A 230,686-nucleotide genomic window follows, 5' to 3' on the forward strand; every position below is an offset into this window, starting at 1 on the left:
CTTCGCTGTCGAAGTTTAATGAGAACAAATTGGTGCCCTTTCCGAGTTGCAAGATGGTTCCTGCCGTCTCACGGTTAAGCCAGAAGTCGGTGGAGAAATCACCACTGAGGAATATGGGATTCTCCGTATGTGCGCCACCGCCGCGACGGCTCAGGTGCATGGACACCTCATGGTTGACAGGCTGATGGTTCAACTTGGACGTTACGATAACATTCTTGTCGCCCACATAGCCAGGCACGATGTCTTCGTTGAATTCCACAGAAAGTTCGTCGCCGTAGCCCAAAATACCATTCGCAGGTGAGGGAACATACAGGTTGCGAGGTTTGGTCATGTCCTTCACTACGGCAACAACATCACTATAAACCTGCACGAGTTCATTGCCATACGGCGTGGAGGTAAAGGCACGAAATTCATAGTTACCCTCCGGGAAACTGATATCGTCTTTCATATCTACCGTCAAGTGCAGGTCGCCGGTGGCGGGCAGTGAGTTGAAATTGAGATTCACCGAATCAGCCTTGTCGGTTACCCATGTATGTAGGGTCGTCCACTGTGTGTTGCCGGCAAAGCGATACTGCACACCCACGTTCTTCAGGTTCTTGAACTGACGGTCGATGTCAGTCAGTTTCAGGTTGAGTTTGCCATCCTTGCTGTCGCTGTTCAGCACTGGTTCGGTGATGTTGAGCGAAACGGCGGATGACGATGGTTTGAAGTGTACGCTCAACTTCGCAATATCATGAATTTTGATAGGTTGGAAAGCGGAAGAGAACCAGATTGCAACATCTTCATAGTCGAGCACACTTTGATTAGTCTGGCGCACAGTGATGACTTTCTTTACCGTTTCGCCGGCAGGTATATACACACCGCGACCATCGATGGGCACACCGTCCATCAACACCTCAAGACCTTCCTGATTGGAACGTTCGGCTATTGACAGTTTATAGGTGAAATCCTTGCCCTGATTGGTAAAAGAGTTATTTGTGAGATGCAGGGTGAACTGTCCGTAGGCACCGCTTGGAACATCGGTAAGGACGGCACTCTTAGCTGCCATGACGCCATCGGTGCTGATTTGTATGTCGGGCTGCTCCATCTGCTGAGTACCGTTGGAGAGTTGATACGGGTCTCCGTTCTCATTCAGATAATATTTGGTGTACTCTGGCCCTTCGTACGGGTTGTAACTCTGACCGCCGATGACGCTGAAGATGTCGCTCCACGTGCCCGAAGGCGACTTGTATATGCTGACACTGAAATCGGTGTCGCGGTTGCCGTCGTCGAAGACGTAGTCGAATTCTGCCCAGTCCTTAAAGTTCTCGTTGGGATCACTTTCCGTGGTTGCCATCGTCCAGCCGTTCTCTGTGTCGCCGGTAATCTTGAGGTTGAACAAGGCACCTCCAACATTCTGCTCGCTCGTTGTACCAAGTTTGACGATACCGCCCAGGTTGTGCGAGTAGTTATGCTTTTTTTGGTAGGTGTGGTCGCTGTAGCTGGTGTAAGTAAAGCCTGTGCTTCCGTCAAAGGATATATTACGCTGGAAATAGCCCGTTCCCTGAATGGCTTTTACCTTGTCTTCCTCGTTGTCGGCAATGCGCTTGCGCCAACTTTTTATCTGGTCAGTGCACCACATCACACTGTCGGGAATGAAAGAGCCGTCCCAACCGTTTGGTGCAATCTGCAGATAGGTATTTTCTTCGCACAGATTCTTGTCATCGGGCTTCAGCCAGGTAACATAGACACATTTGTCGCTTGTGTTCACATAATTGCGAGCCTCTTCCTCGCTGTTGAGGAACGTCAACAGCCCGCGGCGCGTTTCTTCCCACTTGGGTATCATGACATTCTCCAACTCGTAGGTGGAATACATGAATGTCGTCCTGATAGTGTCGCCTAAAGAGCGTGATGTACGAAGGTCGAGTTCAAAAGGATACCCTTCTCCCTTTCGGAAGAAACTCAGTTTGCGCGTGTCGCCGATGATGTAGTTGAGCGACGGACCAATAAACACATCGCCGTCAGAACCCACGTAGGCATCACCCGTACCAGTGGATATCTGTTCTGTTGTGGAAGTCGACCATGTCTGATCGGTCTGATTGTTGCGGTTCACTCTATAAACGGCTCCGAACGTCTTGTCAAAACTGGTCCTCGACTTCACTGAAACGGCAGATATGCCCAGACCGACTTCTGTCTCAATATATACGCCGGAACTCAGGTCTGCCGTAAATTTTTCGTTACCATAGAAACCCTGGGACTCACTACGCACCTTTGTAGAGGTATGGCCCTTCTTCCAGATGGTTTTCGATTTGGATCCGGGTGGATCGCGCAGCACCATGGTTACCATGTCAGGACCGAGAGTAACAAAATTGCTTCCAGAGTCAAGATTGCCAAGCACTATGGCATTGAGGGGTTTCTTCCATGTGTATGTACGCCCGTTGCGACTGTAGTTGATGCCCAGATGGCGGGTATAGGGCTTGGTGATGTTCGGCAGTCCGGCAGTCCACGTGAATTCGTTGTAGCCGTCCTTGTCGAGAGCGAGTTGGTCGGACTTCAGGTCATAGACTGATCCGGGTTTTAATCCCAAGTCCTCAGAGGTGGTAACGGTGGCAAGCACTATCTGCGATTCGCTCATCTCATTGGAAATGGTAACAGCCTGTCCGCTCATGGGAATGGTGTCGGTTACAGCCTTTCCGGAATCGTAGTTGGTATAGGTCTCAAAGCCGCGGATGCCCATTTTCACCTCATTGCCACTGCGGTAGATGGGATAACCGAAACGGTAACTGACAGCGCCGTCGTCCGCCTGTGCCCACAGGTCGTTGATGTCAACGGTGCCGAAGTCGTCGGTGAAATTCTTGATGGCATGAAGTCCGAAGACACCACGAGGGGCATCAGTGTCTTTGTCAACACTGTTCTGCCACACTTCTATCTGTGGCGGGGCGAAGTAGGTCTTCACCATCTTCGTGTTGTACTTATAGTAGTTCCACACAGAGTCGCCCTCTGCCGTCTGTTGACGCAGCGAGTCGGTCAGTTGTTGCCGGAGGGCCGTCAGGTCTATCTCGGGCAGGACAGTGAACTCCACGTCCGGATTTTTTTCTTTTTCTACAAGTTCTATGCTCTTGGTGACATATTTCAGCGGAGGCAGCATCGCAGAAAACTCGCCCGTCTCCGGGTCGGTATGAATGTAGATGTATCGCGAATCGCTGCCAATGCCTGTAAAGGCTGTGCTTCGGATGCTGGTCGTGTCGCTCTGCCAAGTGCGTTGCTCCATGGCGGGGTCGATATGATTTTTGTCGCTGACATTGAACGACAGTCCGTCGTTGTTCAACTTCAGTGTGATAACGGCTACACCGATGTTGTTGTTCGATGCGCGGAAGCCCACTGGCAATGTGTCATTCTTTTCGCCACCGCTCACACGACCCACAAAGTTCACCAGTGTGGAGTCCAGGAAGTCGTAAACGATGGGTCCGGTGAAATTGTGCTTTCCGGAAAGGGGGAAGCGTCCGCCGTCAACCATCTTGTGGTCGCCCTGTTTTGCCTCAACGAAATGTTCTCCGATAGGCACGCTAATGCTGTAATACCCCCTCGAGTCGGTCTTTTGCATCTCACCGTCAATAATCAGCGCCTCTCCGTCAACATACAGCTGGATGCCCTCGGCTGGAACATTTGTGCCGGCATAATAGACATAGCCTTCCATAGGAAATGACGACACGTCCTCGAAGTCGATGTTATTGGCGGTTAGACTCGTCGGGCTGACAAACATCGAACGCGTGTTGGGATTGAACTCATGAATGCCATATTGCGGAGCAATCTCATAGTTTGTTCCGCCCTGCTGGAATGGTATGCCTCTGATGATATAGTTGCCGTTAATGTCGGTTACACCATAGAGTCCCAGATGCTGGGGCACAATATCCGAGGGGGTTACGTTCAATCCCACCTCGGGGTGATTCAGTTGGTATATGCCGTCCTGACGCGCCACGTCAAAGGCATAGTCCTTCACGCTCAGGCCCTCATCGAGCGGCCAGTAAAGAATGAGCCCGTTTTCAGTGCCTCCGAGTATGCGCGTATAGTTAGCCTCTATTTCTTCGCGGGAGAGGGCACGGTCCCACAGGCGTATGTCGTCCACATAGCCGGAGAAGGAACTGCCTGCTGCCTCACCAGACATGCTCTTGATGCCACCCACGACAAGTGCCGGACTATTGTCGAAATCCCAGTTTGAAAGTTCTTTGTCATCCTGTGTATAAGACAACAGCGTATCGGTACCCACATAGCAGGTCAATGTGCCTTGACTCCATACGGCGGTAACATGGGTGAAGTCCGTTGCGCTGAATGGGAGGCGCTTGCTGAAATGATGCGAATTTACCATGCCGTTGCTTCTTATGACACGATTGAGGTAGAAGTTTGTGCTGTCGTCGCTACACACACCCAGTTCAAGTCCGTTGCCCAGCCGCAGGATGGTTTGGTTTTCGGCACCACCGGATTTAAAATTCTTTGGGCGTACCCAGAGCTGAATGGTGAATGCCCCTTTGCCGCAAAGCACCTTGTCAAACTTTTCCTTGTCGGGAGCCGCCCATTGCAAACCCTTGCCCGCACCTTCTATATAACGCGAGAGGAACTGCGGCTGGTCACTCTGCTGGTCGGCACTGGCCTTAACGAGATTCACTTTCACACCGGCAACTGCAGTTCCTGTACCGAAGGAAATGTGGCCTGTGATGGTGCCGCGCGCCTGTGAGAAACCTGGGGTAATGACCTCATCGGTCCTCACAATCTGCTCGTCGCACTTTGCACCATACGCCTGTACGGAGTATTCATAGTACGAACCAGCCAACGGACGGTCGTCGGTATAACTGTATTCCGATGCCGTGCCATGTATTTCGTCTGTCAGCAAGGTCCATTCCGTTTCGCCTATGATGCGACGCAGGACACGGAAGTAGATGTCATTCGTCATGTCCGCCCGAGCCACTTTCCATTTCACGACAACCGTTTTTTCCTCCGTGCCCGTCGTGGCTTTCACATCGCTGATGTAACTGCCCGCAGGCAGATTGCCGGTACACACATTGCTGTAAAAATCCCTGTCAGCGTATGACATCTTGATACGATAGTCTATCATGTCGCACACGGAACCATCAGCGTCGAAGAAAGCCTGCGTGTTGTTGAGATCCACTGTAAGACTGTTATCCAGCACGCGCCAGGTGTTTTCTCCGGCAGGGCTGTACTCAATGATCCAGTTTTGTGCAGTGGGTTGCACGCAATACTCCCAGACGAGGCGTACTTTTTGGTCGTAAGTGCGGTCTTGCCAGAGTTTGATAGGCATTTCAAGCATCGTGCTCACATTCCTCTCCATAAAGAGGCTATAACTTTGCGGATTTCGCGCACATCCAGGCAGTTCTGTCAATTTGTCATGATGCGAATTTTCTAACACAGAGGGCAGGAATATTACCCGGTAAACATACTGTTTGTCGTATCCAATATCGCTGTCTTGCATTTCCAGAACAGTGGCATCGCCGCTGAGCGAACCGACAACCGTATAATCAGAAGCCTCAGCGCCCTTCTCATAGCGAATGACGTACCATTTGCCGTCTGTACGACATTCCACATCCACGATTTTCAAAGGGTTGTCAGCGTCATACACCTTGTCGCTGATTTGCCGTGTCCAACGTATCATGTTGTTCTTCTTCCACTTGTCAAACTCCACAGTCATACCCGTGGGACTCGTATAGGGCTTCACAATAACATAGGTTGTGGGCTGCGGGTAAGATTCGACACCAATACCAATTTCAGACCTCACTACTTCAACACTTCCGTGGTATCCCACACAGAGTGGCAGCGTGTAAGCACCATACGACAAATTCCAACTTCCAAAAGTCATATCAACGTTGCCATCCGGTCGCGTGGAGTAGTTGATGTTGTCTTGATATGAAGAGTAATTTGATGAAACAGACCCTTTTCCACCCCAACCGGCAACATAATAAGACTCTAAACTGTAAGCATGACCTCTGTAGAGGGCGTCATTACGTTTATCCATCGCGTTGATAGCAGTGCCGGAGAGCTCGCCCTTGTCATTCCAGTCTATCGTAAGTTTAGGCATTGGCTTGTCCTCACTCCACACCGACGAGATGTCGAAATCTTTTTCAAACTGCGTATATCCCTCATCGCTCGTTGCGTATGCATGCCATATTTCACGATATTTGATAACAATGCGCTTCACACCTTCCAGAAAGAAGTATCTTGTAGGATAAAACTTGAAAGAAAGTTTTCCGTCCGATGACATTGTGTTGAAGATTGCTTTGCCCCAAGTCAGGCGTTCGGTACTCGTTTCGGATATTACTTTAGAGCCGTATGCTTTCTTCCATGTTTTAAGCCTATGCATTACGTCATCTGCCGTTACCAAAAAAATCTCGCCGTCAACTTCCTGTATCTCACTATCGAATTTATAATAAAGCGATTGAAATTCAAACTCCCAGTAAAAGTTGTCAGCCTCAAAGTCAAAACTTTTCAGGGTTTTGAAATAATTGATGTCATTGATGTTAAAAATCATACTCGACGGATGCACATCAGTTCGGAAATTGTATGTGCCACCGCCAGCATCGTTTGAGGTTTTCTCATAATTCCATGCCAACATCGGCAGCATCCCCGCCATGAGCAGCACGAGAACAACGACAAAGCGATGTATAAAATATCTCGTATTCATTGTCTTTATGATTTCGTTATTGTTCATTGAGTTTTAAACCTGTAGCCACGACATATTCACCCTCATTGAGCGTGGCCTTTGCCGTGCCGCTGTAAGTACCACCACTATTGCTGACGGTAAAGCGGAACGTGCGCAGTCCGCTGGTAGGCAGCAAGGCGGCATACACCGCATCTTGCTCCGAAAGACAGGTTATGACAAGCGGTGCGTTGCCTGCCACACCCGTGACATGAACATCCGCCTGCGATATGTTTGTGCCGATTGCCACTTCTGCCGCCTCTGGGTAGGTGCCGGCATCGGAGCCATCGCCACCATAGCATACCGAAAGCGTCCTGACTGGTATCACATCTCCTGTAGCCTTGTCAACAAACGAAAACTTGCACACCGTTAGAAGGCTTTTCATCTTATCCATCGTAGCCTCAGCCGACTGGTCGGTCACAGACGTAACCAACGCCTTGCCATAGACATAGTGGTAAGACGTAGCAAGTGTGGCAAGCGTACCGTCCTGCCCCGTGAGCGAAAGGTGATAACCGTCGTTCGCCTCGAAAGAAACGGCCGGATAGACCACAGCCAAATAATCGCCTGCACGACAAACCACATCGCCGGTGAATGGAGAAATCCTGGCAGACGCCGTCGCAGTCAGCATACCGCTATAAACCCCTTCAGTCATAGGGTTCATCCGGCTCAGATTGCAATAAGCCAGCCGGTCGCCGGCAGTCCACGTGGCGGAAAGGTCTTCGCCATCAGTAAGCACAGCAAGCGGACGCAACCGCCGGGGCACGGCAGAGCCATCAGCCTCTCGAATGGTAATATGGCGCAATTTAACACCAGCGTCAGGTGTTACGACTGAGTCGTCATCGCCCGAACAGGCCGTCGTACCAAACAACGCCATGCCTCCGAGCATACATAGCAACAAAAGTGTCTTAATATTTTTCATCTCAATTTATGCGTAATGGATTGTTATGAATCTTCTTCCTGACTGAAGCCGCCTCCCGTATTCTTATATCCGGAAATCTCGCCTTTTATGCCTCCGCTGCCTGTTAAGAGAGGCTCATGACAATGAAGCACAGTCACGCAGATTTCTGGTTTAACATAAACTTTTTTCATAATAGTTCTGTCTTTTATAATTTATAATTTTGCAATTTTCAGATGCAAAAATACCTAAATTCCGCAGCACTTTAGTTTAACTTCCTTTTTAAGTTCCTGGGTAACAAAATATTGCTCAGGATTTTGCCATGTCAGATTTTTCACTTACCTTAGTGCTGCAAATCAAGACAAGCAAAATCATCAATGACATGGCAAAAGTACAAATAAAATCTGAGAAAATCACCGCTTTTGGCGGAATATTTTTCGTTTTGGACAAATTCGACTCTATTCTGTCCTCTGTGATAGACTCACACTTAGGACTTCGCAGCACTCTGATTGGCTATCAGTACAGCGAGATCATACGTGCCATCTTCTACGTGTTCTGCTGCGGTGGTGACTGTATGGAAGACCTCAACCTGTATCTGAAGGACGTTCTTACCGAGCGTCCGCATACCCGCGTCCCAAGCGCGGACACTGTGCTGCGTGGCATAGAGGAACTGGCAACGGAGAACATATCGTATACAGCGGAAAAGACCGGCAACGTCTATGACTTCAACACGGCGGAGAAACTCAACCAGCTGCTCATCAAGTTGCTGCTGGCAACGGGACAGCTTACGGAGGGCGGAGCATACGACGTTGATTTCGACCACCAGTTCCTTGAGGCGGACAAGTATGACAGCAAGCGGACCTACAAGGGCTTTGACGGCTACAGCCCCGGCGTGTTCACCATCGGCGGGCTGATTGCCTATCTGGAGAATCGCGACGGCAACTGTAACGTGCGCTTCAAGCAGGCAGAGACTCACCGCCGTTTCTTCGAGATGATGAGGTCGTTTGGCATTCATGTCAGGAGTTTCCGTGCCGACTGCGGCTCCTATAGCGAGGACATCGTGAAAGTGGTCATGGAGCATACGGAAAAGTTCTACATCCGTGCCGAGCGATATGCAGGCCTGTACGAGAAAGTGAAGCGGCAGACGGGTTGGACCACCGTGGAGATTGGTTTCCAACACTATGATGTACAATCGTTCCCCTTCGAGAGTTTCGAGGACGTGAAGCACTGCCGTCTCGTCGTACAGCGGCAGCGTAAGCAGAAGGGCGAGCAGCTTGACCTCTTCGACGGCGAGTATACATACCGCTGCATACTGACCAACGACTGGGACATGACCGACGAGGAAATCATACTGCACTACAACAAGCGGGGCTCGGCAGAACAGGTCTTTGACCGCCAGAACAACGATTTCGGATGGGCACATCTGCCAAAGTCGTTCATGAACCAGAACACAGTATTCCTGCTTATTACAGCCATGGCAGCAAATTTCTACCGATACATCGTGGCTTTGCCCCTCATGGCTGTCCTCTTTGGAATCAAGGCCACAGACAGGGTCAAGAGTTTCCTGTTCAGATTCATCGCTGTGCCTGCCAAGTGGGTCAAGACGGCAAGACAGTATAAACTCAACATCTTCTCCAACAAACCATACAACCTAATTTGGGAGCACGGATAGATTAACACTCTTCGTTGATGCTTAGGTCAAAGCCTCTCGACCTTACGGGGTAAGGGGAAGGTGTCTGCATACAAGTCATGTCAAGCGTTTCTAAGCCTAGAGTCAGACACAATCGTCACAAGCAAGGGCTAAATCTGACACTCGAAAAATTATCTGCGGATTTTAGGATGCTTCTATCTCCTGCCATTCATAGAGGCTATTATATGCCATACATCCGATAAGAATGGAGATAAGTATATATCCCAACCGTATTGCCTTATAGAAATTTCCTGACCGCTCCATTATTTTAATGACATTGATTTTTGGAACATGAATAAAAGTTTATCTTTTTCGTTCATGCGGATATTATCAGAATAACCGTCTTTTGTTATTTGATACCCACATGGCTTAACCATAAAAATGCCTAAGCCCTTAGTGTACGAACTTACTTCTGAGGCATAGTCTTTACTTGTATTTAATGGAACTTTCCCTTTAATATGACAGCACTCATTATTACAACTGATGTCTTCAATCTCAGACATCAGTTTTTGCAAATCTGTAATAGCTTTGGAACTCGCTACTTGGGGTATCTGCAACTCAAAACAGAGCATCGGTTCGAGAATGTCCACACCTGACTGTTGCAAAGCCAGCCTGAAGACATAAGGGGTCAGCTGTCTGAAATCAGCAGGTGTACTTACCGGGCTATAATACTCGGCTTGAGTAAAAGTTACTTTCAGATCTGTCACTTCCCATCCATGTAAACCAGATTGGCAAGACATACGAATCCCTTCAAAAACGGCATTTTGAAAAGAATGGTTCAGATAACCATAGGAGATGTCACTTTCGATTTGCAACCCTGCCCCTAACGGTAAGGGTTCAAGAGTCAGCCCTATTGTGGCCCAGTAAGGGTTGGGTGGTACTTCGATCTGAATAATCTTATTGACCTTTTTTATAGGTCGTTCTTTGTAGATAGTCTTGATCTCATCAAAATGGACCTTTACGGAAAATCGTTCTTCCAGCAATGTCTGTATGATTTCCTTTTGGGTCAAACCATATAACGAGATTTCCAATTCATCACTATATGAGTTTATGGAAAAGGACAAAGACGGGTCTTCAATCCACAATGTATTCAGAGCGGATATCACCTTGCTTCTCTCTTCGGGCTTATTTGGCCGGACGGAGGATTTGAGAGCGGGATGCTGATGAGATAATCCTTGAATCAAACAAGGTTTAGCACCTAAATAATCTCCGATTCGAAAATCTTCTATATCTTCTACAATCGCGATATCATTGGCACCCACTTCATCAACATTTATCTCTCTGCCCTGATAAATAGTCTTTAGATTTTTAATCTTGATGAATTTTTCCGAATCGTTGATTCTTACAACGTCTCGAAGTCTCAGACTTCCGTCAATTATTTTAAGAAAACTTCTTTTATGCCCTTTGGGGTCATGCTCTATCTTATAGAGATAAGCTGAAAGTCTGTTTGAGACTGATGCCGGAGGAAGTATAAAAGAAGAAATGGCGTCCAACAACTCATTGATACCGATATTGAACATTGCTGATCCATGTAGCACCGGATAGACTTTGGCTTTTGCCACAAGAGCGATTATCGTATTCCAATAATCAGCCGGTGAAATTTCGCTATCCGCCAAATATCGTTCTAATATATCGTCGTCATGGTTGCATACAAATTCTTTGTATTCTTCCTTTATATATGTTTGGGAGCAAACCGGATAAACCGATCCATCGACAACAGTTTGCATAAACAGGACATCTTGCGACAGATTTGTTTTTATATCCATATACAAACGCTCCAAATTCACACCGGCACGGTCAATCTTATTGATAAATATAATTGTCGGGATTTGCAGCTTTTGTAAAGTACTGAACAGCAACTTTGTCTGCGCTTGTATGCCTTCCTTTGCGGATAAGATGAGGACTGCTCCATCAAGCATTTTGAATGTCCGCTCCACTTCCGCAATAAAATCCATGTGTCCCGGAGTGTCAATGATATTGCATTTCACTCCATTCCAGATAATAGATGTCGTAGAAGCCCGGACAGTAATTCCTCTACGTTTCTCTATATCCATAGAGTCCGTTATGGTGTCACCATTATCCACACGGCCGCACTTTTCCGTTGCTCCACTGGCAAACAGCAGATTCTCGGTTACGGAAGTTTTTCCTGCATCAATGTGAGCAAGAATTCCTAAATTTATAATATTCATTTGGATTAAGCAATAATATACTACAGTAGATGCATTGTCGAAACGCACCTTTTAATACCTCCTCGTAGCATATGAGAACTACAGGATTACTAACTCGTATTAATATGTATATTATTACTGCCGCATAACGATTACAAAATTACACAAAAAAATATATCTAACAAAAGTGGGAGGATTTTTTAACTTTTTACCCCTTAATTCCGCAGCACTTTAGTTTAACTATTTTTATAAGTTCCTGAGCAACAAAAAGTTGCCCAGGATTTTGCCATGTCAGATTTTTCACTTACCTTAGTGCTGCAAATCAAGACAAGCAAAAATCATCAATGACATGGCAAAGGTACAACAAAAATCTGAGAAAATCACCGCTTTTGGCGGAATATTTTTCGTTTTGGACAAATTCGACTCTATTCTGTCCTCTGTGATAGACTCACACTTAGGACTTCGCAGCACTCTGATTGGCTATCAGTACAGCGAGATCATACGTGCCATCTTCTCCGTGTTCTGCTGCGGTGGTGACTGTATGGAAGACCTCAACCTGTATCTGAAGGACGTTCTTACCGAGCGTCCGCATACCCGCGTCCCAAGCGCGGACACTGTGCTGCGTGGCATAGAGGAACTGGCAACGGAGAACATATCGTATACAGCGGAAAAGACCGGCAACGTCTATGACTTCAACACGGCGGAGAAACTCAACCAGCTGCTCATCAAGTTGCTGCTGGCAACGGGACAGCTTACGGAGGGCGGAACATACGACGTTGATTTCGACCACCAGTTCCTTGAGGCAGAGAAGTATGACAGCAAGCGCACCTACAAGGGCTTTGACGGCTACAGCCCAGGCGTGTTCACCATCGGCGGGCTGATAGCCTATCTTGAGAACCGTGACGGCAATGCGAACGTGCGCTTCATGCAGGCAGAGACTCACCGGCGTTTCTTCAAGATGATGAGGTCGTTCGGCATTCATGTCAGGAGCTTCCGTGCTGACTGCGGCTCCTACAGCGAGGACATTGTGAAGATGGTCATGGAGCATACTGACAAGTTCTACATCCGTGCCGAGCGGCATGCAGGTCTGTATGAGAAGGTGAAGCGGCTGACAGGCTGGACTACGGTGGAGATAGGATTTCAGCAGTACGACGTGCAGTCGTTCCCCTTCGAGAGTTTCGAGGACGTGAAGCATTGCCGCCTCGTCGTGCAGCGGCAGCGCAAGCAGAAGGGAGAGCAACTAGACCTCTTCGACGGCGAGTACACATACCGCTGTATATTGACCAACGACTGGGACATGACCGATGAGGAGATCATACAACACTACAACAAGCGAGGAACTGCCGAGCAGGTCTTCGACCGCAAGAACAACGACTTCGGATGGGCGCATCTGCCGAAGTCATTCATGAACCAGAACACCGTATTCCTGCTTATCACCGCCATGGCTGCAAACTTCTACCGATACATCGTGGCATTGCCGCTCATGGCCGTCCTCTTTGGAATCAAGGCCACAGACAGAGTCAAGAGTTTTCTGTTCAGATTCATCGCCGTCCCTGCCAAGTGGATCAGAACGGCACGACAATACAAACTCAACATCTACTCCAACAAACCATACAACATAATTTGGGAGCACGGATAGATTAACACTCTTCATTGATGCTTAGGTCAAAGCCTCTCGACCTTACGGGGTAAGGGGAAGGTGTCTGCATACAAGTCAAGCTCAAGCGTTTCTAAGCCCAGAGTCAGACAGAATCATCATAAGCAAGGACTAAATCAGACAATCGAAAAATTATCTGCGGATTTTAGGAAATACAAAAAAAACGTTATCCTTAAGTTAAATCACAGGAAATTTACTTTTATGCCTGTACATTGTCCGTGGAATTCACTTAAGAATAGTCATAACGAAACGGTTTAAGCCGGGTTCTGTCCTAAACGTATCTAATTGCACACGGTTAAAATTTGAATTATGAAGGCGCTCCCATAGACCAAGAAACTCAATAGAACTGCTATTGCGCATCCAATTCAGAATAGCAAAGCGAGGGTCATCGCTGTTGCGAAAGCGTGCAATATCAGTCAAGGATATGTATTCGGATACATGACTATCTACGGCGAAATTTATCAATTTTTAATTGATTTCGCCCGAGTTAAGTCGTTTTCAGGCGAAATCGATACATTTTTGATTAGATTTCGCCCGGATTATTTAATTATCAAAATCTTGAATCTTCTGAAAATCAAATATTACCAACTGAAAATCAATTTGTTATATTTGTACAGATTTGTCGGATTTCTGCGCGGCAGCGCACTCAATTCTTACAGCGCATCAATTCTTTTTGACACAACCTCTCAGTAACTGCGGACACACAATAACCTGCCATCGCTGAAGGCGATGAACAGCAACCGACAACCTCTCACGTCTGGCACAATCCTCCGAAAATGTGATTTTTTACCCCATTTTACGTCCGAAAATGTGATTTTTTACCTTTTTATATGCCCGAAAATGTGATTTCTCGTCAAAAATCAATTTCAAAAATGTAACTTTGCAAAGGCATATAGAGAAATCGTTATTTGCAAAACAAGTCTTAACGCATTTATAACACACCAAGATTTAACAATGGCTCTCACCAGCCACAAAAAATATTATTATTATTATGAAGCGAAAACTTTTATTAATGCTTATGCCGCTTATCCTCTGCGGCAGACCTATACTTGCCCACGACATTCAAGTAGGTGGTATTTACTACGATTTTATCAATAATCGCACAGAATTGAGTGTAACTTATGAAGGAGAGAATACTTGGTATACTGGAAGAATTGTCATCCCTAGATCTGTTGCTTACAAAGGAAAAACATATAAAGTCACGAGGATAGGAGAAAGCGCTTTCAGCTATTGCGAGAACCTGACATCCATCACTATACCCAACTCCGTTACAAGCATAGGAAGAGAGGCTTTCTCCGGTTGCACAGGTCTGACATCCATCACTATACCCAACTCCGTTACAAGCATAGGAAGTTGGGCTTTCAGTAGTTGCACAGGTCTGACATCCATCACTATACCCAACTCCGTTACAAGCATAGGAAGTTGGGCTTTCATTAGTTGCACAGGTCTGACATCCATCACTATACCCAACTCCGTTACAAGCATAGGAAGAGAGGCTTTCTCCGGTTGCACAGGTCTGACATCCATCACTATACCCAACTCCGTTACGAGCATAGGAAGTGAGGCTTTCTCTGGTTGCGCAGGTCTGACATCCATCACCATCCCCAACTCCGTTACAAGCATAGGAAGAGAGGCTTTCTCCGGTTGCGAAGGACTAAAATCTATCACTATACCCAACTCTGTTATAAGCATAGGAGAAAGCGCTTTCCAGGGTTGCGAAGGACTAAAATCCATCACTATCCCCAACTCTGTTACAAGCATAGGAGAAAGCGCTTTCCTGGGTTGCGAAGGACTAAAATCCATCACTATCCCCAACTCCGTTACAAGCATAGGAGGAGGCGCTTTCCATGGTTGCAAGAGCCTGACATCCATCACTATACCCAACTCCGTTACAAGCATAGGAAACCCTTTCAGCGATTGCACTAACCTCTTGTCAATAAGAGTAAACGAAGGCAATCCAAAATACGATAGTAGAGACAACTGTACTGCTATCATTGAGACTAATAGTAACACTCTAATTGCAGGATGTAAGAATACCACCATCCCCAATTCCGTTACGAGCATAGGAGATGAGGCTTTCTATGGCTGCAATAGCCTGACATCCATCACTATACCCAACTCCGTCACAAGCATAGGAAAAAGCGCTTTCAGTTTTTGCACAGGTCTGACATCCATCACTATACCCAACTCAGTTACAAGCATAGGAGAAAGCGCTTTCAGTTTTTGCACAGGTCTGACATCCATCACTATACCCAACTCAGTTACAAGCATAGGAGAAAGCGCTTTCAGCTATTGCGAGAACCTGACATCCATCACTATACCCAACTCCGTTACAAGCATAGGAAATATGGCTTTCAGTTGTTGCACAGGTCTGACATCCATCACTATACCCAACTCCGTTACAAGCATAGGAAATATGGCTTTCTGGGGTTGCACAGGTCTGACATCCATCACTATACCCAACTCCGTTACAAGCATAGGAGGAGGCGCTTTCGATGGTTGCAAGAGCCTGACATCCATCACTATACCCAACTCCGTTACGAGCATAGGAAATAGGGCTTTCTATGAAACTCCTTGGCTTGACAATCTGCCTAATGGTCTGATATATGCTGGTAGAGTTGCCTTTTATAAAGGTGAAATGCCTTATGGAACTTCTATAACAATCAAAGAAGGAACTACGGCTATTATGGATGACGCTTTTGAAGGTTGCAAAGGACTAAAATCCATCACTATACCCAACTCCGTTACAAGCATAGGAAATTCCGCTTTCAGGGATTGCGAGAACCTAAGTTCCATCAATATCCCCAACTCCGTTACAAGCATAGGAAATTCCGCTTTCAGGGATTGCGAGAACCTAAGTTCCATCAATATCCCCAACTCCGTTACAAGCATAGGAAGTTCCGCTTTTGAAGGTTGCAAAGGACTAAAATCCATCACTATACCCAACTCCGTTACAAGCATAGAAAGTTCCGCTTTTGAAGGTTGCAAAGGACTAAAATCCATCACTATACCCAACTCCGTCACAAGCATAGGAGGAGGCGCTTTCAGGGATTGCGAGAACCTAAGTTCCATCACTATACCCAACTCCGTTACAAGCATATGGTATCATGCTTTCGATGAAACTCCTTGGCTTGACAATCTGCCTAATGGTCTGATATATGCTGGTAGAGTTGCCTTTTATAAAGGTGAAATGCCTTATGGAACTTCTATAACAATCAAAGAAGGAACTACGGCTATTATGGATGAGGCTTTTAAAGGTTGCAAAGGACTAAAATCCATCACTATACCCAACTCCGTTACAAGCATAGGAAGTGAGGCTTTCTCTGGTTGCGCAGGTCTGACATCCATCACTATACCCAACTCCGTTACAAGCATAGGAAGTGAGGCTTTCTCTGGTTGCGCAGGTCTGACATCCATCACTATACCCAACTCCGTTACAAGCATAGGAAGAGAGGCTTTCTCCGGTTGCGCAGGTCTGACATCCATCACTATACCTAAATCTGTCGAAGTGATTGATTGCGGTGCATTTGATGATAATTTTATGGATTTATACATTAATAACGAAACGCCTCCTGAATATTGGACAGGAACAGGGGACGGATACTCTTGTGAAGTTCCTGAGCGATGCACCCTCCACGTGCCCAAAGGTTGCAAAGAAGCCTACAAAAACAAAGAGTCTTGGCGCGATTTCTACAAAATAGTGGATGACCTTTAAGCAAATCGTTAGCAAATAAACGCGAAACGGTAAATAAATGCCTTACTTTCGATAAAAATGAGTACCTTTGTAAGATAATGCATAGGAACCATATTATTGGCAAGTCATTTAGAATGGAATTAAATGCTTTGATTGCAGAATGTACTGCATACGATTTCAAGTTGATACTTGAAGAAAAGAAACCTAAAAGTTGGTTGAAGAGCGTAAGCGCTTTTGCCAACGGCTCGGGTGGCTCGCTATTCTTTGGCATAGATAATGATGGCATCGTCAAAGGTCTCGATGATGTACGGCATGTTTGCGAAGCTATCAGTTGTAAGATTCGTGATTACATGGATCCCCTTCCAGAGGTGGAAATGATTCCTCATGATGTAGATGGCTTACATTTTTTACAGCTCAAAGTCAATGCCGGGCATTACACACCATATTACTACGTTGGCGATGGTCAGCGCATTGCCTTTGTTCGTGTCGGTGATGAGAGTATTCCTGCCACGGCAGAGCAAATGGTACGCTTGGTACTGAAAGGTTCTAATAAAACCTACGATTCCCTTCACACGGATTATAAGGTTGAAGACTATGCTTTCACGATATTAGCGAATACTTTCAAAGACCGCACTAAACAAGAATGGGACAAGAAATTTCTATTATCGTTTGGTCTTGTAACTGGCACAGGGAACCTTACGAATGCAGGCGCACTGTTTGCTGATGACTGCCCATTGTGGCAATCTCGCTTGTACTGCACACGATGGGATGGAAAGGAAAAGGGTGATGCCATTAATGATGCAGAGTTTACAGGCAACGTTCTCATGCTACTTCGCGAAGCCATGAACTTCGTGAAATCTAACACCAAGAGAGGTTGGGAGAAACTACCTGATGGACGAAAGAACAAGCCTGAGTATGCAGAGCGTGCCGTTCTTGAAGCAATGGTTAACCACTTTATCCATCGCGACTATACTGTTATGGGTGGGGAAGTGCATCTTGACATCTATGACGACCGCATCACAATAACATCATCAGGAGGAATGTACAATGGTATGTTGATTCAGGACTTAGACATCGCAGATGTTTCTTCCGAAAGACGAAATCCTATACTTGCAAACGTAATGGCTCAGCTTGACTATATGGAAAAACGAGGCAGTGGACTCACACGCATCTGCAATGAGACCAAAGCCCTGGAAGGATATAAGGATGAGTTGAAGCCCAAATTCAAATCAACTCCGACCCAATTTCAGACCATCATCTTTGCCTCTTCCGGCACCCCGAATGTCGGAGACTATGACGGAGACGTGTCGGAGACGAAACTCGCTGAGCGTCAGCAGAAAATACTGAATCTCATCAAAGAGTCTCCGACAATCACCGGCAAACAAATGGCGGAGACTTTGTCGGTGAGCCAACGTACCATCGAGCGCGACCTTTCTACTTTGCAGAAGATAGGTGTTTTGAAGCGTGAAGGCAAGGATAATGACGGAATGTGGGTGATAATTGTTTGAACGCTTCTTGAAAATGATAATAATCAATGAAGATATGAATAAATCCTCTATAGTACAATTTTATGGCAAACAAAAAGAAGCGTGTAGAAATTGTTAGTATTCATATTGACAGTTTAGTAGAAGGGTGTGAACCTCCATCATTTGCAGAAGTGTTTGCATTATTAAATGCAACAGAAATAACGCAAGATGGCAAGTTGTATGAATTTAGATCTTTAAATACGAATATTACAGAGTGCATTGTTGGTTTGGTTGAAACAACACAAGATAAAGATATACCGCCAATCAAAAACAAACAGACTAAAGAGTTCAGTCAGGTACAAATTAATACGGCTACAGAAGGACTGGCTTTTGCTAATATATTTCTTTTTGATACAAGTTTGAATGTGTTGATATATGAAGTTAATAGAAATGGTTGCTATCTTCAAACTTTCAAGGAGTTGCTTGAGTGTAAGTGGGCAGAACTTCATAATGGAAATGAAATTCAAATTCATATAGGAGCTGTTTGTCGTCTTGATGAATACAATAGAATGCTACGTATTAACAATTATAGAAAAATAAGTTATGAGATATGTTGTCCTTCAGAGGTGTTGCGTGTTGTGAAACAACAGGAGGAGTCCTTAAGTAAATCTCTACTAGAATCTCAATTGACCGCAGCTGAAAGAAACAATATCAATATTATATCAATAGAACAAAAATGTATGCCTGTGACAATTAACAGAGATGGTATGCAAGCCGGATTCGTTCGTGAATTTATAGGATTATTCAATAGTCTGTTTGGAGCTGGTCAAAGAAGTAATGTAAAAAAGTTTACAGTCCATGGCTACACTCTTGATCCAGAGTCAGAAAAGCAACATGCAACCACAATAAATTTATTGGCTGATGTATTTGATGAATATATCTCAATTCCCGAAGTTCAAGTACAGTCCTCCCTTCAAGTCCCAGAAAGAAAGGCTTCTATAGAAACTGTATATAACAGGATTCATAATGAGTTATTATCAATTATTCATAGAGCATAGCAACAATGAAATCTCCAGGAAGGATAATCGAGGAATATGCAGGATGGGCTGCATTTGTTATAGGATTTGTCGTGGCTTGCTTTATTAGCCCAGAAAAATATCATTATTCTGAACTCATCAATGGTTTTCCTGCCATTGGATTAGGAATATTTGGTTTTATGTTGACATTCATAGCCATTATATTACAATCTAGCAATAATACTATTGATTATATGAAAAGCCAAGAAACGCTCTTTAAATGTTTTGTTGATTACAATAAGAGAGTTGTATTTGTTTCTGCCATTTTAACTTTGTATGCATATTTAATATCTTCATTTTGCATACCAGTTGATTGTATTAATTGGGTTATTGGGGGAATCACCGTCCAACGTTTAGTAAAAATAGCAGCAATTTCTCTCTTTTGGGGACTTTTATTTAAATTATGTGTTGATACTTTTTTCTTTATAAGGTCTTTCTACATTTTGTTGAGAAAGTAATAATCATATATATATATATATGCTGTTCAAAACGGTAATATTCTCAGACGTTCCTGTACTGAAGGGATTTAAGTATCGTGATAGATTTCAACTGGTTCCGTTCTTTTATTCTGGAGCAGCTCCAATGTCGAAATATGCAAAACATTTTCCTGCTTTTTTAGAATATGAAGCTGAGAAAATGGAGGAGGAGTTATCATTTGAAAGTGAGCTTAAAGAAAGAGGTGTTTCAGCAGATGTGATAAAAAATGGTAGGTATATACCAAACCAAGAGCGTGTAAAGAGAGAAATTCTTCAACTGCTGACTTGCCTTACTAATTATCATTTCTTTTCATATGGTTCTTCTGTTGCAATTTGGGGTATTCAACTCCCATCTGATAATTTAGATGACATATCTCCTAAAGAATTAGCACTGTTAGATGACGCCAAGAGTAAATGGACATTAGGGTGCTATCGCTACCCCGGAATGAAAAAAGATCTTACGATTAATCGTTATACGCAAGTTTTTGACTACTATGACACAAGTAGTACAACAGACTATTACACGAACAATCCAGGTGCTTGGTTGACTCCAGAACTCTCTTTTCCTCAATATATTGAGTTTTGTCTTGACCGTTATTATGCCTCTGACGAGGATGTATATAAGAAAATTAAACATTGTTTAGGTCTCTTGGCAGATGGCATAGCTCTCTTTGATACAAAACGTAGCGTGTCGCTTTTATCTATAGTATCATCTATTGAGGGGATGGCTCTCATGGATTATGTGATGTATGGAGAGACTAAGGGGTTGGGGGCTAAGAATAGATTTACAAGATACCTAAAACGGTATGTCGCAGGTAAGTCTACTGAAAAATATGAGCAGTATTATGCAAAGCGTTGCAGCATAACTCACGAAGGTGAACTTTTTATTGGTGATTTAGATGTCTTTTCAAATCCTGAAGAACAGCATAAGGATTGGTTATTAAGGCTCGAAATTATGCAAGTTGCAAGACTCGCATTGTACCATTGGCTAAGAAGAAAACTATGATGGCATATCTTTGAAAAAAATATTAACATCGCTCGTCAGTGCCGTTTAAGAAAGTTAAAAATGTTAAATCTTTATCTTTTCTCCGTAAATTAGAATCCACGCCATCACTTTTCTACCGTTTAAAACACAAGTGGCTGATATAAAAGCATTTGCAAATACTGTCGCTGCACAAGCCTAAAATCCATCACCATACCAAACTCAGTGACAAGCATAGGAGATTATGTTTTCTTTGGCTGTTCTAAACTTAAGAACATTTATATAGCAAGGAAAACATCCCCTAAAATTAAAATTGATTATGGATATGAAGAAGGTAATTATATATATAGTTTTGCAGGAGTTCCCAAGTCATGCACCCTCCACGTCCCCAAAGGCTGCAAAAAAGCCTACAAAAACAAAGAGCCTTGGCGCAATTTCTCCAAGATAATAGATGACCTTTAAGCAAATCGTTAGCAAAAACCTAACATTTTCAAAAAAAAATTTGCAGAAAATAAAAAAACGCTTACCTTTGCAGGCGAAAAAGAAGAATTATGTACGCATCAACGTTCGGTTTTTACTTTTATTTTTACTTTGCCAAACAAGCAGAGCGGGATGTCGTATGTATAAAATAAGAACGTAAACAATAAGGTCCCGCTCAAACGAGCGGGATTTTTTGTTGCAGAAAAAGTAAGATAAAGCAGACAAAATGAAAAGAATTGCCATTCAAGGTATCAAGGGGTCGTTCCACGACATCGCAGCGCACCTCTATTTCGAAAACGAGGAGTTGGACATGGTCTATTGCGACACGTTCAGCGAACTGTTCCAGACCATGCGCGAAGAAAGCAACACACTGGGCTTGATGGCGATTGAGAACACCATCGCCGGCAGCCTGCTCGGCAATTACGAACTGCTCCGGTCAAGCGGAACAGACATCGTGGGCGAGCACAAACTCCATATCCAGCACAGTATCATGTGCCTGCCCGAAGACGACTGGGACACACTCACCGAAGCCAATTCGCACCCCGTAGCGCTCATGCAGTGCCACAACTTCCTCAGCCATCATCCGCAACTGAAGATAGTGGAAACTTTCGACACTGCCGGCTCTGCCCGGAACATCAAAGAGAAGAACCTGAAAGGTCATGCCGCCATCTGCCATTCAATGGCAGCAGAAATCTACGGTCTGAAAGTGCTGGAAGACCATATCGAGGACAACAAGCACAACTTCACACGCTTCCTCGTCCTCTCCAACCCCCTCTTCGCTGACGATCTGCGCGACCGCAACCGTGCCAACAAAAGTTCGCTCGTCTTCACACTGCCTCACACCGAAGGCAGTCTGTCGAGCGTGCTGTCCATCTTCACGTTCTACAAAATCAACCTCACCAAAATCCAGTCGTTGCCCATCATCGGCAGCGAATGGAACTACCTGTTCTACGTTGACGTAACCTATCAGGACCCCATCCGCTTCCACCAAAGCATAGAAGCGGTGCGCCCCCTCACACGCGAAATGAAAGTATTAGGCGAATATACAGCCGCTAAATAGTTGAAAGTTTTCCGAATACTCATAACACTCCGAATAACCAGTTTTAATTAGTTTTAGAAAAAATGTCCGAGACAATACAACCAGCCGACCGCCTGAGCAGCGTACAGGAATACTATTTCAGCCGAAAACTGGCGCAGATAGCCCAGATGAATGCTGAAGGAAAGGACATCATCAGCCTTGCCATAGGCAGTCCCGACATGCCGCCATCTGCCGACACCGTGGCCACACTATGCAAAGAAGCAATGAAAGCCGACACGCATGGCTACCAACCCACAAAAGGCATACCCGAACTGCGCAAAGCCATGACGGACTTCTACAAGCGGTGGTACGACGTTGACATTGATCCCAACACAGAAGTGCAACCCCTCATCGGCTCAAAGGAAGGCATCCTGCACACCACTCTCGCCTTTGTCAATCCTGGCGATGAAGTGCTCGTGCCAGACCCGGGCTACCCTACCTACACCAGCCTCTCCACACTGCTTGGCGCAAAAGTCGTGAAATATAACCTGCGCGGCGAAAACGGCTGGCAACCCGACTTCGACGAACTCGAAAGCATGGACCTCAGCCGTGTGAAACTCCTCTGGACAAACTATCCCCACATGCCGACAGGCGCGGCAGCACAGCGCACCACCTACGAACGCCTCGTGGATTTCGCAAAGCGCCACGGCATTGTCGTAGTGAACGACAACCCTTACAGTTTCATCCTTTCCCACCAGCACCTCAGTATCATGCAGGTGCCCGGCGCAAAGGACTGCTGCATAGAATTCAACTCTATGTCGAAGTCGCACAATATGCCTGGTTGGCGCGTAGGTATGCTCATAGGCAACGCCACATTCATCAGTTGGATTCTGAAAGTAAAGAGCAACATCGACAGCGGTACGTTCCGCGCCATGCAACTCGCTGCGGCTCAAGCGCTTAACAACTCAGACGAGTGGCACGAAACAGCCAACTATGACACCTATAGCCGCCGACGCATCTGGGCAGAACGCCTTATGGAAGCCCTCCACTGTGACTACGATAGGAACAGCGTCGGCATGTTCCTCTGGGGACGCATACCCGACCATTATACCGACTGCGAAGCACTTACCGAACGTGTGCTGCACGAAGCGCGGGTCTTCATCACACCTGGCTTCATCTTCGGCGAAAACGGCAGACGCTACATCCGCATCTCGCTCTGCGCCAAAGAAGAAAAAATGGAGGAAGCCCTCCAACGCATCATAGAAGCAAAAATTTGATAATCAAACATACAGAATAAATAACTAAAAAAAACATAGAATTATGCCATTAGAACTACAACCCCTCAACTTGCCCGGTATAGAACCGAAACGCCCCATAGTAATTGCCGGACCCTGTTCGGCTGAGACAGAAGAGCAAGTACTCACCACTGCAAAGGACCTTGCCGAACGCGACGTCAAAATCTTCCGTGCCGGCATCTGGAAACCACGTACCAAACCCGGAGGCTTCGAAGGAATAGGAGAAACAGGACTCGAATGGATGAAAGAGGTTCAGAAAGAGACAGGCATGCTCGTTGCCACCGAAGTGGCTACACACGCCCACGTGGAAGCCGCACTCAAGGCAGGCGTCGACATACTTTGGGTAGGAGCGCGTACCACGACAAATCCTTTCGCCATGCAGGAGATAGCCGACTCGCTAAAAGGCGTTGACGTGCCCGTCCTCGTGAAAAACCCCGTCAATCCCGACCTCGAACTGTGGATAGGCGCATTGGAACGCATAAATGGCGCAGGCATCAAACGCCTCGGCGTGGTGCATCGCGGATTCTCCACCTACGAAAAGAAACTCTACCGTAACCTCCCCATGTGGCACATACCCATCGAACTCCACCGCCGCTTCCCTACCCTGCCCATCTTCGGCGACCCCAGCCACATCGGCGGACGACGCGACCTCATAGCGCCACTGTGCCAGCAGGCAATGGACCTCGGGTTCGACGGACTTATCATCGAGAGCCACTGCAAGCCCGACAGCGCATGGAGCGATGCCAAACAGCAGGTAACACCCGACGTGCTCGAATTCATACTCAACCGACTCGTCATACGCGACACCACAGTGTCCACAGAGAGCATCAAGGAACTCCGCAAGCAGATAGACGAACTTGACAACGACATCATCGAAATACTCACCAAACGGATGAGACTGAGCAGAGAAATAGCCACATACAAGAAAGAGCACAACATGACTGTGGTGCAAAGCGCACGCTACAACGAGGTCATCGACAAACGTAGCGCACAGGGCGTGCTCTGCGGCATGTCGCCGGAATTCATGAAAGTGGTGTTCGAAGCCATACACGAAGAAAGCGTAAAGCAACAACTCGAACTGATGAACAAAAACTAACAAGGCTGTCATGAAAATCCTCATACTCGGTGCCGGCAAAATGGGGGCGTTTTTCGTCGACCTGCTCAGTTTTGAACACGAAACGGCGGTTTACGACATCGACCCCAAACGGCTGCGCTTTATGTACAACACACAGCGCTTCACCACAATAGAAGAGATAGAACAGTTCCAGCCCGAACTCGTTATCAATGCCGTAACGCTGAAGCACACCATCAACGTGTTCCGCAGCGTCATCCCGCACCTACCCGCCGACTGCATCATCAGCGACATAGCATCTGTAAAAACAGGATTAAAGGAGTTCTACGAAGAAACGGGCATGCATTACGTCAGTTCTCACCCCATGTTCGGACCGACATTTGCCAACCTCGGAAAACTCTCCAACGAGAATGCCGTCATCATATCCGAAGGCGACCACCTCGGGCGCATCTTCTTCAAAGACCTTTATCAACGACTCGGACTCAATGTGTGTGAATACACCTTCGAGGAACACGACGAAACCATGGCTTATTCCTTGGGCATACCATTCGTCTCCACCTTCGTATTTGCTGCCGTGATGAAGCATCAGGACGCACCGGGCACCACATTCAAGAGACACCTGCGCATAGCCAACGGCGTGCTCAGCGAAGACGAAACACTCCTGCGCGAAATCCTCTTCAACCCAAAAACAAGCGGCGAAGTGGCAAAAATCAGAACCGAACTTAAGGAACTCATCGAAATCATCGACAACAAGAACGAAGAAGCCTTCGGAAAATACATCCGAAAAATACGAGCAAATATTAAATAGCGAGGGCAATAGATGAAATTCTAAATTACACTATCAACCCGAGTCGTAAGGCTCGGATTTTTTGCACTTGACTTTGCAACATCTTTTCAAAATAGGAAATAACAAAAATCTTTTTCGATAAATCATCTTCTATTTGTGATAAAATTGTATTTTTGCACGATAATACAATCGAAAATAAGCAAACATTTTTACGACCTATATGGCAACAACCGAGAACAAAGACAAAGAACTGGGCTATAAATCTGATAACCCGACACCGGAAGACGAGAAGCGATACATCGGAGTAGATCTCCAGCAACTCATCGGCCACCTTATAGCCAACTGGTTCTGGATTTTGCTTTGCGCTGCCATCGCGCTGATTATTGCATGGCTCTACCTAAAGAAAACACCTACGACCTACCAAGTGCAGTCGTCCGTACTCATCAAGGGCGAAGACAACGTAGGCATGCGTGACCAGGGAACGCTGACAGCACGTTCGCAATTCTCCAGCGTATTCTCCTCTGCTAACAACTTCAGCACCGAGATGGACATCATAGGCTCAAGGACGCTCATCAAGAAGGTGTTAGAAGACCTTGACCTTTACATCACTCTCCGGCGCACCGACACCTATCAGGAGCGCGACCTGTGGGGAGAAGCACCGATAAAAGTGTGGATGACACCGCAGGAAGCAGAAAAGGCAGAACACATCAGTATGAAGATGAACCTGCACAAGAATGGTTCTATCGACATACACGGCATAGATGCCTCAACAGGAAAGTCTTCACTCAAACGCTACAACAAATTGCCTGTAATCATCCACACCAAAAACGGCGTGGTGAGCATCACAAGGGTGGACAGTGTGCCAATAAAGGAAAACATGGAGATTTCTGCCTCCATCGTAGCGCCTACACGAATGGCATCTTCATACAAAGGCAGACTGAGCATCTCGCAGACCAACAAGGAGTCGTTCATCACATCGCTCACCATGAACGACACACGCCCCGAGCGTAGCATACTCTTTATCAAGAAACTCGTAGAAGCCTACAACTCAGATGCCAACGAGGACAAGAACCAGATAGCACAGCGCACCGACGAGTTCATCAACAACCGTATCGTACTGATTTCCAGCGAACTCGGCAACACAGAAGACCGCTTAGCCAAGTTCAAGAAGCAGGCAGGGCTCACCGACCTGAACAGCGACAACAAGGAAGCACTGCAAGGACGCTCACAATACGAGACACAACTCGCCGACAATGCCACACAACTCAACCTGATTACTTACCTCCACGACTATGTGAAGCAGAACCGCACCAAGAACGATGTCATACCCACGAGCGTGGGCATCAAGAACGACAATGGTGTGATGGCGATGATCAACAAATACAACGAAGCCGTCATCGAGCGTAATCGTCTGGCTAAAGGCGCAACGGCAAAGAACTCCGTCATAGCCAATGCCGACGTGGCGCTGCAGGACATGCGCAACAACATAGAAAGGACCTTGGCAGGACTGGCAGACGGCGCAAGGATTGCACAGGAGGAGATACAAGCCAAACTCGACCAGTTCCAGGGAAAGATAGAAGAAACACCGGAAGGCGAGAAGCAGTTCCTCAGCATATCAAGAGAGCGCGACTTCCAATCGCAACTCTACCTCCTCCTCTTGCAGAAACGAGAAGAGAATGCCATCAAACTCGCTGCAACGGCTAACAACGGACGTATCATAGAAGAACCGGAAACCACAAGACCAGTAGCGCCGAAACGCATGATGATCATGATTGTGGCGCTCATCATCGGACTGACTATACCAATCCTTGTCATCTATCTCAAGTTGCTCTTCTCCGTCAAGATTGCAGGACGTGAAGACATCGCGAAGTTCACCAACCTGCCCGTCATAGGCGACATACCGTTCGACAAGTCGGGCGAAGGAGAACGCCACGTCAGTGTACAGAACAACAGCAACAGCATGATGGACGAAGCATTCCGAAACTTGCGTACCAACATACAGTTCATGCTACACGACACTGACAAGAAGGTGCTCATGTGTACCTCCGCCATTGCAGGCGAAGGAAAGAGTACCGTGGCAGGCAACCTCGCTGCAAGTTATGCCTTCCTCGACAAGAAAGTGGTCATCGTGGGACTCGACATCCGCAAACCGGGATTGAACAAGGTGTTCAAACTCTCCACACGCGCCTACGGTATCTCGCAGTTCCTTGCCAACCCCGAAGAGGAAGACCTGATGAGCCTCGTGCAGCAGTCAGATGTTTCGCCAAATCTCTTCATACTCCCAGGCGGTATCGTACCACCCAACCCGACGGAATTGCTCTCGCAGAAGTCGCTCGAGAAAGCCATCGATATACTCAAGGAGAACTTCGACCTCGTCATACTCGATACAGCACCTGTCGGACTTGTTTCCGACTCACAGGTCATCTCCCGCGTAGCAGACATGAGCATCTGCGTAGTGCGCGAGAACTTCTCCTACAAGAGTTCGCTCTTCATGTTCGACGACATGGCAAGAGACAAAGTCCTGCCTAACGTGGGTCTCGTGCTCAATGCCGTGAAACAGGACGGTCACAAGCGCTATGGCAGATATGGCTACGGCTATGGCTACGGACGTCACTATGGCTATGGCTACGGACAATACGGCTATGGCTATGGACAACAGGAAAGCAGCAAGAAAAAGAAAGGGCTCAAGGGACTCTTCAAATCATTCTTCTAAACGACATATCTCAACTAACAAAGAAATCATTCCGACAAAATGAACATCATAAGAAATATTCTCACAGCAGCAGCCGTAGCAGTGGCGCTGTCGTCATGCGTATCACAGAAAGAAATCGTCTATTTCCAAGGCAGCGAAACGGCATACGCCTATCCCCAGACCATTCCGCAGAACTATCGCATGGCAATACAGCCGTCCGACAGAATATCGGTATCCATATCCTGCTCACAGCCAAAACTATTAGAACCGTTCGCCTCGAATGTTACAGTAGGCTCAAATGAAGCACAACGCCCCGCAGGTGCTAACAACGAAGTCTATACAGGCTACACCATAGACAAGGATGGCTTCGTAACCCTGCCAGCCATAGGAAAAATCAAGGCGCAAGGCTATACCGAAGAGGAGTTTGCCACTGTCATCGAAAAAGAAATCAAACGCCAAGGCATACTCAACGACCCGCAGGTTACTGTGAAATTTCTCAACGCACAAGTGTCTGTACTCGGAGCAGTGAACAAGCCCGGACGCATAGCGCTCAACTCGCAGCGCACGTCCATACTCGACATCCTCGCAGCAGCAGGCGACGTGAGCGACAACGGACTCAAGAAAGGCATACAGGTCTATCGCGAAGTGAACGGCAAACGCGAGATGTACAGCATCGACCTCACACAGACCAACGTGTTCAACTCACCGGCGTTCTACGTGCAGCAGAACGACCTCATCTACGTGCAGCCAAACGAGTCGGCAAGAGTTAAGAACAGCCCCTTCTTCACATTCTGGGGAGCCAGCGCATCTATCGTCAGCGTAGTCATCTCACTCACATCGCTCATCATTGCAATAACGAGATAACATAACATAACATACTGCCATGAAAAAAATCTTTGCATTCTTATTCTTTTCCACATTTGCAATAGCAAGTACTCTGCAAGCGCAGAATATTTTTACCGTGGTCTATGCCGAATCTGATGATGGGTTCGTCAATGTCAGGTCACAACCTTCTAATAAAGGTCGTGTACTGACCAAACTCAACCAGTTCTATCATGGACTTGGAGAAGGAGTGCTTTGTGGAGAAAAAGGTAATTGGTGCAAGGTTCGCGTCGGAAATGTTACAGGATGGGCATACAGCAAATATGTAGGCAGACAGACTTGGTTTACCGGACAAGGAAGAACAAGGCTTGTGGCTAACAAGACAAACACACCCATCTACGGAGAAGATTATACCGGCGAAAGAGGATTACCTGTCTTTACAACGGTAAGCAAAGGCACCATCATAGCCGACACCTACGAAGACAATGGTGAGTACTACATACTAACAACGGCTCACGACAATTTGTCCATCCGCAAGTCCGACGTACGCGTAGTCCGTGTCAGATAAGTCCTCGCCCTGACTTCGTTCATTCAGTATCAACAAACAATACATCTATAGGGAGGTTGGTGAAACCTGCAGTTAGTAACCTTGGGTGCAAATAAGGCTGTCCGAGCGTAGCGCAAGACAGCCGTATTAAATACCCGCAGATATATAGTTATCGACCATCGTTGAAAGCGATGTGAGTTTTCAATAATATACTATGCTAATAGAGTAGCTCTCCTCTTTTTATTATTAACTTTAGGCTTTTCTTGAACCCCACGCTTTATATGCTATAATTATTATGAAGAGAAAATTATTTTTGCTGATATTGCCGTTCATACTCGGCTGCATTTCCACACTCGCCCATGATATAGAAGTTGATGGGATTTACTATGTTTACAACTATAATCGTACAGAATTGAGTGTGTCCTATAAGGGCAAAGACTATAAAGAATTCACTAACGAATATTCAGGGAATGTGGTTATTCCCGAATCCATCACCTACAACGGAAAGACATATATGGTCACAAGCATTGAAGATTATGCTTTTTGTGTATGTACCGAACTGACAGCCATCACGATACCTAATTCTATCGTGGTCATAGATGATTTTGCATTCAATGGCTGCACCGGACTGACATCTATAGACATACCCAACTCTGTCAAACACGTTGGACATCAAGCATTCTTCCGTTGCAGAAACCTCAAAACCGTCACAATTCCAAATTCCGTCAAAAGCATAGGAAACAGGACCTTTGCCGAATGTACCAGCCTGACATCTATCAACATCCCCTCCTCCGTAACAAGCATAGGAGTGAATTCTTTCGGTGGCTGTACTGACCTGACATCAATAATAATTGACGAAAACAATCCGGAATACGATAGCAGAGAGAATTGCAACGCCATCATTAAGACAAACATTGATGCCCTGATGGTAGGCTGCAGCAATACGACCATTCCCAAATCTGTCAAAAGCATCAGAGATTTTGCATTCTCTGATTGCACCACCTTAACCTCCATTACCATCCCCAAATCCATTACAAGCATAGGACATAATGCCTTTTCGGGATGTAAGGGCCTGACATCTGTTACTATTCCCAACTCTGTTACGAAAATTGGCCATTTTGCTTTCAGTAATTGCGATGGTCTTTCATCCATCAAGATACCTAAATCCGTGGAAAGTATCAGTGATGCTGCTTTCAGCGGCTGCACAGGTCTGAAATCTATAAAAATCCCCAATTCAATTAAGAACATAGGGAGTTTTTCTTTCGCAGGTTGTCCCGACCTAACGTCCGTCACCATACCGAAGTCTGTAATGAATATTGGATATAATGCTTTCTCACGATGCACAAGCCTTAAGGACTTAATCATTAAGACAAAAACTCCTCCTGTATGTGTTTCAAGTTTCGATTTTGAGACTCTGCATCATCCGTGCATTCTTCACGTACCTAAAGGCAGCAAAGAAGCATACGAAAAGAAAAGCCCGTGGAAGGACTTTGATAAGATAGTGGAGAACAAATAAGCCGTTACCGGATTCTAATAGAAAATTATAAGGTAATTCGCCAAGGAATTATCCACTTTCTATTCCGTCGCTTTGCGGAACAGGGAAAAATTCACACTGCCGTAGTGGCGGTGTTCTATGAAACAGGGGTTGTTGGAAAAGTCGTGTTCCTTGCCGTGTTCAAGCACGAATAAACCATTTGGCTTAAGCAGTCCGCTTGAGAGCACGCGGTCAGGCATTTCGCTCATCTCTGCAAGGGCATAAGGAGGATCGGCAAAGACCAGATCGAACGCTGTTGTGGGATGACCTATTATTCGCAACGCATCGCCGCATACCGCCCTGCAATTCTCGGCACCCACTTCGCGCAGCACCGATTGTATGAAGCGAAAGTGTTGCCTGTCGCGCTCCACACTGACCACATACTGACAGCCGCGCGAGAGCAATTCCAAAGTGATGCTCCCCGTGCCTGAAAACAGATCGATGGCGGTGATGTCTTCAAAGTCGAGATAACTACGCAACACGTTGAAGATGTTTTCTTTAGCAAAGTCGGTAGTAGGACGCGCCTTGAACGAACGTGGCACGTCGAAATGACGACCTTTGTATTTTCCTGTGATTACCCTCATGCCTTGCTGCCATCCTCTTTGAGTTCTGTGATTTTCCCTACAAACTTCTCTAGCACCTTCTTCGCCTGCTTACAAGCCATCTTTTCGCCTTCAAGCAACACGAGCGTACCTTCGGCGGGCGACATGCCCAGCGCCTGCATCACACTGAGTGTGTAATAGCACACATCGTCGGCATTCTTGGTATCGTAAGTATTGAGCATCAGCAGGCGCGTGCCTTCAAAAGTGCTCATTTCCAGTTTTCTGTGCACCAGATGAAGGAATATGCGCTTAGCCGAAGCCGTAGCAGAGAGCATCGAATAGCGACGCAAGCGCGCTGTCTGCTCGCTGATGTAAATCACCTTGCCGAACTTTTCCTTGATGGCGCGGCAGCAACTGTCGTCAAGTGCATAGAGCAGGACCACATTCGCCGTGGGCAAAGTGTCGTAGAACACGCGGTGCTTGTGTGCCGGGCGGAAACAACTGTCGTAGAGGGGTTCGCAGTCCTCTTCGCGGAAGTCGGACAGCGGTACGGCTATCACTGCACCCGAAACGATGACGTCCACACCGACACGCTCCAATTTCGTCAGCGGTTCTGCCTCCACGGCGCGACGGAGATTGATGGTGAACGACACGCGGCGGTCCAGTCGATGCACGGAGAACTGCAAATCCTCCACCTGCTTGCCGATGGCAAAAGAGATGTCGTCGCCCGTTATGCGAATGTATAGTTTATCTTTCATTGTTCACGCTGTTTCTACCAAAACCTGCGCTGCTCTGCATTATACTCAAAACCTGCGGCACAAAGTTGCTCCTCCAAATCCGTGCGACTGACGTTCATGTCGTCGCAAAGGTCTTCGAGCGAAGCATACTGATCGCGCAGTTTCATGTTGACAACACTAAGCAGCATAAAAGGGTCCTGTGGCAATTCTGTCGTCATGGTTTTACGATTTTGAAGTGCAAAATTAAAGCGTTATTCCCAAAAAGGTAGTCTGCCACCGAAAAAAAATGACACATATATAAAAAAACGTGCCTAATATACATTCCAACATTTCAAAATTCATTATTTTTGCTCTGAAAAAAATTATCTGATATGCCAAACAAAATATGCCCCATCTGCCATTCAGAAATACCGGAAGACTCCAAGTTCTGCTTCGTATGCGGTTCTAATCTTGAGAATGGCGCAGTAGCCCCTAACCAGCAGACACAAAACCAACAACAACACCATTCAGCGCCTCAGAACGTGGCGCAAATGCCTCCCCAGCAACAGCCGCCATATATGCCAAACAACCTTTCTGGCAACAACGGCAACGGCAAAGGTCCCAACAAGGGCATGATAGCCCTCATCGCCTTCGCCATAGCGGCACTCGTCGCCATCATCATCCTGCTCACCCTGCTGCTCTCACGCGGCAGCGATAAGGCTGAACCGATTGCTGCGCCAAGTGCTGACTCCACCGTCACAAAGACCGACACGGTTTACCAGACGGTCGTACAACAGCCCGCACCGGAACCCGTCTATCGCCCCACATTCCAGGAAGGCGGCACATTTAAGTTCTCCGGTTCCATACCGGGTGCTGGCGGCATACGCATGACGCTGACCAATAGTGGCGGTAGCGTATCCGGAACGTACTACTACACCAAAGTCGGTTCACCCATTTACCTCTCCGGCTCTCTGAGCGGCAACCGCCTCTACCTCTCCAGTCAATATGATTCATGGGAAGGCACCATCAGCGGCAGGAGATACAGCGGAACCATGTACGTTTACGAAACAGGCAGGACGTTCCGTTTCAACACAAGATACTAAAGCAAGAAAAAAAGGAAAGGAATAAGGAAAAATGATTTGTCCTAATTGCAAACAAAATAACAGTGGCGACAGCAAATTCTGCAAGAACTGCGGCGCTACGTTATCGCAACCTAAAGTCTATTACTGCAAGTCGTGCGGCAGACGGCTTGCTCCTGAAGCACGTTTCTGCCCCTCATGCGGCGAGAGAAAACCGCTGAGAACGGATAACACACAGACACAGCGTCCCGCTTCTGCCTCTAACAGCCAGAGCCAGAACACACAAAGGGTACATATCGTGGAGCGTCCCGCCAACTATGGCAACACTCCACCACCCCAGCAGCCCAAGCCGGACAAGAAAGAACAGTCGCCTGGGTGCGGCTGCCTCTTCCACCTTATCTTCTTCGGTGTGATAGCCATCGCTGTAGCAGGCTACTACTACATGCAACTCGCAAAGAAGGAGCGCATGGCATACGAGAAAGTAAAATCGTCCATGAACATAAGGCAAATGGAGGAATACCTCAACACCGACTACTACGTATTCAACGACCACAAAGACGATATACGCGACCGCATAGAACGCATACGCACCGACAACGTGGACTTCCGCTCGGCAACTACTGTTGCTTCTTGTGAACGTTACCTCGACCGCCATCCCGAAGGCAGGTACAGGAAAGAAGTGGAGAAAAGGCTCGAGAAGTTGAAGAATAAAGCCTCCAGCGAAGATGTGGTGGAAGATATACGCGACTTTACCCGGCAGCCTGTCACACCGAAGCCCTCCATGCCTGCCAGCAATTCCCCTGCGGCAGAAGAGCCCACCGCAGGAGAGGCTTCAGAAGCAGAAACCGAGACTGGCGGCACGAAGTACTACATACAGGTAGGCTACCGCAACAAGCGAGAAGATGCCGATGCCTCTGCCAAGCGTAATGCCGAGAAAGGCTTTGGCAACGTGGTGGTGAAAAAGGACGACAAGGCAACGCGCAACTACATCACCTCGGGTGCCTACAACAGCAAGGAAGAAGCAGAGCGACACCTTGAAAATGCCAGAAAACAGTACCCCGACGCCACAATCATTTCCGAATGAAACGCGGCGTACTACTGAACAAATAAGAATAAAAAAACAGCGTGCGTAAATCAACGTGCGCTGTTTAGATATTGAATAGATAACATCACAATCCGTCAACTCGTGCAAGAACAATTCGCAGCCCTCATAGCGGAAGAATTCGGTTTTCCTTTCACGCCTATGCAGTCGAAGGCTGCCATGGCACTGGCGCGTTTTGTCCTCACTCCCCTGCCCGACTGCGCCTTCATCCTGCGCGGATATGCCGGTACGGGCAAGACTTCGCTGATTGGTGCCTTCGTCAGAGTAATGAAACGGCTCGAACGCGACGTGGTGCTCATGGCACCCACAGGACGTGCGGCAAAAGTGCTTGCCAAACACGCCGGCACAGAAGCCCACACCATCCACAAGGTCATCTATCGCCAACAGACCTTCAACGGCGAAGGCACAAAGTTCTCCATCGGGTTCAACAAACTGAAGAATGCCATCTTCATTGTAGACGAGGCATCAATGATAGCCATCGACGATGGCGGTGCATCCATCTTCGGCACAGGGCAGTTGCTCGACGACCTTATCCGCTTTGTCTATGAAGGCACCGGATGCCGGCTTCTCCTGCTCGGCGACACAGCCCAGTTGCCACCCGTAGGCGCCGAGGAGAGCCCTGCACTGATGAAGAGTGTGATAGAGCAGTACGGACTGCGTGTGGGGCAAGCCGACCTCACGGAAGTAGTGCGTCAGGGTGAACAGTCGGGTGTACTCAGCAATGCCACGATGCTCCGGCAGTCCATAAGCGAAGAGAAGGAAGAACTCCCAGCCATCAGAGTGTCAGGCAGCGGCGAAGTTAGGCTCATGCCCGGCGACGAACTCATCGAAGCCCTCGCTACCGACTATCAGGACTACGGCACACAGGACACCATCGTCATCACGCGTTCCAACAAGCGCGCCAACATCTTCAACAACGGCATACGCGCTCAAATCCTCGACCGCGAAGACCAACTCAACCGAGGCGACCTCATCATGGCGGTGAAGAACAACTACTTCTGGACTGAACGCGCTGCAAAGGGATTACCCAAAGGCGAGAGCCTGCCCATGGGCTTCATCGCCAACGGCGACACGGCTGAAATAGTACGCATACGCAATGTACACGAACAGTTCGGATTCAGGTTTGCCGATGCCACACTGTGCTTCCCCGACTACGGCGACTTCGAGATTGACTGCCGGGTGCTGCTCGACACCCTCAATTCAGAGTCGCCATCACTCACCCACGAAGAGAGCCAGCATCTCTACGAAGAAGTGCTCAAGGACTATGCCGACATACCGCAGAAGAAAGAACGCATGAAGAAACTGCGCGAAGACCCTTACTATAACGCGCTGCAAATAAAATATGCCTATGCCATCACCTGCCACAAGGCGCAGGGCGGGCAGTGGGCACGCGTCTATATCGATCAGGGATTCATACCGCCCGACACATCGCGCACGTCGTACATCCGCTGGCTCTACACCGCCTTTACCCGTACCACCGACCGCGTGTATCTCGTCAACTGGCCCAAAGAGCAAACCATCAGAACAGACAACGAAGAAACCCAATAAGACAACCATAACCGACATGCAAACAAAATTCCTTATAACAGCAGTCACCCTGATTTGCCTCGCTGCCTCAGCCAATGCCCAGGACACGCGCATCGGCGTGAAGTATAACGATGCGCTTACCCACCCAAAGATTGGTACAACAGCACAGTCGGAAGATGGTGCCATAAAAATCCGCCTCATCGGCAAGAAGCAGAACTTCGGCGGCACAGCCGACACGCGCGACACCGACATCGACTCGCCTAAGTCCGTCCACATCACACCCGACGGCACGAAATACTACGTCAATTCGCTCGAAGGGTGCGCCACTATCGCCTACGATTTCAAGACAAACAACAAACTGAAAATCATCAAGTACGACCTCGACGAAATGCGCGATGCCGCACTCTGGGGCGAAGAATCGGGGCTCTACAAATGGCGTCGTGAGCACGAACACAGGAACACCTTCATGGGCAAACCCGTGGAGAGCACCTTCTCCCATCATGGACGCTACCTCTGGGTGCCCTTCTACCGCCGCACATTCGACACCAATGCTCAGGAGCCTTCTGCGCTCGCTGTTATAGACACCCGGACCGACGAAATCGTCCGCATGATGGAAACAGGACCGCTGCCCAAGATGATACGCACCTCGCCCGACGGCAAGACCATTGCCGTATCGCACTGGGGCAACAACACCATCGGACTCATCGACATCTCGTCGGAGAGCCCAATGGCATGGCGACACAAGAAAGTGCTCGTGGTAGATAAGGAACTGGAACTCAATTTCCCTGAGGGTGTGCAGGTGGACCGCGACAACAGTAGCGGCTACTGCCTGCGTGGCACCGTGTTCTCGCCCGACGGACAGTTCCTCTTCGTAGGCTGCATGGGCGGAGGCGGAGGCATTGCCGTGGTCAACACGCAGACCGGTGAATACCTCGGGCGCATACTCGGCATGATGAACAATGTACGCCACATCGTCATATCCAACGGCTGGATCTACCTCAGCATCAATGCCGGCGGCTACGTGCAGCGCATACGCCTCAGCAAATTTCTCGAAACAGCACGCACCATGCAGGCATCAGGCAAAAAAACAATACGCCTCGAAGGTTGGGAAAGTTGTAAAGTGGGAACAGGTGCCCGCACCATCAGCATATCGCCCGATGGTCGCTACATCTTCGCAGCCTGCAACAATGTCAGCACCCTCGACGTGGTGGATACCAAAACCTTCACCACGGTGTGCAACATCGATGTCGATTCCTATTCCGTGGGGCTCGACATCTCCAGCGACGGCAGATACGTCCTCGTCACGTCGCAAGGGCGTAAGGCGGGCAGCGGATGGGCTGGCGGCAACGCGGTGAACATCTACGAAGTGGAATACCGGCACCCGCCCGTTCAGGTATATTGCGCCAACTGCGGTGCCGAGCGCCACGACGGCGACAGCAAATGCAGCGCCTGCGGTGTGGAGTTTACCGACACCTATGCCATGACAGATGAGGATGCGGACAGCGACGAAACAGAATTAAATAATGGGACAGGCCTTTTGGCAGAGACTGACGATAGTATTTTCAACAAGGAGAACCTCAGATATGCCGGAGGTGCGTTAGGCGCGCTGCTTCTTCTGGGCGGTCTCTACAAGATATTCCGCAAATAGCAACAGCAACAAACTATATCCACAAGATATGCTAATAAGAAAAACGGCATACAGCTCCACAGACCAACCCCTGGTACAGCCACTCTACGAATCGGGCTTCCCCGCAGCCGAGCGCCTGCCCTACGAGATGCTTGTGCGATTTACCGACAAGATGCCGATAGATTTCTTCGTTTACCGAAGCGAGGACCGCTTTGTGGGTTTTACCTATACCGCCTACTTCAAGAACACCGCGTGGCTGTTCTATTTCGCAGTCGAGCAGGAATTGCGAGGCGAAGGCTTCGGCTCACTCATCCTTGCCGAATACCTTGCCACCATAAAGGCAGAACGCGTCATCATCGACATCGAATCCACCGACCAAACTGCAGAAAACAAAGCAGAGCGCACTCACCGCAGGGCATTCTACGAGCGTGCCGGATTCAGAGATACCAATATCTCGCGCTCTTATCGCGGCATTACCTACCAAATCATGGTGCGAGGCGAAGGCGGCATCAGCGAAGAAGAATATAGTGGCTTTATTGACAGGCTTCACCAGATTTGGCACAATCTTGAACAAAACACTTAACATTCTACTCACATGAAGATGCTTACAATGTTTGTCATCCTTTTCGTCGTACTCATAGTTGGTCACATTTACGTAGGTATGCACATCTGGCGCATTCTTCCGATACCCACATGGGCTAAAATTATAGTCATATCCCTGATGGGAATTGCCTTCTTGATGCTCTTTGTGGGTATTTCGCCGCTGCAAAACCATTTCTCGATGCCAGTGGCGACGACTGTGTACGAAACAGGGACTTCATGGATTATCATATTGCTCTATCTGGCTATCCTGTTCCTCATACTCGACTTGGGACGCCTCTGCACCATCGTTCCTGCACAATTCCTCAAATCCAGTTGGATAGGAACAATTAGCGTAACAGCCATCATTACGGGAATTTTCATTTACGGCAACATCCACTATAATGAGAAGATTCGTGAAGAGATGAGCATAGCCACAGAGAAACCCATAGGTCATCAGAAGAAAATCCTGCTCGTGAGTGACATGCACATAGGCTACCACAACAACCGTGCAGAACTCGCTAGATGGATTGACCTGCTCAATGCGGAGCATGCAGATGCCATCCTCGTGGCTGGCGACATCATCGACGGTGCCATCCGCCCGGTAAGCGAAGAACGGATGTGGGAAGAATTACGGCGGCTCAATGCCCCCGTCTATGCCTGTCTAGGCAATCATGAATACATCACAGGGCTGCGCGAATCGACTGAATTCTATAAGAAAGCAGGCATCACACTCCTGCGCGACTCTGTTGCAACCCTACAAAACATCAATATCATAGGGCGCGACGACAGAAGCAACCAGGCAAGAAAATCTACCGCCGAACTCGTCAAAGGCATTGACAATAAGCAGTTTACCATCTTGCTCGACCATCAACCCTATAACCTTGAAGAGTCTGAACAGGCGGGCATCGACCTGCAATTCAGCGGACACACCCACCACGGACAAGTGTGGCCGCTCAACTGGGTAACCGATGCGCTCTACGAAAAGGCATTCGGGCAGCACCAGCGCGGCAACACGCGCTACTACATCAGCTCCGGACTCGGCATCTGGGGCGGCAAGTTCAGGATAGGCACTCGCTCGGAATACGTGGTGCTAACCATTACAAAAGTGGAATAAAAAATCTATATATCTTTTATAAATGATACTCAACATTCTCTACATCGTTGTTGGCATAATTCTCGTGGTATGGGGCGCCGACAAACTCACAGGCGGTGCCTCCGACCTCGCCTCGCGCATGGGTGTGCCGCAAATCATTATAGGTCTTACCATAGTCGCCATAGGCACGTCAATGCCCGAATTTTCAGTTAGCCTACTCTCTGCCTTGAACGGCAGCGCAGGGCTCGCCGTGGGTAACGTGGTGGGCTCCAATATATTCAACACGCTCCTCATCGTGGGAGCAGCTGCAGCAGTGGCACCCATGGAGATACAGAAATCCACCGTTCGTAAAGATATGCCTTGGACTATCTTGGCTTCGGTGTTCCTCATTGCATTGGGAGCCGATGGTGAGATCTCTCGCCTTGATGCCGTTGTCCTCATTGCAGCACTCTGTGCGTTCATGGTCATTACCCTTCAAACCGCGCGTAAGGGCATGAAAGCAGCAAAAAATAATAACAACGAAACTACGCCTCACGCCAGCGCGGATGGTGCAGACAACTCTGCCCCATCCGAAAATGCCCCTAAGAAGTCCACACCTGTGTGGCTATCCATCGGCTTCGTTATCATCGGTCTTGCCTGCCTCATCTTTGGAAGCCAACTTTTTGTAAATGCTGCCACATCTGTGGCAAAAACACTCCATGTGAGCGATGCTGTGATAGGGCTTACCATTGTGGCAGGCGGCACATCGTTGCCCGAACTTGCCACGAGTGTCGTTGCAGCCTTGAAAGGGCGCAGCGGCATAGCCATCGGAAATGTTATTGGCTCAAACATCATGAACATACTCCTCATACTCGGTGTAACGGGAACCATCACACCCCTGAGCATGCAGGGCATAACCCCCATTGACCTCGCCACTATGGGCGGCAGCATACTCATCCTTTGGCTCTTTACATTCACCAAATACCGCGTGGAACGCTGGGAAGGATGGGCACTGCTCGCGCTGTTTGCTGCATACATGGCATGGCTACTCGCTAACATCTAAGAAGCGCAACACAAATTTTCAGGAACCAATAATATCATCGTTATGAAACCAAAACATATTGGCATGCAAACACCCGACGGCGCACAGCTCAACCTCGATGCGCTCTATCAGATATGCCCCTCTTGCTTCACAGAAGTGGCAGGCAAGGATGGCAAACCACAACGCGCCGTAGATTGGGACAAACTCCGTGCACTGCTCGGCGATGCTGTGGCAGACGGCGCACCCGAAGTGTATGACTTCACTTGGGTGGGCAAACGTGCTGCACAGCGCGAAGCGGCTGCACCCACGCGCAAGACGCTGCGCCCCTGTCCCAAAGAGAGTGTAGATTGGGAGAATACACAAAATCTTTATATCGAGGGTGACAACCTCGAAGTTCTGAAACTGCTCCAGAACTCCTATATGGGCAAGGTCAAGATGATTTACATTGACCCGCCATATAACACGGGCAATGATTTTGTGTATCATGATGACTTCCACCGTACACAGCAAGATGAAGACGAAGCTGCAGGTGTTTTCAATGAAGCCGGAGAACGAATGGTTAAAAACACAGAATCAAATGGTAAGTTCCATTCTGATTGGTGCTCAATGATTTACTCTCGTCTGATGATTTCACGCTCGCTTCTCTGTGAGGATGGAGTTATCTTTATTTCTATAGATGATAATGAGCAAAGAAACTTGAAGAATATCTGTGATGAAGTTTTTGGCGAACACAATTATCTCGCACAAGTTGTTTGGGAAAGAGCCTATTCTCCAATCAATTTGATAAAACATTTTTCACCTGCTCATGACTATATTTTAGTATATGCAAAAAATATTGATTCTGCAGTATGCAACGGTATCCCAAGAAGTGATTCTGCTAATGAAAGATATTCAAATCCTGACAATGACCCAAGAGGAGTCTGGAAATCCAGTGATTTATCTGTTGGTCCTGCTGTTGAATCAAATATATATCCTATAATAACTCCATCAGGAAGAAAGGTGATGCCACCTTCAGGATATAGTTGGAGGCTATCAGAACAAAAGTTTAATGAGTATGTGAAAGAAAACAGAATTTGGTTTGGCAGCGAAGGTAATAATGTTCCTTCCATAAAAAGATTTCTTTCCGAACTCAGAAAACAAGGTATTACACCAATGACATTCTGGCGTTATGAAGAAGTAGGACATAGCCAAGATGCAACACAAAAACTTGCTAAATTATTTGATGGAAAGAAATATTTTGATTACCCAAAGCCTGTAGAACTATTAAAGAGATGTGTTGCTTTATATAGTGATACAAATACAATTGTTCTCGATTTCTTCTCAGGCTCTGCTACTACCGCTCATGCTGTAATGCAACTCAATGCCGAAGATGGAGGCAATCGCAAGTTCATTCTAGCTCAACTTCCAGAAGGAACCGCACAAGACAGCGAAGCCTACAAAGCAGGTTACAAAAACATCTGCGAAATCGGCAAAGAGCGCATCCGGCGTGCAGGAGCGAAAATCAAGGAGGAGCATCCTGAAGCAAAAGACCTTGACATCGGCTTCCGTGTATTCAAGTGTGAGGACAGCAACTATAAAGATGTGGCTTTTGCGCCGAAAGATTATACGCAGGACATGTTGGCCGGCTTGCTCGACAACATCAAGGAAGACCGTACAGACCTTGACCTGCTCTTTGACTGTATGCTCCGTTGGGGTGTGGAGTTGTCGATGCCGTTGTCATCGCAGAAAGTGGACGGCTGCACCATACACAATGTGAATGATGGCGACCTCGTGGCTTGCTTCGATGGGAATGTCACGGAAAAGGTGATTGATGCTATCGCAGCACTCTCACCTGTTCGTGTTGTTTTCCGTGACAGCAGTTTCAATGAAGCAGCCAATAAGATGAATCTCTTTGAACTCTTCAAGCAGAAATGCGACTGGACGGACGAAGAGGTGAAGAATAATGTTCGTGTCATCTAATCCAAGTGAACCTATGGCTAAGAAATTGACACTCAAATTCAAGAACCAGCAGTTCCAGACGGATGCAGCGCGTGCCGTGACGGATGTGTTCCGTGGGCAGCGCAATCAGGCGATGGTGGAATTTACGCATGACATGGGAAGGAGTGCCGACGGTGCTCAGGACCTATTCGATGTGGTGGGCTTCCGCAATCAGCCTGTCACCGTTCCGGCTGGGCAGTTGCTTGAGAATATTCGAGCGATACAGATGCCGGCACAGTTGCGTCCGTCGGAAACGATAGACACAAACGACCTGCGCCTGACCATCGAAATGGAAACGGGTACGGGAAAAACTTACACCTACATCAAGACGATGTATGAGTTAAACAAACTCTATGGGTGGAGTAAGTTCATCATCGTGGTACCGAGCATCGCCATTCGTGAGGGTGTTTGCCGCTCGTTTGACATTATGAGCGAACACTTTGCCGCTGAATATGGCAAGCGTATTCAGTCGTTTATCTACGACAGCAAGCAGCTGACGAAGATTGACCAGTTCGCCAGCGACAGCAATATGCACGTCATGATTATCAACACACAGGCTTTCGCTGCCCGTGGTGAGGACGCAAGGCGCATCTATATGAAGTTGGATGCGTTCCGTTCGCGTAAGCCTATCGACGTGATTGCTGCCACCAATCCTATTCTAATCATCGACGAGCCTCAGTCGGTATTAGGTGCGGACAGAAATAATGCCACACGCAACCGACTGAAGGAGTTCCACCCGCTCTTCACGCTGCTCTACAGTGCTACACACCGTGCGGATGACATCGTGAACATGGTCTATCGCCTGGATGCCATGGATGCCTACAACAAGAAGCTGGTGAAGAAAATCACCGTGCAGGGCATCAACCAAAAAGGCTCTACTGCCACCAATGGTTTCCTTTGCTTGGAGCGCATAGAACTCTCAAAAGGCAATCCTCGCGCTTTGCTCGGTTTTGACAAGAAAACCCGGACGGGCACGAAGCAAGTTTCGCTGTACGTAACCGATGGTTTCGACATCTATCAGCAAAGCGGAGAATTGGAAGAATATGCCGACGGCTACCACGTTGAAAGCATCAACGGCTACACGGGTACTGTGCGGCTGCTTAACGGCATTGAGCTTCATGAAGGCGACATGGTAGGAGCAATTAACAAAAGAGCTGTCCGCCGCCAGCAAATACGCGAGACCATCATGTTCCACCTCGATAAGGAACGCCAACTTTTCAAGCGCGGCATCAAGTGCCTTTCGCTGTTCTTCATCGACCACGTTGACAACTACCGTATCTACGAAACGGGCGGTGGAACAAAGAACGGTCAGTACGCACAAATCTTTGAAGACGAATACGCCGACATCGTAGGCTCGTTCCAACTTCGCACCGATGACGACCCACGTTATATCGAATACCTCCGCTCAATGACTCCGCAAGAAGTGCATAACGGCTACTTCTCGCGCGACAGAAAAGGACATTTCGTACAGCCTAAGGCTACTGAGCTGAGAAACGAAAGCAGTAATGACGCATCAGCTTACGACTTGATAATGAAAGACAAGGAACGCTTGCTTTCATTTGAAGAGCCCACACGCTTCATTTTCTCACACTCTGCCCTGAAAGAGGGCTGGGACAATCCTAACGTTTTCCAAATCTGCACGCTGAAAGACAGCGACAACACCACCAAGAAACGCCAAGAGGTCGGCAGAGGTATGCGACTTTGCGTAAACAGCGAGGGCGAAAGGCAGGACGAAAACGTGCTGCACGGCGAGGTGTTCAAAGTGAACGACCTCACCGTTATTGCCAGCGAGAGTTATGAGAACTTCGCTGAAAAGCTTCAGACTGAAATTGCCGAAGCTGTCGGCGACCGTCCCCTGAAAGTGCAGCCCAGTCTTTTCGAAGGATTATTGGTAACTAATGCCGCAGAAGAACAATATACGCTTACCGACGATGATGCCCAAGATATCCTTTTCACATTGAGAATGAAAGGCTATATCACAAAACAAGGACAACTCACGGAAGCCTATCACGAAGCCAAGCAGCAGGGAACACTCGACTTTGGCGACTATCAAGAATATAGTACTGACATCGTAAAGAAGCTTGACACAGTATTCAATCCCGATAAAGTCAAGCCCAAAAATGGACGTAACGCACAAGAAGCGCATTTCGATAAACAGAAGTTTGAGCGCAAAGAATTTCAAGAACTCTGGAAGAAAATCAACCATAAAACATACTACACCGTTGATTTCAGTACCGACGAACTTATAGAACGTTCCATAGCTTCGCTCGACAGGTCTCTTCACGTATCGGAAATTAGTCTTGAATTTCGCACGGGCACTCTCGATAACATCCAAAGCAAGTTAGACCTGCAGAATGCACAAGCCATGCGCGTAATAGGAAACAAAACTATTTCCATTCGCGAAGCTGTAGGCAATGTTCGTTACGATCTTATCGGCAAACTCGTCGAAGCTACGGGTTTGACGCGCAAAGCAGTAGTAGCCATCCTTAAAGGAATACGACCGACAACCTTCGATCAATTCAAAATAAACCCAGAGGAGTTTATCATTAAGGCTGGCAACATCATTAACGAGTGTAAGGCTGTAGCTGTGATAGAGCATGTTCAATATCACAAACTTGACCAGAAGTTTGAAAGTGATATTTTCAGCAACTCTACGCTGAAAGGACGCTTAGGTGAAAACGCCATGGAAAGTGCTAAATCCCTTTACGACCTCGTTGTGGTAGATAGCAAAGGCATCGAAATGAACTTTGCAAAAACACTCGAAGAAAAGAACGAAGTGGAAGTTTACACCAAACTCCCTGGCGGTTTCTATATCAACACCCCTGTAGGACACTACAACCCCGACTGGGCTATCGTTTTCAAAGAGGGCGAAGATATAAAGCATATCTACTTCGTCGCTGAAACCAAAGGCTCTTTGGACGAAACACAGCTCCGTGAGTCGGAACGTTCCAAGATAGAATGTGCACGACGACATTTTGAAACCATTGCAGGCTCGTCAATTACTTATGGAGTTGTAACTAAATATGATGATTTAAGAGCTATTATAACCAAATAGTAAAGAACAGCATTTTTTAATAACAAAAAGCAAAATAATCATAATTTTCGTTATATTTGCAAACAAGATGGCGACGCGATAGCTATCAAAAAAATTAGAAAACTTATTTTACCAACCTATAAAAACCTATTATCATGGCAACAAATTGTTCAAAATGTGGTGCTCCTCTCCCCGAAGGTGCACAAGTATGCCCAGCATGTGGCGAGGCTGCAAACGTGCCTCCTCCACCACCACAAGCACCAGAAGTGCCCAACGCTAATCAAGGACCGGCAGTGCCTCCTCCTCCACAACCGCAGCCGCAACCGCAACCACAGCCACAGCCGCAGCCGCAACCACAGCCGCAGCCGCAGCAAGGTGCTTATCAGCAGGCTGGTCCGCAGCAACCGCCATACGGTGGTCCGCAGCCCAACATGAAGCGCCCCTTCAATGACGCGTTCTGCGACGTGAACGGCAATGCGAAGCCTGAAGACTTCCAGGCCATCATCAACAACTACAAATATGTGCTCCAGCACTTTGCCGATTTTAGTGGCAGAGCACGCCGCAAAGAGTATTGGTATTTCTGCCTTGTGAACTTCGTCATCGGCATTGCTTTCACTATTCTTGGCAACATTCCTTATTTAGGCATGGTGTTCTCAATAGTTTATTGGTTGTTCTGTATCGCCGTAATGGTACCATCGCTCGCTGTTGGTGCCCGACGCCTGTCCGACACAGGGCGCAATCCTCTGCTCCTGCTCCTGATGCTCATACCGCTTGTAGGTACTATCATCCTCATTGTATGGTGGTGCGAAGACTCGAAGCGTGAACCCAACGAACAGGGACCGTCGCCAAAATATCAGCCGCAGGCATTTGCATAACACACACAAATTATAGAAATATCATCCATTGAAATATTCATTTGCCACTCTGCAGAATTCTTGCAGAGTGGTTTTTTGTTATTAATAATTGCAAATGCAACCAAAATGCTCATCATGTGGGTAAATTGTGCGATTTCCGACTTTCTTTTTGCCTCATAAATGGAAAATCAGTAATTTTGCGTCCGAAAAAAAAATGATAATATAATCAACATTTTTATGAGTTTAAAAATTGTAGTGCTTGCCAAGCAAGTACCCGACACGCGCAACGTCGGCAAAGACGCGATGACACCGGAAGGAACTGTGAATCGCGCTGCGCTGCCTGCCATCTTCAACCCTGAAGATCTCAATGCGCTCGAACAGGCGCTCTGCCTGAAGGACAGATATCAAGGAACCACCGTGAAAGTGGTAACGATGGGTCCTCCCCGCGCCACAGAAATCATCCGCGAAGGTCTTTATCGCGGCACAGACGGTGGCGTATTGCTCACCGACCGCGCTTTCGCCGGAGCCGACACGCTCGCCACGAGTTATGCGCTCTCCATGGCGATACGCAAACTGGGGCTGCCCGACCTCGTTATCGGTGGTCGTCAGGCCATCGACGGCGACACAGCCCAGGTAGGTCCACAGGTGGCTCAGAAACTGGGCTACAACCAGGTAACATACGTTACACGCATTGAAGAAGTTACAGACACACACGTCATAGTGGAACGCCACATCGACGGCGGTATAGAGCGCGTAAAGGCTCCCCTGCCCTGTCTGCTCACAGTAAACGGCGACGCAGCACCTTGTCGTCCTCGCAACGCACGTCTCATCATGAAGTATAAGCGTGCCATGACACCTATCGAACGTCCTGCAGAAGGCGAAGTGCCTTACGCAGAGGAATACGAAAAGAAGCCTTGGCTGAACATCACGCAGTGGACTGTTGCCGACGTGGAAGGCGACTACGAACAATGCGGACTGAGCGGCTCGCCCACTAAGGTGAAAGCCGTGCAGAACATTGTGTTCAAGGCAAAGGAAAGCAAACGCCTCACAGGAGCAGATGCCGATGTGGAAGGCTTGATACAGGAACTATTGGCGTCTCACACTATTGGATAAAACAACATCATGAACAACGTATTTGTATATTGCGAAATAGACGGTACTACCGTTGAAGAAGTCAGTTACGAACTGCTGACCAAGGGCCGCAAACTGGCAAACCAATTAGGTGTGGACCTCGAAGCCATCGTTGCCGGAAGCGACATCAAGGGCAAAGTGGAAGACGAAATCCTCGCATACGGCGTAGACAAACTCTACGTATTCGACGGCAAAGGTCTCGCACCATACACTTCCCTGCCCCACACAAGTATCCTTGTAAACCTCTTCAAAGAAGAAAATCCACAAATCTGCCTAATGGGGGCGACCGTTATCGGACGCGACCTTGGCCCGCGCGTAAGTTCTTCGCTCACCAGCGGCCTGACAGCCGACTGCACCGAACTCGAAATCGGCGACTACGAGGACAAGAAGAACCAGAAGACTTACAAGAACCTGCTCTACCAGATTCGTCCCGCATTCGGCGGCAATATCGTGGCAACGATTGTCAACCCCGACCATCGTCCTCAAATGGCTACCGTGCGTAGCGGCGTGATGAAGGCAGAGAAATATCAAGACCAGGCAAAGGGCGAAGTGGTTTATCCCGATGTGGCAAAATATGTGCCTGAAACAGACTATGTGGTCGAAGTGCTCGAACGTCATGTAGAAAAGGCAAAGAACAACCTCAAGGGCTCACCCATCATCGTGGCTGGTGGCTATGGAGTGGGTAGCGCAGAAGGTTTCGACCTGCTCCGCAAATTGGCACACGAACTCCACGGCGAAGTTGGTGCCAGCCGCGCAGCAGTGGATGCAGGTTTCTGCGAACACGACCTGCAAATTGGTCAAACTGGCGTTACAGTGCGCCCGAAGGTGTATATCGCTTGCGGCATCAGCGGTGCCATACAGCATGTGGCAGGTATGAAGGAGAGTGGCATCGTCATCTCCATCAACACCGACCCCGATGCACCCATCAATGCCATTGCCGACTATGTCATCACTGGCAGTGTGGAAGAAGTGGTGCCCAAGATGATTAAGTTCTACAAAGAAAACAGCAAGTAAATCAGAAAAAAGGACAATACAGTTATGGCTAACAACTATAGAGACCATGCGGAACTGGAGTTTGAACTCCGCCACCCGCTCATGAAACGCATCGTGGAACTGAAAGAACGCAATTTCCGCGACAAAGAGGACTACGATGACGCACCGCTTGACTTCGAGGACGCGATGGACAACTACGACCGCGTGCTTGAAGTGGTGGGCGAAATAGCAGGCACTATCATTGCCGACAATGCCGAAGGAGTGGATCAAGAAGGTCCACATCTTAAGGACGGTCGTGTAACCTACGCCAGCGGCACGATAGAAAACTACGAAACGATGAAGAAGGCTGGCCTCAACGCGCTGACCATGCCGCGCAAATACAACGGTCTGAACTTCCCCATCACTCCCTACACCATGTGCGCCGAAATGGTGGCAGCAAGCGATGCCGGCTTCGGCAACATCTGGAGTCTGCAGGACTGCTGCGAGACACTCTACGAATTTGGCGACGACGACCAGCGCGCACGCTTCATCCCGCGTGTAGCAGCAGGCGAGACAATGTCGATGGACCTCACCGAGCCTGATGCCGGTTCCGACCTGCAGCATGTAATGCTCAAAGCCACCTACTCCGAAGAGGAAGGTTGCTGGCTACTCAACGGCGTGAAACGTTTCATCACCAACGGCGACGCCGACCTGCACCTCGTTCTGGCACGTTCTGAAGAAGGCACCACCGACGGACGCGGCCTTTCCATGTTCATCTACGACAAGCGCCAGGGCGGTGTGGATGTTCGCCGCATAGAAAACAAACTCGGTATCCACGGCTCACCCACCTGCGAACTCGTTTACAAAAACGCAAAGGCAGAACTCTGCGGCAGCACGCGCCTCGGACTCATCAAGTACGTCATGGCACTCATGAACGGCGCACGCCTCGGCATCGCCGCACAGAGTGTGGGCATCAGTCAGGCTGCCTACAATGAAGGACTCTCCTACGCTGCCGACCGTCAACAGTTCGGAAAGGCGATCATCACCATGCCTGCCGTTTACGACATGCTCGCCAACATCAAGGCAAAACTCGATGCAGGTCGCGCACTGCTCTACGAATGCTCACGCTACGTGGACATCTACAAGGCACTCGACGACATTCAACGCGAACGCAAACTCGAACCCGAAGAACGCGCCGAGCAGAAGAAGTATGCCAGACTTGCCGACTGCCTCACACCGCTGGCAAAGGGCATGAACTCGGAATATGCCAACCAGAACACATACGATGCACTGCAGATACACGGCGGTTCTGGCTTTATGATGGAATACCCCATCCAGCGCTACTACCGCGATGCTCGTATCACGAACATCTACGAAGGCACCACGCAGTTGCAAGTCGTGGCAGCCATACGCTACGTTACAAACGGCACATATCTCAGTCTCGCACGTGAATTTGAGAACGACACCGTGAGTGAAGCGATGAAACCCCTGCAGGCACGCGCCAAAGCTATTGCCGACAAACTGGAACAGGCTGTGGCATACGTGAAGGAAGCAGCCGATCAGGAATTCCACGACCACTGCGCACGCAGCCTCATGGAAATGTCGGGCAACCTCATCATGCTCCACCTCATCATCCGCAACGCCACAAAGGCACCGGAATTGTTCGAGAAGAGCGCACGTGTATATGCCAACATAGCCGATGCAGAAGTGGCAAAGCATTTCACGAACATCATGAATGCCACACCCGAACAACTCGCCGACTACCGCCAGCAACCCGCTGCTACGGAAGAATAAAGGCAGAGATTATTAAGAACACACAAAACCAAGCGCTGCAAGGGAGAATCCTTTGCAGCGCTTTTTTGAGTTTTTTGCAGACGATTTAATGCCTTGTTACGCAAATCGTCTTTATACAATGATTTTCAATCAAATAAACAACACTATTACATTTTTTTCAACGACTTTTCTGCGCAAAAAACAAAAAAACTGATAATTTGCCCCTGTGTTCGCAATGTTTGCTTAATTTTGCAGATATGATAATGATTTAGCATTACGGGAGTGGACGACAAAGGACAAATACTATTATATCAGACCCGCGACGGGGATTCACGCATTGAAGTCAGACTACATGATGAGACAGTTTGGTTAAATCTTGACCAAATGGCGGAGCTCTTTCAGCGCAACAAATCTACTATTTCAAGACACATAAGAAACGTGTTTGAAGAAGGTGAATTGGAGCAGAATGTGGTCGTTGCAAAATTTGCAACAACCACCCAGCATGGAGCGATAAAAGGAAAATCACAAACACATATAGTTGATTTTTACAACCTTGACATGATTATCAGTGTGGGCTATCGTGTTCATTCATACCGCGGTGTACAGTTCCGAATGTGGGCAACTAAAGTTTTGAAAGAATATATTGTAAAGGGGTTCGCCTTAAATGATGATTTGCTAAAGAGAGCCGGAGCTGGAAACTATTTCGATGAGTTGCTGGCTCGCATCCGTGACATCCGTTCTTCTGAGAAGGTATTTTACAGAAAAGTTCTTGAAATCTATGCTCTTAGCATAGATTATGACCCTAACGCTGAAATGACACAAGAATTCTTCAAAACTGTACAAAATAAAATACATTATTCAGTTCATGGGCATACGGCTGCTGAAATTATCTATGAACGTGCTGATGCTTTTAAAGATTTTATGGGATTAACCTCATGGACGGGAGCACTTCCTAAAAAATCAGATGCAGAGGTGGCAAAAAATTACCTTTCGAAAGAAGAAATGACATCACTCAACCGTATAGTAAGTCTTTATCTGGACTTTGCAGAATTACAGGCAGAAGAGCACAGGCCTATGTACATGAAAGATTGGACTGCCATTCTTGATGATTTCCTGCGTATTTCCCGAAAGGACATCCTGACACATGCCGGACACATCTCTGCCCAATTAGCAAAAGCAAAAGCGGATGCTGAATATGATAAGTTTAAGGAGAGAACTAAAAACGAACTAACGCCAGTTGAAATACATTTTATAGAACATTTCGAACGTGAACAAAAAAAACTTGGTAAGAAAGAGTGATTCGCATATCCAAAACATATTTATAACCGATTAACTCTTACCTTTATTCATACCAAGTGCGGTTTTTGTATTAGAAATACCGACTAAATGGACATCTATCGACTGATGAAATATGCGCGGCGGGTGAAGAGTCCGCGTCTGAAGATGCTGGGGCTGTGGGCGATGCACGTCTGCCGGCGCCGCTATCTCGGTCTGTTCTTCGATCCAGTGCTCGCTTGCAACCTGCAATGCCGGATGTGCTATTTCAGCGACCCTGAACGCCGAAAGACACTTCACGGTGTGATGCCCATTGAGCGCGTCAGGCAGTTGGCTGACGGCCTTTTCCACCGCGCGCTGAAACTCCAGATTGGCTGCGGTGCAGAACCTACGCTCTACAAAGACCTGCCGGAAGTGGTACGACTCGCCAAACAGAAGCAAGTGCCTTACATATCGATTACCACCAACGGCAACCTGCTTACCACGGAGAAACTCAAAGCACTCATCGCCGCGGGTCTAGACGAGATGACATTGTCCGTTCATGGGCTGACAAAAACAACATACGAAACACTGATGCAGGGCGCGACATTCGAGCGTTTCCTTTGCCTTTTAGAAAGCATCAAAGTCGTTAGGCAGAAGCATCCCGCTTTCAAGGTGCGCATCAACTATACGATGAACACCGATAACGTGGACGACCTCGCACTCTTCCCCAAACTCTTCCGCGATGTGCCCATCGATGTGCTCCAACTCCGCCCTGTGCAGAAGATAGGCAATTCCGCATATACGGATTTTTCCACCGACCATATACTCGAAGTGTACGACAGCGTCATCGCTCCACTCGTAGCCCATTGCAAGACACTCGGCATCACCTGCCTCGTACCGTCGAAGGCCGCCATCACTACCCTGCCCGACGACACGCCATTCCTCGAAAAGGAAGTTTACGACATGACCTACTGCAACATCGAACCAACAGGTTGGAACGAAGATTATGACCTTGAGCACGACACATTCGAGACCTATTCACGCCGCACCCACCGCGCCCGGAGAATGCTGAAAATGGTGTTCTGCGGTGCTGAAAAAGAAAAAGGCGGAAAGGGTAAGACCAAGAAGATGATTTACGACGTGAAATAACGCAAATCGCAGAAATAAAAAAGAAAAATAAGACATTTTGCTTGTTCATTTGGAAATAACCGCTATATTTGCATACGAAACTATTATTAACCCCTAAAAAAATATTGAGACATGAAAAAGATTATTTTTGCCCTCTGCATGATGATGGGTCTGTTTATGGTATCTTGCCAGAATGGTGCTGACATGAAGAGCATCGTAGAAAAAGCAAAGACAGAAGGTGCCAACTGGAGCGTAGATGAATGGAAGGACGCGTTTAAAGAAGTAATGAAAGGCATGAAGCCCATGTATGAAGAAATGGTTAAGGTGCAGGAAGAAACAAAAGCACTTGAAGGCAAGAGCGAAGAAGAACAAGCGGCTGCCGCTGTCGAAATGATGAAGAAAGGCGAAGAATTGCAAAAGAAGTATGGCGATGTGGAAAAACTTATGGGTGAATTCGAAAAAGCAGCTAATGCCACAGAAAATGGCAAAAAAGTGGCAAACGATGAAGAATTCGGCAAACAAGTGATGAAAGAACTTGGCATGGAAAAAATCGAAATCTAATTCATCTTTCCGCCATTATTGTTAAAGCATAAAACTTTTTCAATGATAAAGCGTCAGGGCTGACCATCCGTTTTTGGATAGTCAGCCGTTTTTTTGAGTTCAACGAGAGGAGTTCCTCCAATGAGTTCTGTGAGATTTTTGTAAATCATAATGAATAGTGATTTTTAATTGATAATCATGTATTTCTTCCTGTCGGTTCACGCCTTGTCAAGTGCCTGACTTATATCGGCAATGATGTCGTCGATGTGTTCCGTTCCTATGCTCAGGCGAATGGTGGAAGGATAGATCTGCGACTTCTGCAGTTCTTCAGGCGTCATCTGCGAATGGGTGGTCGTGGCAGGATGTATCACGAGCGACTTCACGTCTGCCACGTTTGCCAGGAGCGAGAAGATCTGCAGATTGTCGATAAAATTCCACGCTTCGCGCTCTCCGCCCTTTATCTCGAAGGTAAAGATGCTGCCGGCGCCGTCGGGGAACAGCCGCAGGTAGAGGTCGTGGTCGGGATGGTCGGGCAGCGAGGGGTGGTTCACCTTTGCCACCTTGGGGTGCTTGCTGAGGAAATCCACCACCGCCAGTGCATTTTCCACATGGCGCTCCACACGCAGTGAGAGTGTTTCGAGGCTCTGCAGCAAGAGCCATGCCGAGAGCGGAGAGATGGCAGCCCCCGTGTCGCGCAGTATGACGGCGCGTATGCGCGTAACGAAAGCCGCATTGCCTGCCACGGCGGCAAACACAGCACCATGATAGCTGGGGTCGGGTTTGGCGAGTGTGGGGTAACGGTCGGCATGGGCTGCCCAGTCGAACTTACCGCCTTCCACTATCACACCGCCGAGCGTACTACCATGTCCACCGATGAATTTCGTGGCACTCTCCACCACCACGTCTGCACCATGTTCCAGCGGACGGAACAGGTAGGCTGTGGCGAAGGTGTTGTCAACGATGAGGATGACGCCATGGCTGTGTGCTATCTCTGCTATGCGCTCCACGTCCGTCACGCTGGCGTTCGGGTTGCCGAATGTCTCTACGATAACGGCTTTTGTGTTCGGTTGGAAAGCGGTTTCCAGTGCAGGGAAGTCAGACGGATTGACGATGGTGGACGTAACGCCCTGCGTGGCAAGGGTGTGCTCTATGAGGTTAAACGTGCCGCCATAGAGGTTGTCGGCAGCAATGATATGGTCGCCCGCCTGTGCCACATTCTGTATAGCATACGTTACGGCTGCCGCACCACTTGCCACAGCCAGGCCTGCCGTACCGCCTTCGAGCGCTGCTATGCGCTCTTCGAACACGCTCTGTGTGGTGTTTGTCAACCTCCCGTATATATTTCCTGCATCGCGAAGCCCGAAGCGGTCGGCAGCATGCTGACTGTTGCGGAACACATAGGAAGTGGTCTGATAGATGGGCACGGCACGACTGTCGGTAACGGGGTCTGCCTGCTCTTGTCCAACGTGCAGTTGGAGCGTCTCAAAGTGAAGTTTCTTTTCTGACATGATGTATTACTTTTTTATGATGAATTATTTTCGATGCAAAGGTAGAAACAGCAGAAAATAAGTGCAATAAAAATTAAAAATTAGGAAAATTATGCTATTTCAACTATTTATTTAAGAATTTTTGCCTATTTTTGCCACATATATTCTCACCAAACAGAAAAAAACGACCGGTCCGGGTTTTCCGGCTTAATCCGATTAGTCAGATAAATCAGCTTTTTGAAGTTATCGAAGTTAAAGAAGTTAACGACGATACGTTGGACCGAAAATAATAAAATAAAGAAAGAGAAAGGAAGGAAGAAAGAAAGAAAGAAAGAAAGAAAGAAATCAGCTTTAGCTAACGTCGTTAACTTCGAGCGAAGCGATAACTTCAATAACTTCGTTAACTTCAAGCAAATGGGACTCCCGAAAGTTGAATCAGATAAAAGCAAAGAAATGCAATTAGACGAGAAAGACCTTCAGATTCTCCGCACCGTTCAGCACGACGGCCGTCTGACCATCAAGGAGATAGCGCGGAAGGTGCACCTCAGCACCACCCCCGTGTTCGAACGCCTCCACCGCCTTGAGGACGAAGGCTACATCAAACGCTACAGCGCCGTACTCGACGCAGAAAAGCTCAACATGGGTTTCGTGGTGTTCTGCAACGTGAAGCTGCGGCAGATGAACCGCGACATCGCCATGGACTTCATCCGGCGGATATCCGACCTGCCCGAGGTGACGGAGTGCTACAACATCTCCGGCAACTTCGACTACCTGCTCAAGATCCACGTGCCCGACATGAAAGCCTACCAGCATTTTCTGATCAACGACCTCGGCGCCATAGAGAGTGTGGGGAGCATTGAGAGTACGTTCGTCATGCAGGAAATCAAACAGGAACACGGCCTCAACTTCTAACAAAACGACATGAAAATCAAGCAAATCATAAAGAATAATCTTCAAGATACACCGCCTGCCGAACTTCCGCGTAACGTGGCACTCGTACTTTCTGGCGGCGGTGCACGCGGCTTCGCCCACATCGGCGCCATACGCGAACTGGAACAGCGCGGTTATCGCATCACGTCCATCGCAGGAACAAGCATCGGAGCATTGGTAGGTGGATTCTATGCTGCAGGTAAACTTGACGAATTCACGGAATGGATCATTTCGCTGAAGAAGAAAAACGTCTTCAACATGATGGACTTCTCGCTGTCGATGGACCACATGATGAAAGGCAAACGGCTGATGGGCAAAATGAAGACCATACTCATCGGTGCACGCATAGAAGCCCTGCCCATACCCTTCTGTGCCGTAGCCACCAACATCACCACGGGTAAGGAGCAGCTCTTCCGCTCGGGCGACCTTGCCACAGCCATACGCGCCTCCATCTCACTGCCGGGACTCATGCGCCCCGTCATCATTGGCGAGCACATTTTCGTAGACGGCGGTGTGATAAACCAGATGCCGCTCAACAGAGTGGTTCGCACCGAAGGCGACCTCCTCTTCGGCATCGATGTCAGTGCACCCTCCGAGCACAACTACGACGGTCTGAAAAACTATAACCGGCACTACTCCGGCGGCTTCTTGGGAGAAATGCGGAGAAGAGCCAATAATATAAGGAGTAAGGCAGGACAAAATTATGTAAGTCTCGGTATGCGTGTATCGGAACTCGCCATACAAAGCAATGCCGCACTCACGAAAAAACTCAACCCACCCGACCTGCTCCTCGAAATACCCTGCGACAGATACAACACCCTCGAATTCGACAGAGCCGCTGAAATCATAGAGAGGGGACAGCAGGACATGGCTGCTAAACTCGATGAGTTTGAGAAACAGACACGATAAAATAAAAACACATAGATATCGTTATTAAATTTAGAAAACAATTTAAAAAAAGTCCTATTCAAACATTTCACATCTTAAACAAAAAAAACAATTATGAAAATCTTAAAAACTTTCCTCGCAGTAGCATGCTGCGCAATGATGTTCACCGCATGCGGTGGATCTGACAAGGCCGAACAGAAAACCGGCGACTCCACAGCAACTGAAAATACTGAAGGCGCTGAAGCACAGAAGGCAGAAGAACCTGCAACAGTTAATCCCGTAGAGGACATCAGCCTCACTAAAGACGGCGAAGACCTGGGCTCATACGAATACAAGTTCTATCCCAAGAGCCACAACCTGACCATCACAATCAAAAAAGAACTGGCTAAGGACGTAACAGCCTATACAAACATCACTGCTCCTTACGAAGCAGATGCACAGACAGTTACCGTTGACTATACTGCAGCAACCGTAGGTGGCAACCTCACCGGCAGTGCATGCTCAAGCTACTCATCCGACAAGGCAAAAGCACACAACGAAAAACTGCTGGAAGAAAAGAAAGCACTCGGAAAAGTAACTTACACCGTTACACAGGAAGCTGCTGAATCAGGCGGCAAGCTGACATTCACCCTTGCTTCAGACAAAGAAACCGTAAAAATGGCTGGTTACAAATAAAAAGAAATCCAACCTTTTCTAAGCGAATGCACTGCCCGCGGGCAGTGCATTTCTTATTATTGCTGTCCGGTAAAGTATACATCAGCGTTTTGAGTATTTCTGTTGATGAGTGTCCGTCGCGTTTAGAACTTTCCACAACCTGTTTTCTCATACCTCTATGTGACTTAATTTCTTTATCTCCTATTTTTACCGGACAGCAATAAAAAATCTTTTTTGCAAAATGTTGCCGAATTAAAATCGACACTGTACCTTTGCAACAGTTTTCGGATATAGAAATGAATAAAGCATTATCTTTTCTTTTGGCTGTAAGTATGGCTTTTGCAGTACAAGCCCAGAACACTGTATCGGTGCGCATTATACCTGAGTTGTCGGTCCTCTCAAAGGCAGGGACGACTACACTTTCCATCGCATACGAAACCGACACCGCCACGCTGCCGATAGCCTACCAGATGGACATCATTCTGCCTGAGGGCATTGTGCCGGCAGGTGCGGAAAACGATGCGCGCTATGCCGTATCATTAGACAATACAGACGGGGTGTATCCCGTGACATTTCCGGGCGTCAACACACCTGTTCACCAGATTACTTGTTCATGGCAGGCAGACAAGAGGGTGTTTCGCATACTCTGTTTCTCCATGTCGAACGTGCCTTTCACCCGCAGCACCGGCAAACTGCTGAAAATAAGGCTAAAACCGGAAAGTGATAATCTCGCGCAAGGAAGCGAAGCCATCATTAGGAATGCGACCTTCGTCATGCCGGACATGAAGAAATGCATTGCACCTGAAACAAAAATCACAATACAGTTGAGCGAAGAAGATTCGTAAAAAATATCATGCAGAAAATTGCTTTCAGACAGTCTTGTAAATGAGTATAAGCATTTTTTTGAAAAAAAATGAGTTTTAACGCGATCTTTTGCAAATATTTAAAATAAATGTTTTAATTTTGCATGTGATTGTATCAATACGACACTAAACTTTATTTTGAAGAAATTAATAAACAAATAATATAAGATGAAAAAATTATTACTTTCCTTAGTTTTGGCAATTGTCGGTACTGTTATGGCCAGTGCACAGAGAATACCTACAAATGACCACATGACAATTACCACATGTAACAGGGCTGCCGCTGCCATGGTTGGTGCAAACTACACTTCAGACGATTTGACGTTTGTTCCTGGAGCATCATCTATTCCAAGCGGTTATTTCGTGTTTAACATGGTCGGTGGTCAGGATGGAGTAGAACGCAGATATCGTGCATACCAGATGGACATAGAATTTCCTGACGGAATGACATTCTACAACAACACAAACCCTGCTGCTGCCATCTGTCTGCCTTCAGGTATTAATAATGCAAATTTCACACACGCATACAAGGGAGTTACCGTTTATGATGATGAGTTGGAAGAAGAAGTAACCACATACAACCATACTCTGGCTACTTCATACGGAGTTATCGGTCCAAATACCTTACGCTTGGTTACATATTCAAACACCAACCAAGAGATATTGTCTTCCGGTGCTCTTTTCCGCTTGCAAATGAGACCTGCCTTAGGTACAACTCCTGGTGTTTATAAATTGCATGTAAGTAATATTATTTTTGCAGACAGTCAACCTGTAGAGCAAGGTTCCACAATCGAAATTTCACGTGGATATCTAATGACTCCATTTGATATAACATTTTACGTAGACGGCACTGGCACAGCAAGCCTCGTGGTGAACGAAGAAGCAAAATATGGTACATTTGTAGTGCCTGGTACAAGCACCACAGCCATTCCTTCTGGTGTAACTGCTTATAAATGTACTGGAACTTCTGGTGTAGCTTTGAGTCTTGAGCCAGAAACAGAGTCTTATTTCCAGGCTGGAATACCTTATATCGTACACTCAGAAAATGCAGTCAACACTACTATCAACTATGCTTTGACAGGCAAGACAGTTGAGGCTCTCGCTAACGGCACAACCACAGTTAATGGCAACGATGGCAAACTCGTCGGTGTGCTTGAGGAACAGAACGTAACAGATGGCTATGTATTGCAGAATCAGAGTGGCAACACAAAGTTCTATAAGATTCGTGCTGCCGGTGAGACTATTGCTGCGAATCGTTGCTACTTGATGTCTGATGGCTCTTCATCGGCTCCGGCTCTTGAATTCTTCGATTTACCTGAGGTTACAGGTATCAATGCCGTAGAAACAAGCGCTGATAAAGGTGCAGTTTACGATATGAGCGGACGCCGCGTGAACAACACCGTAAAAGGTGGCATTTACATCCAGAACGGCAAGAAAGTGATTAAATAAGCATTTCTGTTTTCAAAATAACGTATAGAACAATGAAGAAAAAATATATTGCTCCGGAAACTTCCGCTTATGAGATAAAATTGCAAAATATGCTGGCGCTGTCCAAGACAGAAGAAACGTCCAACGGCACCGGCGGACTTGCTCCCAGAATGTATTATGATTTTGGCGCCAATGAAGACCAAGACAGCCAAGACAACCTATAGTAATGAAAACATATATTGCGCCTCAGATTAGAGTTCATGAATTGAGCACGGAGAGCATGTTGATGCTCTCCAAGACGGAAGACCTTTCCGATGGTTCAGGAGCCCTTTCCCGCAAGAAGGAGTTGCAGGTTGACATTGAGTACACTGGCATTGAGGAGAACTATAACACCAAAAACTATTGGGAATAGAAATAAGTAGAACCTTGTGGGCAACCACAAAGAATCATAGCATCAAGTCTGGCTTACGCCAGGCTTTTTTTTTATAAAAGGGCAAGCATTCATAGGATTTCCTGAATAATCATAGGAAATCCTATAAAGTTCCGAAAACTATCGACTATCTACTATATCCCTCTTTTCTTTGTCAATTCGATTTTTATGTATATATTTGTATATCTTTTTGAACTAAAAAAAACTGAACCGCTATGGAATCATTAGATTTATGGGTAATGTGGGTGGCTATAGCACTGGTATGTGCCATAGCCGAGATGATTACCGCAGGCTTTTTCATCATGTGCTTCTCTGTGGGCGCTTTAGTAGCACTGCCCTTCTCGTTCTTCGACGTACCTGCCGTTTGGCAATGGGTGATTTTTGCAGTGGCTTCTACCGTCGCTGTCTTTCTAGTGCGTCCGTTCGCCGTGCGCTATCTGCGCAATAAGAGGACGAAGGAGACAGTAAGCAATGCCGACGCCATATTGGGAAAGATTTGCACAGTCAGTGAGGCAATACCCGAGAAAGGCTACGGCAGAGTGAAACTCGGTGGCGACGACTGGAAAGCCGTTAGTGCCGATGGCTGTGCCCTCGCTGAAGGCGAACGAGTGCGCATTGTGGCAAGAGAAAGCCTTATCGTTACCGTAGAAGTGGCTCAATAGGAGTCATATCTCACAAAAATAATAATAGAATAATTCAACTTTCTGAAGTTACCGCTACACTCGGAGTTATCGGAGTTAACGAAGTTAACGAAGTTATCGACGATACCAGAATGCGGGATGTAAATGACCACCTGTCGTACAAAACATACGTCGTTAACTTCTTTAACTTCGCTAACTTCATTAACTCCATGCAAAATGGAACTTGCTAAACTTGAATATAATAATCCTTAAAACCATAATAAAATGACACCAATTGCAACCGTTATCATCGTCCTTATTGCAGGCATCGTTATTCTTGCGGCAAAGTCGCTAGTCATCGTGCCGCAGAGTGAAACACGCATCATTGAGCGCCTCGGACGCTATCATGCCACATTCAGCCCGGGCATACACATCATTGTGCCCTTCATCGACCGCGCGAAGAGCATCATCATCATGAAAAACCGCAGATATCAGTATTCGTCTATTATCGACCTGCGCGAACAGGTATACGACTTCGACCGACAAAATGTGATTACCCGCGACAATGTGCAGACTGAAATCAACGCGCTGCTCTACTTCCAGATTGTAGATCCCTTCAAAGCAGTGTATGAAATTGAGAACCTGCCCAATGCCATCGAAAAACTTACACAGACCACACTGCGTAACATCATCGGTGAATTGGAACTCGACGAGACACTGACCTCACGCGATACCATTAACACCAAACTGCGCGCCGTGCTCGACGACGCCACAGACAAATGGGGTGTGAAGGTGAACCGTGTGGAACTTCAGGACATCACACCGCCTGCCACCGTGCTCAACGCCATGGAGAAGCAGATGCAAGCCGAGCGCAACAAGCGCGCCCTCATTCTCGAGAGCGAAGGCGAAAAAGCAAGTGCCATCTTGCAGTCGGAAGGCGAAAAGGCAGCCGTCATCAATACAGCAGAAGCAGAGAAGCAGAAAGCCATCCTCGAAGCCGAAGGACAGGCTGAAGCACGCATCCGTCGCGCAGAGGCAGAAGCCATAGCCATACAGAAAATCACCGAAGCCGTGGGCGAATGCACAAACCCAGCCAACTACTTGCTGGCACAGAAATATATACAAATGCTGCAGAATGTGGCAGAAGGCACAGAGAACAAGACTGTGTTCCTGCCCTACGAAGCATCGAACCTCCTCGGGTCGCTCGGCGGCATAAAGGAACTGTTCCAGGACGCGAACGGCAGCAAGGCAGGCAGCGTTCCTCCTCCTATCAGGAAGAGTTGAAAGTTGAGAGTTGAGAGTTGAAAAATAATCAGAGGTAGAGTTTTGTGGACGATGTCCGGCATGCTCTACCTCTTTCTTTATTGCGGACCATTGGTGTCCGGTAAACGGGCTGAAAGCCCCAAAAGCTCATAGCCCAGGACAACGTCCAGGGTGAATGTGATTAAAGGCATTGGCGCGCTGTAAGCGCAAAAGCAGATATATAGGCAAAAAGTATTGGTGTAAATACTTGATTCATAATGCTTTTGTCCTTTCAGGACGCACTCATCTACATCCATATACCCATGGCGTTGCCATGGGCTATGTGCTGTAAGGCTTTCAGCCTAATTCAGAGTACCAAAACGGACGCAACAATGTCGAAGAGTAAGCCCCATAGATTACACCAATAAAACACCCATACAGAAAGGCTTATGACTATGTCCATAAAACTTTTACCGGACACCAATAATTGTGGACAAATGTGTCAGCCGTCAGATATGAAGCACATTCCTCAGCACCCACCAGATACAGAAGAGCGTGATATAGAGATACACCCAACACTTATGATAGGCATAGCGGCGGAAAGCGGCTGTGCGCTCTGTCTTAGGTACGACGGACGCCACGGCAACGAGTAGCAGATATGGCACACCCACGAGCAGGAACAGGTTGAACCGCACCGCACCCACCACGTCGCCATGCAGCAGAGCATGCACCGCGCGCTGAAAACCGCAGCCGGGGCAAGAATAACCCGTAAGCAGTTTGAAAATACATTTCGGCATGAACACATACTGCGCAGGGTCGAGGAAATACAACACCACGACCGCCACCGCGCCCAACACGAGGAAAATTATCGTTGTAACACTAAGTTTCTGCACGTATCGCCGCATGCCCTACTCCTTATTATATTATTTATCTAATTGCGCAAACATCTCAGCCCGAGGAAGATTTACTCCCCGAACCAAGATGTCATTATCTGCCGGTATTATGATTTACCAACCACTGCTGTAAGAAGCAGCACCTGCATGGCCTACTCCCATGACTACAATTAAAATCACGTAGAGTATGGTAACGACCAGTGCTGACACTGCTGCTGCGATAGCCCAATTCTTCGATTTTCTCTTAGCGTCGAGGGCAGCCTGATGGTTGCCCATTGCCCATAGGTTATCTACCTTGCTGGCATAAACGATGCTGACTATACCGAAAGGCAGGCAGCAGAAGAGGGTCGTGAGGATAGCCCATACCATATTGTTGCCTGGAGGCGGTGTATAGGACGGCTGACCTGCGGCACCATACATCTGGCCGCCATAGCCACCTTGGTTGTAACCACCTTGATTATAACCGCCTTGGCCATAGCCATAAGATTGCGGCTGAGGTTGAGGCTGAGGCTGCACCTGAGGTTGCGGTTCCGGTTCGTAAGGAGGAGGAACGGGTGCCATACTCAGATAGGCAGCCAATTCGGGGATAGTGGAAGCGGCTTTCCAGTCTGTCATACCTTGTGTCCAGACGAGGGTTTCGCCCGTCACGCCGCTTGCTGCGAACTGTTCAGGTACGATGGGACCTAAGCGCTGCCCATCCTTGACATAATAATACTGTTCCATAATAGGTTGGATTTATGATGAATAATGTTATTTCTGTGGAATACGTTCGAGCACAGCCTTGACGAACTGCCAGTACTTCGCCACACTGGGAATGTTGCAACGCTCGTTGGGTGTGTGCGGACTGCGGAGCGTGGGACCGAAACTGACGATGTCCATGTGGGGATACATCGCACCGATAATGCTGCATTCAAGACCGGCATGAATCACCTGCACACTGGGTTCTGCACCAAACTGCTCTTCATACACCTTCTTCATCAGGTCAACGAGGTCGTTCTTCAGTGCAGGCTGCCATTCTGTGTATTCGCCGCCCACTTCCACCTTCATGCCTGCGTTCTCAAAGCATGCAGTAAGCACTTCCTCGCAATATTCGCGCTGTGTGCGCATTGACGAGCGGATGAGATCCTTGATAAAAACCTTACCGCCACCAATCTCCACAATAGCGAGATTGGAAGAAGTTTCCACAATGTCGCCAATGCCTGGAATGAAACGCATCACACCGTTCTGGCTTGCTGCTATGGCATTCACGGTTGTGAGGGCTTCTGCTGCGGGCACAACTTCAGCGGCCACTTCAGCATCTGCCACTTCGAGCATGAGAGCATCCTCTATGCCTTCATATTCAGCCTTGAACACCTCTGCCCAATGTGCCACGTCGGCCTTCACTGCAGCCACGGCTTCTGCCGGAAGCACGAGGACAACATCGCACGAGTTGGGTATGGCATTGCGCATATTGCCGCCAAGCCAACATGCCAGTTCAGCGCCGTTCTCCTTGAGCGCCTTGCGCACGATGCGTGCCATGAGTTTGTTGGCATTGGCGCGGCCCTCGTTGATTTCGAGACCCGAGTGCCCACCCTTCAGTTCATGGAGAGAAATCTTCACTGCGGCACCTCCTGTTGGCGCAACAGGTGTATATGCTTTCTCTGCGGTCAGGTTGATGCCGCCTGCCGAACCGATGATGAATTCGCCTTCTGTTTCATTGTCGAGGTTGAGCAGACAGTCGCCTTTGAGCGTTCCGGGCACCATGTGATTCACGCCGTACATCGTGGTTTCCTCATCAGCCGTGATGAAACCCTCGATGGGACCATGCTTGATGTCGGAGGCTTCCATCACAGCCATGATGGTTGCCACACCCATACCGTCATCGCTGCCGAGGGTAGTGCCGTTAGCCTTCACCCATTCGCCGTCTATCCATGTCTCGATGGGATCTGTCTCAAAATTGTGATTAGAGTTCTTCGCTTTCTGCGGCACCATATCCATGTGCGCCTGCATGGTTACCATCTTGCAGTTTTCCATGCCCGGTGTAGCAGGTTTGCGCATCACGATGTTCTCGCCAGCGTCCTTAAATGCCTCGATACCGCGCTCTGCTGCCCAGTCGAGGAGGAACTGCTGAATTTTTTCGAGATGACCCGACGGATGGGGCACTTGTGTAAGAAGGTAGAAGTTTTCCCAAATAGCCTTGGGATCCAAGTTTCTGATTTCTGACATGATATTATGATTTTATTAGTTGTTTTGCTCTTTATCTTTTCGCTTTATAAAGTTGAGGTCAGCCCAGCCGTAGGCACCGAGGAGGACGACGAGGGCTGTTTCGATGGTGTGGATGACGAGGGCTATCATGATTGCCTGCGCCTCTACGTAGTCCTGCGCCAACTGCCCTGCCATCACTGCATCGGCAAAGAAAATCACGATGGTGGTCTTCACGGCGAAGTGCCATGGTCCTGCACCATTAGGCGTGGGCACCAATACGGCATACGTCCCCACACAGAACATCAGCAGGCCATACATCGGCGGAATGCCGGCGGTAAGGTCGAAACTGAAGAAAGCGAGGTAGAAGTGCAGATAGTAGCACACCCAGATGCCTAACGAGTAGAACAAATACAGCCACACCCTATCCACATTGCGAAGCGAAAGAATGCCCGCCTTCACTTCAAGCAGGATATCCTTGCCTTTCTTGAACATCTTGTAGCGCCAGAAGAGTATGCCCAGCGTAATAACCACCGTTATGCCACAAATGAGTGTTACGATGTAGCCCGTACCTGTGAAGCGGTTCAGTATGCTGTCGAGGCTCGTGCCGGTGGTCTCCATAAAATTCACGAATGTGGGCAACTGCGTCAGCAGCGCGACGAGTGTGAAAAGCGCCATGACGAGCATATCGACGATACGTTCCGTCACCACCGTGCCGAGCGACTTGCTGAACGACACGCCGTCCATGCGCTTAAGTGTGGAGCAGCGCATCACCTCGCCTATGCGCGGCACTACGAGGCTCGCTGCATACGACACGAAGATGCTGTCGATGCTCGTGCGCACACGGGCGTTCTCACCCATCGGTGCGAGTGTCTGCCGCCAGCGCAACGCACGGAACACCTGCGGCAAAATGCCGAAAATCAGCGAAAACAACATCCAGCCCCAGTTCATCTCATGACACACATTGTGCCAAAAGTCGGACCAGTCCGTTCCGCGGTACATCCACCAAAGTATGGCAATACCCAGAGCGAAGGGGAGAACTATTTTCAGGATATTTTTCAGCATCTGCTCTTCTCGTATTTCGCAAGACTGGCAAAAATTCTACGTTGCAATGCTTTTTTCGCATTCTGCGAAGAGAAATGCCTATCTTTGCACTTGCAAACTTATTGAAAAATATGCAGAACTGATACGCAAAAAGTAAAAAAATGCACAGTAACGCGAAAAAAGTACGTCCCAAGAAGTTTCTGGGCCAACATTTCCTCACAGATGAAGGCATAGCACAACGCATTGCCGACACCGTAGATGCCTGTCCAGACATACCCATCCTGGAAGTGGGACCCGGTATGGGCGTGCTGACGAAATACCTGCTTACCAAGGGGAGGCATGTAAAAGTGGCAGAACTCGACTTTGAGAGCGTTGACTACCTGCGCCGTAACTACCCCACCCTTGAGGACGACATCATTGAGGACGACTTCCTCAAGATGCACCTCGAAAACACCTTTTGCGGACAACCCTTCGTGCTGACAGGCAACTATCCTTATAACATCTCCAGCCAGATTTTCTTCAAGATGCTCGACTATCGCGAACTCATCCCCTGCTGCACGGGCATGATTCAGAAGGAAGTGGCAGAACGCCTCGCCGCCAGTCCGGGAAGCAAGGCATTCGGCATACTCAGTGTGCTTGTGCAACTGTGGTACGATGTGGACTATCTTTTCACCGTTGAGCCCGGTGTGTTCAACCCGCCGCCCAAGGTGCGCAGTGCCGTGGTCCGTCTTACACGCAATAACTCCACCGACTGCGGTTGCGACGAACGCCTGCTGCGGCGTGTGGTGAAAACCGCCTTCAACCAACGCCGCAAGATGATGCGTGGGTCGCTCAAACCACTCTTCGCACAACTCGACAACGAACGCCACTGCACACGCAGCCACACCGAATTCCTGGCTCGCCCACTCCTCACCCGCCGGCCCGAGCAACTCAGCGTGCAGGAATTCATCAGCCTGACCAACGAAATCGACCGCGAAACGGCGGAATAAATTATTTTTCTCCAATTTTTTCGAAAAAAAATCACGTTTTAGTTGATTTTCTGCTATTTATGCGTAAATTTCCACAGAAATTTACCTTTAATATTAAAAGTAGCACTTGCGATTTTCAAGGTAAAAACTGACATCAATAATACACAAGCGGCAGAACAAATAAGAGTCCTGCCGCTTGTGCGTTTATCTATGTTTATCTATCTGGGGTTCCGCCTGTTTTACCTGCCGGCATACATCTCTTCGTAGTATTTCTGATAGTCGGGACCTGACACTGCCTCCACCCAGTCGTGGTGGTCGAGGTTCCAGCGAATGGTCTTCACGATGCCCGTTTCAAAATCAGTTTCCGGATACCAGCCCAGTTCGTTCTTTATTTTCGTTGGGTCGATGCCGTAGCGCTGGTCATGGCCCAGGCGGTCCTTCACATAGGTAATAAGGTCGTCGTTGATCCAAGAGATATCCACCTGACCGTCGGCACCGCGATCCTGTTTCTTAAGCAGTTTGCGATACTCGGGATTAACTGCCATGATGTCGTGGATGGTCTTGATGATAGTCTTCACGATTTGGATATTCTGCCGTTCGTTGTGTCCGCCGACGTTGTAGATGCAGCCGTCAGCGCCTTTACGGATGACCATGTCGATGGCTTTGCAGTGGTCCTCCACATAGAGCCAGTCGCGTACGTTCGTACCCTCACCGTAAACCGGAAGTTGCTTGCCCTGCAGGATATTGTTGATAATCAGCGGAATAAGTTTCTCCGGGAATTGATAGGGACCATAGTTATTAGAACAGCGTGTGATGCTCACAGGCAGATGGAACGTGTCGCGATAGGCACAAACGATGTGGTCGGCACTGGTTTTCGATGCACTGTATGGGCTGTGCGGCGACAGTGGTGTTTCTTCGGTGAAGTAACCTGTTTCGCCAAGACTGCCGTACACCTCGTCGGTAGATACCTGGTGATAGCGCACACCCTTGTTGTATGTAGGGTATCCCTGAGCATCACGCCCTGTCTGCCATGCATTTCTGGCGGCTTCTAGCAGGTTCTGCGTACCGAGGATATTTGTTTCAAGGAAGAGTTGAGGATTTTCGATACTGCGGTCCACATGGCTCTCGGCGGCGAAGTTCACCACCACGTCGAAGCGGTATTCGGCAAAAAGTTTGTTCACGAGTTGGCAGTCGCGTATGTCGCCGCGCACGAACAAGCAGCGGTCGTTGTCGATGTCCTGGTCGATGGTGCCGAGATAGCCCGCGTAGGTCAGCAGGTCGAGCACCACGATTTTCACGTCGTCATATTTGGCGATCATGTACTTAATGTAGTTGGCGCCAATAAATCCGGCGGCACCGGTTACGAGATATGTCTTCATATAGTTGATTGATGTTTATTTCTTTGTTTGCAAAGGTAATAATCTAAATGAGAACAGAAAAGTTTATATGCATATTTATGCGCTTGTCAACCATAGCCCACAACGTCATAGATTATCCGTCCAAAAAGTTCGTTGAAAAGGTACTGCCACTCCTGCACGCATTTCCAGCGCGGATAGAAATCGCGGAAACTGAGGGACTTTGGTGCGGAATACGTGTCGGAAGCATAGTAGTCCACTTCCAGGCCTGCCTTGCGGAATGTTTCATAACTGCGGCGCATGTGTGTGGCAGAGGTAACGAGCACGCAGTCGGCTGTGTTGATGCCCAGCGAGTCGAGAATGGCTTTCGAATTAGTGGCGTTCTCGCGCGTGTTCCGCGCCAGTTGTTCGATAATCAGCACACTGTCTGGCACCCCGATTTGCGTCATATACTTGATGAATTCGGGTTTGGTGGTCACGCCGTCTTTCAGGCTGCTGCTCGTGTCGCCCGTAATGAGTATGCGCTCCACGCGTCCCATCTTCCAGAGCCTCACCGCCTCCCACAGTCGCCCTGCGCGGCGGCTTTCGTATGTCAGGTTGCCGCGTTCTGCGTCCATTTTGGCAAAACCGCCGAGCACGATGGCCGCCTTATACGTCTTGCCGTCCTTCATTGATGTGTTGCTGTATTCGCCTGCCAGTTGCCCCTCGGTGTAGAGCATCAGGGGCTTGTTGGAAAAGACGAGGAACATCACGCCTGCCACTATCCAGCAACTGCGGCGCAGCCATTTCCGGCGTGCGTTGAGGAAGTACGGGATAATGATAAGCAACACTATCCACGACACGGGCGAGATGAGGACTTTCGTGATTTGGGCTATTTCGTAGAACATCGGCGGGCTGTAGTTTACAGGGATATCAGTCGCGGCGATAGATGTCGCGGGTATAAACTTTTTCTGCCACGTCGTCAAGCACGGCATCGTAGCGGTTGGCTATGATGGCATTAGACTGTGCCTTGAACGCATCGAGGTCGTTTACCACCTTAGAGCCAAAGAACGACACGCCGTCTTGCAGTGTGGGTTCGTAGATAATGACTTCCGCACCCTTGGCTTTAATGCGTTTCATCACGCCCTGTATGCTGCTCTGGCGGAAATTGTCGGAGTTCGATTTCATCGTGAGGCGATAGACCCCAATGACGATTTGCTTCTCCCGCGCCACGTCCCACGAGGCATTGTCGTTATAGTAACTGTAATAGCCGGCCTTCTTTAGCACACGGTCGGCTATGAAGTCCTTGCGGGTGCGGTTGCTCTCCACTATCGCCTCGATGAGGTTTTCAGGCACATCGCGATAGTTAGCAAGGAGTTGCTTCGTATCTTTAGGTAGGCAGTAGCCACCGTAACCGAAAGACGGGTTGTTGTAATGGTCGCCTATACGCGGGTCAAGACTCACACCTTCTATGATATTCTGGGTGTTCAGTCCTTTCATCTCGGCATAAGTGTCAAGTTCATTGAAATAACTCACGCGCAGGGCGAGGTAGGTATTGGCAAAAAGTTTCACCGCTTCTGCCTCTGTCAGTCCCATGAACAGCGTCTTCACGTCTTTCTTCTCCGCACCTTGCTGCAGGAGAGAAGCAAATGTTTCTGCCGCCTGTTTCAATTCGCGCGCTGCATCGTCGGAGATGCCTGTGCTCTCGGCATCGGGCGATGCCACGATGATACGGCTCGGATAGAGGTTGTCGTAGAGCGCCTTGCTCTCACGCAGAAACTCCGGCGAGAAGAGGAGGCGCAAGGTGGGACCGTATTTCTTATAAAGGCTTTCGCAATAGCCCACAGGGATGGTACTCTTGATGACCATCACTGCCTGCGGATTCACACTGCGCACGAGGTCAATGACCTCCTCCACGTGGCTCGTATCGAAAAAGTTTCGCGCAGAGTCGTAGTTGGTCGGGGCAGCGATGACCACAAAGTCGGCATCGCCGTATGCCATCGCCCCGTCGAGCGTAGCCACGAGGTCAAGCGGCTTTTCTGCCAGGTATTTCTCAATATAGTCGTCTTGAATGGGCGAGCGACGTTTGTTGATCAAATCCACTTTCTCGGGAATGACATCTACCGCCTTCACTGTGTTGTGCTGTGCGAGGAGCACTGAAATCGACAGACCAACATAGCCTGTTCCTGCTACTGCTATCTTCATTTGAAAAAAACTGTTCTTGTTACTACTTTCATGCAAAGATAACAATTATTTTTCAAATTATTGGTGTCCGGTAAATTGGGCTGTAGCCAATAGTTTATTTTATGAGCGTTTCCGGAAAACGTGCTGAAAGCCCTAAAAGCAGAGAAAAAATACCGCAGACAAAGTGTTTGCGGTTCTTTAAGGTTATCTGTCTTGTACTACACACCAGCCATAGCTTCGTCGAAACAGAGGATGCCAAGTCGGTTCTCTATTTCAGAAACAGACTTGAATGAGAAATTCACCTTTCCTGACAATATCCTGCTCACGTACTGAGGGGATACCCCAAGACGACCTGCAATATCATTGCGCGAAAGGTTGTTGGCTTGCATATAGTCTATAATGGCAAGCGCAACGCGGCGTGACCGCTTGAGCCATGATGCATTTTCCTGACGCCACTTGGCATCGGTCGCAAAAGTGGAGACCTCACCCGACTGGTGGGATTCCAGAAACTTAACGGATTTTGTTTTCATAATTCTGCCTCCATGTTTAGGTCGATGAAACTGTCTGCATCAAAGACACCATTAGAAATCAGATACTGACGACAGCTGTTCAACTTGTCAAGCTGCTCCTGAGTGTGCGGACGCTCCTGCATCGTCTGTGTCAGTTTGATAGCGCCACCCGTAACGACAAACACGTTTTCTTCCAGACGGATGGCGTACACCCTTAGCCAGCTTGCATGACCGCTTCTGTTCCAATTGCGGGCTTTCTCACGAGTCAGTTCACGAACGGTCATGTCCGTTGTGCCGAGCGGTTTGAACAGTTCGTCAAGGTTGTCCGTGAACGGGATGTCCAATATGAGGCGCTCCAGTTGCTCTGCATCGTCCAGAGTGTCGGCTATGGCATCACTTATCCTTTCAATATGGAAATACGTTTTCAGGTCATTGAAGTTGTCCATGAAAAACTTCATCAGATACTCCATGTCGTTCCATGTATCAAAAAGCAGTGCCAATTCATTCTTTGGCTTATTCATCTCGCGTACCGCCCAAAGGTGGTCCTTGCCTTCTATGATACGTTCAAATCTCATTTTATTGCTTTTTCTGAATGCAAAGATAATACTTGTTTTTTATATACGCAACTTATAAGTTGCATTTTTTGTACGAGCTTGTTCCCCGAAAGGGGTACGGGGATACAGGCGGAAAGTGCATCAAAATCAGAAGAAGTCATCTAAAGGCGAGAAGTCTTGCTCTTTACTCATACAAAAATACAAAAATACATAATCTGAAAATCAATTTGTCAGATTTGGACAGATTTGTAGAAATTCTGCGCTACAGCGCACTCAATTCGTTTTGATACAGTTCCGGAAACACAGCAGCGGGCAACCCTGCTCAAGGACTGCCCGCCGCAATATGTTTATCGGAAAAGGAGGATTATTCTGCCTCTTTCCAACTATTGTCCGTGTTCATCATATTGTCATCTGAGAACCAGAGTTTTTGTGTCAACTGGTTGCCGCTACCCTCTTCGTTGTGTGCATTGGGGTCGCTGGCACTGATGACATGTGCAGTTTCTACTTTAATTGAGAAAATCTCGGGCTTGATATATTTTTTCATTGTAAATGTTGTTATTTCGTTTGACAATGCATTTTTATTTCACAAGCACTTTCTTGCCGTTAACAATGTAGATGTTGCCAGCCTTAGGAGCAACTACGCGACGGCCCTGGAGATCGTAAGCCACATTCACGCCGTTCACAGTTGTGCCAACACTGTTGATGCCTGTTACGTCGTCGTTGAAGTCGAATACCAAGCCGCGAACAGCAGAACCAGTGTTGTTGTCAAGTGCAAGCCAGCATTTGTTGGCCTGGCTTTCGAATGCAGCACCGGTAGCATTGGCATAGTAGAAACCGAGCACACCGGCCTTATCGCCTTTACCGTATGAAAGCATGTAGAACAAGCCGTTTGCAGGCTCTGTAGGCGTAACGGCTACTGTAGAACCATGGAGAAGGTTGTCAGCAGTTGCACTTGCTGTGCTTGCAGTGTACACATAAGCATAGTCCTTAGCCTCGCCTTTCACCAAGAGTGCTTCACAAGCAGGAACGATACTGCCGGCCTGGTACTTCCAGTTTGCAGTAGCCTTTGCAATGCCATCGCCGTTGGGAGTACCCACTTCAGTAATCACGGCACCTTGTGCGCCTTCAGGCATAATGAACGGTTGGTCTGTGTAATATGTACCATAACCGGCTGCAGTAATAGTAAATGAACCGGCACCAAGATTTGGAACTTCGCTCGTCAGGAGGATGTCGTCAATACGAGTATTGCCACCTTTACTATTAGCCAAGGTCAGACTCAATGTAGAAGTTGTTGTAGGAATGGTAATGGTCCATGTAACAACGCCATTTGAATATGATTCTTTTGATACACTTGCACCCTCTGTGCCTGATGTGAGTGTCAAATTATCGTTATTTGCCTTATAGGTCAGCGTCAATGTTCCTGTATGGCCTGCGATGCTGATAGCATCGTATGTGAGGCTACCACCGCTCTTGTTAACAAGGAGTTCTGGAGACTCACCTCCTGCAAGTGTCGCTTCATAAATCTTTGTACTGGTGCTTCCGTCTGTGTATGTATAAGCACTGTTCACTGCATCAGGGGTATCGTCTGCTGCTGCACCAGTCCAATCCTCGCTCCAGAAAGTAGCAGAAGTTGTAGGCACGGCGCTTTCTACAGTCAGTTCGTATGAAGCAGAACCTGCTCTAAATACATCAGTTGCTTCAGAAGAAGCGGTGATGGTTGCAGTACCTACACCGACGGGAGTTACCTCACCGGTTTGAGGATCAACTGTCGCAATAGCATCGTTAGAAGAACTGTAAGTTACAGGCAGACCATTCGGGTTGCTCAGAGTAGGAGCAGTGAACGCATCACCGAGAGTTACGGTAGCAGTTGCTTCCGAGAATGCGAGTTCTGCATCCAAAAGGTTTGTTGCAGAATAGTCGCCTACCAACATGATGTCGTCGATACGAGCATTGCTACTTGATGAATTTGTAATAGTAAGAGAGAGAGTTGTTGCAGCATCGGGAAGAGTTATGGTATAGGTATGTGTACTTCCTGAATGGGTTGCTGAAGAAATCTCTACACCTGTAGTAGTTGTCGTAACAGACAAATTGCTCCTATTCGACTTATAACTGAATGTCAGCGTACCTGTTTGACCTTCTACATTGATGGCATCGTATGTAAGACTACCGCCACCCTTAGCAATAAGAAGTTCAGGACCATCTCCACCGGCACCTAACTGAGTAGTATATACTTTTGTTCCACTACCTTCATATGTATATGCGCTGTTCCATGCTGTGGGTGTCTCGTTTGTGGCACCTGTCCAATCTTCGCTCCAATAAATGTGTGCGCCGGCATCGAGCACTGTAATGCTGTACGAAGCAGAACCTGCGCTATGAGTAGCATCTTCAGCAGAAGTAGCCGTAATAGTGGTTGTACCGGCACCAACGATGGTAACCGCACCTGTTGTAGGATCAACTGTTGCCACACCAGTATTGGTCGATTCGTAACTTACTGTCATGCCTAAAGCATTTGTCAGAGTAGGAGCAGTAAAGGCGTCACCGAGCGTTACTTGCACAGAACCTTCCGAGAAAGCCAACGCGGGATCAATTTTATTTACGGTTAAGGTATAAAAAGCATAACCTGCCTCGTAGTCGTCATCTTCTTCAGAAGTAACCTCAATGTTTGTCGTACCGACTGCAAGAACTGTTACTGCACCTGTTGAAGGATCTACTGTTGCTACATCCGTATTGGTTGACTGATAGGTTACGGCTACGCCATGTTCATTATTGAGCGTAGGAGCAGTGAAGGTTTCACCGATGGTCATCGTTACTGAAGTTGGGTCAAAGGACAAGTTGGGAAATGTCTTTTGACTGCCCGAAGCCGTGTAGGTTACAACTATCTGCGTTGCACGAACCTGCTTGCCTGAAGCCGTAAGAGTTACGGATTCAGCATCACCTTCCCAAGTTCCATTATTGCCACTTGTGGAAAAACCAGCTAAAGAGCCAAAGCCACTTGCAGGATTGCTTGATGTTGCAGTGATTTCCACTTTCGTAATGTTACCTACGGTAGAAGAAATGGTTAATGTCTCATTCTTAAAAATACGATAATCAGAACCATTGCCCATCGTACCTTTTGAACAAGCGATGGTAATGCCAGATTTTGTAACTCCATCTGCTCCTGCATCGTTGCTATTGGAAATAGCACCTTTATCAGAAGAAGCGGTAAACGTTACAGTTTCAGCACTGACCGTCCCTGCCAACGCGACAAACAGCGTCATCAGGAATAATCTAAAATTGTAAAATTCTTTCATAATGATATTATTTTGGATTGATTGTTATGCTACAACTATACAATTTGCAAAATTAAAAATTTTTAGTCATTAAGCAAAAGAAAATAGACAAAGTTTTAGAAGTTTTTTCCAACATTTTTCTTGCCACATTGTAATTGAAAACCGGACTTCCTTTATATATAGGGGTCGTCGCCCTGAGTTTCTCATTATTACACCATTACGTCATTACGTTATTATGACTATTCTGAACATTCTGGGGTAACACCTGCGACAAACCTCTTGCCAACTTAAAAAAATGTATTATATTTGTAACTGAAATAAAAGCGGGCGGACAGAAGATACCTCACCGCCCCACCCCGACAATGCTGAATGAGATCTGAAAGAGAACATTAACCCCAAATAAAAACAATGAAAAAAATTACTATAATTTTCGCGCTCGGACTATTCGTTCTACCGTCTGCCCTGTTCGGTCAGTTGGAGATGATAGACGAAGCACCGAGCAATCCGAACAATGAGCCGGCGGAAGTGTTCCCCGTGCCTTCGGAGCGCCAGATGAAATGGCAGGAGACTGAATTCTATGCCTTCTTCCATTACGGCATGAACACCTACACCGGTCTGGAATGGGGCAATGGTGACGAGAACGTCAACCTCTTTGCACCCACGCAGATGCCCGACCCTGAACAGTGGCTCCGCCTTTGCAAGAAAGCAGAGATGAAAGGCGGTATCGCAGTAGTGAAGCACCATGACGGTTTCTGCTTGTGGCCAACAGAGACGACGGATCACCACTGTCAGAACTCATCCAATGCCTACGCCAAGCAAACCAACATTCCGGAGGCTTTCGTAAGGGCAGCAAAGAAACTGGACATGAAGTATGGCTTCTACATATCGCCGTGGGACAGGAACAGTGCCTACTACGGCACTGATGAATACGTAACAAAGGTATTCCTCAAGCAGTGTTTCGAACTCTCACAGTACGGCACCGACCAGTTTGAAATGTGGTTCGACGGCGCCAACGGAGGTACCGGTTATTATGGAGGTGCGTATGAGAACCGTTCCATCGACGAAAGCTACTATTACGACATCCCCAACTTGCGCGACTCTGTACACAAAGTTTGCCCGGACATCATCCTTTGGGGCGTGGGCGGAGAAGCACGCTGGTGCGGTACGGAATCAGGCTACACCAACGAAACCACGTGGTCCATGGGCTCCGGACTTAGCGGAAGCGAGACCGCATGGCAGTGGAAGCCCAGCGAAAGCGATGCCAAAGCCACAAGCGGCGGTTGGTTCTGGCATGACGGCGAAACCACCAAGAACTCCGAGACGCTCTTCGACATGTATCTCAAGACCGTGGGACGGAACGCCACACTCATCCTCAACTTCCCACCCGACATGTCCGGACGTCTCACTGATGCCGACTCCGTGCAACTCTGCGATTTGGGCGAAAAACTCAGAACGCGCTTCGGCACCGACCTCGCTAAGACAGCCACCGTCACGGCAAACGTTACACGCACAGGCGGCAACTACGCTGCAAGCAACCTTATAGACGGCGACAAGAACACCTATTGGGCAACCAACGACGGCCAGAAGGCGGCTACCATTACCCTCACCTGGGATCAGCCGCAGAACGTGCACTACGTAACCCTTCAGGAGTACATCCGCAAGGGACAGCGCGTGAAAGGTTTCACCATAGAAACCACAGCCGACGGCACCACATGGACACAGCGTGCGTCGAACATACAGACCACGACCATCGGTTATAAGAGAATTATCCCACTCAATGGCAGCACATCGAACAGTTACGATAATGGTTTCAATGTGAAGGGAATACGTATCAAGATCACTGACAGCCGCGCATGCCCGCTGCTGCATACGGTATCGGTATATTAACCTTAAAAAATGAACAAAGTCATGAAACTCAAGAAATATACCCTCATCGCAGCATTGGCTCTGCCTATGGCTGCCGCAGCACAGACAGCAAGCGTAACCTTCGACACAGACGACTACAAGGCCGTCAGCGTTTACGACTCATGGGAAAACTCACCCTTCCGCAGCGGTACACTGAAAGGCAACATCGCCGTTATCGACAACCACCTCAACCAAGTGGACTCTGTCATCGGCGAAGCACCAAACCCCACAGAGAAAATACTTGCCATACAGCGTTCACGCTTCGGATCGAACCAGTTCGGTGCACGCATCGACCTGAAGACCCCCTTTTCGCTCTCACCCACCATACAGTATGTGCACGTACTCATCAACCGCCCCATTGAGGGCCGCGTGATGCTCATGGGACTTGGAAAGCACCGTGAACCGGAGTGGGCTGGTCAAAGTCCTGAAACCGAGCAGTTCTGGGAAATATCAACCACTACGATAAAAGCAAACAGATGGACCGATGCCGTATTCGGCATCAAGGGTGTATCGGGTGTGGACATCTACAGCCTCGTAGTTGTGCCGGAATGCGAATCGCCGCACGAACACAAGCGGGACTTCGTGGCATACATCGATCAGATTGTGGTGAACACAAGTTCTGCTCCACTTATACAGTATGACGACTATCCCACCAACTTTGACAAGGAAAGTACCAAAGCCACACGTTCCGACCGAGGTATCAAGACGGTATCGTTGGGTGGTAAGACTGTAACCGTATCGTCCGACCCAACGAGCGGCGACCCCGTTTACCGCGACATGATGGCAAACACCTTCCCCGTCAAGGCCGGACAGACAGTAACAGGTGCTATTACCATCGAAGGCACATGGATGAACAGTTTCCTCTACATTGACTACGGACAGGACGGCAAGTTCTCTTACGACATCAACGAAGACGGCACTCCTGCAGAAGGCAGCGACCTGATGACATACTCCAACTACCAGGGAAAGAACAGCCGTGGTTTGACAAATTCGAGTGCCAACACCATCGCGATGCCATCGTTCAACATCCCCGAAGGCACACCCAAAGGTTTCTACCGCATGCGCTTCAAGGACGACTGGAACGACATTGACCCGGGTGGTGCATCTTCCATCGTGTCTAATGGTGGCGGTATAGTTGATGTACGACTCAATGTGCACGAAGACGAAGTTTCTGTTAAGGAAGACAACCGCAACGGCGAAGTGCTCTCCGGCGATGGCAGTGCACTCATGACAACCACACCGTTCGGAAGGGCATTTACCGTTAAACTCAATCCTGAAAACGGCTTTGCATACAACGGCATGCGTGTGCGCCACGGTTACAACCTCGACGGCGACAGCCTCATACACAGCACACCGCAGTATGTGGACCACTATGTATGGAGCAAGAATTTCGATGAAAACGACTGCTACACCATTCCTGCAGAATGGGTGGACGGCGACATCGTGATTGAAGGTCTTTTCGTGGAAAAGGGCACGGAAATCACTTACGACTATCCGCTCAACATCGAAGATGACGCCACAATGAGCCGCTCCGACCGCCACCTTGATGCAGTTACTATGGCAAACAAAAGAGTGGACATCAGCAACGACAAAAAAATCTATCACGAAGACATGTCGCAGACTTTTCTCGTTGCGCCGGATGAACAAGTAACTCCTACGTTTACATACACCGGTGGTTGGATGCACGGCTATGTATATATCGACAAGGGCCAAGACGGTGTATTCGACACCGGCGACATCACCAATGGCGTTATCAGCGACAACAGCGATGCGATGACCTTCTCATTCTGGAGCGGCGACAACACCAACGGACTATCCGGCTACAACAGCAATGGTGTCAACCTTACAGGTTCTGAACGCAACGTGCTCAACCCGCCATCATTCACCATTCCCAACCTCGCAGACGGTTTCTACCGCATCCGCTTCAAGGTGGACTGGAATGAAATCTATGCAGGCGGGAACGTAACTTCTAATAACCACATCATTAACAATGGCGGTGGCATAGCCGACTTTCGTCTGCGTGTCTTCAGCGGTTCTGAAGTAAATGTCAGTGTGGAAAGCGAACACGGAGACGTGCTCAACCCTTTTGACGAACCTGTGAATGGCACCACCGTCCCCTTCAACGAGGCACTTACCCTGAAAGTTGTGCCCGCAACTGGTTGTGAGGTGGAAAAAATCACCGTGACCCATGGTATCCTTGATGCTAAGCCGGTCATTATCCACAGCGTGCCACAAGTGCTCACCAAGACATATACATATCAAGACATCTACGATGGCGAACTGACCATTCCGGCAGACATCATCGATGGCGATTTGGCTATTGTCGTAACCTACACTGCACCCACAGGCATCAATGCTATCGGTGGCAACAATTTACCCAAAGTCATTTATGACCTTCAGGGACGCAGAGTAGTAAACCCGGGAAAAGGTGTTTACATTATCAATGGTAAAAAGGTTATGAAATAAATTACAGAACACCCCAACAGAACGTTCCTTAACAACAAAGTACCGGACGTTCGACAATAAAACGAGAATCGGGATTGCCTCCTATGGAAGACAATCCCGATTGTTTTTTATTGGTGTCCGGTAAAAGTTTTATGGACTTAGTCATAAGCCTTTCTATATGGGTGCGTTATGGGTGGGGTAATCTATGGGGGCCTGCTCTTTCAGTTTGTTGCGTCAGTTTTAGGGGTGTTCTGAATCAGGCTGAAAGCCTTACAGCACATAGCCCATGGCAACGCCATGGGTATATGAATGTAGGTGAGTACGTCCTGAAAGGACAAAAGCATTATGAATCAAGCATTTACGCCTATACTTTTTGCCTATATATCTGCTTTTGTGCTTACAGCGCGCCAATGCCTTTAATCACATTCACCCGGGACGTTGTCCTGAGCTATGAGCTTTTGGGGCTTTCAGCCCGTTTATCGGACACCAATAATTCCTTATACTTTTGCGCAACAATGACATTCGTACTTCTCAATCTATTATGGATCTCAATCTATTATGGTTTTTCTTTTCAAACAACAATAAAAACTTTTTGCATACCCCAAAATTAGGGTGTAAAAAAATACAACAAACTGGTTATTAGGTAGTTGCATTTTAAATTATCTTTTTTCAAAAAAAGTGACGAAGTCAGGAAAAAACAATGAAAAATCTTGCTGTATAGTAACATTTTTAACTATACAGCAAGATTTGTTATAAAGCACCCTCAGGAACCGGGCTTTGCAAAATCGCAGAAATTGCCTAAATCTTCATTTTAGGTGCCCAGCCACCGGCACCATTGTCATCGACACCGCCGTCTGTCTCACTGCCAGAGTCGGCAGGCAGATCACTTGCATAGGGATCATAGTTGCCAAGAATAATTTCCACTATCATAACGAGGTCTGCAACATCTATGTCTGTGTCAGCAACAGTGTTGGCATTATCGGTTGAAAAAACCGATGGAACATTGCCGAGAATATAGTTCACGGAGGCTACCACGTCAGCCACATCAACATTACCGCTAATGTCGGCATCGCCGATGAGAGTGGCAGTGTCTTCTTCAAACACCACCTTAATTGTGGAGTTGGGTGTAGTGGAATTGAAGTGTATCACATTGTCGCCTATCGTGGTAAAACCTACGCCCTTCACTTGCTTCACATCGTTAACGTAGATTTTCATGTTGCCAATGTTGTCATACTTGAGATTGAGCGGGCTGCCTACAACAGACTTCACTGTAACTTCAGTCGGCGCATTGTTCTGCCATGCTGTATTGACTTCAAAGTTGCCTGCTGCCTTCATACCCGTCATGCTTCCGGAAGCCCAGGCCGTGGGCAGTGCCGGCAGAATGCGGATAGTGTCCGTAGCCCCTTGCATAATCATTTCTCCGATACCGGAACAGGAACCGAAGTTACCATCAATTTGGAAATAGTTGGGAGAGTGTACGTCGAACAGATTGTAGAACACACCGCTCGTGCTGCCATTACAGTGAGACAATGCGTTGCCTAAAATAGTGCGTGCATGGTCGCCATCGAGTGCACGCGCCCAAAGGTTCACCTTCCAGCCCATAGACCATCCCGTTGCACCATCGCCACGAAGACGTAGAGAATTGACTGCTGCATCGTAGAGCGGACTACCAGGTTCCACCTGACTGAAGGGATATAGACACATCAAATGCGACGGGTGACGATGCCCATTGCTACCTGCAGTATAAGCACTATATTTCCATTCGCGCAAAATCGTCGAATTGGCAGCGAGGTTTCCTGTACCCCAATTGCCACTGTAAGTCTCCGTATGCAATCCGAGGTCAAGTTTACTCAGACGTTCCTTCAAAGCGGCTCTGTCTGTCGAATTCATCGTAGATTGTGTGCCAAGGATTGAATCCGCTGCAAGTGTATTCTCAAAGAGTTCACGCACAAGTTGCTGAGCATGTGCCACACCGTCTTCATAGGGTCCCTGCTCCGGTGAATACTCCTGAGGACATACGTATGTGCCGTCAGAAGCCAGTTTCAGACGATCAATCCAGAACTGTGTTGCCGAAAGCATTGCAGGGAAAGCCTCTGCAAGGAAATTGGTATCCATCGTGTAGCGATAATGTTGCCAGAGGTGGGTAACGTACCAAGCATTAGCGATGCAATAATAATGTGCGAAACCGCCTTCTCCGCCGAAAATGTTATTCTCCGTGAAACAGGTCCATCCGCGTGTGGGTGTATAGGATATGCTCTTGACCACCTGTGGATCGGTAATATTACTCTTCCATTCAGGACTATTTGCCATCTTGATGATGTAATTCAGGAATGGGAGATGCATTTCGGAAAGGTTCGTAGGTTCTGCAGGCCAATAGTTCATCTGGACATTGATATTGGCATGGATATCAGAGCCCCATGGCGGAGTGTTGGAGTGGTTCCAGATACCTTGCAGATTGTTGGGCAGATCGACACCCCTGGACGAAGAAATCTCAAGATAGCGACCGTATGCAAAGTACAACTGCTCGAGCATCGTGGCACGCGGCAAGTTGCCTGTCTTGTAACTGTTGTAATTGTCAATCATCGTGTTTGTCGGCTCATCGTTCACAGCCCCGTCAATCGAGAAATTCACACGATCGAAAAAGTTTTTGAAGTCTGCCACATGACTGTTGTAGAGTGTCGTCCAACTCTTTGCCGAAGCGGTATTCACTCTATTCTGAACAGCCGTCGTCACTTGAGTCAAAGAGCCTGAAGTATATATACTTTCACTGGCGCGATCGTTGCTGAAGTTTGTTCCTCCTGCCAAGAAGATGTAAATATCGTTGGGAGAAGAAATGTCGATGTAAGTTCCGCCATTTGTAAACGTAGCACCTTCCGACACCACTTTGGCATAAGCGCTATAACTAACGGTCTTCAGATTACCGCTGAATGCCATTGTTGCAGTGCCGTTGCTCACGTTATAAGTAGATGTAACACTCTGACCCGGAACTAAAGTCAACCTGTAATTCTGACTACCACTACTGCTCAGTTTGAGCACGATTACATTGTCAGGATTGCTTACAAAATATTGCCGGTCGTACGTCTGCCCCGTTGTTGCACTGGCAAAGTGTACCTTACCCGTTGCTTCTTTCAGATCGAGTACCCTGTAATAATCTGTACTGCTCTTTGAGTATGAGTCATCAAAAGCATTATTGTCCAAATTAGCGATATAGAGGTCGCCAAAGTTCACATAGTCGTTGCTGCCAGAATAACTTGTATTACTACCCTGCCACAACGTCTTCTCATTGAACTGGATGCGCTCTTTCTTCACATTTCCGAAAAATGTTGCACCCAACTGGCCATTTCCCAACGGAAGGGCATATTCTTTCCACAAATCCACACTTGTTACTGCAAGATTGGGCGGTGTGGTGTACCACAGCGAAAGCGGTTGTTCGGGTGAATATGTGGAACTCGATTCTGTTCGGTATTCGGGGAAGTCCATTTGCGAAACTTCAGTGAATTTCACACAGTTGCCGGGATCGGTATCAGAATTCCACACACCTATTCTTGCATCGCTGCCCCCGCTCCAGTTATTAAGAGCGCCACTGCCATTATATATCTGCCAACTGGACAAGAAATAATCAGCGTTCGTACTTTCCCTCAAACTGAATGTAGTTGCATTGTTTGCAGTGTTTGTTGTATAGGCCCAACCATTGTTAATATACAGATAGTTGCCTGTTGCACTGACCAGTTTGAAAGATGACTTGCCACCCTCCAGACGCCATTTATACTGATTGTCATTATACACATTTCCACTCTTTGTTACCAGATTTCCGCTTCCTGCATCCGTAAAGAACGTTCCTTGCCTGGGAAATTGGAGAAAATAATAAACAGGATTGGAAGATGTGCTGAAAGTGGGCAATTCGGGTGTTGCCTTGATAAATTTTAGTGCATCGTTGACGTCGTTCGTGTTCCAACCGCCAATAGGTACACCTTTGCCTGTCCCACCCCATTGGTTCATGGCATTCGTATTGTCGGAAACAGGACTTATATCCCATGAATCGGCATTCTGACTAGTGGTGGTCATCTTCAGATTATAGGCTGAAGTGGATGTCACATAGCGGTCTGAAGATGAATTGTAGGCAGCATAGTAACCCGTTTTGCTATACAGGCGGAAACTGCTTGTTGTGCCTATGACACACCATTTCATACTGTCCACAGTTGCTCCTGCGCTGGCAGTATTAAGCACACTGCCATTGGTCTTACGCGATGCCAAATAATTGCCACCTTGAGTAAACTTGATGAAATACCAAGTGGTATCACCTGCTGTGGTAAAAGTCGGCACAGTTGGCGCTGCTTTCAGTAAAGAAACGCTTAGTACCAAAACCAAAAGAAGTAAGTATTTTTTCATTTTTATAGTGTATTTTTTCTTTTTATTAAAAAACGAGCAAGTGTTTGCTGCAACTATTTCAGTCTCAAAACAATACGACATCTTCATCTATAACGTTATAATCACTGCAAAAATACGAATAATATAAATAATAATTGTCATCTGCAGTAATTAATAGCCCAAAATTTCTTTAAAATGCCCTTACTTAGCAATTTTTCGTCGTACTGAAGGCAGAAGTACCAGTTGCACAACGCCGCGTGCACCAATGTAAACAAGGAATGCCATCCAAAGCGCATGGTTCTGAAAACTTGGCGAAAAAAGAAAATATACCGCAAAGTAAAAGGCGGCAGCAATGGCAGCCGAGAAGAGCATATAGCCCGAACTGGTTGTACCCACGAAGATGCCGTCAAGGATGAAAGCAGCAAACCCTACGACAGGCACTGCCACGGCATACGGTAAGTAGGTCGCGGCTACAGCCGTCACTTCGGCATCGTCCGTCAGTAAACCCACGAAGACGCCTCCAAACAATGCATAGACCAGGGTAAATACCACTGCCAGCAAACCACTGTATGTAAATACCTGTCGAAGGAGCAGACGGAACCTGCCTCGATCACCGGCACCCATCACGGCACCACTGATGGCTTCTGCCGCATTGGCAAAACCGTCCATCACGTACGATACCAGCAGATAGAACTCCATCAGCACAGCATTCACGGCGAGTATAACCTCACCCATCGAAGCACCCGCCTTGGTGAAACTTACGGTTACTGCCACAAGACACAGCGTGCGGAGAAAAATGTCGCGGTTTACACTAAAAAAGCGCATCGGAATGTCCGCGATGGGGCGAAAAGCCCTGCGACCGTTGATTTGTGGCATACGTTGTACCAAGATGACAGCAAGAACCAGTCCCGTCCATTGTGCCACAAGTGTGCCGGCTGCCACGCCCTCCACTTTCCAACCCAAGGCAAAGACGAAAAAGAGGCTCGCGATAATGTTCGTTACATTCTGCACGATAGCCACCGTCATGGGATAACGCGCATTCTGCATACCGATAAACCAACCGTTCAGGCTGTTCACACCAAGCGCTGCCGGAGCACCCCAGATGAGGATGTTGAAATATTGTTCCACAAGGACATCCACCTGCGGCTGGGCATCGTAGAACCAGAGCATGGCGCCGAGAAGCGGCTTCTGCAACACTATCAGCACAAGCGCCATACCCATCGCCACAGTCATCGAACGGCGCAACGTCTGTTCTGCCTCACCAAAACGACCAGCACCATACGCCTGTGCCGTCATGCCGCTCGTGCCCATACGGAGAAAGCCCAGCAGCCAATAGACCATATTGAAGATCATGCCACCGATGGCTATGGCACCGATGTATGATGCAGCACCAAGATGACCCACTATCGCCACATCAACGAGCCCGAGCAATGGTACCGTGATGTTCGAGACGATGCTCGGAATGGCTATGTTCAGAATTTCACGGCGAAGGTCTTTCATAGTTTGTCGTTAGGCTTGATGACAAATTCCACTTCCTTGAAACCAAACTGCCGCACTTTTCCGTCTGCAGTGCGCAGCAAAAGGGTGCCGTTCGCCGACACATCGGCAATCTCTGCCATAAAAGTCTCACTCCCCGCACGATATGGGAACAGCCCTTTGCGGCGATAGAGCAGTTGCATATAAGTGGCATGAACACTTGCCGATGTTGCTGTGGCACGTTTGCCCTCCAAACCCATCATACCGAAAAACTTGCCGAGAATAGCATCGAGCAGCACTTTACAATCGAACTGCTGCCTAAAGACCTGCCGCAACGACACGGGGTTGGGCGCATCAGAGCGAAAAACCATTTGGTTGACGTTTAACCCCACCCCGGCAATAGTGCGACGAATCTCGCCACCCTGCAGATCGTGTTCAATCAGTATGCCTGCCACCTTGCAATCGCCAATGTAAATATCGTTGGGCCATTTCACTGTGGCTGACACAGAAGGAGCGATGGAACGGACAGTTTCGACAATGGAGACGGAAAGGGCTTCGCTCACCATAAACTGCCGGGATGCTTGCACACCAACGGGGCAAAACGTCATACTGAAGAGCAAATTCTGACCGTGCTCCGACTCCCAACTGTTGCCGCGCTGACCGCGACCAGATGTTTGATAGTCTGCGCTCACCACAACAACACCGCCAGCCGCCAAACGCTCATCAGCATCGCGAACGGCTTGCATCGTAGAAGTAGTCTCAGCGAGATGGATATGCTTCAAAACAGTCTGATTTATAAAACAATTAGGAAAAAGGCTATTCAGCAAGGAAAGCCGACTTGAAATGCCTGACCGAAAAAGGCTCACTCTCCCCCACCACGGTGATGACATCGAAGCGGTAAGGATTGTCGAGTTTGTGCATGCTCAAGTAATGGCGTGCAGAAGAGATAAGAAACTTTCTCTTCGAGCGGTCCACGGCTTCGAGCGCCGTGCGGTAGTCGCCCTTGCTGCGCGTTTTCACCTCAACGAAAACTATCTCGCCGAACCACTCGGCGATGATATCCACCTCGTGATGCCCCGAGCGCCAATTCCGTTCCAGAATGCGATAATCCGCCAGCACGAGATATTCGGCTGCAAGTTGTTCACCGAGGTCGCCCAGTCTTTTCTCTTCCGTCAGCATACGTCAGGAATAATGGTCAGCGTTTCTTTTTGAAGAAATCTTTTATCAAAACCGCACATTCGTCTTCCAGTACCCCTGCCACGACTTCCGTCTTAGGATGCAGGGCATCGGGGACATATTTCCGGAAACCGCGCTTTTCATCGGATGCACCATACACGAGGCGTCCGAGTTGTGCCCATCCAAGGGCACCGGCACACATCGTACAGGGTTCAAGCGTAACGTAGAGTGTACAACTGTCGAGATATTTCCCACCGAGCGAATCTGCTGCTGCCGTCACGGCCTGCATCTCGGCATGTGCCGTCACGTCACGCAGGAGTTCTGTCAGGTTATGCGCACGGGCTATAATCCGCTCGCGACACACAACAACAGCGCCCACAGGCACCTCGCCCTTGTCGCAAGCCATCTGAGCCTGCTCCAGAGCCTTGCGCATGAAGAGTTCATCAAGTTTTTCCTGTTCCTGCATCTTAATTGTCCTTTTTGACTCCCGAAGCGGTTATTTATAGCGAATCCACTTACATATCTCCTTTATTGAAGGCTTCTTGCCGTACATCAGAATGCCGACACGATAGATGCGCGCACCTACATAGACAAAGAGTAATGCCGTGCCATAAAGGATAACAAGCGAAAGCACCTCTTGCCATACGGGCACATTGAAAGGTACGCGAACCATCATCACGATAGGAGAGGTCAGCGGGAACATGGAACTCCAGAAAGCCAACGGACCGTCGGTATTCTCCACACTATACATCGCGGCATAAATACCGAACACCATCAGCATGATTACTGGCATAATGAACTGTGAACTGTCCTCCTGCTGGGTCACACTGGCGCCCACTGCAGCAAAGAACGAAGCATAGAGCAGATAGCCGCCAATGAAATAGAGCACGAACAGCACACCCATCTCAAGATAAGGCAGGTTGACTATGGCACTCATCATCTGTTGCGATTCGCTCATCTGCGACACACTTACAGTAGCGGGAGCCATGCCCTGTGCACCTGCTACAACAGCCTCGGGAGGCGCACTGCCAAAAAACGAGGAACTAACAAAGATGATGGCTGCCAGCATCACACCCCATATCAGGAGTTGGGCAAAACCCACAAGCGCCGTACCGATAATCTTGCCCATCATCAGTTCAAAAGGCTTGACAGACGACACCATGATTTCCACAATCCTGCTCGTCTTCTCCTCCATCACACTCTGCATCACCATACCACCGTACGACATCACGAAAAGGTAAATCAAGAATGTGAAGATGAAGCCGGCAGCGATGGCAATACCCGTATTCGATGTACTTTCCTCGCCTTTGTCGTTCCATTTCACCGTCTTGATGTCGAGACCCTGCTGCACATCCGTGATTATCGACTCCAGATTGGGCAGGTTGTGCATTTTTAACTTATCCTGACGCGTCCGCTCGTTGAGTTTCATGCTCACGTAGGTCAGCAACTCCTGCGACACTTCGTTGCACGACGAAATGCGCACGGCATCAGGGTGAGTGGCAAGCGTATCGGAAATTTCCACGACTGCCTCGATGGACGAATTGCTCTGTTTATACTCGGGGCGCACCTCTTTGTCGTAAACAAAGGCAAAACGCTGATCCGACTTAAACACATCGCCATAGAGGTTCGTGCGGTCAATTACCACCACTTGCAACTGAGCGTCGTCCTTGATGCTCGACAGCCAGAGTGGCACGAATAACAATGCCGCAAACAGAAACGGCATCAGGATGGTCAGGATGATAAACGATTTCTTCTTCGTGCGGTAAAGAAATTCACGCTGTATGATTATTGGTATTTTCGACACGTCGTTTTAATCTTGATTATTATTATAACTTTTTTCAGAGGAGAGAACTTACAACAGTCAACTATCAACGGTCTTGATAAAGATATCGTTCATCGAAGGCAGTTGTTCTGCAAATGAGCGGACTTCAACCTGCTGAGCCAGAAGGCTGACCAAATCGGAATTGCTGATACCATCGACTTTTCTGAGGCGATAAACTTGCAGTCCGCCGTGGTTGAAGCGGTCCTCAACGGTAAACGCAGCCGTGTCGGCAAGCGGAGTAGCAGAGGTGGTCTGAAGTTCGTAAAGCCCTGTCCTGAAGCGGCTCTTTACCTCTCCGACATTGCCCGAGAGCACTATCTTGCCTTTATTGACAAGGGCTATTTCATCACAGATTTCCTCCACCGAAGCCATGTTGTGTGTAGAGAAGATTACGGTATGCCCCTCATCGCGCAGTGCCATAATCTCGCGCTTCAGCAAGTCGGCATTAACGGGATCGAAGCCACTGAACGGCTCGTCGAAGATCAAGAGTTCGGGGCGATGCACCACAGTGGTGATGAACTGCACTTTCTGCTGCATGCCCTTCGAGAGTTCCTCAAGTTTCTTGTTCCACCAGTTCTCTATGCCAAATTTCTCGAACCATGCCTGCAGACGCTGCACGGCTTCTTTTGAAGACAGCCCCTTCAGGCGAGCAAGATAGACAGCCTGCTCGCCCACTTTCATCTTCTTATACAGCCCGCGCTCCTCAGGCAAGTAGCCAATATTTGCCACGTCCTCTGCACAGAGTGGATGACCCGAAAACGTTACTTCGCCTTCGTCAGGAAGCGTGATGCGGTTGATGATACGAATAAGGGTGGTCTTACCTGCTCCGTTAGGACCGAGCAGACCGAAGATGCAACCTTTCGGCACTTCTATCGACACACCATCGAGGGCACGATGGTTGGCAAAGGATTTGTGTATATTGTTTGCTGTCAGCATATATTTAATAGTCGTTTAGGATTATGGCTTTGTCTCACCCTCCACATAGCGGTGGAGCGATATTTCTTCGCCATCAAACTTAAGATAGGTATAGAGATTTATCCAATCTCCTACAATGAATATGCGTGAATCCTCATTTAGCGGATAGTCCAGTTCGATGTGGCGATGGCCATACACGAAATAGTTGATGTTATTATGTGACTCCAGATATTTTCGCGAATAGACCAGAAGTTCTTCTTTGTCTTCGCCCATAAAGCGGGGCGGCAATTGACGCTGATGCTTCTTCTGGCTGTATTCTGCCCACGTCAGACCCAGTTCCAGTGCCCAACGGGGATGCAGACACGAAAAGAGGACCTGGCATACACGATTATGGAAAATGTAGCGCAAGAACTTAAAACTGCGGCTGCGTGTGCCGAGTCCGTCGCCATGAGCCAGATAGAACTCCTTGCCATAAATCTCCATCGTTACGGGCTCGTGATGTATCACTACACCGCACTCCTTCTCCAGATAATCCGTCATCCACAAATCGTGGTTGCCTACAAAGAAATGCACTTCTACACCCATGTCCGTCAGTTCGCTGATCTTGCCGAGCAGACGGGTATATCCGCGAGGCACGACTGTCTTGTATTCGTACCAAAAGTCGAAGATGTCGCCCATGAGATACACCGCCGCCGCCTTCGTCTTGATGGCATCGAGGAAGGTAACCATGCGGCGTTCCTGTGTGCGCTGATGATGAATGGCACGGCAGCCAAAATGAGCATCGGAGAGGAAATAGACGGGTTTCATCAGATTTTATATAAATATTTATTCTTGATTATTAAAGCATTGCAAGTAAGACACTACAACATGCCAAGTACCAGTCTGGCCTCTTCCGACATCATATCCTTGTCCCACTCGGGCTCAAAAACGAGGTTTACCTTGACTTTGTTTATACCTTCAATCCCTGCCAGGCGAAGCCGCACGTCTTCCATGATATAATCGGCTTGGGGACAGTTCGGTGCAGTCATCGTCATGTCCACTTCCAACTTGGCATCGTCGTCGAGTTCTATGCGATATATTAGTCCGAGGTTGTACACGTCAACAGGTATCTCGGGGTCATATACGGTCTGGAGCACATCCACGATGCGGTCTTCCAGTGCTTGCTTTTCTTCTGTGGTCATAGTCTTTTCTTTTCAGCGATGTGGACTATTTTTTTCGCCCATTCTCTCGCCTTCATTAGTCTTTTGGGTTGATTATGCGTCCGTTTTGAGCGTAACTGTAGTAGTGCTCGTTGGTCATGACGATATGGTCAATAAAGTTGATGCCGAGTGTCTTGGCTGTCTCACAGATACGCCTCGTGAGTTCATCGTCTTCTCTGCTCGGCTTTTCCGACCCATTCGGGTGGTTATGTGCCACTACGATGGAGGAAGCCTTACCGAGCAATGCCTCTCGAAAGAGCACACTGAAATCGATCATCACCTTCTTCGTTCCTCCCACACTGATGAGTTTTGAGCGAATAATACGCATGTGAGCATCAAGTAGTACCAAGTAGAAGTGTTCTACACTGAGGTCGGCTATCTTCGGCCGCAGGTGGTTATAGATGGCTTGAGGTGAGTTCATCTCGGCACTCTGCTGTGCATTTTCCTTTTCGCGTCTCAATCCTATTTCGCATGCAGCCTTTATGCGAACTGCCTTAGCGAGTCCGACACCCTTGTATTCGCACAGTTCCTCAAGTGAGAGGCGGCCAATGTTGCGCAGACTGTTGTTGTTGTCGCGGAGCACACGCTTCATCAGGTCAACGGCACTTTCCTTCGTCGTTCCGGAACCTATAAGGATGGCGAGCAACTCTGCATCAGAGAGCGTCTGGGCACCATGGTTCATCATCTTTTCACGCGGGCGATCGTCCTCGGACCATTCGTTGATGGCTGCCATAACCTGTCTGATTGAGTTATTTATAGAAATTTTTTTTGAAAGCCTCAAACTCGGGTTTCTTCAGCACCATACGGCGCCACCACGAGCGGATGAAGCCCGTGCCGTAGCCCACAAGTTGCACGAATGCAGCAGCAATGGCTCGCAGACCTACCCCCATGCTCTTTTCCTTAATGGAAGCATCAATGAAGATGATAAGTGCAAAAAGCACTAATGGTGCCATTGACCACAAGCAGAACACTTCGCCGATGAGCAAAACCGCGCAAACCACGGTGAAGAGCGTAGGCAGAAGATGCACGAGTTTCAGTGTGCCGGGATGACGCAGCGTGAGGTTGATGCGTGCTATGCCCGAATTGTGCACCTGTTTGAAGAAGCGCTTCAGATTGGTCCGGCGTTTGTGCCATACCCATGCTTCGGGGAAGAGGCGGCACGAATGACCCGCCTTGAAAATGCGTGTACTGAAGTCAATATCCTCGCCAAAACGCATTTCAGAGAAACCGCCGAGCGACAAATACACTTCTCGCTTCACACCCATATTGAACGAGCGCGGATAGAACTTGTCGAGTTTTTTCTTGCCGCCGCGTATGCCACCCGTAGTGAAGAAGGACGTCATGCCATAGTTGATGGCTTTCTGCATCCGAGTGAAGTCGGGATGGGCACGGTCTGGTCCACCGAAGGCATCACAAGGATCCGCATCGAGTTCTTTCGACACTTCGGAAATGTACATATCAGGCAGCACCACATCGCTGTCGAGAATGAGCACATAGTCGCCCTGAGCACGTTCCACACCATAGTTGCGGCTCTGCCCAGGTCCCGAATTGGGTTTCATGAAGTAGTGAACGTCAAGGCGGTCTTCATAACCCGCCACGACGTCCTCACAGGACACGGAAGAGCCGTCCTCAACAACAATGACCTCAAAATCGCTGACCGTCTGACCAGTGAGCGATGCCAAGAGTTCATCCACTTCGCCGGGACGGTTGAAAACGGGTATGATAATCGAAAATCGCATATCTCTCTGCTTTTATAATGGTAGGTCAACCGCGGTAAAAACCATAAGTCCTAAACCACATCAGTTGTCCACTTCTTCAAATTCCACGTACTCTTTGTCTTCTTCCTTGAAAATCTTTTCATCTGCCGACGGCTTGCTCGCTTGCTGCTGATTGCCGGCATTATAGGATGCATTTTTCGCTCCGATGCCGCCGAACAATCCCTTAATCAAGCGCATAAAGCCACCAAGTATATTGGCTAAAATGACGACAACGAAAATTACTGCCGCCAAAATCAACATCAATACGAATAGCAAAAACTTACCCATAATCTTTACTTGTTATAATTATCCCCTACCCCTGCGATGTCGCCTGACAAAAAATATCGACAGCACGATATAAACCGCGATGAGCCAGACAATGGCTGCCCAGCCCATGAAGACGAGCAGGATGATGCAGAGCAGAATATAGACAAAACGAAGCAAATTCTCACGCACGCCGAAACTCTTGAACTTCAGTGCAAACATCGGCACTTCTGACACCAGTAACCAGCACGAAATCAGCACTCCCGCCAAAAGGAAATAAATGCTTTTCGAAGAAGATTCTATAGCCGTTTCATAAGAATACGCCAGTGAAGCCCAAAACAGGGCATTGGCAGGAGTCGGCAGTCCGATAAAGCCTAACGTCTGACGCTCGTCGAGATTGAATTTGGCAAGGCGATAGCCCGAAAAGGCTGCAATAAGGAAGGCTGCAAACGGGATATAGTCGCAGAAACCTTGCACCGAATCAGGAACAGGCACACTCTTGAGCAAAGAAAACACAATGGCCGCAGGAGCCATGCCGAAAGTAATGTCGTCTGCCAGAGAGTCGAGTTCCTTGCCCATAGGTGAGGACACATTGAGCAAACGAGCAACAAAACCATCGAAGAAATCGAACACAGCACCGGTTATGATGAAAGCCAACGCCATGCTGTAGTCCGCACGAAATGCCCAATATGTGGCAAAAGCACCACAAATCAGGTTGCAGCAAGTGATGATGTTGGGAATGTGCTTCTTCATTATTCTACTGTTTCGGATGAATTGAGTTTTGCTATCACGGTGATGTTACCTACCGTCTTATCGCCAATTTTTACAAGAGGTTTTGAATTCAGTGGCAGATATACGTCCACACGACTGCCAAACTTAATGAAACCGAGATGCTCATCGATGTAGCAACGGTCGCCCTCACGGGGATAGGTTACGATGCGACGTGCTACGGCACCAGCCACCTGACGCACCAGAACGGTGTCGCCGGCATCAGTCTCTATCAAAATCTCGGAACGCTCATTCTGCTCTGAAGCCTTAGGCAGCCAAGCCTTGTAGAAAGCACCATTGTGGTGCACTACCTTCTTGACCAGGCCAGCCACGGGGAACCAGTTGGCATGAACATTGGTTACGGACATGAAGACGGATATCATCAAACGGCGGTCGTGGAAATAGTCGTTCTCATCTACTTCCTCTACTACAACCACCTTACCGTCAGCGGGAGCAACAACGGTATTCTCAGTTTCGTCCTCGAACACACGGATGGGGCACCGGAAGAAGTTGACAATGATACCAAGTAACACCAGAGTGATGCCAAGAACCACATATAGCACCCACGAGTTTATACCGAAAAACAGATATGCCAACCCATTCAGCACGAAAAACGAAACGAACGAGAGAATGAGTGTCGGCGTGCCCTCCTGATGAAGGCGCACTTTCTTAAATCTTTTTGTTTTTGCCATTACCTTTTCCTTATAAGACTCCATCCACATAGCGACACAGCACACGAACTGCGCCATTAAGACAGAGTCCAACTGCAAAAATAATCATTTTAACTCAAATTGCGGAAATATCGGACAATTTTATTATACAACTGGGCAATAAAGCTAAAAAACTAAGAATAAGAAATAGGAGGACAAATCTTTCTTGGAATGGTGTATATTAGCAATTTAACCCAAATCGGTCATTAGACCGACAAAAGGGGTTAATGGCCTCTTATGCCATAACAGTATATATTTTGACATTAAGTCTAATGACCGATTTGGGATAAAACATCCACTTATTCTGCATCAAAAATTCTTTTTCTGCATCTAATAACAGACAAATGATGCAGCAAATTTTCTAATGAGGCAGAAAACGACTATCTTTGCGGCAAAAAAAACAGTATATCGTATGCACGCATTCAAATATGAGAGTACAACAAAGGAGCTACTAACCCCCGAAATCGTACAAATGCTCTCTGCGCTTCATGAGCATAAAGGTCGGCAGGAGCTATTTATAGAAGCCGAACCTGACGTTTTATCTGCTTTATTGAATTTAGCCAAGATTCAAAGTACAAAAGCATCAAATAAGATAGAGGGTATTTTCACATCAGATGAACGTTTGGAGGCCTTGGTCATGGATAAATCCGAGCCACGCAACAGATCCGAAGAGGAAATTGCAGGCTATCGTGAGGTTTTGGCCACCATTCACGAAAGTTATGAATACATTACCGTTCGTCCGAACAGCATCTTACAACTACATCGTGATTTGTATAGCTTCAGTAGCAGCGATATTGGCGGACAGTTTAAGAACTCAGACAATATCATAGCCGAAGAGGGTTCAGACGGGATTAGACGCGTCCGGTTTCAACCCACACCAGCCTACCTAACACCAGAGGCAGTGGAAAACTTATGTCAATCTTGGGCAGAGATGCAAGAAAAGAAAGAGATAGATCCTTTGCTTCTTGTTCCAATGTTCATTTTGGATTTTCTCTGCATCCATCCGTTCAATGATGGTAACGGGAGAATGAGTCGCCTGTTGACACTGCTTCTATTGTATCAGTCTGGCTATATTGTAGGCAAATACATAAGCGTTGAAATGCTCATTGAACGCACGAAGGAGACATACTACGAAACACTACAAGCATCATCAACTAAGTGGCACAGCAATGGCAACGACTACGCTCCTTTTGTCAAATACTACTTGGGCGTATTGCTTAAAGCCTACAAAGAGTTTGAAGACCGAGTGGCGCACCTGCGCCACCGTCGTTTGTCAAAGGCCGATCGTGTGAGGGCCGTTTTTGATAAAAAGCTTGGAAAAGTCAGCAAGGCTAATATAGCGGAGCAGTGCCCAGACATTAGTTTGACGACGATAGAACGAGTACTCAAAAAATTGCTTGATGATGGGTATATTAGGAAAGTTGGTGTGGGTCGTTCTACGGCATACGTCAAGGTATGACGACAAAGGCCGCCAGCAATGAACCGACGCTTTTTTCGTAATTCAACGGAATGATGTAAATATTTTAAAATCCGCAAGTTCCACTTGCATGAAGTTAGCGAAGTTAAAGGAGTTAAAGACGATGCTTTAGGCCGATAAAAAATAAAGTACAGAAAGGCATCAGCATAAGGTAATGCCGTTAACTTCGAGCGAAGCGATAACTTCAACAACTTCAGAAAGTTGAGTAAATATTCAGCAAAATAATCCTTGGAATGGTGTAAAAACAATAAGTGTAAAATTCTCGGAATTGTGTAAAAACTCAAGAATCATTCAAGCCTTATTTATAGGACACCTCTTAATAATAATTTTTACCCGAATAAATTTAGCTATGCGACAAATAGAAATCAAATTTATCGCATAATGTGCGACGAATTTAACAGAATAACGTCGCACGAAAGAACAGATGTTGTCAGAGAGCGCATGCTAAAGTTGGATGCCGAACGAGTAACGAAAGGAGAAATCCAGATTGAACAACTCCTGGAAAAGTACTTTTCCTATCTTACCATATAAAAAAACAGACATGACGCATATCAGAGATACACGCCATGTCCGATTCCAGATAACTCAAAAACAACTAACATCCTTTGGTAATGTTTTAGATACTTTGCCAAAAGATAAAGAGTCGATTAATTACATCTAATCTACATCGTAATCAAGTTTGACTGTACCATTGAACGTGTACGATTGTAAATTACTTGCTTTACACTTAAAGTTTTTGAACTCAATTGTTATGTAATCATCATCTTTTACGGACTTCACAATTGCAGAACCACTTTCATAATCAGCCGAACTTGCTTCATCTAGTACTACCGTTAAGTATTTTTCGGGATAGTTTGCCAAATTTGTACCTACCATAGGTTTGTTGCCTCCATAACAATCAATGGATACCATATAGTCAAAATCGTACTCTCCTTTTTTTGCATCGGCCAATTCACCAAGAGGGAGTGAGATAGACAGAGTACCACCTTCCCATGATGATGTATACGTTATTGGCATACCATAGCCATAGCAAGCGTAGTCTTTCCCATTGATATTTATTTGTCCATAATTTATTTGTCCATACCTGCTATACTCATTGTTTTCTCCCTCATCGTCGTCGCCACAAGAAACTAACGATAGGCTGAATACCGCTATCATTGCAAAAGCAAATAAACTTAAAAACTTTTTCATTTTATTTATAATTTAGAATTACTATATATAGCTTAGGATGGCTCAATCCTAGAACTTATATGCCAACCCTACACCAACGACTAATTGGTCGAAACTATTAATAAGTTGATACTTTACTTCTGCATTTATTACAAGATTTCTTGTCAAGTTATACTGAATACCGCCTCCTAAATTAGCTCCAAATTTGCTTACGGAATCATCAGAGTCATCATAATCGTCATAATAATAATCGTCATAATAATAATCGCCACAAATTGAAGAAAAATCATATTTCCAATTTGTAAACGTGACACCTGCAAGAGGATACACCTTTAGTTTCTCACTAATAGGGAACAGATAATGGAGGTTAAGATTCACATCCCACATGGACAGACCGTCTTTTTTTAAGAAATAATCACCTGAGAGTTCTGCCCGTAAAGCATTAGTGAAATTGTATTGTCCTTTAACACCAAAACCAATGTTTTTGATTTCAGTACCATAAGAAAAATTGGCACCTACGGCCACATCTCCTTTTTGTGCGAAGGTGTTCACACAAAGCATTACGAAAATCGCAACTGTCAAAAACTTTTTCATTTTAATAATTTTTAATTTGTTAAACTTATAAAACATAGCACAAAGATATGTGAATACTTCTTTCAGACAATCATCCATTTCGTCCATTTAATTTATAATAATTACACCTTGAACTGTATTCTCAGTCTATATTTCTTAATTCCTCTATATCATTTAGCTTTCGCCAGTTTTTTCTTAACCATTTTTCGTCTTCGTTCCACCATTGCCTCTCCAACAACCATTCAATGGTTGCAGCATTAAAACGATAGCCCTTTATTCTTGCTGGAACTCCTGCCACAATAGCATAAGGCGGAACATCTTTTGTTACAACAGCACGCGCTAACACGACCGCTCCATCACCAATTGTAACTCCTCCAACAATTATAATTTCCGACCCAAGCCAACAATCATTCCCTATTTTTACATCAATACGCCGTTTCTCATCATAATATGTAACTGACCTGAAAGTATCCTCTTTGGCAAACGAATGCATATTCCTGATATCTTTTTGATAGAACATGGGGCTTGTAGTTGCAAAAGGTTCTTTATAAGGATGGTGTCCAACCACAGATTGCACATTTGGTGCAATAGACGTAAACTTACCAACATCTGCTCTGAGATGACAGTTTCCTCCAATATAAGACCCATATCCTAAGGTACCACGAAAGTTTGTACCCTTTCCAAGAAAATTCTCTCCTTCAAACATTGTTCCATAAGACACATGAGTTCCAAAACAGACATGACAGACCTTTCTCCATTTCCAATTTTGCCATAAATAATCAAGAAGTTTATATAAGAAGGTTTCTTTCATACGTATCTAACAGAATTATTCTTTTTGTTTTTCATCCATAATTTATTTCTCATGGAGTGAGCCAAAGTATCACCACCGACTAATGAAGGTATGATGTACCACTTAGATGGTTTAACAAGCAATTTCAATATAACAATGTATCTAAAGATAAACGACAGTAGAATACCATGAAACTTAGAATACGTATATATTTTCGAAATATATCTTTCACGTTTAGGAAGTTTGTGTATTTTCTTAGTTGAACTTGCTCCAAAGTGCTTAAAGAACAAAGTAGGATAACAAACACACTTCCAGCCTTTAATTCGCATTCTCATTCCAATATCATATTCTTCCATATAGAGAAAGATATTTTCATCAAAGCCACCTATCTCCCAGAACTTTTGAGCATCAAACAACATAAAACAGCCGTTAATCTGAAATGCTGAAACCGGTTGATTGTATTGTTTCTTTCTATTCGGATATTCAGATGGATAAAGCCATTCATACAAACTGTCTCCTATCAATTCGTGCCGAATGCACGATTTGTGAAAAAAGGACTTCACCCTTTGTCCTTTGCCATCCAACTGTTGCGGTGTGATGACACCAACATCTTTATTTGAAGACAGATAGTTACACAATGGAGTGATGCAATCTTCGACTAATTCAATGTCGCTATTCAAAAAACAATAATAATCACCTTTAGCAAATAATGCTCCCAACATATTACCCGATCCAAATCCACCATTCCAACGGCTTTCTATAATTTGTGTATCATCAGACAGACAAACATGTAATTTCTGCTTTTCCTCTTTGGAGCTATTATTATCAACTACAATGACCTCATATTGAATGTCGCCGACAAACTTTCTTATAGAATCTACACAAGCAACTACCAAATTGCTTGTATTATAGTTAAGTATGATAAATGATACAAAAAAGTCCATTCAGAAACGTATTATTAAAGCACACAAAAAAGTGCTTCAAAATTAGAGGGGACAGAGTTATTCTACATAGACTTTTCGTGAAGATAAGACACGCTTTTGTAGAAATAAAATCACAAAAAATGTGGTTATATTATTTCGTTGCCGGATTGCTCGTAAAATTCCGCCAGTTCTTCAAAGAAATTACGATTCAAGGCTTTTGAAATACGCATAAGCAGGCTGGTATCTATGCTTTCGCGCTGGAAAATCTTATAGACATTGGTTCTGTCGCAGCAGATGTGCCGCGCCAGCCAGGACGGTGAGCGTTCCTGCCGGTGCATTTCCTGTTCGATGAGTTGTCCGATGTGCATAAGCCTTGGCGTGCCGATAAAATAAAAAGGACAGAATCATTTGTATCCTATCCTCTGTAGAGGCACCGCCAAGCGCCTTCGCACGAATAAGCACAAACAATTCATGCCCTTATCGACATGAACTTTTGCGTGCTTTTTTCTCGTGCTATGAAATTTGGCGGTTTTCTACAGAGAGAACAAAGCTAAAAGCTCAATATTTATTTATGCGTTCTTTTTATTGCTATTCTTTATCCTGTTTTGTTATCTGTTATTCTATTTAAGTGCAAATCTACAAATTATATCCTAATTTGGTCATAAAATTTGATGTCTAAACATATTATTTGTATAAACTGTTATTTCAAGATTGCTAAACAGATTTGTTGCGCGCTTGGTAAATCAAGACACAACCCCCAAAAAGGCGGGTCTCCGCGTTTGGAAAACCCGCCTTGCTATGGCTTATTTAATGGATGGTTCTATAAATTTGAGATTAGTAGATACCTTGTGCCATCATGGCTTTCGCAACCTTTAGGAAGCCTGCGATGTTGGCACCTTTCACGTAGTTGATGTAGCCGTCCTCTTCTGTGCCGTACTTCACGCAGTTGTCGTGAATGTCGTTCATGATACGATGGAGCATCTGGTCCACTTCTTCGCGCGTCCAACTGAGGCGTTCGCTGTTCTGCGACATTTCCAGACCACTCACTGCCACACCACCTGCATTGGCTGCCTTTCCGGGAGAATAGAGTATCTTGGCATCCTGGAACACCTTGATGGCTTCGGGCGTAGTAGGCATGTTAGCACCTTCGCTAACGGCTATCACGCCATTGGCAACGAGGGCTTTTGCTGCCTCTTCGTTGATTTCGTTCTGTGTGGCTGAAGGCAGGGCGATGTCGGCTTTTTCTGTCCATGGCTTAGCACCGCCACCAACGTACTTGCAGCCATATTTTTCAGCATATTCCCTGATACGACCACGCTCCTCGTTCTTGAGTTCCATGATGTAGTCGAGTTTCTCGCGTGTGATACCATCGGGATCATATATGTAGCCATCGGAGTCGGAGCAAGTAACAACTTTGGCTCCCAATTCGAGACATTTCTCTATCGTATATTGTGCCACATTACCGCTACCGCTTACGAGCACAGTCTTGCCGGCAAGTTCGATGCCACGGGTAGAGAGCATGTTCTGAAGGAAATATACATTACCATATCCTGTAGCCTCAGGACGGATGAGAGAACCGCCGAATTCGAGACCTTTACCCGTGAGAACGCCACTCCATTGGTGCGTTAGTTTCTTGTACCAACCGAACATATAAGCCACTTCGCGACCACCAACGCCAATGTCGCCCGCAGGCACGTCTTCGTCGGGACCAATATGGCGATAGAGTTCGCTCATGAATGCCTGGCAGAAACGCATCACTTCTGCATTGCTCTTGCCACGCGGAGAAAAGTCGCTACCACCTTTAGCACCACCCATTGGCAGAGTGGTAAGAGAGTTCTTGAAGGTCTGTTCGAAAGCGAGGAATTTCAGAATGCCGAGATTAACTGACTCATGGAAACGGATACCGCCCTTATACGGACCGAGCACATTGTTGTGCTGCACACGATAGCCCATATTGGTCTGTACATTGCCTCTGTCGTCCACCCATGTCACGCGGAATGAAATCACACGGTCGGGGATACACAAGCGTTCAATCAGATTCATTTTCTCGAAGGCGGGATACTCGTTGTAAACGTCTTCAATAGAACCTAACACCTGACTTACGGCCTGTATGTATGCCGGCTCGTTAGGAAATCTCTTCTCAAGATCTTCAATTACTTGTTTTGCATTCATTGTTTTGATATTGACATTTATACTTATTTTACTCTTTTATCTTTTTCTTCAAGGCAAATATAATAATTATAATTAACAAATAAAACATTTTTCACTAAAAATATTGAAAAAAGCATGATTTATCTACATTTTTGTTGAAAAATTATCGATTTTGTAATTCAGACATTAAAAAATGCCGTGCAAAACAATCATGCACGGCATTGTATATTTTATATTTATTCGTCTCTACAGACCCGCTATAGTAGAAACTGTCCCCAAGGATTCGTTGACGATGCTGTCGATGTAGTTGTAAACCCATCCGGCAATACCAAGGAATACCACACCTACAGTGCATATAACAAGCGCCACTTTAGTATAGCCATCGCTTGTGAAATGCTCAATGGGGTTGTCGCTCTTCGAAATGTACATCGCCTTGACAATGAGTAGATAGTAGTAGAGCGAGATGATGGTGTTCACCAAAGCGATGAAAACGAGCAACTCGAAACCTGCATTGAAGGCTGCCATAAAGACGAAAAACTTCGAGAAGAAGCCGGCGAATGGCGGAATACCTGCCAGCGAGAAGAGACAGAGCGTCATCAGGAAACTCAACTTGGGGTTGGTGGAATAGAGACCATTGTAGTCGCTGATACCCAGTTTGCCACTATTTTGTTCTACTACGTTGATAACGGCAAAGGCACCGAGGTTGGCTGCAAGATAAACCAGCAGATAATATACCAACGATGTCATGCCCTGAGCATCGCCACCCATAATTGCAAGCACCAGATAACCTGCCTGAGAGATGGCACTGAACGCCATAAATCGCTTCAGGTTCTTCTGGCGGATAGCGAACAGGTTGGCAAGTGTGATACTGGCTATAATCACCCAGAACATCATCAGTTGCCAATCATCGTGCAAACGACCGATGCTGAAGGCTTTCATCAGGACTGTCATGAGCACGAAAGCAGCCGCACCTTTCGATATCACCGAAAGATAACCGGTAACAACGGTGGGAGCACCTTCGTAGGTGTCGGCAGTCCAAAGATGGAAAGGCACGAGTGAAATCTTGAAGCCCAGGCCGGCAAGGAACATAATCATGCCCAAAACTGACAGATAGTTGAACTCAAGTCTTTCGGCAAGACCTTCGAAATAGAGTGTTCCTGTCTGACCATAGATAAACGACACACCATAAAGCAACAGCGCACTCGAGAACAGAGCAAGCAGAATGTATTTTGCTCCCGCTTCAGCACTCTCAAAACGATACTTGTCGAAAGCCACAAGTGCGCACATAGGTACACTGGCAAGTTCCAGACCGATGAAGAACATGATGAAATGACCTGCCGAAATCATGAAATACATGCCCAGCAGCGTGAATAGCGTTACGATATAGAACTCTCCTTGCTTCACAAGGTTTTCAGTGCGTGTGAGCCACTTATGAGCCATTAGGAAGACTACGAGCGTACCCACATTGAGTACAGACTTGATGATGGTCATCACGGGCGTATGAACATACATACCGCCAAAGACAGACTCTGTGCCTTGAAACACGGGGAATACGTTGACCGCCGTGAGAATAGCCATTAGCATCACGGGGAGGGGAGAGTTGTAAATACCCTTGCCGCCCTTGCGGTCGCCGCACATAAACAAGTCGGCTACGAAAAGAATGAGTATCACAGCGATGAGGCTGAGTTCCTCATACATACATAGAAATTGAGAATAATCCATAGGTCTTATTGCAACGGATATTGTGGTCCGAGGATATTATTATTTGGTTATTATTGCGCAGCAACCTGCATGAGATGGTTCACAATGGGCTCAACACCGCCTGACACGAGGTGGCTCACAAAGAAAGGAGCCAGGCCGATGCCGGCAATGCAGCAAATCAGTACTATAACAGGGAAGCGCTCAACGAGTGTTGCGTCAGTCAACTGCAGATGATGCTCGTTGGTACACTTACCATAGAGAATCTTACCTACCATGCGGAGGATATAGACAGCCGTGGTCACGATGCTGGAACAAGCCAGAATGGTAAATATACGATGGAAGGTGTCTGTGTGTTCAAACGAACCGACGAAGATAGTCATTTCTGCAACGAAACCACTCAGACCAGGCAAGCCTAAGTTGCCGAGACCGACAATCACGTAGCATACTGAGAGGAACGGCATAATCTTCATCAAGCCATTGAGTTCGCGGATGTCGCGCGTGTGCGTACGTCCGTAGATCATACCGATAAGAGCAAAGAAGAGAGCCGTCATCAAGCCGTGACTTAGCATCTGAATGACTGCACCCGTGCACGCCGTCTGATTCATCATCAGGAGTGCAAAAAGCACAAGTCCGCAGTGCGACACTGAAGAATAGGCATTGATGTATTTCATGTCAGTCTGAACGCAAGCCGAGAACGCACCATAAACTACAGAGATACCGGTGAGAATAATGAAAATCCAAGCCAATTCGTTGGCTGCTTCGGGCATCAGATACATAGCAATGCGGAAGCAACCATAACCACCAAGTTTCATCAGCACACCTGCGTGGAGCATAGACACTGCCGTAGGTGCTGCAGCATGACCATCAGGTGACCATGTATGGAATGGGAACAGCGCACCAAGCACACCGAAACCGACAAACGTCATCGGGAACCAGATCAACTGCGAGTTGAGGGCTATGGGTGTAGCGCCATTAGTATGGTTGGCAATCTCAACAAGGTTCATCGTATTGCCACCCGCGCCATAGAAGATACCAAAGATGCCGCACATCAGGAAAGCAGAACCTCCCATCAGCATCAGCGTCAGTTTCATGGCGCTATATTCCTTCTTGCCTGAACCCCAAACGCCTATAAGAAGGTACATCGGTATCAGAGCCACCTCATAGAACATGAACATGGTGAACATGTCAACGGTGATGAAGAAGCCGAACACACCAAGCGAAAGAAGGGTGAACCAAAGGAAATACTCCTTGCACATGTCCCACGACACGAAAGTGCCAGTGAAAACGATAATACCCGATAGCAGAAGCATGGCGACAGATATGCCGTCAACACCCACTGCATACTTGATGTGGAGCGGTGTAAACCAGTCGAACGATGCAGTGTAGAGCATTTCGGCTGTATTGCCCGCTGCACGGTCCTGCAAGAAAACTACTGTGAGCACAACGGCTGAGGCAAGCAGTGCCGTACTGCCTATGACCATCACTGTGCGAATGCCACGCTGGTCCTTAACCAACCACAAGCCCAAGAGCATGATTAGCGGAATGAGGACAAATATGGATAGAGCGTTCATTTATATGTTGTATATTGAATGTTCGTATTTTTTTTGATAATTCGCTATTTCTCAGATTATATCAGCATCAGGAAGAACAGAACAACGATGCCCAGGAAGAACACGTAAGCATATTGCTGTATCTTTCCGCTCTGCAGCGGACGGATGTTCTCGCCGACAACGTTAGTACCATTTGCCAAGCCATTAAGCACACCATCTACGATGTGGCGGTCAATCCAAGCAATGGGACGGCTGATATAGGCAAATATAATGCGGTGTGTTACAAACTGATAGATTTCGTCGATATAGAAACGACGGTAAGCCCACTGGTGCAGACGAGGCATTGCGCTCTTCATCTTCTCTGCAACAGGTTGAGTAGGACGTATGTAGATAACCGTAGCCAAAACGATGCTGATTACAGCAATTACCACACTCGTAACAGCAATCGACGGATCAAGATGAATGTGATATGCTTCGCCCGAAGCGCTCACATACGTGCCGAAAGTGCCTTGCAGACTGAAAGAGCCATCGGTAGCGGGGAGTGCCCAACCAACGAAGACGGTGTAGATAGTCAGAATAACGAGAGGTACTGTCATCACTGCCGGTGCTTCACCAAAGTGGCCGTGTGCCTTGAGTTCGTCATGCAGTTCCTTGTTCTCCGTACCCCAGAAGATGCCGTAGTAAAGACGGAACATATAGAATGCTGTCATGGCTGCAATAATGGTCATAATCCAACCGAGCACACCGCTGTAATTGAATGATGCAGCAAGGATTTCGTCCTTTGAGAAGAAGCCCGAGAAAGGAGGAATACCGGAGATGGCAAGTGTTGCAATGAGGAATGTGATATGCGTCACGGGCATATACTTGCGCATTCCGCCCATCGCTGACATCTCGTTGCTGTGAACGGCATGAATGATGCAACCGGCACAAAGGAAGAGTGTAGCCTTGAACATAGCGTGCGTGAACAGATGGTACATCGAAGCCATATAGCCTAAACTACCATGGTTATCTATCACATTCTCCTGACCATGACCTGGCACACAAACACCAAGTGCCACCATCATGAAGGCGATTTGTGATATTGTAGAGAAAGCCAACACACGTTTGATATCGCTCTGAGCGCATGCCACTGCTGCTGCATAGAATGCTGTAAACGCGCCTATCCAAGCCACATAGTGTAATGTTTCAGGCGCATGTTGTATCCACATAGGGAACAAACGTGCAATCTGGAACACACCTGCCACAACCATCGTAGCCGCATGGATCAACGCACTGACGGGAGTCGGGCCTTCCATAGCGTCGGGCAACCAGATGTGCAACGGGAACATGGCTGACTTACCAGCACCACCAAGGAACATCAGGAACAATGCTGTAGGCAGAATGAAACCGCCGGCTGCCAAAGCGCGGGCTGCATCAGGACCTGCTCCATGTAGAGCGCCTTCTGCATAAACGGCTGTGCCTGTGAAATCGAAACTGAACGAACCTGTATAGTAGCCGTAAATCAAGATACCCACCAAGAAGCCAAGGTCAGCAAAACGGGTTACGATAAATGCCTTCTTCGATGCTGCAATGGCAGGTTTTTCCGTGTAATAGAAACCGATAAGCAGGTATGAGCATACACCCACGAGTTCCCAGAACATGTACATCTGGAAAATGTTGGTGGCAACTACCAGACCGAGCATCGACATCGAGAACAAGCCAAGGAACGCATAATAGCGCTGAAAACCCACTTCGCCATGCATATAGCCGAAGGAATAGATATGCACCATCAGCGACACCGTCGTAATGACAATAAGCATCATTACTGAAATCGGATCGAGCATAATGCCCATATCGAAGTGAAGGTTCGCAAGCCCTGGGATATAGAACGGCAACCATTCAAAGTTGAAAGGCACTATCGTCTGGAAGACACCGTCCACACGGTCTGACGTAAAATAAACGTACGCCGTGTAATAAGCCAGGACGGTTACTATAGCCATCAGACTTGTACCGATAAGGCCCGCAGTCTTGTGGCTAAGCCATTTTCCGCAAATGCCCAATATCAAAAAGGACAATAGCGGAAGAAGCAGGATGAGAAGAGTGTGTTGGTATTCCACTTTTTATACTGTGTATGTGTGAATATTCAATGTTTATTTATTCATTCTTGCCGAAACGGTGTTACCATTTCAGTTTGGAGAGTTTGTCCACCGACACGTCCTTCAACTGTCGGTAGATATTGATCATGATGGCTATGGCTATCGCACTCTCGGCTGCCGAAATGGCTATCGAAAACAGCGTAAAGAAATAGCCGTCGTGACCCGTGCCCAGCATGCGGTTGAACACTGCGAAATTGATGTCTGTCGCATTGAGCATCAACTCTATGCTGAGAAGAATGGCAAGCGTGCCCCTGCGGGTCAGAAAACCGAAGATGCCTGCAAACATCATTACGGCAGAAATAATGAGGATGTATTCTATTCTAATCATAATGTTCTGATTTCTGATTAAAAGGTTCTACCTGTGTTAACGTTTACGTGCCACCATCAAACCTGCCACTATACAAGCCAAAAGCAGCAAACTGACAGCCTCGAAAGGAAGCAGATAGCCTTTTTCGCCCGAGGAGAGCAGATTTTCGCCAATGTACTGCATCGTCATGCCGTGTGGACCTTGAACAGGCTCCAGCAGAGCACCACGGAGATGGCTAGTGAAAATAAGGAACACCACGAGGCCAAAGCCCACAATCGAAAGGATGGCACTGAGGGCTATCTTCGTCTTGGAATTTTCCGACAATTGGTCCTTCGAACCACGGGTCAGTAGAATGGCGAACACATAGAGCACGATGATGCCTCCTGCATAAACCATAATCTGAACGGCACCAAGGAAGGTATAGCCCAGCATGAAATAAATGCCTGCCGTACCGAGCAAGGTAAAGAACAGGGCTGTGGTAGAACGCATAATGCTCCTTGCCGTCACTGTTACGATGGACGAAATGACGATAACCACTGCCAATACGATGAACATGATATTGTATGAATCCATGTTGCTTTTATATATTGTGTATTTTTTCTAAATTGTAATTATTCCGATGGCGCGTCTGCGCTTTTAGATTCTTCTGCGTTGATACCTTTGTCTGCGGGAGAAGGTTTCTCCATAGGTTTCTCCACAACGGGAGTGGAAGGTTTCTCGTCAACTGCAGGTTGTACTAAGGGCTTTTCTGCAGCAGGAGTCGCAGGTTTTGCTTCTTCTGCAACCTGAGGCGCTGGTCTTTCTGCAGCAGGCGCAGGCTTTTCTGCTACGGGTGCAGTCGGTTTCGCTACCGCAGAACGAGGAGCGGGTTTTGGACGCTCTATGACCGAACTACCAGGTTGATTAAGCACCTTGATGAGTTTAGAACGGTCGAACACAGCATTCTCAAACGATTGGTCAAAGGTGATGGCACCGTGAGGACATGCATTCACACAGAGCATGCAAAACATGCAAGAACCCAAGTTGTATTCGTATGTAACGAGTACTTTCTTCTTTTTGCCGTCAACTTCCTTCATCTCCGAAATCACATTGATAGAATCATTCGGACATGCCATCTGGCAAAGACCGCAAGCAACACATTTGTGTTGGTTGTTCTCGTTGTGAGGCATCGTGAGCGAGCCGCGGAAACGGTCGAACATCTCCAGTTCCTTGCGATTCTCGGGATATTGCTCGGTAATCTTCTTCGTGAAAAATTCACGCATCGTGGTCTTCAAGCCTATACCGATGGACTTGAGTCCTGAAAAGAGACCGTCAAAATAACCTTTGTCTTTATACATAATGTTTATGTCGTATACTTTTTGTTTCTTGGAGAAGTGCTCTGACTTTCTCCGTTTCTTGATGTGTCCGCAAAACGGACGATTTGTTTTTTAGAAATGAATACCGAATGCCACAACGAGCGCCATGAGCAGCAAGTTAATCAGACTGATAGGCATCAGATACTTCCACTCCAGCGAGAGGATATTGTCAATACGCAGACGAGGCAGAGTCCAACGCTCCCACATCAGCAGGAACACTACAAACAGTGTCTTACCGATGAACCAAAGCGAACTCGGAATCATATCCATTACGTTATTGAAACCTTCCAAGCCGACAATGTGCAATGGCGCCCAACCGCCAAGGAACATCGTGGTGGCTATACCAGCCACAATGAAGAGGTTGAGGTATTCTGCCAGATAGAAGTAGCCGAAGTGCATACCGGAGTATTCTGTATGGTAGCCTGCGGTCAACTCGCTCTCGGCTTCCGGAAGGTCGAATGGGCCGCGGTTACACTCTGCATTTCCTGCAATCAAGTAAACCACAAAAGCAATCAGCGCGGGAAGATGGCCACGGAAGATGTTCCATCCTTCTTCATACTGTTGCTCCACGATGCCACTGACAGACATCGTTCCAGTAAGGCAAATCATGGTCAGCATCGTGATGCCAATAGATATTTCGTAACTGATGATTTGTGCTCCACTACGCATGGCACCGATGAGCGGATATTTACTGTTACTACCCCATCCTGCGAGCAATATGCCGACAACGCCAACACTCGACACGGCAAGGATGAAGAATATACCGATATTGAAGTCGATAATACTTGCTCCCTTACCCCATGGCAAGCATGAGAAAGTAATCATGGAGGCAGTTACCACAAAAAACGGGGCGAGGTCGTGGAGGAAGCGGTCGGTCTGACGCATCTTCATTATTTCCTTTTGCAGCATCTTGAACACGTCGGCAAAAACCTGAAGCAAGCCCCATTTGCCCACACGATTAGGACCGAGGCGGCACTGGAAGAAAGCACAAATCTTGCGCTCCATGTAGATGAGCACAATCGCAAACACAGCATAAAGCGTGATAATGACGAGGGCAACGAGGATACACTCCGTCAGTGTTGCTGCCCAGCTGGGAAAACCGGCATCTACACGAAGGAGATTATCTATCCATTTTGTTACTGTACTGAAATCAAACATGAGGAATGTTATGTTGTGAGTCGTTATTCAAGGACTGAGCCTAAGCAACAGACCATCGGACTCATTTATAATCGTTGTATTTCTTTTTTTTGTATTTCTTGGGTTTTAACGATCCACGTCGGGCACAATATAGTCAAGCGTGCCACCGATTGCCACAAAGTCGGCAATCAAGTTGCCGCGACAGGCTGCATCCATGGCCGCAACAAGCGGCAGACCGGTTGAGCGATAGTGAACACGATAGGGACTCTTGTCGCCCTTGCTCTCAAGATATACACCAAACTGTCCGCGACTACCTTCTACAGCAGTGTAATACACGCCTTCAGGCACTTTGATGATAGGTTTCATCTTTTCTTGGAATGGACCTTCGGGGATATTGTCAATGAGTTGTTCTATGATGCGCAAACTTTGTTCAATCTCATTGATGCGAACCATGTAGCGAGCGAAGCAGTCGCCCTCCTCGAATGTAATCTCATCGAAATCAACACGGTCGTATGCTGCGTATGGACGATGTTTACGAAGGTCGTTGTGCCAACCTGCAGCGCGACCCGTACCGCCCGTACAGCCCATCGAGATGACCTGTTCCTTGGTCAGCACGCCAACACCCTCCATGCGGTTGTGGGCAATAACGTTGCCTGTGAAAAGGTCGTTGAATTCGTCCACACCCTTGCGAATGACAGGAATCAGTTCCTTCACGCGCTTCACGAAGTTTGGATGAATGTCGGCTTGCACACCACCAATGGTGTTATAGTTTATGATAAGGCGTCCACCGCAAGTTTCCTCTAACACGTCGAGTATTTTTTCGCGGTCGCGGAAGCCATAGAGAAATCCCGTAGTTGCACCGAAGTCCTGAGCCAGACAAGAGTAGAACAAAATGTGCGAATCGATACGCTGAAGTTCGTCCATAATCGTACGGATGACCTGCACACGGTCGCTCACCTCAACACCCATGGCATCTTCTATCACTTTGCACAGCGCGTGACGGCTCTGCATGGCACCGAGATAGTCCATACGGTCGGTCAGTGCCAGCATCTGCGGATAGGTCATACTTTCGTTCATCTTTTCTATACCGCGGTGAATATAGCCCAAATGGGGGTCTATGCGCTTGATGCGCTCACCCTCCAGAGCGATGCGGAAATGGAGCACGCCATGAGTAGAAGGGTGCTGCGGACCGAAGTTCACCACATAGTCATCCTCTTCGAAAATAACATTATTATGTGTGCTCAATGTGCCGTCTTCATGCAATTCGTACGACACAGTAGAGTCCGACAAAGGCTCATTCTCCATTCTTAATGGATTTTCCTCCAAGGGATTGTCGTCTTTACGGAGTGGATACCCCACCCAATCCTCGCGCAGGAAGATGCGGCGCATGTCGGGATGATCTGTAAAGATGATACCGAGAAAGTCGTACACCTCGCGCTCATAGATATTCGCCACCTCCCAAATGTCGCTTACTGTAGGCAGAACTGGCTGTTCGCGGTTGGGAGAAACCGACTTGATGTTCACCTGCTCACCGCTCTTGGTCGATTCCAATTGATAAACCACACCAAGACCTTCTTCTCCCCAATCCACACCAGTAAGGTGAACCAGAAAGTCCATATTCTTTTCTTCGCGAAGACGAAACATCTCCTTGTGAAGATCTTCGGGCGCTACGATAGTATATTCAAGATTCATTGTATGCTGTTGGTCTTATTTATTGTTATGCCTGTTCCTGAGTATCGATGAGTTCGCTATTCAGTGTCTTATACTCCTTTTTAAATGGATCTTTCTCCTTGCGGTTAGTAGTGCCGAAGAAATTTTCCACCTTCACAATACGCTGAAGTTGCATCATGCCGTAGAGGAACGCTTCCGGACGCGGAGGACAACCAGGCACATATACATCTACTGGGATGATTTGGTCCACACCTTGTACCACATGGTATGACTTGCGGAAAGGACCACCACTCACAGCGCAACCACCGATAGCTACCACATATTTTGGATCTGCCATCTGGTCATACAAGCGCTTGAGCACTGGTGCCATCTTCGTTGTTATGGTTCCGTTAACGAGAATCACATCAGCATGACGTGGACTGTTACGTGTTACTTCAAAACCGAAGCGGGCAATGTCGTAACGGGCTGCACAAACTGCCATGAACTCAATGCCGCAACAACTCGTAGCAAAGGTCAGAGGCCAAAGTGAATTGGAACGACCCCAGTCGAACAAATCGTCCAATTTCTTTACCACGATGTTTACACCATTCTCGTTCAACTTCTGAACCAACTGTTCAAAAGTCTCGTTGTCATTAAACTCGTCGTAAGGAATCGACTTGATTTTCGGACGTTTCAGTTTTAATGCCATTTGAGCGCTCCTTTCCTCCAGGCATATACCAAGCCCAGAACTAAAATAATCAAGAAAAACAGTACGCTCACAAGAGCGACAGGACCATACTTATCCACTGTGCTCTGCAACGTTACGGCCCATGGGAACAAGAACATCGTTTCCACGTCGAACATCAAGAACAAAATGGCAAAGAGATAATAGCCCACACGGAATTGCATCCACGAACGACCGCGAGTGGGAATACCACTCTCGTATGGTTCTTCCTTTTGTGCATTGAAACTGCGCGGAGCCAACAATTTGGCAAGTACAGTTACCACTGCAACAAAACCTACGCCTGTAAGCAACGCCGTTAAAAACAACGTAAAATTCATTGCGCTATCTGTTGATTGTTAAGTACTTAATTCAAAAAAAATTTCGCGCCAAAACATTATTAGGCGCAATTAAAGTGCAAAATTAAACCTCTCCGACCGATAGACAAAATAAATTCTAAAAAAAGTTAAAAATAAAAAATAAATAGTCGTTTGACAGTAAATCAGTGTTCATAGTATTTATAATACTCATAATACTTAAAAAGTCCGGGAACCGTTCATGGTTTTCTACGAAAAGCCATCTCAATCCATTTTTTTCCTTAATTTTGTACCTTAAAAATTATAACGACTGATTCCAAATGGAGAAATACATCGTTTCCGCCCGAAAATACAGGCCAAGAAATTTCGACAGTGTGGTAGGACAAAATGCATTGACTACTACCCTGAAAAATGCCATTGCTTCGGGTAAACTGGCACATGCCTACCTCTTCTGCGGACCTCGCGGTGTGGGAAAGACCACATGCGCACGCATCTTCGCAAAAGCCATCAACTGCCTCAATCCGGGGCAGAACGGCGAGCCGTGTGACGAGTGCGAAAGTTGCCGCGCATTCAACGAGAACCGCAGTTATAACATCCACGAACTCGATGCGGCATCAAACAACTCGGTGGACGATATGCGCAGCCTCATCGAGCAGACACAGATACCACCACAGGTGGGAAAATATAAGACATTTATCATCGACGAGGTGCACATGCTCTCCACCGGCGCCTTCAACGCCTTCCTCAAGACGCTCGAAGAACCGCCGGCACACGACATATTCATCCTCGCCACTACAGAAAAGCACAAACTGCTGCCCACCATCCTCAGCCGCTGTCAAATCTATGACTTCAAGCGGATGGAGATACCCGACATCGTGAACCATCTTAAGTATGTGGCAAAGGACATGGGTGTCAGTTACGAAGATGAGGCGCTGAACGTCATCGCCCAGAAAGCCGACGGCGGTATGCGCGACGCACTGAGTATCTTCGACCAGGTGGCATCGTTCTCAGAAGGCAACATCACCTACCACAAAGTCATAGAAGACCTTAACGTACTCGACTATGAATACTATTTCCGACTGACGGACTGCCTCCTGAAATGCGACATTCCGGAATCGTTGCTCATACTGAACGAGGTACTCTCAAAAGGCTTCGACGCACAGCACTTCATAGGCGGGCTGGCGACACACCTGCGCGACCTGCTCGTGAGCAAAGAACCCAGAACAACGAAACTGCTCGATGTGGCAGACAGCGTCAGACAGCGTTATACAGAACAGTCACAACGCTGCAAGCCTGCCATACTCTACAAGGCACTGCGACTTTGCAACGACTGCGACATCAACTACCGCACAGCGAGCAACAAACGACTGCTCGTGGAACTCACGCTCATACAGGTGGCACAACTCTCAAGCGATGAAGAGCCGTCGGCGGGGCGTAGCCCTGCCAAGAATATAAAACCCATCTTCTCAAGCGCTCCCGCGAACAATCCTGCCCAAGAGCGCAAACCAGCGGCAACAACCGCAGCAACTACGACAACCCCTGCAACGACACCTGCAGCAGACCCAAAGCAAGCAGTACAGTCCACACCGATAAAAGCACCAGCGGCGGCTACCACTACCGCGCCACAGCCTAAAGGTCCGAGAATCCTCTCCATCAGCGGATTGGCGAATGAAAAGAATCAAAAGTCGGCAGCGCAGGAAAAACCGCTCGATGAACTAACAGCCAACTTAGGCGAAAAGCCTTTCACTGATTCCGACCTGCGAGTGCACTGGCAACGCTATGCCAGCCAACTGCCCATAGAGAAGCGCGCCATGTCGGAACGCATGAAAAACATGCAGCCCGCGCTGAAAGAAGGTGCACAGGTGGAAGTGGTGGTCGACAACCGGCAAGTGCTTGAATACATGGAAGAGATGCGCTACGACATCACGCTCCATCTGCGACGTGAACTCGACAACAGACACATCAACCTGAACATGCGGATAAGAGAAATGACCGAGCGCAGACCGGCATACAGCCAAAAAGAAATTTTTGAACAACTACTCGAAACGCACCCGGAATTCAGACAACTCAAGGAAGACTTAAAGCTCGAATTGAACTAATAAGTACAACAATATGAACAAGCTAATCACTGCAAGTTACAAACTCGAAGCCATCGATGCTGATGGTACAAAAACCATAGTGGAAGAGGCCCCAATAGAGGCGCCGTTCAAGTTTATCACAGGCATGGGCATCACGCTCGACACATTCGAAAGCAACATCGAAAACCTCAACGAGGGCGACAATTTCGACTTCACGCTGACACCCGAGGAAGGCTACGGTCCCTACATGGAGGAACATGTGCGCGATTTCGACCGAAGCCTGTTCTGTGTGGACGGACGCTTCGACAAGGAGCGCATCTTCGTAGGAGCAGAAGTGCCACTCATCAACGAAGATGGCGAGCGTTTCCCGGGACGCGTGCTCGAAGTAACGGACAAGACAGTGAAAATCGATCTCAACGACATCCTCGCAGGCAAGTCGCTACACTTCACAGGCACCATCATCACCTCGCGCGAAGCCACGATAGAGGAGATGGCAGGCTATATCAACATGATCAGTGGCGAAGGTTGCGGATGCGGCTGTGGGTGCGACCATGATCACGACCACGGCGAAGGATGCGGCTGCGGTCACCACCATGGCCATGACCACGATCACGGCGAAGGATGCGGTTGCGGACACCATCACGACCACTAATATCAAATTTCCCAAGCAATGAACACTATCGGCAACATTTTCAGGCTAACCTCCTTCGGCGAGAGCCACGGAGCAGCCATAGGAGGAATCATCGACGGTATGCCGCCCGGCATCGACATCGACATGGCTTTCATACAGTCCGAACTCGACCGCCGCAAGCCAGGACAAAGCGACCTGACCACAGGAAGGAAGGAAGGCGACCGGGTGGAAATCCTTTCCGGTGTGTTCGAAGGCAAGAGCACCGGCACACCGATAGGTTTCATCGTGCGCAACGAGAACCAACACTCTGCCGACTACGACAACCTGCGCGACATCTTCCGACCGTCGCACGCTGACTATACCTATTTCTGCAAATACGGCATACGCGACCACCGCGGTGGCGGACGCACCTCAGCACGCGAAACCATCAGCCGTGTGGTAGCAGGCGCTTTCGCAAAGTTAGTGCTCAGGCAGAAAGGCATCTGCATCAGGGCATATACCTCACAAGTGGGCAATATAAGTCTGTCCGGCACATATCAGGACTACGACCTGGCACTTGCCGAAACGAACCCCGTTCGCTGCCCCGACCCCGAAACGGCAGAACGCATGGCTGAACTCATACGAGAGGTGAAGGCAGAGGGCGACACCATAGGCGGAGTCATCACGGGTGTCATCACGGGTTGCCCCGCAGGACTTGGAGAACCCGTCTTCGACAAACTTCATGCTGCATTGGGCAGCGCCATGCTCAGCATCAATGCAGCAAAAGGATTTGAATATGGCGAAGGCTTCGCCGGTGTAACACAGCGCGGATCAGAACAGAACGACATTTTCACCACTGACGGCAAAGGAGGCATCACAACTCAAACCAATCATAGCGGAGGTATCCAAGGCGGCATCTCCAACGGCAACGATATCTGTTTCCGAGTAGCCTTTAAGCCGGTAGCCACCCTGCTGCGCGAACAACCCACGGTAGGCACCGACGGCAATACCACCACAGTACAAGCACGCGGCAGGCACGACCCATGCGTCCTGCCCCGCGCCGTACCCATAGTGGAAGCCATGGCAGCCATCGTCACCCTCGACAAATGCCTGCAAGCCAAGTGCTGACAACATTTTTAACCCATATCGTTATTTTTGACCGATATGGGTTAATATTTGTTACTTATTTTTGTTAATGAGCCTTTTTGGGGGGTAAGAAGCACTTGCAGTTCTATGGACGCCAAGCACCCCTCAAGTGGATTCAGACATCATATCCGGCACCCCAGCAGCAGTTGCACGCAGTTCACCTTCTGGAAGCGGTGTGCCTTGATGTTGTAGCCAATAAAGACGCGGTCGTGCGTGAAGGGGAAGGCATAGCGCAGTCCCACGTTCTGATAGATACGGCTTTCTTCAGTCTTTGCGACATGGCCTGTACGGTTCAGGAGATAAACGCCTACGCCTACATTCACGGAAAGATGGCGATAGAACACCTCGTGGCGTGCGCTCACGCCGAGGATATGAGGAGAGTAGCGATAGCCTGTACGTCCCTGCAACCGGTCGTAGTCGCGCACCTTATATATATAGTCCGCATAGGTGTAATCCAAGCCTATGCCTGAGGCATGAAGCAGATGATAGCGATACATCGGGGCTACCATCGTGGTGAAGAAGCCGTAAAGCGGATTGTCCTTGCTCTGATGAATCGTGAAATGGTCTATCAGCGACTTCAAGCCCATACCGGCAACGGCATCTACATAAAACCCTTTTCTATAGTTTTTATCTTCAGGAGCCGTATTCTTACTACCCTTCCCCTTCATATTCCCCTCTTGGTTTCCCAAGTCATAATGCAACGCGAGGGTCGGGCCAATAGTGTTCGCTCCCAGATTAGGCCGGTCGAGGGTGCCGTTGCTGTAATGCTTGAAGTCGAGCCCTATTGAAGCATGCCAGCGTGGCGCAAAGCGGTATTTTGCAGACACACCGGCACCAAAGAAAATGGAGAACGTGGAACCGATGACTTCATTATCGCGATTACTGTTTTCATCGAACGGATGGGGGCAATACGCTATGCCCTGCATAAGGTCAAGACCTATAGCCCATCGCCCTTTTCGCACGATGTTGAACTGTACTCCCCCATAGAGGCTCAGCAAATAGCCGATGCGGGCTCTGTGCGAAGGGTCGTTGCGGTAGATCTTCACCCTGCCGAAATCCTCATAAATCAACCCTGCCAGTATCGTAGGATGCCCCATAGCCCTGTCATACGCCGTTTCATGTCGTCCTCGGGGCTGCCACCTCAGTCGCAGGTCGTAGTGGTTTGTGCCATAACTGTGCAGCAACTCCTTATTATATTCCCCCGCATGAATCAGATAACTCACATTCCCTGCCACGCTCACGCCCCAGAAGTCTTTCCCCGTATCACTCGCCATTTCATTTCTTGCGGTGTCAGCACATTGCACAGAATCCACATCCTCCGCCCAAACGTTGAAGGAAAAGAAAGTCAACAATACTGTCAAAAACCATTTCATAGCGCAAAGATAATGGATTCCTAAAAAAGCAGTGATTTATAAAGTAGTGTGTCAGTATTATATGGACAAATTTGCAGGATTTCTGCGCAAAATCACGAACAGAAATTCGCAAAATTTGCGAATATCAAAATCTTATTATATCTTTGCATACACAAAGAGCAAAAACAATGGAGATATCATTCGAGAAAGACTATTTGCGAGAACTTTTCTACGAAGGCAAGACCAGCGACAGACATCATCGCTATCAACCCGAAATAGTAAAGAGATATATCCGTGTGATAAACATTCTCGAGTCTGTAGAAAAACCTGTGGATCTTTTTCGTTTTCGCTCCCTTCACTACGAGAAGCTGATTGGCGATAAAGTGGGATTGGAATCTGTGCGGGTGAACAAGCAATATCGTGTCGAATTTAAGTCACAGCCAAGTGGTGAAATAACAATTTGCAGAATTATAGATTTGTCTAATCATTATAAATAACGACATATTATGGGAAGTTTAGGTTATGGGGCTTATCCCACACATCCGGGAGAAGTATTGAAAGATGAGTTGGCAGAGCGTGGCATCAGTCAGCGCAAATTGGCAGAGAGCATGGGTCTGACCTATTCGGTGGTTAACGAAATACTTAACGGCCATCGTCCTTTGACAGCGAAAACAGCTTTGATGTTTGAGGCGGCTTTGGATGTTCCTGCCGACTCACTGATGTATCTTCAGACGAAGTATAACATGCAGACGGCTCGCAAAGACACCACCCTGCTCAGCAACATCAAGAAGATAAAGAAAATTGCTGCCGTATTTTAGAGGCGTTGCTCCTACTTGACTGTGCAAGCCAACAGAGCGAGCGAACACAAAAAAATAGCCCGATAGTCTTTTTACAGGCTTTCGGGCTATATATGGTCCTTTGAGTTTTTATTTTACACGTCCTTTATTTCTACAAGTTTCCACAGCACGAGGAAGTGCACGCAGAGGATTAAAACGACGGACACTATGTAGAGAGGTACTGCCACGCCAAAGATGGCGAAACAGAGGTTTACTGCCAACATTAGGAACAATACGATAGTGCTCCAGACTTTCATATTCACGTTTTGACGGTCGTTGTCAAGGCGCAACGCGATGAGTGGCAGGATCGCTGAGAGTAAGCATACCTCTGTTCCGGTGGCTAATAACCAATCGCTTTCATCACCTTTAGAATTTGCGATATAATAAGCCAAATAGGCAAAAGCCGCCGTAATAATGAGGCTCAACAGTGTTGGAAAAAGTTTGAGTTTCATTGTTCGCTCATATTTATTGGTTAGGCATTGGCGGTGGCGCGAGTGCCACAAGACGCAGCACCTGCGGTGTGTTTTCCACCGGCTGCCAACTTGTCAAACCAGGGAACCAGCACAGCGAGTCTTTTGTTACCTTGCCTTGAGTTATAAGACTGCACAATTCGCTCTCGCTCAGAGGCCCTACCTGCTTGCCTTCAAGAGCCACATAACAGGTTGCCGGTAAGGGTGGTGGGCACATGCCTGGTGCTGCTGCGGGATTGGGTGCCGGCATTGACTGGATTGAACCGGGTATATACATCGTCCGCATTGTCTGATTCATCATATTCACCATTTGCTGCGCCACTGCCATACTCAGGCCGAACTCCACCAACCGGTCAACGGAGAAAAAACTCTGATCATTCATTTACTACTCTTTTTTTAATTATAGTGTTTTCGTGTTTTTATTTATTATCATTCAACCAATCCGCCAACATTCCTACCGACACTATAATAAGAACCTGCTTGATAATCCACCAAAGCAGACGGAATGGAGCCTTTATTATCTTTTTGATACAACCTTCCTTCTTTGTAGTTTCCTTTATGTGAATCACCTTCTCCGTAACTTGAGGCGGATTCATTCGTCTTTGATAGCTCTCACTATAACTTGACTCGTCTATTTCACCTTTATCATTTATAAGCACTTTCGCATAATAATCATCACCATTTGTGCCTTGAGTTCTTGAGAATTTCCAACCTTCACTTCTTGGAATTTTAATATTTTCGTAATGTGCCATTTTTTATAAAATTTTGATTTTTCTACTCTTTATTAAAAGGATTTCTACTTTCTCCCATAAGTAATAATCTGTTGTAAATTACGGCATGGGTGGTGGGGGTGGTGTTCCAGGTGCTGGCGGAGCAAAAATGCTTGCTAATTCCGCCACGTTTCCGGCAAAATCCCAATTTGCCATACCTTGTTTCCAAACGTACGTTTGGCGCGTAATCTGACCACTTTGTGCCATCATCTTCAGTTCCTGCAGATTGAATGGTCCGGACTGTGCGCCATTGATGCTAACGAGGTATTGCACGGAAGGCATAGGTGGCGGGGTATTCATCGCACCTTGCATCTGCTGCCCCATATTCTGCATCATTCCAGCCATTTGTTGGCCAACAGCACCACCCATCATCATGCCTGTCATCATTCCGGCGGGATTCATACTATTGCCATCGCCGCTCATATTCATAGCACCCATCTGTCCCAGACTTTGCGCACCCGTTTTGAGTACTTCTGTCTGTTGGTCGAGAGAATGTGCCCCCATGAAGTTCGATTCCGTCTGCAAGCGCTGTGCACGTTGCATCTCTTCGCGCTGTATGCGGAGCGATTCTTCCATATTGGCGAGGTTGATGCGCTGAGTGTCTTGCATATTCCTTATGCCTAAATCAGTCTGTGCATTGATCGTTTTTGCCGTATTACCTGCTGTGAGTTCTCTCAATTCTTCATAGTAAGGGCTGTCCTTATCTATATCCAACGCGGCTATGTCGAATCCTTTCAGATTTACACCGAAATCGTTTTCGATGCGTGGTTTCAGGTAAGCCTCAACACGTTCATTGATGGTCAGTATCTGCCTTTCCATCTGCACGACAGGCATTCCCAACTCTTGCGGAATATTCATCACCACACCTTTTACATACTTAGACAACGCATCCTTTATCTGCCCTCTGAAGCGCTCGTGGTCAAAATTGATCAATCGATTCAGTTTGATAAAGTTCTTGTAGTCGGTAATGTTAAACGTGATGGTACCGCGTACCGCCATTGGTATGCCATGGTCGGGCAGACGCGGGTCGAACACATCAAAAAACGGCACTGCAAACCGCAACTGGTTATTGCCAGCCAGATTGATGAAATAGATTTCTGCCTGAAATGGCGACTCGCCACCGAAAGCCATACCGACTATACTTGCCAGCACAGGGAAATTGGCGGTCTTGATGGTCTGGTCAAAAGGTCCTTCGATAAAATCCTGCAAAGGTCCGTCTTTGCTTTTATAGACAAAGACTGCTACCTCTCCGTCTTTCACTCGCAGACTACTGCCATAGCGAATGCTGTTTTCTCGACTGGTGGAGTTAACGTCCTGCCCAAGAGGACGCCATTTCCACACCATATAATCTTCTTCATCGCAGCGGATGACATTCATCAGTCCGCCGCCTTTTCCTTTTCCGAATAGTGCCATATAAAGTTTATTTATAGAGTGTTCGATAAATTATCTTGTGGCAATGTTGCTGCTATAACGGCACCTACTTTACTTTTAAATTTCTAAGAGACATTGCGAGTTATGGTTCAATAGTTTAGAAGCAAAGAAGCAAGTTAGAACACTAAAGAATAACCAAGTAAATTCTTTCAAATTTAGTAATTTAAAGAACACCATTATTATTTTATTTTAAGCTTAATCGTTATCGTCAAAGCTGATATTACTTGAGTCTAAACCTGCATAATTATATAGCTGTTTTAAGTGTTTCTTCCTCCATTCACTAGATGCAGGTGAGACTCTATCGATAAATGACTTGATGGAAGTCTCCTCACCTTTAGTTTTCATGTGGTCAATACATTTATAAATAATGTTTTCAAAGGTTATTCCCAAATTAAGAGAAGAAGTATTATAAAATTGAATTGCCTCGTCATATTTCCCTTCATTAATACATTTATCAATGCTTTTTTTTATAACGTTGGCTTTCAATCTATAAAGAGAACCTGGATGGCCACTACCAAATATATTAATAGCTTTATCATATTCACCTTTCTCTATTCTAGCATTGCAAATAGTTTCATAAGCAGACATTATGTCTCCTTCAGAATTCTTCTTTTTACTCCTGAATTCTTCCACCAATGCAGTTGCTTCATCAAGATTACCTTCATTAACCAATATTGTTACTTTTGAAATAATTTCTTTTGGCCCATCTCCTTTGCATGATTTATAAATAAATAATGTAAAAATCAAAACAATGAAGACTATACAACCTATGATAATATTTTTGGTTCTTTTTGACTTATTATGAATCAGAAGTTCAGAATCTATTTCAGACAGAAGATATTGCACTTTTTTGTCTTCAGCATACAACGTTCTAGCCATCCTACGGTATTTCTCCACAAGAGCCTTTTGCATTTTGTCATTTTTGCCACTCTTCAATGCTACCAGAGCATTCTCCATGTTTTCTATGAGAGCTAATAACTCATTATCATCATTCCTGTTGACGCCTACTGTATGTCCACAACTTGGACAGACACCGCTCAATGCTGGCATAATTTCTCCACAATTGGGGCATTTCTTTACTTTGTTCATCGCTGCCTGCTGCCGCTGTCTGATTTTTTGCACTTCTGCATCTAAAATCATATCTACTTCTGCGGGATTGATTCCTTCTGAAACAGCTCGATTTCTGATAACGGCACGTTCTTCATCTGTGATGCGGCCATCTACTAATGAAGCTTCTATAAGTTTTTGTAATTCCTGTGAGAACATAGATTAAAAATGTTAATAGTTAGTAAATTTTGTTTTGTTTAGTTTGTAAATTAACTCAATAAATACTCAAAACTGCATAGTTAAGAAAGAGTTTTAATCAAGTCTCTCCAGTTGCTACCAAAATTGTTCTTTGAAAAAAAAGCAGATTGAGGACTATTCATTTCTATAATCTTATATCTATATGAGCATAATCTCAAAATGGTTCTTAATAAAACTTTTTCCCAATATCTTTTGCCACGCATAATTACAAGTAATTTTCCCTGTATAAGAGCTTGAAAAAGGAGATAATCACGATATGCGTCAGATGGTAATTCCGGATAATTGAAACTTTGTTTACTATGGTATGGAAAATATTCCAAAACAAAAATATTTAGATTTTGAGTATTTAATTCAGTACATAGTTCTTTCGTTCTTTCTCTCCACCAAATACAACCAGCGTGGAGATTTCCATTTATATCCTTAATATCTTTGAACCACATAAAATCGTCTGTCTTATGTAGAAGAGTTTCTTGTCTCAATTGTAGGTATTGTGATTGCTTAAAATCCGTAGCATTTACAGTCCCTCCTGGATTAAGGTTTAAACAGATAACATCACTATTAATAAAGCTTCCTGAATATGGTTCTGGGAGATCAGATGTATCCAGAATGTTTGGGTTGTTCTGTGTGAATGTTGTTATAGTGTTCTTGTCGCAATCTGCTATAGTATTGTTCCAAGTAATCTTTGTCCAAGGATTGAAAGCGCACAAACATGAATGAACACCAAAAGGTGACAGATTGTTTATTTTTTTTGCCATGAATTGTTTTTTGCAAATTTCAACAATAATAATGAGTAAGACCATGCTTTTTTCAGCCATTTACAGCCATTTATGGGGAGGGGGAATTTTGCATTGCTTTTGTGGTATGTTTTGGCTATTTTTGCAGTGTTTTAAGAATTGAATCTACAGTGAGGCAAATGGCTGCGGACAGGATTTCGGATGTTAACTTATTTAGGTAATTTTGCATCTATTAACACTCCAGGTTTCGCAAGTTCCACTTGCTTGAAGTTAACGAAGTTAGAGAAGTCAAAGAAGTTAACGACGCATGTTTTGAACGACAGACGGTCATTTACATCCCGCATGATGTTATCGTCAATAACTTCGTCAACTCCGGGCGTAGCAACAACTTCAGAAAGTTGAATTAACACTTAAAGAATGGATAAAGATATAGCACGGCTTTGCAAGAAGATTGAGGCGGCGCTGGGCGTAGCGGTTAACGCGTCGGGTGATTTTGAAGTACTTGCCCGCGAGGTATTTGACCGCACGCATGAGGTGGTTGGCATCAATACGCTGAAGCGTATCTGGGGACACGGCAACTATGGTGTGGAAAAGCCACGACGCAGCACGCTCGATGTGTTGGCGCGCTTCGTAGGGTTCGCAGACTACTCCACGTTTCTACGATATAATGACGGTTTGACGTCGGACAAGGTTATGACGCGCCATATTGTTACCAAGCACTTGGCGCGAGGGCTGACAGTGGAGTTACAATGGCTGCCCGACCGCCGTGTGCTGGTGGAGCATTTAGGCAATGCACGGTTTGTGGTGCGCGAAGTGGAACATTCCAAGTTGCAGGTCGGCGACACATTCTTTTGCAACATGATTATTGAGGGCGAGCCCATCTATCTTTCCAACCTTACTCGCGAAGGCATGTCGCCTACTGCATATATGGCGGGCAAGCAGGCTGGCGTGCATTTCACTGTGATAGAGGATTAGTCTCCTTCTTATAAGAACATACAGCATGTCAACGAAAAAGTTTTCAGATTTCAGAGAGGGTCCTGTCCAAGAGGGCGACCATAAGTTCAGCGACATAGAGATTGTTCGGCGTTCGCACATCAATGTGATGACTAAGGCGCGGCGCGACGGGCGAATCTGGATACTTAAATCGCTGGCGGAGGACCTTGCCGACGACCTGCTCTATCAGGAGATGCTTAACAAGGAGTGTCGTCTGCTAATGCAGGTTCAGGGACACAAGAGCATCGTCCGCTGCACGGGTATGGAAAACGTGGAGGGGCTGGGCGATGCTATCGTGATGGAGTATGTGGAGGGTAAGAACCTGGCGGAGATGATCACCCAGGGCAATGCGCTTACGACACAGGAACGGCTCCGCATTTTCAGGGAATTGCTCGATGCCGTGGAGTATCTTCATCAGTCGGGGTGCGTGCATTGCGACCTGAAGCCTGAAAACATTATGCTGACACATGTCGGCAAGAATGTGAAACTTATAGACTTCGGTTTCACAGACAGCGACTCCTATTATATACTCAAGCAAGCGAGCGGCACACAAGGCTATATGCCTCCCGATAGGGAATCAGGTAAGACTCCGGATGCCCGAACGGACATCTATGCCTTGGGTAAGATTTTAGAAGACCTTGGGCTGGGCGATGCTTACGCGGAGGTCATCGCGCGGTGCCAGAAGCCTGCCGCGCAGCGTTATTCTACGGTCAGCGAACTGCGCACGGACTTAGACGCAAGTGTGCGCAAGTATCATAAAAGGCAACGTATCCGCAAGGTGCTCAAATGGCTGGGCGGCATTGCACTTGCTATTTGCCTGCTTCTGACTGTTTTCTATGGTATCAGCCTGTTCCGCAGCAGAAACGTCATCCACAAGGGCGACACATTCAAGACAGCGCTGGATTTTCTCAGACCTTTCGGCATCAACGAGACCGAAACACCCTGGGGCAACGTCCTCGAAGGGCGGAAACAGTTGCTGCTCTGGGGACCGGAATACAAGAACGCGCGTTGGCATAACAGTGGCGACGCAACCCAGATGTACCCGACTATTACGGAACAATGGGGACCAGAGGGGGCAGAGCCAGAGTTGATTCACACCCGTAACAAGGAGCACCACTGGATGTATTCGCGCCTCGACGAGTTGCGACTGACGTTCATGAAGAACTTTGTCGATACGGGGTATGTATTTCTGGGTGTCTATCGCATGTCGCTTACCCAATCGGACACGACAAAGGTGGTCTGGGTTCGCGTGGCTGAAGAAGTTGAAATTGACGACTTGGATGCTGTTGAAGCGCTTCGGAATGAGCCTCGCGATTGAGGCTTTTTGAGATAGAGGTTATAGAAACAATAGAAATAATAGCAATAATAGCATTTATAGAGGGTATATATTATCGGTTTCTGGCATTAAAATGGGCTGAAACTTCAAAAATCGCATCATTAAATCGGATTTTTGCAAACCGTAGTTTAAAAAACAGGGAAATAAAGTGAAAGTTTTGTTAAAAAAAACGGTTTTTGAAAAAAAAAAGGAAAAATGTTTGTTTGATACGAAATGGCGAAATATCTTTGCAGCGTTTTAAGGCAATTGATTGTTTTACCAAAAAAAATTAAAAAGAAAATGAAAAAGTTAGTTTTCGCAATGGTAGCTTTCGCAGCTATTTCTTTCGCTTCTTGCGGTGGTGAACAAAAACCCGCTGCTGATGCAGACACAACAGCAACTGATACTACAGCTGTAGCTGACACAACAGCTGCTGACACAACAGCTGCTGACACAACAGCTGCTGACACAACAGCTGCTCCTGCTAAGGAAAAAGTTGCTGCTGATAGCGTAGCTGCTGATAGCGCAAAATAATTAAGCTACCAACAAGAGAGAATTGAACCTGTAGGGGACTATCCCCCGCAGGTTTTTTTTCCTAAAAATTTGTGCTAAATCTTAAAAAACGGTCTTTAGGGACCTGGAAACCAATATCAAGCATACATAATTCTATGAAAAAGTGTCTTCTTATTGCAGCAGTGGCAATGATTGCTTTGTCATCATGCTGTGGCGACAAGTGCAAGACGGGTGCTGGTGCAGATTCCACAATGGTTGATTCTGCGATAGTTGACTCTTCCAAGATCGCTACTGAGGGCGATACCATCATCGAGGACGTTCCCGGTGGTGTTGCCACACACGAGACGGACAAAGATATTGCCCCTGCTCCTGAACGATAATCTCCAAATATAGCCGATTTCGGTTATTTTATTCTTTGGGTTCAAGGATTTTCTTGCACCCTTGTTTTGTTATGCGGTATCTTCCCTATTTGATTGCCATGAGGGCAGACGAGTCGGGATTGAAATTCCCAAGTTTTTCTGTAGTCAGCCGGTTATCTGTTCTTCCTAATACAACGTTTTCGTCTGCATCAGGTGCCTCCACCCTGATATAATTGTCCGTCCAGCCTTGCAGGGGCAGTCCTTCGCGTGTGTGCTCCCACAGCACTTTGCGGTTTGTTCCTATAAAACGTTGATAGAAAGCCTTTCGTTTTTCTTCAGACAGTGTAATGAGCCGCTGGCTGCGTTCGTGTTTTGTTGCCTTGTCCACGATGTGCGGTATTTCAAGCGCCTTTGTTCCGGGTCGTTCGCTGTAACTGAAGACGTGCAGTTGTGCAATGTCGAGGCTTTTTATGAAATTGTAGGTTTCTTCAAAGCATTCGTCTGTTTCCCCACGAGTACCGACGATGACATCCACTCCTATGAATGTGTCAGGTCGGACGGTCATCACTTTTCGCATTTTTTCGGCGAAGAGATCCGTGTCGTAGCGTCGGTGCATCAGGCGTAGCACTGTGTCGCTGCCGCTTTGGAGCGGTATATGGAAATGCGGCATGAAAGCTCGGCTACTGGCGCAGAAATCGATGATCTCGTCTGTCAGCAGGTTCGGCTCGATGGACGAAATGCGGTAGCGCTCTATGCCTTCCACTTTGTCGAGTGCCTGTATCAGTCCGAAAAAATCCTCGTTTGTTCCCTGCCCGAAATCGCCGATATTTACTCCTGTGATGACTATCTCCTTTCCGCCTGCGGCTGCCACATCCTCCGCCTGACGAACCATCTGGGCTATTGTTCCGCTTCGGCTTCGCCCTCTCGCTATGGGTATGGTGCAATAGGTGCAGTAGTAGTTGCAGCCGTCCTGCACCTTGAGGAAGTAGCGTGTCCGGTTTCCCCGCGAGCACGAAGGCACGAAGGTCCTGATATCTTTCAGTGGCACGGCAATCGCTTCGTGGCATGTACCGAGCGTAGCCTTCCTCCCTATCAGAGCCTTGAGATGCGGTATAACCTCGCCTTTTTGCTCCATTCCGAGCACGAGGTCAACGTTGTCGAAACGTGCTATTTCCTGCGGTTTGAGTTGCGCATAGCACCCTATGACGACCATGACACACCCGGGATTCTCCCGCGCGAGGCGGTTTATGGCTTGCCGGCACTTATGGTCTGCCATATCCGTAACGGAGCAAGTATTGACTATGCAGATGTCTGCACATTCCTGCTGCTCTGCCGTTCTCACCCCCTCTGCCTCCATGCGGTCGCGCAAGGTGGATGTTTCGGCAAAATTCAGTTTGCAGCCGAGTGTCGCGTATTTTGCGGTCTTATTGTATAAGGAGTTCTCCATTTGTTCTTTTCGGGGTTCTTGCTGTAACATTGTTGCAGCATAGTGGACTAGGTGGGTCAGTTTTTGAGATAGTCGTTGCAGTACTGCTCGGGCGATTCGTGGCGCTCTCGTATGGATACAATCTTCTCGCGTTTTGCCACATTGCGGAAGCGTTGAAGTGTTTGTTGGATGGCGGGAGAGCGTTGCTGCCGGTATGTTTTTGCCAGTTCGAGTTCAACGTATTGCAATGTCAGTCTGGCGCGTTGCACACGATGAAGAAGCGTCTCGTCTGAAGCCACAGCGCGCTCGGCACGATCAAAGAGAGTATTATACACTTTCATTTTATCTGCACTAAACATGCCGTCCTTATGATACTCTGGTTTGTCGGCAATCCACATCGGCTGCTCGCTCTGTATGAGATTTTGTTCCAAGCGTTTCCGATAGTCGTAAAGATATCTTCCTGCTGCGCCGTAATATCCGTTCATAAACTTCTGTACGAGAGAATCAAGATCTCTTTCCGGATTCCACATCAGTTTTGAGAGCACATATCCACGCAACTCAGCAAAGTCGGTTGCAGGCTCGCCGTTGCACTGCGAGAAGAGCATCTTCGCGCCATGCTCTCTGAATATTCGCATATTCGGTTGCAGGATGTGGAAATTCGGGAAGGGCATAAGCAGGTGTTCGAACGAGATGCCATAGTCCCAAAGGAAGATGTTATCGGTAATGGCACTCCACCCCTCGAGTGCATTATAGAAAAGTTTTCCGTAATGGTTGTCAGTGATAACGTTATGCCTTCGTGCATCAAATGAGCAGAGCATGATGTTCACGTTCTTCAGCGGCCGCGTCCGTTTTGGCGGGTCCATACTGTAGAGGAAGGCAAGTGTGGAGAAGGTCTTGTCTGGAAAACGTTGCGCGAGTCGGTTCACAAAGCGTATGATTGCGCCCGACTGCGCTCCCTCCTCTTCTGCCACTTTGTTGCACTTCGGACAACGGCAATAACGGTCTACCCCATCATTCTGGCTGACAGAAAGCATGGTCTTGCCAGGATGTTTCCGGAATATGGAGTCCACCTTATGTACCACGAGTTGGAAGAGTTCTTCGTTAGTTAGGCACCATTGCGATGATGGCTCCACCACCCGCTTGCCATCTATCATGGCATAATACTCGGGATGCGATGCACCATATTGCTGCACGGGCACTATAGGGTTGAATGTATGCACCCACAGATTTCCTGCAAACACTTCTGACGGGTCGTCCACTCTCAGGAACTGCCTGTAAACTGGGTCTTCATTTCCGTAGGTATTTGTTTGCCTATACTGAAAAACCGGTGTCTGTCTTGTTCGGAAAGCGGGAACTGTGATTGTTTTTCGTTTTTCCAGACTATAGACATTCTTGGCGTAATAATCTACTCCAAGGTACTGTTCGAGCAGTTCTCCCACACCATATACGGCACCCTTTCCGCCCCCCGTGCGTATGACGATTCCGCTGCGTGTGGCAGTAATATCGAACCCGTTCTCTCCTACCCTTGCGCTTTTCCCTCCTATTACTACTGCCTTCTGCGCGCGGCTACCATGCGCCACCGGCAGTGTTGCTCCGCTGATGCGTTCCACGAAGAGGTTGAGCAACTGCGCCGCTTCCTCCGTTTCTTTGCTATTGTCCGCACAAAGAATGGTTGCTGCCGGCGCTCCATTCCGTACTAAAACAAATTGTGCCGTCGCTTTTGCAGTTATCAAAAGCAGGCAGCACAACAATGCTACTATTCTGTTCACTGACATAGTCAAGCAGTTTTATTCTACAGGCGGAAATTCCCCACTCATCTCTGATGCTCCTTTCTCGAACACCTCGCGAATGATATTCATCGACTCCGGATTTTCCTTTACGAAGGTATCTATATGTCGCATACGCTTCTCTTCCAGGATTTCGTCTATGGCAATGAGTATTCCCGTTTCTTCCACATCTCCGAAGTCATCGTTAACGGCTGTTCCAAATACGCGCATCGTCGGGCTCAGTCCCATGTATGCATTCACGAGTGGCGGAATGTTGTAGCCGCGGTTGCGCACCTCCTTGTTTAGGATGTAATAATCTTCCTTGAAGTCATCCTTGACGAAAGTGGCTTCGAGTTCTTCCTGTGGCAAGTCGATTGTTGCGGGATTAAGCGGATAGACGAGGTTTTCCTTGTCGCCAAAGTGCTTATTGAGGAAATAGAGAATCATGTCGCGCGCATCGTGGTTGAACGAGGGGTACATCGTCATTTTTCCGAAGAAGTACTTCAACTCGGGCATGATGACCGTGAGTGCTCCCAAGCCGTCCCAGAGGTTGTCGAGTGCGAAGAGTCCTTTTGAGGAAGAGCGGGAACTCTGATATTCCAGTGTTACAAAAGAGCGTCCTAATTCCACTGTGCTACTCAGGTAATCGCGTATGAACTCCTGGGAGAAGTGGAAAATATGACCTGTGGAGAGCATAGGCTGTCCGCTTGGTGCGAATTTGCACTCCCTTCCCGGCAGGAAGCGATAGCCTCCGAGTATTTCTTCTGCTTCGGGATTCCAGACGATGAGTTGGTAGTAGGGGTGCTCACAGGTATCGAAATCGTCGAGGTCGTATGCCTTTCCTGTCCCTCCTCCGGCTGTGCGGAACGCTATTTCGCGCAATCGCCCTATTTCGAGGAGCACATTGGGTGCTTGCTGATAGGTAACGATGTAGATTTCGTTGTTGCTCTTGTTTGTTGAACGCAGGCGGCGTTCCGGTGTGAGTTCCGCCTTGAGCAGTTCTCTACTGACGGGTGCTATTATATCTTGCATTTGTCTATAATGATTCTCTGTTGTTGAGGATCTATACCTGTGTACTTATTACTCTCCCGCGAGTTTATACACTTCATCCTGCACATACTGTGCCCATTGTTTCGGCGTTTTTGTCTTGTCGAACGTTTGCCATGGTATGGGTTTCCCAAAAGTAATGGTAAACGTTTTGCCGCGGTTTTTGTACATCTCGTCGCTCAGATAGAGCATGGCGATGTTGAACTTTATACCGAGCGCTTTTGAGATATTAGCCAACCGATAGAAAAAGTTTGAATTTCTGCCTCCGAAATGTATGGGCACTACGTCGCGCTTTGCCTCTACACTCTTCGTTATGAACGTTTTCTTCCATGGCACATCGCGTATGACACCCCCCTTTTTTCGTGAGCAGAGGTCTGCCGGGAACATCAGCACATGGTTTTCTCCGTGGAAGATTTCGTCCACCTGTTCTGCAAACCGGTGGTTCTGTGCGCCGAATTTATTCACTCCCACACACAGCGGTGCTATGCCATAGATATTCATCAGGAGGTCGTTGACCAGATAGCGTATTTTCCCATCGAAATGCTGACCTATTACCGCTCCGAGCGCCAATCCGTCAGGGCCTCCGAGCGGGTGGTTGCTGACGAAAGTGTAGCGTCTTGGGTCGTCTGGCGACGGCAGGTTCTCCAGCCCCACGATGTTCAGCGTGAGGTCGAGGTATTCAATAGAATCCTTAAGCCATGGCACCCCCTGCTTATCACCCTCCTGCTCGAAGAATTTGTTCAGCCAGTCCTGATGCACTATGCGCTTGAGATAGGATATGACGAATTTCGGCACGTATTTAGCCTTTTTCCCCGCGCGTTCACGAATGACTTTCTCTATATCTATGGTGGTTTGCGGCATTACTCGTACACAAAGTTTACTTTCCTGATTTTGTATCGTGCAAAAATAATAAAAAAATATTTTTTGCGCCCATTAGTAACTATAGAAAACTATAGATGCTATAGAAACCTACTACTTCAGTCTTTCACAGGCCTCTTTTATTCGTCTGAGTGCTTCGCGAATGTTGTCATCGCTTGTTGCGTAACTCATTCGGAAACATTCGGGAGAACCGAAAGCATCGCCACCTACTGTTGCCACATGACCTGCTTCGAGAAGATACATGGCAAAGTCTGTGCTGTTTCGTATGACGCGTTCACCATCAGTTTTTCCGAAGTAACTGCTGCACTTAGGGAAGAGGTAGAATGCGCCTTCCGGGTCGTTCACTTCAAATCCCGGTATTTCTTTCGCCAGACTTACGATGAGGTTTTTCCGGCGTTCGAATGCCTGACGCATTTCCTCAACACAGTCCTGCGGTGCGGTATATGCAGCAAGTGCTGCCATCTGGCTTACTGAGCATGGGCCGCTGGTGTATTGTCCCTGCAATTTGCTTGTTGCCTTTGCTATTTCGAGAGGTGCTGCAATGTAACCTATGCGCCATCCCGTCATGGCGTATGCTTTCGACACACCATTTACTATGATGGTGCGCTCCTTCATGCCTTCGCAAGAAGCAAGAGAAGCGTGCGCCCCTGTATAATTGATGTGTTCGTAGATTTCGTCGCAAATGACATAGACCTGTTCATGACGACGCAGTACGGCGGCCAGTCCTTCGAGTTCGTCTGCACTATACACAGAGCCAGTAGGGTTGCTCGGTGTGCAGAGAATGAGAAGTTTTGTTCTTGGAGTGATGGCAGATTCGAGTTGTTCGGGTGTCATCTTGAAGTCCTGCTCTATCTTTGCCTCGACAAAGACAGGTTTTCCGTCTGCCATTAGCGCCATCTGCGGATAACTCACCCAATATGGTGCCGGTATGATGACCTCGTCTCCGCTGCTCACGAGCGCCATTATGGTGTTGCACACACTTTGCTTTGCGCCATTCGACACAATGATTTGCGCCATATCATAATCGAGGCCGTTTTCATTTTTAAGTTTCTCCACGATTGCCTTGCGGAGTTGTGGATAACCTGGAACTGGAGAATAACGTGTGTAGTTGTCGTCAATGGCTTGCTTTGCTGCTTCCTTGATGTGCTGTGGTGTGTCGAAATCCGGTTCACCTACACTCATATTGATGACATCGACGCCTTGCGCCTTTAGTTCTGCGCTCTTCTGCGACATGGCGAGTGTGGCAGACGGCGACAGACGGTTGATTGTTGTTGATAGCATGTTTATTCTTTTTTATTGTCTTTTCATCTGTTTATTTTATTTCCATTCACCTATTCCTACGCAGTTTTTCTGCATGTGTGCCCTCATATTGCTGAAGAAAGTTGCTGATGCAGCCTTTTCTGCATTATTCATACCTTCGGTGTTGTCTGCGGGCCAGATCATAAAGTCTTTGCCGTTGTGTGCAGGCCTCGACACCCAGACGAATCCGTATGAACTACCGGCATAGCCTACTTTTCCATTTTTCTTCTCGAGTTCGAGTTTCACCATCAATCCACCCGTGCAATTAGGCTTTGTCATGTTCGACACGTAGTTTCCAAGCGAATAGACCACGAGATTCTTTTCTCCGGTTTTTGCATTTTGTCTTACTTCGGCAGGCTGTATGACATGGGGATGTCCTCCGATGACATGATCCACACCTTGATCGAGCAGCCATTGCGCAAATTCTTTCTGCTGACTGTTAGGCAGAAGCACATATTCTATTCCCCAATGCATATTTGCTATAATGACATCAGGGTTCATTGATTTTGCCTTTGCTATGTCCTTCTTTATCTGCTCCCGGTCGTTGTCGAGGTTTACGATATTCCCTTGCGGTGTGGGAATGCCGTTTGTGCCGTATGTATAGTTAAGCAGGGCTATCTTTATGCCGTTTTTCTCCACCATGAGCGGATAAGTGCGGTCTCGCTCGGCTGCGTTCTTGTATGTACCGAGGTGTGGTATTTTCAGTGAGTCGAGCAGATCAATGGTCCGTTCAAGCCCTTTCTTGCCCGTGTCGCAGCAATGGTTGTTGGCTGTGAGGAGAACGTCCACACCGGCATTATGAATGGCGTAGAGATACTCGTCGGGCGCGCAGAAGCGGGGGTAACCTTTGTGAGGCGGTCCGGCATGAGTTACTTCAAGGTTGGCTATTGCCACATCCGCACTCTCTATGATAGGTTTCACCTTGTCGAAACAATGGTAGGCGTACGTTCCGTCTGCCTGCCGTGCTGCCTTAATCTGCCCATCATGCTGCATCATGTCCCCGATGAAGAGCAGCGTCACCTTACTGTCGCTATCCTTTGGTTGTTCATCAGTTCCGGCACTGGTTGCCTCCTGCGACTTGCTGTTGCATGAGAACATTGCTGCAACAACAAACATAAAAAGTATCTTTTTCATACTTACGTTTCGCAAATGAATGATTATATCTTTTTAATTCCTGTTTCCCAATATGCGAAGGAGATAGAGGAAGAGGTTGATGAAGTCGAGGTAGAGCGAGAGGCTACCCATCAAAGCGATTTTCTTTGTACCTTCGTTCACGTCTCCTCCGTACGCCTGGAGCATTTGCTTGATTTTCTGTGCATCATACGCCGTAAGTCCTACGAAGATAAGCACACCTGCATAATTTATAATCATCGAGAGTCCGTCGCTTGCCAGGAATATGTTCACTATTGTAGCGATAATCAGACCTATGAGTGCCATGATGAGTATGCGTCCCATTGCAGAAAGGTCCTTCTTGATAAAACTTCCCACGAGCGCCATAGCCCCGAAGGTGCCTGCTGTAATGAGGAAAGTTGTTACGATGCTCGACTCTGTGTATGCAAGGAAGATAAACGACATCGTAACACCATTGAGCAGCGAATATGCCACAAACATTATTGCAGCCGTCATAAACGACATTTTGTGTATTCTTGCACTCAGGATAATTACGAGCAAGAGTTCTCCTATCATCAATCCCCAAAACAGGATTGGGTTTCCTGCGATGCTATAGAGCAAACTTTCGTTGCTCGCCACATAGTATGCCGCCATTGCCGTTACCACAAGCGCCAGCGTCATCCATATATACACATTTCTCATTAGTGTGGCATAAGCCGACTCGCGAGCCACTTCAACGGGCTTCACACTTGATGTGCCGTAGTTGTTGTTGTCAAGATAATTTTGCATGATTCAGTAAATTGATTGTTATAAAATAAATTTCTATTTTTGCCTTTATTATTTGTTGAAATGGAGCGTGTGCCCCATTCTGTTTTTCTTTGTTCTGAGGTAACGTTCGTTGTACTTGTTTGGTTTTATCTCAATAGGTACGTTTTCAGTGATTTCAAGACCATACGCTTCTAAGCCAACCCTTTTCACAGGGTTATTGCTCATCAGGCGCATCCTCGTTACTCCAAGCATCTGCAAAATCTGTGCCCCAACACCATAATCCCGTTCGTCCGGGTCATAACCGAGGTGGACGTTGGCGTCCACTGTGTCGTATCCCTGCTCTTGCAGTTTGTAGGCTGCTATCTTTGCCATAAGCCCTATTCCGCGTCCCTCCTGATTGAGATAGAGGATAACACCTTTTCCTTCAGCCTCCACCATTTTCATTGCCTTATGCAGTTGCTCCCCACAGTCGCAGCGTTCGCTCCCGAAAATATCACCGGTAGCACAAGAAGAATGCACACGCACGAGTATCGGTTCTCCTTCCTTCCACGTTCCTTTGATGAGCGCTACATGCTCAAGTCCGTTATTCTTCTGGCGGAAAGGAATAAGATGGAAATGACCATATTCTGTTGGCATATCCACTTCTTCTCCTCTGTCAACGAGCACTTCCGTTTTCAGACGATAAGCGATAAGGTCACGGATAGTGATGATTTTCAGTTGGTGCTTTTCAGCAAAATCCAGTAGTTGTGGCATACGCGCCATTGTACCATCCTCGTTAAGAATTTCGATAAGGCATGCCGCGGGTTGGAGTCCTGCAAGTCGTGAGAGATCGACCGCAGCCTCGGTATGTCCTGCTCTAACGAGCACACCGCGCTCCTGTGCATAGAGCGGGTTGATGTGCCCCGGGCGTCCGAAGTCGGATGGTTGGGTGGCGGGGTCAGCGAGTGCTTTGATAGTTGCGGCACGGTCATGACTGCTCACTCCGGTGGTACAGCCATCGAGTTTGTCCACTGTAACCGTGAATGGTGTTCCGAGCATACTGGTATTGTCCTGCACCTGATGCGGCAGGTTCAGTTCTCTGGACCGCTCTATGGTGATTGGTGCACAGAGCACTCCCCTACCGTATGTGAGCATAAAATTCACTTTTTCGGGAGTGATAAGTTCAGCGGGTGTAATGAGGTCTCCCTCGTTTTCCCGGTCTTCATCGTCAACCACTATAAGGAATTTTCCTTCCTTGTAGTCCTTCAGTGCTTCTTCTATCGTCGAGAGTTTCATTTATCTTCTTTTTGACTATCTATATTTTTCTAATTATAATGTTTCACTGCTTTGCGCTACTCCTGCGCATGACTTTCTGTTTTGCTTTAGTTACTTCTCTTTCGGGACTCTGCTATTCGCGCTATGATTTTTGCCGCTGCAGCATCAATCTGCTTCATGTCTTTATGGAGTCGCATGCGGAATATCCAAACGCGCACCCACAGCACAATGCCCACAGGCAGGAAGATACCGGCAGCCTTATTCCATTTTTGGTTGTAGAATGGTGATACATGCGCACTGGCATATATCAGCGGCAGGTCGTTGAGTGCGTGAATGATACGTCCGTCCTTGCTGTTTGCCAAGTCTTGCACGATATTATCCATATCTGCTTTTATTCCTTCCACTGCCCTGTCAGGTTTTGTGCGGAAGAACACCTTGACATAACTAGGCATATTTTTCAAGCGGTGCTCTTGATTGTATGAGCGGCAGTCGTCTCTCAGTTTTTCCAACCTTTGCACAGCATTGTCATAATCCGGGTCTTCTATGATGACTTCCTTCAGGGTGAGGTTGCGTTTGTCGCGCAGACCAATGAAGCGCCTGAACAATGCACGATAGGCATCGATATTGAACACCACAGAGTCTCGGTTCGCCTGATAAGTCAGGAAGATGCTCAACGGCAGCAAAATGGCTGTACTGGTCCACATACCCACTACCATATTGAGAGAACCCTGGCGCGCCTGCTTCATCATAGATGTATTGATAACGTAGTAGATAATGAAGATGATAACCGCCACGACTGATGGCATGCCGAGTCCGCCCTTTCGGATGATGGCACCTAGCGGTGCTCCGATAAGAAAGAAGAGTATGCATGCGAGCGACATCGTTATTTTCTGATGCCACTCTATCCAATGCCTGCGTATAAACTTTATGGTGTTGTCCTGTACTTCTTCTTTAAATTTCAGGTCGGTTATTCGTTGCTGCACTATGGTTTTGGCCCGTTGATACACATTTACGCTATTATCAGCCGACATCTGCGCAGTAAGTTTGTCGAAAGTGAGTTTCAGTTCGTTCGCCTGTCTTTGCACTTTCTTTGCTTCTTCCTTGGTCATTTCAGGCTCATTGTAAACCGTCTTGAGCGATTCCTTATAACTTCTGTTAGCCGCACTGTCAATTTCATGATTCATAGAGTCCACACTCTCCACGATTTCGACCATATTCTTCGTTGACGGCATGTTTTTCATCAAATCTGCATCCATCACGTTGAAATTGGCATCAAAGTCAATGAGCAACGACTTATGCCCGAACGTTTCTCTGTCGTATGGCATGTTTGCGCCTTTCATGGACATGGCATCACCCGATTGAAGACTTTGATACTGTTCACCCTCCCAGATGTCGAGCCGCAGGTGCATTTTGTCTGCTGACATTTCGATGCGTCCGCTGTCTGCGAGTACAATCTGTGCTTTGTCGAAACCTTGGTCGGTCTTGTAGATAATCAGGTCATATAGCATGCCCGTTTTGGGCACTTTTTTCTTGACGTAGATATTGATATTTGGCACGCCATTATAGAAGATACCTTCTGGTATTTCCATTGCCGGCGAAGTCTGCTTCATACTGATGAGCAGTGTCCTCAACTGCAACACCGAATCGGGTGAAGTCTTGTTCTGGAAGAAGAAAGAAACACCCGAAAGGAGTACAGAAAGTCCCAGCATTGGCATCATGACCCGCCACAACGACACGCCCGAACTCTTCATTGCAATCAGTTCGAAACTTTCACCCAGATTTCCGAAACATATCAAAGAAGCAAGCAGCACTGCCAAAGGAAGCGCTTGAGGCACAAGAGTCAGTGCCATATAATAGAAAAACTGGCTCAATATATCCACTGTCAGTCCTTTTCCCACCAATTTATCTACATGTTGCCACGTAAACTGCATCATCAGGACGAAAAGACAAATGAAGAATGCTGCCACAAAAATGAGGCAGAATTTCCCAAGGACATAGCGATCAAGTTTCTTCATCAACGTCATATTGACTGCAAAAATACAAAATAAATATGGGACATTGAAAGTTGGATAACAGAAGTTAAGGCATGATGCGAGGTTTTTGGTTTTTCTTGTAAGTTTCTTTTTCATGTCGGTTTGCAAAAAAAGTGAAGATAAATTTTGTCAGTCCAAAATTGCTTTCTATTTTTGCACCCGCAAAACGGCGCGGTAGCTCAGCTGGTTAGAGCGCATGATTCATAATCATGAGGTCGACGGTTCAAGCCCGCCCCGCGCTACTTTACAAGAACTGCTTTAATGCGGTTCTTTTTTTGTGGATAAAGTACAATAACTATAGCGGCTATAGCAACTTAGAAAACCATTCATTTTTTGGCTGTTGTCAAGATGAATAAGACTATATGAGATTTTTTTCTTAATTTTGCGGCTGATAAGAAAAAAAGAATAATAAATTTCAGAAAAAATACCATCAAATGATTAAATCACAAGACATCAAGAAGGGTACATGCATTCGCATGGACGGCAAATTGTATTTTTGCGTTGACTTCCTCCACGTGAAGCCAGGTAAGGGAAACACCATCATGCGCACTACGCTGAAGGACGTTGTTTCAGGTCGTGTTATCGAAAAGCGTTTCAATATTGGCGAAGCACTTGAAGACGTACGTGTTGAGCGCCGGCCTTATCAGTATAGTTATGCTGAAGGCGAAGAATTCCACTTCCTCAATCAGGAGACATGGGACGACGTTGTCATCGCCAAGGAACTTATCACAGGTGTGGCTTACATGAAAGAAGGCGATGTGGTTGACGTTGTGAGCGATGCTTCGACAGAAACCATCCTTTATGCAGAAATGCCCGTTAAGACACAACTCAAGATAACATACACCGAGCCGGGTCTGAAAGGCGACACCGCCACAAACACTCTGAAACCCGCTACAGTGGAAACCGGTGCTACTGTTCGCGTGCCACTCTTCATCAACGAAGGCGAGACCATTGAAGTGGATACACGCGACGGTTCTTACGTAAACCGCGTAAAGGCATAATAGTCCTATCCCCAAACCTTAAGGCGATAGAAACGGTCAGTTTCTTTTCGCCTTAAGTCCTTTAAGAAATCCTTATTTACGCACATTCTAACTCACACACCAGAAATGAAAAACTTAATGTCACGTTTCTGCCTTTTTGTTGGAGCATTGCTTGTGACGATGCCGGCATTTGCGCAAATCGAAAGCGGAAGTACTTACCTTTTTGTACACAAGAAGAGCGGTAAAGCACTTTCAAACAACAACAGTTGGAGAAGAGATGCTTTCATTGTGCTTAACGATGCGAATGGCGAAGATGCAGGCCAACAATGGACTCTCATTCCTTCAGATAAAGGACGTAAGACTTTCAACCTGCACAATTACAACTACTCCATGTCCATTGACATGGCATTGACAACCGCTGACAAGAAGATTTTGCAATGGAATTGTGAACTCTCCAACGAGAACCAGCAGTTTGTGATTAAGGAAGTTGATGCATCAGCCAACACTTATCAGTTGTTATCGAAAGACGGCAGTCTTGCCCTCACGCCCAATGAAGATGGCAGCGAACTAAAAATGAGTTCTGTCGAAGACGAGGAGGTTACCTACTTCGTTCTGACCAATCTCCACAAGAATTATATATATCCAGGCGGTTTCTACACTTTGCAGAGTTATGCCTACCCACAGTATTACGTTTCGACAGGCGGCAAGACCGCCAATGATTCCGAACTTGAGACGAGTCTTACGAAAGACAATAACTCTGAGAAATGGGAGGTAAAGAGCGGTAACACCGGTTTGTTATTCACCAGTTGCGCTTCAGGGCATTCCATAGACATGGCTGTGAGTTCAATCCATCGCCCGTTGCAATGGAATACCAACACATCGAATGCAAACCAGAACTTCTACATAACACCAGTTGATGGCCTTGAAAACACTTACCAACTTTATGTAGTAAGCAATTATCAGACCGTTTATCTCAGTGTGGACGCCGACGGTCTGGTACAGCGTAGCAGATATCCTTCTCAAGCCAGTACCTATTTCGTTATAAAGCCCACTGACGGACAATCCTTCAAAGGTCCTAAATGGCAGGACGAAAGTATGTTCGGTGAAAACAAACTCAAAGGGCATGCCACATACGTGCCATACGCTACCACAGCCGAGATGCAGGCAGACAAGGCGCATTATGACAAGCCTTGGGTGGACAACAACAGTTCGCTCTATCGCTCTCTCAATGGTGTATGGAATCTTATTTGGCAAGAAGGTACAGACGACATGCCCGAGGAGGATTTCTATGGCAATGATGTTGATGCCTCTGCCTGGGACACCATCAGCGTTCCGTCATGCCTTGAGATGAAAGGTTATGGTTATCCCTACTATATCAATGAGAACTATCCTTTCAAGGACGAGGCACCGTATATTACAATGCATGCCAACTGCAAGAACTCCGTTGCATCATACCGCCGCAACTTTGAAATACCATCTTCTTGGGATGGAAAGGAAATCTTCCTCCATTTCGATGGTGTTTACAGTTGTGCATACGTCTGGGTGAATGGCGAATATGCCGGCTACACGCAGGGTTCCAACAATGATGCCGAATTTGATATTACCAAACTCGTGAAGGTGGGCACTAACAATGTCAGTGTCCGCGTGATCCGCTTCTCTGACGGTTCTTACCTCGAAGGCCAAGATATGTGGCGCATGAGCGGTATCCACCGCGATGTATTCGTCTATGCCACACCGAAGACATTCATCCGCGACCATTACATCACATCCGAACTCAACAGTCAAAAGAATTATGAGTCCGGTTCGCTGAGCATCCGTGTGGAAGTACAGAACAGCGAAAAGGTGGCCCTTTCCCGCAGTGTGAAAGCACGCATTTTGACTCCGGACGGAACAGAATTGGCGAGTGAATCGAAGGTCTTTGCTTTCTATGAAGGTGACAGCATCGCCATCGACACTATTGTTTTCAGAGAATTGAACCATTTAGATCTCTGGAGCGAAGAAACGCCAAACTTGTACACGGTGGAACTTTCTCTGCTCAACGATGGCAACGAAGAGATGGCATTTGCTACAAAGCATGGTTTCAGATGCGTTGAGATGAAATCCACAAGTGGCGGAAAGGCTGTGTTTATCAACGGCAAACGCATTTATTTCAAGGGAGTGAACACGCAAGACACCCATCCGCTCCATGGTCGCAGCATAGACGTTCCTACCATGCTCAGAGACATTCAGTTGATGAAGCAGGCAAACATCAATACAGTTCGCTGCAGCCACTATCCACGACAGAATAAGATGTATGCCATGTTCGACTATTATGGTATGTATGTCATGGACGAGGCAGACCTTGAGTGTCACTACAACTGGTATTACGGTGGCCAGACACTTTCTAACAGCGCAAGTTGGCGTCCTGCTTATATTGACAGAGAAGAGCGCATGGTTCTTGCTCACCGCAACTTCCCCAGTATCATTTTCTGGAGCCTTGGCAACGAATCGGGCGGTGGCAGCAACTTCCCTTACTGCTACCAAGCCATAAAGCAACTCGACAGCCGTTTCGTTCATTATGAAGGTGCGAGCCGTCAGGGCACATCAGGCAGCACGGACATTTCTTCAGAAATGTACCCCACTGTGTCGGCTGCAACAAATTACAGCAACAACAGTTACAGGAATCAACCCTACTTTATTTGCGAATATGCACATGCCATGGGTAATGGCGTTGGAAACCTGCAAGAATATTGGGACGGCATTTTCAACAGCAATTATGGACTGGGTGGCTGCATTTGGGACTGGGTGGACCAGAGCATCTACGATGCCGCAGACATCAAGGCAGGCACACTCGTTGTTGAAGGTCGTCCGAAATACAAGACAGGCTATGACTATCCCAACACAAACGGTCAAGGCAACTTCGTAAACAATGGTCTTATAAACGCAGACCGCCAATGGACGCCTGAACTGACAGAGGTAAAAAAAGTTTTCCAAAACGTAAAGATGACGAATTTCATTCCTTCTACTAAACGTGTGACTTTGGAAAACAATTTCCTTTACACGCCTCTCAACGTGTTCAACATCAATTTTGCCATCGTTGCCAACGGCGACACCATTGAGACAGGCAGCATGGCTGCTCCTCCTATCAAGCCCGGCAAGACCGGCACATTCGCCATCAAATACACTTCATCCATACCTAACGACAAAGAATGCACATTGCGTTTCGACATCGTTGATCCCACAGGCAAAGCATGGTGCGAAGCAGGTCATGTCATAGCCTCTTTCGAACAGGTACTCACAAATCGCCCGGCAAAGGTAATTACGGAAGTAGTGCCTCAAAAAGGTGAAAAGGTGCGGGTTGTACCCTTCAACAGCACTGTCAATGACATCTATGCCGGCAAAACCACTATCCGTGTAAACAATGGTTATGTAGTAAGTTGGAAATATGGTGATAACAAGACTTTCGAGACACTGCCGGAATTTGACTGCTACGCTTACGTAGAAAACTTTAAAAGTTCATCTGCCATCGATAATGGCGTGGGCACAAAGATGCTCTCGATGAGTTCAAACAGTGATTCTACAAAGATTTTTGTTGACATTACGGCAGGTGGCAGCAAGTGTCCCTATGATTTGCGATACACCATTTATGCCAATGGTATTGTCGATATGCAAGCCACTTTCCAACCTCAGGTGAGCGACTTGCGCCGCATCGGCCTGGCTTGGCAATTCCCACAGAGTTATGAAAACGTTACGTACTATGGTCGCGGTCCATGGGAAAACTATCCGGACAGAAAGACGGGTTCCTATCTTGGTCGCTACACCACAACAGTGAGCGACATGTTCGAACGCTATGCGCAGCCACAGACTTGCGGTGGCCGTCAGGACGTGCGTGAGGTAACGATTACTGATGACAATGGTAATGGCTACCACATCATTGTAGATGGCACCGTCTCCATGCAATTGCTCCACTATGACGACTACACCATGGCGAGTGCGCGCCACAACTACGACATAGAGCCCAACGGCACTTACGTACACTTTGATGCTGCTCAGCAAGGTCTTGGCAACGGTTCTTGCGGACACGGCACGGGAACTCTTGGCAAATACAAGTGTCCTTCCGGCGGTACTCTATCGTACACGCTGCGCTTTATCCCCATTGAGAACCATCAAGAAGTAACTGGCATTAAAACGGCTCAAAAAAAAAGTCCGGACGTAAGTAAAATCTATGACCTCAGCGGGCGACAGATAAAAGACACTGCCGACAAAGGCATCTACATCGTCAACGGCAAGAAAGTCATCAGATAAAATTTTCTTCCATAGAATTAAGCGGGCGACTGATTGTAAAAATCTTTCGTCCGCTTGTTTTTATCACCATAAAGTTGTTTTTATTCAAGTATAGTAGCCGATATTTCTCATTTTTATTGCAAATTTGCAGAAACATACTTTCACACAGGCATATATTTTTTAGGATATGAAATTTTTGGGACTTGTAGGTGCCGTTATTGGCACATTATTGGGCGGCGGTTTTCTTGGCGCCATAGCCGGCTATGTCTTTGGCTCTGCCTTGCAGAACGCCTTTACGGGCGAAGACGAATCTTCCGGGCAGCCAAACACTGACTATGGCTATCAGGGAGACACATACTCCTCTTCCGTCAATCATCAGCAACAAGTACGTGCTCGGTTCATCTTCAGCATCATGGTGCTATCCTCGCACATCATCAAGGCAGACGGCAAGATTATGCACAGCGAGATGGAACATGTCCGCCGCTTCCTTGAGAACAACTTCACCGCCATGGAGAAGAATGAGGGCGAAGCCATCTTGCTGCGTCTCTTCGACTATCGTAAACAACAGGGAGAATACGAATGGCGCCGCCAACTTGAGGGTGTTTGCAGTGAACTCAACAGCATGTTCAGCACAGAAGTGCGTTCACAACTGATGGCTTATCTTTGCGACATCATCAAGGCAGACGGCAAGATTGACCGCACGGAGGTTGATGCGGCAAAAGACATTGCGCGTCTGTTGCTTCTCAACAGTTCGATAGTGGACAGTCTGCTTTCGCTTGGCGGCACTGAGTTGGACGATGCCTACAGAGTGCTGGGTGTAAGTGCTGACTGTTCCGATGCAGAACTTCGCCGTGCCTATAGGGCATTGGTCAAGAAATATCACCCCGACCTTGTAGAAGGCATGGGCAACGACGTGAAAGAAACCGCCAAGCGCAGGTTGCAGGAAATCAACAATGCAAAGGAAATCATCGACCGCGCCCGCGCTGTGAAATAACAAAGAACATACAAATTTATTTATAGCGGTAAGCCATCCACAAGCATCTGCTAATGTGGGTAGTTTGTCTTTTGTCTGACCTATTTTCAAACCTTTTTTTCATGTTGCTCAAAAAACAGGGTTTTAGTTACCTCACTTTCATTTTTTTACAGTAACTTCGCATCAAATTGTATATTGACGATAAAAGGTTATCATGAGTCAACACAAAACAAGGCAAAAAAACGACAGACAAAAACACTCTCCTACCAATCCGGCACTGAAAACTGCTGCTTCTGGCAAGAGCAAATCAGGCAGAAACAACAATTCCTCATTAAAGGCTCCTTCGGCACGAGTTCCGAAGAAGACATACGCTCTGAACTGGTTGGTTTATGCTATAGGATTCATACTCCTTTGGATTTTCACCAGCATTGTGTATGGTGATGTGTTTTGGCGCACAGAGCAGTCGAGTTACGTTTCCGACAATGCCGTTCAGATGAAATTCGTTACGGACTTAGGTCTGGGCTGGTTGTACTACTCAGGGCGCTGGGTGCTTACTTTATTCAAATATCCCAGTATTGGCGGCCTTCTCCTTTCTGCCATTCTCACGGCTACGGCATGGATGTTGAACTATATACTTCGTCTGCCCATGAAATGGTGGCCCTGCGGTTTTGTTTTGCCCATACTGATTTGTGCATACTACCCCTTACGCAGTTTTAATCTCTATTTCCGCAGCGAGCCTTCTTGGGTATTCCTTCTGCCGATAATTGTGCTGACCGCTGAAGTGGTTGTAGCAACGATTATGTCTATATTACGCTTCAGGTCTTTGTCGGCATCAGCAAAGAAACGGACATTCTTCACTGCGGCGGTATGCTTTATTCTGGCAGCAGCGGCGTCTGTTACTGCCTACAGTCTGCTACCATCAAACGCAGCAAGAGGCATCATGCTTTTTGTCATAGTATTGGCTCTTGCCATTATCATTATAGTTGGCTCATCGAGGCCCAAGGAGGGCATAAGCATGGGGACGGCTCTTATAAGTGGAGTTAGTATGATAGCCGTTGGCATTTGTTGCTACATCCTTACGAACGACGTTGCGAATAATGAGATAAAGACCGCCCGCATGACACGGATGCTGGAAAACCGCGATTGGGACGGCATGATAGAAGAAGCACTCTCTGCCAAGCAGCCCACGCGAAGTATTGCCGGCTATTATGCCATTGCTCTCGAAGAAACGGGACAGATACTCACCAGACTTTTTGAGTTGCCCTTTGAATACCCCGATATAGAGTTTGATGCGGATTCAAAGAACGAAGAATATGGTTTGTTCACTGCCGACTGTAATTTTGCTGCAGGCATAACAAACCCTGCATACCACTACGCTTTCGAGCAGACCGTGATGGGTGGACAGACACTCCACCACCTGAAACTCATGGCATTGTGTGCCATCATGAATCATGAAAAGGAACTGGCTGAAAAATATATGACCATCATCAGCAAGAACCCCTTTGAAGATGATTTCATCGCACAATACAGCCCGATGATAAACAATCCGAAACTCATTGACCAGGATGAGCGCCTGGCAAGGATTAAGAAATTGCAGACCACCGTGATGAACAGGGCTTTCGAGCAGAATTTCCAAAAGCCCACCTTTATTGGCTACAGCATTGGCCACCTTCCCACTTCTGCTGAAGAATACCTCAACACCATAGCCTCCCTACTCTATTCCAAGGACTTGCAAAGGTTTATCTCCATTGCCGCAGGCTTTGAGCAGAACAACATTCCGATGCCAGAGTGCGTGAAGCAGGCGATTGCGGTTTACATCGTTTCTAAGCCAGATGGTCAGAATGTGGCGCAGCAGTTCCCGGACATTGCAAACAACTACAGGGGTATAGCCATAAACTTCCTCACTCAGGCACAACCCATCATCAAGAGGCAGCAGGAAGAATCGCGTGCCAAGGGATTCAAGAAGGATGCCAACGGCAAGTATTTGGTTGACGACGAAACGAAAGTCAAGAACAACAAAGAGATGCGCGATGCGCTCAAAGGCACTTGGCTCGGCACTTACTACTATTATTATTTCTGTGAAAACAATAATCCTAACCAAGTGCAGAAGCCTAAGGGTGATGGTGTGAACTAAACGTATCCGTAACTGATATTCTACAGCAAAGCAAAACAAGATATGAAAAAAATCGTCATATTGCTAATGGTCGCCGTTCTTGCTACAGCATGCGGTCCAGACGCGTCAATCCCTACAGAAAGTACTCCGAAAAAAGAGGCTGCACAAATATATCCGGACTACCGCGACGTTACCATTCCACCAAATATCGCACCACTCAACATCATGGTTAAGGAACAGGGCGAGGAGTTTGTTGGTGTCATCGAAGGCATGCATGGAAGCATCATCACTGCTGCCGGAGAGGACGGCAAGTTGATGTTTGATGAAACGGAGTGGCACGACCTTCTTGAGTCGCATAAGGGTTCTAATCTCAAGGTTACGATTTATGCCAAAAACGAAGGTACATGGTATAGTTATCCTACATATAGCATCAGTGTGGCTGAGGAGCCTATCGACCAATACTTGTCTTACCGCCTGATTGAGCCGAGTTATGAACTCTACCGCCAGTTGGGTCTCTACCAGCGCGACCTCACCACATTCGAAGAGTATCCCATTTACGAGAACAATCGCGAATACGACGACTCTGCCAACCACTGTGTGAACTGCCACAACTATCAGAACTATGGAACAGACCGCATGCTCTTCCATGTCCGTGCCCGTCATGGCGGCACAGTCTTTGTTGACAAAGGCAACGTAAAGAAAATGACGATGACGAACGAAAATGTTCTCTCCAACTGCGTATATCCGTCCTGGCATCCTAATCCCACTCGTAACTGGGTGATTTTTTCCAGCAACCTGACGGGTCAGAGTTTCCACATGAGAGACTTGCAAAAGATTGAAGTACTCGACTATGGCAGCGACCTGGTGTTCTACGATGCCGACAAGGGCACCTTGACTAATATCATCAAGACAGCGAACGACATGGAAACTTTCCCCTGCTGGGCGCCTGATGGCAAGAAAATTTACTATTGTGTAGCCAAGGTACCTAAATTCGAAGCGTTGCCTGATTCGTTAAAGAACAACAACGAAAAGAAGATTGACATAGTATCATCCGGCTTCGACAGTATTCACTACAACATCATGAGCATGACCTTCGACGAACAGACCCGCACCTTCGGCGAACCGCAAATGGAAGTGGATTGTGCATCGATGGGTAAGAGTGCCACCGTGCCTCGCGTTAGCCCCGACGGCAGGTATCTGCTCTTCACTCTGGGCGATTTTGGACAGTTCCATATTTGGCACACCAACAGCGACCAATGGGTAAAAGACTTGCAGACAGGCGAAGTGTATGAACTCAAAGCCGCCAACAGTCCGTCTGTGGACAGTTATCATACATGGAGCAGTAACGGACGTTGGATAGTATTCAGTTCACGTCGGGAGGACAACAACTTCACGCGTCCTGCCATCGCCTACTTCGACAAGAACGGACAGGCTCACAAGGCATTCATCTTACCACAGGAAGACCCAGAATATCACGTTCTGTTCTTCAAGAGTTACAACGTTCCTGAACTGACCAAGACGAAGGTTCAAATCACCCCTGAGCAGTTCAAGGAGGTGATTTATGCCGATGACAAGGCAGGTAAGGTTACTTATTTGAAAGGTGCTCATGAACATGGCGACAAGTCAGGCACCGATGGCACCACATCGGCAAGCAAGGTGGATGGACGCACATCTGCATCAAAACCAGTCAAGGATAGTACAATAAAGAAATAATCAATTTTCACTAACAAAAAAATACCAATCTATGACACTCATTAAATCCATTTCAGGTTTCCGCGGTACCATCGGTGGTAAGCCAGGAGACACGCTGAACCCACTTGACATCGTTAAAGCCGTATCTGCATACGCTTATTACCGCAGAAAGGTTGTTGGCGGACGTGTCAGGAACAAAGTAGTAGTAGGACGTGACGCACGCTTATCAGGAGAAATGGTAAGTCACGTTGTTTGCGGCACTCTCATGGGTCTCGGATTCGACGTAGTTAACATCGGTCTTGCTTCCACTCCTACAACTGAACTCGCAGTAGTTATGGAACACGCTTGTGGTGGCATTATCCTTACAGCAAGCCATAACCCACGACAGTGGAATGCACTAAAACTACTTAACGAAAAGGGCGAATTCCTCAATGCAAAAGAGGCACAGGACGTGGTACGCTGTATGAACAAAGAAGAATTTGAGTATTCCGATGTTGATAGTTTAGGAAACTACATTAAGAATTTTGCTTATGATCAACGCCACATCGAACTCGTAAAGAACCTCGAACTTGTTGACATAGATGCTATCCGTAAAGCCCAATTCCGAGTTGCATTAGACTGCGTGAACTCCGTTGGCGGTACCATCTTGCCACGTTTGCTTGGTCAGTTGGGTGTAACGAAGGTGAAAGGTATCAACATGGAGCCCACAGGCGACTTTGCTCACAATCCAGAGCCACTGGCAAAGAATCTTGGAGATATTATGGACATGATGCGTCGTGAAGGCAACTTCGACATCGGTTTCGTTGTTGACCCCGATGTTGACCGCCTCGCCATCATCTGTGAAGACGGCTCAATGTATGGAGAAGAATACACCCTCGTTACTGTTGCAGACTATGTGCTCCAAAACACACCGGGCAACACGGTCAGCAATTTGTCCTCTACGCGTGCCCTGCGCGACATAACGGAAAAATATGGCTGCCAATATACCGCAGCAGCCGTAGGCGAAGTAAATGTAGTAACCGCCATGAAAGAGACTGGTGCTGTCATCGGTGGCGAAGGTAACGGTGGTGTTATCTACCCCCATGCTCACTCCGGTCGCGATGCCCTCGTGGGTATAGCCCTCATTCTGACCTACATGGCGAAACTCGGCAAAAAAGCGAGCGAAATGCGCGCCATGTACCCACAGTACTACATTGCCAAGAACCGCATCGACCTCAATCCAGGTACCGACATCATCGGTATTCTCAACAAGATTAAGGAGATGTACAAGGACGAGCAGGTTACAGACATTGATGGTGTAAAAATCGACTTCCCCGACAAGTGGGTACATCTTCGCAAGAGCAACACGGAGCCTATCATCCGTGTATATTCAGAAGCCCACACCATGGAAGAGGCAGACGCTCTCGGTAAACAAATCATGGACGTGGTTTACTCTATGACCTAAACCAAAAGAGGAATTGTGGCAGTCATACGCAATTAGCCACAATTTCCTTAATTTATAAGCCACTTGCTTTGAATAGACATTATGAAGAAAACTTTTTTTATAGTAGGCAGCATGTTGCCCCTCGTTGCCGCCGCGCAGCGCTACAACGTGGTCTATATCATGACCGACGACCATACAGCCCAAATGATGTCGTGTTATGACCGGACAAACGTAGAAACGCCGAATCTCGACCGCATAGCACGCGATGGTGTCCGCTTTACGAGGAGTTATGTAGCAAATTCCCTTTCCGGTCCCAGTCGCGCCTGTATGCTCACAGGAAAGCACAGTCACAAAAACGGCTTTACCAACAACGAACATGGCATCTTCGACGGCAGTCAGCAAACGATGCCTAAACTGATGCGCGAAGCAGGCTACCAGACGGCAATCATCGGTAAATGGCACCTCGTAAGCACTCCTACCGGTTTCGACTATTGGGACATCCTCCCCGCACAAGGCAACTATTATAACCCCGACTTTATCCGCATGGACAGCCGGAAGCCTGACGGCGTAACATACGTGGAGAAGGGCTACCTTACCAATATCATCACCGACAAAAGCATCAACTGGCTCGAAAAGCAACGCGACCGTTCAAAACCATTTATCCTTTTCGTTCACCACAAGGCCTGCCACCGCGACTGGCTTCCCGAACTGAAATATCTACGTGAATACGAGGATAAGACATTCTCACTTCCAGAGAACTTCTACGACGACTTTGAAGGACGTGAGGCAGCAGCTGCACAAGAGATGCACATCGGTAAGGACATGGACATCATCTATGACGTTAAGATGGATTCACCTGATATGAAGACGCGTCTCAGCGGATCATATAGAAACATGGTGAGCCGACTCGACAAAGAAGACTTGCGGAAATATGACTTCTTCTACGATTCCCTCACAGTGGAGTTCCTTAAGGAATATCCTGACTACAAGGAGTTGCAGAAAGAACTTGAAACGAAGAAGCCAAGCGAATATTCTGCACGAGCCAAGCAATTCTGCGAATTTAAGTTCCAACGCTACATGCGCGACTATGCAAAGATTGTCAAGTCGCTTGATGACAATGTAGGTCGCTTTCTCGACTATCTGAAACAGTCTGGTCTTTCCGACTCTACGCTCGTGGTTTACACAAGTGACCAAGGCTTCTACATGGGCGAGCATGGTTGGTTCGACAAACGCTTCATGTATGAAGAATCTTTTGCCACTCCTCTCGTGATGCAGTTCCCTGCATCGCTCAGCACACGTCGTGGCGACATCACAGAGATGGTTCAGAACATCGACTATGCCCCGACATTCCTCGAACTTGCCGGCGCGAAGATCCCAGAGGACATCCAAGGCGAATCTCTCCTGCCACTCATCAAGGGCGAGCATCCGAAAAAGTGGCGCAAGAGCCTGTACTATCATTACTACGAATATCCTGCAGAGCACGCTGTGAAGCGTCATTATGGTGTTGCCACTGACCGCTACAAACTGATGCATTTCTACAACGACAATGACCAGTGGGAACTCTATGACCGCCAGGCTGATCCACGTGAAATGCACAATATTTATGGCCAGCCCGGCACGGAAAAAGTGACCAAAGAACTCAAGAAAGAACTTAAAAAACTGCAAATACAGTACGACGATCCCATTCTTGAGCGTTACCCACTTTAAGAGAGTGTCAATAACAATATAGAACGGAGTGCTTTCCCACAGAAGCACTCCATTTTTTTCAGATTATTTTATAAAGGCAACACTGAAGAGATAAATAAGGATGCAAAAAGTCTCAGCAAAAGTCTCATACAAACGCTGAAAAACTTCATAGAATTTAATGAGAGAATAGCAGAAATGGATTACCTTTGTAGTATTTAACGGGCACTGATCTTTATGAAACGTATAATAACTTTAATTTTAGTGCTGACTGTTTTTTCACTGACAATATCAGCGCAAAAAAAGATACCATATCTGCTTAAGAAGATTGCTGCACACTACGATTCTGCCGCAGTTAAAAACATTGACCGCAACTACATCGAAGTCCCGAGTAAGCCTTGGCAGATTATGCTTAAAGGCAATGCGAATCAAAGTAGTCTAAAAATGAAAGCCCAAGGCGAGTTGCTCGGTATTCCTTTTAGTGCCAAACCACAACTCAAGACCGAACCCGCGCAATATGTTGGTGTCTGGGTAGGTTATCGTGGGCACGGCATGGGCTACACCGTTAATGTTGCAGGCGACAAAGGCAGTTATTTCACGCTCAATTCAAAAGGTAAATCCTATGGTCTCAATCTCCGCATACACTCCTTCACAAACGACCATCCACGCTTCGGAATCCAAAGTACTCTCATCCCCGAAGACAATTTAGACGAATGGGAAAATATACAACTTAAAGATCCCATCCGTGTGCACACCTTTATTGCCGATGGCTACTACCTCTTCAACAGCAGACGTTTCTCGTATGCATCAGCCTATAACTACTCCGTAGTTCAAAAGCGGTCTGCAGGTTCACTCATGATTGGCGCTATGGCATACTATGGCCATATCAACTATGCCACCCATTCCAATGCAGACCTTATTTACCTGATGAATGGACTTGGGCGCGTGAAACTCTACCAAGGCAGTCTTGGTGTGGGTTATGCCTACAACTGGGCACCAACTCAAAGGCTTCTTGTCAATGTTATGGTCATGCCTGCACTCACTTTAGTCAACAAAATGAAAGCCTACGGCTATGACACTAATATACTCGAACTTACTGATGACCCACGATTTATGGATGAAACAATCAGTAATGAAGAATGGGACGCATGGTGGGACAGTAGCAAGCGCATCGCTCCTATGATAAAGAAAAGTTTTAATAGTGGTCTTGCCTTCAATTTTAATTCGCGTCTCTCAATATCCTACAACCTCGGTCGTTATTTCATCGGCGCGTATGGTCAGTTCGATACCTTCCGCTACAAACACAAAGATAGCAAAGGACGCCTAAGAGATTGGTACCTCAATGCTGCATTCGGCATACGACTCTGACTTGGAATAGAAGGTTCTGCACATGCAGAGCCTCGCTTTTTATGCTATAGACAGGAGCCGATGTGTTCTTCTATAAATTTTCTTACGCGCTGTGCATACTCCTTCCGGTATTTCCAGAAAGTTTCTGCATGTGCAGCATTTGGTGCGTCCCAACGCCACTTGTTGTTGGGTTTGGCAGCATAGAGTTCATCAAGCATGGTATAGGGAACGAAAGTGTCGGCTGTGCCGTGAATGAACAGCATGGGTAGTGTGCTTTTCTTGAGTTGTTCTACGGCATTCGCTTTCTTGAACGACCATCCATAGCGCATGCGACAAACTGTGTTTGCAGTGTACATTAGCGGGAAAGGTGGCAGATGGAATTGTGTTTTAAGTTCTTTCTTGAATTCAGCCCACACAGAGGTGTAGCCACAGTCTTCAATGAGCGCTTTGACGTAGGAGGGGAGTTCGTCTCCTGACAGCATCATCACCGTGGCAGCACCCATCGATACACCATGAACTGCTACTTGGATACTATCACCAAAGATGGTGGGTAAGATGTCTATCCATTGCTCTACATCAAGACGATCCCTCCAACCCATCTGTATGTGATTGCCATCGCTCAGTCCTGCATAACGCAGGTCAGGCACAAGTACGTTGTAACCCATGTCGTGTGAGAACATTCGGGCATACGGCATCATCGTGATACCGCTGTTCGTGTAGCCATGCACGACTACGATGGTCGCGGCAGTGGGACGTGAAGCCTTGACATACCACGCATGCAGACGATACTTCGGTTTTTCTTTACAAGTGATAAAAGTGTCGCGGAGCGCACCAACACTATTCAGACTATCGAGCCAAGCGGCTGTGGTTTTATCCTGGCGCACGTTGCGCCATGAGAAAGCCGTGTCGCGCGCCGCCTTGTTGCCACCGGGCTTCAGAGAGTATCCCGTCATAAACCATCCTGCACCAAAACTGATGCAGGATGTGGTGCTACAAAGCAACATGACGACTGTCAGCGAGAGCAACAGATATCTATAACGTGTGGTTCTCAAAGCGGTAGGTGCCTATTTAAGGATTATTTCCCACTTTCAGCAGCGTCCCATCCTTGTGCGCGGAGGGGTATTTCTTCTGCATCGCCGCGACCTATGAGTGCTGTGCCGAGTTCGGCTTTTGTGATATAGCCTATTTCGCGGACATCATCTATTTGTGCTATCTTGTCATGGTCGGTGAGTGGTACGGTGAAAAGAAGTTCGTAGTCCTCGCCGCCGTTGAGGGCACAGGTCGATACGTTCATATTGAATTCTTCTGCACAGAGTGCCGTCTGATAATCGAGCGGGAGGCGTTCTTCGTAGATGCGACAACCCGTCTGGCTCGCCTTGCAGATGTGCAGCAATTCGCTCGACAGCCCGTCGCTGATGTCTATCATCGATGTGGGGCGGATACCTGCATCACGAAGTCTTTCCACGATGTCCTTCCGTGCTTCAGGCTTGAGAAAACGCTCGAGCAGGTATTCGTGTCCACTGAAGTCGGGCTGAGCAGAGGTTTCGTCGATGTTCTTACCTTCAAAGACTTTCTTCTCGCGTTCCAGAAGTTGCAGTCCAAGGTAAGCCGCTCCCAGATTTCCGCTCACACATATCAGGTCTGTCTCTTTAGCGCCATGTCGATATACTACGTCTTCCGCCTTTGCATCGCCTATGCACGTGAGCGACAATGCCAAACCCGTAACCGAAGCGCTCGTGTCGCCACCAACGAGATCCACACCATAGCGTTCGCAAGCCAACAGCAGTCCGGAGTAGATGTCATCAAGGTTCTCCACACTGAACCGCCGGCTCACGGCAATGTTCACGATGAGTTGCCGCGGTGTGCCGTTCATCGCATAGATATCGCTGAAGTTGACTACGGCCGCCTTATAACCAAGATGCTTTAAAGGGGTATAAACCAAATCGAAATGAATGCCTTCCATGAGCATATCGCTCGTTACGAGGGTGCGGCGGTCGCAATAATCCAACACAGCGCAGTCGTCGCCTATGCCGAAGGTAGTGGAGTCGTTCTTGGACTTTATGTTCTCTGTAAGATGCCTGATGAGGCCGAATTCGCCTAATTCTGAAATGGCTGTCATGGTTTGAACGTCTTGAATAATAATAACAAAGTTGAAAATCCGGAGCATACGCCCTCTTGATTTTCAACTTTTTATATCTTAGACGGGCGTATGCCGTCCTTTCTAAAAATTGGGGCTTAGAAGTAGAAACCTACACCAACTTTCACGCCTACTTCGCTGCCGTCGCTGAAGTGGTTGAGGCTCATGCGGTAGTAAACGGCGGGCTCAATGGAGATGTAGTCGTTGAAGTAGAAGGAATAGCCTGCTTCAACAGGAATCATCAGGTTGTCGTACTTTTTGCGTTCGGGCACCTTCACGATTTGTGCCGTGTATTCGCCTGTTGTTGGGTTCTGTACCATAGCAGCCATGTTTCTGTTCTTGAAGTTCTCATTGTGCTGGTAACGCACGCCTGCACCGAGATAGAAACCATGGTGAGATACGTAGTAGCGACCGCCGGCGCCAATGCCGAACTCATCGCTCTTGTGTTTGTGTTGCCAAGATGCGTCAGCGCGCGCCATGATGTGGTCTGCAACCATGTAACCTACTTCGGCACCGATACCGAGGCGGAACTTGTTTTGAGAACTATACGACAGGTCGAGACCGCTGAGGTATGCGCCTACGTACTTTGTGCCCTGTTCAAACTGTGCACTTGCGCTGATGGCTGCCACAAAGAGCAGCATTGCTGCAAAAATCTTTTTCATAATCTGTATGTTTTTTTATTGTTTTGTTTCTTTGGTGCAAACTTACAAAAAAAATGGGAAACGCGAGTTTTATCTAATAAAAATTGTTTTGAACTATTTTTTACTTCCTTCCTGCAAATTTAGTGATTGGTTCAATACTCAATACCGCCTGCACGGCCTGTCCTGCAGGTGTAAGGATTATCTCTCCTTGCGAAAGTGGTTGACAGGGACGAATGGCGAAATGCCCTGTTTGTCCTTCTTTCATGCGCTTGCTCAACTGCAATGCCACCCACCCCATGGTGTGTCGTAAATTTACTTCTACGCATGGGTTGATAATGATCTTTTCGAGTGCTATTTCTTCGTTCGTGCCTATAAGCATGGCATCGACACCGAGCACACCGCAATAGTCCTTACCTAAAAACTGCCCTAAATGCTTTGTTAGACTCGAAATGGTGTCTGATAGCGACACGCCGCAGAATGTTTGTGCACCCAGTAACGCAGGCGATACAATGTTTCCAACATATCCGCCTGAAGGGGTCGTGCTAAAAACGGATAGTCCTTCGTAATCTATATTGCCTTGCCCGTCAGCGCGGAATTCAAGGGCAAAATCGGTGAAGTCGCTATATCTCGGTTCCACTTCCATTGCGCCTTGCCGTTCAATTATTCGCTCTATCCTTTGTTGCTGAGTGTCTGTCGGTTTACCGGATATGTGAATAATGCCGCGCCCGCTTGACGACCATGGTGCTTTCACCACGACATCGCCCCATTGCTCAATGGCGTTGTCCACGTCGGCTTGCGTGGTGCACCACCGGCTTTTACAGGGGGTGTCGAGAAGCGAGAGCAGGCGCACAGTTGTCTTTCGGTTACTGAGCAGGCGAATCTTCAAGAGGGCATCGTCCGAAGGTAACAGGCAGTCGGGTGCACCTGCTTGCCTTAACTTGTGCACCAATGCCGCATCCCATCCCCAAGGCTGTATGTCTTCAATGTCGCTCCATGGGATTTTTGCGGTCTTGATACTACTTTCTGCCACAACCAAATCATCTGCTTTTGCCCAAATTTCAGGCAGTTCCCAAAGGTTGTCTGCCAAAAGGCGAGCCGCGCGTGTATGCGTGTAATAAGGTGTGCCTGCAGCAAGTGCCTCGTCATGACCGGGATTGAAAATATGAAGAATCATAGTCTTAAAACCCGTTTTGCGCATTCATAGCCCTCTTCGTAGAGTGCCGTTAACTTCGATGTGTCTTTCTCCAAGCGGTTCACCTCAATAGGCTTGACAGGGCGAATAACGACGACTTTTTCCTCCGCTTCAAGCCGTTCTATGAGTTCAAGTTGCTGGTTGTAGATGATAAATCGTTTTTTTAGTGTAGCCTGTAAGCGTGGATATTTGTGATAGATGAATTTAGAAAGGAACAAGTTCTTGTTTTTCTTACGATAGCCTCTGTTGCGCGTGAGCACCACCACGTTTCTTTCAAAACCTTGACTTATGGCGCGCTCTATAGGTATAGAATCGGCTATACCACCATCGAGCATCGGCACGTTGTCGACATTAACGATGGGGCATACGTATGGCAGGCTGCTTGAAGCGCGGCAGATGTCAAGCAGGCGCTTCCTGTCGGCATTTTCCGAAAGATAGCACGCTTCACCTGTCTGGCAGTTAGTCGTTACCATCTCATAGTGCATAGGGTCGCTGAAACAGGCATCGTAGTCGAAAGGTAAAATTTTATTGGGCAGGTCGTCAAACATCATTTTCAGGTCGAAAATGCTATGCTGCTTCAGGAAGTGGCGCATACCGATGTACCGATACTGTTCGAGCAGGTCGATGTTCGAGCGCCTGGCGCGTCCGCGCTGACGGCTCTTGTACGATAGTCCGTTGCATGCGCCGGCACTGACTGCCACACAATATGGGAACCGCATGCCGCAGTCCATCATGTAGTCAAGAACGCCCGATGTGAACACACCACGCATACCTCCGCCTTCCAGCACAAGACCCATGTTGTCGGAAAAAGATACCATCCGTTGAAAAATAGTTGCACAAAGGTACACTTAATGCAGAAAATAATTGTAATTTTGCGACTAAATTAAATCATCCTTTTTGTAGGACATCAACGCTTGTTCAGGGTGTCCTGTACATTAGGCAAAAAAAACAATAATCATGCTTTTCTCAAGACACACATACGTGGAGCGCAGAAAGCAACTCCGCGAACTCGTGGGCAACGGACTCATTTTGCTCTTCGGCAACAATGACTCTCCGATGAATTATCCTGCAAACGCATACAAGTTCCGTCAGGACAGTTCATTCCTCTATTTCTTTGCACAGCACAGAGAGGGTCTCGTTGGTGTGATTGATGCTGATAGTGGTAAGGAAACCCTCGTAGGCAACGAAATAGACATTGACGACATCATCTGGTACGGTTCTGTGGAAAGTGTGGGCGATTTGGCAGCACAAGCAGGCGTAGAAAACCATGCACCGATGGCAAAGTTGCAGGACATGGTAAGCGAAGCCATCAAGGCAGGTCGCCGTGTGCACTACCTGCCACAATATCGCCACGACATCAAAATTCAGTTGGCAGATATCCTCGGCACACATCCCAATAGCCTTGAGCCATCTCTTGACCTGATAAATGCAGTGGTAAAACTCCGCAGTGTTAAGTCTGCAGAAGAAATAGAAGAGATAGAGCGTGCCTGTGAGATTGGCTACCAAATGCACACCACGGCGATGCGTCTTTGCCGCCCGGGTGTGACTGAACAGTACATCAGCGGTGTTATCAGCGGCATAGCAGCATCATACGGTTGCATCACATCTTTCCAGAGCATTGTGTCGATGCATGGCGAGGTGATGCACGGCTATCCTTCGCCACGTCCTCTTGAAGCGGGTCGTTTGTTGCTTTGCGATGCCGGTGCTGAGACGAACGAGAACTATTGCTCCGACCATACGCGCACCACACCTATCAGTGGAAAATTCACGCAAAAGCAGAAGGAAATATACAGCATCGTGAGCGACTGCCACGACTTGGCACTCGATGTGGCAAAGCCCGGCGTGCGCTATTACGATGTGCACATGGACGTTTGTCGTCTTATGACAGACCGCCTCAAGGAACTCGGACTGATGAGAGGCGATACGGAAGCCGCAGTGGCAGCAGGCGCACATGCTTTATTCCTGCCGCACGGACTGGGACACATGATGGGCATGGACGTGCACGACATGGAAGGGCTCGGACAAATCCACGTGGGTTATGATGAAGAAACGCGCCCAAGCACACAGTTCGGAACCAACGCATTGCGTATGGGACGCCGTTTGCAGGAAGGTTTTGTCGTAACAGATGAACCAGGAATCTATTTCATTCCGGCACTTATCGACCTATGGCGTACCAATGGCACGAACGCAGAATTCCTCAACTTCGACAAAATCGAAGAATATAAGGACTTCGGCGGCATACGCATCGAGGACGATGTACTCATCACGAAAGATGGTTGCCGCTTCCTCGGCGAAAATCGTGTGCCATACCATATCGACGATGTGGAACAATTTCTTGCTGACAGAGACTGACGATAGATAATTCACAATAATAAAGATAAAAAAACAATGAAGAAATTTCTTTTGGCGGTTTTCGCCATAGTAGCACTTGCTGGCAATATGCCCGCTTCTGCACAGAATGAAAAAACGGAAACAACGTTTACCGTAGTAAAAGAAAATCCTATTACAAGCATCAAGAACCAGAATCGTTCTGGTACGTGTTGGGACTACAGTTCATTAAGTTACTTTGAAGCAGAACTTCTGCGTCTTGGCAAGGGTGAATATGACCTTTGCGAAAGTTTCGTGGCTTACAAGACTTACATGGACCGTGCAAAGAAGGCTGTACGCACACATGGTGACGTAAGTTTCGCTGAAGGCGGAAGTTTCTACGACGTGCTTTATTGCCTTAAGAACTACGGTATTTGCCCACAGGATGCTATGCCTTTCCCCGGTTCGCTCTATGGCGACAGCCTCTTCAACTCCACACAGATGTGGCCCATGGCTAACGGTATAGTGGAAGCCATAGCCAAGACGAAACAGAAGAGCATTCCTCTTGCGTGGACAAAGACTCTGGAATCCGTTTACGACAACTATTTCGGAAAGTTGCCTGAAGTGTTCGACTATAAGGGTAAAACCTATACACCGATGACTTTCTCCGAGAGCCTCGGACTAAACTATGACGACTACGTATCTATCACAAGTTACACCCACGAACCCTTCTACAGCCAATTCGCCCTTGAAATACAAGACAACTGGCGTTGGGGTTTGAGTTATAACCTGCCGCTTGACGAAATGATGGAAATCATGGACTACGCAGTTCGCAATGGCCATACCTTTGCATGGGGTGCTGACGTAAGCGAAAGTTACTTCTCACGCAGCGATGGAGTTGTAAAGGTACCTGCCGACATCAGAGATAAATCCACAACCGGAAGCGATGCAGAACGATGGACAGGAAAGGCAACAACGATAATCAAACCCACATCTGCCGAAGGCGAAAAGACTATCACACAGGAACTCCGTCAACGCGCATACGACAACTGGGAAACCACTGACGACCACGGCATGCTTATCTATGGTATTGCTAAAGATCAGAATGGACAAGAATACTTCATGGTTAAAAACTCATGGGGCGAATATGGCAAATACAAAGGTATGTTCTATGTGTCAAAACCCTATGTGGCTTACAAGACCATGAACATTCTTATTAACAAGAACGCAATCCCCAAAGACATTCGCAAGAAGATGGGTATCTGATACCATCACTATAAACCACTCATAAAATATAATAGCGCCCGGTCCAGAGGAAACATAACTCGGGACGGGGCGCATTTTCCAATGAAAAGGGCATCACATTTATTATTAGCATCAATCCTCGTTTTTCTCACTGTAGCAGGGTGTAAGCCGGATGGGGGAAATTCACAGGACACCGAAAAAAGAGAACAGACGGACTCTCTTGCCGCAGAAGTGCATCTCCAGCATGTGCCTGATACCATTACGCTCTCAGCTGATTATGCCATACTCATGGACATGAATACTGGCGACATACTTTATGGTAAAAATATGGATGCCAGAACGTCGCCAGCCAGTCTGACGAAGATGATGACCTGCATCTTGGCAGTGGAGCATGGCGACATGACGGAACAAATGACATTGGGCGACACTTGTCTCAAGAACTCCTACTATTTCGAGAACGAACAGACGTGGACACTACGGCGCGCCCTGCAGGAGATGATGATGCTCTCCGACAATGGTACGGCATATATGATAGCCAACCACTTCTCTTCACCCGACACATCGTTCATCGATATGATGAACATCAAAGCGAAACAAATTGGACTGAAGAACACTCACTTCATGAACCCCGTAGGCTTCTATGATCCGGAACACTATACTTCAGCACGCGATATGGCTAACCTCGCCCGTTATTGCATGAAAGACAATTGGTTTCGAATCATTGTTGCCACAAAGTATGACAATATCAGGATAGAAAAGAAAAATTCCTTCATAGACACTTGCAAGAACACTAACGATTTGCTCCATGACTACGAAGGCTGCATAGGTATCAAGACGGGATATATCCAAAAGGCAGGATATTGCATTGTCGTAGCGGCAAGTAGAGGAGACAGGACACTAATCGCAGTGGTCATGCAAACACCCGACAGGGAAACTCGAAATGCCGATGCCCGACGTCTGCTCGATGAAGGATTCAAACTCCAAGAACTCAAACCAGGAGAGAAACTGCCCGATGCGAAAAATGTGGTTACTCCCATAGATACGACCGATTCTACCAAAAGCCCCGAACCTCCCCAAGAGAAACCTGAAGTTGTGGCACCTGTCGCGAAATCCGAAAAGGAAGATTCGATAGATTTGGGAAAGACACTTGTCAAGTCGAAAGTTCCAAGAAAAAACCGTTATCACAGACATCGTTATCACCGTCGTCATCGACGATAAACAAGAAAAAGAATGGACTATTCCCCCTTTGCCCGACCGCTATATGTGATGCTAAAACCAATCGGCGCGCATTGCAACCTTGCCTGTGAGTACTGCTACTATCTGGAGAAAGCCAATCTCTACGACGGTGTGCCGCGCCACATCATCAGCGACGAACTCCTCGAAAAGTTCATACGCGAATACATAGGTGCGCAGACGATGCAGAGCGTGCTCTTTACATGGCATGGCGGAGAAACGCTTATGCGACCCATCGCGTTCTACGAGAAAGCCATGCGCCTGCAACAAAAATATGCCGAAGGAAGGCAAATAGATAATTGCATACAGACCAATGGCACGCTTCTCACAGACGAATGGTGTGAGTTCTTCGCCAAGAATAATTGGTTGGTTGGCGTGAGCATCGATGGCCCGCAGGAGTTTCATGATGAATACAGGCGTACACGGCAAGGATTACCATCGTGGCACAAAGTGATGAAGGGTATCGAACTGCTCAATAAGCACGAGGTGGAATGGAACGCACTTGCTGTAGTCAATGACTTCAATGCCGACTATCCGCTTGATGTTTATCACTTTTTCAAAGAGATAAATTGTCGTTACATACAATTTACACCCATAGTGGAACGCATAGTGGAGGGTGATGCTGAAGCGATAAAAACGAAAAAACGCTCAGCCAAATACAAGAGTTTGCCTCATCTCGCCAATCTTACAGATGATGGTGCCCCTCTGGCAGAATTCAGCGTTACGCCGGAGCAGTGGGGAAATTTCCTCTGCACCATATTCGACGAATGGGTGCGCAACGATGTGGCGGAATACTATGTGCTGACGTTCGACTGTACACTCGCCAACTGGATGGGCAAGCAACCAAGTATTTGTACCTTTGGCGCTTCATGCGGACATGCAGCAGTAATGGAATTTAATGGCGATGTGTATGCCTGCGACCACTTTGTGTTTCCGGAATTTAAACTCGGCAATATACGCGAGCAGTCGCTTGTAAGCATGATGTATGGCGAACAGCAAACAGAGTTCGGTAAACTCAAGACACAACTGCCCAAGCAATGTCTGGCATGCAAATGGAAATTCGCCTGCAACGGGGAATGCCCCAAAAACCGATTCGTGAAAACAGAAGGAGAGTACAATCTCAACTACCTCTGTGCAGGCTATAAGAAATACTTCGCCCATGTGGCACCCTACATGGAATATATGGCTGAGCAGTTACGCCAGGAATTGCCTCCGGCCAATATCATGGAATATCTCAAAACTCACAAACTCTGACTCAAGCCAAAATGGAAAACAAAAGGATATGCGTTTTGCTCTCGGGCGGTGTGGACAGCGCTGTAGTAACACATCTGCTCTGCGAACAGGGGCTCAAGCCCGACCTCTTCTACATCCGCATAGGCATGGACGGTGAAGTTCTCTCATGCACAGCGGAAGAAGACATAGAACTCTCGCAAGCCACGGCTGCCCGCTACGGACTGCCGCTCGAAGTAATCGACTTGCAGAAAGAGTATTGGGATAACGTCGTAGCATACACTATGGACCGCGTAAAACGCGGACTGACACCCAACCCCGACGTGATGTGCAACAAACTCATCAAGTTTGGCGCTTTTGAAGAAAAGGCAGGACGCGACTACGACGTTATCGCCACGGGGCACTACGGCACAATCATCGAAAACGGCATCGGTGCGCCAAGCCCCGAATTCAGTAAGGGACGATGGCTCGGTACAGCAGTAGATTCAGTAAAGGACCAAACGGACTTCCTTGCACAAATCGACAACTTGCAACTTTCCAAACTCATGCTTCCACTTGGACCATTACCCAAGGAAGAAGTGCGACGGATAGCCGAAGAAGCCAAACTTCCCAGTGCGCATCGTAAGGACAGCCAAGGTATCTGCTTCCTCGGAAAAATCAATTACAACGAGTTCGTACGCCGCTTCCTCGGCGAAAAGAAAGGTGCCATCATCGACATAGCATCAGGACGCAAAATAGGGGAACACAGAGGCTTTTGGTTCCATACCATCGGACAGCGCAAAGGGCTCGGACTGAGCGGTGGACCATGGTTCGTCGTACGCAAGGACGTGGAGCACAATGTCATCTATGTATCACAAGGCTATGACACCCTCCTGCAATATGGTAGAGAATTCAACCTCGCCGACTTGCACTTCATCGCGCGCAACCCATGGGAAAACAGTGAAATGCCGGAAAACGCTACAAAACTATCCACAGAAGGCATAGACATAGCCTTCAAAATCCGCCATACCGACACCTTCGCCGACGGAAAAATCACCCGACAGTCCGACGGTACCTACCACATCACCAGCCAACGCGACATACAAGGCATAGCCCCCGGACAATTCGGCGTCATCTACGACAAAACCAGAACCATCTGCATCGGCAGCGGCGAAATATCCATCTGATGCAAATGACGGATTTGAAATTGTCATAATAAGGCAAAATCATTTTGTCAATAATCGGAGACAAATCCAAGACTATCACCTAAACAAGTAACGAAAATAACAAAGATGCAGGGCATTGTGTCCTGCATCTTTATTATGATGTCGGAGAGAGGCGACTCGAACGCCCGACCCCTACGTCCCGAACGTAGTGCGCTACCAACTGCGCTACTCTCCGATTTTTGCGGTGCAAAAGTAATGAATTAAGCGGAATATGTGAAATGAATTTGAAAAAAATTGCTTTTGTTGCTTATTTTCCGCCTTTCGTTGTCATAACTTTCTGTTTTCTTCGTGCCATTTACGGCTTCACATTGATGTGGACAATGATTTTCTGCCTGCTTGGGTCGTTTGATAGGAGCAGAATGTCGCGTTTGCCTTTATCGGTAAAGATGTCGGGAGTGATGGTAATTCTCATCTTTGTCTTTTGATTAGGCTTTAACGTGGCATCCTTCACTTCCACGGCTGCTATTCCGCTATTGTATGGCTCGACGTGACTAAGTACGAGATCATCATGTCCTATATTTTTGATTTCTATAGTCTTGAACATCTTTTTCTTGCTCTTAAACTGCCCGAAGTCCACTATAGTATCTATTTTGGCTATAGGCATACTGCTCAAGTCGTTACCTACGGAGTTGATGAGTGGGAGGATAGTGGCAGTGAATTCCACTTCGTTGTCCTTTTCCATCAGGTCGCCATCGTATAGGCTTAAGAACACTTTATCGCGCTTGATGCCATAGTCAATGAATTCGTTTGTATTGAAAGCGAAGGTCAGCGTACCGGTCTCGCCGCGTCTGATGACTTCAGGCTCGCAACTCACCGACAGATAGGACGGCATACGCATCACGACAGGCTTGTATGGTTCATCGCCGCCATTATAGATGTTCAGCAGTGCCTTTGCCGTTTCGCCTTGATAAACATTTCCGAAATCGACATTGTCGGTACTCAGTTGCAATTTGCCTATCTTATATGCATACACTTCACGCTTACCATAATCCTCACCTTCATTGCCCTTCTTATTTATTGTTTCCGTTTCATTAACGTCTGCCACCACTCTTCCCGAGATTCTCAGATAGTAAGTCTTGTCGTTGAGGTCGGTCTTCATCCTGATGTTTTTGATGAAAGTACCGAGCATTTTTGCATCGTAGGTTACTTTGATTTTAGTATTTCCACCGACCGGGACCTCACTGCTGCTGACAGTTACTGCCGTACAGTTGCAATCTGCCTCAAGATTGGTTATCCTGAAGGGAGATGTTGACCTGTTTGAAACGACGAATGTGGCTGTTACCGGATTCTTCCAGAGCACATTACCAAACTTGTGATTCTTCTCATTAACAGAGAACACGAAGTTTTGTCCCTGAGCCAAAGATGAAGAGATGATAAACGACGACAATATGAATGTGAGTATTCTTTTCATTGCATTGTTTCCTGTGTATGAAAACCAAGTAGCATTGCTTGGGTCGGCAAAATTACGAAAAAATGTTGGATTACTTTGTTCAAATGACAGAAGTTAACTAAATTTGCTCAAAATAAGAAAACAATGCGATTTATTTCATGGAATGTTAACGGGCTTAGGGCTTGCTACGGCAAGGGGTTTTCTGATGCTTTCACTTCGCTCGATGCCGACATCTTTTGCCTTCAGGAAACGAAGATGCAGGCAGGTCAGTTGAATCTGGAGTTCGAGGGCTACGAATCATACTGGAACTATGCCGAAAAGAAAGGCTATTCCGGCACAGCCATCTACACACGTCTCAAACCTATCAACGTGAACTACGGCATGGGCATTGATGAGCACGACCACGAGGGCCGGCTCATTACTTTGGAGTTTGAAGATTTCTTCTTCATTACAGCATACGTACCCAATTCTCAGGATGGCTTGCGGCGCTTGGACTATCGCATGCGTTGGGAAGACGATTTTCTGGCATACTTGAAGGTGCTCGATGCAAAGAAGCCTGTCATAGTATGCGGCGACCTGAACGTGGCTCACGAAGAGATAGATCTGAAAAATCCCAAGACTAATCGAAAAAATGCCGGCTTCACCGATGAAGAACGCGCCAAGTTCTCCACATGGCTCAACGCGGGGTTTGTAGATACTTTCCGCCACTTTTATCCTGACACCGAAGGTGCCTACTCGTGGTGGTCGTATCGTTTTCGCGCCCGCGAAAAGAATGCCGGGTGGCGCATCGACTATTTCGTGGTGAGCAGCCGACTGACAGACCGCCTCGAAAGTGCTGGCATACACTCTGACATTTTCGGCTCCGATCACTGCCCTGTGGAGTTAGTCATAAAATAATTATCAAGACGCGAATAACCAAGACATCAATTCTTTTTCAATAGAATAAATAAAAATATGAAAGATTTTTTCAAATACGTACTTGCCACGATAGTGGGTATGCTGATTATGGGTCTTTTCACATTCCTCATGTTCTTCATCATGCTGATAGCCCTCTCTGCTTCAAGTGGAACAGGTAAGGTGACTGATGGTTCTGTGCTGAGAATAGAACTCAAAGGCACGCTTTCGGACCAGACGGTAGATAATCCCTTGGCACAACTTCTTGGCAATAAGAATCTCATGCAGCAGGGTCTCGACAATATTCTGGAAGCCATCAAGGAAGCCAAAACGAATGATGCCGTAAAAGGCATTTATATCGATGCAGGTGCCATGATGTCCGACTATGCAAGTGCAGAAGAACTCCGCAAAGCACTACTCGACTTCAAAACGAGCAAGAAATTCATTGTGGCATACGGCGACAACTACAGCCAGGGCGCATACTATGTCTGTTCGGTTGCAGACAAAGTACTCATCAACCCTGAGGGTATGCTCGACATTCATGGTGTGGCTTCTACCCCTATTTTCTACAAGGAATTGCTCGACAAAGTGGGTGTAAAAATGCAGGTATTCCGTGTGGGTACTTACAAAAGCGCTGTTGAACCTTTCATTGCTACAGAAATGAGTCCAGCCAATAGAGAGCAAGTTACATCTTACATCAACGATATTTGGAAAGTCATCTCAACAGACATTAGCAAGTCTCGCTCGATAAATGTAGATTCTCTTAACGCCATTGTTGACCGGTACGTCATGTTCCAAGACAGCAAGGAATACAAAGCATTGAAGTTGGTTGACCAACTGACCTACATTGACGAAGTACGCGACATGCTGCGTAAGATGAGCGGCGAGGAAAGGGTAACGTTTGTAAGTCCAGCCCAACTTGCAGAACTGCACAAAGGTGCGGCTGACGGCGAGACTATTGCAGTATATTATGCCAGTGGCAACATCGTTGATGAAGCCACATCGACTGCATTTGGCAGCGAAAGCGAGATTGTGGGACAGAAAGTTATCAAGGACCTCGACGAATTGGCTGAAAACGAGTACATCAAGGCGGTTGTCATCCGCATCAACTCAGGCGGCGGCAGTGCCTACGCTTCCGAACAGATGCACCGCGCCATCAGCCAGTTGAAGAAGAAAAAACCTGTTGTCGTATCAATGGGTGGTCTGGCTGCAAGCGGTGGCTACTACATGTCGTGTGCAGCGGACTACATTGTGGCAGAACCCACCACCATCACAGGCAGCATTGGCATATTCGGCCTGATACCTGATGTCAGCGGTCTGATGACAAACAAACTGGGACTGCATTTCGATGTGGTAAAGACTAATGAAGCATCCGACTTTGGCAACATGGGTCGTAGTTTCAACGAAAAAGAAAGTGCCGCACTGCAAGCCTATGTGGAGCGTGGATACGGACTATTCTTAAAGCGAGTGGCAGAAGGCAGGAAGATGCAGACAGCCAATGTCGACAGCATAGCACAAGGTCGCGTATGGACAGGATCACAAGCGCTCGGACTGCATCTTGTGGACAAACTCGGCACATTAGATGACGCCATTGCTGAAGCAGCAAAGCGTGCGAAAGTGGACAAATACCAAGCCGTATCGTTCCCTATACCACTACCATGGTATATGCAACTCAACGACGCTCTTAGCAGAGACTATCTTGAGAATCACATGCAAATGGCACTGGGCGAATACTATGAGCCGTTAAGATATGTTTATTCCATCAAGGGCAAAGACTGCCTGCAAGCCAAAATACCATTCGAGCCCAATCTGAAGTAAAAGATAATCAAAATTGAGGTAGGTTTATGCCTGGAATATCAATACTTTTTCGCCCATTTTCATGGATTTACGGTGGTGTGGTAGGCTTTCGCAACTTCCTGTTCGATGCCAACGTGCTTCGTCAGCGGAAATTTGACGTACCCATCGTAGCCATAGGAAATCTGGCAGTAGGCGGCACAGGTAAGACACCTCACACCGAATACCTTTATCGCATGCTCTCACGGCATGGCAAGATAGCCGTACTGAGCCGTGGCTACGGCAGAAAGAGCAAAGGCTTTCAGTGGGTCAATTCCGGCAATGAGCCGCTTCGTTGTGGCGACGAACCCAGTCAGATGAAGCGCAAGTTTCCCGAAGCCATCGTGGCAGTGGATGCCGACCGCGGTGAAGGCATTGAGGAAATCCTGAAAAAAGACAGCGTGGCAGCCATTCTCCTCGACGATGCCTATCAGCACCGCTACGTGAAGCCAGATGTCAACATTCTGCTGACCGACTATAACCGGCTCTATTGCGATGACCACCTCATGCCCGAAGGACGCCTGCGCGAGCCTATGACCAGCCGGCGACGGGCTGACATCATCATTGTCACAAAATGCCCTGCCGACTTGAAACCCATCGATTTCCAACTACTCAACAAGCGCACTAAGCCTTTCGCTTCACAGCACTTGTTTTTCACCACGAGTACCTACGGCGCGCCCTATCCGCTCTTTGAAAGCGAAGCGAAACCATTTACTGGCGGAAAGATTCTGGCTGTAACAGGCATAGCGCACCCCTCTCCTCTCGTTTCTCACCTCAAGACGAGTGCGCAGGTGGAATTGCTGCGCTTTCCCGACCACCACCGTTTCGAGACAGAAGACATCAAACGCATTGGCGAGAAATTTTCGGGCCATGACTTCATTATTACGACTGAAAAAGATGCACCGAAACTTATGGCACTTGAGCACGAAATGCCTAAAACAATGCGTTCGTCCATCTACGTTCAGCCCATAGAAGTGGAATTCCTGCACGATGATGCAGATAATTTCAAAAAAGTCTTGGAAAACGGACTATTCGGCATATAATATCATCAGACATAAAAAAAACAAACAATCTAAAAAACGCAAAGAACCATGATGACAAAAATCAAAGAATCAGCGGCATGGATTATGGAGCGTACAAAGGTGCGTCCTAAAACAGCCGTCATCCTCGGCACAGGGCTTGGCCGCCTTGCCAAAGAAATAGAAGTAATAGACGCTTTCTCTTACGAAGACATACCCAATTTCCCGGTTTCCACTGTGGAAGGCCACAAGGGACAACTCATTTTCGGGAAACTTGGCGAAAAAATCATCCTTGCTATGGAGGGCCGTTTCCACTATTATGAAGGTTACTCCATGAAGGAAGTAACGTTCCCCATCCGTGTGATGTACGAACTGGGCATCAAGAACCTCTTCGTCAGCAATGCTTCAGGAGGAATGAATCCTGACTTTGAAATTGGCGACTTAATGCTCATCACAGACCATATCAATTTCCAGCCGGAACACCCACTTCGCGGCAAGAACTTCCCCACAGGTCCGCGTTTCCCGGATATGAGCGAAACTTACGACCGCGAATTCCTCGACATGGCACGCCAGATTGCCAAAGAAAAAGGCATAAGAACCGTGGAAGGCGTTTACTTGAGCGATTCTGGACCAACCTACGAAACTCCTGCCGAATACAGGATGTACCGCATCCTTGGCGGCGATGCTGTGGGCATGTCCACCGTTCCTGAAGTTATCGTAGCGCGCCATTGCGGCATTCGCGTATTCGGTATGAGCGTCATTACCGACCTTGGTGTGGAAGGCAAGATTGTGAAAATTACCCATGAGGAAGTGCAGCGCGCAGCAGATGCTGCACAGCCACGCATGGCTGAAATCTTCCGCGAGATGGTGCGCCGCATCAAGGAATAGTCTCGATACTCTTTAAAGGCTGTTCTATAAATTAGGCTTGAATGATTTTTGAGTTATTTTGGTGTAGATTTTGATTTAAGTTCGCAGGTGCATAGCGGGCTATATTCCAAGAAGTCAAGTCAAAAGATGCCCAAAAGAACCAAAAAGCAGCAAGACTAATCATAAACAAAAAAACCTCAATATATAGAATACCCTTTAAACTCCAATCATTCAACATCATCTAAAATAAGAACATAATAATGAACAATAAGAAAATGAAAAGAACTTTTTTAATGTTGCTTGCAGCCTTCCTGATGGTAGGAACAAGTTGTGGAAAGAACAGTAATGGCATCGAAGAGGTTGTACCCGAGAACGAACAACCCGCACAGACACCTAAGGCTGTCCTCAAGAAAATTGATGCCAGCCTGACTGGCAAAGCAGTTTTCAAAGCCATTGCCGAAAATTACGAAGGCAAGGTTGTTGTCCTCGATTTCTGGGCTACATGGTGCGGACCATGCCGAATGGCAATGAAGCAAATCGATGCCATCAAGGATGAATTGGTAAAAAAAGGTGCCATCTTCGTTTACGTAACTGGTGATACATCGCCTCAGGCTGACTTCGATGCCATGTACAAGGGTATCGCCGGCGACCATTACCGTTTGCCTGATGCGCAATGGAAAACCGTTCTCAACCAATTCGGCATATCGGGTATTCCCTATTATATGATCCTGAAAAAGGATGGTAGTATCGCCTATACCCACATGGGCTATCCTGGCAACGATGAACTGAAAATGCAGGCAGAAATCGCTCTCAGCGAGCAAGCACAATAGTCCATTAAGTACCTAAACAACTAAAACAGGCACAGGAGAAAAACCTGTGCCTGTTTTAGTTGCCTTTACCAGCGCGTTAACTTCAGTTTCCGAGAACCAAGTTGACGAGCAGCAGAACAATGGGTATAGTTATCAGGAAGATGCCAATAATGTCGATGATAAGTCCCGACTTGATCATCTTCGTGATAGGTATGTAACCACTGGCATAAACAATCGCATTGGGCGGTGTTGATACAGGCATCATGAAGCCAAGCGATGACGACAGCGCTATACCTACAGCCACGGGCACCGGATTTATGCCAAGCGACAGAGCCGTACCAATGGCTATAGGGCCGATAAGGTTCGTTGCAGCAGTGTGCGAGGTGAGTTCTGAGAGTAGCAAGGCTGCCACACAGAAGATACCTACAAATACTATTGATGACGGATTCTGGCCCAACAATAACTTGAGACCTTCGCCTATCCAGTCCGACAGGCCAGTGGTATACATCAAGCCACCCATGGCGAGTCCACCGCCAAAGAGAAGCAGTGTGCCCCACTCCACACCTTCCACAGCCTGTTTCCATCTCAGTGCAGGACGACCATTGTCGCCTGGCAGGAAGAAGAGCAGAAGAGCACCAACCATGGCAGCGGCAGCCTCGGGGAAGTACTTGTTATAATCCTTCAGTATTTCAGAATCGGAGCCATATATCACGCTTAGGACACCCGGCAGCACCCAGAGAAGCACTGCTGTGGAGAAACCGATGAGTGTGCACACTTGCGAACGTGTCCACTTGCCCAATCCGCGCACTTTTTCTGCAATGAATTCCTTTGCACCGGCTATGTGACTGACCTCTGCAGGGAAGAGTCTCCAAAGCACCACGTATGCAACTAAAAAATAAAGTACCATGGCGATAGAACCCCAAACCATCCAGTTGAAGAACGAAACGTGAGGAACTTCTTTCGCCATTTCATCGAGGAAACCGATCATGATGATATTAGGAGGTGTACCGATGGGTGTGAGCACACCACCTATGGAGCAGGCGTATGCCGTCATGAGCATAAGGCCCGTGGCATATTTATAGTTTGAGAGGTCAATTTGTTTGCCTTGGCTCGCCATCATCTCACGTATGGTTTCAAGCAGTCCGAGAGCAATGGGGAACATCATGGCTGCCGTGGCGGTGTTGCTGATCCAGCCAGAGCACATCATACATGCCAGACCAATGGCAATGAAGATGCGTCGCGGCGAGTCGCCCACCCATTTCATCGACATAATACCATACGCTATGCGTTTGTCGAGTCCGTTCACCATCATCGCCTTCGCTATGATAAATCCTCCCATAAAAAGGAATATCATCGGACTTGCGAAAGCAGCGAAAGCCGTTTTCATATCCACAACGCCCAAGATTACACACAAGGTGGGACCTATGAGCGAGGTAACGGGAATGGGCACCGGTTCGCAAATCCACCAGATAGCCACAAGCGACATGATGGCAAGCAGATGGTGTGCCTCTGGCTTCAACGCATCAATCGGTGTAAGCCAGATAAGGACCGCACAAAGCGGACCAAGAATGGCACCTGCAATGTGTCGGTTTCTGTCGAATTTTGATTCTTCTTTTGAAGGCTGCGGGGGAGCAACGCTACCCCGTTGCTTTTCTTCAATAGTTAATTCTGCCATGGTTAATAGTTTTTTTGTATATAAATATGTTGATTTTTATATTTTTTCAGACCTCCGCTTGATTTATGAAAGCATTGTGCAAAATTACACAAAAATATGTTTAGAGGGTTCTTATTGTATAAAAAATGTCGTTCCTGAAGAAAGATATCCCTTTATACACTCCGCTTGCCGAGAACAATGGGTAAAAATCGCTTGAGAAATAGAATTACAGGCACAAAAACTAATGTCACTCCTATGGATGCGAGTAGGGTCAGCATACCGTTCGTTGCCATATCAAATTGCTGTTTGTCGATGATTTTGAGCAGTGGATGCATCACGTCGCGATGGAAGGTCAGGATGACGAGGGTGCCGATAGAGATATAGGACACAAGGCGCGAGCGAATAGCATCAAGCATAAGCGAAAGACACACCACGGCTGCAGAACCGGTTAGTGCAGCGATATAGAAGAGAATGAGAGAGTTTCCATATTCTCCCCTGTACATCCACGCCTCGCCATTGAAGTGGCTCACAGATGCCGTAATCGCAAAAAGGACGATGACCAGAAAGAGCAGAACATAGCGTTTATCACTCCGTTTGGCTGCCTCCAACGAACTACTCATGCGGAGTTTGAAGTTTTCACTCGTCAATGCGCATTTTGGTGAGAGACAATGTCCCAGAACAAAGAAAGGCATTGCACCAAATGCCGCAGGTAATGCCCAGGAATAGTTGTCGTGTGGAACTAACTTCACAAAAAGCAGTTGTAGCACAATGCATATTCCGGTAACAACTATAATAGAGTACCGCGAACGACTGCAGTACTGGAAGATTATTATCATCAGCACGAGGGCATAAACATACCATAGATTACCACAACCGGAAATGCTCGGAAGGGTTGCGCTGAAGTCCTTGACAACGCCAACACCGGTCAGAATGGCTGCCACAGAATACAGGGCTCCGCCATCGTCCAGATGCTTGAGCCAATAGCCTGCCACTTTCAGCGAGACAAGAATCAGATAAGGCACAATTAAGGTCCAGAAAACTTTGCTCCAAAAAACACCGTTACTTGCCTCATGGCGAGTAAGGTAGCCCGAAACAAGGAAAAACACCGGCACACTGAAAGCATAGATAAACGGAGTGAGCCCCGTGGGGAAACAGTGTCCCCACACGATGATAACCATACCGAAGGCTTTCATCCAGTCTATCCAATTCTGACGTGGCATCAATGAAGGCATATAACTTATATTTTGTAAAAAAACAACGCTTGCTTTAGAGCGTGCAAACGAAGATTGCGCAGATTGAATGCAAAATTACAAAATAATGGTTTACCAATAAAGTTTATTTCGTTAGAAATGTTTAACTTTGCACGATTTTATAAAGACGTTTAAGAATTTTTTTAAGAAACAATCAGATGAATGTGATTACAAAAACTGTCTCGCTGCCCGACGGAAGAACCATCAGCATCGAGACCGGTAAGTTGGCAAAACAAGCCGACGGAGCCGTAATGCTCCGTATGGGTAACACGATGCTGCTGGCTACCGTATGCGCTGCAAAAGACGCTGTACCCGGAACAGATTTTATGCCGCTGCAATGCGACTACAGAGAAAAATATTCAGCCGCAGGACGTTTCCCCGGAGGATTCACAAAACGCGAAGGACGGCCCTCAGACTACGAAATTCTCACCTCACGACTTGTTGACCGTGCTCTCCGCCCCCTCTTCCCCTCCGACTATCATGCAGAAGTTTTTGTAAACGTAACACTTTTCAGTGCCGACGGAATAGACATTCCTGACGCCCTCGCCGGTTTCGCCGCCAGTGCTGCACTCGCTTGCACAGACATTCCTTTCGAGGAACCCATCAGCGAAGTACGAGTAGCTCGCATCGACGGCGAATTTGTTATTAACCCCACTACCGAACAACTGAAGCATGCCGACATGGACCTTATGGTAGGTGCCACAGAGGAGAACATCATGATGGTTGAAGGCGAGATGGACGAAGTGCCAGAAAGCGCACTCCTCGATGCCCTCAAAGCCGCACACAATGCCATCAAGCCGATGTGCCAACTGCAGAAGGAACTCTCCAAAGAACTCGGTGTTGACGTGAAGCGCGAATATTGCCACGAAGTGAACGATGAAGACCTCCGTGCACAAGTGAATGCAGAATGTTATGCACCTGCATACGCCATAGCACAAGCAGGCGACCACGATAAGCATCAGCGCGAAGAAGCCTTCACAAAAATACGCGAAGACTTCAAAGAAAAATATGCTGCTGAACATGCCGACCTCTCTGCCGAAGAACTCGAAGAGAAAAACGCACTCATCGACCGCTACTATCACGACACAGAGCGCGATGCTATGCGCCGCTGTGTGCTCGACGAAGGCAAACGTCTCGACGGACGTGCCACAACCGACATTCGCCCCATCTGGTGCGAAGCCGATCCTCTCCCCATGCCTCATGGTAGCGCCATCTTCACACGTGGTGAAACCCAAGCACTCGCCACCTGTACACTCGGCACGAAACTCGACGAAAAACTCGTTGACGACGTACTCGACAAGAGTTATCAGCGCTTCCTCCTCCACTACAACTTCCCTCCATTCTGCACAGGCGAAGCCAAACCACAGCGTGGTACAGGACGTCGCGAAATTGGTCATGGCCACCTCGCATGGCGTGCTTTGAAAGGACAGATTCCAGCAGACTTCCCCTACACTGTTCGCGTTGTTTCAGACGTATTGGAAAGTAATGGTTCAAGTTCTATGGCAACCACTTGCGCTGGTACCCTCTCACTGATGGATGCTGGTGTGCCCATCAAGGGTCCTGTTAGCGGTATCGCCATGGGTCTTATCAAGAATCCAGGAGAAGACAAATATGCTGTACTGAGCGACATCCTCGGCGATGAGGACCACCTCGGCGATATGGACTTCAAGACCACAGGTACAGCAAAGGGACTTACTGCTACACAGATGGACATCAAGTGTGACGGCCTCTCATACGAAATCCTCGAAAAGGCACTCGCACAGGCTAAGGCAGGTCGCGAACACATCCTCGCAGAGATGATGAAAGCCATTAGCGAACCTCGTGAAGACTTCAAACCTCACGTTCCACGCATCGTGGCATTCGAAATACCTAAAGAATTCATCGGCGCTGTTATTGGTCCTGGTGGAAAAATCATTCAGGGCATACAGGAAGACACTGGTGCCACCGTTACCATCGATGAAGAAGATGGTGTGGGCAAGGTGCAAGTCAGTGCTCCCGACAAGGACAGCATCGATGCAGCCGTAGCAAAGATCAAGGCGATTGTGGCTGTGCCTGAAGTTGGCGAAGTATATGACGCCAAGGTGGTAAGCATCATGCCTTACGGCTGCTTCGTAGAATTTATGTCGGGCCGCGAAGGCTTGCTCCACATCAGCGAGATTGCATGGAAGCGCCTTGAGTCAGTGGAAGAAGCAGGCATCAAGGAAGGCGACCATATTCAGGTAAAACTCCTCGAAATAGACGAGAAGACAGGCAAGTTCCGCCTCTCACACCGTGTACTCGAAGAGAAACCAGAAGGCTGGGAAGACCGACCTCGCCGTCAGCGCCCCGAACGCGGTGAACGCAACGACCGCAACGATCGTCGTCACCGCCGCGACCGCGGACCACGCGACGAAGAAAAGCCCGCAGAGGAATAATCCTCCGGTGCTATAAAAGCGAATATGAATGACAAAGGCTATATGCTTGAAGCCCCTTGCAACGGATTGCTTGCAAGGGGCATTTTTTTTGGATTATACATCTTTTTCAACTTCTTTTCCCTACTCTAAAGCCTTGTGTGTAACAAAAATGTGTAACTTTGCGACAAGGTCATGAAGACATAACAGCACAAGATGCAAAAATAATCAACTCCAATACTTCAAACTAAAATGAGAAAGTACTTTTTCTGCACATTTATGACTCTTCTCCTGACAGGACTTGCTATGCCCTGTGCGGCACAAATTGAGGAAGAAGAACCTGTAGATTCCGTCCTTGAAGACAGCACAGCGATGGTTTTTGAAGACAGCACAGCGATGGCACCCTCGCTCAACGACATACGCTTTGCAGACTTCGAAGACGATGACTGGTTGGACAACGAATACATACGCACCGTGCGCAAGTATATCGACGCATACAATGAAGGAAAGGAAGAAAACGAACAACTGGAGGTTTACAAAAACGACATCAAGGGAAAATTTGTCATCTTAAACGTAGAACCATTCATGTTTGGCGGCCTCTTGATTCAAATCATCTTTATCGACAATCCTGAAAACATTTTCACAGCGTGGGTATATAGTTTTGTCGATGAAGAAACACGAACCATCTCTGACTATGAGGTCCGCATGTTCGCTCTCGAAGAAACGAAGTTCGACATGACAAAAGAACAGATGCTCGAATTGTTGAAAGAACATCCTGAATACAAACTTTGGTAGAAGACACTGGTATGAAGATAGTCATCGACAATGCCATACCTTACATACGCGGCGCAGCAGAACTGTTGGGCGAATGTGTTTATTTGTCTGGTAGCGAGATCTCTGCATCTGACGTGAAAGATGCCGATGCGCTCATTATCCGCACAAGAACACACTGCGACAAGGCACTTTTAGAAGGTTCGTCAGTCAAGTTCATTGCCACTGCCACCATCGGCTACGACCACCTCGACACAGCCTATCTCGACGAGGTGGGCATCGGCTGGACCAACTGCCCGGGCTGCAACGCTGCGAGTGTGGCACAGTATGTGGAAAGCGCCATGCTGCAACTGTCGACGGAAGGCGTCATCAGTCTGGCAGATTGCACAGTGGGCGTCGTCGGAGTGGGACACGTGGGGAGTCTTGTGGCTGCACGACTGTCTGCACTGGGATGCAGTGTACTGAAGAACGACCCACCTCGGCAAGAGCGCGAAGGCGGCTATTTCGTCAGTCTGGCAGACATACAGCAGGCAGCAGACATCATCACGTTCCACACCCCTCTAACCACCACTGGTCCACATCCCACGCACCATCTCGCATCAAATGCCTTCATGCGCGGACTGAAGAAGCGCCCCTTAATCATCAACACCAGCCGAGGAGAAGTGGTGGACACTACGGCACTTAAGACAGCCATCAGCGAAGGGCTCATCCGCCAAGCCGTCATCGACACTTGGGAAAATGAGCCACACATCGACCGCGAACTCCTCGCCAAAGTCTGCATCGGTACGCCCCACATTGCGGGCTATAGTGCTGATGGAAAAGCCAACGGAACAAGAATGGCGCTGCAAGCCGTAGCAAAGTTCTTCGGCATAGAGAAAGAATTCGACATACAGCCACCAGAACTGCCCGAAGGCACCATAACTGCCAGCGACCCCGTGGAGCGGAAACTGCAATTCTACAACCCCCTGCGCGACAGCGAGGCATTGAAAAAAAACCCTACTCTCTTTGAACAACTGCGTTCCAACTATCCCCTACGAAGGGAATATATACCAATGATAAATCAATAAAATCTTTCTATTATTTATGTACAGAAAAATTCTCCTCGCACTCTTGTTGCTAACCACATTATCGTGCAAATCAGAAAACAGCAACACCGTCAAAACACAAGAGGACACCATCGGTGTACAAAATGACACCGCCGGCGTACAAAGCAATACTGACAGTGTACAAAGTAATACCAACAGTGTACAAAACGATAGCGACATTGTTCCAGTTAACACCATCAAGGTACACAGTGCGGCAATGAAACGCGACATAGCCTGCGTAGTAATTCTGCCCGATAATTACAACACAGCCAACAAATATCCCACGGTGTATCTGCTCCATGGGTATGGCGATGATGAAACTGGATGGATAACCAGACAACCGCGCCTCACCCAACTAAGCACACAACTGCAAATGATTATTGTATGCCCTAACGGAGAAAGGTCGTGGTATTTTGACAGCCCCATCAATCCGAAAATGCGCTTCGAAACTTTCATCTCTAACGAACTCGTCAATTACATCGACAACCACTATTCCACCTTCCGCGAACCAAGCAAGCGCGCCATCACAGGACTAAGCATGGGCGGACACGGTGCCATGTGGAACGCCATACGCCATCAGGACGTGTTCGGTTGGTGCGGCACAATGTCGGGGGGAGTGGACATAAGACCTTTCCCAACCCGATGGGAAATCAGCAAAGCACTCGGCAACTATAATACCAACAAGCAAACGTGGGAGAACCACACTGTTATCAATCAAGTGGACAAAATACGTCCCGGACTGGGCATCATCATCGACTGCGGAACAGAAGACTTCTTTTTCAAGGTGAACCAAAACCTGCATCAAGCACTTACGCAGCGCAAGATTCCCCACAACTACTCCACCCGCCCCGGCAATCACAGTTGGAATTATTGGAACGTATCAATAATCTATCATCTGAACTTCTTCAGCAAAGGATTTGGCAACCTCAAGGTTCAGAAATCAGCCAAGGCTGCCTGAATACAAGTATAGAAGGTAAATAAACAACAATTCCCGGAAACCGCGACTGAAAATGGTTTCCGGGAATTGTTGTTTTTATTGGGATGACCGCTAAATTGTTAGTTTAGGGCAACGCTAGTTTGAAAATTATTGGTGTCTGGTAAGAGTTTTATGGACTTAGCCAGAAGCCTTTATGCATGGGTGTTTTGAGGGGGAGTAATCTTTGATGGCTTACTCTTTGACTTTGTTGCGTCAGTTTTAGCGCTATAAATTGAAAGTGTATCAAACGATTATATCACGGACGTTCTTGCAAGATAATATTTAACAAACCTACAACGTCATTAACATCCAAACGATTGTTTTTGTCAATATCTGCAATGTCATTTATAAAAGAATTTGATGTATTTCCAAGGATATAATTCACCAAAGTTGTTATGTCCGAAACATTAACGACTCCATTACCATCAACATCACCGACTTGAAAGTTTTGAATATTCAGAAAATTAAACTTCGAGTTGTTGGTTGCAGAACAGTTTATTGCATAACTGATACCTCCTCTGATGGCATTGAATCCCACAATGTTGTTGATTGAAATGCAGTTTCTACAAAATATGGCTGTTTCTGTTTCAGTGGAGGATATACCTTGTGCTGAAAAGCCTGTACCTTCACGGTTGGTACCTGTCCAAAGATACCATGGACCATTATTTCTTGTTATTGTTTCTTTGCATGAGGTTTGGCCACCTGATGCAGGTGTAATCCCATTTCCATTGTATTCAAACAAACCTCCTAAATGATGGCTTTTGCTGTATTCATGGCAACTCTCTCCATCATCGCTATTGTCATGACCATAGCAGTTTTCGAAACTAATTTCGCTATTATTTTCTACCGATGCATGAGTATTAAATCCATCATTAGATGAGCCAAAGGCTTCGCATGAAATGACATCCATAGTTTTGCATCCTGCAAAATTAAATGCACCTGTAGCATTACACATACCAACAGATACATTTTCAAGGCTTCCTGTCAAATTATTAAGAAGAAGGCACGAGTATAATATTTTTATGTTATTAATAGTTATGTGATTTTCTGAAGAAGAGTACACATCGTAACGAGGAACGACTACAGGCGTTGCAGACAAATCTGTCTCTCGAGGCACAGTAAAATAGAGTGTACCGTTTGAAACAGTCCAATGTAATATGCTATCTGAATTTTGCCAATTTTCGTAATTTTCATCGGAATGATATATTCTTGTCGATGGCATTCTGTATTTTCTGCCACCATGCAAAAAATGTCTCTCATTTTCTTTTATCCTTGTTATTGTATCCGGTACTTCATGTAACCAAAGGAAAGATGTACTTGGAACAGAGAAAGGTAACTTTATACTATACAGTGTTTTTACGGTATCAACTAAATTTGCATTGTCTATCTTGAATCCATTGATAATTCTTACATTGCCTTGTCCTATCAAACCTTCATAATTTGCCAAGTCAATTTCAGGACTATAATAATCTCCATCCAACATTACAAGTGTACCTCTTGGAGATAGTATCCTGTTGGCTTGATTTATTGATAAAACAGGTGCTGCTGCAGTAAGACCATCATTTCCGTCGTTGCCGCATTGCGATGAAACATATACTATATCAGGTGCATTATTTTGGCATTTATAGTCTGCGTGACAGACTAATCGCGTCGTTTGGAGAGCGAAAGTTTTTAAAGAATTGATTATGGCATATCTTGCACTACTTGGCACACTTATTTCATAGTCTTTTTCTCCTCGAAGCGCCTCGTAACTACCCACAACAGTTAAACTATCCTCCGCATACCAAACAACGACGGGGTAAAGAGTAGTTGCAGTTTCGGAAGCCAATTTATTGTGGAGAAGGAGTTTTTTCACTCCTTGCATATCCACCATTTTGGTATGCACATAAGATGTTGCTGTACCACTGACTCGACCATTTGCTCTGACAAGACCTGTTTCAGAAAACGATCTGGCTGTAAGAAATTGATAGATGGTTTTTTCTTGATTTAAAGTATCAATAGCGTTTTGAGATATTGCTGCATTTGAAATCATCAAGAATATAGATATTACAAAGTAAAAACGGTATTTCATTCTTTCATAAACAAATGCCTATGAACTCCCCACGTTTGGTCTTGATTATTAAAAATGATTTGCAGGATATAAAAAGACGTGGGAGTTCTGTTTCTGCTGCCTATCCCACTGTCAGGCTCTCGCATCGCCCTATGCCAAGGATAAGCAACGCCAGTTAGCCCACGCCAAAGCATATATCAATGTACGACTGTTTGACATACCATCAAACAGAGCAGACGTATGATTACGCTTCTCGTGGACGCCTCGTTGCGCTATCTTCTTGGCATTGACAAATTTGCGAGATTTGACAGTAGAAGATAAACGTTCGTAAACGTCCTTTCTCAATCGGCAGGTTTTAGAGATACATCTCCATCATTCCTTTTTCCGACTGAATCCTTATGTATATTCCCACCTCCTCTACGGCTAATGGGATAGTGCAAAATTAAAGATTATTTTTGATTTGAAAAACACTATAACGATAAATAGTTTTTCATCTAAAAAGTTATAAGGTTACGAGAAGATATTCTCATAACCTTATAAAGGGTGTTCTATAAATATGACAATTTCCTTAAAACTATTCAGCCTTTCACATTGCCGACCTTAATAAGGTATTCTGCAATCTGAACGGCATTGAGTGCAGCACCCTTGCGGATTTGGTCGCTCACAATCCAGAAGGTCAGTCCGTTAGGATTGGCGAGATCCTTGCGGATACGGCCCACATAGACATCGTCCTTTCCTGCCAAGAAAAGCGGCATGGGATAAATACCTTTTGAAGGATCATCCATGAGTGTAAGTCCTTCTCCTTTTGCAAAAGCATCACGTGCTTCTTCCACACTGACGGGGCGCTCTGTTTCCACCCAAATGCTCTCGCTGTGGCTACGAAGGGAAGGAACACGCACACACATCGCACTTGTAACGACGTCGCTGTGCATAATTTTCTTCGTCTCGTTGTACATTTTCATCTCTTCCTTCGTATAGCCATTCTCGGTGAAAACGTCGATTTGGGGTATCACGTTGTAAGCCAACTGGTGTGGGAATTTGCTGACCGTTACCTCTTCGCCCGCAAGCGCCTGACGATATTGATCATCAAGTTCCGCCATGGCAGCAGCACCGGCACCGCTCGCACTCTGATAACTTGCAATGTGCACTTTCTTTATATGGCTCAGCCGCTCTATGGCTTGCAGTGCCACCACCATCATGATAGTGGTGCAGTTAGGGTTGGCAATGATGCCACGAGGGCGGTTCAGGGCATCTTCCGCATTACATTCGGGCACCACGAGAGGAACATCGGCATCCATGCGGAATGCACTCGAATTGTCAATCATCACCGCACCATATTTAGTAATCGTTTCGGCAAACTCCTGAGACGTGCCGCCACCAGCAGAGGTAAATGCTATGTCAACACCTTTGAAGTCGTCGTTATGCTGAAGTTCCTTTACCGTGATGTCCTTACCACGGAAACTATATGTTCTTCCTGCGCTGCGTTTGCTGCCAAAGAGCAACAATTCATCGATTGGAAACTCACGCTCCGCGAGGATGCGCAAAAATTCTTGTCCTACGGCGCCACTGGCACCAACAATTGCTACTTTCATACTGATTATCCGTTAAAACCGTGCAAAAATAGAGAATTCCCAATTAACAAACGCGATGGAGTGCCACTTTTTTTGCACCTTTGCACATTGAAACGCCTTATTTGCTCCATAATGACAAACAGAGGTGATAACTTAACCAATAAAACGCATACATAAGTAAATTGTCATCGTTTTTGCCCATACAAGACCCCACGTGGACGTTCTTTATAGTTTTGAGCGTCATTCTCTTCGCCCCAATGCTGATGCATCGGCTGCGGATACCGTCCATTGTGGGTATGATTATTGCAGGCGTACTGATAGGTAAGTATGGATTCAATATCCTGGAGCGCGATGACAGTTTCAAACTCTTCGGAAAGGTGGGTGTGTACTACATCATGTTCCTCGCATCGCTTGAGATGAACATGCAGGACGTAAAGTCCATACAGAAACAATACCTTACCCTGGGCTTGCTATCATTCCTGTTCCCCGTTTTGCTGGGATTCACAGCCAACTACTATATCATGGGCTACGGCATCATGGCAGCCGTACTCATGGCAGCCATGTATGCTTCGCACACATTGATTTCCTACCCCATCGTGATGCGCTATGGCATAGCGCGAAGAAAGAGTGTGAGCATAGCCACGGGCGGCACCATAGTGGCAGACGTGCTGACACTTCTTGTACTCGCCGGTGTTACAGGAATGCTCGACGAAGACGCATCCAACCTACACATGCTCTACCTGGCATTGAAAGTCATGGTAGTGGGTGCAACCATACTCTTCATCTTCCCAAGAGTGGGACAATGGGTGTTTAGGAGATACGATGAAGTGGTTGTGCAGTACATCTTCGTGCTTTCTATGGTTTTCCTCGGGGCAGGATTGATGGAAATAGCAGGCATCGAAGGCATACTCGGCGCCTTTCTTGTGGGTATTGCGCTCAACAGACTTATACCACCTTCTTCGCCATTGATGAGCCATATCGAATTCATCGGGAACAGCATCTTTATACCCTATTTTCTTATCGGTGTGGGCATGATGATCAATATCCAGACATTCATGGACTACCGCCAAACTTTGCCGTTAGCGGCAATAATGATTATAGTGGCAACTATGGGAAAATGGCTCGCGGCATTCGCCACTCAAAAAGCCTTCCACCTGTCCAGGAACGACAGAAAACTCATGTTCGGACTCACATCGAGCAGGGCTGCGGCAACGCTCGCCGTCGTGCTCGCGGGTTACGAACTCAAGGTGGTGGACGACACCGTGCTCAACGCCACAATGCTACTCATCCTCTTCACTTGTATCATCAGTTCATTTGCCACAGAACATACCGCAAGAGACATCGCACTGAACGAGAAAGACACCATCGAAGAAGTGGGCGACAAAGACCAAATTCTCGTGGCACTATCGAACCCCGAAACAGTGCAACCGCTCATGAATGCCGCACTTATGTTGCGCTCTAAACGCGACGGAACCCAAATCAGTGCCGTGGCTGTGGTGCTCGAAAACGACAGCGCAAGAAGAACCCAAACCGCAAAGCAATTAGAACAAGCGAAGAAAATAGCGGCTGCAGCAAATGTGGGTATCAATACATATAACCGATGGGCGGTAAACATCACAACAGGAATCTACCATACGATGATGGAAATCGGATCAAGTGAACTACTCATCGGACTACACCAGAAGACAAGGCTCTCTGACAGTTTCTTCGGAAAATTTACATCAGACATACTTGCGTCAGTGCAGCAACAAGTAGTGGTATTCCGACCCATTGTGCCGCTCAACACGATGAGGAGAATACATTTACTTGTCCCGAAACGCGCAGAATTTGAACGCGGATTCCAACACTGGCTCAACCGAGTGGCAGGACTCGCGGAACAACTCAGTTGCACAGTTGAAGCCTATGCCACACCGCCCACAATAAAAGCAATGGAAGACTATTGCGCCAAACACAAACTGCGCATTGTACTCGAAACTCACGACTACAACACATGGAACGACTTAAGCCCTATCGTCCATCGCACACGACCCGACCACCTCTTCATCGTGGTAATGGCACGCTTCGCCTCCCTATCCTACCACAAGTACATGGAGCGCATACCCGACCAAGTGGAACGCTATTTCTCTACGCGCAACCTCATCATCATCTTCCCCGACCAATTCGCTGGCGACACGACCACTTCTACCATACGAAGCGGTGTGCCCATCAACGTAAGATAATAAAGCAAACATAGGAAAGACCATAACCTTCCCTTTTTATTATAACGCATCTTATGATTCATCTTCAAAACATACACAAGAGTTTCGGCAATCTGGAAGTGCTCAAAGGCATAGACCTCGACATTGCCGAGCACGAAATAGTAAGCATCGTAGGACCCAGCGGTGCAGGAAAAACCACCCTCCTGCAAATCATAGGCACACTCTACAAACCAGATGAAGGCTGTGTGGAAATACAAGGCACAGACGTACTGCGACTTTCACGCCGCGAAATATCGAAATTTCGAAACAAACACCTGGGATTTATCTTCCAGTTCCATCAACTGCTACCGGAGTTTACAGCCCTGGAGAACGTGATGATACCAGGCATGATAGCCAAAAGGAAAAACAAGGAACTCAAGGAAGAAGCCTTGAAACTGCTCGAATTCATGGGGCTCAGCGACCGTGCCGACCACAAGCCATCAGAATTGTCGGGCGGCGAAGCACAGCGCGTGGCTGTGGCAAGAGCACTCATAAACCACCCAGACGTTATCCTTGCCGATGAACCCAGCGGTAGCCTCGACTCGCACAACAAAGAAGAACTCCACAAACTCTTCTTCCAACTGCGCGAAGCCATGGGGCAGACTTTCGTCATCGTAACACACGACGAAAACCTTGCAAAGACCACCGACAGGACGATACATATCGTGGACGGGAAAGTGGTGTAAATCCCCCAAAAACAACATCGCGATAACACCATAAAGGATATGATACGACTCGGCGACTATAACCATCTGAGAATTATTCGATTTACTGATCACGGCGCTTACCTCGACGGCGGCAACGTGGGCGAAATACTGATGCCGAAAAAATATGTACGACAGGAAATGCGACCAAATGACGAAGTGGACGTCTTTGTTTATCTCGATCAGGAAGAACGCCTTGTAGCCACTATGGAAACACCATTGGCAAGAGTAGGCGACTTTGCCTGTCTTGAAGTGGCATGGGTCAATGCCTACGGTGCTTTCCTCAACTGGGGACTCATGAAGGATCTCTTCGTGCCCTTCAGAGAACAAAAACGGGAAATGGAGCAAGGGAGATCATACATCGTACACGTGCACATCGATGAAGAGACCCACCGCATAGTGGGATCCGCTAAGGTGGAACGATATCTCACACCTGCAACTCCTTCCACCCACCACCGAGGGCAGGACATAGAGGTACTCGTATGGCAGAAAACACCATTAGGCTTCAAGGTCATCGTGGACAACGCATACACAGGCCTTATCTATGATAACCAGATTTATGACGTGCCGCATACCGGCGACCGACTGACCGGCAGCGTAGTCAAAGTACGACCCGACGGAAAACTCGACATATCCCTGCAACGCATCGGGAAAGGGCGTTTCGAGGACTTTGCAGAGGTGCTCCTCGAAGAACTCCGGAATGCAGGAGGAGAATTGCCTTTCTCCGACAAGAGCACACCTGAAGAAATAGCACAACGCTTCAGCGTGAGCAAAAAAACATTCAAAAAAGCACTCGGGACACTCTATAAACAGCACAAAATCCTGCTAAAAGAGGAAAAAATCTGCCTAAACGAATAAAAAAATAGAAAAAAAGTATTTTTTTTGCAAAAAATATTGCGTTATTACAAAATTTGCATTATCTTTGCACCAAAATTATAAGATATCTATAATTAAATCTCTATATAAGTTCTGTGAGGCTACTTGACGTTGTGAAACATTGAGTAGCCGTTTTTTTTTCTTTTGGCTCGAAAAGTTCTGATTTATAGAATACCCCTATAATATTACAAAGACAGTAATCGCCGGAGTTCATGAGCCGCCTTTTCCGGTGCTCCGGGCAAGCCCAGCCGACGGTTGAGGTCTTCATAGTCCTCTAACATTTTCTTGCGCGTCTCACCATCCTCCGGAAGGAGTTTCTTCAGTTGCTGCGTAACGTTCTCCACAGTCATATCGGTAGCGATGAGTTCAGTTACAACTTCTCGCTGACAGACGAGATTGACGAGGCTGACGTATTCTGTCTTCAACAGTATCTTTCGCAGCAAAGGGATAAGCCAACTGAATGCCATGCGATAGCACACGATTTGCGGCACACCGAAGAGGGCTGTCTCGAGAGTGGCTGTTCCACTGGTAACCAGTGCAGTCTTTGCGTGAGACAACAATGAATAAGTTTCGTTCTTCACCATCAATGGAACTGGTGTTCCCGCGGGAAATTTTCTGATGATGTCGTTATAAAACTCCTCTTCCACTCCCGGCGCTGCTGCAAGTGCAATCTGAAAACCCTGATCCATAAATGGCGCCATGGCTTGACACATGCGCCGTAAGTTGTTCTTTATTTCCTGTTTTCTGCTACCGGCAAGCAGTGCTACAAGATGCTTCTTTTCGTCAAGTCCGTGACGCTGAAAAAAGTCTGCTGCTGATTCGTTGTAGGATTTCTTGAAAGCATCTACCTCATCCACCGTAGGGTTGCCTACATAACTGATGTCGTAGCCATGCCGCTGCCTGAAATAATCCACCTCGAAGGGAAGTATGCTCAGCACGCGGTCCACGTCGCGACGGATGTTCTTGATGCGATACTCCTTCCATGCCCATATTTTTGGTGAGATATAATAGTACACGGGACAAATGGCATGTTTATGAACATATTTGGCTATGTCGAGGTTGAATCCCGGATAGTCCACGAGTATGACACAGTCAGGCTGCCACTGCTGAATTTGCTGCTTGCACTGGCGCATACCTCGCAATATTTGGGGCAGATGGAGCACAACGGGCAAGATACCCATATATGCCAATTGCCTGTAGTGCATGAGGAGATTCTCGCTCCCACCCTCTTTAGCCATAAGGTCGCCGCCGTAGAAGTGGAACTGAGCCTCAGGATCACCGGCTTTAATGGCTTGCATGAGGTTGGCAGCATGCAGGTCGCCACTGGCTTCTCCGGCTATGATAAAATACTTCACGATGATTAAGCGAATAATGTTAGGTAAACAAAAGAGTCTCGTCAGAGCACATTGTTTAGGATTTCAAGCAATCCGTACGATGTAACGTCAAGCGTTACGGGCGTTATTGCCACATATCCATGAGCGAGTGCCCAACTGTCGGTATCCTCCTGCGGCTCACCGATGTCACGCCTGTCTCCTGTGAGCCAATAGACAGTCCCTCCTTGCGGCCGTTTAGCCTTAGTGAATTCATTGTCCCACTGCGTATATGCCATTCTGCATACCTTCGTACCCTTAAACTTTTCACATTTAGGAAAGTTCACATTCAGGCAGGAAAAATGCGGCAAACCAACAGTTATTGCCTTGAAAACAAGGTCGATGATGTATGGACGCAATGGTGTAAAATCAGCATCTGGATTGAAGTCGCATAACGAGAATGCCATGGAAGGATAGCCATGGAGCGCACCTTCATAAACAGCCCCCATAGTCCCACTATAATGCGCATTGACCGACGAATTGTCGCCATGGTTGATGCCAGCCAGCACAAGGTCGGGGCGACGCCCCTTGAGCAGATGCGCATGAGCCAGTTTTATGCAGTCGGCAGGAGTGCCGGAACAAACATAAACCTTCAATCCGCGCTCTTTTCTGACGAGTTCACATGTTATGGGCACATCGGCAGTAATGGCACAACCCATACCCGACCGCGAACGTTCCGGTGCCACCACGAGAAGGTCCGCCAATGGGCGGAGCGTGTCAATGAGTTCGTTGATGCCCTTGGCTGTGTAGCCATCATCGTTAGAAATCAGAAAAAAAGGTCTGTTTCGCTTCATGGAATAACTTCAAGGAGTTCAACTGCAAAATTATGAAAAATATATGAATTAACGACAGAGACTTGCCGTTTGATTTCAAAATGAGTTCAAGCGCAATTCGTAAAATTTTATAACCGCGAAAAAACACAAAGGCTACATTTACAACATATTTTAAGGAGTTTTAAGATTTAAAACCATATATTATTACAGAATTTCGTACCTTTGCAAACTCATTGTACCCTCCCGAGTCTACAGATTCCGCATCGACTAAGACATAGGGTATGATAACAATGCTAAACAAAGGAATTATGGGTAAAATCATTGCGCTTACCAACCAGAAAGGCGGTGTCGGCAAAACAACCACCGCCATCAACTTGGCAGCCTCGCTGGCTACTCTCGAGAAGCGCGTGCTGGTAATCGATGCTGACCCGCAGGCCAATGCCAGTTCAGGGTTAGGTGTAGATTTGAGTAAAATAGACTGCTCCATCTACGAATGCCTGATTGACCAAGCCGACATACGCGAAGCCATCTACACCACCGACATCGACCTTCTCGACATCATTCCCTCCCACATCGATCTGGTGGGTGCAGAAATAGAGATGCTCAACTTCGACAATAGGGAATTCATCATCAGGAACCTGCTGACACCCTTGAAGGACGAATACGACTTCATCCTTATAGACTGCTCGCCTTCGTTGGGACTTATTACAGTAAATGCGCTCTCTGCAGCCGACTCTGTGATTATCCCCGTGCAATGCGAATACTTCGCCCTTGAAGGTATAGGCAAGTTGCTCAGCACCATCCGCATCATCAAACGCAAACTGAATCCCAACTTAGAAATTGAAGGTTTCCTCCTGACGATGTACGACAGCCGCCTGCGACTTGCCAAGCAGATTTACGACGAAGTGAAGCACCACTTCCAGGAATTGGTATTCAAAACCGTCATACAGCGCAATGTAAAATTGAGCGAAGCGCCGAGTCATGGACTGCCCGCCATTCTGTACAATGCCGACAGCAGGGGCGCCAAGGACCATCTGGCTCTCGCGAAGGAAGTGATTGACAAAAACAGTTAAAGCACACCATTTTCCACGAAGCCAAACAAAACAAAAGACGACAAATGGCAGTAAAAAAGAAATATCCCGCATTGGGTCGCGGGCTGAGCGCCCTCATCGACACAGAGGACGAAATCATCACAGCGGGTTCATCGTCCATCCACGAGGTGGCGATAGAAAAAATCAAGGCTAACCCCAACCAGCCACGCCACGAATTCGACAAGACGGCGCTATTCGAATTGGGAAAGTCCATTCAGGAGTTCGGCATCATACAGCCCATCACGCTCCGCCAGATGGAGGATGGCTATTATCAGATTATCTCCGGTGAACGCAGATGGCGTGCATCGCAACAGGTAGGACTAACCAAGATACCTGCCTACATCCGCACGGCAGACGACGAGAACATGATGGAGATGGCTCTGGTGGAAAACATACAGCGCCAGGACCTCAATCCCATAGAAATAGCCCTCGCCTACCAGAAACTCATTGACCAATATAACCTCACACAAGACCAGTTGAGCGACAAAGTAGGCAAAAGCCGGACTGCCATAGCCAACTTCATTCGTCTGCTCAAACTGCCGGCACCCGTACAGTTGGCACTTCAGGACCACAGCATAGACCAAGGTCATGCACGAGCATTGCTGGCACTGAAGGATCCGACACTGCAGAACGAACTGCTCAAGGAAATCAAGAAGCAGGGCTACAGCGTACGTCAGGTGGAGGAGATGGTAAAACTGCTCAACGCAGGCGAAGTGGTCAAAAGCGGAAAGACGCGCCTGAAAAAGCCGAGCGCATCACTGCCCGACGAATACAACGCGCTGAAAATGCGGTTGTCGCAATTTTTCAAGACAAAGGTGCAGATGACTTGCAGCACAGCCGGCAGAGGGCGCATCACCATCCCCTTCAACTCCGAGGAGGAATTGGTGAGCATCATCGGACTGTTTGACAAAATGAAGGAATAACTGCAAAATGTTTGTCCGCACTGCCATGTCATCTCTTGATCGAAGAATTGTTCTGCTCCTGATGTTCGTCCTCACGTGCATCCCAAACAGCATCTTTGCACAGGCAAACGAAGACACAGCAGAGCCGGAAGACACGATTGTAGTGCCAGAGAGACGAGAGGGAAGCGACACATTGGAGGAACTCACCATAGTGGACGACAGCACGTTCTGGGCGCGCGTAAACAAACACAGACGTTTAGAAGATTCACTGAAAGCAGCCAAACAACCCGACACAGTGTTCCTCTCGAAAAAACAACTGAAGGCGATACAGCGCCAACAGTTCAGACCCAACCCGCAAAGAGCACTGTGGTTGGCTCTCGTTCTGCCTGGAGCAGGACAGATATACAACCGTAAATACTGGAAACTGCCCATATTCTATGGTGGTTTCGTGGGTTGTACATACGCGTTGGTGTGGAATCAGAAGATGTACCGCGACTACTCGCAGGCATACCTCGACATCATGGACGACAATCCGGAGACGAAGAGTTACATGGACATCCTGCCACCGCGCTACAATATCAGCGGGCGCGAAGAATGGTTCAAAACCTTCTTCAAGAACAGAAAGAACAGATATCGCCGCTACCGCGACCTCAGTGCCTTCGCCTTTATCGGGGTGTATGCACTGTCGGTGATTGATGCTTACGTCGATGCACAACTCTCCGTGTTCGACATATCGCCAGACCTCAGCCTGAGCCTGCGCCCTGCAGTGATTCAGAGCGAAAAGAACAGCAGAACCGTATGCTCCTATGGCATCGGCTGCAATTTGAATTTTTAAGGAAAAAGAAAAAGAAAACAAACAAAGAGTGGCATAGAAAACTTCAAATCACGAAATGCCATCTCAAAAATTAAAATATAAAAATGAACAAATTGAGAAATCTTCTGCTTGTATTATCACTTGTCACACTTACTGCCACAGCACAGGAAGTTCGCGATTATGAACTGGAAGTCCCTTCGTCTGAAGAGATGGACGCTGTCATGAAGAACACCGATGAGCCTGCAAACGAGGCCACGGAGTTTCTTGAGAGCGAATACTTGCAGGAAGACCCCAACTGCCAACAGTTAGACACCGACCCTGAGTTCGACGATGAAGTGTATATCGAACGTCTGCGTAGCCTCCCGATGGAAGTGGAACTGCCCTACAACAAAATCGTACGCTCATACATAGACCGCTACACCAAACGTTCGCGCACACAAGTACGCCGTCTCCTGGGAGCAATGAATTTCTACACACCCATCTTTGAGCGCGAACTCGACAAGGCGGGTGCTCCTCTCGAACTCAAGTACCTGCCGGTGATAGAATCTGCTCTCAAACCGGAGGCCACAAGCCCCGTAGGTGCAGCAGGTCTGTGGCAATTCATGGCATCGACAGGCAAACAGTATAAACTGCGCATCGACAGCCGTGTGGACGAGCGCCGCGACATCGTAAAGTCGTCTGTGGCGGCTGCACGACTGCTCATGGACCTCTACAGAAAATATAACGACTGGGCACTCGTGTTGGCTGCATACAACTGCGGACCAGGCAACGTAAATAAAGCCATGAGCCGGGCAGGAGGCAAACGCGACTTTTGGGCAATATACAACTACCTGCCAAAAGAAACACGCGGATACGTACCGGCGTTCATTGCTGCAACATACGTGATGAACTTCTATTGCGAACACGGCATTTGCCCGCTCGAAGCCAAATCTCCGCCCAAAGTGGATACAGTACACGTGGTAAGAGATCTGAGCATGCGACAAGTGTCGGAACTGCTTGGTATCGGATTGTCGGAACTTAAGGCACTCAATCCGCAGTATAAGACAGACATCATTCCCGGCTACTCAGGCAACTGCGTGCTCGTGCTCCCCGAGAGCCTGGCACCGGAATTTGCATCTTACGGCTCAGACATCTACAAACACCGCGCCAGCGAACTCCTCCAGCGCAGAGCCACTGTGGAAGTAGGTGGAGGAAGAGGCAACTATAACGAGTCTGAAGACAACCGAAACATCACTGCAAGCGCCAGTCAAACCCGCACAGAGCAGCCCATCGAAAACACAGGACGCCGCACACGCAGCACATTCCGCAACCATCGGCAGGACAACGAAGAGCGCACAGAAGCACGAACTTCAGCACCCGCAAGTAATCCGCGCCAAGACCTGTCACGACAGGCTTCGGATGTTTCAGATGCTGGTGTGCGCACCATAAACAGAAGTATACGCGATGGTGGAGAAAATGTTACTGTCAGCGAGAGAGACGAAGAGAACAACAGCAGAACCACACTCACCGACGACGCTTCAATAAAGCCTGTTGAAACCAACACTACTCGCAGAAACACCAATGCGAAAGCAGACCCGAACAGAGGTTATACCAGCAGCAGTCGCTACGAAAGCAACAGCAGCAACCGCACGAACTATTCAAACAATTCTCGATACAGCAATCGCCAAAGCACTTCCAACAACACCTCACGTAATGTTGCACCCACTTCGTCCTCACAAGCCAGCAACACCAGAACGACCACGACAGAAACCGGTGCACGCATAAGAAGAGACCGTACAAGCAGTGCAACAACGGCAATAAAGAAAGAAGAAAAACCTGCTACGACACCAAAAGCCAACACACATTCTGCTGCACCTAAGGCTGCCGAACAACCAAGAAATGTGAGCACAACCAAACATGCCACTTCAACGACACCTAAGCAAGAGACAAGATCTTCAAGATGGACAAACACCAACAAGCACAACACCACAACGAAGACAGAGACTCCAAGACAATCAACGGCAAAGAAACCGGAGGCAACAAAGAAGGTAGAAGCACCCAAGAAAGCCGAAACCACCACAACTAAGCCTACCACCCGCCAAAACACATACACGCCGAGACAGACCACCACGAACAAGGCTGGCACACCCAACAACAAGAATATTGCAACCAACAAGCAGAGTACTTTCAAGCAACCCACAAAGACTACCACTAAAACCGAGACCAAAACGACATCGAAACCACACGTAAACAACAAGACGCCAAACAAGACTACCGCCAACAGCAAGGCTACGACGAAGACTGCAACCAAACCCGAAGCCTCAACTGGCAAGCAAGCGACAAGCAAGGCTGCAAACACAAAACAGACAGGCACAACAAAACCGGCTACCACTAACAGCCAGACGACCAAACCTGCAGCAACAGCGACAAAGCCCGCAGCAACCAAGCCCGTTGCAGCCAAGCCCGCTGCGACAACAAACAAACCAGCCACACCGGCAAAACCCGCTGCCGCGAAACCTGCCGTAAAGAAGGGCGGAACGAACGTAGGCAAATCGTCAGGCAAGTCGGGCTCAAGCAAATAATAACAAGTCTTACGGGCTTCAATACTCGTAGGAAATAAAGTACTAATCCCATGGCAGACACCACTAAAGATCATCTTTCTGCAGAAGATAAGGAACGGCGGGAAGAAGAGATGATACAAGCGGCTTTCCAAAAGTTGCTCGACACCTATCTCGCGTCCAGTCACAGGCGCAAGGTAAACATCATCACGCGCGCCTTCAACTTCGCAAAAAATGCACATAAAGGGGTGGCGCGTCTGTCGGGAGAGCCATACATCCTCCACCCCATCGCAGTGGCGCAGATAGTCTGCGAAGAAATCGGCTTAGGCAGCACCTCAATCTGTGCCGCCCTGCTCCACGATGTCGTAGAGGACACTGAATATTCCAAAGAAGACATCGCCACCCTCTTTGGACCAAAAGTGGCAAACATCGTGGAGGGTGTTACAAAAATATCAGGAGGCATCTTCGGAGAAAAAGCATCATCACAGGCTGAAACCTTTAAGAAATTGCTCCTTACCATGAGCAACGATGTCAGAGTTATCCTCGTCAAAATTGCCGACCGTGTGCACAACATGCGTACGCTCGACAGCATGCGACCCAGCAAGCAGTACAAGATAGCCGGCGAGACACTCTTCATCTATGCACCCATAGCCGACCGCCTGGGGCTCAACAAAATCAAGACGGAACTCGAGAACCTGAGTTTCAAATACGAGCACCCCGACGAATACAATAGCATCTGCGAAAAACTCGCTCTCACACAGCCCCTACGCGACAAGGTGTTTGAAGACTTCACACCGCCCATACGCAAAGCGCTCGACGAGATGAAGTTTACGTACGAAATCAAAGGCAGGGTAAAAACACCCTACTCCATCTGGCGAAAAATGCAGGAAAAAGGAGTACCGTTCGAAGAAATCTACGACATCCTCGCCATACGCATCATTTACCGGCCAAAAGACAGAGAAAAAGAAAATCAGGAAGCCCTGGAAATCTATGGGGCGCTCAAAAAAGAATACAGACTCCACCCATCACGCACCCGCGACTGGCTCGAAAATCCAAAGGCCAACGGTTATAGGGCACTGCACAGCACTTTCATGAGCAAACAGGGGCAATGGATAGAAGTGCAAATCCGCTCCGACAGAATGGATGAAATGGCAGAGCAAGGATTGGCGGCGCACTGGAAATACAAGAACGAATACTCCTCAGGAGGAGACGAGTTCGAGCGATGGCTAAATTCCATCAAGGAAATACTCGACGATCCACAGCCCGACTCTCTCGATTTCCTCGACAATATCAAACTCAACCTCTTTGCCCGTGAAATCATGGTGTTCACACCAAAAGGAGAACTCAAATCGATGCCGCTGAACTCCACAGCACTCGATTTCGCATTCGCCATACACTCCATGCTCGGCACACACTGCATCGGGGCCAAGGTGAACCATGTACTCGTACCACTTAGTTACAAACTGCGAAGCGGCGACCAGATAGAGGTAATGACCTCCTCTACACAGCATGTACAACCAGAATGGCTTAATTACGTAACCACAGCAAAGGCACGAGGTAAGATACAAGGCATTCTGCGACGCGAAAACAGGGAAAAAGAGCGAAAAGGAGAGGAAATTCTCGACGCCTTCCTCGAAGAGAAGGGGTTGCAGAAGGTGCAAAAAGTCATTGACAGAATGAGAGCCTACTATTGCTGTAACACCAACGAACTGTTCTTGCAGCAAATAGGCGACGGCAAGATAAAACTCAACGACGAAGCCGTAAGTTATGTCAGGGGAAAGAAACGATATAAGGGCTGGCGACGCTTTGTACCATTCCTGAGAAACACTGTTGATGACAACGACACCTACCAGCGTCAGAAGGAGGAAGACTTCGTAAAAGGAATTGACCGCAAGAAAATACTGACCATCAACAGCGAGATAATCGATAGATGTCACATAGCAACATGCTGCTCACCTATACCAGGCGACGATGCATTGGGCTACATAACCCCCGAAAACACACTTGAAATCCACCAGCGCAGTTGTGATATTGCCACAAGGTATAAGGCGCGTTATGGCAACAACATCATTGCCATAAAGTGGGAGCAAATACCAAACAGGCTCTTCAGGACAAGCATCTACATCGCAGGCGCAGACAGGGAGGGTATACTCTTTGCCATAGCAAAACTCCTGCACGACATGCCCGGCTACACCATCCACCGCATCACGCTCGATGCCAACGCCGGTTTCTTTCAGGGAGAAATCGACATCAGTGTGCACGACACGAGGGACGTACAAAACATCTGCAAACAACTGCGCAAAATAGAATTCGTCAAGGACGCAAGAAGAATACAAGAGCAGTCAAAAAACAAGGAAAAAAACCACGAAGAAGGCAAATAATCGTACTCCTCCAGACTTCTTTTTCTGTATGAAAATCAGGACCATTCTTTTTTATTTTCCTATCTCCTGTGCTCTTTCTTGCATTTCTCTTTCAGGTTGCAAGAAGGACAAGGCACCGGATATGGGTTACGACAGCAGTGCCGACACGAGTGCGAGCCATGCTTCGGTGTCAGGCTATGTGGAGGAGGACTCACTCATTGCACTCGATGAGGACACTGCCGGTCGCGTGCTCATTTACGAGAAAGGGTACAAGACGGGCTACGACGATGGTTTCCGCGATGGCGAACTGCACTACGACGAGCGTCAGAGTTACGACGACTATAATGCTTTCGGTCCGAAAATGGCGGCAGAATACTGCCGCGGCTACCAAAAGGGTTACAGCGAGGGATATACGGCAGGAAAGGCTGACTTTGAGCGCAACAGTGTGAAGCGCGACACAAGTATAGTGACGCCCATAGTAACAGAAGAAACCATACTCGTTCCTACAACGTCTTCCTCAGCCACAACAGCCACGACGGTGGCAAGAGTGCCCTCTGCGGGCAAGAGTTCTGCTGATGGCAGCACGCAATCCGCTTCCGCTGCAAAAGGGCGTACCAATTACAAGGAGACGGGTGCATGTGTGGACGGCACGGTGAGTTACGCCGGGAAGTCGGGCTATTTCATTGTAGAAGTATCAGGCAGTTATAGCGTAATAGAAGTATATAGCGGCACACTCAGCATCGGCGAACGCATACGTGGCGAACTGAAGCGGACAGGGCTGAAATATGTGATGAAGCGCAGCGGCGGTGAAGCACACGTCATTGTAGATGCAGGCAACCTCTCGCGTCAGGCTGCCGAAAACTGGTTAACCGAACGGGGACTAAACTAAAAAATACCTGTCACACTGCAAGACATTTTAAGGGGTGTTCTATAAATTAGGCTTGAATGATTTTTGAGTTATTTTGGTGTACGTTTTGATTTAAGTTCGCAGGTGCATAGTGGGCTATGTATCAATAAGTTAAGTCGAAAGATGTCCAAAAGAACCAACAATCATCAAGACTGATAAAACACAAAAACTAATTTATAGAACACCCCTATAACCTCACTTTTTTACAAAAACATCAACAGATACTTGTTTGTTATTCAATAAGTTAATATATTTGCAGTTGATTAATCAAAATATCTTTGGCATTAGTTTGTGTTTCTAAGTTTTTACTTGGTCATTCCACTTTCACTATGCTTTCATAATTTCTTTTTTTACCTTCACAGATTAGAATTTTTTTAATTTATAATATCATGAAACAGAAATTACTTCTCTTCTATCTGCTCCTCCTTGGTACAGGACTGACAGGTTCGGCACAAGTGATACCACCAGATTTGGAAGGTCTTATTTCCGACACAGCCTTGATCCGTGAGATACTACCAAGTTGGAATCCAGATTGGACGCTGATGTCGAACGTTAAGTCGATTCAGGAAGACACTACTACCACAAAAGGCATAAAACGTGCTCCCAAGCTCAATTCCATTGTCACTGCGAGCGATCTGCCCGACCATTGGAACAATGCGGAAACGATGTATTTTCCACCTGTTATCTTTCAAAACGGAGGGTCCTGCGGTGTATCATCGCGTGTGGGCTACATGATGAACGAGGAGATGAATGCTTACAACGGCACTGACGCCTCACTTGCCAAGAACCGTCTGGCTCACAATTTCCAGTTTCCTTTCTCGTACGGCAATTACGGCATTGGCAAGGAAAGAATGGCTATGTATGTGGGATATCCCTCCTCTGATGTATGGGGCGGTACCACGAGCAGTTCCATCTATGGCGACCATGGTAGTGAAAGTAGAAACGACGACGGATGGATGCAAGGTTACGACAGTTGGTACAATGCCATGCAGCATCGTATCACTGGAACAGGAAGCATCCCTACAGGTGCACTGACTGCATCAGGTCAGGAAGCCATGAAGCGCTGGCTCTACAATCACAACGGTGACACATCTTTCAAAACCGGTGGTATGCTCGGTATTGGCTGTGGTGCCGCTACAAGTAGAAGTTGGACAATAGGTTCCTGCGAGCACAACGACGCACTGGGATTCTCCAGCAAGAATGGTTTGGCATGGGGTTCTTATGTAGACCATGCTTGTACGATTTGCGGATACGACGACCGCGTATGGTTCGACCTCGACAAGAATGGTGTCCATGGTGAAGAAAACAACTCGCTGGGCCAGAACGAACGCGGTGCATGGATTGTTATCAACACATGGGGCAATTGGTGGCTCGATGGCGGTTTCGCTTACCAACCATACGCTCTTGCCACACCCACGACAAATGCGCAAAAGATAATACACCCGGGCGCCACAGATAGTGTGACCGTATATACAGCTGTAGGCGAGGGCTATGCCCCTGAAGTATATTACTACCGCAAGGACTATACCCCCCAGCAGACACTAAAAGCCACTATGACCTTTGTACAGCGTCAACAGATGGGACTGACAGTCGGTATAGCACAGGACACAACGGCTACCTCACCTGAAAAAACGACCAAACTCTATCACTTCTATTATAATGGAGACAGATACAACTCCAAGGCCATGATTCCTATGCTCGGTAGATGGAGCGACGGCAAGTTGCACTATGAGCCGATGGAATTCGGCTACGACCTTACCGACCTTGCAGCAGATTTCGATCGTACCAAACCATTGAAATATTTCCTCACAGTGGAAACAAGTGACAGTTGTACAGGATATGGTGGTATTCATGCGGCATCAATTATAGACTACGAGTCGAACAAGAATGGTATAGAAACAAAATTCAAGATAGTGGGCGACAGTGTAGCAATCAATGGTGCAAGACAAAGACGCACTATTACTGTCGTGGTATGGAACGAACCGATTGCAGCACCATGCAATCTTGTGGTTTCGGGCAATAATATTACTTGGGACGCACCTATAAGCACAAGAAGGACCCCCGCTTCCTATAAGATTTATCGCGATGATGCACTGATAGACTCCACAACAACGCGCACATACAACTGCGGTGGGACAAATGGATTATACACCGTAAAAGCGGTTTACGAAATCAATGGCAATAGTATTACCTCTCCTGCAAGCAACAAGTTGATAGTCAGACCATCGTCAGACCTTGCCAAAGACAATTACACCTACACTTTCTCCAACAAGGGCTTCAAGATAAACGACGTGTTCACTTCGATGAATCAAGCCACCATAGAATGGTGGGTAAAACCATCATCACTGACCAACTGGAATCAGCAAATCGGACCAGGATGGGGCACATTCCTTATTCACACCACGAGCAGCGGCGAGCTCGTCTATGGCTGGAGCGCCTCCGGAAACAACAATCGTGGTTCAATTAGCAATGCTTTTTCAAATAACACATGGAAACACATTGCTGTGGTAGTTGACGGTAACACCATGACGGCATACGTAAACGGTGTAAAAAAGGGTTCATTCACATCATCTTCTTATAACGGAATACCATCAATGAATCCATTCGAATTCGGATCGCACTATTCAGGCAGTAGTGCCCTATATGGTGTTTACGACGAGGTACGCGTATGGAAAACTGCTCGCACGGCCACTGAAATTGCCAACAACTATAAGATGCCTCTCATCGATGACGCATCATACGATGACTTGCTTGCATACTATCGCATGGATACATTTACCCAGAATGGTACAACCTACCTACGCGACTGCGTGGGCGGACACCATGCGCCGTTAGTCGGTAACGGCTCGGCATCAAGCTCTTCTGGCAACAGCCACTTTACTAACTATAGCGCGACTGCAACAATAAACGCACCGGCAACTGCTTTAGTAGGCGAGCCCATAACACTCACTTACAGCAGTACGGCAGACGTTGTTTCTCGCACATGGAGCTGTGACGGCAAAACCAGCACATCTGCTTCCTGGGATATCACTTTCGGAAGCACAGGAACAAAGACTGTAACACTAACAGTTCGTACCCTTGCAGGCAACACTAAGAGTACAACAGCCTCTATCGTTGTCAACGCAGCACCAGCAGCCACGGCAGCCTTCGAACAAAGCGCACAAGAAGTAACGGGTATGAAACACATCAGTTTCGTCAGCCTCAATAAAACGCCAAACTGCACATATTCTTGGAGCATGCCTGGCGCAGACGTTGAAACGATGGACACACGAAATGCCACAGCATCTTACAGCAGTGCAGGCACATTCAACGTAACACTCACAGTGACAGACGCGAATGGAAACAGCACTTCTTCAACAAAACAGGTTGTTGTCAATGCCTCTGCTCCCGTCATCAGTTTCGACCAATCTGCCACTGTCATATACAAAGGCGAAAGTGTTACGTTCACCGATAATAGTTTGTATAATCCTACATCATATCGTTGGTTATTGCAATGTGGCAACGATATATATTCACAGTCTGGTAAGAGCGTAACCTTTACACCACAGCGTGCAGGTACTTACTCCGTCATCCTCACAGCAACAAACGAGGCAGGCAGCACGACAAAGACTATCAACAAGGCTCTTATCGTCTGCAATGCCAAGTCGGAGACAGGTCTAAGGATGAGCAACGATGCCATCACAACGAACATTACCAATCCTGAGATGACGGATGGCGCATGGACCATCGATTTCTGGTACAATCCATCGGAACTGACTAGCAACTGTAACTCCATAGCCACCTCGAATGGACTACTCGACTTCCATGTATTAGGCAACGGCGATGCAGAGCTCTTCGTTGACCAAATGAAAGTGGGCACATGGTCTGATATCTTCATCGCTAACGAATGGCATCACTATGCACTGGCGACATCGAACAACGGCACCACATCGACCTACGTACTCTTCCGAGATGGTGTGAACGTAGGTTCTAAGACACAAGATGCCGTAAAGGATTGGGATACAGCAATGAGAACTCTTATCGTCGGTGGCAACAACGGAAAGTTCAATGGCTACATGGATGAATTCCGTGTTTGGAACAAACGACTATACGTTGATGAAATACGGGCTGTCTGCGTTGAACCAATCTCCACTTCGACAACAGGTCTCAAAGCCTACTATAATTTCAATTCCATCGAAACTGGTAAAGTTTCCGACTCCACGGCCAACCATTATGATGGTTCCCGCACATACTCCGGACCATCGGGCGACGTTTACCTACCATCGCAAGGTGTGTTTGCCCTTGACTTCTCGCCTGAAGTTGGCTTCCAGGCGGAAGGCACGCTACTCGACCAGACACTCCTCACACTCGAAGCCTATTCCGATGAAGAAGTTTCGCGCGAAAATCGTTCAGCATCAAATATTATCGATAACAATACCAACACATTTTGGCATTCACAATGGTATGATGCAACAGCCGGATATCCACACTTCTTCCAGTTCTCACGTGAGCAAATGGATACCATAGAAAGTATCAAACTCTACACCTATCGTGATGGAGATATATACTATCCCAACACCATGAATGTGGAAGTGTCAGACGACAACGAAACATGGACCACACTGGAAAGTGGAATTTACTTCCCTAACAGGTCTACAGTAGGAGTAATACTCGACCAACCTATTACACAGAAATACTTCCGGTTGACATTCACTTCTGGTTCCAATGGTGCATTTATGATGCTTAACGAACTTTATCTGTACGGAAAAGTTGGGCCTAAGTTTACACCGGGTCAGAAAATCATCACGTATGTTGTCAAAGACACAAATGGTAACGAAATAACACGCTACCAAGAAGGTGCTGACGAAAATGCTACATTGACGGTGCCGGATGCTTTAAAAAGAGATTTCTGTACGTATAGCGAAATAGACGACATTGCTGACGAAGATAAGACGGTAGAAGTAACGTGTACATACAATTATCCATTCCAGATAAGCACAAGCCGCTCAAATGCACACTATTATTATATGAAGGTAAGAGGTGAAAATTACACCAATGCGAACGGCACAACAAACGTACAATTCTCTGACAAGAACGTCGGCAATGGTCTTTGGGCATTTATGGGCAATCCATATACCGGTTTCCAATTGATTAACGCAATCAACACCGATTTGACACTTTATGCAGGAGACGACCCCTGGTGTAATAGCAACACAACAACCTATCCCTACTTATCAGAAAACAATGCCACAACTTGGACAATATCAAAATATGATAATAACACATTCTGCTTAAACATCAAAACAGGCACTCAAACACTCTTCTTAAATAAATTTGGCAATGGTTCAAAACTGGGTTATTGGACTAGTGGAACCGGCGATATAGGATCACGCATTACGGTTGAAGATTACGGCAATATCGAATATTTAACCCTCGATCCTTCTAAACTGTACTATATTCACAACAGCTATTCAGGTTGGGGCAACAGGACATACTTGTATGCCAACAATGGTGTAGTTTCGCCAGGAACGAAGGTGGCAGAAAACCGCAACTATCTCTGGCGCTTGGTTTATGATCCGGATAGCACAAAGGTTCAGGTGGTCAACGTAGGAACCAACCAAAAGATTTACATTGACAACAATGCGGCAGACCAAAACCTCAAGTTAGGCAACAACGAATACAAATGGCTGTTTATCGAAGGCGATGGCGGCGTGATGATCAACACCACTGACCGCTCATATAGTTGGTACTCCAATCCAGGTGCTTGGGCAAACAATATCGTCACGAAGGATCATTGGGGATATGGTTGGGTATTCGATCCCGTAGACAACTATGCTGATACTGTCTCAACGAACCTTGCCGGCTATTTCACAATACCCACAAACGGCTACGTAGGCACACTGTCATACGCTGATAGTCTTACGCTCAGAGCCATATACAATGAATATGCAGTGGCATGTACCCCCGCACAGTATGCGAATCTCGCTGCTAACATCGATGATGCTACAATCAAGATTGAGAGCGGTAAGCCATACCGTTTGCTGAATGCCAACTACAACAACCACTGGATGGCACTCAACATGGCCAACAACGGCAACAGCACAGGATCAATTATCAACACTACTGACCCAACTGCCAACTTAAGCACAATACTCATATTTACGAGCAATGGCGATGATACTTGGACTGTAACGATGGATGGACTCTATCTGACTGCAGTACAACAGATGTCCGGCAAAAACCAAGGTACTATAGAAACTTTATCAGCAAGCTCTGCCAATGCTGCACCTATAGTGGTCAAAGCTTATTCGCCAACCGTTTACACCCTTTGCACACAGACAAACGTTGACGACAAGGGATACCTGCACGACAACAATTATTCACAGGTTGTGGGTTGGAACAAAGGAGCGGGAGCCTCACATTGGTACATTGTACCAGCTGAAAACATAAAAATTGGCATGAACGTGGTGAATGGCGCATCGTATGGCACACTCTACGTGCCTTTCAGTGTAACGCTGAATCAGGAAGATGTCGAAAACCATCTCGTCAACTTCTACAAAGTGACGCAACTCAACACAAGCAATATCGTAGCACGAAGAATTGACAACAACGTCATTCCTGCAGCCACACCTGTCATCTTGAGAGATGTGAATGCTTCCACGACCCTCACCCTCGGTGTAGGCGGTGAAGGATCACCTCTTTCTGACAATTGCCTCTTGGGAACATACGTCAACAAGACCATCACCGACGCTTCAAACACCTACGTACTGACTTCAGTTGACGGAGGCAAGACATTGACGTTCGGTAACTGCAGCACTGCCTATATCCCAGCCAACAAGGCCTACTACCTCTACACCGGAACAGGCACACCGAAGTTTGGCTTCGATGAAGGCGACGGAAACATCACGTGGATTGACGGACTGACATTGGACGGCAACGACAACGACGCCATCTACGACCTGCAAGGTCGCAAAGTCAATAGCAAACGTGCTACTGGCGGCATCTACATCGTAAATGGCAAGAAAGTGCTCGTGAAATAAACATCCACAAGCATACTTCCAAGAAGCCCGCGGCATCGATGCCGCGGGCTTTTACCATCAACTTACCGACAAGTCGTAACTTTTTTTCAAAGAAAATGCTTTGTTTGAAAAAATATACCTACCTTTGCAGCGCTTTTAGCAAAGACTGTTCACATTGACATCTTTTTGGAGAGATGGTAGAGTGGTCGATTACACCGGTCTTGAAAACCGGCGTGCCGAGAGGCACCGGGGGTTCGAATCCCTCTCTCTCCGCAAGAAAATGTGCAAAACAAAGACAAGACACCAAGTTCGCTTGAGTGTCTTTTTTTGTATGTTTTAACCTTTTGGTAGGGGCGGAAGAGAACGGTTCATCATTCTGTTGTATGTAGAGCCATAACTCGTTTTTTATAATAGATAATTTCTATGTATAGATAGAGAATATCACTTGTTTACCTATTATATTGTTCGTAATTTTGCAGCGAAAAAATAATTACCCCTATGGCACAAAACAGTAATAAGAAAATGAATTTCCACCGCCATTTTTCAACACCTGGAGTTGACCTCTACTGGATTATCATTGCCTACATCATTCTTGGCTGGTTCTTCCCGGCTATAGGTATCATTGCACTGATTTGTATGATTGGTCCTGTGCTTACATCCATCTGGAAAGGCCGCTACTGGTGTGGACACATCTGCCCGCGAGGCAATCTCTATGACCGTTTGCTGTCGAAGTATTCTCCCCACAAGCCGATACCCCGATTTGTGCGCACTTTTGGCTTCCGCCTGTTCATGGTGTTCTTCATCTTTACCATGTTTGGCATCCAGCTCACATTCACAGTACCCTGGAGCGAGGGCGGCTTGGAGATGTGGAGTGGTATAGGCAGAGTGTTCTGGACCATCATTGTAATGACGACCATCGTTGGAGTAACATTGTCGTTTATCTATGCCCCCCGCACATGGTGCTCGTTCTGTCCGATGGGGAGCATCTCATCATGGGTAGCACCACAAAAACAGCCACTACCGAAAACTTTCACCCGCGTGCACGTCAGTGCGTCGTGTCAGATGAAGTGCAAGAGTTGCGCTCGCGTCTGCCCTATGCAACTCACACCCTACGATAGTCGCGGTCAGGCGGTAGGATATCTGCACCCCGACTGCCTGAAGTGCGGCAAGTGTGTCATAGCCTGCCCTACAAAGATTATGACATTAGGAAAATAAGAAGCATTGCAGATGAATAGCCAGAAAGACCCCATGGGCAGAGCCATAGCCGAATTCCATAAGACAGGAATGGCAGACAAACTCAGGGTATTTTCCCCAATGTTTGAGGAAGACGAAATGCCCTTGGATACGCTCTTCCGCACATACGATGCCATGCCGGAGATAGAACGTAGGGCGTTGGATATGGCTAAAGGGAGAACACTTGATGTGGGAGCCGCTTCGGGTTGCCATTCACTCGTCCTGCAAGAGAGAGGCATAGATGTAACGGCCATCGACATCTCACCACTGTCTGTTGAAACCATGAAGAATCGTGGCATAAAGAAGGTGTTTGAACAAGACTTCTTCACATTAGAGGGACAACTATTCGAGACCATTCTTTTGCTTATGAATGGATTTGGAATAACAGGCACACTGCAACGCATGCGGGATTTGTTCAGACAACTTGACAAAATTCTGGCGCCAGGTGGTCAGTTACTCGGCGACAGTTCCGACATCAGTTATGTATTCGACGGCTACATGCCCGACACGGAGTATTACGGAGAACTCACCTTCCAGATGCAGTATAAGGACACTATTGGCGAGCCTTTCCCATGGCTGTACATTGATGCGGACACATTGAAACAAGTAGCCACAGATAACGGCTATCATGCCGAAATCATCGCAGAAGGCAAGCACTATGACTATCTGGCAAGGATAACAAAGGGATAACTATCAGGACATTCTATGGGAATGTTCTACGATTATTTATATTTGTTATTTAGCGCATAATCTCTCCATTTATCGCAGTGCAATCGGATGTCCTGTGCCACGTTAGTATTGCCATAGTCGTCCAAGACGCGCTGATAGTATGAGAATTTCCGAAGCTGAGCCGCTGCTTGTTCCCTGTCGGTAAACAAGTCAAAGGCACTCTTGATAAGCTTTTCGCTCAACAGGACATACTCATCGTGGCGACAAATGGCAGAGTCATTGGGATAAGCGATTTCGGGTAGTGCATACCTTATGTCTGTGTACTCGGTGTTGCTGCTATATCTGGTAAGGAACCAACAGTAATGTACTGAATTTCTCAACCCCAATGCGTACTTTATCTTGGCATTGGCACGTTCATTAGGGTCGTGATGGTGTTTCATAATCCTTTCACTTTCTGACATCTGTTCTGCAAAATGCAATTTATAATTATGATACAAGGAAGTATCACGCTTCTCTGTTTCCATCTCATAACTGAAAGGACTCCTGTACATATAAGGATACACACTCATTGTCTTTTGGTACGACAGAGGGACATGCTGCAAGTACAGAACTGCCTTTGCATAACGGCGCTCACGCAGACATTTTGTTGCCAGAATGTCATACCAATAATACTGGAAAGTACGGCTATGACTGTTGAGGAATTGGTCAAAGTCGCCCTCCGGATGCCTGATGCGCTTATAATAGTCTCTCGTGGCTTTGTATGACAGGCGTTCTACAATGGCAAACATCTCTCCTGAATAGCCATTTGTTTCTATCAGGAAATTGTCTGCCATGTTTGCGAGTTGTATTTCGCGAACATATCTCCCCGCCTTGTGCATACGAGGACAAACAACCTTGAGAAGCAAGCGCCTCATTGCATCATTCCAGTAGAAGGAATTGGCAATTATTTGGTAAACATCCCGATTGTCATCTTCATAGCAACTTCCGCCTTCAGCACTACGCAGTTTATCATATATTTCAGGAGTTACCTTACTTTTTATCTTCTGTGCAATCCACTTTAGGTCTTTAAACAGTTGCTGTTCGTACTCATCATTATATGTTGCAGTCCTTGCATCAAGATATATCCTAAGAAAATGGTAAGTGTCCTTCAAATAAGCATCTTTCGGATAATGCATTCCTGCCATCAGATATTTTCTGGCTTTCTCCGGTTGGTCCTTCGCATCATATAAGGCAGCCAAAGCATAGTGCCACATAGCCATTTTGCGAGATTTCTTCTCCCGGACTGCCTTATGCGCCACTTTCAGCAATGTATCAAGCCTCTCGACAATCAGTTTTGCTGAATTTTCTTCAAAGTACCTTGCTCCTGTATAATAATATTCATCTTCCAGCAATCGTCTGTAATCTGTAAAGATTCCGAAATAGATAAGCCAGTTTTGCAATTCTCCCTCCAGATAAGGCGAATTGGCATCAAGGTCATAAACGAAGCCCAGTTCATTCTTTATATTCCCGTTATTGATTGAACGAATAGAAGCCACATCGCCATACTTGGCATATATTTCAAGAGCATCGTTTCTCCTGCCTGTCTTGCTTAATGCTGACGCCACTTTCAATTCTATCATCTTTTTCACCACATCGTCAGCAAGTTGCCCTTTGACTTCATTCCAATATGTTGTGCAAGCATTATAATCCCTTAAACCGCACAAAGCCCTTACCATCTGCAACGCATAGCAGCTGTAGAGCGGACCGGATTTGTATTGCTTGCATTTTTCAACAACAATAGCCAAAGACTTATTTTGTGAGTTATCCGCAACGTCATAGTACCATGGGTCGTTCATGCTTTTCCGCACCTGCTCACTCTGCTTTGCCAGAATGAGAAAGTCCAAAATATCCGTTCTGCCATTCGACACAATCCATTTCAGGAACGAATTATCTTTAGCGGAATTGAGCGTCATGTTCCTGCGAATACCTTGCAGACCGGCTACGCCTGCTTTATATACGACGTGCTCAATATCCCCCAAACTGATGCCAGAAGAAGTTTGCTTCTGCCACAACTTTACATTTTCTTCCTTGTAATCCACCCTTTGATGCAGTATGGCGTCGCGCGCCCAATAAGGACAGGTAGCGTCTTCTTTCTCGTATTCAGACTCATCGAGTGGCATGATTCTATAAAGCACCACCTCTCCGGAATGCTTTGGCCACCACCATGAACAGGCAGAAACACTGTTGGCTATCAAAACCAACAAACTAACGGCGATATATATTCTCAATTTCATCATAACTATATTTTGAAAGGTTTACAGAATCAAGATGGTATATAATATTGGAAGAAGGATAGTTAATGTCCTTCAGTTCATTTCTTAAAATACGTTTCGTGGCTATTATCTCATTGTAATCACTTTGTTCATGGCGTAAGTCCCCTTCAACTTTCTTATTCTCGTCAGGTGAAATAATCCCCATAAACTTGTTATCCCTGAACCACAGCGTCCATTCGTAAGTTGGGTAGGCAAAATCAAGATGTTTGTCGCTCGTTGCCTTACGCATGTATTCCTTTACAGCCTCGCTGCTCAGTATAGAATTCTTCACTTTCGGATTTTGCAGGCTCTCCGTGTTGTAAAGCATTAAGACACCATAGTCTATATCAGGCAGAGTGTCTCGAAGTTGATGCAGTCGGATGGTTGCGCTTAACCCTTTCCCCTTTTTGTGCAACAGACGACGCTCTTCTTGACATAGTCTATAGAACAAGTCCTTTGTCTCTTTTGTCCAGTCACAGTCCAACTGAATCTCTTTATACTCGATTTTATTCGCTCTGCACATATCGTCAACCCGCTTAAGAATCCTTTCGCCAAGTGGTTTTCTTAATCGTAATGCTTCCACCGTAACAAACACTACCGGAACAATCTCTATACCATTCTGTGCAAACACCTCCGGCGAGTTCTTGAAGATTGTCGTTGCAATAGGAACAGGCTGTTCGCCTTTGCCGTCGTACAGATTGTCAGTACTCACATCGAAGAATTTCACATAAACCCTTTTCACCTTATGATTTTTCATAAATTCCATCTCATAGGCATTGGGGTTAAATGTCGTTTTCCAATGATAGACGGCATTAGCCTGTTCATGTTTGAAAACGAACGGTGTTTCAGAAGATGGCATCCTCTTGCAGCCGATTAACGACAACAAGCAGAGTGAAAGAAACCCTGTCATTGCTTGTTTCATAGTCTTTTTCATGTAGTCTCTGTTTTTGTATTTTTCAATAGTCACCTAATTCGCAGTAAAATTAATGATATTTCGGCAATAAATTGGATTATTGCCGAAATATTTTTCAAAAAAATTCATCAGTCCTCCGTCAGAACCCTATCCTGGCTCTCGGACGAGCCACATGGATGGGTACGATGTCCTCGGGAGTGAGCATGAGCAATTCGCGCTGACTCGCCGGCCGCTGTTTCATACACCGCTCTGCATGCCGGATGTAGATGCGTTCTAACTGGTTGGCGATGAAGCGGGCATTACCCCATGTGTCCGGGTCGCGTTCGCTATAGGCGCCTGAGATTATGCCGCAGAATTTTTCCCATGCCTCTGTGGTAAACTGATATTCGTAGTCCCTGATACGGCGACGGGTGATTTCAAGCAGTTCGGACACAGAAAAATCCTGAAACTCGAACATGTTAGGAAATCGCGACTGTAAGCCCGGATTACTATCAAGCATCTTCATCATGGGCTCCTTATAACCGCAAAGCACAACGGCTATGTCGCGCTGCGTCTCGTCGGCAAGGATATTCATCAGCAGTGGCAGTACCAGTTTCCCGGGGTCGTGTTCGTGCTTGCCGTTCAGCAGATACGCCTCATCTATCATCAGCACACCACCCCTTGCCACCTCCAGCACTTGCCGTACCGACCGCTCTTCGTCGCCCCACAGCGTGCCTATGAACGTACCGCGGTCGCACAATACCACATGCCCTTTCGACAGTGCGCCAGCCTGATGCAGCAGCGACCCATAAATCTTGCAGACAGTAGTCTTTCCTGTACCCGGGCGTCCCAGAAAAACACTATGAAGCGACACGTCATGGCGCTTGCCATTCGGGAAGAGTTTACACATCATCTTGTTATAGTTGGTCAGCGCAACAAGTTCGTCCATCCTGCGCTTGATATCGCCACATCCCACCAAGTTGTCCAATTCCTCACGCGGGTTGTCAATAGGCTGCAGAATGTTCACCTTGACATTCATGGTGGGGTTCTGCGAAATTGTTCCTTCAGGGAAGAGAAAATCATCAAAAACATTCTTGATATCTTTATTTTCTTCCTCATCATCATTGTCGCAACAGTTGTCAGATTCAGAGTTGGAATCCGACAGCAATCCATTGTTTTCATCAGGTGTCCTGAACAAGTCGTCAATATCGTCATCCACAACTTCTCCGACAGACGACATCGATGTCGTAGCAATATCTACCGTAGCATCGTCGAGACTGAGATTGGAAATGACTCCCACGTACGACTTGCAACGCAAGGTGTCGTTCTCATTCACCTTTATCTTATGGCCTCTCAGCCGCCTGAAGTCGTCAATCACCCTGACATGATGAACATCCCACATCTCCTCCAAAGGATAGACATTGAGAATATTTGCTTCCGTCAGCAGCAATCCATACACATCCAAATTGGGACGGCTCTTCTCAAAGACCGTCTTTACCAAATCCACAGCCATCGCCACCTGCCATACCACACTTAAACGCGGCGCTTGGTAGTCGGACAAAATGACAGCACTGAGATGCTTAGACTCGTCATAGATGCTCTTAGCACCATGACCGCAGTAATCAAGACATACGATGACAACACTCGTATCGTTGCAATACATATAAGCGTCATAATCAGTCAGAAAGGGAGACAAGCCCTTCAAATGAGTAGAATATACGGCAGAGTCTGCCGCAAGAGCGTCCAGATGTTTCCAAACAGTATTCCGAGTCTGTTTCTTAATACCTTCAATCAGTCCATTTGCTTTCATAATCTTCATAATTCACCTTACAATCAAAAAATTAACAATGCAAAAATGCTCCATAAACCGGAGCGCAAGAGAGAAACAGGCAGATGTTTACACACCTGCCCATATAACACACATAGAGCAATCTTATGAAATTACCCTATCACAAAATCACAGAAAAAAAGTAACAAAAAGTCAAAGAACGAACCATTATTCAGGAGACAGAGCCTCATAGAACACAACGCACAGCAAGACGCACGCAACTCGTCGATTCACAAACGGGGCACAAACTCCGTCTCAGAACCGTTCGGCATCTTGCTGCTGATTTTGTTACGTTCTTCATCCTTTTTTGCTACAATTATATTTTGTGATAGAATTGTGATTTTCGGGCTGCAAATATAAACACGAACTTTTAAATTTCCAAAAGAAACAAATCTTTTTTCAAAAAAATCAACCGTTTCGTCCTCTTGTGCATATTTCCTTATCTGGTCAATAATCTATCTCTTTATGATTTTGAGCTGCATATTCCAGAATCTCGTCAGGACAAAAAATCTCATACACACCAAAACCCTCTAAATACTCACTATTTGGATGTTGTCTGCAAAACTGCTGATGTACTAACGATTGTATCTTGTCATATAAATGGGGTATATGTTCTTTCAACAATTCGGTGTTGACAGTCTCTGAAATAGAATGTTCAAACCACAGATTATCCCAGGCCCAAATCATCATGTCAACTATGGATTGAATCTCGCTATCTGACAAATCTATAGATACTAAGAACTCTTGTCTTTCAAAATCTACACCAGTTATACTCATACTGATATCTATATCCGTCCAAGGCATTGTGTAGCACGGAAAAACATATTCCCCCGCTTTTAACTCCTTCATTTTATATAATTTCTATTAGTTTATCCTGATTGAAAAGACCGCCATCATCAGTATCTTCGGGTTTCACTTTCCATACTATTTGACCAACAGAGAAGTAATACAAATCTACATTAGTTGGCAACAAAGCCTTGACTTTATGAGCAAAATCTAATCCTTTTTCCCACCATGCCTTCCATTGAGCATTTGTCCAGTGGTTTGTCTGATATAAGCTTTCATGATGCCAATCATAAAACCATTTTTCCAACCCATCAATACTGGATAAATCTATTTCTGTTCCATTGTTATCTTCACCAAGCCAAATAGTGTCATAGCCACCAATGCAGCACCCCTCTTCATCCCAGAAGAGTGCTTCTCCATAATCAGGATACATTTCTATTCTATTTTTCTTTATCATAAACTTTTTTCTTATTCCATCACCCGCTACTCAATCATAGAGATTTTAGCCTTGATGCGGAACCATTTGTTAATCCATTTTGTTTCTGTTACTCTGCAGACGAAGGCTTTTCCTGCGTCCATGAGGCGGGAGATGATGAGGTTGAGTTCCATGGGTACCCAGCCGATGCGTTCCTTGTCGAGATAGATGCCTATTGCCATTTCGTCGTGCTCGTTCTTGGGGTCGCGGAGCATGCGGAGGACGGTGCCCGTTGTTATTAGTGGTGCAAGTTCTTCCATATTGGTGCAATATGTGGTGCCTGCCACAACGATGTCGAGCAGGAATATCTCCCTCGTGAAAGGTGTAACTCCCCCACTACTTCCTCCAAGGAGCGCGAGGAGCGATTCGCTGATAGGTATGATTTGTCCTTCCATAGTCGTTATTTACGAAGCCAATAGATGTAGTCGTTCTCGTAACGTCCGCACGTTGCCTTTTTCTCAAACTCTGCCCTATGTTCCTCCACGAAGGCTTCCCACAGCTTGTTCAGCAGTTCGCCATCGGCTTGGTCGAGCACCAAGCCTGAGTGTCCGTAATCCCATTCAAAGCCGGGTATCCTCGAAGCCAGGGTGGTTGTGGAGAGTATGGGTAGAGCATCAGGGTTTAGCATCATCGTAGGCTCATAGTTTACGTAGTATATTTTTCGTCCTTTACCACTCCAATCTTCACCTTTCATAGGGGAGGAATCAATAAAACCTGTGCCTATTATGCCCGTAGCACCCACACCGAGTTTTACCATATAATAGCGGTCGCCAATGGCTATCTTGTCGTAGTCCCACACACTCCAGTTGTTTTCCACTTCCTCGCCAAAGTTGAGATTGACAATATCATAAAGATAATTGAACATCGAATACGAAGAAAAATTCGGATTCCATTTTAATATTACAGTTGCCATAACCTTTGTATATCAGAGTTTCATTTATTCTAACATAGAAATCTTAACAGTTATTTTTGCCATGGGGCGCTCTGTAAGGAATTCATTATATTGTTTCGCCCTGCTTATCCTGCATACAAAGCGTTTGCCCGCCGCCAGCAGGGCGGAGAAGATGCCGTCCTGCCCTTCCGGTAGCCAACCAAGCGAAGTGTCGTTCCATACCACCTCCACTGCCAACGGTCCCCTGTCGCTATCGGGCACAGCACGCATCTCTACTTCTGTCCCTTCTTTAAGCATGTAGAAGACGGACTCCGTCCTGTTGTAAGAGGTGTCTCTAAGCACAGTTTCCACGAGGAACACCTCTCTTGCCAAAGGCGGTCTTTCGTCCTTTCTTTCATCAATAAGTGCCAGCAACGAAGGGCTGATTTTTGCTAATTCGTTCATTATACTGTAAGCAGATTTAGTCGTTCGGTGTACATCTGTTTCTGTTGCTCCAGTTCCTCACGCTCTTTTTTCAGTTCCTCTTTTTGTTCGTGGACCCAGGCTGGGTTGAGCAGTTGCTGCCTCATATTGAGCGGGAACGCAGCATGGAGTTCTTCTATGCATTGCTTCATGTCGTCTATCTGCTCTTTCAGGCGTTTGATAACCTCATCGATGGTTTCTTCCCGCAGGAGCACATCTTCCGCATCGTCTTCGAGGTCGAGTCGCATGATGATGTTGCGCAGCAGTGTGAGGTTGTGGGTTCTGTAGGCGGTCTGTCCCTGTATGAACAGGTCTTTCATTTTCTCAGACAAGTCGGGGTGGAGGTCGGGGTGCAGACGCTTGACAAGCACACGGAAAAGTTGCTGCATCTCGGCAGCGTCATATTTGTTGATAAGCCGTGCCTCCTCCGCCAACCTGATGGCTTCTGCCTGTTCATTGATTTGTTTGTAATAATCCTGAAGGCGCGCGTCCACTTCCATCTGTATGACAATCATGTTAGGACGTTCGTCACGGTTCAATGCCGCCTGCGCCATCTCCACTTTCATCTTCAGTGCCCGCACTTCTACAGAGAGCAGGAAATTCTCATACTTGTCCTTGCCTATAAGATTGACATACCTGACATAGAGGTCGTCGCGGTCTTCATTCAGCAGACGGTCCTTCTCGGTGTAAAGCGTGAGAAATTCCTGACGGAGACGCTCCACTTCGGCTTTCTTCTCTATTGTCGAGGGACTGATTACTATTGCTTCCATGTCATTTCACTTTTTTTAATAATGCAAAGTTACAAGTCGTGTCGGCAAAAATAATTCCGAGTAGAAAATTTTAGGTTATTTTTTTTCTGAATGATAGAAGTCGTCCATGATTTCTGCTTCGGTAGCCATGAGTTGACGCAACTCAGCAGGCTCGAGTACCTCGGCTTCAGCCCCGAACGAAAGGATGGCGCGAACGAAATCTATGGTAGGATGCAAGAAGAATTCAAATACGCTATAATCATCATAAACCTGCAGTTCTTTCTGCGAGGAGTGCAAAGGCAGTGTACGCAGATAGTCTCGCTGCTCGCCATCGAAACGGACCAGTACACGCTGCAAAGGCACATCATAGCCTATACAGATGCCAAAGTGCGCGGCAAAAAACTCTTCCGGTGAAAATTCTTCTGGAAATACAAAGGTCTTATCTGTCAGTTCCAGATGATGTATGCGGTCCAAGGCATAGACTTTAAGGCTACCATACTGCCTGAATTCTGCAGGTGCAGAATTAGAGACCTTTTCCTTGGGATTGTGACAGAGAACGTACCAACGGCGATTGCACACCTTCACACAGTAGGGTTCCACCTCTATTGGCGTATTGTCGATCTCATCGCTGAATCTGCGGTAAGTCAGCCTGACCACCCTCCCATCCTCCATCGCCCCGATGATGTCGGTTAGGAAAGTGTCGCCCGAAGGGATGTTTTCCAACAATATACGGCTCTGCACATGCCGTTTGCGTTCCACCACATCGCTGACAGCGAGCGACTGTATCAACCAACGCTGAGGCGATTTGTAATCGAGCGAATCGTAGTTCTTCAGTTGATACGCGTCGTTGTCATACTTGATTTGTATGCCGAAGAGTTCATCGATTTTTGCCCGCCAGTTGTAAAGCGTACGCACCTGGAGCGGATGGTTCGACTCATAGAGCGAGGAGCGTTCAAAACTTTCTCTGAGTTCTGCGAACTTCATGGGGCGTTTGCTTAGTTTGTCAATCAGCCACAGATAGTGTTTCAAAGGTATTTTTGCCATGGTATTTCCGGATTTTCATGTTAAAAGGTTGTAAAGTTGGCGGCACACCATACTCTTTCCGACTACGAAGATAGTAAAAAAGTATTCCTTAAGTATGTAGTAGTTACAAATAAAATATTGAAGACCTTATATTACCGCAAAAAATGTATATTTTCGCTAAAAACCACGTATTGAATTGTTTTTTTAACTAAATTTGCGGTTGCAACACACTAAAACATTTTAGACCAATGGAAATTAAAGCAATTAAAGGACGTGAGATTCTCGATTCGAGAGGCAATCCTACAGTAGAAGTAGATGTAATCTTGGCAAACGGCGTGCTCGGTCGCGCTGCTGTACCCTCTGGTGCATCTACAGGTGAAAACGAAGCACTTGAACTTCGCGACGGCGACAAGGGTCGCTACCTCGGCAAGGGCGTACAGAAGGCTGTTGACAATGTTAACAAAGTCATCGCTCCCGCTCTTATCGGTCATTGCGTTTACGACCAGCGCGGCATCGACCACAAGATGCTTGCTCTCGACGGCACAAAGACTAAGTCAAACCTCGGTGCAAATGCCATCCTCGGTGTGAGCCTTGCAGTAGCACAGGCTGCCTCAAAGAGCCTTGGCATGCCCCTCTATCGCTACATCGGCGGTACTAATACCTACACCCTTCCAGTTCCGATGATGAACATCATCAACGGTGGTGCACACTCCGATGCTCCTATTGCATTCCAGGAATTCATGATTCGCCCCGTTGGCGCACCTACATTCAAGGAAGGTATTCGTATGGGTGCTGAAGTGTTCCACGCATTGGCTAAACTGCTCAAGAAACGTGGTCTCTCCACAGCAGTAGGCGACGAAGGTGGTTTCGCTCCTAAGTTCGACGGCATCGAAGACGCACTCGACAGCATCATGCAAGCCATCAAGGACGCTGGCTACGAACCCGGAAAGGACGTAACCATTGCTATGGACTGCGCTGCAAGCGAATTCTGCGTGAAGGAAGGCGACGCTTTCTACTACGACTACAAGCAACTCAAGAATGGTGCGCAGAAAGATCCAAACGGCGAGAAACTCGACGTGAAGGGTCAGATCAAGTTCCTCGAACACCTCATCGAGAAATACCCCATCGATTCCATCGAAGACGGTATGTCTGAAGAAGACTGGGCAGGATGGGCAGAACTTACTGCAGCCGTTGGCGATCGCTGCCAACTCGTAGGCGACGACCTCTTCGTAACCAACGTGGAATATCTCCGTCGCGGTATCAAGGAAAAGTGTGGTAACTCTATCCTGATCAAGGTTAACCAAATCGGTTCTCTCACCGAGACTCTCGATGCTATCGAGATGGCTCACCGCGCAGGCTTCACCAGCGTAACATCACACCGCTCTGGTGAAACAGAAGACACCACTATCGCAGACATCGCAGTTGCCACAAACAGCGGTCAGATCAAGACCGGTTCTATGAGCCGCACCGACCGTCTGGCTAAGTACAACCAACTTCTCCGCATCGAAGAAGAACTCGGCGACTTGGCAGTTTACGGCACTGAAGTAAAGACAAAGCGCAAGTAAGAGGCACGCGCTGAGTCAGCGAAACTTAATTAAGCATAGAGGTGAACACCCGTCATAAAGGTGCTCACCTTTTTTGCGAATTCTTTTTTGAAAAACATCACAGATACCATAGGCGAGACGAAGAAAAACGCAGATTCATAACTCGATTACAATTTTTTTATGCAATTTTGTAACGTACTTGCAACTTATTCCTAAATCAGTATTACAGGGACGTTCTATAAGAAAACAGTGGAACGATTAACCAAAGATTGCACAAACGTATTCAATAAGTATTAGTCCTGTTTATGGCAAAAAAACATCTGAAGAAAGAAGAATTCTTGAATTTCGACGAATATATTCGTCAGGGCGAGCCTGCGCAACGTGAACGTGCAGACGCCTGGCGTGTGGCTATAGGCTTGCAGGCTGTAGATGGACTGAAGACTTCCGAATATCTACAGCAGACCGCCCGTCGAAACATTGAAGGTGAGATTACCATAGACGAGGCACGCGAACTGGTAAAGACATACTATATTTCTAAAACACAGCGCGAGCCTGACGATGATGATAAGCAGGAGGCAGATCAAGTGTCTGCCAACATCACCAAGATTCTCTCTGCCGACACACTGGACTTTAGCACGAAAGGATACGTTTCTCTGCATCGCAGAATTTTTGAAGGTGTATTCAAACATGCCGGACGCATACGCGATTACAATATCACCAAGAAGGAGTGGGTGCTGGAGTATGACACAGTACATTATTTGAACTGGGAGGATTTGCGCAGGGCTATAGACTACGACATCGAACAGGAACGAAGTTTCAGTTATAAAGGACTTTCGTCAGATGAACTTATTGCCCATGTTACTCGTTTTGTGTCGGGAATATGGCAGATTCACGCCTTTGGCGAAGGGAACACCCGAACCACTGCCGTTTTCGCCATTCAGTACCTTCGCTCCTTGGGATTTAGCGTGGATAATAATGCGTTTGCCAAGCATTCCTGGTATTTCCGTAATGCTTTGGTGAGGGCAAACTATAAGAGTGCAGTGAAAGGCATTGACTACAGTCCTATATATCTGGAGCGATTTTTCCGTAACCTGCTGCTGGGTGAACAGTGGGACTTGCGCAACAGATACCTACATATCCATCCTACGGAGGAATGGAGCGTGCAACCCAATCTCGGCAGCCCCACAAGTACCCCACAAGTACCCCGCAAGTACCCCACAAGTACCCCACAAGTACAGGACAAGTTGCATACAAGCAATCCTTATATTATAAGACTTTTGCAAGTAGTAGGAGAACGTGAACTTTCAGTAAAGGAAATTATGGAAGGTCTTGAACTAAAGGACAGGAAAAATGTTTTGAACCTTTACCTCAGCCCTGCCATCTATGATGGATTTATTCGTTTGCTTTTTCCTGACTCTCCCCGTCATCCACGTCAGAAATACTTGCTGACAGTAAAGGGACTGGCACTCTATGATGAAATCAACAAAACGAAGGAGAAACCATGACAAATATGATACAACACAATAATAAAGATTTAGAGCAGAGTTTACTGTTTTATGGGCTTACTTTCGGGCTGAAAGTCCGATAAGCCCACAGCCCAAGGCAACGCCTTGTGTGAATAGGTGTGGTGTAGCACGTCCTGTAAGCTACATAACACACTATATCAATGGTTTTATCCTTTCAGGGCGCATGTTCGCTGACCTGATTTCCCAGAGCGTTGCTCTGGGCTATGAGTTATTGGGTCTTCAGCCCGTTTTTACCGAACACTGATAGTTATTATCCCACACTGCCTTCGAGCGACACGCTGAGCAGTTTTGTGGCTTCCACGGCAAACTCCATGGGCAGTTTGTTGATGACCTCCTTGGCGTAGCCTCCCACGATGAGCGCCACGGCATCCTCTACTGGTATGCCCCGCTGTGTGCAGTAAAGCAGTTGGTCTTCACTGATTTTCGATGTCGTTGCTTCGTGTTCCACTATGGCGTCAGGGTTGCCGCAGTCGATGTAGGGGAAGGTATGCGCTCCGCTTGTGTTGCTAAGCAGCAGGCTGTCGCACGAACTGTAGTTCCTTGCTCCTGCGGCTTTCTTGCCCATGTGAACAAGTCCACGATAACTGTTTTGGCTATACCCCGCAGAAATACCCTTTGAGATAATAGTGGAGCGTGTGTTTGGTGCGAGGTGTATCATCTTGGTGCCTGTATCTGCCTCTTGATGGTGGTTGGTTACTGCCACACTGTAGAACTCAGCCTGTGCACCTTCGCCCATAAGTACACACGAGGGGTATTTCCACGTGATGGCAGAGCCTGTCTCTACCTGTGTCCAGGAGAGTTTGGAATTGGCGCCCCTTAGTTGTCCGCGCTTGGTAACGAGGTTATATACCCCACCCTTTCCTTCGCTGTCGCCAGGATACCAGTTCTGCACTGTGCTGTACTTCACCTCAGCGTCCTTGTTCACCACGATTTCCACAATGGCAGCATGCAGTTGGTTTTCATCGCGCATGGGTGCGGTGCAGCCTTCAAGGTAACTGACATAACCACCATCGTCGCACACGATGAGTGTACGTTCGAACTGCCCTGTATTGCGGGCATTGATGCGGAAATATGTGCTCAGTTCCATGGGACATCGCACGCCTTTTGGCACAAACACGAATGAGCCATCAGAAAAGACGGCACTATTAAGTGCTGCAAAATAGTTGTCGCGATAGGGCACCACAGAGCCGAGGTATTTCTTTACCAATTCCGGGTTTTCGCGCACTGCCTCGCTGATGGAAGAGAAGATAATGCCCTTTTCCTGCAGTTTCTCCTTGAACGTGGTCTTCACACTGACACTGTCCATCACAGCATCCACAGCCACGCCTCCTAATGCAAGGCGTTCTTCGAGCGGTATGCCGAGTTTTTCAAAAGTCTTTGCCAACTCCGGGTCGAGTTCTTTCTTGCCTTCCTTCTTCTTCGTGGGGTCTGCATAGTAAGAAATCGCCTGATAGTCTATTTTGGGCAGGTTGACGTGTGCCCAGTCGGGCTGTTCGAGTGTCTGCCAATACCGGAAAGCCTTCAACCTGAACTCCAGAAGCCATTCCGGCTCCTCCTTTCGTGTCGAAATCTGACGAATGATGTCCTCGTTGAGACCTTTCTCTATGATGTCGGTCTCCACATCGGTGGTGAAGCCGTACTCATATTGTTTATTCGCGTATTCCCGAAGTTCTTGATTGTCAGTATGCTTGTTTTCGCTCATAAGTGTGAGTCGTTCAAAGTATGAAGTTATCGAAGTTATTGAAGTTATCGCTTCGCTCGAAGTTAACGACGTTACCTAATGTTGATGTATTATTCTTTCGTTATTTATCAGTCCAAAGTATCGTCATTAACTTCGTTAACTTCGATAACTCCGATAACTTCAGAACGTTGAATTTTTACTTTTTTTCCGCTTTGCTTCCTTTCTTAGGTTGCGGCTTGGCATTCAGATCCACAATGATGGTGCTGTCGTTCATTCTTCGGCTGCCGGGGCGTAGTTGGTCGTCGTAGGGGTGCTTTTTCTTTCCCCCTGCCACTTCGTCTGTTATAAAGTCCTTCGCCATGGAAAGCAGAGATACTGTGGGGCTGAAAAGTCTTGAATCAGCAGTTTTGTCCTCGGGCAAGAGATTGATCTGCGGCAGCGTCATCACGTTGAATGCGAAACTCAGCAGCACACCGAATTTCAGTACGCTCACAGCGGCTCCTGCCAGACTGTTTGCCCATCCGAGATGCAGCACCTTCAGCGTTTTGGTTGCCACCACAGCCACCTGTCCCAGCACGATAGGTATAATGATGCATAGTATGAGAAACGCCACGATGCTGGTACCTATATTAAGTTTGCTGCCATCCACCGAAAGGTAGGGCATCAGGAACTTATAGCACAAGATTGCCAACACTATGCCCGCTATCCAGCCTCCTGCAGAGACGATTTCGCGCAACAGTCCCTGTCGCCAGCCGTTGAAGACTGCCCAGAGAAGCACTACGCCGATAAATATGTCGATATACATTACGGAATGTTCTGTTTTTGCTCCTTTAGATAAAAAAGGCAAAGAGAGACGCATTGTCCGTAGCCGCCCTCTCTTCGCCCTGAATCTGTTTGGGGAGCGAAGGTTTTACAATTTCTGTTTTACCTCTATTTCCTTGAATGTTTCGATGGTGTCGCCTTCCTTGATATCGTTGCAATTTTGCAGACTGATACCGCACTCGAAGTTGGTATTTACCTCCTTCACGTCGTCCTTGAAACGTTTGAGTGCCATGAGGCTGCCTGTGAAGACCACGATACCATCGCGTATGAGGCGTGCCTTGTCCGTGCGCGACACTTTGCCGTCCACTACGTAGCAACCAGCCACAAGTCCCACTTTCGAGATACGATACACCTGACGCACTTCCACCATTGCTGTAACCTCTTCCTTGATGATAGGCTTGAGCATACCTTCCATGGTGCCTTTGATTTCCTCAATTGCATCATAGATGATGCTGTACTGGCGTATTTCCACACCTTCCTGATCTGCCAGTTTCCTTGCATTGGCAGAAGGACGTACCTGGAAACCGATGATAACAGCCTTGGAAGCGGCAGCGAGCGTAACATCGTTCTCGGAAATCTGTCCCACACCCTTATGAATGACATTGACCACGATTTTCTCTGTAGAGAGTTTGATGAACGAATCGCTGAGCGCCTCTACAGAACCGTCCACATCGCCCTTGACGAGCAGGTTGAGTTCCTGCACACCACCTACGGCAATTTCGTGCGCGATGTCGTCGAGTCCTCTGCGTCGTGTGGTGCGCAAGCCTTGTTCGCGTGCGAGTTGTTCGCGCTTGGTGGCAATCTCGCGAGCCTCTTGCTCTGTATTCATCGAGTGGAGTTGATCACCTGCCTGTGGAGCGCCGTTAAGTCCGAGCACCGTAGCCGCCTGCGACGGTCCCACCTCCTTGATGCGCTGTCCACGCTCGTTGAAGAGCGCCTTCACTCTACCATAGTTGGTACCAGCAAGAATAATGTCGCCTTGACGGAGTGTACCGTTCGAAACGAGAACAGTAGCCACATAACCACGTCCCTTGTCGAGCGAACTCTCGATGACCGTACCTGCCGCGTTGCGGTTGGGGTTCGCCTTGAGTTCGAGCATATCTGCCTCGAGGAGCACCTTCTCGAGCAACTCAAAGACACCGTCGCCCTTCTTGGCACTGATATCCTGGCTCTGATATTTGCCTCCCCATTCCTCGACGAGGAAATTCATCTGTGCAAGTCCTTCCTTGATTTTGTCAGGGTTGGCACCAGGTTTGTCTATCTTGTTGATAGCAAACACTATTGGCACATTTGCAGCCACGGCATGGGATATTGCCTCCTTGGTCTGCGGCATGATGTCGTCATCGGCAGCGATGATGATGATGGCGATGTCCGTTACCTGTGCACCGCGTGCACGCATAGCGGTAAACGCTTCATGCCCCGGAGTGTCGAGGAATGTGATGTGTCTGCCATTTTTGAGCCGCACATTGTAGGCGCCAATATGCTGCGTGATGCCGCCTGCCTCACCTGCTATGACGTTGGCATTGCGGATATGGTCGAGAAGCGAAGTCTTACCATGGTCCACGTGTCCCATCACAGTAACGATAGGTGCGCGTTCCACCAGGTCTTCCTCGCTGTCCTCTTCTTCTGCCACAGCCTCCGACACTTCAGCACTGGTATATTCCGTTTTGAATCCAAACTCATCAGCCACGAGGTCGATGGTTTCTGCATCAAGGCGTTGGTTGATACTTACCATGATGCCTATGCTCATACATGTGGAAATAACCTGTATAACCGGCACATTCATCATGGTAGCCAACTCGTTTGCAGTAACAAACTCTGTCAACTTGATAATCTTGCTTTCAGCCATTTCGTCGCGCATCTGCTCTTCCTGCTGCTGACGCACCATTTCACGTTTTTCGCGACGATACTTGGCTCCCTTGGCATTCTTTCCTTTGCTGGTGAGACGTGCGAGCGTTTCGCGCACTTGCTTAGCCACATCTTCATCGCTCACTTCTTGCTTGAGCGGTTGCTGGTTGCGGTTTTTCTTCTTGCTGCGCTTGCTCTCGTTCTGGCTCTGCTGCTGTTGCGCTTGCTTGCGGTTACGGTCGTTAGCCTCAGCCTGTTTTGCAGCGGCATTCACGTCCACCTTTGCGCCATTGATGCGGTTGCGCTTCTTCTTCTCGCCTGAGCCCTGACGTTTCTTCTCGCGTTCCTTGCGCAGTTCTTCCTTCGACTTCTTCTTCGGCCGCATCTGCTCATTGATGGAAGAAAGGTCTATTGTACCAAGCACCTTTGGACCTTGGAGTTCAGGTGCTTTTGAGAAGCGGAACACATCGCTTTCTGCTTTTTTCTCTTCCTGCGGCTCTTCCTGCTTTTTGGTATCATCAACCGACGGGGCTTCCTCTGCGGGTACTTCTGCTTTCGCCAAAGGTTCTTCCTTCGCTGCAGGCACTTCTGCCGCAGGCTCTTTTGCCGCAGGCTCTTTTGCCGCAGGCTCTTCTGCTACAGGTTGCACGGGCTCCTCAACGGATTTCACAGGATCCTCAATGGGAGTATCTTCCGTTGGAACGGCAACAGGTACTTCAGGAACTTGCTCTGCCACGGGCTCAGGTTTGGGCTCAGGTTTGGGCTCAGGTTTGGGCTTTTCCTTCTGTTTTTTCTTCTCGCCGAGATCTATCTGCCCCATGATTTTGAGTTGTGGCTTTTTCTCCTCCGGCACTTCTGTTGCTATTTCCTCCACTGGTTCCGGTGCAGGTTTTTCCGTTTTCTTCTCTTTCTGTCTGCTCTGCAAGAGTTGCTCCGCAGCATTTCTCAGGTTTTTATCGGCACCGAACATCGTCTTAAGCATTTCGTATTGCTCTTCCGTAATTTTCTCGGAAGGCGATGACTTAACCTCTATGCCTTTGCTCGCCAATGCGTCAACCACAGTTTGCAGTCCGACATTGAATTCTTTGATTACTTTATTAAGTCTTATACTCATTCGTTGTGTTTAATCTCAATGGATTTGTTTTTTGAGGGGAGAGTTATTCTTTCTCTACTGGCTGCACAGTGCTCTCCTTTCCTCATGCAGCAGCGCCCACACCTTGTGGGGCTGATTTATGCTCTGTTAATCTTTTTCGAATTCCGCCTTTATTACTCTGATGAGTTCATCAACGGTATCCTCCTCAAGGTCGGCCTTGTCGATAAGGAATTGTCTGTCGGCCTTGAGCACTTGCTTTCCTGTGTCGAGTCCGAGCGCCTTGACTGCATCAATGACCCAAGAATCTATTTCGTCTGCAAATTCGTCGAGATATACGTCATCGTTCATTTCCTCGTCGTAGTTCTCCCTGAACACGTCGATGGTGTAGCCCGTCAGTTTTGAAGCGAGTTTGATGTTCAATCCGCTCTTTCCGATGGCCATCGATACCTGGTCGGCAGCCATGTAAACATCAGCCCTGTGGTTTTCTTCGTCAATCTCCATATAACTTACCTGTGCGGGCGAAAGGGCGCGTTGTATGAAGAGTTGTATGTTGGCAGTATAGTTGATGACATCTATGCTTTCGTTGCACAGTTCATGCACTATACCACGTATTCTGCTTCCTTTCATACCTACACATGCTCCTACCGGGTCAACTCTGTCGTCGTAACTCTCAACCGCAATCTTGGCGCGCTCACCCGGTATGCGTGCTATACGGCGCACGGTGATGAGTCCGTCTGCTATCTCAGGTATTTCAAGTTCGAGGAGTCTCTGCAGGAACACTTCCGACGTTCTGCTCAGATAGATTTTAGGATTTCCATTGGCGTTATCCACACGGTCCACTATGGCGCGAACCGTTTCTCCTTTCTTGAAGAAATCTCTCGGTATCTGCTGGCTCTTGGGCAGGAGGAGTTCGTTTTCCTCGTCGTCCATGAGCAGGGTCTCATTCTTCCATGTCTGGTAAACTTCGCCTGAAACAATTTCGCCCACACGGTCACGATACTTATTATATAAGGCATCGTGTTCGAGTTCGAGGATTTTGCTGGCAAGTGTTTGGCGAAGCGTGAGTATTGCCCTGCGTCCGAAACTTGCGAAATCTATTTTTTCGCTCACGTCCTCTCCCACTTCATAGTCGTCCTCTATCTTCAGCGCTTCGCTCAGGGCGATTTGCTTGTTTTCGTCCTCCACTTCACCATCTTCCACGACCTCTCGGTTGCGGTAGATTTCAAAGTCGCCCTTGTCGGGGTTCACAATCACGTCGAAGTTTTCGTCCGAACCGAAGATTTTTGCTATGACGCTTCGGAAACTTTCTTCGAGCACACCGACCATTGTTGTACGGTCAATGTTTTTGTTCTCCTTGAATTCCGCAAACGTATCAATAAGGCTTGCGGTTTCAACTTTTTTCTTAGCCATTTATATTTATTTTTTAGTTTTTTCTTCGCTTTGTGGCGCAAACATAATGTAGTATAATGCCGACGAAGCAGAGCCTCTTATGCTACTGCTTCATTGAACTGCTCACGTCTGTTCCTCTGACGTCTTTTTTATTTGAAGTCGATGACGTATTTCACACTCTTCACGTCGTCGTATGCGAAAGTGTACTCACGCTCCTCAATATGCGGCCGCTTATCACCTTCGTTCTTCACTTTCTCCATAACACCAATAACGAAACCTTCGTCGCCGGCTTCCTTGAGTTCGCCTTGAAGTTTTTTTCCTTCACGCGTAAGGACTTCCACTGAGTCGCCGATATGAATCTCGTACTGTCGGCGTACCTTGAATGGTTGACCTATGCCGGCACTGCCCACTTCGAGTTCAAAGTCCTCCGTCTCGCGGTCAAGTCCTGCCTCGATGGATTTGCTGAGTTCTACGCAATCGTCTATCCAAACCCCATCTTGATGGTCTATTTCCACTACAATGCGGTTGTCTGCACTGACGGAAAGGTCCGTCAGAAAATAGTCTTTACCTTCCAGCCATTTGGCCACCAGACTTTCTACTACTTTTTTTTCAATCATTCTGAAAATTTGTGGATCTATCTTCTCTGCCTCGCTCTCGCTACGACAGGATTTTTTGTAAAAGAAAAGAGGAACTTTTCAGCCCCTCACACTCTTGCGACTGCAAAGGTAAACATTATTTTTCAATTATTCCTAATTTATTTTAAGTAGTTTTTTAGATAATCTGAAAAATTAGGATTTAATATATTTGGAAGTTCTTTGTTGATTGTTTCTACATCCCAATCCCACCACTTTATCTGTTCTAACAATTCTATAGTCTCTTTAGGAAAACGATACCTAATTATTTTTATTGGATTACCTACCGCAATGGCATAAGGGGGAATATCTTTGCTAACAACACTACCAGCACCAATAACAACTCCATTTCCAATGTTCACTCCTCCTAATATAAGAGCATTCTTGCCAATCCAAACATCATTACCAATAACAGTATCGTTACATTCGCAATCCTTATACCCTTTGGCATTTGAAAAAAACTTAGTATTCTTACTATAAAATGGATAAGTGGAACACCAGTCCGTATGATGACACCCACCAAGAAGTATTTCAACTCCTTTAGCAATAGAGCAGTATTTGCCTATAAATAATTTAACTTGTTTGTCATATCTATAAATAGTTGGTACGCCATATGTATAATCTCCAATTACAATTTGAGAGTCATCTGAAAAATGATAACGCGTTGCGTCGCCATATTTTGCCCATATTCTTGAATTTTTATATCTTCTAAGAAATTTGTTAAAATTATAGCGAAGAGATTCAACAAGATGCATTTCTAATTTACCTAAATTCCACAGCACTTTAGTTTAACTAACTTTATAAGTTCCTGAGGAGCTACAAAAGCTACTCAGGATCTTGCCATGTCAGATTCTTTCACTTACTTCAGTGCTGCAAATCAAGGCAAGCAAAAATCTTCAATGACAGGCAAAGATAAACATAAAATCAGAGAAAGTAACTCCTTTTTAGAAGAGTATTTCACGTGAGAGAGTTTTTTCGTGTTTCGTGGGTCCAACTATCGACAATGTGCTTGGTATTCACTGTGCGTCATGCGGCTATCAGCATAGTGAAATTGCAGGTTCGCTGTCAGGTATCTACTTCTGCGGCGGCAACTGCGTGGAGGGCGTGACGAGCCACCTGATGCCACATCTTACTTTTCATTCCTGATTTACCAGATGAAATGCCAAAAGAAGGAACTATCAATATATTGAGCAACCAAGAAAAATAGTGGTGAATTTTAGGATTTATATGTCTTACTAAGTATATAGATTTCTCTCTTTGTCCTAAAAGAAAAAAAAACGTATTTTTGCCAAAAATTCCAAGATTTGAGAAGATTTGCCTTACTGCTTGCGCTCTGCTGCGCCGTGTTCTTCGCTAATATCACGGCTTTGCAGCCCGACATCATGGAATGCCGCAACTTGGTGACCGCCCATGAGATGGCAACCGATGGTAATTGGTTGGTGCCTACGATGAACGGCGAACTGCGTTTAGAAAAACCACCTTTGCCCACATGGATTGCGGCGGCAACAGAGACAGTTTTTGGCGAAAACCTCGCAGCACAACGCACCATACCCGCCCTGGCTGCAACGCTGCTGGTGGTATTCTTCTTTCTTTTCGCAAGGCGACTGACAAAGAGTAACACGTACGCCTTCATAGCGTCGTTACTATTGTTGTCGTGCTACAACCTTATTATGCTGGGGCGCACAGCAACGTGGGACATCTATTGCCACTCATTCATGATGGGTGCCATCTATTTCCTGCACAGAGCCTTTGTGCCTTGCAAGAAAGATGATGACATAAGTTCTGAAGAAGATGTGAGCCACTGGGCAGATTTACTTGCCGCTGGCGGACTGATGGGGTTGTCATTCCTGAGCAAAGGACCCATTGCTTTCTATGCCCTGCTCCTACCCTATCTCATCTGTCTCTTTTGCTACTTCAGACCGCACACGAAAGGCAAATGGCTACCCATCACAGTTGCCATTGCCATTTGTGTGGTGATGAGTTCCTGGTGGTACATTTATCTGCATTTGCTCCATCCTGAAGTGACGCAGCAAGTGGTAGAAAAAGAGACTGGGGCATGGACAGGGCACAATGTCCGCCCGATATGGTACTATTGGCGGTTCTTCACAGAAGTAGGTGCTGCCACACCTCTGATGCTCCTTGCGCTCGTCATACCTTATTGGAAGAAACGTATCCGCCTCAAACGTGAGTATCTTTTCGCCATCACATGGGTGCTCGTTACGCTCCTGCTACTCTCGCTCTTCCCCGAGAAGAAGTACCGCTATCTGCTGCCCATACTTCCCTCCTGTTGTCTCGCTATGTCGTTTCTGGTGCTCCACTGGAAAGAGCGTGGCATAAAATGGGTTTATCGGGCAGTAGTCATCGTGGCTGGACTGTGGGCTGTTGTTTGCATTGCCGCATTGCCTGCCATAGCGAAGATGTTTGGTGGCGAAAACTATCGCAGCATATCCGAAACGAGAAGCATGAAGCAGTTGGACAACATTCCCTTCTATTGCGACAAGAAAAACGGTCTTCGCATAGAATTCGTGTATTCGTCAGGACGGAAAATAAAGGAAATCAGTTTCAACGACACAACAAACATACAAGCCATGCTACCATGCGCCGTGCTCACTCGGGAACGTATTGGCGAAGAACTTCCCGCTGACTATTGGCAATACGCAGACACCACCTATCTCGGACAATTCGACGAGAACCACCACAACAAGAAAGACAAACACTATACCAAAAACCTCATCTACCACCTGACATTGCTGACCAATAAGCATACAGGACAAGAAGCAAGCACACAACAATAAAGACAACGACATATTCCTATGCAACAGACCAGAAACTACGAATTCACCATCATCGTACCCGTATATAATGAAGAAGACAATCTCGCCAACGTGGAAGAGAAACTCGCCTGTTTCCTGCCCCATGCAGAAGCAAAAGCCTGTGTGTTGCTCGTGAACGACGGCTCAAAGGACAGCAGTCTTGAGAAGATTAAGGAAATTTGCGAACGACAGCCAGATTTCTTCTATATCAGCAGTTCGGAAAATCACGGACTGAGCACAGCCATGAAAGCCGGCATTGATGCTGCGGAAAGCACATACATCGGCTACATTGACTCCGACCTGCAGACCGACCCGGAAGACTTCAACGAACTACTACCATTCCGCACTGATTATGAACTCGTTACAGGCATTCGTGCCAACCGGAAAGATTCCTTCTTCAAAAATTTCCAGTCAAAGTTTGCCAACGGGTTTAGAAGAATGATGACAGGCGACACTGCCACCGACACCGGTTGCCCGCTGAAAGTGATGCGCACCGAAGTGGCGAAGAAATTGCCGTTCTTCGACGGTATGCACCGCTTCCTGCCCGCCCTCATGCTCCTCGAAGGCGGCAAGATGAAGGAACTGCCCGTCCGCCACTATCCGCGCACTGCCGGTGTGTCGAAATACCACCTCTGGAACAGGCTTGCAGGACCTTTCAAGGACTGCTTTGCCTACCGCTGGATGAAGAAACGCTACATCCGCTATACCATTGATGAACAAAGTGTAGAGAAATGACCGTACAGACCTCATCACTTGCCGTCTATGCCATAGGGTTCCTTGCACAGGGATTCTTCTCCGCCCGTATGCTCATACAGTGGATCATGTCGGAGCGGCAGAAGAAAGTGGTTTCGCCCAACTGGTTCTGGTCGTGCAGCCTGATAGGTTCGGCACTGCTCTTCATCTACGGCTACTGCCGCCACGATTTTGCCATCATACTCGGGCAACTCATTTCCTACTATATCTACATCTGGAACCTTGACGTTAAGGACATTTGGCGCAAAATACCCCTCGCCTTCCGCATCATGCTCGCCTCGCTGCCAGTAGCGGCAGTAGCACTTATGCTGAGCGATGCTGGGCAGTTCTTCAACGACTTCTTCAACAACGACAGTGTGCCGTTCTGGCTACTCGTCTATGGTTCGGCAGGGCAAATCATCTTCACCATACGGTTCATCTACCAATGGTACTATTCCTATCGCCGCCACCAGTCCATCCTGCCTATCGGGTTTTGGATTATCAGTCTTGTAGGGTGCTTCATAATAGTAAGTTACGGCATATTCCGACTCGACCCCGTACTTATACTCGGGCAGTCGGTGGGATTCATCACCTACACGCGCAACATCATGATATACAAGAAAGACCATAAAGAACATCCTTCTCAACAGCAGGAAGACACCATCAGTGAAAACGCATAACGAAAAAACAAACGATAATATGAAAAAGATCCTCATCTCTATCTGTCTGCTGCTCTGCGGCATGACATTGCAAGCCCAACAACAACCAGCGCTCATCCCCTATCCGCAGGAAATCAAAATGACAGGCGGGAAACTACCCATCGACAAGCACCTGAAGAAAGACATTTCCATCGCACTGTCGGCACAGGGGAACAGCGGAAATGTGCGCATGGTCAACGACAAAACGCTGCCGGAAGAAGGCTATCGCCTGAACATCACCACCGAAGGCATCACCATCACCTACGGAACTCCCAACGGATTGCTGTATGCCTTTAACACACTTCAGCAACTCGTGCAGACCAGCACCGACAAAACACTGCCCACACTCGAAATCTACGACTACCCGCAGTTTGAGCACCGCGGCTTTATGCTCGATGTGAGCCGCCACTTCTTCAGCAAGGAAGAAGTCAAGAAACTGCTCGACATCATGGCATACTATAAACTCAACCGCTTCCACTGGCACCTCACCGACGACCAGGGCTGGCGCATCGAAATTCCCGAATATCCCAAACTGACAAAAATCGGTGCTGTTCGAGATTCATCACTGACCAATAAGGGCAGCAAACCTTTCTTCTACGACGACACACCCTACGGAGAAGGTTGCTACTACACCCTCAAAGACCTGAAAGAAGTGGTGAAATACGCTCAGTCGCTCGGCATTGAAATCATACCCGAAATCGACCTCCCGGGACACATGGTGGCAGCCGTGGCAAGTTATCCCGAACTGGGCTGCAACCCCGACCGCCAAGTTAAGGTGCGCGTGCATCAGGGCGTGTCGAAAGAAGTGCTCAACGTGGGCGACGACCGCGTCATCGATTTCCTGAAATGCGTACTTGGCCACGTGGCAGAAGTATTCCCCTATAAGTACATCCACCTTGGAGGCGACGAATGTCCCACCGATGAATGGAAAACAAACCCCCTGGCGCTCAATCGCGTGAAGGAACAAGGGCTGAAAGGTGTGGAAGAACTGCAATCGTGGCTCGTAGAAGAACTCGGCACTTACCTTAAGGAAGAATACAATAAAGACCTCGTAGTATGGGACGAACTCCTCGCCCATTGGAATGACGACAACAAGATACGCCCCGTCATCATGTGCTGGCGAGGACTCAAATACACCAACGAGGCAGGACGCCGTGGTTTCAAGTGCATCAGCGTACCCAACTACCACAACTACCTCGACCTCATACAGGTGGAAGCCGACAAGGCAGACATCAACGAAGTGTATCAGGGTGGCTATGGCCCCAAAGACGTGAACACCGTAGAACACATCTACAACCTCAACCCCGTTTCGCAGATGCAGGGCAACGAGCAGCACTGTCTCGGTACACAGGTCAATCTCTGGACAGAATCGTGCAAAAACAACGAACAGGCGGAATATCAAATGCTGCCACGCCTTCTCGCGCTTGCAGAAACAGCATGGCTACCAGCCAAGAAAAAGAATTGGAACAATTTCTACACCCGTCTCCAAAGCCATGACGAAATACTCGGTGCCTTAGGTTATACCTACGCAAAACACTATTTTGAGCCAACTCCCAAGACCGATGCCGAAAAGGCTTTAGATGAGGGCATAATACTTCAGAGAGATGGCAAACCCAATGCTGTGGGCTATCCTTCCATTAAGGCATATCAAACACTTTCCGAAGACCTCACACACAACAAAGCCATCAGTGGCATCAACACATTCAAGAAGCAGGACATCACGATGCCCAAGAATGGTAACACTTACACGATTATCTCGGCATCCACATACTACCTTGCCAAATATGCTGGTTCCACTGTCTATGCCAAACCAGGCGAAGGACTGCACCTGCACTACACACCGCAAAACACAAAAAGTGAACTTTGGCACTGCAAGAAGATTAACAAAAACACCTTCACATTCACTAATGCAGAAGATCCCAACGTAGTCATCGGTCCTGTTACCATTTCTAAGCCAACAGAGCCCGCAGCACAGTACGATTACGTGTCTGGCACACTCCTTATGCAGCGTGACGATGGTCTCTTCCTCAATGCCAACAGCAGTGGCTGTGTCACATGGGGCACAGAGCAAAAAGTATGCTTCCCAGGCAC

General features: G+C 47.2%; 184 protein-coding genes, 3 tRNA genes and 5 pseudogenes (2 of these 192 running past the window's edge). 98 read left to right on the forward strand and 94 right to left on the reverse strand.

What is annotated here, in order from left to right; translation table 11 throughout:
* Both C7Y71_RS04445 and C7Y71_RS04450 read right to left on the reverse strand, forming a co-directional pair.
* A protein-coding gene (locus C7Y71_RS04445; RefSeq protein ID WP_111898508.1) for a LamG domain-containing protein crosses the window boundary here: on the reverse strand, positions 1-6,697 show its 5' portion. Its footprint begins 3,008 nt before the window's first position; 6,697 of the gene's 9,705 nt are visible here — the first part of the coding sequence; the start codon lies at positions 6,695-6,697; its stop codon lies off the left edge, out of view.
* Complete coding sequence (locus tag C7Y71_RS04450; RefSeq protein ID WP_146739428.1) at positions 6,687-7,604, reverse strand: hypothetical protein; 918 nt, start codon at positions 7,602-7,604, stop codon at positions 6,687-6,689. The genes C7Y71_RS04445 and C7Y71_RS04450 overlap by 11 nt, the downstream gene beginning before the upstream one ends.
* A gap of 358 nt (positions 7,605-7,962) precedes the next feature.
* Here C7Y71_RS04450 and C7Y71_RS04455 point away from each other — a divergent pair, with 358 nt between their 5' ends.
* A complete protein-coding gene (locus C7Y71_RS04455) occupies positions 7,963-9,252 on the forward strand; it encodes an IS1380 family transposase (RefSeq protein WP_151908883.1) in 1,290 nt (429 codons plus the stop codon).
* A gap of 168 nt (positions 9,253-9,420) precedes the next feature.
* On the opposite strand, the pseudogene C7Y71_RS12205 reads toward C7Y71_RS04455, so the two are convergent.
* Positions 9,421-9,534, reverse strand: a pseudogene (locus tag C7Y71_RS12205) (two component system sensor kinase); the annotation flags it as partial.
* Positions 9,534-11,459: a tetracycline resistance ribosomal protection protein Tet(Q) gene (tet(Q), locus tag C7Y71_RS04465; protein ID WP_111899429.1), complete on the reverse strand. Its 1,926-nt coding sequence runs from the start codon at positions 11,457-11,459 to the stop codon at positions 9,534-9,536. The pseudogene C7Y71_RS12205 and the gene tet(Q), both read right to left, overlap by 1 nt.
* 328 nt (positions 11,460-11,787) lie before the next feature.
* On the opposite strand from tet(Q), the gene C7Y71_RS04470 reads away from it, so the two are divergent.
* The 16 genes and pseudogenes from C7Y71_RS04470 to C7Y71_RS04545 all read left to right on the forward strand — a co-directional run bounded on the left by C7Y71_RS04470 (position 11,788) and on the right by C7Y71_RS04545 (position 31,018).
* On the forward strand, positions 11,788-13,077 hold the full coding sequence (locus tag C7Y71_RS04470) for an IS1380 family transposase (RefSeq protein WP_151908884.1): 1,290 nt from the start codon (positions 11,788-11,790) through the stop codon (positions 13,075-13,077).
* Between the two features lie 1,009 nt (positions 13,078-14,086).
* Complete coding sequence (locus C7Y71_RS04480) at positions 14,087-16,810, forward strand: leucine-rich repeat domain-containing protein (RefSeq protein WP_111897198.1); 2,724 nt, start codon at positions 14,087-14,089, stop codon at positions 16,808-16,810.
* A 113-nt stretch (positions 16,811-16,923) separates the two neighbouring features.
* A complete protein-coding gene (locus tag C7Y71_RS04485; protein ID WP_111897199.1) occupies positions 16,924-18,297 on the forward strand; it encodes an ATP-binding protein in 1,374 nt (457 codons plus the stop codon).
* A 62-nt stretch (positions 18,298-18,359) separates the two neighbouring features.
* Positions 18,360-19,313, forward strand: coding sequence for a hypothetical protein (locus C7Y71_RS04490; RefSeq protein WP_111897200.1), 954 nt, complete (start codon positions 18,360-18,362; stop codon positions 19,311-19,313).
* Positions 19,314-19,318: 5 nt separating this feature from the next.
* Positions 19,319-19,789, forward strand: a complete 471-nt coding sequence (locus tag C7Y71_RS04495) for a hypothetical protein (RefSeq protein ID WP_111897201.1) — start codon at positions 19,319-19,321, stop codon at positions 19,787-19,789.
* 19 nt (positions 19,790-19,808) lie between these two features.
* Positions 19,809-20,813, forward strand: coding sequence for a hypothetical protein (locus C7Y71_RS04500; protein WP_111897202.1), 1,005 nt, complete (start codon positions 19,809-19,811; stop codon positions 20,811-20,813).
* 147 nt (positions 20,814-20,960) lie between these two features.
* Positions 20,961-21,068: pseudogene (locus C7Y71_RS12210) on the forward strand (leucine-rich repeat protein); the annotation flags it as partial.
* A 46-nt stretch (positions 21,069-21,114) separates the two neighbouring features.
* Positions 21,115-21,237, forward strand: a complete 123-nt coding sequence (locus tag C7Y71_RS12115; RefSeq protein ID WP_262883958.1) for a hypothetical protein — start codon at positions 21,115-21,117, stop codon at positions 21,235-21,237.
* 258 nt (positions 21,238-21,495) lie between these two features.
* Positions 21,496-22,329 carry a prephenate dehydratase gene (locus C7Y71_RS04510; protein WP_111897204.1) on the forward strand — a complete coding sequence of 278 codons (834 nt, stop codon included), beginning with the start codon at positions 21,496-21,498 and terminating at the stop codon, positions 22,327-22,329.
* Positions 22,330-22,391: 62 nt separating this feature from the next.
* Positions 22,392-23,564 (forward strand): pyridoxal phosphate-dependent aminotransferase, encoded by a 1,173-nt coding sequence (locus tag C7Y71_RS04515; protein WP_111897205.1) that lies wholly within the window; start codon positions 22,392-22,394, stop codon positions 23,562-23,564.
* 43 nt (positions 23,565-23,607) lie between these two features.
* Complete coding sequence (locus C7Y71_RS04520; protein ID WP_111897206.1) at positions 23,608-24,678, forward strand: bifunctional 3-deoxy-7-phosphoheptulonate synthase/chorismate mutase type II; 1,071 nt, start codon at positions 23,608-23,610, stop codon at positions 24,676-24,678.
* A gap of 10 nt (positions 24,679-24,688) precedes the next feature.
* Positions 24,689-25,462 (forward strand): prephenate dehydrogenase, encoded by a 774-nt coding sequence (locus C7Y71_RS04525; protein WP_111897207.1) that lies wholly within the window; start codon positions 24,689-24,691, stop codon positions 25,460-25,462.
* A 199-nt stretch (positions 25,463-25,661) separates the two neighbouring features.
* The gene (locus C7Y71_RS04530) at positions 25,662-28,154 is read left to right on the forward strand and encodes a GumC family protein (protein ID WP_111897208.1); all 2,493 of its coding nucleotides are present in this window, start codon (positions 25,662-25,664) and stop codon (positions 28,152-28,154) included.
* Between the two features lie 39 nt (positions 28,155-28,193).
* Positions 28,194-28,997, forward strand: a complete 804-nt coding sequence (locus C7Y71_RS04535; protein WP_111897209.1) for a polysaccharide biosynthesis/export family protein — start codon at positions 28,194-28,196, stop codon at positions 28,995-28,997.
* Positions 28,998-29,016: 19 nt separating this feature from the next.
* A complete protein-coding gene (locus C7Y71_RS04540; RefSeq protein ID WP_111897210.1) occupies positions 29,017-29,523 on the forward strand; it encodes an SH3 domain-containing protein in 507 nt (168 codons plus the stop codon).
* A gap of 274 nt (positions 29,524-29,797) precedes the next feature.
* On the forward strand, positions 29,798-31,018 hold the full coding sequence (locus C7Y71_RS04545; protein ID WP_111897211.1) for a leucine-rich repeat domain-containing protein: 1,221 nt from the start codon (positions 29,798-29,800) through the stop codon (positions 31,016-31,018).
* A gap of 59 nt (positions 31,019-31,077) precedes the next feature.
* Here the strand turns inward: C7Y71_RS04545 and C7Y71_RS04550 are convergent, their stop codons facing one another.
* Genes C7Y71_RS04550 through C7Y71_RS04560 form a run of 3 tightly spaced genes read right to left on the reverse strand, consistent with a single transcriptional unit; the run spans position 31,078 to position 32,533 of the window.
* Positions 31,078-31,620 (reverse strand): RsmD family RNA methyltransferase, encoded by a 543-nt coding sequence (locus tag C7Y71_RS04550; RefSeq protein ID WP_111897212.1) that lies wholly within the window; start codon positions 31,618-31,620, stop codon positions 31,078-31,080.
* The gene (locus C7Y71_RS04555; RefSeq protein WP_111897213.1) at positions 31,617-32,336 is read right to left on the reverse strand and encodes a DUF3822 family protein; all 720 of its coding nucleotides are present in this window, start codon (positions 32,334-32,336) and stop codon (positions 31,617-31,619) included. Before C7Y71_RS04555 ends, C7Y71_RS04550 begins: the two co-directional genes overlap by 4 nt.
* 14 nt (positions 32,337-32,350) lie before the next feature.
* Positions 32,351-32,533, reverse strand: coding sequence for a DUF4250 domain-containing protein (locus tag C7Y71_RS04560; protein ID WP_111897214.1), 183 nt, complete (start codon positions 32,531-32,533; stop codon positions 32,351-32,353).
* Positions 32,534-32,686: 153 nt separating this feature from the next.
* Here C7Y71_RS04560 and C7Y71_RS04565 point away from each other — a divergent pair, with 153 nt between their 5' ends.
* From C7Y71_RS04565 to C7Y71_RS04640, 16 genes are all read left to right on the forward strand, one after another.
* Complete coding sequence (locus C7Y71_RS04565) at positions 32,687-33,397, forward strand: zinc ribbon domain-containing protein (RefSeq protein ID WP_111897215.1); 711 nt, start codon at positions 32,687-32,689, stop codon at positions 33,395-33,397.
* 31 nt (positions 33,398-33,428) lie between these two features.
* Positions 33,429-34,457 (forward strand): double zinc ribbon domain-containing protein, encoded by a 1,029-nt coding sequence (locus C7Y71_RS04570; protein WP_111897216.1) that lies wholly within the window; start codon positions 33,429-33,431, stop codon positions 34,455-34,457.
* Positions 34,458-34,616: 159 nt separating this feature from the next.
* Positions 34,617-36,023 carry an ATP-dependent DNA helicase gene (locus tag C7Y71_RS04575; protein WP_111897430.1) on the forward strand — a complete coding sequence of 469 codons (1,407 nt, stop codon included), beginning with the start codon at positions 34,617-34,619 and terminating at the stop codon, positions 36,021-36,023.
* A 16-nt stretch (positions 36,024-36,039) separates the two neighbouring features.
* Positions 36,040-37,650 carry a YncE family protein gene (locus tag C7Y71_RS04580; RefSeq protein ID WP_193215969.1) on the forward strand — a complete coding sequence of 537 codons (1,611 nt, stop codon included), beginning with the start codon at positions 36,040-36,042 and terminating at the stop codon, positions 37,648-37,650.
* A gap of 28 nt (positions 37,651-37,678) precedes the next feature.
* Positions 37,679-38,212 carry a GNAT family N-acetyltransferase gene (locus C7Y71_RS04585; protein ID WP_111897217.1) on the forward strand — a complete coding sequence of 178 codons (534 nt, stop codon included), beginning with the start codon at positions 37,679-37,681 and terminating at the stop codon, positions 38,210-38,212.
* 12 nt (positions 38,213-38,224) lie between these two features.
* Complete coding sequence (locus C7Y71_RS04590; RefSeq protein ID WP_317162430.1) at positions 38,225-39,325, forward strand: metallophosphoesterase; 1,101 nt, start codon at positions 38,225-38,227, stop codon at positions 39,323-39,325.
* A 22-nt stretch (positions 39,326-39,347) separates the two neighbouring features.
* Positions 39,348-40,346 carry a calcium/sodium antiporter gene (locus C7Y71_RS04595; RefSeq protein WP_111897218.1) on the forward strand — a complete coding sequence of 333 codons (999 nt, stop codon included), beginning with the start codon at positions 39,348-39,350 and terminating at the stop codon, positions 40,344-40,346.
* Between the two features lie 42 nt (positions 40,347-40,388).
* Complete coding sequence (locus tag C7Y71_RS04600) at positions 40,389-42,284, forward strand: site-specific DNA-methyltransferase (protein ID WP_111897219.1); 1,896 nt, start codon at positions 40,389-40,391, stop codon at positions 42,282-42,284.
* A 25-nt stretch (positions 42,285-42,309) separates the two neighbouring features.
* The gene (locus C7Y71_RS04605) at positions 42,310-45,357 is read left to right on the forward strand and encodes a type III restriction-modification system endonuclease (RefSeq protein WP_111897432.1); all 3,048 of its coding nucleotides are present in this window, start codon (positions 42,310-42,312) and stop codon (positions 45,355-45,357) included.
* A 134-nt stretch (positions 45,358-45,491) separates the two neighbouring features.
* Positions 45,492-46,211: a DUF805 domain-containing protein gene (locus tag C7Y71_RS04610; protein WP_111897220.1), complete on the forward strand. Its 720-nt coding sequence runs from the start codon at positions 45,492-45,494 to the stop codon at positions 46,209-46,211.
* 216 nt (positions 46,212-46,427) lie between these two features.
* A complete protein-coding gene (locus C7Y71_RS04615) occupies positions 46,428-47,303 on the forward strand; it encodes an electron transfer flavoprotein subunit beta/FixA family protein (protein ID WP_111897221.1) in 876 nt (291 codons plus the stop codon).
* 9 nt (positions 47,304-47,312) lie between these two features.
* Positions 47,313-48,335 carry an electron transfer flavoprotein subunit alpha/FixB family protein gene (locus tag C7Y71_RS04620; RefSeq protein WP_111897222.1) on the forward strand — a complete coding sequence of 341 codons (1,023 nt, stop codon included), beginning with the start codon at positions 47,313-47,315 and terminating at the stop codon, positions 48,333-48,335.
* Between the two features lie 24 nt (positions 48,336-48,359).
* Positions 48,360-50,087, forward strand: coding sequence for an acyl-CoA dehydrogenase family protein (locus C7Y71_RS04625; RefSeq protein WP_111897223.1), 1,728 nt, complete (start codon positions 48,360-48,362; stop codon positions 50,085-50,087).
* A gap of 261 nt (positions 50,088-50,348) precedes the next feature.
* The gene (locus tag C7Y71_RS04630) at positions 50,349-51,365 is read left to right on the forward strand and encodes a virulence RhuM family protein (protein ID WP_111897224.1); all 1,017 of its coding nucleotides are present in this window, start codon (positions 50,349-50,351) and stop codon (positions 51,363-51,365) included.
* Between the two features lie 87 nt (positions 51,366-51,452).
* Positions 51,453-52,472, forward strand: coding sequence for a radical SAM protein (locus C7Y71_RS04635; RefSeq protein ID WP_111897225.1), 1,020 nt, complete (start codon positions 51,453-51,455; stop codon positions 52,470-52,472).
* Positions 52,473-52,583: 111 nt separating this feature from the next.
* Positions 52,584-53,012, forward strand: coding sequence for a hypothetical protein (locus C7Y71_RS04640; protein WP_146739302.1), 429 nt, complete (start codon positions 52,584-52,586; stop codon positions 53,010-53,012).
* A 197-nt stretch (positions 53,013-53,209) separates the two neighbouring features.
* Here the strand turns inward: C7Y71_RS04640 and C7Y71_RS04645 are convergent, their stop codons facing one another.
* A complete protein-coding gene (locus tag C7Y71_RS04645) occupies positions 53,210-54,499 on the reverse strand; it encodes an O-acetylhomoserine aminocarboxypropyltransferase/cysteine synthase family protein (protein WP_111897227.1) in 1,290 nt (429 codons plus the stop codon).
* Positions 54,500-54,892: 393 nt separating this feature from the next.
* Here C7Y71_RS04645 and C7Y71_RS04650 point away from each other — a divergent pair, with 393 nt between their 5' ends.
* The 9 genes from C7Y71_RS04650 to C7Y71_RS04685 all read left to right on the forward strand — a co-directional run bounded on the left by C7Y71_RS04650 (position 54,893) and on the right by C7Y71_RS04685 (position 61,575).
* Positions 54,893-55,390, forward strand: coding sequence for an Lrp/AsnC family transcriptional regulator (locus C7Y71_RS04650; RefSeq protein ID WP_394366616.1), 498 nt, complete (start codon positions 54,893-54,895; stop codon positions 55,388-55,390).
* A gap of 9 nt (positions 55,391-55,399) precedes the next feature.
* Positions 55,400-56,317, forward strand: a complete 918-nt coding sequence (locus C7Y71_RS04655; protein ID WP_111897228.1) for a patatin-like phospholipase family protein — start codon at positions 55,400-55,402, stop codon at positions 56,315-56,317.
* 93 nt (positions 56,318-56,410) lie between these two features.
* Entirely contained in the window at positions 56,411-56,971 is a 561-nt protein-coding gene (locus C7Y71_RS04660; protein WP_111897229.1) for a hypothetical protein, read from the forward strand.
* Positions 56,972-57,246: 275 nt separating this feature from the next.
* Positions 57,247-57,795 (forward strand): hypothetical protein, encoded by a 549-nt coding sequence (locus tag C7Y71_RS04665; protein ID WP_111897230.1) that lies wholly within the window; start codon positions 57,247-57,249, stop codon positions 57,793-57,795.
* A gap of 186 nt (positions 57,796-57,981) precedes the next feature.
* Positions 57,982-59,262 carry a hypothetical protein gene (locus C7Y71_RS04670; RefSeq protein ID WP_146739303.1) on the forward strand — a complete coding sequence of 427 codons (1,281 nt, stop codon included), beginning with the start codon at positions 57,982-57,984 and terminating at the stop codon, positions 59,260-59,262.
* Positions 59,263-59,294: 32 nt separating this feature from the next.
* Positions 59,295-59,465 (forward strand): hypothetical protein, encoded by a 171-nt coding sequence (locus C7Y71_RS11805; RefSeq protein WP_193215971.1) that lies wholly within the window; start codon positions 59,295-59,297, stop codon positions 59,463-59,465.
* Between the two features lie 2 nt (positions 59,466-59,467).
* Complete coding sequence (locus C7Y71_RS04675) at positions 59,468-59,653, forward strand: hypothetical protein (RefSeq protein WP_146739304.1); 186 nt, start codon at positions 59,468-59,470, stop codon at positions 59,651-59,653.
* A 233-nt stretch (positions 59,654-59,886) separates the two neighbouring features.
* A complete protein-coding gene (locus tag C7Y71_RS04680; RefSeq protein WP_111897233.1) occupies positions 59,887-60,333 on the forward strand; it encodes an NfeD family protein in 447 nt (148 codons plus the stop codon).
* Between the two features lie 243 nt (positions 60,334-60,576).
* A complete protein-coding gene (locus C7Y71_RS04685; RefSeq protein WP_111897234.1) occupies positions 60,577-61,575 on the forward strand; it encodes an SPFH domain-containing protein in 999 nt (332 codons plus the stop codon).
* A 467-nt stretch (positions 61,576-62,042) separates the two neighbouring features.
* Here the strand turns inward: C7Y71_RS04685 and C7Y71_RS04690 are convergent, their stop codons facing one another.
* From C7Y71_RS04690 to C7Y71_RS04705, 4 genes are all read right to left on the reverse strand, one after another.
* Positions 62,043-62,438 (reverse strand): DUF2752 domain-containing protein, encoded by a 396-nt coding sequence (locus tag C7Y71_RS04690; RefSeq protein ID WP_111897235.1) that lies wholly within the window; start codon positions 62,436-62,438, stop codon positions 62,043-62,045.
* 102 nt (positions 62,439-62,540) lie between these two features.
* Positions 62,541-63,149, reverse strand: coding sequence for a CD225/dispanin family protein (locus C7Y71_RS04695; RefSeq protein ID WP_111897236.1), 609 nt, complete (start codon positions 63,147-63,149; stop codon positions 62,541-62,543).
* Positions 63,150-63,176: 27 nt separating this feature from the next.
* Entirely contained in the window at positions 63,177-64,631 is a 1,455-nt protein-coding gene (locus C7Y71_RS04700) for an aminoacyl-histidine dipeptidase (protein ID WP_111897237.1), read from the reverse strand.
* Positions 64,632-64,646: 15 nt separating this feature from the next.
* A complete protein-coding gene (locus C7Y71_RS04705) occupies positions 64,647-65,672 on the reverse strand; it encodes a lysylphosphatidylglycerol synthase transmembrane domain-containing protein (protein WP_226943563.1) in 1,026 nt (341 codons plus the stop codon).
* Positions 65,673-65,812: 140 nt separating this feature from the next.
* Between C7Y71_RS04705 and rsmA the strand changes: the two genes are divergently transcribed.
* Complete coding sequence (gene rsmA / locus C7Y71_RS04710; RefSeq protein WP_111897239.1) at positions 65,813-66,640, forward strand: 16S rRNA (adenine(1518)-N(6)/adenine(1519)-N(6))-dimethyltransferase RsmA; 828 nt, start codon at positions 65,813-65,815, stop codon at positions 66,638-66,640.
* A gap of 218 nt (positions 66,641-66,858) precedes the next feature.
* Here the strand turns inward: rsmA and rfbB are convergent, their stop codons facing one another.
* The 7 genes from rfbB to C7Y71_RS04745 form a co-directional block, all read right to left on the reverse strand.
* A complete protein-coding gene (rfbB, locus tag C7Y71_RS04715; RefSeq protein WP_111897240.1) occupies positions 66,859-67,998 on the reverse strand; it encodes a dTDP-glucose 4,6-dehydratase in 1,140 nt (379 codons plus the stop codon).
* 86 nt (positions 67,999-68,084) lie between these two features.
* Complete coding sequence (locus C7Y71_RS04720) at positions 68,085-68,861, reverse strand: YdcF family protein (protein ID WP_193215972.1); 777 nt, start codon at positions 68,859-68,861, stop codon at positions 68,085-68,087.
* 25 nt (positions 68,862-68,886) lie between these two features.
* Positions 68,887-70,158 carry a nucleotide sugar dehydrogenase gene (locus tag C7Y71_RS04725; RefSeq protein ID WP_111897242.1) on the reverse strand — a complete coding sequence of 424 codons (1,272 nt, stop codon included), beginning with the start codon at positions 70,156-70,158 and terminating at the stop codon, positions 68,887-68,889.
* Positions 70,159-70,355: 197 nt separating this feature from the next.
* Positions 70,356-70,667, reverse strand: coding sequence for a helix-turn-helix domain-containing protein (locus C7Y71_RS04730; protein WP_111897243.1), 312 nt, complete (start codon positions 70,665-70,667; stop codon positions 70,356-70,358).
* Entirely contained in the window at positions 70,664-71,221 is a 558-nt protein-coding gene (locus C7Y71_RS04735) for a hypothetical protein (protein WP_111897244.1), read from the reverse strand. The genes C7Y71_RS04730 and C7Y71_RS04735 overlap by 4 nt, the downstream gene beginning before the upstream one ends.
* A 343-nt stretch (positions 71,222-71,564) precedes the next feature.
* The gene (locus C7Y71_RS04740; RefSeq protein ID WP_111897245.1) at positions 71,565-71,744 is read right to left on the reverse strand and encodes a hypothetical protein; all 180 of its coding nucleotides are present in this window, start codon (positions 71,742-71,744) and stop codon (positions 71,565-71,567) included.
* A gap of 34 nt (positions 71,745-71,778) precedes the next feature.
* Positions 71,779-74,490, reverse strand: a complete 2,712-nt coding sequence (locus C7Y71_RS04745; RefSeq protein ID WP_111897246.1) for an Ig-like domain-containing protein — start codon at positions 74,488-74,490, stop codon at positions 71,779-71,781.
* 387 nt (positions 74,491-74,877) lie between these two features.
* Between C7Y71_RS04745 and C7Y71_RS04750 the strand changes: the two genes are divergently transcribed.
* Together C7Y71_RS04750 and C7Y71_RS12155 are read left to right on the forward strand one after the other, a co-directional pair.
* A complete protein-coding gene (locus C7Y71_RS04750) occupies positions 74,878-76,356 on the forward strand; it encodes an alpha-L-fucosidase (protein WP_111897247.1) in 1,479 nt (492 codons plus the stop codon).
* An 867-nt stretch (positions 76,357-77,223) separates the two neighbouring features.
* Positions 77,224-77,469 (forward strand): annotated as a pseudogene (locus C7Y71_RS12155) (GEVED domain-containing protein); the annotation flags it as partial.
* A gap of 2,148 nt (positions 77,470-79,617) precedes the next feature.
* On the opposite strand, the gene C7Y71_RS04760 reads toward C7Y71_RS12155, so the two are convergent.
* The 14 genes from C7Y71_RS04760 to C7Y71_RS04825 all read right to left on the reverse strand — a co-directional run bounded on the left by C7Y71_RS04760 (position 79,618) and on the right by C7Y71_RS04825 (position 93,256).
* Positions 79,618-83,208 (reverse strand): glycosyl hydrolase family 95 catalytic domain-containing protein, encoded by a 3,591-nt coding sequence (locus tag C7Y71_RS04760; protein ID WP_193215973.1) that lies wholly within the window; start codon positions 83,206-83,208, stop codon positions 79,618-79,620.
* A gap of 180 nt (positions 83,209-83,388) precedes the next feature.
* Positions 83,389-84,687, reverse strand: coding sequence for an MATE family efflux transporter (locus C7Y71_RS04765; RefSeq protein WP_111897250.1), 1,299 nt, complete (start codon positions 84,685-84,687; stop codon positions 83,389-83,391).
* Entirely contained in the window at positions 84,684-85,445 is a 762-nt protein-coding gene (locus C7Y71_RS04770; protein WP_193215974.1) for a biotin--[acetyl-CoA-carboxylase] ligase, read from the reverse strand. Before C7Y71_RS04770 ends, C7Y71_RS04765 begins: the two co-directional genes overlap by 4 nt.
* 34 nt (positions 85,446-85,479) lie before the next feature.
* The gene (locus tag C7Y71_RS04775; protein ID WP_111897252.1) at positions 85,480-85,842 is read right to left on the reverse strand and encodes a YraN family protein; all 363 of its coding nucleotides are present in this window, start codon (positions 85,840-85,842) and stop codon (positions 85,480-85,482) included.
* 16 nt (positions 85,843-85,858) lie between these two features.
* Positions 85,859-86,305, reverse strand: a complete 447-nt coding sequence (locus C7Y71_RS04780; protein WP_111897253.1) for a nucleoside deaminase — start codon at positions 86,303-86,305, stop codon at positions 85,859-85,861.
* Positions 86,306-86,335: 30 nt separating this feature from the next.
* Complete coding sequence (locus tag C7Y71_RS04785; protein WP_111897254.1) at positions 86,336-87,643, reverse strand: ABC transporter permease; 1,308 nt, start codon at positions 87,641-87,643, stop codon at positions 86,336-86,338.
* Between the two features lie 57 nt (positions 87,644-87,700).
* A complete protein-coding gene (locus C7Y71_RS04790) occupies positions 87,701-88,597 on the reverse strand; it encodes an ABC transporter ATP-binding protein (protein ID WP_111897255.1) in 897 nt (298 codons plus the stop codon).
* Between the two features lie 21 nt (positions 88,598-88,618).
* Entirely contained in the window at positions 88,619-89,383 is a 765-nt protein-coding gene (locus C7Y71_RS04795; protein WP_111897256.1) for a UDP-2,3-diacylglucosamine diphosphatase, read from the reverse strand.
* A gap of 53 nt (positions 89,384-89,436) precedes the next feature.
* A complete protein-coding gene (locus tag C7Y71_RS04800) occupies positions 89,437-89,757 on the reverse strand; it encodes a metal-sulfur cluster assembly factor (RefSeq protein ID WP_111897257.1) in 321 nt (106 codons plus the stop codon).
* A 55-nt stretch (positions 89,758-89,812) separates the two neighbouring features.
* Positions 89,813-90,508, reverse strand: coding sequence for a RadC family protein (radC, locus tag C7Y71_RS04805; protein WP_111897258.1), 696 nt, complete (start codon positions 90,506-90,508; stop codon positions 89,813-89,815).
* A gap of 16 nt (positions 90,509-90,524) precedes the next feature.
* Positions 90,525-91,514, reverse strand: coding sequence for a glycosyltransferase (locus C7Y71_RS04810; protein WP_111897259.1), 990 nt, complete (start codon positions 91,512-91,514; stop codon positions 90,525-90,527).
* A gap of 60 nt (positions 91,515-91,574) precedes the next feature.
* On the reverse strand, positions 91,575-91,820 hold the full coding sequence (locus tag C7Y71_RS04815) for a hypothetical protein (protein ID WP_146739306.1): 246 nt from the start codon (positions 91,818-91,820) through the stop codon (positions 91,575-91,577).
* A gap of 18 nt (positions 91,821-91,838) precedes the next feature.
* A complete protein-coding gene (locus C7Y71_RS04820; protein WP_111897261.1) occupies positions 91,839-92,549 on the reverse strand; it encodes a CDP-alcohol phosphatidyltransferase family protein in 711 nt (236 codons plus the stop codon).
* Positions 92,549-93,256: a phosphatidylserine decarboxylase family protein gene (locus tag C7Y71_RS04825; RefSeq protein ID WP_111897434.1), complete on the reverse strand. Its 708-nt coding sequence runs from the start codon at positions 93,254-93,256 to the stop codon at positions 92,549-92,551. Before C7Y71_RS04825 ends, C7Y71_RS04820 begins: the two co-directional genes overlap by 1 nt.
* A gap of 655 nt (positions 93,257-93,911) precedes the next feature.
* Between C7Y71_RS04825 and C7Y71_RS04830 the strand changes: the two genes are divergently transcribed.
* Positions 93,912-94,733, forward strand: a complete 822-nt coding sequence (locus C7Y71_RS04830) for a Fic family protein (RefSeq protein ID WP_226943565.1) — start codon at positions 93,912-93,914, stop codon at positions 94,731-94,733.
* A 675-nt stretch (positions 94,734-95,408) separates the two neighbouring features.
* On the opposite strand, the gene C7Y71_RS04835 is transcribed toward C7Y71_RS04830, so the two are convergent.
* The 16 genes and pseudogenes from C7Y71_RS04835 to C7Y71_RS04910 all read right to left on the reverse strand — a co-directional run bounded on the left by C7Y71_RS04835 (position 95,409) and on the right by C7Y71_RS04910 (position 111,255).
* Positions 95,409-95,942, reverse strand: coding sequence for a hypothetical protein (locus C7Y71_RS04835; RefSeq protein WP_146739307.1), 534 nt, complete (start codon positions 95,940-95,942; stop codon positions 95,409-95,411).
* A 48-nt stretch (positions 95,943-95,990) separates the two neighbouring features.
* On the reverse strand, positions 95,991-96,602 hold the full coding sequence (locus tag C7Y71_RS04840; RefSeq protein WP_317162431.1) for an outer membrane protein: 612 nt from the start codon (positions 96,600-96,602) through the stop codon (positions 95,991-95,993).
* Positions 96,603-96,636: 34 nt separating this feature from the next.
* Positions 96,637-97,305: a CatB-related O-acetyltransferase gene (locus C7Y71_RS04845; protein WP_111897263.1), complete on the reverse strand. Its 669-nt coding sequence runs from the start codon at positions 97,303-97,305 to the stop codon at positions 96,637-96,639.
* Positions 97,302-98,228 carry a glycosyltransferase family 2 protein gene (locus C7Y71_RS04850; protein ID WP_111897264.1) on the reverse strand — a complete coding sequence of 309 codons (927 nt, stop codon included), beginning with the start codon at positions 98,226-98,228 and terminating at the stop codon, positions 97,302-97,304. Before C7Y71_RS04850 ends, C7Y71_RS04845 begins: the two co-directional genes overlap by 4 nt.
* Before the next feature lie 125 nt (positions 98,229-98,353).
* The gene (locus tag C7Y71_RS04855; RefSeq protein ID WP_111897265.1) at positions 98,354-98,575 is read right to left on the reverse strand and encodes a helix-turn-helix domain-containing protein; all 222 of its coding nucleotides are present in this window, start codon (positions 98,573-98,575) and stop codon (positions 98,354-98,356) included.
* Positions 98,576-99,041: 466 nt separating this feature from the next.
* A complete protein-coding gene (locus C7Y71_RS04860; RefSeq protein WP_111897266.1) occupies positions 99,042-100,379 on the reverse strand; it encodes an NADP-specific glutamate dehydrogenase in 1,338 nt (445 codons plus the stop codon).
* 225 nt (positions 100,380-100,604) lie between these two features.
* Positions 100,605-102,080 (reverse strand): NADH-quinone oxidoreductase subunit N, encoded by a 1,476-nt coding sequence (locus C7Y71_RS04865; RefSeq protein WP_111897267.1) that lies wholly within the window; start codon positions 102,078-102,080, stop codon positions 100,605-100,607.
* Positions 102,081-102,130: 50 nt separating this feature from the next.
* On the reverse strand, positions 102,131-103,630 hold the full coding sequence (locus tag C7Y71_RS04870; protein WP_111897268.1) for a complex I subunit 4 family protein: 1,500 nt from the start codon (positions 103,628-103,630) through the stop codon (positions 102,131-102,133).
* Positions 103,631-103,686: 56 nt separating this feature from the next.
* Positions 103,687-105,705 (reverse strand): NADH-quinone oxidoreductase subunit L, encoded by a 2,019-nt coding sequence (gene nuoL, locus C7Y71_RS04875; protein WP_111897269.1) that lies wholly within the window; start codon positions 105,703-105,705, stop codon positions 103,687-103,689.
* A 61-nt stretch (positions 105,706-105,766) separates the two neighbouring features.
* The gene (nuoK, locus tag C7Y71_RS04880) at positions 105,767-106,072 is read right to left on the reverse strand and encodes an NADH-quinone oxidoreductase subunit NuoK (protein ID WP_111897270.1); all 306 of its coding nucleotides are present in this window, start codon (positions 106,070-106,072) and stop codon (positions 105,767-105,769) included.
* A 36-nt stretch (positions 106,073-106,108) separates the two neighbouring features.
* The gene (locus C7Y71_RS04885) at positions 106,109-106,624 is read right to left on the reverse strand and encodes an NADH-quinone oxidoreductase subunit J family protein (protein WP_111897271.1); all 516 of its coding nucleotides are present in this window, start codon (positions 106,622-106,624) and stop codon (positions 106,109-106,111) included.
* Between the two features lie 296 nt (positions 106,625-106,920).
* Positions 106,921-107,388 (reverse strand): annotated as a pseudogene (locus C7Y71_RS11990) (4Fe-4S dicluster domain-containing protein); the annotation flags it as partial.
* 90 nt (positions 107,389-107,478) lie between these two features.
* On the reverse strand, positions 107,479-108,564 hold the full coding sequence (gene nuoH, locus C7Y71_RS04895; protein ID WP_111897273.1) for an NADH-quinone oxidoreductase subunit NuoH: 1,086 nt from the start codon (positions 108,562-108,564) through the stop codon (positions 107,479-107,481).
* A 105-nt stretch (positions 108,565-108,669) separates the two neighbouring features.
* Positions 108,670-110,235: an NADH-quinone oxidoreductase subunit D gene (locus C7Y71_RS04900; RefSeq protein ID WP_111897274.1), complete on the reverse strand. Its 1,566-nt coding sequence runs from the start codon at positions 110,233-110,235 to the stop codon at positions 108,670-108,672.
* A gap of 25 nt (positions 110,236-110,260) precedes the next feature.
* On the reverse strand, positions 110,261-110,902 hold the full coding sequence (locus C7Y71_RS04905) for an NADH-quinone oxidoreductase subunit B (RefSeq protein ID WP_111897275.1): 642 nt from the start codon (positions 110,900-110,902) through the stop codon (positions 110,261-110,263).
* Positions 110,893-111,255, reverse strand: a complete 363-nt coding sequence (locus C7Y71_RS04910) for an NADH-quinone oxidoreductase subunit A (protein ID WP_111897276.1) — start codon at positions 111,253-111,255, stop codon at positions 110,893-110,895. Before C7Y71_RS04910 ends, C7Y71_RS04905 begins: the two co-directional genes overlap by 10 nt.
* Before the next feature lie 296 nt (positions 111,256-111,551).
* On the opposite strand from C7Y71_RS04910, the gene C7Y71_RS04915 reads away from it, so the two are divergent.
* From C7Y71_RS04915 to aroC, 3 genes are read left to right on the forward strand one after another with little or no spacing between them, the layout of a single operon-like run.
* Positions 111,552-113,330: a DNA polymerase III subunit gamma/tau gene (locus C7Y71_RS04915; RefSeq protein WP_111897277.1), complete on the forward strand. Its 1,779-nt coding sequence runs from the start codon at positions 111,552-111,554 to the stop codon at positions 113,328-113,330.
* 13 nt (positions 113,331-113,343) lie between these two features.
* The gene (locus tag C7Y71_RS04920; protein ID WP_111897278.1) at positions 113,344-113,961 is read left to right on the forward strand and encodes an FKBP-type peptidyl-prolyl cis-trans isomerase; all 618 of its coding nucleotides are present in this window, start codon (positions 113,344-113,346) and stop codon (positions 113,959-113,961) included.
* Between the two features lie 18 nt (positions 113,962-113,979).
* On the forward strand, positions 113,980-115,047 hold the full coding sequence (aroC, locus tag C7Y71_RS04925; RefSeq protein WP_111897279.1) for a chorismate synthase: 1,068 nt from the start codon (positions 113,980-113,982) through the stop codon (positions 115,045-115,047).
* A 140-nt stretch (positions 115,048-115,187) separates the two neighbouring features.
* On the opposite strand, the gene C7Y71_RS04930 is transcribed toward aroC, so the two are convergent.
* On the reverse strand, positions 115,188-116,438 hold the full coding sequence (locus tag C7Y71_RS04930) for an acyloxyacyl hydrolase (protein WP_111897280.1): 1,251 nt from the start codon (positions 116,436-116,438) through the stop codon (positions 115,188-115,190).
* A 167-nt stretch (positions 116,439-116,605) separates the two neighbouring features.
* Between C7Y71_RS04930 and C7Y71_RS04935 the strand changes: the two genes are divergently transcribed.
* Together C7Y71_RS04935 and C7Y71_RS04940 are read left to right on the forward strand one after the other, a co-directional pair.
* The gene (locus C7Y71_RS04935) at positions 116,606-116,914 is read left to right on the forward strand and encodes a type II toxin-antitoxin system RelE/ParE family toxin (protein WP_111897281.1); all 309 of its coding nucleotides are present in this window, start codon (positions 116,606-116,608) and stop codon (positions 116,912-116,914) included.
* A gap of 9 nt (positions 116,915-116,923) precedes the next feature.
* Positions 116,924-117,235: a HigA family addiction module antitoxin gene (locus C7Y71_RS04940; protein WP_111897282.1), complete on the forward strand. Its 312-nt coding sequence runs from the start codon at positions 116,924-116,926 to the stop codon at positions 117,233-117,235.
* Positions 117,236-117,348: 113 nt separating this feature from the next.
* Here the strand turns inward: C7Y71_RS04940 and C7Y71_RS04945 are convergent, their stop codons facing one another.
* From C7Y71_RS04945 to C7Y71_RS04970, 6 genes are all read right to left on the reverse strand, one after another.
* Complete coding sequence (locus tag C7Y71_RS04945; RefSeq protein ID WP_111897283.1) at positions 117,349-117,705, reverse strand: hypothetical protein; 357 nt, start codon at positions 117,703-117,705, stop codon at positions 117,349-117,351.
* A gap of 13 nt (positions 117,706-117,718) precedes the next feature.
* The gene (locus C7Y71_RS04950; RefSeq protein WP_111897284.1) at positions 117,719-118,105 is read right to left on the reverse strand and encodes a DUF4339 domain-containing protein; all 387 of its coding nucleotides are present in this window, start codon (positions 118,103-118,105) and stop codon (positions 117,719-117,721) included.
* 37 nt (positions 118,106-118,142) lie between these two features.
* Entirely contained in the window at positions 118,143-118,475 is a 333-nt protein-coding gene (locus tag C7Y71_RS04955; RefSeq protein WP_111897285.1) for a hypothetical protein, read from the reverse strand.
* Between the two features lie 78 nt (positions 118,476-118,553).
* Positions 118,554-119,906, reverse strand: a complete 1,353-nt coding sequence (locus C7Y71_RS04960; RefSeq protein WP_111897286.1) for an SPFH domain-containing protein — start codon at positions 119,904-119,906, stop codon at positions 118,554-118,556.
* Between the two features lie 213 nt (positions 119,907-120,119).
* Positions 120,120-121,190 (reverse strand): hypothetical protein, encoded by a 1,071-nt coding sequence (locus C7Y71_RS04965; protein WP_111897287.1) that lies wholly within the window; start codon positions 121,188-121,190, stop codon positions 120,120-120,122.
* A gap of 80 nt (positions 121,191-121,270) precedes the next feature.
* The gene (locus tag C7Y71_RS04970) at positions 121,271-122,044 is read right to left on the reverse strand and encodes a hypothetical protein (protein WP_111897288.1); all 774 of its coding nucleotides are present in this window, start codon (positions 122,042-122,044) and stop codon (positions 121,271-121,273) included.
* A 336-nt stretch (positions 122,045-122,380) separates the two neighbouring features.
* On the opposite strand from C7Y71_RS04970, the gene C7Y71_RS04975 reads away from it, so the two are divergent.
* The 4 genes from C7Y71_RS04975 to C7Y71_RS04990 all read left to right on the forward strand — a co-directional run bounded on the left by C7Y71_RS04975 (position 122,381) and on the right by C7Y71_RS04990 (position 125,164).
* Entirely contained in the window at positions 122,381-122,938 is a 558-nt protein-coding gene (locus C7Y71_RS04975; RefSeq protein ID WP_111897290.1) for a hypothetical protein, read from the forward strand.
* Positions 122,939-122,963: 25 nt separating this feature from the next.
* Entirely contained in the window at positions 122,964-124,274 is a 1,311-nt protein-coding gene (locus C7Y71_RS04980) for a protein kinase domain-containing protein (protein ID WP_111897291.1), read from the forward strand.
* A 231-nt stretch (positions 124,275-124,505) separates the two neighbouring features.
* On the forward strand, positions 124,506-124,805 hold the full coding sequence (locus C7Y71_RS04985) for a hypothetical protein (RefSeq protein ID WP_394366617.1): 300 nt from the start codon (positions 124,506-124,508) through the stop codon (positions 124,803-124,805).
* A 134-nt stretch (positions 124,806-124,939) separates the two neighbouring features.
* A complete protein-coding gene (locus tag C7Y71_RS04990; RefSeq protein WP_146739308.1) occupies positions 124,940-125,164 on the forward strand; it encodes a hypothetical protein in 225 nt (74 codons plus the stop codon).
* A gap of 85 nt (positions 125,165-125,249) precedes the next feature.
* On the opposite strand, the gene mtaB is transcribed toward C7Y71_RS04990, so the two are convergent.
* The 9 genes from mtaB to C7Y71_RS05035 form a co-directional block, all read right to left on the reverse strand.
* Entirely contained in the window at positions 125,250-126,590 is a 1,341-nt protein-coding gene (gene mtaB, locus C7Y71_RS04995; protein ID WP_111897293.1) for a tRNA (N(6)-L-threonylcarbamoyladenosine(37)-C(2))-methylthiotransferase MtaB, read from the reverse strand.
* A gap of 56 nt (positions 126,591-126,646) precedes the next feature.
* Positions 126,647-128,344, reverse strand: coding sequence for a DUF4838 domain-containing protein (locus C7Y71_RS05000; protein WP_111897294.1), 1,698 nt, complete (start codon positions 128,342-128,344; stop codon positions 126,647-126,649).
* A 12-nt stretch (positions 128,345-128,356) separates the two neighbouring features.
* A complete protein-coding gene (locus tag C7Y71_RS05005; protein ID WP_111897295.1) occupies positions 128,357-129,367 on the reverse strand; it encodes a GNAT family N-acetyltransferase in 1,011 nt (336 codons plus the stop codon).
* A 48-nt stretch (positions 129,368-129,415) separates the two neighbouring features.
* Positions 129,416-130,243 (reverse strand): glycerol acyltransferase, encoded by an 828-nt coding sequence (locus C7Y71_RS05010; protein ID WP_111897296.1) that lies wholly within the window; start codon positions 130,241-130,243, stop codon positions 129,416-129,418.
* A gap of 111 nt (positions 130,244-130,354) precedes the next feature.
* Positions 130,355-131,542 (reverse strand): pyridoxal phosphate-dependent aminotransferase, encoded by a 1,188-nt coding sequence (locus C7Y71_RS05015; protein WP_226943568.1) that lies wholly within the window; start codon positions 131,540-131,542, stop codon positions 130,355-130,357.
* A gap of 36 nt (positions 131,543-131,578) precedes the next feature.
* On the reverse strand, positions 131,579-132,694 hold the full coding sequence (locus C7Y71_RS05020; protein ID WP_111897298.1) for a CapA family protein: 1,116 nt from the start codon (positions 132,692-132,694) through the stop codon (positions 131,579-131,581).
* Between the two features lie 33 nt (positions 132,695-132,727).
* A complete protein-coding gene (locus tag C7Y71_RS05025) occupies positions 132,728-133,459 on the reverse strand; it encodes a Bax inhibitor-1/YccA family protein (protein WP_111897299.1) in 732 nt (243 codons plus the stop codon).
* A 48-nt stretch (positions 133,460-133,507) separates the two neighbouring features.
* The gene (locus C7Y71_RS05030; protein ID WP_111897300.1) at positions 133,508-134,713 is read right to left on the reverse strand and encodes a bifunctional 3,4-dihydroxy-2-butanone-4-phosphate synthase/GTP cyclohydrolase II; all 1,206 of its coding nucleotides are present in this window, start codon (positions 134,711-134,713) and stop codon (positions 133,508-133,510) included.
* A gap of 86 nt (positions 134,714-134,799) precedes the next feature.
* A complete protein-coding gene (locus C7Y71_RS05035; protein WP_193215975.1) occupies positions 134,800-136,707 on the reverse strand; it encodes an LptF/LptG family permease in 1,908 nt (635 codons plus the stop codon).
* Positions 136,708-136,893: 186 nt separating this feature from the next.
* Between C7Y71_RS05035 and C7Y71_RS05040 the strand changes: the two genes are divergently transcribed.
* From C7Y71_RS05040 to C7Y71_RS05080, 9 genes are all read left to right on the forward strand, one after another.
* Positions 136,894-136,967 (forward strand) — tRNA-Met (locus tag C7Y71_RS05040).
* Between the two features lie 192 nt (positions 136,968-137,159).
* Positions 137,160-137,726: an elongation factor P gene (gene efp / locus C7Y71_RS05045; protein ID WP_111897302.1), complete on the forward strand. Its 567-nt coding sequence runs from the start codon at positions 137,160-137,162 to the stop codon at positions 137,724-137,726.
* 105 nt (positions 137,727-137,831) lie between these two features.
* The gene (locus C7Y71_RS05050; protein ID WP_111897303.1) at positions 137,832-141,989 is read left to right on the forward strand and encodes a glycoside hydrolase family 2 TIM barrel-domain containing protein; all 4,158 of its coding nucleotides are present in this window, start codon (positions 137,832-137,834) and stop codon (positions 141,987-141,989) included.
* Positions 141,990-142,155: 166 nt separating this feature from the next.
* On the forward strand, positions 142,156-142,962 hold the full coding sequence (locus C7Y71_RS05055; protein WP_111897304.1) for a TerB family tellurite resistance protein: 807 nt from the start codon (positions 142,156-142,158) through the stop codon (positions 142,960-142,962).
* 193 nt (positions 142,963-143,155) lie between these two features.
* On the forward strand, positions 143,156-145,075 hold the full coding sequence (locus C7Y71_RS05060) for a DUF6057 family protein (protein WP_111897305.1): 1,920 nt from the start codon (positions 143,156-143,158) through the stop codon (positions 145,073-145,075).
* Positions 145,076-145,117: 42 nt separating this feature from the next.
* Positions 145,118-146,767 carry a TolB-like translocation protein gene (locus C7Y71_RS05065; protein ID WP_111897306.1) on the forward strand — a complete coding sequence of 550 codons (1,650 nt, stop codon included), beginning with the start codon at positions 145,118-145,120 and terminating at the stop codon, positions 146,765-146,767.
* 31 nt (positions 146,768-146,798) lie between these two features.
* Positions 146,799-148,190, forward strand: a complete 1,392-nt coding sequence (glmM, locus tag C7Y71_RS05070; protein ID WP_111897307.1) for a phosphoglucosamine mutase — start codon at positions 146,799-146,801, stop codon at positions 148,188-148,190.
* 81 nt (positions 148,191-148,271) lie between these two features.
* On the forward strand, positions 148,272-149,876 hold the full coding sequence (locus C7Y71_RS05075; RefSeq protein WP_111897308.1) for a sulfatase family protein: 1,605 nt from the start codon (positions 148,272-148,274) through the stop codon (positions 149,874-149,876).
* 213 nt (positions 149,877-150,089) lie between these two features.
* The gene (locus tag C7Y71_RS05080; RefSeq protein WP_111897309.1) at positions 150,090-151,220 is read left to right on the forward strand and encodes a DUF4421 family protein; all 1,131 of its coding nucleotides are present in this window, start codon (positions 150,090-150,092) and stop codon (positions 151,218-151,220) included.
* Between the two features lie 44 nt (positions 151,221-151,264).
* Here the strand turns inward: C7Y71_RS05080 and C7Y71_RS05085 are convergent, their stop codons facing one another.
* The 5 genes from C7Y71_RS05085 to C7Y71_RS05105 all read right to left on the reverse strand — a co-directional run bounded on the left by C7Y71_RS05085 (position 151,265) and on the right by C7Y71_RS05105 (position 155,987).
* A complete protein-coding gene (locus tag C7Y71_RS05085; protein ID WP_226943570.1) occupies positions 151,265-152,251 on the reverse strand; it encodes an alpha/beta hydrolase in 987 nt (328 codons plus the stop codon).
* A 23-nt stretch (positions 152,252-152,274) separates the two neighbouring features.
* On the reverse strand, positions 152,275-153,318 hold the full coding sequence (thiL, locus tag C7Y71_RS05090; RefSeq protein WP_111897310.1) for a thiamine-phosphate kinase: 1,044 nt from the start codon (positions 153,316-153,318) through the stop codon (positions 152,275-152,277).
* A gap of 116 nt (positions 153,319-153,434) precedes the next feature.
* Positions 153,435-153,998, reverse strand: a complete 564-nt coding sequence (locus C7Y71_RS05095; protein WP_146739309.1) for an autotransporter outer membrane beta-barrel domain-containing protein — start codon at positions 153,996-153,998, stop codon at positions 153,435-153,437.
* Between the two features lie 100 nt (positions 153,999-154,098).
* Complete coding sequence (locus C7Y71_RS05100) at positions 154,099-155,151, reverse strand: ATP-grasp domain-containing protein (RefSeq protein ID WP_111897312.1); 1,053 nt, start codon at positions 155,149-155,151, stop codon at positions 154,099-154,101.
* Positions 155,148-155,987, reverse strand: a complete 840-nt coding sequence (locus C7Y71_RS05105; RefSeq protein WP_111897313.1) for a patatin-like phospholipase family protein — start codon at positions 155,985-155,987, stop codon at positions 155,148-155,150. The genes C7Y71_RS05100 and C7Y71_RS05105 overlap by 4 nt, the downstream gene beginning before the upstream one ends.
* 139 nt (positions 155,988-156,126) lie before the next feature.
* Between C7Y71_RS05105 and C7Y71_RS05110 the strand changes: the two genes are divergently transcribed.
* The 5 genes from C7Y71_RS05110 (at position 156,127) to mnmA (ending at position 162,350) form a co-directional block, all read left to right on the forward strand.
* Entirely contained in the window at positions 156,127-157,521 is a 1,395-nt protein-coding gene (locus C7Y71_RS05110) for an aminopeptidase P family protein (protein WP_111897314.1), read from the forward strand.
* Positions 157,522-157,557: 36 nt separating this feature from the next.
* The gene (locus C7Y71_RS05115) at positions 157,558-158,742 is read left to right on the forward strand and encodes a C1 family peptidase (protein WP_111897315.1); all 1,185 of its coding nucleotides are present in this window, start codon (positions 157,558-157,560) and stop codon (positions 158,740-158,742) included.
* An 81-nt stretch (positions 158,743-158,823) separates the two neighbouring features.
* The gene (locus C7Y71_RS05120; protein WP_111897316.1) at positions 158,824-159,939 is read left to right on the forward strand and encodes a D-alanyl-D-alanine carboxypeptidase family protein; all 1,116 of its coding nucleotides are present in this window, start codon (positions 158,824-158,826) and stop codon (positions 159,937-159,939) included.
* A 12-nt stretch (positions 159,940-159,951) separates the two neighbouring features.
* Complete coding sequence (locus tag C7Y71_RS05125) at positions 159,952-161,208, forward strand: anaerobic sulfatase-maturation protein (protein ID WP_111897317.1); 1,257 nt, start codon at positions 159,952-159,954, stop codon at positions 161,206-161,208.
* Positions 161,209-161,219: 11 nt separating this feature from the next.
* Complete coding sequence (mnmA, locus tag C7Y71_RS05130) at positions 161,220-162,350, forward strand: tRNA 2-thiouridine(34) synthase MnmA (RefSeq protein ID WP_111897318.1); 1,131 nt, start codon at positions 161,220-161,222, stop codon at positions 162,348-162,350.
* Positions 162,351-162,491: 141 nt separating this feature from the next.
* On the opposite strand, the gene C7Y71_RS05135 is transcribed toward mnmA, so the two are convergent.
* Both C7Y71_RS05135 and C7Y71_RS05140 read right to left on the reverse strand, forming a co-directional pair.
* Positions 162,492-162,564: transfer RNA gene (locus C7Y71_RS05135), tRNA-Pro, on the reverse strand.
* Positions 162,565-162,684: 120 nt separating this feature from the next.
* Positions 162,685-163,800 carry a DUF1573 domain-containing protein gene (locus tag C7Y71_RS05140; RefSeq protein ID WP_111897319.1) on the reverse strand — a complete coding sequence of 372 codons (1,116 nt, stop codon included), beginning with the start codon at positions 163,798-163,800 and terminating at the stop codon, positions 162,685-162,687.
* A gap of 123 nt (positions 163,801-163,923) precedes the next feature.
* Here C7Y71_RS05140 and C7Y71_RS05145 point away from each other — a divergent pair, with 123 nt between their 5' ends.
* The 5 genes from C7Y71_RS05145 to C7Y71_RS05165 all read left to right on the forward strand — a co-directional run bounded on the left by C7Y71_RS05145 (position 163,924) and on the right by C7Y71_RS05165 (position 169,222).
* Positions 163,924-164,676 (forward strand): exodeoxyribonuclease III, encoded by a 753-nt coding sequence (locus tag C7Y71_RS05145; RefSeq protein WP_111897320.1) that lies wholly within the window; start codon positions 163,924-163,926, stop codon positions 164,674-164,676.
* A 57-nt stretch (positions 164,677-164,733) separates the two neighbouring features.
* On the forward strand, positions 164,734-166,491 hold the full coding sequence (sppA, locus tag C7Y71_RS05150; protein ID WP_111897321.1) for a signal peptide peptidase SppA: 1,758 nt from the start codon (positions 164,734-164,736) through the stop codon (positions 166,489-166,491).
* A 26-nt stretch (positions 166,492-166,517) separates the two neighbouring features.
* Positions 166,518-167,549 (forward strand): tetraacyldisaccharide 4'-kinase, encoded by a 1,032-nt coding sequence (lpxK, locus tag C7Y71_RS05155; RefSeq protein WP_111897322.1) that lies wholly within the window; start codon positions 166,518-166,520, stop codon positions 167,547-167,549.
* Between the two features lie 48 nt (positions 167,550-167,597).
* Complete coding sequence (locus C7Y71_RS05160) at positions 167,598-168,413, forward strand: purine-nucleoside phosphorylase (RefSeq protein ID WP_111897323.1); 816 nt, start codon at positions 167,598-167,600, stop codon at positions 168,411-168,413.
* Positions 168,414-168,667: 254 nt separating this feature from the next.
* Positions 168,668-169,222 carry a TlpA family protein disulfide reductase gene (locus C7Y71_RS05165; protein WP_111897439.1) on the forward strand — a complete coding sequence of 185 codons (555 nt, stop codon included), beginning with the start codon at positions 168,668-168,670 and terminating at the stop codon, positions 169,220-169,222.
* 82 nt (positions 169,223-169,304) lie between these two features.
* On the opposite strand, the gene C7Y71_RS05170 is transcribed toward C7Y71_RS05165, so the two are convergent.
* Together C7Y71_RS05170 and C7Y71_RS05175 are read right to left on the reverse strand one after the other, a co-directional pair.
* On the reverse strand, positions 169,305-170,876 hold the full coding sequence (locus tag C7Y71_RS05170; RefSeq protein ID WP_111897325.1) for an SLC13 family permease: 1,572 nt from the start codon (positions 170,874-170,876) through the stop codon (positions 169,305-169,307).
* 152 nt (positions 170,877-171,028) lie between these two features.
* The gene (locus C7Y71_RS05175; protein ID WP_111897326.1) at positions 171,029-172,087 is read right to left on the reverse strand and encodes an acyltransferase family protein; all 1,059 of its coding nucleotides are present in this window, start codon (positions 172,085-172,087) and stop codon (positions 171,029-171,031) included.
* A 176-nt stretch (positions 172,088-172,263) separates the two neighbouring features.
* Between C7Y71_RS05175 and pnp the strand changes: the two genes are divergently transcribed.
* The 4 genes from pnp to C7Y71_RS05195 all read left to right on the forward strand — a co-directional run bounded on the left by pnp (position 172,264) and on the right by C7Y71_RS05195 (position 177,309).
* On the forward strand, positions 172,264-174,519 hold the full coding sequence (pnp, locus tag C7Y71_RS05180) for a polyribonucleotide nucleotidyltransferase (protein ID WP_111897327.1): 2,256 nt from the start codon (positions 172,264-172,266) through the stop codon (positions 174,517-174,519).
* Positions 174,520-174,747: 228 nt separating this feature from the next.
* Complete coding sequence (locus tag C7Y71_RS05185; RefSeq protein ID WP_146739310.1) at positions 174,748-175,290, forward strand: hypothetical protein; 543 nt, start codon at positions 174,748-174,750, stop codon at positions 175,288-175,290.
* An 11-nt stretch (positions 175,291-175,301) separates the two neighbouring features.
* Entirely contained in the window at positions 175,302-176,333 is a 1,032-nt protein-coding gene (gene pdxB, locus C7Y71_RS05190; protein ID WP_111897440.1) for a 4-phosphoerythronate dehydrogenase PdxB, read from the forward strand.
* Positions 176,334-176,349: 16 nt separating this feature from the next.
* Positions 176,350-177,309: an alpha/beta hydrolase gene (locus tag C7Y71_RS05195; protein WP_226943572.1), complete on the forward strand. Its 960-nt coding sequence runs from the start codon at positions 176,350-176,352 to the stop codon at positions 177,307-177,309.
* 274 nt (positions 177,310-177,583) lie between these two features.
* On the opposite strand, the gene C7Y71_RS05200 is transcribed toward C7Y71_RS05195, so the two are convergent.
* Both C7Y71_RS05200 and C7Y71_RS05205 read right to left on the reverse strand, forming a co-directional pair.
* Positions 177,584-179,398 carry a dockerin type I repeat-containing protein gene (locus C7Y71_RS05200; RefSeq protein ID WP_146739311.1) on the reverse strand — a complete coding sequence of 605 codons (1,815 nt, stop codon included), beginning with the start codon at positions 179,396-179,398 and terminating at the stop codon, positions 177,584-177,586.
* A gap of 557 nt (positions 179,399-179,955) precedes the next feature.
* Positions 179,956-180,969, reverse strand: a complete 1,014-nt coding sequence (locus tag C7Y71_RS05205) for an aspartate-semialdehyde dehydrogenase (RefSeq protein ID WP_111897330.1) — start codon at positions 180,967-180,969, stop codon at positions 179,956-179,958.
* 173 nt (positions 180,970-181,142) lie between these two features.
* On the opposite strand from C7Y71_RS05205, the gene C7Y71_RS05210 reads away from it, so the two are divergent.
* From C7Y71_RS05210 to C7Y71_RS05220, 3 genes are read left to right on the forward strand one after another with little or no spacing between them, the layout of a single operon-like run.
* Positions 181,143-183,167 carry a cation:proton antiporter gene (locus C7Y71_RS05210; protein WP_226943574.1) on the forward strand — a complete coding sequence of 675 codons (2,025 nt, stop codon included), beginning with the start codon at positions 181,143-181,145 and terminating at the stop codon, positions 183,165-183,167.
* Between the two features lie 53 nt (positions 183,168-183,220).
* On the forward strand, positions 183,221-183,871 hold the full coding sequence (locus C7Y71_RS05215; protein ID WP_111897332.1) for an ABC transporter ATP-binding protein: 651 nt from the start codon (positions 183,221-183,223) through the stop codon (positions 183,869-183,871).
* Positions 183,872-183,910: 39 nt separating this feature from the next.
* Entirely contained in the window at positions 183,911-184,747 is an 837-nt protein-coding gene (locus tag C7Y71_RS05220; RefSeq protein ID WP_111897333.1) for a CvfB family protein, read from the forward strand.
* Between the two features lie 203 nt (positions 184,748-184,950).
* On the opposite strand, the gene lpxB is transcribed toward C7Y71_RS05220, so the two are convergent.
* Together lpxB and surE are read right to left on the reverse strand one after the other, a co-directional pair.
* The gene (gene lpxB, locus C7Y71_RS05225) at positions 184,951-186,120 is read right to left on the reverse strand and encodes a lipid-A-disaccharide synthase (RefSeq protein WP_111897334.1); all 1,170 of its coding nucleotides are present in this window, start codon (positions 186,118-186,120) and stop codon (positions 184,951-184,953) included.
* Positions 186,121-186,161: 41 nt separating this feature from the next.
* Entirely contained in the window at positions 186,162-186,929 is a 768-nt protein-coding gene (gene surE, locus C7Y71_RS05230) for a 5'/3'-nucleotidase SurE (protein ID WP_111897335.1), read from the reverse strand.
* A 287-nt stretch (positions 186,930-187,216) separates the two neighbouring features.
* Between surE and C7Y71_RS05235 the strand changes: the two genes are divergently transcribed.
* The 10 genes from C7Y71_RS05235 (at position 187,217) to C7Y71_RS05280 (ending at position 204,440) form a co-directional block, all read left to right on the forward strand.
* Positions 187,217-187,981: a ParA family protein gene (locus C7Y71_RS05235; protein WP_111897442.1), complete on the forward strand. Its 765-nt coding sequence runs from the start codon at positions 187,217-187,219 to the stop codon at positions 187,979-187,981.
* 44 nt (positions 187,982-188,025) lie between these two features.
* Positions 188,026-188,922, forward strand: a complete 897-nt coding sequence (locus C7Y71_RS05240; RefSeq protein ID WP_111897336.1) for a ParB/RepB/Spo0J family partition protein — start codon at positions 188,026-188,028, stop codon at positions 188,920-188,922.
* Between the two features lie 25 nt (positions 188,923-188,947).
* Positions 188,948-189,736, forward strand: a complete 789-nt coding sequence (locus tag C7Y71_RS05245) for a DUF5683 domain-containing protein (protein ID WP_394366621.1) — start codon at positions 188,948-188,950, stop codon at positions 189,734-189,736.
* An 83-nt stretch (positions 189,737-189,819) separates the two neighbouring features.
* Entirely contained in the window at positions 189,820-192,276 is a 2,457-nt protein-coding gene (locus C7Y71_RS05250) for a lytic transglycosylase domain-containing protein (protein WP_111897337.1), read from the forward strand.
* Positions 192,277-192,326: 50 nt separating this feature from the next.
* Complete coding sequence (locus tag C7Y71_RS05255) at positions 192,327-194,633, forward strand: RelA/SpoT family protein (RefSeq protein WP_111897338.1); 2,307 nt, start codon at positions 192,327-192,329, stop codon at positions 194,631-194,633.
* A gap of 28 nt (positions 194,634-194,661) precedes the next feature.
* Positions 194,662-195,501 carry a hypothetical protein gene (locus tag C7Y71_RS05260; RefSeq protein ID WP_111897339.1) on the forward strand — a complete coding sequence of 280 codons (840 nt, stop codon included), beginning with the start codon at positions 194,662-194,664 and terminating at the stop codon, positions 195,499-195,501.
* A 407-nt stretch (positions 195,502-195,908) separates the two neighbouring features.
* Complete coding sequence (locus C7Y71_RS05265; RefSeq protein ID WP_111897340.1) at positions 195,909-202,538, forward strand: LamG-like jellyroll fold domain-containing protein; 6,630 nt, start codon at positions 195,909-195,911, stop codon at positions 202,536-202,538.
* Positions 202,539-202,705: 167 nt separating this feature from the next.
* Positions 202,706-202,790 (forward strand) — tRNA-Ser (locus tag C7Y71_RS05270).
* A 225-nt stretch (positions 202,791-203,015) separates the two neighbouring features.
* Positions 203,016-203,732, forward strand: a complete 717-nt coding sequence (locus tag C7Y71_RS05275) for a 4Fe-4S binding protein (RefSeq protein ID WP_226943576.1) — start codon at positions 203,016-203,018, stop codon at positions 203,730-203,732.
* Positions 203,733-203,744: 12 nt separating this feature from the next.
* Positions 203,745-204,440 carry a class I SAM-dependent methyltransferase gene (locus C7Y71_RS05280; RefSeq protein WP_111897341.1) on the forward strand — a complete coding sequence of 232 codons (696 nt, stop codon included), beginning with the start codon at positions 203,745-203,747 and terminating at the stop codon, positions 204,438-204,440.
* Between the two features lie 32 nt (positions 204,441-204,472).
* Here C7Y71_RS05280 and C7Y71_RS05285 read toward each other — a convergent pair whose 3' ends face one another.
* The 10 genes from C7Y71_RS05285 to C7Y71_RS05330 form a co-directional block, all read right to left on the reverse strand.
* Complete coding sequence (locus tag C7Y71_RS05285) at positions 204,473-206,695, reverse strand: hypothetical protein (RefSeq protein WP_146739312.1); 2,223 nt, start codon at positions 206,693-206,695, stop codon at positions 204,473-204,475.
* A complete protein-coding gene (locus tag C7Y71_RS05290; protein ID WP_146739313.1) occupies positions 206,664-207,644 on the reverse strand; it encodes a hypothetical protein in 981 nt (326 codons plus the stop codon). Before C7Y71_RS05290 ends, C7Y71_RS05285 begins: the two co-directional genes overlap by 32 nt.
* A 118-nt stretch (positions 207,645-207,762) precedes the next feature.
* A complete protein-coding gene (locus C7Y71_RS05295; RefSeq protein WP_111897344.1) occupies positions 207,763-209,421 on the reverse strand; it encodes an AAA family ATPase in 1,659 nt (552 codons plus the stop codon).
* 456 nt (positions 209,422-209,877) lie between these two features.
* Positions 209,878-210,279 carry a hypothetical protein gene (locus C7Y71_RS05300; RefSeq protein WP_111897345.1) on the reverse strand — a complete coding sequence of 134 codons (402 nt, stop codon included), beginning with the start codon at positions 210,277-210,279 and terminating at the stop codon, positions 209,878-209,880.
* 1 nt (position 210,280) lies between these two features.
* Complete coding sequence (locus C7Y71_RS05305) at positions 210,281-210,673, reverse strand: hypothetical protein (RefSeq protein WP_111897346.1); 393 nt, start codon at positions 210,671-210,673, stop codon at positions 210,281-210,283.
* Positions 210,674-210,699: 26 nt separating this feature from the next.
* Positions 210,700-211,086, reverse strand: a complete 387-nt coding sequence (locus tag C7Y71_RS05310; RefSeq protein ID WP_111897347.1) for an HIRAN domain-containing protein — start codon at positions 211,084-211,086, stop codon at positions 210,700-210,702.
* 5 nt (positions 211,087-211,091) lie between these two features.
* Entirely contained in the window at positions 211,092-211,604 is a 513-nt protein-coding gene (locus C7Y71_RS05315; protein ID WP_146739314.1) for a nickel-dependent lactate racemase family protein, read from the reverse strand.
* A 24-nt stretch (positions 211,605-211,628) separates the two neighbouring features.
* Positions 211,629-212,027 (reverse strand): hypothetical protein, encoded by a 399-nt coding sequence (locus C7Y71_RS05320; RefSeq protein ID WP_111897349.1) that lies wholly within the window; start codon positions 212,025-212,027, stop codon positions 211,629-211,631.
* Entirely contained in the window at positions 212,027-212,815 is a 789-nt protein-coding gene (locus tag C7Y71_RS05325; RefSeq protein ID WP_111897350.1) for a J domain-containing protein, read from the reverse strand. The genes C7Y71_RS05320 and C7Y71_RS05325 overlap by 1 nt, the downstream gene beginning before the upstream one ends.
* Positions 212,816-212,890: 75 nt before the next feature.
* Positions 212,891-213,838 (reverse strand): helix-turn-helix transcriptional regulator, encoded by a 948-nt coding sequence (locus tag C7Y71_RS05330; RefSeq protein ID WP_111897351.1) that lies wholly within the window; start codon positions 213,836-213,838, stop codon positions 212,891-212,893.
* Between the two features lie 227 nt (positions 213,839-214,065).
* Here C7Y71_RS05330 and eno point away from each other — a divergent pair, with 227 nt between their 5' ends.
* Positions 214,066-215,382, forward strand: coding sequence for a phosphopyruvate hydratase (gene eno, locus C7Y71_RS05335; RefSeq protein ID WP_111897352.1), 1,317 nt, complete (start codon positions 214,066-214,068; stop codon positions 215,380-215,382).
* Positions 215,383-215,666: 284 nt separating this feature from the next.
* On the forward strand, positions 215,667-216,866 hold the full coding sequence (locus C7Y71_RS05340; protein WP_111897353.1) for a Fic family protein: 1,200 nt from the start codon (positions 215,667-215,669) through the stop codon (positions 216,864-216,866).
* Positions 216,867-217,137: 271 nt separating this feature from the next.
* Here C7Y71_RS05340 and sufB read toward each other — a convergent pair whose 3' ends face one another.
* The 6 genes from sufB to C7Y71_RS05370 all read right to left on the reverse strand — a co-directional run bounded on the left by sufB (position 217,138) and on the right by C7Y71_RS05370 (position 225,134).
* Positions 217,138-218,589: a Fe-S cluster assembly protein SufB gene (gene sufB, locus C7Y71_RS05345; RefSeq protein WP_111897354.1), complete on the reverse strand. Its 1,452-nt coding sequence runs from the start codon at positions 218,587-218,589 to the stop codon at positions 217,138-217,140.
* Between the two features lie 175 nt (positions 218,590-218,764).
* Positions 218,765-219,373 carry a CvpA family protein gene (locus C7Y71_RS05350; protein ID WP_193215976.1) on the reverse strand — a complete coding sequence of 203 codons (609 nt, stop codon included), beginning with the start codon at positions 219,371-219,373 and terminating at the stop codon, positions 218,765-218,767.
* A gap of 105 nt (positions 219,374-219,478) precedes the next feature.
* Positions 219,479-222,352 (reverse strand): translation initiation factor IF-2, encoded by a 2,874-nt coding sequence (gene infB, locus C7Y71_RS05355; protein ID WP_111897356.1) that lies wholly within the window; start codon positions 222,350-222,352, stop codon positions 219,479-219,481.
* Positions 222,353-222,478: 126 nt separating this feature from the next.
* Positions 222,479-223,741, reverse strand: coding sequence for a transcription termination factor NusA (nusA, locus tag C7Y71_RS05360; RefSeq protein ID WP_111897357.1), 1,263 nt, complete (start codon positions 223,739-223,741; stop codon positions 222,479-222,481).
* Between the two features lie 128 nt (positions 223,742-223,869).
* The gene (gene rimP / locus C7Y71_RS05365) at positions 223,870-224,337 is read right to left on the reverse strand and encodes a ribosome assembly cofactor RimP (RefSeq protein WP_111897358.1); all 468 of its coding nucleotides are present in this window, start codon (positions 224,335-224,337) and stop codon (positions 223,870-223,872) included.
* A 137-nt stretch (positions 224,338-224,474) separates the two neighbouring features.
* Entirely contained in the window at positions 224,475-225,134 is a 660-nt protein-coding gene (locus C7Y71_RS05370; RefSeq protein ID WP_226943577.1) for a CatB-related O-acetyltransferase, read from the reverse strand.
* Between the two features lie 208 nt (positions 225,135-225,342).
* Here C7Y71_RS05370 and C7Y71_RS11810 point away from each other — a divergent pair.
* The 5 genes and pseudogenes from C7Y71_RS11810 to C7Y71_RS05390 all read left to right on the forward strand — a co-directional run.
* A pseudogene (locus C7Y71_RS11810) lies at positions 225,343-225,492 on the forward strand (IS1380 family transposase); the annotation flags it as partial.
* Positions 225,493-225,656: 164 nt separating this feature from the next.
* Positions 225,657-227,147 (forward strand): ArnT family glycosyltransferase, encoded by a 1,491-nt coding sequence (locus C7Y71_RS05375; protein ID WP_146739315.1) that lies wholly within the window; start codon positions 225,657-225,659, stop codon positions 227,145-227,147.
* 18 nt (positions 227,148-227,165) lie between these two features.
* Positions 227,166-227,900 carry a glycosyltransferase family 2 protein gene (locus C7Y71_RS05380; RefSeq protein ID WP_111897362.1) on the forward strand — a complete coding sequence of 245 codons (735 nt, stop codon included), beginning with the start codon at positions 227,166-227,168 and terminating at the stop codon, positions 227,898-227,900.
* Positions 227,897-228,577 (forward strand): lipid-A-disaccharide synthase N-terminal domain-containing protein, encoded by a 681-nt coding sequence (locus C7Y71_RS05385; protein WP_111897363.1) that lies wholly within the window; start codon positions 227,897-227,899, stop codon positions 228,575-228,577. The genes C7Y71_RS05380 and C7Y71_RS05385 overlap by 4 nt, the downstream gene beginning before the upstream one ends.
* A 19-nt stretch (positions 228,578-228,596) precedes the next feature.
* Positions 228,597-230,686 carry the 5' portion of a beta-N-acetylhexosaminidase gene (locus C7Y71_RS05390; protein ID WP_146739316.1) on the forward strand. It continues 22 nt past the right edge of the window, so only the first 2,090 of its 2,112 coding nucleotides appear in the window; it begins with the start codon at positions 228,597-228,599; its stop codon lies beyond the right edge, outside the window.

Source organism: Pseudoprevotella muciniphila (genome assembly GCF_003265305.2).
Lineage (GTDB): Bacteria > Bacteroidota > Bacteroidia > Bacteroidales > Bacteroidaceae > Alloprevotella > Alloprevotella muciniphila.

Coding starts and splice junctions, on each gene's coding strand:
- C7Y71_RS05165 (WP_111897439.1), top strand. CDS start 168,668: ATGAAAAGAACTTTTTTAATGTTGCTTGCAGCCTTCCTGATGGTAGGA.
- C7Y71_RS04745 (WP_111897246.1), bottom strand. CDS start 74,490: ATGAAAGAATTTTACAATTTTAGATTATTCCTGATGACGCTGTTTGTC.
- C7Y71_RS04660 (WP_111897229.1), top strand. CDS start 56,411: ATGAAAATCTTAAAAACTTTCCTCGCAGTAGCATGCTGCGCAATGATG.
- C7Y71_RS04615 (WP_111897221.1), top strand. CDS start 46,428: ATGAGTTTAAAAATTGTAGTGCTTGCCAAGCAAGTACCCGACACGCGC.
- C7Y71_RS04620 (WP_111897222.1), top strand. CDS start 47,313: ATGAACAACGTATTTGTATATTGCGAAATAGACGGTACTACCGTTGAA.
- C7Y71_RS05320 (WP_111897349.1), bottom strand. CDS start 212,027: ATGAACGAATTAGCAAAAATCAGCCCTTCGTTGCTGGCACTTATTGAT.
- C7Y71_RS04545 (WP_111897211.1), top strand. CDS start 29,798: ATGAAGAGAAAATTATTTTTGCTGATATTGCCGTTCATACTCGGCTGC.
- C7Y71_RS04570 (WP_111897216.1), top strand. CDS start 33,429: ATGATTTGTCCTAATTGCAAACAAAATAACAGTGGCGACAGCAAATTC.
- C7Y71_RS05020 (WP_111897298.1), bottom strand. CDS start 132,694: ATGAAAAAGATACTTTTTATGTTTGTTGTTGCAGCAATGTTCTCATGC.
- C7Y71_RS05075 (WP_111897308.1), top strand. CDS start 148,272: ATGAAGAAAACTTTTTTTATAGTAGGCAGCATGTTGCCCCTCGTTGCC.
- radC (WP_111897258.1), bottom strand. CDS start 90,508: ATGGCAGCCATCAACGAATGGTCCGAGGACGATCGCCCGCGTGAAAAG.
- mnmA (WP_111897318.1), top strand. CDS start 161,220: ATGGAAAACAAAAGGATATGCGTTTTGCTCTCGGGCGGTGTGGACAGC.
- C7Y71_RS04835 (WP_146739307.1), bottom strand. CDS start 95,942: ATGAAAAAGTTTTTAAGTTTATTTGCTTTTGCAATGATAGCGGTATTC.
- C7Y71_RS04585 (WP_111897217.1), top strand. CDS start 37,679: ATGCTAATAAGAAAAACGGCATACAGCTCCACAGACCAACCCCTGGTA.
- C7Y71_RS04495 (WP_111897201.1), top strand. CDS start 19,319: ATGAAATCTCCAGGAAGGATAATCGAGGAATATGCAGGATGGGCTGCA.
- C7Y71_RS04900 (WP_111897274.1), bottom strand. CDS start 110,235: ATGAATCTTGAATATACTATCGTAGCGCCCGAAGATCTTCACAAGGAG.
- C7Y71_RS05300 (WP_111897345.1), bottom strand. CDS start 210,279: ATGAAGGAGTTAAAAGCGGGGGAATATGTTTTTCCGTGCTACACAATG.
- C7Y71_RS04910 (WP_111897276.1), bottom strand. CDS start 111,255: ATGAATTTTACGTTGTTTTTAACGGCGTTGCTTACAGGCGTAGGTTTT.
- C7Y71_RS04845 (WP_111897263.1), bottom strand. CDS start 97,305: ATGAAAGAAACCTTCTTATATAAACTTCTTGATTATTTATGGCAAAAT.
- C7Y71_RS05065 (WP_111897306.1), top strand. CDS start 145,118: ATGAAAAAAATCGTCATATTGCTAATGGTCGCCGTTCTTGCTACAGCA.
- C7Y71_RS05305 (WP_111897346.1), bottom strand. CDS start 210,673: ATGATAAAGAAAAATAGAATAGAAATGTATCCTGATTATGGAGAAGCA.
- C7Y71_RS04610 (WP_111897220.1), top strand. CDS start 45,492: ATGGCAACAAATTGTTCAAAATGTGGTGCTCCTCTCCCCGAAGGTGCA.
- C7Y71_RS04650 (WP_394366616.1), top strand. CDS start 54,893: ATGGGACTCCCGAAAGTTGAATCAGATAAAAGCAAAGAAATGCAATTA.
- C7Y71_RS04520 (WP_111897206.1), top strand. CDS start 23,608: ATGCCATTAGAACTACAACCCCTCAACTTGCCCGGTATAGAACCGAAA.
- C7Y71_RS05280 (WP_111897341.1), top strand. CDS start 203,745: ATGAATAGCCAGAAAGACCCCATGGGCAGAGCCATAGCCGAATTCCAT.
- C7Y71_RS04675 (WP_146739304.1), top strand. CDS start 59,468: ATGAAAACATATATTGCGCCTCAGATTAGAGTTCATGAATTGAGCACG.
- C7Y71_RS05255 (WP_111897338.1), top strand. CDS start 192,327: ATGGCAGACACCACTAAAGATCATCTTTCTGCAGAAGATAAGGAACGG.
- C7Y71_RS05330 (WP_111897351.1), bottom strand. CDS start 213,838: ATGGCAAAAATACCTTTGAAACACTATCTGTGGCTGATTGACAAACTA.
- C7Y71_RS04775 (WP_111897252.1), bottom strand. CDS start 85,842: ATGCTGACGGAAGAGAAAAGACTGGGCGACCTCGGTGAACAACTTGCA.
- C7Y71_RS04590 (WP_317162430.1), top strand. CDS start 38,225: ATGAAGATGCTTACAATGTTTGTCATCCTTTTCGTCGTACTCATAGTT.
- C7Y71_RS05170 (WP_111897325.1), bottom strand. CDS start 170,876: ATGGCAGAATTAACTATTGAAGAAAAGCAACGGGGTAGCGTTGCTCCC.
- C7Y71_RS04550 (WP_111897212.1), bottom strand. CDS start 31,620: ATGAGGGTAATCACAGGAAAATACAAAGGTCGTCATTTCGACGTGCCA.
- C7Y71_RS04540 (WP_111897210.1), top strand. CDS start 29,017: ATGAAAAAAATCTTTGCATTCTTATTCTTTTCCACATTTGCAATAGCA.
- C7Y71_RS04860 (WP_111897266.1), bottom strand. CDS start 100,379: ATGAATGCAAAACAAGTAATTGAAGATCTTGAGAAGAGATTTCCTAAC.
- C7Y71_RS05120 (WP_111897316.1), top strand. CDS start 158,824: ATGAAAAGGGCATCACATTTATTATTAGCATCAATCCTCGTTTTTCTC.
- C7Y71_RS04555 (WP_111897213.1), bottom strand. CDS start 32,336: ATGAAAGATAAACTATACATTCGCATAACGGGCGACGACATCTCTTTT.
- C7Y71_RS04490 (WP_111897200.1), top strand. CDS start 18,360: ATGGCAAACAAAAAGAAGCGTGTAGAAATTGTTAGTATTCATATTGAC.
- surE (WP_111897335.1), bottom strand. CDS start 186,929: ATGAAGCGAAACAGACCTTTTTTTCTGATTTCTAACGATGATGGCTAC.
- C7Y71_RS04625 (WP_111897223.1), top strand. CDS start 48,360: ATGGCTAACAACTATAGAGACCATGCGGAACTGGAGTTTGAACTCCGC.
- C7Y71_RS04985 (WP_394366617.1), top strand. CDS start 124,506: ATGGCGAAATATCTTTGCAGCGTTTTAAGGCAATTGATTGTTTTACCA.
- C7Y71_RS04535 (WP_111897209.1), top strand. CDS start 28,194: ATGAACATCATAAGAAATATTCTCACAGCAGCAGCCGTAGCAGTGGCG.
- C7Y71_RS04855 (WP_111897265.1), bottom strand. CDS start 98,575: ATGCACATCGGACAACTCATCGAACAGGAAATGCACCGGCAGGAACGC.
- C7Y71_RS04575 (WP_111897430.1), top strand. CDS start 34,617: ATGCAGTCGAAGGCTGCCATGGCACTGGCGCGTTTTGTCCTCACTCCC.
- C7Y71_RS04500 (WP_111897202.1), top strand. CDS start 19,809: ATGCTGTTCAAAACGGTAATATTCTCAGACGTTCCTGTACTGAAGGGA.
- C7Y71_RS05005 (WP_111897295.1), bottom strand. CDS start 129,367: ATGCAAGATATAATAGCACCCGTCAGTAGAGAACTGCTCAAGGCGGAA.
- C7Y71_RS04915 (WP_111897277.1), top strand. CDS start 111,552: ATGGAGAAATACATCGTTTCCGCCCGAAAATACAGGCCAAGAAATTTC.
- C7Y71_RS05250 (WP_111897337.1), top strand. CDS start 189,820: ATGAACAAATTGAGAAATCTTCTGCTTGTATTATCACTTGTCACACTT.
- C7Y71_RS05035 (WP_193215975.1), bottom strand. CDS start 136,707: ATGAAGAAACTTGATCGCTATGTCCTTGGGAAATTCTGCCTCATTTTT.
- mtaB (WP_111897293.1), bottom strand. CDS start 126,590: ATGGAGAACTCCTTATACAATAAGACCGCAAAATACGCGACACTCGGC.
- C7Y71_RS04795 (WP_111897256.1), bottom strand. CDS start 89,383: ATGAAACCCGTCTATTTCCTCTCCGATGCTCATTTTGGCTGCCGTGCC.
- C7Y71_RS04720 (WP_193215972.1), bottom strand. CDS start 68,861: ATGTTCTACGAAATAGCCCAAATCACGAAAGTCCTCATCTCGCCCGTG.
- C7Y71_RS04920 (WP_111897278.1), top strand. CDS start 113,344: ATGAACAAGCTAATCACTGCAAGTTACAAACTCGAAGCCATCGATGCT.
- C7Y71_RS05055 (WP_111897304.1), top strand. CDS start 142,156: ATGAAATTTTTGGGACTTGTAGGTGCCGTTATTGGCACATTATTGGGC.
- C7Y71_RS05380 (WP_111897362.1), top strand. CDS start 227,166: ATGCAACAGACCAGAAACTACGAATTCACCATCATCGTACCCGTATAT.
- C7Y71_RS04700 (WP_111897237.1), bottom strand. CDS start 64,631: ATGTCAGAAATCAGAAACTTGGATCCCAAGGCTATTTGGGAAAACTTC.
- C7Y71_RS04480 (WP_111897198.1), top strand. CDS start 14,087: ATGAAGCGAAAACTTTTATTAATGCTTATGCCGCTTATCCTCTGCGGC.
- C7Y71_RS04680 (WP_111897233.1), top strand. CDS start 59,887: ATGGAATCATTAGATTTATGGGTAATGTGGGTGGCTATAGCACTGGTA.
- C7Y71_RS05265 (WP_111897340.1), top strand. CDS start 195,909: ATGAAACAGAAATTACTTCTCTTCTATCTGCTCCTCCTTGGTACAGGA.
- C7Y71_RS04840 (WP_317162431.1), bottom strand. CDS start 96,602: ATGGACGAAATGGATGATTGTCTGAAAGAAGTATTCACATATCTTTGT.
- C7Y71_RS05175 (WP_111897326.1), bottom strand. CDS start 172,087: ATGCCTTCATTGATGCCACGTCAGAATTGGATAGACTGGATGAAAGCC.
- C7Y71_RS04595 (WP_111897218.1), top strand. CDS start 39,348: ATGATACTCAACATTCTCTACATCGTTGTTGGCATAATTCTCGTGGTA.
- C7Y71_RS05030 (WP_111897300.1), bottom strand. CDS start 134,713: ATGAAACTCTCGACGATAGAAGAAGCACTGAAGGACTACAAGGAAGGA.
- rfbB (WP_111897240.1), bottom strand. CDS start 67,998: ATGAAGACATATCTCGTAACCGGTGCCGCCGGATTTATTGGCGCCAAC.
- C7Y71_RS04905 (WP_111897275.1), bottom strand. CDS start 110,902: ATGGCATTAAAACTGAAACGTCCGAAAATCAAGTCGATTCCTTACGAC.
- C7Y71_RS05195 (WP_226943572.1), top strand. CDS start 176,350: ATGTACAGAAAAATTCTCCTCGCACTCTTGTTGCTAACCACATTATCG.
- C7Y71_RS04865 (WP_111897267.1), bottom strand. CDS start 102,080: ATGGATTATTCTCAATTTCTATGTATGTATGAGGAACTCAGCCTCATC.
- rimP (WP_111897358.1), bottom strand. CDS start 224,337: ATGATTGAAAAAAAAGTAGTAGAAAGTCTGGTGGCCAAATGGCTGGAA.
- C7Y71_RS04470 (WP_151908884.1), top strand. CDS start 11,788: ATGGCAAAGGTACAACAAAAATCTGAGAAAATCACCGCTTTTGGCGGA.
- C7Y71_RS05010 (WP_111897296.1), bottom strand. CDS start 130,243: ATGCCGCAAACCACCATAGATATAGAGAAAGTCATTCGTGAACGCGCG.
- C7Y71_RS04810 (WP_111897259.1), bottom strand. CDS start 91,514: ATGCGATTTTCGATTATCATACCCGTTTTCAACCGTCCCGGCGAAGTG.
- C7Y71_RS05025 (WP_111897299.1), bottom strand. CDS start 133,459: ATGCAAAATTATCTTGACAACAACAACTACGGCACATCAAGTGTGAAG.
- rsmA (WP_111897239.1), top strand. CDS start 65,813: ATGCACAGTAACGCGAAAAAAGTACGTCCCAAGAAGTTTCTGGGCCAA.
- C7Y71_RS05215 (WP_111897332.1), top strand. CDS start 183,221: ATGATTCATCTTCAAAACATACACAAGAGTTTCGGCAATCTGGAAGTG.
- C7Y71_RS05350 (WP_193215976.1), bottom strand. CDS start 219,373: ATGTATATCGACATATTTATCGGCGTAGTGCTTCTCTGGGCAGTCTTC.
- sppA (WP_111897321.1), top strand. CDS start 164,734: ATGAAAGATTTTTTCAAATACGTACTTGCCACGATAGTGGGTATGCTG.
- C7Y71_RS04955 (WP_111897285.1), bottom strand. CDS start 118,475: ATGGCACATTACGAAAATATTAAAATTCCAAGAAGTGAAGGTTGGAAA.
- C7Y71_RS05160 (WP_111897323.1), top strand. CDS start 167,598: ATGATGACAAAAATCAAAGAATCAGCGGCATGGATTATGGAGCGTACA.
- C7Y71_RS05340 (WP_111897353.1), top strand. CDS start 215,667: ATGGCAAAAAAACATCTGAAGAAAGAAGAATTCTTGAATTTCGACGAA.
- C7Y71_RS04820 (WP_111897261.1), bottom strand. CDS start 92,549: ATGAAGAAGCACATTCCCAACATCATCACTTGCTGCAACCTGATTTGT.
- C7Y71_RS04965 (WP_111897287.1), bottom strand. CDS start 121,190: ATGTTCTCACAGGAATTACAAAAACTTATAGAAGCTTCATTAGTAGAT.
- C7Y71_RS05290 (WP_146739313.1), bottom strand. CDS start 207,644: ATGAAAAAGACTATGAAACAAGCAATGACAGGGTTTCTTTCACTCTGC.
- C7Y71_RS04640 (WP_146739302.1), top strand. CDS start 52,584: ATGAAAAAGATTATTTTTGCCCTCTGCATGATGATGGGTCTGTTTATG.
- C7Y71_RS04800 (WP_111897257.1), bottom strand. CDS start 89,757: ATGACCACAGAAGAAAAGCAAGCACTGGAAGACCGCATCGTGGATGTG.
- C7Y71_RS05205 (WP_111897330.1), bottom strand. CDS start 180,969: ATGAAAGTAGCAATTGTTGGTGCCAGTGGCGCCGTAGGACAAGAATTT.
- pdxB (WP_111897440.1), top strand. CDS start 175,302: ATGAAGATAGTCATCGACAATGCCATACCTTACATACGCGGCGCAGCA.
- C7Y71_RS05325 (WP_111897350.1), bottom strand. CDS start 212,815: ATGGAAGCAATAGTAATCAGTCCCTCGACAATAGAGAAGAAAGCCGAA.
- nuoH (WP_111897273.1), bottom strand. CDS start 108,564: ATGTTTGATTTCAGTACAGTAACAAAATGGATAGATAATCTCCTTCGT.
- C7Y71_RS05140 (WP_111897319.1), bottom strand. CDS start 163,800: ATGAAAAGAATACTCACATTCATATTGTCGTCGTTTATCATCTCTTCA.
- C7Y71_RS04765 (WP_111897250.1), bottom strand. CDS start 84,687: ATGAAAGACCTTCGCCGTGAAATTCTGAACATAGCCATTCCGAGCATC.
- C7Y71_RS04885 (WP_111897271.1), bottom strand. CDS start 106,624: ATGGATTCATACAATATCATGTTCATCGTATTGGCAGTGGTTATCGTC.
- nusA (WP_111897357.1), bottom strand. CDS start 223,741: ATGGCTAAGAAAAAAGTTGAAACCGCAAGCCTTATTGATACGTTTGCG.
- C7Y71_RS05275 (WP_226943576.1), top strand. CDS start 203,016: ATGGCACAAAACAGTAATAAGAAAATGAATTTCCACCGCCATTTTTCA.
- C7Y71_RS04930 (WP_111897280.1), bottom strand. CDS start 116,438: ATGAAATGGTTTTTGACAGTATTGTTGACTTTCTTTTCCTTCAACGTT.
- sufB (WP_111897354.1), bottom strand. CDS start 218,589: ATGAGCGAAAACAAGCATACTGACAATCAAGAACTTCGGGAATACGCG.
- C7Y71_RS04870 (WP_111897268.1), bottom strand. CDS start 103,630: ATGAACGCTCTATCCATATTTGTCCTCATTCCGCTAATCATGCTCTTG.
- C7Y71_RS05125 (WP_111897317.1), top strand. CDS start 159,952: ATGGACTATTCCCCCTTTGCCCGACCGCTATATGTGATGCTAAAACCA.
- C7Y71_RS04740 (WP_111897245.1), bottom strand. CDS start 71,744: ATGAAAAAATATATCAAGCCCGAGATTTTCTCAATTAAAGTAGAAACT.
- C7Y71_RS04760 (WP_193215973.1), bottom strand. CDS start 83,208: ATGAAAAAATACTTACTTCTTTTGGTTTTGGTACTAAGCGTTTCTTTA.
- C7Y71_RS05200 (WP_146739311.1), bottom strand. CDS start 179,398: ATGAAATACCGTTTTTACTTTGTAATATCTATATTCTTGATGATTTCA.
- C7Y71_RS04850 (WP_111897264.1), bottom strand. CDS start 98,228: ATGGACTTTTTTGTATCATTTATCATACTTAACTATAATACAAGCAAT.
- C7Y71_RS05105 (WP_111897313.1), bottom strand. CDS start 155,987: ATGGTATCTTTTTCCGACAACATGGGTCTTGTGCTGGAAGGCGGAGGT.
- C7Y71_RS04560 (WP_111897214.1), bottom strand. CDS start 32,533: ATGACGACAGAATTGCCACAGGACCCTTTTATGCTGCTTAGTGTTGTC.
- C7Y71_RS04780 (WP_111897253.1), bottom strand. CDS start 86,305: ATGCAGGAACAGGAAAAACTTGATGAACTCTTCATGCGCAAGGCTCTG.
- aroC (WP_111897279.1), top strand. CDS start 113,980: ATGAACACTATCGGCAACATTTTCAGGCTAACCTCCTTCGGCGAGAGC.
- thiL (WP_111897310.1), bottom strand. CDS start 153,318: ATGACAGCCATTTCAGAATTAGGCGAATTCGGCCTCATCAGGCATCTT.
- C7Y71_RS04705 (WP_226943563.1), bottom strand. CDS start 65,672: ATGCTGAAAAATATCCTGAAAATAGTTCTCCCCTTCGCTCTGGGTATT.
- C7Y71_RS04565 (WP_111897215.1), top strand. CDS start 32,687: ATGCCAAACAAAATATGCCCCATCTGCCATTCAGAAATACCGGAAGAC.
- C7Y71_RS05385 (WP_111897363.1), top strand. CDS start 227,897: ATGACCGTACAGACCTCATCACTTGCCGTCTATGCCATAGGGTTCCTT.
- C7Y71_RS11805 (WP_193215971.1), top strand. CDS start 59,295: ATGAAGAAAAAATATATTGCTCCGGAAACTTCCGCTTATGAGATAAAA.
- C7Y71_RS04685 (WP_111897234.1), top strand. CDS start 60,577: ATGACACCAATTGCAACCGTTATCATCGTCCTTATTGCAGGCATCGTT.
- C7Y71_RS05295 (WP_111897344.1), bottom strand. CDS start 209,421: ATGAAGATTATGAAAGCAAATGGACTGATTGAAGGTATTAAGAAACAG.
- C7Y71_RS04525 (WP_111897207.1), top strand. CDS start 24,689: ATGAAAATCCTCATACTCGGTGCCGGCAAAATGGGGGCGTTTTTCGTC.
- C7Y71_RS04980 (WP_111897291.1), top strand. CDS start 122,964: ATGTCAACGAAAAAGTTTTCAGATTTCAGAGAGGGTCCTGTCCAAGAG.
- C7Y71_RS04665 (WP_111897230.1), top strand. CDS start 57,247: ATGAATAAAGCATTATCTTTTCTTTTGGCTGTAAGTATGGCTTTTGCA.
- C7Y71_RS04940 (WP_111897282.1), top strand. CDS start 116,924: ATGGGAAGTTTAGGTTATGGGGCTTATCCCACACATCCGGGAGAAGTA.
- C7Y71_RS05260 (WP_111897339.1), top strand. CDS start 194,662: ATGAAAATCAGGACCATTCTTTTTTATTTTCCTATCTCCTGTGCTCTT.
- C7Y71_RS04825 (WP_111897434.1), bottom strand. CDS start 93,256: ATGGCAAAAACAAAAAGATTTAAGAAAGTGCGCCTTCATCAGGAGGGC.
- C7Y71_RS05235 (WP_111897442.1), top strand. CDS start 187,217: ATGGGTAAAATCATTGCGCTTACCAACCAGAAAGGCGGTGTCGGCAAA.
- C7Y71_RS04725 (WP_111897242.1), bottom strand. CDS start 70,158: ATGAAGATAGCAGTAGCAGGAACAGGCTATGTTGGTCTGTCGATTTCA.
- C7Y71_RS04485 (WP_111897199.1), top strand. CDS start 16,924: ATGGAATTAAATGCTTTGATTGCAGAATGTACTGCATACGATTTCAAG.
- C7Y71_RS05315 (WP_146739314.1), bottom strand. CDS start 211,604: ATGGCAACTGTAATATTAAAATGGAATCCGAATTTTTCTTCGTATTCG.
- C7Y71_RS04655 (WP_111897228.1), top strand. CDS start 55,400: ATGAAAATCAAGCAAATCATAAAGAATAATCTTCAAGATACACCGCCT.
- C7Y71_RS05080 (WP_111897309.1), top strand. CDS start 150,090: ATGAAACGTATAATAACTTTAATTTTAGTGCTGACTGTTTTTTCACTG.
- efp (WP_111897302.1), top strand. CDS start 137,160: ATGATTAAATCACAAGACATCAAGAAGGGTACATGCATTCGCATGGAC.
- C7Y71_RS12115 (WP_262883958.1), top strand. CDS start 21,115: ATGAAGAAGGTAATTATATATATAGTTTTGCAGGAGTTCCCAAGTCAT.
- C7Y71_RS04815 (WP_146739306.1), bottom strand. CDS start 91,820: ATGGGTAAGTTTTTGCTATTCGTATTGATGTTGATTTTGGCGGCAGTA.
- C7Y71_RS05185 (WP_146739310.1), top strand. CDS start 174,748: ATGAGAAAGTACTTTTTCTGCACATTTATGACTCTTCTCCTGACAGGA.
- C7Y71_RS04670 (WP_146739303.1), top strand. CDS start 57,982: ATGAAAAAATTATTACTTTCCTTAGTTTTGGCAATTGTCGGTACTGTT.
- C7Y71_RS05310 (WP_111897347.1), bottom strand. CDS start 211,086: ATGGAAGGACAAATCATACCTATCAGCGAATCGCTCCTCGCGCTCCTT.
- C7Y71_RS04950 (WP_111897284.1), bottom strand. CDS start 118,105: ATGAATGATCAGAGTTTTTTCTCCGTTGACCGGTTGGTGGAGTTCGGC.
- pnp (WP_111897327.1), top strand. CDS start 172,264: ATGAATGTGATTACAAAAACTGTCTCGCTGCCCGACGGAAGAACCATC.
- C7Y71_RS04450 (WP_146739428.1), bottom strand. CDS start 7,604: ATGAAAAATATTAAGACACTTTTGTTGCTATGTATGCTCGGAGGCATG.
- C7Y71_RS04580 (WP_193215969.1), top strand. CDS start 36,040: ATGCAAACAAAATTCCTTATAACAGCAGTCACCCTGATTTGCCTCGCT.
- C7Y71_RS04935 (WP_111897281.1), top strand. CDS start 116,606: ATGGAGATATCATTCGAGAAAGACTATTTGCGAGAACTTTTCTACGAA.
- C7Y71_RS05015 (WP_226943568.1), bottom strand. CDS start 131,542: ATGCTATCAACAACAATCAACCGTCTGTCGCCGTCTGCCACACTCGCC.
- C7Y71_RS05000 (WP_111897294.1), bottom strand. CDS start 128,344: ATGTCAGTGAACAGAATAGTAGCATTGTTGTGCTGCCTGCTTTTGATA.
- C7Y71_RS05110 (WP_111897314.1), top strand. CDS start 156,127: ATGCTTTTCTCAAGACACACATACGTGGAGCGCAGAAAGCAACTCCGC.
- C7Y71_RS04455 (WP_151908883.1), top strand. CDS start 7,963: ATGGCAAAAGTACAAATAAAATCTGAGAAAATCACCGCTTTTGGCGGA.
- infB (WP_111897356.1), bottom strand. CDS start 222,352: ATGAGTATAAGACTTAATAAAGTAATCAAAGAATTCAATGTCGGACTG.
- C7Y71_RS04695 (WP_111897236.1), bottom strand. CDS start 63,149: ATGGAACAGTATTATTATGTCAAGGATGGGCAGCGCTTAGGTCCCATC.
- eno (WP_111897352.1), top strand. CDS start 214,066: ATGGAAATTAAAGCAATTAAAGGACGTGAGATTCTCGATTCGAGAGGC.
- C7Y71_RS05060 (WP_111897305.1), top strand. CDS start 143,156: ATGAGTCAACACAAAACAAGGCAAAAAAACGACAGACAAAAACACTCT.
- C7Y71_RS04830 (WP_226943565.1), top strand. CDS start 93,912: ATGGATAAATCCGAGCCACGCAACAGATCCGAAGAGGAAATTGCAGGC.
- C7Y71_RS05285 (WP_146739312.1), bottom strand. CDS start 206,695: ATGATGAAATTGAGAATATATATCGCCGTTAGTTTGTTGGTTTTGATA.
- C7Y71_RS04645 (WP_111897227.1), bottom strand. CDS start 54,499: ATGTCAGAAAAGAAACTTCACTTTGAGACGCTCCAACTGCACGTTGGA.
- C7Y71_RS04600 (WP_111897219.1), top strand. CDS start 40,389: ATGAAACCAAAACATATTGGCATGCAAACACCCGACGGCGCACAGCTC.
- C7Y71_RS05145 (WP_111897320.1), top strand. CDS start 163,924: ATGCGATTTATTTCATGGAATGTTAACGGGCTTAGGGCTTGCTACGGC.
- C7Y71_RS04735 (WP_111897244.1), bottom strand. CDS start 71,221: ATGAGATTTGAACGTATCATAGAAGGCAAGGACCACCTTTGGGCGGTA.
- C7Y71_RS05095 (WP_146739309.1), bottom strand. CDS start 153,998: ATGAAAAAGATTTTTGCAGCAATGCTGCTCTTTGTGGCAGCCATCAGC.
- C7Y71_RS04945 (WP_111897283.1), bottom strand. CDS start 117,705: ATGAAACTCAAACTTTTTCCAACACTGTTGAGCCTCATTATTACGGCG.
- lpxK (WP_111897322.1), top strand. CDS start 166,518: ATGCCTGGAATATCAATACTTTTTCGCCCATTTTCATGGATTTACGGT.
- C7Y71_RS04975 (WP_111897290.1), top strand. CDS start 122,381: ATGGATAAAGATATAGCACGGCTTTGCAAGAAGATTGAGGCGGCGCTG.
- C7Y71_RS04635 (WP_111897225.1), top strand. CDS start 51,453: ATGGACATCTATCGACTGATGAAATATGCGCGGCGGGTGAAGAGTCCG.
- C7Y71_RS04690 (WP_111897235.1), bottom strand. CDS start 62,438: ATGCGGCGATACGTGCAGAAACTTAGTGTTACAACGATAATTTTCCTC.
- C7Y71_RS05050 (WP_111897303.1), top strand. CDS start 137,832: ATGAAAAACTTAATGTCACGTTTCTGCCTTTTTGTTGGAGCATTGCTT.
- C7Y71_RS04530 (WP_111897208.1), top strand. CDS start 25,662: ATGGCAACAACCGAGAACAAAGACAAAGAACTGGGCTATAAATCTGAT.
- C7Y71_RS04990 (WP_146739308.1), top strand. CDS start 124,940: ATGAAAAAGTGTCTTCTTATTGCAGCAGTGGCAATGATTGCTTTGTCA.
- C7Y71_RS04970 (WP_111897288.1), bottom strand. CDS start 122,044: ATGGCTGAAAAAAGCATGGTCTTACTCATTATTATTGTTGAAATTTGC.
- C7Y71_RS04790 (WP_111897255.1), bottom strand. CDS start 88,597: ATGCTGACAGCAAACAATATACACAAATCCTTTGCCAACCATCGTGCC.
- C7Y71_RS05220 (WP_111897333.1), top strand. CDS start 183,911: ATGATACGACTCGGCGACTATAACCATCTGAGAATTATTCGATTTACT.
- C7Y71_RS05245 (WP_394366621.1), top strand. CDS start 188,948: ATGTCATCTCTTGATCGAAGAATTGTTCTGCTCCTGATGTTCGTCCTC.
- C7Y71_RS04960 (WP_111897286.1), bottom strand. CDS start 119,906: ATGGCACTATTCGGAAAAGGAAAAGGCGGCGGACTGATGAATGTCATC.
- C7Y71_RS04750 (WP_111897247.1), top strand. CDS start 74,878: ATGAAAAAAATTACTATAATTTTCGCGCTCGGACTATTCGTTCTACCG.
- C7Y71_RS05100 (WP_111897312.1), bottom strand. CDS start 155,151: ATGATTCTTCATATTTTCAATCCCGGTCATGACGAGGCACTTGCTGCA.
- C7Y71_RS05115 (WP_111897315.1), top strand. CDS start 157,558: ATGAAGAAATTTCTTTTGGCGGTTTTCGCCATAGTAGCACTTGCTGGC.
- C7Y71_RS05240 (WP_111897336.1), top strand. CDS start 188,026: ATGGCAGTAAAAAAGAAATATCCCGCATTGGGTCGCGGGCTGAGCGCC.
- C7Y71_RS04515 (WP_111897205.1), top strand. CDS start 22,392: ATGTCCGAGACAATACAACCAGCCGACCGCCTGAGCAGCGTACAGGAA.
- C7Y71_RS04730 (WP_111897243.1), bottom strand. CDS start 70,667: ATGAAAACAAAATCCGTTAAGTTTCTGGAATCCCACCAGTCGGGTGAG.
- glmM (WP_111897307.1), top strand. CDS start 146,799: ATGACACTCATTAAATCCATTTCAGGTTTCCGCGGTACCATCGGTGGT.
- nuoK (WP_111897270.1), bottom strand. CDS start 106,072: ATGATTAGAATAGAATACATCCTCATTATTTCTGCCGTAATGATGTTT.
- C7Y71_RS04510 (WP_111897204.1), top strand. CDS start 21,496: ATGAAAAGAATTGCCATTCAAGGTATCAAGGGGTCGTTCCACGACATC.